Origin of the sequence: Peribacillus simplex, from assembly GCF_030123325.1 — a bacterium.
GTDB classification, from domain to species: domain Bacteria; phylum Bacillota; class Bacilli; order Bacillales; family DSM-1321; genus Peribacillus; species Peribacillus simplex_D.
In genome coordinates, this window is sequence record NZ_CP126106.1 from 1,064,899 (window position 1) to 1,295,584 (window position 230,686).

Sequence of the window (230,686 nt, forward strand, 5' to 3'; positions counted from 1 at the left end):
TGAACCTGAGCAGGAAGTATATTTACATTCTCATTCGAATGTTGATGATATTTGGGTTTGCATTGAGGGGGAAGGAACATACTTTCCTGATTTAGAGAATGAGATTGCGATCAGAAAAGGAATGGTAGTATTGGCCAAGCCTAATCAAATTCATGGAATGCGTAATACAGGAAACAGTCGATTCATGTTTGTAGGCTTTGCTGCAGGGGCATTGCCAATGGATATAACAAGATATTAGAAAAATTCTAAGATTATTAAACAATTACAATATAATTTAAGTTTCTTCTTTCAAAAAACAAAAAAAGTGATTAAGGCGAAGCGATTGTAATGAAGACAGCGCTTCGCTTATATTTTTATTTATGTAAAAGAGATGATTTGCAATTTTTACGAAGAAACTATGGCTTCCAAAGGAAATCAATACTTTTAAGAATTGGCTTCCTTAAAAACTCGCAAAAAGATTTTTAAAGGAAATGGTGATGATTAAGATGAAACAGCAAGGAGTTACTGTAACATTATTGTCCTCTTTACAGTGGCTTTTTTTTATTTTTGCCAATACGGTTGTCGTACCAATTTCTGTAGGAGCAGCATTCCAGCTTCCTTCAGAAACAATTGAAATGACGATAAGATGCTCCTTTATCTTTACAGGAATAGCCTCTATTCTGCAGGCCTGGATTGGGCATCGTTATCCATTATTGGACAGCCATTCGGGGCTAATGTGGGGTCTGATGATAAATATGGGCATCTCTGCATCTGCACTCGGATTGGATTTTGCAACCGTAGGAGGGGGAATTGCAACAGGTATTCTGCTGGCTGGAGCTGTAACCGTACTGCTTGCGGCATTTAACCTGATTTATATCATACAGAAAGTAATTAAGCCGATGGTGATAAGTGTTTATATATTTTTGCTAACCTTTCAGCTCATCTTTATTTTCTTCAAAGGTATGTTTAAAATAACCGAAAGTGGAACAATCGATCTCCCTGTCAGTTTGTTTTCAATCTTGATTGTCATCTTTGTTGGCTTTTTAAGGATTAAAGGAGGGAAAATACTAGGCAATTTCTCAATCCTAATCGGAATTATCGTAGGATGGTCATTATATCGAATTATTTTCCCTTCAGATCTTCCGGCGGCTAGCTCTTCAGGTATGGCATTCACTTTCTTTCCCCTTGGAACTCCAAACTTGGATATTGGTATTATTCTTGTCTCCTTTTTTGCGGTCCTTCTGAATTTAACGAATTCTTTCGCTTCTATTCAAGCTGTTGCAGAGGTTTACAAGGAAGAGGTGGAACATAGTCAATACAGGAGATCTATTTTTGTAACAGGTATATTTGCGTTTATCTCTTCGATTTTTGGCTTGGTCCCTTTTACACCATTTACATCTACAATAGGGTTTTTACAAAGTACCAAGTTATTTAAACGAGAGCCATTTATTATAAGCGGATTCTTGTTTATTCTCCTTGGAGTTATTCCGCCATTAGGGAGGTTCTTAGGAACCATACCACTAACAATAGGTAACGCTGTTTTATTTGTCGCATACCTTCAATTGTTTGGGACCGCATTAAACAGCCTAAAAGGAACGTTATTCAACTCTGAAACGATACTCCGTTTAGCGGGACCAGTCCTAGTTGGAGTCAGCATTATGAATATCCCGCCAGCATCATTCGGCAGTATTCCTGTCCTCTTGCAGCCTTTCATTACAAATGGTCTCATTATGGGTGTCATTATATCGATCTTTTTGGAAAAACTTATTGATTGGAATAAGTTAACGAATAAGTTGGAAGTCAGGCAGTAACCGATATATCACCTGAAAATGGATAAATGAGCAACAACAATAGGTGATTATTCTAAAAGTTAAAAAATGGGATTTGATATTACGATTGAAGAAAAAAGGAGTTCACATAATATTGACTACTTTGGACATCTGTTGAAGGCAATGGTCAACTTTCTATCGATAAACTTGAAATTGATTATAAGAGAACAAAACAATAAATTGAGAACTTGATTATTCGATAACTAATTAAGTATTGAACCAGTTCAAAGGTAAAAGAGCTCACCTGGTTTACGAAATTTCTTCTCAGCATATGCCGGGAGGCAAACTAATTTTTAAAGGAGGAATACACCATGGGAGAATATGTGAAAATAGGTAATCTTCAAGTGGCTCCGGTACTGGGGCATTCCAACGAACCAGGATGCAATGTTATTAAATTCATAAAGCTTAGCAAAGGAAAAACTAATTGTCTTTTTCTATTCATTATTTAGGGCTTTAGGTTAAAGTGTTGGGGTATCCCGTATTATTCGATAAAATGGGGAACAAGTGATCAAATTTACTTGTTCCCCATTTTGGTTTAATTCTTTATAAAAGGCTGTTTTCGCATACTTTGTTGCTATTTACCAAGTAAAGCGGTGTGGTTGATTTCCCCTCCAGATGCTCGCTTTCCGCGGGGCGGGAGGTGAGCCTCCTCGACGTAAACGCCTGTGGGGTCTCACCTGTCCCGCTGCTCCCGCAGGAGTCTCGCACTTGCGCTCCAATCAACCTTAAATCGTTTCGTTTTAAAAACAACAATCTTTATGAAAAGAGCCTTATAAAAGAAGAAGCTAAGTAAACATATGTGAATTAAAAATAATAAGAATAGTCTTCACCTTTTTAGGTTCGCAGAACATCAGAAGTTAATTTGGACGGCACAAGTAGAACAAGTATCTTATTTATCAAAAAATACCAGTGAAATATGATAAGGTGCTAACTATAACAATAAGTACCACTTCCTTTGATCATAGAAATCTGTATATTTTACACATTATTGGTTTGCTTCCATTGGTTATTTTGCACAAAAAAACACCAAAATACTAACAGAATTGTCAATGAAGTTAAATGCGAAAGCAAGTAAAATAATAGATGATATAAATTTCGTGAATATTCATCACGTGAATGGATATTGAGAAGGGAAGCGATGTGATGTGATGGGCAATCAAAACGAAAGATTCATAGATGAAAAGGATGATGTTGCATTCGATGATAAATTGGTTAGCATCTTTCGGGGGCAACAGAGAGTAATGGGATGACCCGGTTATTATATTCCAAGAATGGATGAGCGCTCAGCAAGCAATGAAAGCTGAGATGGAAAAAGAAAACCTTATTACATATTTTGATAGTGTAGGCTACTTGTTTGGCAGGCTTGAGGGAACGGATTCCTCCGGTGGAATCATTCTGGCCGGTTCTCATATAGACACGGTCAAGGATGGGGGCGACACTTGGCAGAATGGATGTTAAACCTAATGTCCGAATGTCATTGCTGGTGAAGTGGAGATCAGTCTCGATATCAGGCATCATGAGGAAGAGGTTCTTGAAAGGTTTTGTAAGGAAATCCTTTCAACTTTCGAACCCTTGGCAAAAGAAGGTGAAATGAAGCTGGAGGTTTCACGATGGATGGATGTCAAACCTGTTGCGATGGATCGGGAAATGAATCGCCTTGTCCGACTTGCTGCTGTTCGTTCCAAGTAAGGGGGGCTTAGCCATTCGCCTAAGGAATTTACTAGTGTTGCGGATATGGAAAAGGGAATCGACGTTTTAAGTGAAATACTATATAAATTAGCCTATTAAAGGAGTTGGTTAAAATGGCATATTCAGAATTGAATGCACCGATGAGAACGATCATGACACCAGGGCCGGTCGAAGTGGACCCGCGTGTCTTAAGGGCGATGAGCACACCGATATTAGGGCAATTCGATCCTGCATTCACTACTATCATGAATGAAGTGATGGAAATGCTGCGTTTGGTTTTTCAAACAAAAAATAAATGGGCGTTTCCGATAGATGGCACCTCAAGATCGGGAAATGAAGCGATCCTATGTAGCATCATTGAGCCAGGAGATAAGGTTCTGGTTCCTATATTCGGCAGGTTCGGTCATTTGTTGGTGGAAATTTGTGAGCGATACGGAGCTGAAGTCCATACGATGGAATGTCCTTGGGGAGAGGTGTTCGAACCGGAAGCCGTCATCGCGGAAATCAAGAAGGTCTCCCCTAAAATAACAGCAATCGTCCATGGGGAAACTTCCACTGGTTGTATGCAGCCTTTGAAGGAAATCGGGTTGGCTTGCCGTGAATTGGGAGTCCTGCTTGTGGTGGATGCGGTTGCCTCCATCGGGGGCACCGATGTAAAGGTGGATGAATGGTGTATTGATGGATTGATAGGCGGGACACAAAAATGCTTATCCGTTCCTTCGGGTATGGCACCGATTACGTATAATGAGCGAATAGAAGAAATCATCCAGTCCCGCAAAAAGGTGGAACGTGGTATTGCGACGGATGAAGACAACCAAAAGGTTTCGGTCCGCCGGCCAATCGCCAGTAATTATTTCGATTTAAGCATGCTGCAGGATTATTGGGGGCCTCGCCGTTTGAATCACCATACAGAAGCTACTTCCATGATTTATGCGTTACGTGAAGGGTTGCGCCTTGTACTCGAAGAAGGTCTGGAAACGCGCTTTGCCCGTCATGAACTCCACGAATCTGCTCTCGTTGAAGGGATCAAGGCAATGGGACTTACTTTATTCGGGGATGGGAAAAATAAACTTCCATGTGTAACTTCCATCGAAATTCCAAAAGGAATCGATGGTGAAGCTGTTAGAGCCATGCTGTTGAATGAATTTGGTATCGAAATCGCTTCCTCGTTTGGTCCGCTTCACGGGAAAATTTGGAGGATCGGAACCATGGGGTTCAGTTGCAGGAAAGAAAACATCCTGTTTGTATTGGCCTCCTTGGAAGCTGTCCTTTTGCGCCAGGGGTTCCAAGTTAATCGGGGAGAGGCTTTGCAGGCTGCGCTTGATGTGTATGTAGGAAAAACGGAGAAAGTGGCAGCATCACGAGGATCTCTTTGAGTAATTGATGTCCATGTGCATCTTCAGCGAACCTGGCTGCGCTCATTGGGAAGGCTTTGAAACTGGATCGCAAATGATGGCGGCGGGAGGCTGCACCACATATTTCGATATGCCATTGTATGGAATCCCTTCAACAGTCGTTCGAAAGTCTCTCCTTGAAAAGGGCAAGCTCGGTGAGATGAAGTCGGTTATAGACTTTGGATTATTGAGAGGAATGGTCCCGGGTAATATCGATGATTTAGTGGATCTCGCCGGAGTCATTGGGTTTAAAGCTTTTCTCTCAGCGACGGGAAATGAGGAGTTTGAACGAGCGCATGATTTCACCCTTTTACGTTGAGACGTATCCGCATTATTTATTATTCAATCAGGAGGATTTAATAGAAAAAGTGCGGTTGCAAAATGCGCTTCCCCACTTAGGGGAAGAGAAGAACAAGAAAGATTGATTACCTATTTATATAGAAGGGAAATTCGATATGATTTCTTCCGACCACTCACCATGCCCTTATGAACTGAAAGATCCTGCCATACATAATATTTTTGAAGAGTGTTCGCAAAACATAAGCAAAGCGTTTATATGGGCCCTACCTTTCCTTGCCAAATCACGGTTACCATTAATAAAGGGAAAATAGTTTATCAGATTGATGTAATAAGTGAAGGGGAGCGTAGGGAGTGGCTAAAAGTGATAGATTCCGGCTTGCGGGTCAAAAACTAGGGAGAAGGCTTGGCAAATAAGGTTCGGGGCAATTGAATTCATAATAAGGGGGGATTCCGAATCGGGAATCCCCCCCCTTTTTTTCAGCTCTGCGCATGCATCATGGGCAAATCAAGGGAAAAGAAACCGGACAAGTGGATTACTTGTCCGGTTTCAAACGTTCCTTATTCAACATGGTCGACGAAATATTGATTTTTCCTGAATACCATCGCCTCCATGGTTGCGATCAATTCCCTTTCATTTAACACGTCTATTTTATACCATGCCAGTTTATGGTTTTTCTTTATCTCTTTCGCTTTAGCGGTTAAAGTCTCCCCCCGTTTGCCAGCTGATAAGAAGTTGATATTATTTGAAACGCCAACCGCTATTTTGCCATATGAATTGCTGGCTGCTGCGAATACATAATCAGCAAGTGAAAAGATAATGGCACCGTGAACCGTTCCATGGCTATTTAGCATGTGGTCACTTGGAATCAATTCTGCTTCAGCTGTGCCGGGACCGAGTTTCGTCAATCTCATCCCGAGAAAAGAAGCATATGGTTCGTCGAGCAGTACTTGTTTAATTTGGTCGTAATGCAATTCATGAACATCCTGATCTAAATGTGTGGTCATGAAAATCCCCCTTTTTATTAATGGTCTTTTGCTGAACTTATCCCATATCCTGTGTTAGATTTGAACAGTACTTCAGGAAAAGTGTTTTCCTCATCTTTTGCCTTTGACAAGATTGTACCTAAGTAGGCTCCAATAAAGCCAAGCGGTACGGTGAAAATGGTCGGGTTGCTCATCGTGAAGAGGGGATTGCCTGTGAATATACCCATTCCTGGTTCCGGATTCCATACATTGGGACTGAGCATGACCAGTATGATGGAACTGAGTAACCCGAATAACATTCCTGTGATCGCTCCGGTTGCGTTGAAGCGTTTCCAATATATTGTGCAAAGGATGATCGGTAAATTGGCACTTGCAGCAATTCCAAGCGCGAGGACTGAAAGAAAAGCGACATTCATTGATTGTGCAAATAATGCAAGTAAAATCGAAATGACAGCTACGCCGACAGAAGCCATTCGGGCGACGAGTATTTGCTGTTTTTCCGTAATCTTTCCTTCCTTGATGATTTCACCGTATATATCATGTGCAAAAGCGGATGCTGACGTTAAAACAAGACCGGATACAACCGCTAAAATCGTGGCAAATGCCACAGCAGAAACGAATGCGAATAAAAATTCACCGCCCATGGTTAAAGCAAGAAGGGGCGCGGCCATGTTTCCAGCCGAGTTTGCTTCGACGATCCGCTCAAAACCGACGAAAGATGCAGCACCGAAACCAAGGAAAATCGTCATGATGAAAAATATCCCTATAAACCATGTAGAATAAACGACGGATTTCCTTGCGGTAGCTGCGTCCTTTACTGTAAAGAAGCGGACGAGTAAATGCGGAAGGCCTGCTGCTCCAAGGACAAGCGACATATTAAATGAAATCATGTCGAGTCCATCGGTGTATTTATTTCCAGGATTCAAAAATTCCTTTCCGAGTGGGGTTGCAGTTTGGACATGATGGAACATCTCTGAAATGTTGAAATTAAAACGGGAAAATACGATGAACGTCAGCACAGCGGAACCGCCTAGTAAGAGAACCGCTTTGGTGATCTGCACCCAGCTTGTCGCTCTCATCCCGCCGAAAATTACATAAATCGTCATCAATACACCGACAAGTAGGACGGATAGCCAATAATCGATGCCGAGCAGCAGTTTAATTAATCCCCCTGCACCAACAAGTTGTGCAATCATGTAAAAGATTGAAATGACAAGTGTATTGGCGGCAGCTATCCCTCGCACTTTTTTTGATTTGAAGCGTGCTGAAATCATGTCTGCCAGCGTAAACTTACCTAGATTGCGAAGTGGTTCCGACACAAGGTACAATAAGACAAGAAAGGCAACAAGGTTCCCGATGCTCATGTAAAAGCCATCGAAACCAATAAGTGCGATTGCACCTGTAATTCCCAGGAAAGAAGCGGCTGACATAAAGTCACCTGCCACGGCCAATCCATTTTGCCATGCTGTCAATCCGCCGCCGGCAGTATAAAAATCACTGGCATTTTTCGTCTTCTTAGAAGAGTAATAGGTTATTGTAAGCGTTAACAAAATGATGCCCAAAAAAAGTGTGAGGGATAAAATGCTCATTCACCAAGCTCCTTCTCATATTTTTTCAAGATATTTTTAGCCAGCTTGTCATACTTCGCTGCCTTTTTGATATAGACAATTCCTCCTAACCATACTACGGCAAATTGGAGAAGTGCATATACCCACGCCCAAGTAATATTGAAAAAAGCTTCACCTTTCAATACTTCGCTATAAGCAGCTAAAATAGGCAGAACAAAATAAAAAGCAAGAAAGAAGAGAGTGACAGGTACGATGAAAGCTTTTTTCTTTTGAAGCAAAAACTTGAATTCTTCCGTTTCAATTAATTGACGATACTTATTTCCGCTGTCATGACCTGATGGTGGATGCCCAGTTTTAGCTGTTGATTCCATAGAAAGCCCCCTTTTTGATATAGAACGTTTTTAAAACGAGTGTTTGATAAAATGATATATCATTGTTAAAATTAACATAGTCTGAAAATTTAGTAAATTACTTTTTTGTTTGTTCGGTCATTTTTCTGAATTAAAAAAACATTATTGACAACGTAGAAATGACGTATTAATCTTGAAATAAATCATAACAATAATTTAATATCCGTTTTATTACCGTTATGTATGTCAGATGGGACAATAGTAAAATTGAGGGGGACAAAAACAATGTACAATCCGGAAATTGAAACGGCTTCGCGTCCTGAAATGGAAAGTTTACAATTGGCTCGCCTAAAAAAAACGATAAGCCATGTATATGAAAATGTACCTTATTACAGAGAAAAATTTAGGGAGATGGGCCTGGAACCAGAAGATATTCAAACTCTAAACGATGTGATGAAGCTTCCTTTTACAAAAAAACAGACTCTTCGCGATCAGTATCCATTCGGTTTATTCGCCGTTCCGATGGAGGATGTCACACGCATTCATGGTTCATCCGGAACAAGCGGAAAGCCTACAATTGTCGGGTATACGAAAAATGATTTGGAAAACTGGGCAACAATCGTCGCACGTGGAATTGTAGCTGCAGGAGGTCGCAAGTCAGATATTTTCCATAACGCATATGGATATGGTCTTTTTACCGGGGGCCTCGGTTTGCATTGCGGTGCAGAAAAACTAGGAGTTGCGACAGTGCCCATTTCAGGGGGGAATACCGATCGGCAGATTACGATCATCAATGATTTTAAACCACGCGGCATTTGTGGAACCCCCACTTATATTTTGAATATCGCCGAAAAGATGGAAGAGATGGGGATTGATCCTGCAGATAATGGGCTTGAGTATGGGATTTTCGGAGCTGAGCCATGGTCAGAGGAAATGAGGGCAACACTTGAGAGAAAACTGAATTTGAAAGCCATCGATATTTACGGACTAAGTGAAATCATGGGGCCTGGAGTTGCGATTGAATGCCATGAAGCACAGGATGGACTGCATATCGCAGAAGACCATTTTCTTGTCGAGGTCATTAACCCGGACACGCTTGAACCAGTGAAGGACGGCGAAGATGGGGAACTTGTCTTTACCAGCCTTACAAAGGAAGCGCTGCCAATCATTCGTTATCGGACGGGTGATATCGCCTCAATTACCCATGAACCGTGTAAATGCGGGCGTACCACAACAAGAATGTCCCGTGTTAAAGGCAGGACGGATGATATGATCATAGTAAGGGGAGTGAATGTATTTCCATCTGAAATTGAGCGTGTATTATTCCAAATGGAGGGAATTGTGCCTCATTATCAGATTCATCTCGTTAAGAAGGGGAAAATGGATGGTGTTGAACTGCATATTGAAATTGAAAGCGGTTTCTACAGGGAGATTGAAGAAGACTTAACGCATGGAAATGTTGCTATATTAAGGAAAACGATTCAGCATCATTTAAAATCTGCATGTCTTGTAACGATGGATGTTGTTGTCAACATTCCAAAAAGCATACCCCGTTCAGAAGGAAAAGCCATTCGTGTCGTTGATAAGCGGAAGGATGAAGTCATTAGTTTATAAATTCAGTGCTCATGAACATAATTCTGACGTTCAGTATATGACTGCTTTAGTACCGATTGAAATACGTGAAGCTCAAGAACTCGAACAAGTGGTGTGAAAACGCGATACATAAAGCGGATGCATTCGTGGTTAACCATGGATTTTTTTCTTAATGAAAGCGGAGATAAGAACCAAACATGAAATAGTGAAGGAGGAGGGCATCTTGGCTAAATATACAGTTGTTGATCAAGAAACTTGCATTGCTTGCGGTGCATGCGGTGCTGCTGCCCCGGAAATCTTTGATTACAATGACGAGGGGGTGGCATTTGTCATCCTGGATGAAAATGAAGGAACTGCAGAGGTCGCGGAAGATTTATTTGATGATCTGGATGATGCAATGGAAGGCTGCCCAACAGATTCAATTAAAGTGGAAACTTCGCCCTTTAAGGTATTGGTAGATTAAAAGATTAGTGAAATCCCCTGATAATTTCCTTTTATTATGAAAAAAGACAGAATAGTCTTGCATTAAATATAACAATAAAATATAATAACGTTATATAAACGTTATATTATAAAAAAAGAGGTGATTTGGATGAACGTTCTTTTAAATGATATGGCAGGAGAAGAAAAGCTAAATCAATTCATTGCCAGAATCGAAGCAGGAGAAAAGATAGAAGCGGATGATTGGATGCCGGAAGAATACCGGGGCACTTTAATCAAGTTAATATCGATGCATGGAATCAGTGAAATCATGGGGGCGCTTCCAGAAAAGGAGTGGGTGCCTAAAGCACCGACCTTAAATAGAAAACTTGGAATCATGGCAAAGGTGCAGGATGAAATGGGGCATGGGCAATTATTGCTTCGGGTCGCCGAGGATTTGCTAAAGCCGTACGGAAAAAAACGGGATGACCTAATGCAAGATTTGTTTAAAGGAGATTTAAAGTTTCATAATGTTTTCCATATGGAAGCCAAAACTTGGGGCGATGCTGGATTGATTGGCTGGCTGGTTGATGGAGCAGCCATCATTTCCCAGACGAACATGCTTGGTGCCTCATACGGACCATATGCCCGGGCATTACAAAGGATTTGCGCGGAAGAAGTTTTTCACGCCCAACATGGTGAAGCGATAATCATGGCTTTGGCTGAAGGGACGGAAGAACAAAGGAAATTGGTTCAAGACTCCATCGATTATTGGTGGGAATCTTTATTACTTTTCTTTGGACCTCCCAGCAAGAATGAAGTGGGCACATCCAAACAGGATATAACGATTAAGTACAGAATCAGAACCAGTACGAATGAAGAGCTTCGACAAGCCTTTTTTTCTAAATATGTGAAGCGGATCCTTTCACTCGGTTTTAGCATTCCCGATGAAACGCTTAGGTTCGATAAAACATCTGAAACTTGGATTTACAAACAACCCGATTGGGGGAAATTGAAGGTGCTCGCAAGGAATGAAGGCCCCCGTTCGCAGGATCGCCTAAGCCTTCGAAGAATCTCTTATGAAAATAATAAATGGGTACGTGAGGCGTTGGCGCCAAAGGTCATCTAATGGAGGGGGAAGGACGATATGGAAACTAGACAAGGAAATTACTTTGAAGAATTTGAAGTATTCAGCCGTAAAACGCAATCATCGCCCGTTCAATACCACTTCAGCCTGCTGGCCCCAAATGAGGATATCGCCATCATGATGGCACAAGAAAACTTCATGAGACGTGAAGCGGTTGATGATATCTGGGTCGTGAAAAGACAGAATATACGGAAAATGACGGCCGAGGAAAAGAAAACGCTTCAACGTATTGATAATAAAGATTACAGGACCACAAAAGGGTACGGGTATTTAAAGAAAAAATGGCGGAAGTATGAGCAGGGAATGCTCGATGAAAAAGAGATAATGTCTTGGGCTGGAGGTGTGAAAAATGAGGAATGAATCATTGAAGGACATCGCTATCAAGGAATTGCTGCTTCAACTGGCGGACGATGACTTCATCCATTCTTACCGTGGTGCAGAATGGCTTGGACTCGCACCGCATATCGAAGAAGATGTTGCATCCGCTTCGATATCACAAGACACGATGGGTCATGCAGCCATATATTATAAATTACTGGATGAACTCGGTGAAGGGGATGCTGATAAACTGGCTCACGACCGTCCCGCCAAGGAACGGCGCAATGCAATCATTCTCGAATTGGTCAATGGTCCTGGTTACTATATGAAAGATCCGGAATATGATTGGGCGTTTGCGGTAGTGCGGAATTATTTTTATACCCAAGCCAAAGCGATTAAGGTTCAATCCCTTCATTCATGTTCATATGCACCGCTTGCTGAAGTGGCACAAAAGGTACAGATGGAACTTTACTATCATTTGATGCACTGGAAAACATGGTTCGTTCAATTGCTGGGATCTGGCCACTTGGAAGCGGTTTCGAGAATGAAAGCGGCGATTGGGAAAACAATGCCGGATTTTGCCGGCGTATTTTCACTTGGACAATATGGAGAGGAAATGGTGGAGCTTGGCTTGATAGAAGGCGAAGCTGATTTACAGAAAAAATGGATCGAGGCTATCACCCCGATTTTTGAAAGTGTAGGTTTAGCAACAACTATTGAAATTGGCATGGCAAGAGGTGATGGTCGTAATGGCCAGCATACGGAAGATTTGGAAAAGGCGCTAGAAACGTTAAGTGAAGTGTACGCAACCGATAAAGCGGCTTCATGGTGAATCAATGGAAAGGGGAGGGGTACCATGTCGACCATACAGTTAAACACAGAAGAAATTTATAAGCTCCTGGAAGACGTTAAAGATCCCGAAATCGATACAGTAAGTATCCTGGATTTGGGGATGGTTGAAGACGTGACGATTTCGGGCAAGGACGTTTCGGTAAAAATGCTGCCAACTTTTCTTGGGTGCCCGGCATTGTCGATCATCCAAAAAAATGTGGAAACAGCCCTTCGTCAGCTGCCTGCCGTAAAAAATGTAAATGTGGAATTTTTACGTTCCCCTTCGTGGACATCCGATCGAATCACGGAAAAAGGGAAAGCTGGATTGAAGGTTTTCGGAATCTCCCCTCCACCTCGACAAATGAAAAGTGATGGATCATGGCATGTGGATTGCCCGTATTGTGAATCGACATATGTCACGATGGAAAATATCTTCGGTCCAACGGCCTGCCGCAGCATTTTATATTGTAAAGCATGCAAAAATCCGTTCGAAGCGATGAAACCGATGATAAAAATAATCTAATACAATGGAGGTTCTATAAAATGGTAAAGTTAATCGCCCTATACAAACAACCTGAAAACAAGGAAGAATTCGATGAGCACTATTTCAATGTACATGGTCCGATAACGGAAAAAATTCCAGGTCTTCAAAAAATGGAGGTCACTAAAATTGTAGGGACCCCAATGGGCAAAGACTCCGAATATTACATTCTTTGTGAAATGTATTATGAAGACCACGAAGCATTGCAGCAAGGAATGCGTTCGCCGGAAGGAAAAGCATCAGGGAAGGACCTTATGGGCTTTGCCGGGAAACTTGTAACGATGATGATCGGCGAAGAAATAAAATGAATGCCCTTCAATTCATTGAAACGTCAATCGCGGAAGGCATTGGATATATCTTCTTAAATCGGCCGAAGCAACTGAATGCCCTTAACAGGAAAATGGTTAGGGAAATAGTTTCAACCATGGAAGAATTCGACCTGGACCCACAAGTGAAGGTGATCTTGCTATCGGGTAATGGAAAAGCATTCTCCGCTGGAGCTGATATTGACGAGATGGTGAACGACAATCCAATCAGTATGGAGTTAACGAACCAATTTGCTGATTGGGACCGAATAAGCCTAGTCAAGAAGCCTGTGATTGGTGCAGTGAAAAGTTTTGTATTCGGTGGTGGTTTTGAACTTGCTTTATCCTGCGATTTCCTGATTGCCGCCAGCGATACCCAGTTTTCCTTTCCGGAAGTGACACTAGGGGTCATGCCTGGTGCAGGAGGAACCCAAAGGTTGACCAAATTGGTAGGCAAGCCGAAGGCACTTGAATGGATATTGACGGCAGAAAGGATAAAGGCAAAGACAGCCCTGCAATATGGTTTCATTAATAAGATCGTGGCACCTGAATTGTTAATGGAAGAAACGGTTGATTTTGCTAGAAAGATAGCAAAGCAACCCCCGTTAGCGGTGAGGCTGATCAAAGAATCCGTTAATAAGGCAGTTGATTATCCCTTAAATGAGGGCATGCAATTTGAACGGAAGAACTTCTATATTCTTTTTGCATCAGAGGACCAAAAAGAAGGAATGAAAGCATTTGTTGAAAAAAGGGAGCCGAAATTTACAGGCGGATAAGGGGTGCTCTATGTACGAAACGATTAAATATAGGGTTGAAAATGGAGTGGCTTGGCTTACTTTGAACCGTCCTGATAAACTTAATGCCTTTACGTCCCAAATGAATAAGGAAATACGGAAAGCGATCAAAATATCTGCGGGGTCAGATGAAGTACGGGCCATTATCATTACGGGGGAAGGCAGGGCCTTTTGTTCGGGGCAAGATTTATCGGCAGTTGATGAGGACATGAATTTAGGCCGGATGCTGCGCGAAGACTACGGTCCGATGATGGAGCAATTAGCAAGCTGTGAAAAACCGATCATTGCAGCAGTCAATGGAGTGGCTGCAGGGGCTGGCTTCAGCCTGGCACTGGCATGCGATTTCCGGCTTGTTTCTGAAAAAGCCAGTTTTGTAAATGCTTTTGTCAATATCGGTTTGATACCTGATTCGGGGAATCTGTATTACCTTTCGCGAATCGTTGGTCATGCGAAAGCCTTGGAATTATCTTTATTGGGGGAAAAGGTTCCGGCTAGCGAGGCGAAAAATATCGGGCTCGCTACAAAAGTGATCGGTGTGGAAGAATGGAACGAGCAATTGAAAGCCTTTGCAGAGAATATCGCGAACAAGCCAACTAAAGCAATCGGGTTAATTAAAAGATACTTAGAGGCGTCCTATCACCTTTCATTGGAAGAATACTTAAAAGAAGAAGCGGAGGGTCAGCGAATTGCTGGCTTAACGAAGGATTATGCAGAAGGTGTGGCAGCATTCATTGAAAAAAGGAAGGCTCAATTCATAGGCAAGTAATATAGAAAAGGGAGTGGGATTACATGGTAAGAGTTCAAGAGGCGGCATTTGAAAAAGCGGAAATGAAGCGTGATTATTATCATCTGATCATAAATGGAGAAAGAGTGGAAAGCTCTGATGGTTCCACGATTGATGCGTACAATCCTGCGACTGGTGAAATCATTGCCAAGGTTGCAAAGGCAACAAAGGAAGATGCAGAAAAAGCCGTTCAAGCTGCACGTGAAGCATTTGATAATGGGAAATGGAAAAGGACTCCGATTAATAAACGTTCTCGTGTATTGAACAAAATTGCAGCAATCATGCGTTCACGCTTTAATGAATTGGTTGAATTGGAAGTTCTGAACAGCGGCAAATCCATTTCTGCAGCACAAGGTCAAGTCATGCAGGCAATTGAAGATTTCGAATTTTATGCAGGCGCTTTAGTTGCACACCGCGGATCTGTCAATAATGTACCTGGTCAATTCCATAACTATACGGAAAAAGAGCCAGTAGGTGTTTGTGCTCAAATCATCCCTTGGAATTACCCTATGATGATGGCGGCGTGGAAAATTGCACCTGCAATTGCAGTTGGCTGTTCTGTCATTGTTAAGCCAGCTTCGTTAACGCCATTGACGGCAATTGTATTAGGGGAAATCTGTTTAGAAGCTGGTGTTCCTTCCGGCGTGGTCAATATCATTCCAGGTCCAGGATCGGACGTAGGGAATTACCTTGTCGAGCATCCGAAAGTGAATAAGGTTGCCTTCACGGGTTCTACGCCAATCGGCAGGGATCTCATGGGGAAAGCTTCACAGACATTAAAAAGGGTGACATTGGAGCTTGGCGGGAAGTCCCCTAATATTGTCTTTGAAGATGCGGACCTTGAAGCAGCCATCGATGGATCATTATATGGCATATTCTACAATACTGGACAATCCTGCGAAGCTAGATCCCGTTTATACGTACATGAAGACATATACGACGAATTCGTTGCCAGATTCGTGGAAAAAACGAAAAAATTGAAATTGGGCAATCCACTCGACAAAGAAACACACGTCGGTGCAGTCATCGATCAAGGGCAATTGGATGTCATCGACAATTATGTGCAATCTGCCATTACTGATGGAGCGAAAATCCTGACAGGGGGTAAGCCAGCTGTCATTGAAGGTTTCGAAAACGGTTTTTGGTATGAGCCGACGGTCATAGCGAATGTCAATCATGAAATGGATGTAGTGAAAGAGGAAATATTCGGACCGGTCGTTGTCATAATGAAATTCAAAGATGAAAAAGAAGCCGTGAGACTCGCAAATGATACGGAGTTCGGTTTGGGTTCAGCCCTATGGACAAAAGATGGCGGGCGTGCGACTAGAGTGGCCAATCAAATAGAAGCGGGAATCGTCATGGTGAATTGCCCATTCTCCGCATTTCCTGGAACACCTTTCGGAGGGTATAAACAATCAGGATTCGGCCGGGAACTTTGTATTGAGACACTTGATCTTTATACAGAAACGAAAAGCATCATTTCCTATCATGGAAGCCGTCCCTTAAATCCCTTTGGAATTCAATAAAACATAAAATAGGCGGCTGGCTGAATCGGTATGTCGGAAAAGTAATTCAGGAATGGATGAATGCTGATCTGATTCATCGTGGCCAGCCCTATTTATTTTTGAAGGAGGAATGAACGAATGATTAGAAATCTGGTGATTGTCGGATCTGGTGTCATGGGCAGGGGAATAGCTTATGTAGGAGCAACTGGAGGCTTTAATGTAGTACTGGTGGATGTGAATCAGGATGCTTTGGAAAGTGCAAGAAAAGAGATCGATGAAATTTTTGAGAAGGGTGTACGCTACCAAAAAATCACCCAGGAAGAAGCGGCAGCTGCAAAAAGCAGATTCTCCTATTCTTCCAATTTGAAAGAATCAGCAGCATTTGCGGACTTGATCATAGAGGCAGTTCCGGAAAAGGCGGAAATTAAGAGGGCAGTCTTCGAAACGATTGAAGTCCATGCAAAAAAAGACTGTTACTTTGCAACCAATACTTCCACGATGAGCCCTACTGAAATTGGTTCTTATGGAAAGCGTCCTGAAAAAACGATTGCCATGCATTTTTTCAATCCTGTACAAAAGATGCCGCTCGTCGAAATTGTACGTGGTCTCGAAACCAGTGATGAAACGGCAGCCATAATAAAAGAGGTAGCCGGAAAAATGGGGAAAGAAACCGTGGTCATTAATGAATTCCCTGGGTTTGTAACCAGCAGGATCAGCTGTTTGGTTGGTAATGAAGCGTTCTTTATGCTTCAAGAAGGTTTAGGTACACCAGAAGAAATCGATAAGGCAATAAAGTTAGGGCTGAATTACCCAATGGGACCATTTGAGCTAGGTGATTTGGTGGGATTGGATGCCCGTTTGAATAATTTAAAATATTTACATAGTAAACTTGGTGAGAAATACCGCCCGGCCCCTCTTCTTGAACAGTATGTTAAAGCTGGCAGGCTCGGCCGCAAGACAGGTAAAGGTGTGTACGATTATACAAAAGATGGCGAGTTGGTGAAGAAATGAAGGATGTTGTGATTATTGATGCTGTGAGAACACCAATCGGAAGATATAAAGGAGCTTTGAAAAGCGTTCGCCCGGATGACCTCGGTGCAATTGTAATCAAGGCGCTGACCGATCGCAATCCAGAGCTGCCGCCAGATCAAATTGAAGATGTCATCTTCGGGAATGCAAATCAGGCAGGAGAGGATAATCGCGATGTGGCCAGGATGTCCGCCCTTTTAGCTGGTCTTCCGGTAAATGTGGCTGGAACGACAATAAATCGTTTGTGTGGATCAGGATTGGATGCCGTCATGTATGCTGCACGCTCCATTGCTGTAGGTGAAGGCGATATTTATATCGCAGGCGGTACCGAAAGCATGACAAGGGCGCCGTACGTCATGGCCAAACCTGAGAGTGAATTTCCGCGGGGTTCAATGGAGCTTCAGGATACAACGATCGGATGGCGCTTCACGAATGAGAAACTTAAAGACATGTATGGCACGGATTCGATGCCTCAAACGGCTGAAAACGTCGCACGGCGTTTTTCGGTTTCAAGGGAGGATCAAGACCAATTCGCGTATCAAAGCCAGCAAAAAGCAAAAAAAGCAGTGGAAAATGAGCGTTTCATTAATGAAATCGTACCTGTTCGATATACGGATCGTAAAGGGAATGAAGTCATTATCGAGAAGGATGAACACCCTCGTCCTGATACGACGATCGATAAGTTGGAAAAACTCAAACCGATCTTTAAAGATGGCACTATAACGGCCGGTAATGCTTCAGGCGTAAATGATGGAGCCTCGGCATTACTTTTGATGAGTGCAGAAAAAGCACGGGAGCTTGGATTGAAACCCCTCGCCAAATATGTTGTAGGGGCGGTAGCGGGCTTAGAACCGTCCATTATGGGCCTTGGCCCGATTCATGCCACTAAAAAAGCATTGGAAAGGGCAAACTTGACGATTGAAGACATCGGGCTAGTGGAATTGAATGAAGCATTCGCTTCCCAATCCTTGGAGTGCATCCGCCAATTGAAATTGGATCAGGAGAAAGTGAATGTCAACGGCGGGGCAATAGCGTTTGGCCATCCGCTAGGTGCAAGCGGGGCGCGCATTTTAACAACGCTCGTCCACGAGATGAAAAAGCGGAATGTCCGCTATGGTCTTGCTACGATGTGTGTAGGCGTTGGCCAAGGCATTTCAGCCATTATAGAAAATATTGAAAAAGAATGATGATGGGGCCGGCCCTTATTAGATTTATCTGCATAAGGGTCATTTTTTTTAGGGGGAGAAGACTCATGTCCAAGATTATTTATAAAGTGATAAATCAAATCGGTTATGTAACAGTGAATCGGCCCGACGTATTGAACTGCTTCGACTATGAGACTCTTTGTGAACTTCAGGAAGTCATCGATGCGGTTTATTATGACGGCGATATCCGTGTCGTCATTTTCACCGGTGCAGGGGAAAAGGCCTTCAGCGCGGGTGCGGATTTGAAAGAAAGGAAGTCTTTGAATGATGCGGAAGTAAGAAGGAACGTTAAAGCGATTCGCGATGTTTTTAATAGTATCGCAGGGCTTCCGCAGCCAACGATAGCTGCCGTCAATGGATATGCATTGGGGGGAGGATTTGAATGGCTGCTTTCATGTGACTTTGCAATTGCTGCTGCCGAAGGTGTTTCTTTGGGGCTCACTGAAACTAGCTGGGCCATTATTCCTGGGGCAGGCGGTACTCAGCGGCTGCCGAGATTGATTGGGGAAATGAAAGCGAAGGAATTGATCTTCACCGCTAAAAAATTGACTGCAGAAGAGGCATGTCAATTAGGGATCCTTTTGAAGGTCGTGCCAAGGGATCAACTGATGTCAGCCTGTGAGGAATTGGCAGCCAATATCATGAAAAATGGGCCGATTGCAGTCAAACAAGCCAAATATGCGATTGACCAAGGACTGAATACGGATTTGCAAACCGGAATGGCCATAGAGGGAAAAGCCTATGAATTGACCATCCCGACTCAAGACAGATTGGAAGCGCTCCTGGCATTCAGTGAACGGAGAAAAGCACGATTTACTGGTGAATAATATTGCGCTTTCTTTTAAAAAAGATATAATAATTATTATGTCTTCCGTGTGAAAATAGTAACAATGTAAGGGCGAGGTGAGAAAGATAGGTACTAACACTCAATCCATGATTTTTACGATATACGGCGATTATATCCGTAACTATGGTAATAAAATCTGGATAGGCAGTTTAATTCGTTTATTAAAGGAATTCGGCCATAATGAGCAGGGCGTACGTGTTGCCGTTTCACGAATGGTCAAGCAAGGATGGATTCAGTCAGAGAAGCAGGGAAATAAAAGCTATTATTTTTTGACTGATCGCGGTGTACAGAGAATGGATGAAGCGGCCAATCGCATATATAAGATGAAACCGAATGAGTGGGATGGTAAATGGCGTATCTTAATGTACACGATCCCTGAAGATAAGCGGCAATTACGGGATGATCTCCGTAAAGAATTATTATGGAGCGGGTTTGGCAGTTTTTCAAGTGGTTGCTGGATTTCACCTAATGATTTGGAGAAACAAATCAATCGCTTAATCGAGAAATATGACATCAAAAAATATGTTGATTTTTTCATTTCGGAGTACAAAGGTCCAAAAGAAAACCAATCGCTTGTAGAGAAAAGCTGGCATTTAGAAGAGATTGAAAATAAATATGAAGAATTCATCGAGAAATACAGCAAACAATTCATCGTTCATCAAAGCATCATTAACAGGGGCGAAATGTCCGATGCCGATTGTTTTGTGGAACGAACGAACTTGGTGCATGAATACCGTAAATTTTTATTTATCGATCCGGGCCTGCCAAAGGAACTTCTCCCTTCAAAGTGGAATGGGAATCATGCCGCTCTTTTATTTAGCCAGTATTATCAAGTCTTGGCTGAACCAGCAAGCCGTTTCTTTGAAAGCGTATTTCAGGAAAACAATGATTTATGCCGGAAAGACGAAACCTATGATGCCAAGGACCATCCACTTATCATTAAGTGAAAAAGAGCTTCAGCCAGTCGCTAAGACGACTTGCAGAAGCTCTTTTCACATTATCATTTTCGACTTCTGCAATAATTAATCAAGTATCCCTTTGAAGTCTTTCCCTTTTTGAACATATGTATCGATGGAAAGTTGGATCAATTCAAGGTCTTTATTGTTCAATCTGCGAACCACTTTCCCAGGGGAACCAATAACCAGTGAACGTGGAGGTATGATTTTGCCAGAGGAAATCAATGTGTTCGCTCCGATGATGCATTCTTCGCCGATCTCTACATTATCCAATATCGTTGAACCCATTCCAATAATGGACCGTTTGCCTATTTTACAACCATGCAGGATAACATTGTGACCAACCGTCACTTCGTCTTCAATTACAACTGGGCATCCTTCAAATAAATGAATGGTGGAGTTATCTTGTATACTGCATTTTTCTCCTATTGTAATTGAATCTTCATCACCGCGCAGTACTGCATTAAACCAAATGGTAGAGTCTTTCCCAATCGAAATATCACCGATTAAATGAGCGCCAGGTGCCACGAAAGCAGTATCATCAATGGATGGTTTTTTATTATTATACGGAATAATCATAGTCTCGCTCCTTTTTGAAAAGTCAGAATTGTTTTTCTAATGAATATAGTATAACATTAAATTGACAGGGGGGGATAAAAGTGAAATATATTTGTGAACTTTTTGCGATAAAATATCCCATTATACAAGGCGGCATGGGGAATATAAGCAATGCAAGTCTTGCAGCTGCAGTATCCAATGCAGGGGGACTAGGAACAATAGGGTGCGGTACCATGAATCCTGAACAGGTAGAAGCCATCATTCTCGAAACTAAAGATAAAACCAATAACAATTTTGCGTTGAACATTCCAATAAACGTTAATCCATATACTGATGAGTTAGTGAATCTTGTCCTGAAGCATGATATACCTGTAGTTTCCTTATCTGCAGGAAATCCTGCGCCTTTCATTCCACTATTACAAAAAAAGAATGTGAAAGTGATCGCCATCGTTGCGTCGGTCAAGCATGCGCAAAAAGCGCAAGCCGCAGGGGCTGATGTGTTGGTCGCAGAAGGGTTTGAAGCTGCCGGCATCAATTCGAACCTGGAAATGACGACCTTTACACTCATTCCGCAAATCAGCAAGCATGTGACGCTTCCAGTTTTGGCCGCTGGCGGGATAGGAAATGGACAGGGTTTGGCAGCGGCATTGATGTTGGGGGCTTCAGGAGTCCAATTAGGGACCAGGCTGATCGCTACACAAGAAGCACCGTTCCATCCGTCATATAAACAGAAACTAATCGAAGCGATGGGCAATGATACGGTAATTCTGGGCAGAACATTTGGCCAGGTAAGAAGAGTATTGAAGGACCCATATTCCGAGAAGGTCCTGGATTTGGAAAAACAGGGACTGTCCCCTGTAAATTATCGTGAAATGACCTCTGAAGTCCATCATATTAATGGGGCGATGAACGGCGATGTTAACAATGGATTCATGAACAGCGGCCAGGTCGCTGGATTGATTGACGATATACCCACGGTAAAGGAATTACTTGATGGCATGATGAAAGATGCGAAAAAACAAATGGAGGATGGATTGAGCAGGCTCTCTGCCCCTTTTATGATTTGAGAGCGGAGGGAGCCAATCTTGTCATTAGTTCATGGGTTTATTCCTTGGTAAACTACTTAAAGCTTGAGGTCAATCGTCCTCAAGCTTTTTTCCTTTCTGGACCTTCTGAAATTATATGATCATTTTTCAAACCTTATGTGAATAGCCCGAAAACATAAAATGGACTCCATGAGGTACATTGTTTTAGGATAACATTTTGGGAAAATGTGATTGAACTTGTGATACAATGGAAAATGTCCTATTTGAAATCAAGGGGTGCCCAGAATCAATCTGGGAGCACCCCTTTTATATGTAATAAAAGTTAGAAAAGGGGAAACCTCTATGGAAACTTTAATAATGGATATGATTGAAGCGTTTAAATCTTTATCCTATTTCGGTGTGTTGCTAGCATTGACTTTTGAATTCATTCCTGCTGAAATCGTTTTGCCACTGGCTGGATACTGGGTTTATCAAGGTGATATGAATTTATACTTGACGATCCTTGCCGGTTCGTTTGGTGGGGTAACGGGCCCATTGACGCTTTATGCTTTAGGCAAGTATGGAGGGAGACCGCTTGTATTAAAGTTCGGGAAATACTTTTTGATCAAAAATGAGCAGTTGAATAAGGCTGACCGATTCTTTGAAAGGTTTGGTGGGGGAATTGCATTCTTTGGTCGATTTGTACCAGGCATTCGTACCGCCGTTTCGCTGCCATGCGGAATATTGAAAATGAGTATTTGGAAATTCATTTTATATACCTATATGGCGATGCTTCCTGTTACAAGCGTTTATGTTTATCTAGGGTACAAGTTAGGACCGAGATGGGAGCAGGCAGGAGCCATCTTTTCACAATATGCGAATTTCTTGCTTATCCCCATCGCACTTATAATCATTTGGTTCATTATGAAGACTCAAAAACAAAAGCAAAGACAAAAACTAAAAGTCAATTCATAACAAAGAAGGCGCCTTGATCGGGCGCCTTTTTGATTTATGTCATTATTAGCAGCATCCACCGAAACCGCCGCCGAATCCCCAACTGCATCCGATGATGATCAACAAGATGAATAATACGATCAGCAGTGCAAATCCGTTATCGAAACCGCCGAAGCCGCTGTCGCAACAATCGTTACAATTTCCACCCATTTGATTTCCTCCTCAATACATATAATGAATTACATACCTAGCAAAACATCTTTACCGGGAATACTTCATACTATGTATTCTAGGCCGAAGTGTTTGCTTATTCATAAAAAATGGGCGTGGGCAATAGGGGGAAATAAGCCCGAATATTTTTTTGATTTCGTTTTGAATGTTATAATATACCATGTGGATTGTGGGGGAAGGGAGCTGAACTAAGTCATGAAAGTTGCCATTATAACGGATGTGCATGGAAATGCTTCAGCGTTAAAAGCCGTTCTTAGGGATATTGATCAAAGGGAAGATATAGATCGACTTTATTGTCTGGGAGATATGGTCGGGATTGGCCCTGATACAAATGAAGTCCTTGAACTTTTATTTTCAAGAAATGATGTATCGATGATAACTGGAAATCATGATGAAGCTGTCCTGGCCATCATTAACGGGGAGCCGCATCCGGACGGTCATATTCATGTTAAGGAGCATCATGAATGGATAGCTGAAAGGATGCAGCGGAAATTCATAAATGAATTGGAAAAATTGCCTCGAACCATACATCATATCATTAATGATCACTCCGTTTACTTCACCCATTATCACTTGGAATCGAAGAAATTGGATGAGCACATAAGCCAAAATCCATTTAGTAAAATAGTTGAACCGAATTTAAATAACTTAGAAATGCTTTTCAAAGATCAGCATCACGATTTAATAGGATTTGGACATCATCATCCTATCCACCTCTTTAAAAATGACCGGACGATATTCCTGAACCCTGGTTCTCTTGGCTGCAATGGTGAACCAATTGCTCCTTATGCCATTGTTACGATTGAAAATTCCGGTATACAGGTAAAGCTTGAAAAAGTCGCCTATGATAATACGTCGTTCCTGTTATCGTATCAAAGTTTACAAGTTCCAGAGCATGAATTCATTATACGTGCCTTCCATGGCGGGCAGCAGGCCTAATACGTTTATAATTGATGAAGTATGGGAAAATGTTGAGCATAAAGGTACATGCCTGTGGATACGATAATAGGCAAAACATCATGATGCTGGAGGTAGGTTATGAAGGAAAAGGAACTGGAACAGTTAAGTCAAGAGCAGGAAGAGATGGAACGTCATAGTCTTGTCTGTAATGATGAATTGTTTAATAAGGATCTGCACGCAATTGTCGATGATACGATGCAAGAGGATAGATAAACGGGGAAAACGCTGCAGGAAATGTCTGTAGCGTTTATTTTTACTTTGGAATGGGTTGAATGCAGAATTTTGGTTTTTCGCAAAAGGTCTCGTCCTGCTTGTTTCCATAACCCTTTTTCTGCCAGGGAATCCCGGAAATGAATCATTTGAAACCATTCTGGATTTATCCCATACTATATATAAGTTTCAAATCCGAGAGGAGGGATGGCATGGGACATCATCATGGTCACGCCCATGATCATGGGCACGGACACCACCACCATTCTAACAATAAAAAAGCATTGTTGGCATCTTTCTTATTAATCTCCACATTTATGATAGTCGAGGTCATTGGTGGATTCTTGACAAATAGTTTGGCTTTACTGTCGGATGCAGGTCACATGCTAAGCGATGCGGCAGCTTTAGGACTTAGTTATACAGCGATAAGGTTAGGGGAGAGGAAAGCGACATCTTCCAAATCATTTGGATATAAACGGTTTGAAATCATTGCAGCTTGTTTGAATGGATTGACATTGATCGTCATATCCGTATTCATTTTCGTCGAGGCAATTAAGAGGTTCCTGGATCCACCTGAGGTGCAAAGCTTGGGAATGCTGATGATTTCAATCATCGGCTTACTTGTTAATATCATTGCGGCCTGGATTTTAATGAGCGGAGATAAGGAAGACAATCTGAATGTACGGAGTGCTTTTTTACATGTTATTGGTGATATGCTTGGATCTGTGGGTGCCATTGCGGCAGCACTCTTGATTTATTTTTTCGATTGGGGAATTGCAGATCCGATTGCGAGTGTCATAGTCGCGATTTTAATTATTATAAGCGGTTTTAGGGTAGTGAGGGATTCTTTCCATATCTTGATGGAGGGAACGCCGGACCAAGTCGATATGGATGAAGTGAAAGCATCCTTGATGGGATTGGTCGGAGTATCCGATGTCCATGATCTCCATATCTGGACGATCACTTCTGGTTTTTTGACAATGAGCTGCCATGTTGTCATAGATGAGAGCGGTAATCACGATTCAGTTTTGGCAGAAGCGCAAAAACTACTTCACGATCGGTTTGGGATCGAGCATAGCACGATCCAAGTGGAAAGACTGGAAGCGGGCTGTCCCAATCCACACGAGACATGTAATTGAAAAGGGCTGGCTCATTATAGAGCCAGCCTCTTAAAAGTTTATGAAGAACATGGCTTTTCTTGGTTGATTTTTACGACCATTTAGCAGCATTCCTGTTAAAATGAATCGAGATCACTTGCACATAATTACTAAGTGAAATTATCGGTTAATTTTACTGCGAACATAATCCTGACACATAAAAAGGGTAAGATTGAGGGAAAATGCTTGGTATTTTTAATGGTTAGCATATACAAAATGATTCCACTATAATTCAGGAAGGAGGAATCCATATATGAAGAAAATTCTTGTAGTAGAAGATGAAATCGCCATCTCGATGGTATTGAAAGCATATTTGGAGCGTGAAGGTTTTGATGTTGTCCAAGTTTACGATGGGCTAAAGGCCATTCCGGTGTTTGAAGAAACCAAGCCAGACCTTGTCCTGCTTGATGTCATGCTGCCGGGTAAGGAAGGCTGGGATATATTGAAGGAAATTCGGGAGGACGATGCATGTCCGGTTATCATGCTGACTGCACTGACAGATGTCGATTACAGATTATCGGGATTTAAGTCAGGTGCGGATGATTACATCTCCAAACCCTTCGTTGCAGAAGAAGTCGTGGCCCGGGTGCATGCCGTTTTAAGAAGATCCTCATCGGTAGTTACGGAAGATGGTCATGTACATGAGTTTGGGAGTTTAACCATCGATGATCTGTCTTATATGGTGCATTTGAATGGGGAGGAGATAAACTTGACGCCGCGTGATTTGTCGCTGCTCGTTTTTTTCGCTAAGCACCCTAATCAAATTTTCACGAGAGAACAGCTGCTCGACCAAGTGTGGGGCATGGATTATGACGGCAGTGACCGTGCGGTCGACCTGGCCATCAAACGAATCAGGAAGGCGATAGATGCATGGCCTGTAACTGAGGGGGAAATAAAAACATTGCGTGGATTGGGGTATCAATTGAGTGTCTATGAAAACTAAAAAAAGAACCACTTTACAACGCTATTGGACTAAGAGATACGTATTGACCTTGATTTCCGGTTTGATCTTATTGTCTGTTTTTTCCTTATGGTGGATGGAAAAAACGGCTTTGGAATATCGGCTTAGCCTTCTTAAATACTTAGCTGATGAAACATCCGATCGGGCGATTAAGGAAAATGGTCAGATTGTCGTTGGCCCGATCCTTTCGGAAATTGTAGAAGAAAGGGAGAAAATCCTTCATCTCAACCAGCAGCCAATCATCTATATCGTCGATCCCGATGCCACCATCATATATACGATGCCACAATTGTATATAGATCCGGATGAAAATAAACTCCCGGACGTCATCATGAAAAATACGGAGTTAATCCAGAAGGTCAAGATTTCCGACAACAAAGTATATGTCGTCAAATCCCCCATTACGTTTAATGATGAGACAAGAGGCTGGGTGGTCATTGCACAGGAAGAAGGGGCATTGAAGGAAATCAACCAAGATCATGGCTTGTTGGCGATCATGATTGGAGGCCTCCTGATTCTGGGAACGGGAGTCATTTATTTTCTTTCCAGGCAGATTTCACGTCCCATCCAAGATGTGGCTAACGCCGCTGTCCAGGTTCGTGAAGGCAACTATGACATTCATTTCAAAGAGGAAGAGGAAATCAAGGAAGAAGAAATTTATGAACTGATAGAATCATTTAAGGAAATGACCAATCGATTGAAGGTCATGGAGAAGTTGCGGGCGGAATTGCTTGCAGGCGTAACCCATGATTTGAAAACGCCAGTCACTTCCATTAGCGGACTGATACAAGCGGTTAAGGATGATGTCGTCAAGGGAGAGCAAAGTAAGGAATTCCTCGATATTTCCTTAAAGGAAACGCAACGTTTACAAGGTATGATAGAGGATTTACTCAATTATAATGCCATATCGGCAGGCGCTTTTAAAATTCGGCTGCAAAAAGAGAATATCAATATATTCATCAAGGAAATCGCCTATCGCTGGCAGGTGACCCAAGATGATGATCAAGCGTTCGCTTTTGAGATAAAAGTTCCTGATGAACCGGTCTTTGGTCAAATTGATTCATTGCGGATGCAGCAAATCGTCATTAACCTTTTGAATAATGCCAGACATGCACTTGATGGCAAAGGGAAAATAGCGATTCACCTTTATGAAAAGGATGAAGAACGAATCTGCATTGATGTACTGGACAGTGGCCGGGGGATTCCAAAACATGAACAACAATTCGTGTTCGAACCATTTTATCGAGGTGAAAACAAAAAGTTGAAGGTACGTGGTTTAGGTTTGGGACTGCCATTCAGTAAGATGCTCGCAAAAGCGCAAAAGGGTGATTTAGTGCTTAAGGATAGCGATGAACAAGGCACCACCTTCACGATTGTCATAGAGAAAGCGGATCAGGTATAAAAAAGGGTTGTCCGATGTAATGGACAACCCTCTTATTATGCGTGAAGCTAACTATTAAGCCAATTGGCTGATTGCACGCCATAATTGTACATGACGGACCTTCCTTGGAAGGAAGCGTCCCATTTCTTCTTCATTATATCCTGCATGCAAGTTCTTATGGTCGAAAATGATTGGCCGGCGAAGTAAATCCGGGTTATCTTGGATAAGCTTGCAAAGATCATTAAGTGGTGTATTATTTATATCGATATTCAGGCTTTTGAATTTTTTGGAACGGGTTGAGATGATTTCATCTGTCCCGCCTTCCGTTTTACGTAAAATCTCTTTTATTTCTTCTATAGAAAGAGGTTGGGAATATAGGTTGCGTTCATTAAAGGAAATTTCGTTCTTCTTAAGCCAAGCTTTTGCTTTACGACATGCTAGACTGCTTGGAGTAGTATAAATTGTTACCATTAAAATCGACTCCTTCAAAGTTTTCAAGTTTATTGGAATGAAATTATTTTTATATTTGTGATACTCTTACTTTAACGTTTCTTTGTGTCAGCAAGATGTCAAGAAAAATAAACTTAAATGTAATTTTAAAAAGAAAGGGAGAAAATGAAATGAAATCTGCCTTTAATGAAAAAGAAGCCGTTTGGGTGATGATGACGAACAAGGACCTGCATAGGCCGATATTTAACAGTGATGTGCGGATAGTATCATGACAGGAGATTTTTGGTCACCAGTCAGGCTATCGATACAAGTAGCGGGACTATCGGGTATCCTTGTTTTCATTTTAGGAATTATCATGGCGCGAATGATGGCTAAAAAGCAATTCAGGGGAAGGGTCCTGTTGGAAACAGCGTTTTTATTGCCGCTTGTATTGCCGCCTTCCGTCGTTGGGTTTTTATTGATTGTGATTTTTGGCAAGAGTGGGGTGCCGGGACAATTCATTGAAAGGGTTTTTGATCAGCCCCTGATGTTCACATGGTGGGCCGCGGTCATTGCATCTACCGTGGTAGCGTTTCCGCTTATGTACCAATCCGCTAAAACGGGCTTTGAAGGTATAGATGAAGAAATCGAAAATGCAGCAAGGGTTGATGGTGCCGGCGAGTGGAGATTGTTCCTGAATGTATCCCTTCCATTGGCGGTCAAATCCATCGTCACAGGTGCCATCTTGAGTTCTGCTCGTGCGCTGGGGGAATTCGGAGCCACTCTCATGTTTGCCGGAAACATTCCCGGACAGACACAAACCATACCGACTGCGATTTATATCGCGATGGACTCCGGGAATATGACATTAGCCTGGCTGTGGGTTGCCGTAATCATTGTCATTTCATTCATTATGCTCTTTATCGTGACCTACATAAAATGAATGCTGTTTCTCCATTTCCGTACATAATAATGGAAGAAGGAGATTATTGTTTCTAATCAGTCTGTGTTATAATCGACAAACAATATGAACTAATGAAATGAGGAAGAAATTTGTTAACATTTGAAGAAAAATTGAGCATCATTGAAACTTTTCCGGAATTACAGCGAAAAGATGTTTCATTGGGACGTGTGAACTTTCATTATCCAGATAGTGTCCAGGAGAAAAAGATCGTCGTTCAGCACTTGCATCCCAATGGAAATGGATTCGTTTACGCAGGGCATATGAGAAAAAAAGACACTGACCGTAAAGGTTTTATCAATATTCGTGACTATAATGAAGCGGAATTAAAAGAATTGATCCAAAAAAGCGTCGATTACCTATCTGAACCCCCGGTTGAATTCGAAGAAGAGGAGAACGAGTTCGCTAGGTTGGAAGGGACATGGATTGGCCCTGAAAAGCAAGAGCTTACACTTGAAAGGGAAGACCTGCTTTGGAATGTGTATTCAGGCTCGAACCTTGAGGAGTGTTTCGAAAGTCCAGTAGAGGCGGAGCGCTACTTATTGGACGAGGGCTTCCGACAAAGCAAGAAGAGGAATATGTAGAATTTTAGGATAATTTGTCGGGTGATTTACTGCGATTATCTTGTTTTTTTAGGAATTCCCATGATATAATATAAGTAATTATTTTTGTTCGGAATAAGTTTGATAGAAGGATTTACTGTAATAGGATTCCTCTTGAAACATTATCCAGAACCAAAAATAGTAATAAAATGGATTTTTCCAAACACAGGAGGAACTATCATGGTACAAGGTAAAGTAAAATGGTTTAACGCAGAAAAAGGTTTCGGTTTCATCGAAGTTGAAGGCCAAGACGATGTATTCGTACATTTCTCAGCTATCCAAGGCGAAGGCTTCAAAACGCTTGAAGAAGGCCAAGAAGTTTCTTTCGAAATCGAGCAAGGCGCTCGTGGACCACAAGCAGCTAACGTTCAAAAATAATTGAACGCATATAAAAAAAAGACTCCGATTGTGGAGTCTTTTTATTTTTCCTTTTTTTCGGCCATTTCCTTTAAAGCTTTATCCAATTTTTCTTCGATCCGTTTAGAACGATTAAAATGCCCTGCCAGGGAAAACACGATGAATATAACGAATGCGACAAGCACTAGCATAAAAAGGATGGGCAGGAACTGGGTTATATTTTCAGTCATTGGATATTATCTCCTTTTTTCTTCCATTATACTTCATATTTACCGCTGCTATGATATAGGGAGCCAAGTTTTATAAAAAACACTGAAAGGGGATATGCGTAAACGCATATCCCCTTTCAGTCAGTCCTGGAATAGCCAGGCGAACTTTTGAAGTCTGGGCAAGTCCGATTCTTGATACATCTGTTCTATCTTCAATGTCACCAATAACTGGCTCTTGGCAAATAACATGTCCCGGAAATGATCGACCGCACCACAAAAATGATGATAGTTGGTTTCGCCAGTTCCGAAGACTCCCGTTTTCAGATGAGCGATAGGCAACTGTTCCAGTTCTTTATAAAAGGCTGCTGACTTAGCGGGAAGTTCCCCATTGCCCCATGTATAGGTGCCGACGATCAATGCATCGTAATCCGGCAATGTATGTAAGTCGAATTCATTCATTCGATATAGCCCAGCTACAGGTAAAAGGGAAGCGAGGGCTTCAGCAAGCGCTTTTGTATTGCCTCCGGCAGAATGATAGACAATGGCAACTTTACAGCTCATCGAACCCATTGCTTGCATTTACTTGACTGTATGTCCTTGACTTTTGTTCGAAGAAATCGGTTTTGGTAAGTCCGATGGATTCATCATCGAACGTTTTGATCCATGGCATCGGATTCTCGCCATACTCTTTATACAAATTTTCAAGGCCTAGCATACGTAACCGTTTGTTGGCGATATATTCGATGTACTCATTGAATTCTTCCAAATCGAGATCGGCTTTGGTTTGGATATCTTCGAGCATATATTCAGACCATTCTTTTTCGAGTTCGACTGCTTTTTCAATCGTTGTATAGATGAACTTCGTGTTTTCTTCATTATTTAACTCAGGGTATTCATACATCAAGATTTGAACGAGCATTCCAATGAAATCGAAATGGACCATTTCATCGCGATGAATATAGGATATCATCGTAGCGGAACCGGTCATTAAATTTTGTCGTCCTAAATTATAATAAAAGGCGAAAGCCAGATAGAAATATATCCCTTCAAGGTTCGTTGAATGGATCAGTGCCTCGAATAAATGCTGAGGGCTGGGATCGTCCACGAACGTTTGATAAGCATCAACGATCGGTTGGTTGCGCTTAATCACTTCAGGATGTTCTTTAATGCGGTCGAAAAGCTGTTTTTGTTTGCCTACAGGAATCAAGGAAGCAAGGATATAGGAATAAGATTCATTATGGATCGATTCCTGCTGGGCCATGTTGGCCAGGATAGCTTTTGCCGCCGGATCTTTGATGTACCGAAGGATTTCTACTAAAGTGGGTGTTTGAAGACTGTCCATTCCGGCAATCATCGTAAGGATATCGAGAAAAGCGTCCTGGATATCTTCGTCCAATTCGCCCCACTGTTTTTTATCCTGAATCATGTTCACGCTCGAAGGCTTCCAAAAGTTATTGATGAGCTGTGTATACGTATCATAGAACTTTTCATACTGAATATCGTTCCAAAGGAGGAAGCCTGAAGCTTCTCCTTTGAAAACACCGGTTGCCTTGGTTGGATGCGTAGGTTCGAGCATCCGAATCTTTTTGATATGATTGGTCATTCGTGAAAACTCCTTTAAGAATAGATTACTGGTTTATGATTGTCGTTAACTTGAACAGCTTTCGCAGGCATTATCATATTCGGAAGAAGTCGAACGAACATAATACGTTGATTTCAATCCGCTTTCCCATGCCGTTAAATGGATATCCAATAGGACCTTCGCTTTGATTGTATTGTGTACATACAGATTAAAGCTGATTGCTTGGTCAATATGGCGTTGGCGGGCTGCATTTTGCCTGATGCTTTCCAGTTGGTCCAAATTAAATCGCGTCTTTTTATAATATTCATACGTATTTGGCGTCAAGCCAGGCGCGGTCACTTTGAATTTGAAGTTTTTCTTTTCTTCGTAAAATTCAATTTCATACAAAGGATCGATTCCATCCGTGGAATTACCGATTTTAGCTGTCGAAGAATTGGGGGCGATGGCCATTAAATATCCATTGCGGGTCCCGTGTTCCTGAACGTCTGCTTTTAAATCCATCCATTTTTGATCTGTATAGTCACGCAGTTCGAAATAGTCCCCTGTATGCCAGTCAGATCCTTCAAAATATGGGTATGATCCTTTTTCCTTGGCCAATTCGTTGGATGCCTTGATTGTTAAGTAAGCGATCTTTTCGTATAAAGCATCTGCATAGTGAACAGCCTCATCGGATTCCCAATAAATATTCTGTGTGGCAAGTAAATGATGCCATCCAAACGTTCCTAAACCAATTGCCCGGTAACGTTTGTTCGAGATGGATGCTTGTTTGACAGGAAGATTATTCACATCAATGACATTATCCAGCATGCGGATCTGAATGGGAATCAATCTTTCCAGAACATCGCTGCCAACTGCCCGGGGCAAGTTAATGGATGAAAGGTTGCAGACTACGAAATCGCCGCTTTTACGAACCACAACAACATCTCCATCTTCTGTTTCGTATTCATCCGTGATCGTCGAAGGGCTTAGGTTTTGGGCAATCTCCGTGCAAAGGTTGGAACAATAAATCATACCTTTATGTTTATTGGGATTCTTCCGATTCACTTCATCGCGGTAGAACATATACGGTACGCCTTCTTCTAATTGAGAAATCATGATGCTTTTCATGATGTCCATCGCCTTGATTTTTTCAAAGCTATAGTTTGGAAGCTTGCCATTTTCTGCGGCCTCGACAGCAAGTGCATAATGATTCCTGAAGCTTCCTTCGCCTTTCTTCTCGTCATAAAGATCTTCAAGCGAAAATCCAAGGGTTTGCTTAACGGTATGCGGATCGAAAAGATACCATTCTTTTCTGTCGCGTACAGCTTCCATGAATAAATCGGGTATGCATACACCTGTAAAAATATCATGGGCTTTTAATCTGTCATCCCCGTTTTGAGTCTTCAAATCGAGGAAGCTCATGATATCTTTATGCCAGGCATCCAAGTAAATCGCGATGGCACCTTTACGTTGACCCAGTTGATCGACACTTACGGCTGTCTGGTTAAATAGTCGAATCCAGGGAGTCGTGCCGGAACTGTTTCCAGAGAAACCCCGGATATCGGAACCAAGCGAGCGAACCTTACCGACGTAAAGACCGACACCGCCGCCAAATTTGGATACTTTTGCTGCATCGTAGTTTGATAGGTAGATTCCGTCAATGGAATCTTCAATTGCGTCGATAAAGCAAGAGCTTAATTGTCCATGTGTTTTACCTGCATTGGATAGTGTAGGAGTCGCAACGGTCATATAAAGATTGGACATGGCCCAGTATGCTTCTTTTATAAGTTGCAGGCGGTGCTCCGTTTTTTCCAATCTCATGATTTCCATCGCGATGATCATGAATCGTTCTTGTGGCAGTTCGTAGACCTTGTCCTTTTGTGGGCGGGCCAGATAGCGGTCGTTCAATAAGTAGATGCCTATGTAAGAGAATAATTTATCTTTTTCCGGGTCGATCACCGAACCCAATTCCTCAATTTCCGCTTTCGTATATGAAGATAGCAGTTCTGATTTATAAATGGGATAACGCTGACCTTCCGAAAGCTGGGAGAGTTCCGTGATCAGCTCATAGAATGGGCCATAACTCTTGCCTTCATAACCTCGATTGGCTTGTGCATCCCTATACATTGTATTCAACAGTTCTGCTGCAGCAACGAACGTCCAATCCGGAGCATCGATATCCACACTTTCAAGAGCGAGCTGAATCAGTTTTCTTGATGCCTGTTCTTCGGTTGAGTCACTTTTGCGATCTAGCCATTTTGTAAAACGCTTTTTGAACTTTTCCATATCGAGATGGCCTTCGAATTCCTTTGATAACATCTCGAGCTGGATGGATTTCGTTTCTGTGACATTTTCACTTATGGTAGAGTTATATGTTTGAGTCATTAATGATCCTCCTTGTTAACTTCCGCTAAAATAAAAAAGCCGCCCAATGAATTGAGCGGATCAAACGATAGAATAAAAGAGCCATGAAAAAATAGCCGTTAAACTATCGTTTCATCATCTCAATCCCCGAAGAATAAGAAACGTGAAAAATTCAAGGCAGGTCTCCTGACTCATGATCATCCTACTTTGAGTCCTTCCCGTATAGAGAGCTATACAGTGGGTTTCTCATTTCGTCACATTTACAGTTGCGGGGACAGTTCCGGGTTTACACCGGATTCCCTTTTCAGCCATCACTGGCACCTTGGATTATAAAAAATTCTATATATAGTTATTGTTAATGTTTGTATAATCAATATCTAGTATTTCTGCTTATATTATCGTAAGCCATATACGATGATAATTCAACTAATATATTTGAAAAAAACCAACCCTTATCTATTGACAAAGTGATGGCAGAGTGTGATGGAATGAAAGATTTTATTGGGGAATGGGTAATTCAAGCGCTGATTTTACGCGATTTTGTGTTAAAATAAAGTGTCTAGTAAAGGTGGCTCTCCCTTATTGCGGTGAGGGGATTCGCGGAAAATATTTAAGAAAAAGGGGATAAAATCTTGGAAAAAGTATTAGTTTTTGGACATAAAAACCCGGATACAGACACAATCTGTTCAGCAATCGCTTATGCAGACCTGAAAAAGCAGTTAGGTATCAACGCTGAACCAGTTCGTCTGGGTGAAGTGAATGGTGAAACTCAATTTGCATTGGACCAATTCAAATTCGAAGCTCCCCGCCTTGTGGAAAAAGTTGCAGGGGAAGCTGAAGGCGTAATCCTGGTCGATCATAACGAACGCCAGCAAAGTGCTGAAGATATTGACCAAGTCCGTGTGTTGGAAGTTATCGACCATCACCGTATCGCTAACTTTGAAACAAGCGATCCTTTATATTACCGTGCGGAACCAGTTGGCTGCACGGCAACCATTTTAAATAAAATTTATAAAGAAAACGGCATTGAAGTCCCTAAGGCAATCGCAGGTCTTATGCTGTCTGCCATCATTTCCGATTCGTTATTGTTCAAATCGCCTACATGCACGGAGCAAGACGTTGCAGCAGCAATGGAACTGGCTGCCATTGCGGGAGTCGACGCTGAAACATACGGCTTGGAAATGTTGAAAGCCGGAGCTGACTTGAGCGACAAAACGATTGCCCAGCTTATCACTCTTGATGCAAAAGAATTCTCCATGGGAATGGCTAAAGTGGAGATAGCACAGGTCAATGCGGTAGATCCGAACGAGGTCCTTGCTAAGCAAGCAGAATTGGAAGCGGCGATTGAAGCGGTCATCGCTGAGAAGGAATTGGACTTATTCCTATTTGTCGTAACGGATATCTTGACTAATGATTCTGCTGCTTTGGCTCTTGGTAAAGCAGCTTATGCAGTGGAAAAAGCATACGACGTTTCATTAAACAATAACATCGCCGTCTTAGAAGGCGTTGTATCGCGTAAAAAACAAATCGTGCCGGTCTTAACGGACGTATTCAGCAAATAATACAGAAAAAGGGGGTGTTCATTAAAAACATGGGCATCCTTTTTCTTTACATGCAAAAAAAGACTCAACCACCATTAAGTGTGTTTGAGTCTTTTTTCTTAATTCAATTCCTTTTCTTTTTCATAGGCAATGACAATCAGTTCTTTGTTGGCTTCCTCGCCAAGTCTGCTTTCAAAGCTTTTCAGTTCATTCAATAAATCCGGTGACAGATTTGCTGCCGTATAATCCTGCTCGGGTGTCATGCTTTTCGCTCCTTTCAAAAGGAAATAATTCATGTTATCTATTTTGTCGGTTTGAAAGGTTTCTATTCAGCAAAATTTTACTTCTTCAAGATATTTTACTTTCTGAGGTGGCGAGTCTTTCAAGCAATAACGAACTTTCTTCATCGAGTCCTTGCACTTGGACAGGTATTCCCAGAAGCTGATATTTAAGGACAACCGTATCAACAGCACCGACTGCTGAAGCATCCCAGATTTTAGAATGGGAAAAGTCGATGACGATCGAATCGGCTTTTTCCTTGAAGTCGAACTTCGAAACAAAGTCCTGGACAGAAGCGAAAAATACTTGCCCGCTGATATGATAAATGATTTTCTTAGCCTGGATATCTTCCGTTTTCTCCACAGCCACTTTAGAAATTTTAGCCGAGAAGAAAATCATGCTCAAGAGCACTCCGGCAAATACACCTTTTGATAAATCATGTGTATAAAGGACAATGAGGACCGTCACGATCATCACGGCTGCATCCGACTTTGGAGCTTTTGTGAGCCTCTTTAGGGAAGACCAGTCAAAGGTCCCGATTGAAACCATGATCATGACTGCGACAAGTGCAGCCATCGGGATTTTTATAAGGACATCATTCAATACCACGATTAATACCATAAGGAATGCGCCAGCTACAAAAGTGGAGAGCCGGCCCCTTCCTCCCGATTTAATATTGATACCGGATTGGCCGATCATCGCACATCCCGCCATGCCGCCAAAGCATCCGGCAATGATGTTCGAAATCCCCTGGCCTTTGGCTTCCTTATTTTTATTACTGTCCGTGTCAGTCATCTCATCGACTATTTGAGCTGTCAATAATGATTCAAGCAGCCCAACAAATGCAAGGGCTATGGAATAAGGGAAAATGATCGCCAAAGTTTTGAAGGTGAAAGGGATATCTGGAAGCATGAACATCGGAAGCGCTTCGGTCAATTGCCCCATATCCCCAACCGTCCGCACCGTAGCCCCAGTGGCAACTGCAACGATCGTCATGAATATGATGGCGACAAGCGGTGAAGGAATGACTTTCGTGATCAGCGGAAAAAGATAAATGATAGCTAAAGAAACGGCTGTCATGACATACATGATCCATGTTTCGCCCACGAAATGGGTGAGCTGTGCCGTGAAAATCAAGATGGCTAAAGAATTCACAAAACCAGTCATGACCGGCTTCGGTATGAACTTCATTAAATTCCTAATTTTTAAAACCCCTAGTAAAATTTGCAGCAAACCGGTCAATATTGTTGCAGCAAGTAAATTGTTCAAGCCATGATCTTTTACAAGATCGACCATGACGAGTGCCATTGCGCCAGTGGCCGCCGATATCATTCCCGGCCTTCCGCCGACAAAAGAGATGACGATGGCAATGCAGAATGAGGCATAAAGACCAACCATCGGGTCAACGCCGGCAATGATCGAAAAGGCAATCGCCTCCGGAATCAATGCCAAGGCAACGACTATACCGGATAGAACATCTCCTCTAACGTTGCCAAACCATTCCTGTTTGTATCCAGATGTATTCAAAGAAACACTCCTTCTTTCTTTTATATATGTGTGTTCATTTCTTTTAACGCACTAAATTATAGCATGAGTCCTTTCTTTCTATCTATATGGATAATATAAACGACAAATCGGGGGCTATTCATTTCGTATTATAGGCGAATGAAGGTAAAAGGCCTAAAGGGAGAAATTTCAAGAATTGCCTATGGGCAACATCCAATAATGAAGGGGAAAAAATTTCCAAAGCCTTCTGAATCGATTTCGCTTCCATGATTCAGATTTTTCTGTATGTAAATGTGTTACTTTAATTATGAATGAAAATGGGGGTTACTCCTATGAATAAGGGCGAGAAAAGAACGAAACTAGTAGAAAAGATTGAGAATCATTTAAGACTGACTGCAAGAAATTTAGTGAAATTCGATACAATCCAAGAAACATTGAATTTTCGTGGGACTTTGTGGCGATCGTATTGAGAGAGGATGATCGTTTATATCCAAAAGTATGGAAAGGCGGTTCGCTGCATTTTGCTGATTCTTTTCCCATTCATCTAGGAGAATGTTCCCGGGAACTCTTGAAGAAGGGGTAAAGGACAGTTACATAACTAAAATGTTTGAAGAGAAAATAGAAGATAAAGAAATAGCCGAATATGCGACATTAATGAAAAATGATCTATACTTGCCACACCGGATTGCCGTTTTGGAACTGCAAGAGGAGTGACTTACCGACCATTCGAATCTGCTCGGCAGAGAAGCGGAAAAAGCCACGGAATGCGGGATGATATGTTGATTTTGATGATACCGGTGGAAAGGGAAAATAAGCTCGCATTCTCATATTGGGAAGGGATAAATCAAGATCTTAGTGAACATCCGATATTAAAGAAGCTTTCGTTGACGATAGTATGGGGGTAGGGTTATTATTATGCCCACAAACAGGCCATGCATGCCTATAATGTCAGCCGAAATGGATTTTCGAAAAATGTCTTGGCCATTTTTGCCGAATTGGGCTCCTACACACTATTGAATAACTTCAAAGACCCTGGACTTGCCAAGTTATTACTTAAGAAGTATTTTTCCTAGTAGATGGAATATCAAAAGGGAAGCGAAGTAGAGCTTATACCCTAAACTGATGATTTATATGAATCGAGCCAGTTATATTCCGCCGCACATTCACTTTACATAGCAATGATAAAAGATCTTGAAAGGGTCTTTTTTTATTCGATTTTGAGTGTAATCTCGTTAAGGAGGCATGAGGAAGATGGCTATTGTTACCGAAACAATAACTTCCCTTTTCAACATACATGGAAGTGGTGAGGGTGAAAAGGCCAGCACTATCAAAGTTTTTGGAGTAGGAACCCTCACGGTATTAAAAGGCTATTCTTTATCAATGATACTGGATTTACATTTAGGACATGTCACTTCTTTATAATGCTTGAACCTGATCTTTCGAAGGTCGCTTCTGGTCAACATTGCGAATACATTATACCTTTTGCCGCATGCACAAGTATTTTTATCTTTAACTATGTGTCTCTCATCCGTAGTAGCTGAATAAATGGTTGGAAAAAACATATATAACCCTCCTATTTTTAATTTTAGGCAAATTAAAAAGGGGCAATTGATAATAAAGTGATCCATTCAAGAAAAATCTTGGCAGCCCGGCTGCCATGACAACTAAGATGTTGTGTTAGGCCCGTGGCTTTGCGTCTTTTACTTTCATAAAATTTGCCTAAATTAATCTTAACATAAAATATGATGCGCTATGAAGTGTTTATGGCTACGGCCAACCTTCCCCTTTTATAAAGTATCTACATCAATCAGCGGGATTGTCCCAATATAGAAGGAATATAGAGCAGAAAGATTTGAAACGGGTACTTTTTTAGTTGCTAGGTATATTAATTATTGAGCTTTAATTTTCGAGAATCATTTTAATAGGGAATTAGGCCAAAAGAGTCTCTTCGATTCTTACAAAAAGCATGAATGAAAGAGACCATTTTGGTACGCTATATACCAATGAACTTGGGAAACCATGTGTAGCAGCTGGTTTCCCATATTCCTTTTTCACTGCAGGACTCTTGTTCGTTTTTGGCCTAACTGCCTGTATCGGAATACGACCGAAAAGAAATCCAGTTCCAGAAGTATCCAGCACCACAGCTGTATGAGCATTAAACATGAGAAAGCCTGCTTCCATCTGGAAGCAGGTTTTCTTGCAAAAGTGCGATTAATGCAATCTGGCCAATTCTGGATTGCGGTGCATCGCGAAATAGAGGACAAGTCCCGCTATGAGGAGTAACGTGCTGGTCGTGATGAAAACGGCGGAGAATCCGTAGAAACCAGCAACCATTCCGCCCATCGCTGGTCCAATGATATTGCCTAAAAAGCGCAGGCTCGTATTGTACCCAAGTACTTCCCCCTGCATTGCTACAGGAGCTTCCTGGCGAATGTAGGCAATCCTTACAGGGATGATGCCGCCTATTGCCATGCCAAGTATGAAACGTACCAAAACAAGCTGCCAAAAATGATTGATGAAGGCACCTGGCAAGTAGACTGTAGCAGTCAGAAAAAGAAGCAGCACAAGAATCTTCACATGTCCATGACGATCACCTATCTTGCCCCAGTGACGCGCCATCAATAAATTCCCCAGGCCTGCTGCAGAAAAGGCGATACCTGAATAAAATCCAAGATTGGAAGTTCCATGCAGCTCGCCAACGTATAAAGAAAGAATGGGCTGGATGCTGAAGTGGGCAACTTGAACAAGTGTCGAAATGAGCATGACATTGACTAGGATGGGATTCCTCAAGATATGCGATAGAATCTCCCTGCTTGTATAGCTCGACTTTGTTCCCTTCTGCCGTTCCATTCGGTATTCCTTTGTTGCAAAAACAAGAAGTCCAGAGATGAAAATGGTGATGGAGGTGAATTTAAAGGCGGTTGAATATCCGAGTGTGTCAGCAAGCAGGCCGCCAAGCAATGGTCCGAAAAGGGAACCGGTTATATTTCCCGTTTGCAAGGTTCCCAGTACGCGTCCGGCAATTTCTTTAGGGGTCTGCGTTGATATGAAGGCCTGTGACATGGAAATGAAGCCAGTGAATATTCCGGTGAACATCCTTAAGACGAATAACTGCCAAACATTTTCAACGAATCCCATCAGGAAAATGGACAGCCCCATCCCAAAGGCACAGGCAATCAAGATTTTCTTTCTGCCGTACCGATCACCAATTCGTCCCCAAATGGGAGAAAATAAAAAGGCAGTCACAAAAGTGATTCCAAATGTCCATCCGGACCAATGCTGGATATATTGAGTCGAATAATCTCCGAATGTACCAATGTATAAGGATATGAATGGGAGAACCATCGTCATGCTCCCGCCTATGAAGAAATTGGCGAACCACATGATGAAAAGATTCCGTTTAGCTATTTTATGAGCATTCATTTTTGATTCAACACTTCTTTCCTCCGAAAAAAACTTCGGGTTCCTAAATAATAGTATACATAATTTAACTAATTTATTAAACGAATTTGTTTTACAGGTTTTTTAATGAATAGGCAAATGGTATAATGTGAAAATATTGATTTTTCAGAAAAATCAAATTTAAACAAAGGTATTCACTTTTCCATTTAAAGGGGTTTTTAACATGTTGACGATTTTAGGATTTTGCATGATTTTAACGTTTCTGGTCTTAGTCATCACAAAACGCTTATCAGTGGTTGTCGCTTTTATCTTCACGGCAATAGCTTTTGGTGTGATTGGTGGCTTTGCTTCGGAAATGGGAGATATGATGGTGGCGGGTATTTTAAAGGTGACTCCAACAGCAGTCATGATCGTTTTTGCTATTCTATACTTTGGTTTAATGATTGACGTTGGTTTATTCGAGCCCATGATCGCTAAAATACTCAGTTTTGTAAAAGGAGATCCGCTAAAGGTTGTAATGGCAACCGCCATTATAACCATGTTGGTAGGTTTGGACGGAGACGGTTCTTCCACATTCATGATCACCGTTTCAGCCCTGCTGCCGCTTTATATCAAATTAGGGATGAACAGGCTCGTATTGGCCTGTGTTGTTGGTTTAGCCGCTGGCGTCATGAATATGATTCCTTGGGGAGGTCCTTTGGTCAGGGCGGCCGCGAGCCTTCAAGTTGAAGTATCGGAGTTATTCATTCCTCTCATTCCGGTCATGATTTGCGGTCTTTTATGGACGCTTTTTTCGGCATATGTACTTGGCAAAAAGGAAAGGGAAAGATTGGGTGTCAGCTCGATGGAGACGAACGTGCAACCTGGTATGGGAGAACAGGCTGCAGCTGTTGAAACCGCACCTAAAGGAACATCCAAGCTTTTTTGGTTTAATTGGTTCTTGACGATTTTACTGATGGTTTTGCTGGTGATGGAAGTGCTGCCGATCCAAATTTTATTTGCCACTGCTTTTGCGATTGCACTATTCGTTAACTTCCCGAACCCAAAAGAACAGCAGGAAAGGATTTTAAGTCATGCCAATAGTTTCGTTATGATCTGTACACTCATTTTTGCAGCAGGGATTTTTACGGGTGTATTCACAGAAACAAAGATGATGGATTCGATGGCTGCTTCGATCGTAACTGTCATTCCAGAGTGGCTCGGGGCACATTTGCCACTGGTGGTAGCGCTGACGAGCATTCCGATGGGGTTCATTTTTTCACCTGATGCTTATTACTTTGGCATTCTGCCAATAATAAGTGAAACGGCATCGAACTTCGGTATTGCTCCTGTAGAAATCGGAAGGGCGGCTTTATTAGGCCATTCGACCGCAGGGTTCCCATTATCGCCATTGGTGCCTGCAACATTCATATTGATTGGCCTTGTGGGCGTGGATTTTGGGGATCACCAAAAATTCCTGTTTAAATGGGCATTTGGGACAACCATTATCATGACGATTGCAGCCATTACTTTTGGGGTCATCACTTTGTAAAATGTGAGCCCATTAAGCTATAATGCAAAATTCTTGTCTGTGAATTTAGTAAGGTGTTCACCCTCACGGTTTAATCTTTTTTCCTATTTATTCCGCTTTCCGTTTATTCTTCCATAATGGTGGAAAGTAATAAGAGGAAGATACATATAAGAGAGTGAGGGAGTTTATATGAACTATAAACAAAAACTTGTGCTGCCTATGTGTGCTGCCCTTTTACTGTATGGATGTAATTCAGCGGATGATTCAAATCAGTCCGACAATGATGCCAAGGACATGACTACAGTGGGACAAGGAACAGAAACAGGGGCTGATCCGCAGGTGAAAGCGGAAGTTAAAGATGTAGAAGGTAAAACACTTGGGACGGTTAACTTTACCGCCGAAGAGAATACTGTAGTGATCGAGACCGCTTTGGAAGGCCTTGAGCCAGGCTATCATGGATTCCATGTCCACGAAAACGCAGTATGTGAGCCGGATGCTAAGGAAGGACCTTTCACTACAGCGGGAGGACACTTTAACCCAACTGATGAAACGCACTCTAAACATGCAGGGGATATGCCCCCTTTATATGTAAAAGAGGATGGGACAGCCAAATATACGGCGACATTGGATAACATGACGATAGACCAGCTGAAGAAAGAAGAGTTGGCTGTAATCGTTCATGCGAATCCAGACAACTTTGCCAATATTTCTGACCGTTATGAAGCCAATGGAGAAAAAGGACCGGATGTAGATACCTTGAAAACCGGTGATGCAGGCGATAGGCAAGCCTGCGGGGTTGTTGTAAGTGCAGAGGAAAAATAACATTAATGAAAAGAGCGATTCCCCTAAAGGGGAATCGCTCTTTTCATGGAAGGTAAAACCGCTGACCGCTAAAATCTTAAGGCTGAATTCTTTTTACGTATTAAGAAGGTTTTTTCTATTGTGATATAGAAGTAAGAGAGTAAGTAATATTGGATTAGAAGCAGATGGTATTAAAAGGTTCATCAGTAATTCTTGCAGTGGGATAAAGTCCAAGGCATAGGTTTAATATAGGAAAATAAGATTTGGTTTAAATGGATAAAAAAACCCGAATAGGGATCATGTCCACTGATTCGGGTTTGCTTTATCATTTTGCGGTACTGGTTTCTTCGATTAGCTGTAATCTCTCAGCCACTTCTTCTTCAGAAAGGTTATGCTCGACTACATAGCGGTTACGGGGATGCACTCGGCATTCATGAGTACAGCTTCGCATATGTTTGTGCTCGTTCTCTTCACTGCAAAGGATTTTCTTGTTGCATTCAGGGTTAGCACAATTAACATAGCGTTCACAAGGTTCGCCGGAATAAATATCGCGACCGACAATGACATGTTCCTTTTGATTGATAGGCACGGCAATCCTTTCATCGAATACATACATTTGGCCATCCCAAAGCTCACCTTGGACTTCGGGATCCTTTCCGTATGTTGCGATGCCGCCATGCAGTTGGCTTACATCTTCAAAGCCTTCTTCGACAAGCCAGCCGGAGAATTTCTCACAGCGGATACCGCCGGTGCAATACGTCAGGATTTTTTTGCCTTCGAACATTTCTTTATTTTCGCGGACCCAATCCGGAAGTTCACGGAAATTCGTGATCTCTGGCTTGATTGCACCCCTGAAATGCCCCAAATCAAATTCATAGTCATTTCTGGCATCAAGGACGATGGTATTTTCATCTTGCATTTGCTCGAAGAACTCCTTCGGGCTCAAGTATTTACCTGTCGTCCGGTTCGGGTTGATGTCTTCTTCCAAACGAAGCGTTACAAGTTCATTTCGCGGACGAACATGCATTTTTTTGAAAGCGTGGCCGTCAGCTTCATCTATTTTAAACACGATATCGGCAAAGCGGGGATCGCTTTTCATCATGTCCATATATTTGTTGGTTTGTTCGATCGTACCAGAAACTGTTCCGTTGATACCTTCTGCTGCCACCAAGATACGGCCTTTCAATTCAAGTGCGTTACATGCCGCAAGATGCTCGGCTGCGAATTCTTCGTGATTCTCGATGGGTACATACAAATAATAAAGTAATACTCTATAAGGTTTTGTTTCCATTTTTTATTTACCACCTATGTTTTATATTTGCAAGATATAAAGGGTGATCATTTAGACACTTTTCTCTTACAGGTAATCATTATACCAAGAAAACGTAAAAATGATAAGGGCATGAAGAAAAATCAAAAGGTGGTGTATGGAATGCTGAAAGAGTTAATAAGATATCCAATCATCCAAGCACCGATGGCAGGAGGAGCTTCCACCCCGAAGCTTGCGGCTTCAGTATCGAATGCAGGAGGATTGGGCTTTCTCGCAGCTGGCTATAAGACTGCAGAAGAGATGAAGGACGAGATAGGGCAGATCCGTCGGTTGACTGAGCAACCTTTTGGCGTGAATGTCTTTGTGCCAGGCAACGAGGCGGTGGATGAAAATATATTATCTGCCTATCGTGAAAAGATCGAAAAAGAGGCCGAGAGCGTTGGGGCTGGGATTGGAAAAGCCGATAGTGATGACGATGATTGGGAAAAGAAAATAACGGTATTGAAGGAGGCTGGGGTCGCCGTCGTCAGTTTTACGTTTGGATGCCCATCGGATGATGTAATGAGGGAGCTCCAAGATGTCGGTTCCCTTATAGCCGTGACGGTAACCAACCTTCACGAAGCAAAAAAGGCGGCGGGAGCAGGTGCGGATGTACTATGTGTACAGGGGTTTGAAGCAGGTGGTCACCGGGGCCGCTTTGAAAACCGAACAGAAGATGATTACGGCCTTTTAGTTTTGATACGCTTGATACAAGGTGAGCTGAACTTGCCGATCATTGCGGCGGGGGGATTGATGCATGGAAAGGATATCGCGGCCGTGCTCGAAGCGGGAGCAACAGCGGCACAATTGGGCACAGCTTTCTTTCGCTGTCCCGAAAGCGGGGCAAGCCCCGCCCATAAGGAAGCTCTGGGAAATCCCCGGTTTACCCGGACATCTATTACCCGAGCCTTCAGCGGCAGGAGGGCACGAGGGTTGGTGAATCACTTTATAACCGAATATGATGCCGTTGCACCAGTCGCCTATCCTCATGTCCATCACATGACAAAGCAAATGCGAAAAGCGGCTGGACAAAAAAACAATCCTGAATTGATGGCTTTATGGGCAGGACAAGGGTATAGGTTGAGCAGGGAACTTCCCGCATCGGAATTGGTTGAACTTCTTGCAGAAGAACTAAAATGAGAAGGGGGTGGATGGAGATGGAGATAAGAGAATTATTCATGGATGAGCCACCGCCGATGCATTTATTGCTTTTGGCGGATCCTTCAAGGGAATTGGTCGAGGAATACTTGGGAAGCGGAACATGCTTTGTTGCCGTGTCTGATGAGCGGATGATCGGTGTGTATGTTTTACTGCAAAAAGCTCCAAAATTGATAGAGATAATGAACATCGCTGTGGATGAACGGCACCATGGAAGAGGAATTGGCAGGCAATTGATTGAACACGCCATAGGCCATGCAAGGGAACAGGGATATAACACGATTGAAATCGGCACGGGAAATTCGGGGATAGGGCAGCTGGCCCTTTACCAAAAATGCGGTTTTAGAATCACTGGGGTCGATCGGGATTTTTTTAATAGAAACTATTCCGAGGCCATTTATGAAAATGGGATTCAATGCCAGGATATGATTCGCTTGTCACAAAGTTTAGACTAAGCAATGATCAACCAGTTTGGGGGAAAAGTTTACAGGCAAAAGTGCGCGTCGCATGGTTTAGGGGGAATGACTTGTTCATTGGAGATAAGATTTATCTTCTTTTTGCTTTTTTAATGCCGTTTTTATTTGCGATTGGCGTTTTCATATTCATTCGATCAACGAAAAGGCAAAAGGATTTTTTATCGGATATTAATAAAGACTCACAGGAAAGATAGCAGCAAGAGAAAAAGAGTGCAAAACAACGGCACTCTTTTTCATATCTTCACCTTTTCAAAAAGGCTTCCAAATTCCTTTTCACATTGGGCCATTCATGCTCGAGAATACTGTAGACCACCGTGTTCCTTATCCTTCCATCTTGCAGTTTTTTCTCCATTCTCAAAATGCCTTCTTCCAGGGCGCCGAGCCTGGTTATTGCTGCCCGCGATCTTTTGTTGCATTCGTCCGTCCTGAATTCAACCCGCTTCATTTTCCACTTTTCAAAAGCATGCTGCAATAGCAGGTACTTACATTCTGTGTTAATGGCTGTCCGCCATTTGTCGGGATGATACCAAGTTGCACCGATTTCCAGGGATTGATTATGAAATTGAATGTTTCTTAAGCTCGTGCTGCCAACTATCGAATCATCAGTCTGATCGATAACGACAAATGGATGATGAAGTTCCTGTTCCCTTGCTCGAATGCCATCCTTTACATAGGAAATCGCCTCTTCATATGACAAAATTTTTGTTGCGCTCCATTCCCATATTTCAGCTGGCAGGGAAGCGGCGTAAAGCGGTTCGATATGATGATCCATCATCGGGGTGAGTATCACGTGTTTCCCGAATAATTCGATATGTTCCATAGTATCCTCCTCTTGATTGATATCTTCATTATAAAAATATTCTGGTCCTGCAATAAGGACCAAAGCTGATATAATTTATGGAACCAGTTTGAAGGAGGACCAAATGTTTGAAATCACTCTAAACTTAGATAAAACGAATAAAGAAGCTTTATATGTCCAATTGTATAAATTCTTTATAAAGGAAATCCAGAATGGACAAATAAAGGCCGGAATGAAACTGCCTTCTAAACGAAAACTAGCTGTGCATTTAGGGATAGGCCTGAATACAGTGGATACGGCTTATCAGCAGTTGATGGCAGAAGGATATGTGGAAAGTCAATTAAGGAAAGGGTATTACGTAGCCGATTTAGAACCGATCTCACCTTTGAATGAGCCTATGCCTGTAACAGAAGGGATGATGTGCCCTCCGAATGAAAGAAATGAGATAGATTTCAATCATGGGCGCGTGGACGTGGATTCTTTCCCGCATGCCGTGTGGAAAAAATGCTTGAACAATACATTGTATCTACAGGAAAGGGAAATGTTCATGAGCGGTGATCCTCAAGGGGAATGGGGGCTCCGGTTTGAAATCTCATCCTATCTATTCCAATCGAGAGGAGTTCGCTGCGGGGCTGATCAAATCATCATTGGGGCAGGTACCCAGTATTTCATCCATCTATTGCGGTTACTTCTTGGAAATGAGCGAGTATTCGGGTTGGAAGACCCTGGCTTTCATCGAGTAAGGGAGGTACTGAGGTTGGAGGGAGCGGATATGGCATACATACCCTTGGATGAAAGTGGAATGAGTGTGGACTCCCTGAAAGAGAGTGCCGCGAATGTTGCCTATGTCACTCCTTCCCATCAATTTCCTTCCGGTATGATCATGCCGATAACCAGAAGGGTGGAATTGCTGAATTGGGCAGAGGAAAAAAAAGGTTATATCATCGAAGATGATTATGACGGGGAATTCCGACATTCAGGCAAACCGATTCCGTCCCTGCAGGGGTTGGACACAAAGGGAAAGGTCATCTACCTAGGCACGTTTTCAAAGTCGCTCATCCCATCAATCAGGGTAGGATTCATGGTGTTACCTATGGAGCTGGCTTGCCGCCATCAAGAGAAGTTAATTGGATATAAACAGACCGTTTCCAGACTGATTCAGGAAACGCTCTGTCTTTTTATGAAAAATGGACATTGGGAACGCCATCTGAATAAAATGCGAACGATTTATCGTAAAAAAAATAAGGTGCTGCTTAATGCTATCGAAGAGAGCTTTCATGATCGTGTAGCCGTAATCGGTGAAAAGTCAGGATTGCACGTTCTTTTAAAAGTAAAAAACGGCAGCAGTGAGGCAGAGCTCATACATAAGGCTGCCAGTGTTGGGGTTAAAGTCCACCCAACTTCGGTTTATCATTCTAAGAATGTGAAAGATCCGACTGTTTTGATTGGGTACGGTGGTTTAACCGAAAAGGAAATCAAAGCAGGAATCCGACTTTTAAAAATGGCATGGCTATAGCTTGATGCGAAAAAATAAGGAAAAGGCCTTGATTCACACTTATTCAACAATGATATAAGGTACCCATATTAGTTTCTTATATTATTGAGGATTTTAAGGACCGTCTGGAAAAATATTTCCTGTTCTTCCTCAGTAATGCCTTCCAGGGCTTTTCCTTCGATTTTTTCTGCAATCTTAAGACATTTTGTATGTACCTCTTTTCCCCGGGGCGTCAGTTCGATTCGTTTTTCCTGTTCATCTTTTCCAGGAACTTGTTTAATCATATTATTCTGTTCCATGCTGTTGACCGAACGTGTGATGATAACACTATCAACATCCAAGTAACTGCAAATATCGGGGATTGTGGAATATCCACAGTTCTTTAAATAATTCAGGATCGTCCACTGATTATGGTAAATTTCAAGGGCTGTAATTTGTTCATTCATTTTGCTGACTAATGATCTCGATACTTGTAAATATTGATGAAATAATTGAGTAGGGTTCGTCATATGATTCTCCTTTATAATGGTCGACCAGTCCATTATATTCTTTAATTCTTAAAAGTCTATTGTAAAGAATCATTTTTTTCAGTCAATGTTTATTTTTGGAAGTGAAGCAGTATAGGGGGGAATCCGGCGATGCGAATGAATTATGGGAGAATTGGGTTGTACTGAATTTTCAAAAAAAGCGAACAAGAGGGACCATAATATGATGGCAAAAATATATTTTTTCCTTTAAAAGTTCCATGAGCAAGTATCAAAGTGCCGCCGAGAATTGGTAAAATCAATACGACACATCACTTTGAAGCTGAATGCAATCATATCCTGCAACCCAAAAACCAGCCCCTAAAGTGGCTGGTTTTTGGTTAAGCCCTCTCGCTGGTGGAGCGGTGTTTTGTTTCTTTTTTATTTCGTTCTTCTTGTCGTTCATATTTAATTTCATCAATTGGTAAATCATCAATGGGCATGACCACTTGATCACGCTCCAGCTGTTTTTCCTGATCTTTCTTGAATGCCTTGGATTTATCATTACGCTCCTCAATATACTTTTCTTTATCTTTATTATCCAATGTCAATCCCTCCGTCTCTTTATATCTCTTTTTCCCCTTATTGCGAAAATAAAACGTATAAGCGAAATATATGTGACCCCATTTCATAAATATAAGGAGAACAGGAAAGTGCAAGGAGGGTTTGTTCAGTGAATGTCACCGTCTTTTTCCGTTGGTTTTGGAGAGGTATTCTCCTTTTATGCATATTAATCGTCATTCCCTATTCATGGGCTTTGATTTTAGCGTTGCTCACCGCCATTCTTTTGGATGGATTGGTACGCATGATTGGTGGAACGGCAAAGCTGCATCGGTTTTGGGCAGTATTGATTTCATTTGCTCTATATGTAGGCGGGCTTATGAGCATCACTTATTTTTCCTTTTCGGTATTAATCAAGAAGGTCATTATCTATTCGGAAGAATTTCCTGGTTTCGTACGTGAAGTATATTTGACGGCTATATTGCCAGTCATTAGGCAATGGGAACGGTATTCCCAAACGTTGCCGCCAAATCTCATACAGTCCATAGAACAAACGATGGAAAAGGGAGTCAGGGCATTAGAGGGGTTCACAGAGGGCTTTGTTCAGGATATGGTTCAGTTCGTTACACTCATTCCCGGATTTTTCATTGATTTTTTAATTTATTTAATCGCTTTATTCTTATTTAGTCTTGAATTGCCTAAGTTAAGAAAAAAGGCGGTCCTTTATTTAAAGACATCCACCTATCAAAAGATTTCGCTAGTTTATCAAGATTTAAGTATGGCAGCCGTAGGCTTCATCAAGGCACAAATCCTTTTGAGTTTAATAACGTTCATCATGGCTTATGGAGGACTATGGTTATTAAATGTGAAGTATACGATTCCATTGGCACTGTTAATAGTAGTCGTGGACATTCTTCCTATCTTGGGGACGGGATCTGTACTGGTTCCTTGGGCAGTAATTGTTTGGGCTCAAGGAAACCATCATCTAGGTGTTGGCCTCATCATCCTATTCCTGGTCATTACCATCATAAGAAGGACCATCGAACCGAAAATCTATTCAGCAAATATGGGATTGAGCCCATTGGCATCGCTGGTCAGCCTTTATTTAGGGTTTAAAATGCTTGGTTTCATCGGGCTTTTCCTTGGACCTTCGATACTGATTGTTTATGATACGTTAAAGAGGGCAGGTGTCATCAAACCCAACTTCAAAATATGAAAGATTATTAGATGTTTTTTGCCTGATTTCTTAAATTTGACATATCTTTTACAGCTTTCCCTTGACCGTTGCAATGATTGCAGTCCCGGGAAAAGAATTGCAGATAGCGGGTTTTCCCTTTCCCTTTGCAGTGTTGGCAAATGGTTATGAGTTTCATGATTCCTCACTCCTTCAAAAAGTATCGCTTTTCTAACAGTATGAAACAATTAAGGTAGAACTATACTTCATGTAATCATTCAATGTTAAATGAAGCAGGTTTTATATAATATGTTTTTATTTCACTTCATGTACCAGTTGGAAAAAAATAACCCCCGCTCCAATTAGGAACGGGGGTTATTATCATGAAACGATTTCAGTTTGTGATATTATCGGGAATTCTTTTACTTCGCTTACGACTTTTGCTTGTTTGTATATTTCAATATAACGAATATGGTGATCTTCCATTTCCTTTATCCTAAAGTTATAGGGACCATAAGTCAGGATATCACCTTGTTTGGCCTCGTAATTCTCGGTAAGGATCCATCCGCCCATCGTATCAATATCCTCATCATTGATATCCAATCCAAGTAAATCATTCACTTCACTGACTAATACCTTGGCATCGATGATGTAGTGATCCTCTTTTAATTTGCGGACATCCGGAACTTCATCCAGGTCGAACTCATCGCGGATATCGCCCACGATTTCTTCAAGGATATCTTCAACGGTCACCAAACCTGACGTACCGCCGTATTCATCCATGAGGATAGCCATGTGGATGCGCTCCTTTTGCATTTTTAAAAGTAAATCGTGAATTGGAATACTGTCAATGACACGGATGATCGGACGAACATATCGTTGGATCGTTGATGCTGCCTGATTGTTCCTGTCTATCATTTCAGTGAATAGCTCTTTTATATTGACCATTCCGATAACATGGTCTTTATCTCCGTCAATGACAGGATATCGTGTAAAGTTCTCTTCCGCCATGACGGTGAAAAACTGTTGGATCGTATCATCTTTGGATACCGTTGCAATTTCTGTACGTGGTACCATGATTTCTTTTGCAATCCGATCATCGAATTCAAAAATTTTATTCACATATTTAAACTCTGATTGGTTAATTTCGCCACTTTTGTAGCTTTCGGAAACAATGATACGAAGCTCTTCTTCTGTATGAGCCAAATCATGTTCGGAAACTGCTTTTAATCCTAGCATTCTTGTAAGCGTCCTTGCAGAGCCATTCAGTACCCAGATGAATGGATACATGATTTTGTTAAAGGCAATTAAAGGTTTCGAAACCAATAAAGTTACTTGCTCCGCTTTTTGAATCGCCAATGTTTTCGGTGCCAATTCCCCGACAACGACATGTATGAACGTAATGAAAGAAAAGGCAATTGCAACCGAGAGTACATGTGAAGCCGACTCCGGAAGATTTAATTGATTTAAAAGTGGTCGCAAAATGTTTTCAACTGTCGGTTCCCCAAGGAATCCAAGCCCTAAAGCAGTAATGGTAATTCCGAGCTGACATGTCGAAAGGTATTCATCCAGGTTGGAGATGACTTTCTTTGCTGAAAGAGCATTCGGCTTTCCCTCTTCAATTAATTGATCGACCCTCGTGCTTCTCACTTTAACAATCGCAAACTCCGTAGCTACAAAAAATGCTGTTAAAGCAATTAAAATGGCAATAAGAACCAAGTTTATTATGTCCAAATAGTCTCCCTTAACTCGCCTTCGAGACGAATAAGGAGTACACCTCCTACATTTTTAAAATATACAAGTATATTTTTTTTGCCGTGCTGAATATTATCGGGAGTCATTCAAAATGGCTGTGGTAATTGATGTCCAGCCGTTTGAACTCCCATTTCTTTAAGTGATGAAGAGAATAATAGTATATGCCGATTGCCGATGCGTAGACGGGAAATAGAAGAATTTCTGTCTGAAGGAGTGCAGCCATTTTTCAATAGGATGCACATATCCATTACGCAAATCAGCGACCGCCTGTCAAAACGAACATTCTTTAATGCCCCATCAAATCACCTCAATCTAATTAATTTAAATACTTTCATTATAGAAAGAGTTAATCATTCAGTCAAATAGCTTCAGGCACCTTAAATCCGGTAAATTGCTTGTAAAGTATCAGTTTGAGCTAATAATTAGCTGTTTTTGACTGTTTTCTCTACTTTATTGTATAATATTATAGAATATTCAGAAAACTAATGGCGGTTTCATAAAAAATTGGTCAGTTTCATTATTTTTTCGCTGGTACATACATATTCTATAGAGTCCAAGACAAGTTTTAAATGCAGATTAAAGGGGGTGGCAGCCATGAAGATCATGGAAAGGATGGCAGCGATCATTGCCGGCAGCATGCTTGTAGGCGTGGGAATCAATTTTTTCCTGATACCTTATCATTTATTGGATGGTGGCATGATAGGGATTGGGCTGATTTTTCATTACTATATAGGACTTCCGACAGGCCTGGGTGTGATTTTGAGCAGCATTCCATTATATATATATGCTTGGTACTTTGAAAAGAAATTATTCCTGAACAGCTTGCATGGCCTGCTTTTTTCCTCTTTATGCATCGATATTTTTTCCGACGCTGTCACCGGATGGAACCTTCCCATATATGTAAGTGCGATGATCGGGGGAGGTTTGATTGGATTAGGAATCGGCTTGATGCTTCGGTATGGGACATCAACAGGCGGAACGGATATGCTGGCACAGATCCTATCCAGGAAGAGCGGATTAAATGTAGGTTTGCTGATTTTTATCATTGATGGATGCGTACTTCTTTGCGGATTGAGCGTTGTGGGGACTTCAATCTTTTTATATTCATTTTTAACGATCATCGCGGTAGCCATGCTGACTTCAGTCACCGTGATGCGAACTATTTGATGTGAATCATGTATGAAAATCTGAAAAAAGGAAAGGATGGGCAATATGAAAAGGACAGATTTTTAGTCTAATAAATAGTAAAGGAAAGTTCATATGAAAAAACTCTATATGTTTACTGCGTTGTTAGTTATGCTGGCAGGGTGTCAAGAGTCTGAAATGCCAGAGGATAAGGAAGTGAACAGTGCTGTTCCGGAATCGATGGATGCATCAATTGTCATTAAAGGGAAATTGGAGCCTGGAAAAGAAGTCATTCTTGAAACGACTGTGAAACAGGGAAGCCAATTGGTGAATGAAGCAGATGAGGTACTGTTTGAAGTGAGAAAGTCAGGGCAGGATAAACGGGAAATGCTTGAAGCAAAGAATACTGGAAGTGGCATGTATCAGGTGATGCATACTTTTGAAGAACAAGGCAAATATATTGTAGTCTCCCATGTAACGGCCAAAGGCCTTCATGCAATGCCTGAAAAAGAAGTTGTCGTTCCAGAACATGAAAGTGAAGGCGCTTCGGTTCATCCTAGTACGGATGTATCCATCGAGTTTCAAAGTAACCCTGTAAAGGCAGGAGACAGTTCGAACTTTGAAGCGACCGTTGAATTGAATGGGAAGCCACTGACAAATGCAGATGTGAATTTCGAGGTGTGGAAGGAAGGCAGCGAAGAGAGCCATTTCACCAAAGCTGAAGAAGATGGAAATGGAACATATCTAAATAAGGTATCTTTCGAAGAATCCGGAACCTATAAGGTTCAGGTGCATGTTGAAAAAGACGAAGTGCATGAACACCAACTGCAAACCATTCAAGTCAATTGATGGTTTTTTGGAGCGAATTGTTTAAACAGGTTTTATCCATTCGTTAAATGGGAAGTTAAAGGATAACGGTACAGCAGAAAGGGAGGGTAAGCATGAACAATCAAATAATCAACAAGTATAAAGATCTCGGGATTCATATTGAAAAAACGAAATCACGCCAGGAGATTTTCACTAATGTTTCGCAAAATGATTCATCCTTACTCACCACAGCTGTTTTTTCTCAATTTTCCCAAAAACGGGAGCTAAAAGAATATTGATGCAATGAGACCGGAGTACATATCAGCTGGTCTTTTTTTGTGCATTCCTAAATGGGATACAGATTGAAACTGAATATGAAAAACGAATAGAACGTTATGAGCTGAAATAGGATAGAAGGACAAACAATTTGAAATTAGCGGTAAGGGGAGTCCGATAGCATGATATCACAGCTTATTATGACGATATTGAATTGGTTTGCGGAAATGGGATATATGGGGATTTTATTGGGGCTTATGGTTGAAATCATCCCGAGTGAGCTTGTTCTAGGGTACGGTGGTTATGTGGTCGGCCTGGGGAAAATGAATTTTTGGGGAGCTGTCCTTGCAGGTGTGGCGGGCGGGACGATGGCTCAACTATTTCTCTATTGGGCAGGTTATTATGGAGGACGGCCCTTTCTCTTGAAGTATGGAAAATATATTTTAATAAAAGAAACCCATATTGTAAATGCTGAAGAGTGGTTTCAAAGGTATGGCGTAGGCGTGATTTTTACGGCTCGATTCATTCCAGTGGTTCGCCATGCCATTTCCATCCCTGCCGGAATTGCGAGGATGTCCGTATGGAAGTTTATATTTTATACGGTTGGGGCTGTCATTCCTTGGACCATATTGTTCCTGACCTTAGGAAGGGTTCTCGGCGAGAATTGGCAGCAAATCCGGGAAATAACTGAACCTTATCTAATTCCGGCTACGGGTTTTTCCTTTATCTTTATCATGTTGTATATTTTTTGGAAAAAAAAGAGCACTCCCCCAATCGTAACGGTCAAAAAAATGGGACGGTTTCCCGATAAATGAACAAATCGAAAAAACAGCCACGTAAAAACACTATTTACGTGGCTGTTTTTTAATCATTATCCTTGAGGAAGGTCTTCTTCCAGAGGAAGCTGTACGACCTTTTTTGTGACCTCAATAGAACGAATGGCGTGATCTTCCATTTCAATCACTTTAAAGCAGAATCCGTCTTTTTCCATGATGTCCCCTACCTTCACATCATAATTTTCAGTAAGGACCCATCCACCTATAGTATCGACATCATCTTCTTCTAAGTGAATGCCAAGTAGATCATTCACTTCCTTTACAAGAAGTTTAGAGTCTAAAATATAATGTCCCTCTTTAATTTTCCTGATCGAGGCAACTTCATCGATATCGAATTCATCACGAATTTCCCCAACGATTTCCTCGAGGATATCCTCGACTGTGACAAGTCCGGAAGTTCCGCCGTATTCATCCATCAAAATGGCCATATGAATGCGTTCTTTTTGCATTTTTAACAGCAAATCGTGAATTGGTATATTTTCCATCACCCGAATGATCGGACGAGCGTAATTTTCAATCGCTTTGATATGGATTTCCCGGTTCTTAATAAGATCCGAGAAAACTTCCTTTAAGTTCACTAAGCCGATGACATGGTCTTTATCACCTTCGACAACAGGATATCGAGTGTATTTTTCCAATTTGGCCACATCGACGAATTCCTGTACCGTTTCATCTTTGGATATGGTCATGATTTCTGTCCTTGGAACCATGATTTCTTTGGCAACCCGATCATCGAACTCAAAGATGTTATTTACATATTTAAATTCCGACTGGTTAATTTCTCCGCTTTTATAGCTATCTGATAGGATGAAACGTAATTCTTCTTCCGTATGGGCTATTTCGCTTTCGGATGCTGGTTTAAAGCCAAATAATCCGACAACGAATCGGGAAGAATGATTCAATGCCCAAATGAAGGGAAAGGCTATTTTATGGAAAAAAATCAGCGGGCTGGCAATTGCCAAGGCCACTTGCTCAGCCTTTTGGATGGCAACCGTCTTTGGAGCCAATTCACCTACAACCACATTCAGGAACGTAATCAGGGAAAATGAAATAACGAATGTCAGAATGCTTGTGACTTCTTGAGGGATGTTCAATGCATTGAATAAAGGCCCAACCAATTTGAGGACGGTCGGTTGTCCTAGCCACCCCAATCCAAGGGCAGTTACGGTAATTCCAAGCTGTGTCGCGGATAGGTACTCATCAAGATCGGATGTAACCTTCTTTGCCGCTATGGCTTTTTTGTTTCCCTCTTCAATCAATTGATCGATCCGAGAGCTGCGAACCCTTATGATCGAAAATTCCGAAGCTACAAAAAAGGCCGTTAAAGCAATTAAAATAATGACAAATAAAAAACTTAATATGTCCAATTAGTGTGGGACTTAATTGAATCGCCATATGTTGAGAACGATTTAATTATCCCAGTCACCTCCCAAAACCAATAATGAATGAAATGATATTAGTATATAAAATGTTAGATGAAAAATAAGTCTCGTCTATCTCGTATGAAAATTTCTCTGGTTTTAATTTTCAATCTATAGGATCATTCACCTCGATTAGTAGTGGAACCTACCTATTAGTATAAGTAACTGGACGTCAATCAGTCAAAAATTTCACACTAAAAACCTAAGGAAAAAAGGATATTTATCCATTATTTAGTTTTTAATTGTATGGAAAAGGTCGTAAGGAAATCGGTAGAGTGACAGGATAAGGTTCCTTGATGCTTTAAAACGATTTCTTTACAAACGAATAATCCCAATCCAGTTCCTCTTTTTTTTGTGGTGATGAATGGTTCAAATATATTCGGCAGGACGTCATCAGGTATCTTCGGCCCATTGTTCGATATATTTAAAGTAAGAATGCCGGGTGGTGATTCAGAGCCTGAAATGTAAATGGATGGGGATGGCATCCCTGCAACCACATCAAGAGCATTTAATATAATATTAAGTAAAACTTGACGGAATTCTTCTTTAGAACCGGAAATTACGGCATCCTCGGCAATATTACAAGTAATGGAAGCATTAACTTCCAAAATGCTTGGATATAAAAATTCGATCACCTCATTCACAAGCTGAGCAATGGAAAATAGATCAGGTGGTGATGCTGAAGTTTCTTTTTTGGAAATATTAAGAAATTGTGTGATCCGGTAATTGAGCTGATCCAATTCCTTCGAAATGATATCAAGGTATTTTATCTCAGGTTGTTCTGCCTGTAACAATTGTATGAATCCCATGATGGAAGTCAGTGGATTTCTGAATTCATGGACAAAGCTTGAGGTCATTTGGCCAAGGAGTGTCAAACGGTCTTTATGGTTTGGGCTTATGAATTGATAGCGTTCTTCAAGTTCCATCGTTTTCAATTCGGTATAATGGGATAATGCAAAATGAATGAGTTTATCGAAGTAAACGTTTACTTGCTTAATTAGATCCGATATTTCTTCTTTGGGTGATTCGGAATTCAAAACATGCTCTATGATGATGGATCTCCCGATGGTTGCAGTGGAAAAGAAATTTTCCATATCCAATTGCTTATTAACTCGATCAGACGCAATTTTTCCCCCTACGACCTTCAGTACATCGTCTATTTCAGTATCCGATTTTCCAAGCTGATCCATTAGCAGATTGAAAATATTTTCCACTTCTCCTTTAAAATACCCAAGATATCCGTCCGGTAAATGCAGCAACTCATCTTTCCATTTGGAAATGATACTGCTTTTTTGAGAAGATAAAAAGTGAATGGTCATTTCTCGATTAGATACCATTTTGCCCTCCATACTGTAGGAAAATGAATTTACTTTTGACCCAGAAATTGCTTTATTTGAATAAAATTACAAAATATCAAAATAATTACATCTTGATTTCATGATAACAGATTAATGTCCTTTTAACATGTGTCAATTGGATAATATTCGGCAATCAATCAATAAATCCCTTTTTTTGACACAGTTTTATTACAGTAATTACAGGAATTAATCACAAAAAAAGGTATCCGTAAAGTTAATGACGGTTACCTTTTTTTTTGAATGCATATGGTTCGATGTGAACGATCGCATGCTGGATATTATATTCCTTCATAAGGTTTTCTTCGATTTTAACCGTAATATCATGACCTTGAATGACGGTCAAAAGAGGGTTAACATGAACGGTAGTTTCGAGCAGGATTTCACTTCCATGCATCCGGGCTTTAATTTCACTCATGTCTTTAACACCTTCTGTCAATATAATGGTTTGTCCGATCTTTTGCAGGAGCTGCTCGTCGAAACCATCAGTTAAAGAGATGGAGGCATCACGAAAGATGTCCCAGGCCGTTTTGCATATGATGACCCCCACGACTGCAGCAGCTATCGCATCCAGCCAAGGAATTCCCATCTTAGACCCGATTATTCCAATGAAAGCACCAACACTGACAAGGGCATCGGAACGATTATCCTGTGCAACTGCATAGATGGAAGAGCTGTTGATTTTTTTACTTAATGATAAGTTATAACGGTAGATTCCGTACATGAAAATTGCAGAGAAAAAAGCGACATAACCGGTCAGCATACTGGGAACGGTTGTTGAATCTTGGTGAAAGAAGGATTCAATGGCACTGAATACTACCTGGAGGCCCACGGTGATCATGATGAAGGCAGCTACCAACGAGGCTACGGTTTCCGCCCGTAAATGACCATATGAATGATTATCATCAGGAGGTCTCTTTGATATTTTCAAACCGATCAATACGGCTAAGGAAGCGATGATATCGGTCGTATTATTTAAACCATCAGCCCAAAGCCCTTTAGAATCACCGAAATGACCAAATGACAATTTAAGAGCAGACAAGAATATGTAAGCGGCAATGCTTATGTAGGCGCCTTTTTCAGCTGAAATCGAATGTTTATCCATGTCCATTCCCTCCCCAATGTAAATTAGGCTAATTGAATCAAACCTTAGTGAGTTGATAGAAAATTGTCGTATTTAGCCATCTAACTTGGTTAATGGCCGGTGTAATGAAGGTCTGTAAAGAAGTTGGTTAAACAAAAGAATATCGCCATAAAATGGGAATGGCCAATTAAGATGATAGGTAATTTTTCTTCAATTATCATTTGTAGAAACTAATAGTATATTCTAACCGATGATCGAACATTCAATACTTCCGCAAGTGGAGCCAAATGGCTGAGAGTGACACTTTGAACCTGATAGTTAGCACTGGTGTAGGATGTGGTTTTGGGCAGCAATTAGTGCCCCGGTGTTTTTCGGCTGCTCCAAAAGTATTATTGAAAAAAACCTTTTAACAAAAAGGCCGGATTCTATAAGGATCCGGCCTTTTTCGGAGAATGCTCTACTTGAGCCATACAGGGCGTACCCGCTCAATCTTCATTTTGCAATGAATACCGAACAGGGCGCGTTTTTCGCAATGGAACTACTTGTACTTCCAAGGAAGAATTTTTCCAAACCGCTTTTAGCGCTATTGCCGACAACGATAAGATCGGCTGACGTTCTTGCTGCAAAGTCACATACGCTATCTGGCGCATGCCCTTCCAATATTTCGAATTTTCCCTCGACTTGACATTCACTTAACAATCTCAACGTATTACTTTCTGCGTTCTGAATGCTATTCTCCACGGGAGAAGGGGTGTCATTTACCTTTTGAGGTCCTGGCTGATCGACTTCAATAACGGGATGTGTCTGGACTGGATCCACATAAAATCCGGCAGCAGGTACGAACCCCGGAGCCGATGCGTCTCCCATGATACGTTGTTCAACCTTATCATTCAGGACATGTACTACTGTCAACTTGGCTTTTGGAAAGGCCTTTTTCAATATTGCTCCATATTCCACGGCCCGTTTACTCTCTTCATTTCCATCAAAAGCGACGACAATATGTTTTAAGTCTTTCATTAATATCATCTCTCCCCTTTATAAGACCTTATAAGTGCTATACCCACTTTTAAATGGCATCACGCCTTAATCGGTATATAGATTGCCTTTTAAGGGTAAAGGATAGATACGAGCATAGTTAAAATGGTAGGATGAAATCTGGTCCTTCATTAGCTGGCAGGCTCAGGCGATGAAGGGGTATCAGGCAGGGATGCCAATTCGCGAGTAAGTTCTACAAGAAAAGGATGCCTTTTATTCAACCGGCGAGTTTTCTTTAATAAAAAGGGTAAAATATTTTTAATGAAGCATGTCTCAGATGAAAAAATGGGGGTACAAATGAAAGGGTTAGTGAAATTAGGTCTAATTATAATATTGGCGATTGTGGTTTTAGGCGCAGGTTCACTATTGTATTTCAGGCAGGGTGCGGATATAAGTCATCTTGAAAATAGTCTTCAGCAACCGACAGGAATCTATGATCTGGATGGGAACCTTGCCAGTACGATCACTGCAAATAAATCCGAAGGGGTTGCGATAGATGAAATACCGGAACATATGAAACAAGCGGTGGTTTCCATTGAGGATCACCGTTTTTATGAACATCACGGCATAGATTATCAAGGGATTATGCGGGCTTTGGTTAAAAATGCGAAGGCTGGAAGTGTTGTTGAAGGCGGGAGCACTCTCACACAGCAGCTTGTGAAAATCACGATGCTGGAATCGAATCGAACATTGAAGAGGAAGATAGAAGAGTTTTTTCTAGCCCAGGAAGTTGAAAATCAATATACAAAAGATGAAATTCTGGAAATGTACTTGAATCAAGTTTATTTTGGCCATGGGGCATGGGGCATCAAAAAGGCTGCAAATATTTATTTTTCCAAAGAGGTCTCTGAATTGACCGTTGCCGAGGGAGCTTTGCTGGCGGGTGTTATTAACTTGCCATCCAAACTTGATCCATACAAGAATTTAGACGGGGCAGTCAAGAGGCGTGATTTGGTTCTTTCGAGAATGGCGGAACATGGTTATTTGACGAAAGATGAAGAAGCAGCTGCAAAAAAAGATTCGGTGACACTTCTTATGGGGGAGAAGGAAACCGATCCATTAAGAGGTAAATATCCTTATTATGTCGATCATGTTTTATCGGAAGCATCGAGTAAATATGGAATTAAGCTTGAGGAGCTGCTTTCAAAGGGCTACAAGATTTACACGACACTGGACCAATCCATGCAGCAGGCCACAGAAAACGTGTATGCGAATGATGCCAATTTTCCAGTGGGAACAAGTGCAGATGAACTGGTTCAAAGCGGATCTGTCCTCCTTGATCCTGAAACGGGGGGCATAAAGGCGCTTGTCGGTGGGAGAGGTAAGCATCAATTCATGGGATATAACCGGGCAACCCAGCTGACAAGATCTCCTGGTTCATCGATTAAACCGCTTGTCGTATACTTGCCGGCGGTTGAAGAGGGATACGATATCACTGACCCTTTAAAGGATGAAAAAATGAGCTTCGGTGAATACGAGCCAACAAACCTTAGTGGTGTATATAAAGGAGAAGTGCCCATGTATGAAGCGGTGATGAATTCCTTGAATGTACCAACGGTTTGGCTATTAAATGAGATTGGCATCGATAAGGGGCTTGATTCACTTGATCGGTTTGGGATTCCATATGAAAAGGATGATCGAAACCTATCGATAGCTTTGGGGGGGATGAAAAAAGGTGTGTCCCCGCTGCAGATGGCGGGAGCCTTTTCAGCTTTCGCCAACGATGGGGAAAGGATGGAAACCCATGCCATTGTAAGAATAGAAAATGCCGATGGGAAAGAGGTGGCAGCCTGGAAAGAGAAAAGCACCAAAGTGACCTCTGAAGGCGCCGTCGACAAAATGAATGCCATGCTGCTAGGAACAGTGGAATATGGCACAGGGAAAAACGCGGCTGTTTCCGGTTATGAAATAGCAGGTAAAACAGGTTCCACACAAGTTCCCATCGAAGGAATATCAGGGGTTAAAGATCAATGGTTCATCGGTTATTCACCTTCGCTGGTCGGTGCTGTATGGGCTGGATATGATAAGACGGACGAAAAGCATTACCTAACGACACACAGCAGTCAGGGAAGTGCACTCATCTTTCAAAAAATAATGTCGCAAGCTTTACAGAATCAAGCCGCTCAATCCTTTAAAGCTCAAGATATCGGTCCGCTTATAGCTGAACAACAGGCACTAATAGCTGAGCAAAAGGCACAAGTAGCTGAGCAAAAGGCAAAAGAAGAAGATGAACAAAGGAGACAATATTGGATTGATAAAGGAAATGAAATTCGGGAAGGTTTGAATAAATGGAGGGACTGGGAGTTGCCGTGGTGATTCTCAGGAAAGGGGGCATGAACAAGCATTTCCTTAATTCAATCAACAAAAAAAGACTGTCAATAATTGACAGTCTTTCATCGTTCTTAAAAAATGAGATTTGCTATTATGCCGATTACGACGATTGCGCCGATCACCATTAAAATGGTTCTCATTTCTATACACCCTCTTCATGACGTAGTTGGAATCATTATTAAATATTAACGGTTTGGTTCGATTGGAAACCAAATGCACGTTCATCGTTTTCTTTACAAATATCCTGTACTTTTTCTAGCATGGCATGTACATTCTCGCCTTCAAGTATGACTTTCATGGTTGCACACTCTTGAAGAATGAGCACAAAGGATACGAAAGTCGAAAGTTTCTTGGCATCGACCAATTTATGGTTGCAGATAAAATATATATTCCCTTTAAATTCTTTTGTAACTTGATATAGGTTCATGATTTGTCGCATGGATAATCTTTTATTTGTTTTAATATCAGAAGAAATCACTTTATTCATGTCGTTTACTCCTTTTGTTTTTATACTTTTTGAAAAGCATAATCAAGATGTCAATTCAGCTACAACTTTTTAAAATGAACAAGTATGTTTGGTCTTTTTTATGTAATTGTTAGCGGGTCATGTTGTATATTTACCCGAGTGAAAGATTTTGAAACCTATTTGAAAATTTCAATTTTGGGAGGGGAAACGAACAATGCTCACACTTATTAAAAATGGGGAGCTTTATGGTCCGGAATATATGGGCCAAAAAGATATCCTCTTGGTTGGAAAGCAAATTGGCTTCATTGAGGACAAGATTGATGTACCTGCCAATTTCGTTGAAATGAAAGTAATTGATGCGAGTGGTCAAATTGTGGTTCCGGGTTTTATAGATGCTCACGTACATATTATCGGCGGAGGTGGGGAAGGGGGCTTTAAAACGAGGACACCAGAAATCCAATTAACAGATGCGACTTTAGCGGGTATAACGACATTGGTAGGGGTCATCGGAACAGATGGAACGACAAGGACCATGCCAGCACTGCTTGCTAAAGCGAGAGCACTTGAAGAAGAAGGAATTAGCTGCTTCGTTCAAACTGGTTCCTATCAAGTTCCAGTCAAGACGTTAACCGGTAAGATTGAAGATGATTTGATTCTTGTTGATAAAATTATCGGTGTTGGCGAAATAGCCATTGCCGATCATCGTTCTTCACAGCCGACTGCAGCTGAACTTGCTAAACTGGCCTCTCAGGCACGTAATGGAGGTCTGTTGTCCGGGAAAAGCGGTATCGTCAACATTCATGTAGGCGACAGTCTGGATCATTTGCATGTAATTGAAGAAGTTGTCGAGACAACGGAAATACCGATCACTCAATTCTACCCTACACATATAAACCGAAATCCGCATTTATTCTATGCAGGTGTGGAATATGCAAAAAAAGGGGGGTATATCGATTTTACGACAAGTACGATCCAGAAGTTCCTTGAAGAAGGCGAGGTCAAAGCAAGTACAGCAATAAAAATGGCACTGGAAGAAGGCGTTGATATCGGGCAGATCACCATAACTTCAGATGGACAAGCCAGCCTGCCTGACTTCGATGGGGGCGGTAACCTGCGCGGTTTGAACATTGGTACATGCATGTCCTTATATGATTGTGTTGTCGATGCGATCCTCGAGGATGGAGTGACAATTGCCGATGCCATACGAGTTGTGACGGAAAATCCGGCAAACATTTTAAAACTTTTTACAAAGGGGCAGCTTGCGGTAGGTAAGGACGCCGATATCATCATGATGAAGAAAAAAACTTTAGAAATGAATAGTGTTATCGCGATGGGGCAGGTCATGGTCAAAGATGGTCAAGCAGTCGTGAAAGGAACATTTGAAAGATAGATCTTTCAAATATTCGTTGGTAAGGTATTCCGCAATGGATGGATTGCGGTTATGGCAGGAGCGATTTCCGGTGCGTGCCCCCATTTTAGTTTGTCTACAAAAGGGAATTGATTGATGTAATCCCAAACCCTTAATTAATAAGTAAACTTGGATTTGAATGAAACCCTCAATGGATGGAAGAAATTTGCGACACTCCTGCCGAATAACTGGCTACCCGAGACCCCACAGGCGCTTGCGTCGAGGAGGCTTGGCAGACAGTCGGCGGAAAGGGAGCGGATTTCCGAAATCAACTGTAACATTTTTAAAGAAAAAAACGGCAGGCAAACTCGCTCTTTATGTTTTTTTGTTATATAACCCTCAATGGATGGAAGAAATTTGCGACACTCCTGCCGAATAACTGGCTAGCCGAGACCCCACAGACGCTTGCGTCGAGGAGGCTTGGCAGACAGTCGGCGGAAAGGGAGCGGATTTCCGAAATCAACTGTAACATTTTTAAAGAAAAAAACGGCAGGCAAACTCGCTCTTTATGTTTTTTTGTTATATGAAACCCTCAATGGATGGAAGAAATTTGCGACACTCCTGCCGAATAACTGGCTAGCCGAGGCCCCACAGACGCTTGCGTCGAGGACTTGGCAGACAATCTGCGGAAAGGGAGCGGATTTCCGAAATCAATGTAACATTTTTAAGAAAAAAACGGCAGGCAAACTCGCTCTTTATGTTTTTTTGTTATATGAAACCCTCAATGGATGGAAGAAATTTGCGACACTCCTGCCGAATAACTGGCTAGCCGAGACCCCACAGACGCTTGCGTCGAGGAGGCTTGGCAGACAGTCGGCGGAAAGGGAGCGGATTTCTGAAATCAACTGTAACATTTTTAAAGAAAAAACGGCAGGCAACTAGTCTAAGACCCATTTATTATATAATGGGTCTTTTTTGTGCGGGATATTTTTTGGATAGGTCTTGAATCGATCGAGTATATCAACAATTTGTAAGTAAGCAATTTGAAATTTCCCCATTAATGGTTCTTATTTTCAAAATGAAGGTAAGTTATCAGAAAACATATTCTAAATAAAGGTAAACTGTGAAAAATTCATTCTATTTAACATATTATTAAAAAGATGGATGTATTATCCTTTTATATAAGGAAATGTAGTTTATGAAACAGCATTTAATCACAGACATAAAGACCAATAAATATATTTTGGGCTGTTATTTCATGACTGTTCAAAACCTTGGTAAGTTTGCGAAACAAATCTATCTTAAGGGGAGAAATGAAATGGAAAAGACGGGAAACCCAATAATGAAAGCGTATTCAAATGAGGTTGAGCCGGAAATATTTCGTGTATTGACTCCTGATGGGGAAATCATTGAAACGATTGATGGAAAAATCGATAAATCACTTATGTTAAAGATGTATGAGGGTATGCTCCTGCTCAGAACATTTGACCGAAAATCAATTAATCTCCAGCGCCAAGGCAGGATTGGAACTTATGCACCATTTGAAGGACAGGAGGCATCCCAGGTAGGAAGCGCTTTAGCGTTGTCGGCGGGGGATTGGATGTTTCCCACATACCGTGATCATGGAGCGGCAATCATTCATGGGCAGGAATTATACCGTGTTTTCCTATACTGGATGGCGCATTTTGATGGCTCGATTTGTCCAGAAGGAAAAAGGATATTGCCTCCAAGTGTTCCAATTGCCACTCAAATGGTTCATGCCGTTGGAACGGCTTGGGCAAGTAAGATTAGAGGAGAAAAGAATGTTAGCATTGCTTATTTTGGTGATGGAGCAACTTCTGAAGGGGACTTTCATGAGGCACTGAATTTTGCTGGCGTTTATAAAACCCCAACAATCTTTTTCTGCCAAAATAATGGCTACGCGATCAGTGTCCCTTTTGAAAAGCAATCTGCATCCAAAACAATATCCCAGCGGGCTGCAGCTTATGACATCCATGGGGTGCGTGTGGATGGAAATGATATTTTTGCAGTATGGCTGACTGTAAAGCAGGCTGTCGAAAGAGCGCTTAAAGGGGAAGGACCTACATTAATCGAAGCCATTACCTTTCGTTATGGCGCCCATACTACTGCAGACAATCCGAACATATATCGCGATCAGGACGAAGTTTCAACGTTCTGGAGGGAAAACCGGGATCCCATTACACGTCTTAGAAAGTATTTGATTAAAGAGGGTCACTGGAATGAAGAGCAGGAGGAATTGGCGTTAAAACAATTCAACGAATTGATTGATGCTCACCTTCAAAAAGCCGAAGGGTATCCAAAATCCGACCCGCTCGAAATGTTTAACCATGTATATGCCGAGGAGTCATGGCATTTAAAGGAACAGAAGCAGGAATTGAACCAAATCTTAAGGAAAGGCGGGAAGAAATAATGGGCAAAAATTTAACGATGCTCCAGGCCATTACGGAAGCGATGGACCAAATGCTGGGTCATGATGATCGCGTGATGATCATGGGTGAGGATATTGGAGTGAATGGCGGGGTTTTTCGATCGACGGAAGGACTTTATGAGAAGTATGGAAAAGATCGAGTCGTTGATACGCCATTAGCTGAATCGGGAATCATCGGCTCTGCCATTGGTTTAGCCCTTAACGGAATGCTGCCCATAGTAGAGATACAGTTTCTCGCCTTTATTTATCCGGGATTCGAACAACTCGTTTCCCATGCTGCCCGTATGAGGTATCGCACCCGTGGGCAATTTGGGGTTCCCCTTTTAATCCGTACTCCATATGGTGCAGGAATCAGGGGCCCCGAACTGCATTCCGAAAGTGTCGAAACCTTTTTTGCCCATACCCCGGGTTTAAAGGTGGTTGCACCAAGTAATCCATATGATGCAAAAGGGCTGCTCATTTCAGCCCTTGAAGATCCAGATCCGGTGATTTTTTTGGAACCGACTAAATTGTATCGGGCTTTCAAGGAAGAAGTTCCCGACGAGATGTACAGGATACCAATCGGTCAAGCAAAAGTGGTCCAGGAGGGAAGTGACCTGACCATATATGCATGGGGGGCCATGTTAAGGGAGGCATTGAATGCCGCGAAGAAGATTGAAGCAGAAAAAGGCTGGAAGTGTGAAGTGGTCGATCTGCGAACATTATACCCTTTAGATAGGGATACGATCGTGCAATCCATCAAAAAGACAGGTCGTGCATTGATCGTCCATGAAGCCCATAAGACTGCCGGATTAGGTGCGGAGATTATCTCCATCATTAATGATGAAGCTCTTATTTACCTGAAAGCGCCGATTAAGCGTGTAACAGGATTTGATGTACCGGTTCCGCCGTTTACAATAGAAGATCATTATTTACCGACTGTTGACCGTGTAAAACAAGGAATTGTCGAAACGTTATCATTTTAATTGTGATAAAGGGAGAAGGAGGATGACGCATGATGGAATTTAAACTTCCTGATGTAGGGGAAGGGATGCATGAAGGGGAAATTATCCAATGGCTCATCAAAGAAGGGGAGGCGGTAAAACAGGACCAACCCATTGTTGAGGTGCAAACGGATAAAGTCAATGCGGAATTGACGGCTCCTGCAGCGGGAGTGGTGAAGAAAATATTTTTTTCCGAAGGGGATATCGTGGAAGTGGGAACCACTATATTCACAATTCAGGAAGAGAACGATGTGTCAGTTCCGGATAAAAAGATGATTGACGAAGAAATCCAAGGCGTTCAATCTGTTGATGTAAAAGTAAATGCAGAGCATATTACGACTAAACAGCATGTAGTGCGTGCGTTGGCAACACCATTCGTTCGTCAATTGGCGAGGGAAATGAAGGTTGATATCGAGAAGGTTAAAGGCTCCGGTCCGGCTGGGCGAATTACCGAAAGTGACCTGAAGCAGTTTAAAGAAAATAACTCGATTACACTAAATGCCAAACATCATGACAACAAGATGGCTCAAGAGATGGCCCTGATGAAGGGTGCCATCCAGGCAAAAGGAATGGGAAATGAGTGGGAAGAGAGGATTCCGCTTAAAGGCATTCGAAAAAAAATCGCTGAACATATGGTAAAGTCGGTTTCGACCATTCCTCATGTAACCCATGTAGATGAATTGGAAATGGACCAATTGAAGGAATTTAAAAATCAGTTAAAGGAGTACTCCGATGATAAGGATATTAAGTTGACTTTTTTGCCATTTTTCGTTAAAGCCATTGTCATCGCCTTAAAGGAGTTCAAAACATTAAACGCTTCAATTGATGAAAAGACCAATGAAATCATCCTGAAGAATTATTATCATATTGGGATTGCGACCAATACAGAAGAGGGTCTCATAGTTCCAGTCATAAAACATGCCGATCAAAAGACCATTTTCCAACTGGCTGATGAAATCAGGCAATTGGCAGCCCAAGCCCGAGAAGGGAAGTTGAGCATAGATCAAATCACAGGCAGTACATTTACCATCAGCAATGTAGGACCGATCGGAGGGATGCACGCGACCCCGATCATTAACTATCCGGAAGCGGCCATACTAGCTTTGCATAAAATGGAACATCGCATGGTCGTTCGCGATTTGGAAGGTGTTATCCGTTTAATGATGAATATGTCTCTTTCATTCGATCATCGTTTGATTGATGGGGTAACAGCGGTGCATTTTACCAATAGAATCAAGGAATTGCTGGAAAATCCAATTCGTTTAGTTGTGGAGATGAGATAAATGGTAGTAGGGGAAGTTGCTGTAGAGACGGATGTCATCATCATTGGAGGAGGTCCGGGAGGATATGCTGCGGCTATCCGTCTCGGCCAGTTAGGAAAATCGGTCGTGCTGGTTGAAAAGGATAAGCTGGGCGGGGTTTGCCTTAATCGGGGCTGTATACCTTCAAAGGCATTAATTCACACAGCTGATCAATACCAAAGGCTTAACGATTTAGGGAAAATGGGAATCCGGCTATCCCAGGAAAGAACCACTATGGACTTGGGAGTCTGGCAGGATTGGAAAGCGGGCATCACATCTCAGTTGAGGCAAGGAATTGCCCATTTGTGTAAGGAGAATGGAGTGACGGTGGTTAAAGGTCAAGCAGCCTTTTTATCCGATGACCGTATTGGAGTTGAAACCGATGGCGATTTTGAAACCTACAAGTTTGAACAGGCAATTATTGCCACGGGGTCCAGACCTTTCATTCCATCCTTCATTAAAGTGGATGGGGAATATATATTGGATTCAACATCATCTTTGCAGCTGCAGGAAGTTCCATCAAGCTTGTCGATCATTGGCGGTGGATATATCGGAATCGAATTGGGAATGGCATTTGCAAAGCTAGGTACTAAAGTGACCATCATTGAAATGGCCAATCGCATACTCCCCCAAATTGCTGAAAACCTGGTAAAGGAAGTCACCCGGAATGCCAAGAAGCTTGGGGTGAATATCAAAACATCCACGAGGGTAGAAAAGGCGAGTGTAGTGGATGGTCATGTACACCTTCATGTATCCTCGGAAGAACAGGGGGCGGAAGTGGTCGTGAGTGAAAAGACCCTGGTTACAATTGGCAGGATACCTAACACTGAAGAAATTGGCCTGAATCGGGCTGGAGTTACAGTTGGTGAAAAAGGCCATATAGCAGTGGATATGGAATGTCGTACAAATGTGCCGCACATCTTTGCCATCGGTGATACTACACCTGGTCCAGCTCTTGCCCATCGAGCGTCCAAACAGGGAATAGTGGCAGCTGAAGTGATAGGGGGGCTGCCAAGTGCAGTTGACTCACCTAATGTTCCCTATGTAATCTTCTCGGACCCACAAATTGCTGGTGTTGGTTTAAGCCGTGAAGAAGCTGAACAACAGGGCTACAGCGTCAAAGTCGGCAAATTTCCGTTCAGTGCCAATGGAAGGGCGCTTGCAACGAATGAAACGGAAGGATTTGCTGAAGTGATCGTGGATGCCGATAACCACATATTGCTCGGAATGCATATGGTAGGTGCTGATGCTTCCAACCTTATAGGTGAAGGGGTGCTTGCCCTTGAGCTGGCGGCTAGGGTCGAAGATATAGCCCTGATCATGCATCCACATCCAACTTTGACTGAGGGGTGGATGGAAGCGGCTGAGGCAGTTTTGGGACATGCAATCCACATCGTAAATAAGTAGGAAAAGGTAAAGTCATGGGGATTGCCAATGTAGTCCCCGATTAAAGTGTTTTATTTGATGGAGTCAAAAACCTGGTAATTGGTCCGAAAGGCAAGGCAATCAGCAAATTCACTCCACTTCGAAAATCTGTCCCGGCGTTTGACCAAACAGGAGCCGTATGGCCTGCGATTTTATTCCACTTGTAAAACGAACGGCATATTGATATCATTTTTACTTTGGGGAAGTATGAAAAAAAGTTTTCAAGAAGGCTTTGCATCCTTCCACTCCTAAACCATAACGGTTGATGGGCTAACTTATCCATTCGCCATTCAACGATTGGGTTTAATTTTTTATATGAAATTTATGGAATGAAGGAGGCAAATGTAATGGAGTCAAATGGTGGGTCACTGCAAAAGAAATTATTGCCGCGGCATATTAGCATGATGGCAATGGGAGGGGCAATAGGTACCGGGATTTTTAAAGGAAGTGCCGAAACCATATCATTAGCAGGGCCAGGAGTCATATTCACTTATATTTTTGCAGGATTATTACTGCTTGTAGTCATGGGTGCTATAGCGGAAATGGCAATTGTCTATCCAAATACGAATATGAAAGGTTTCGTTCGGAAAGCATTCGGTAACCGCTTTTCATTCATCATAGGCTGGATGTATTGTTTCATGTGGCTATCCGTATGTGTCATTGAGGTAGTGGTGGCAGGAAGCTTTTTGCAGTATTGGCTCCCAGCAATCCCGCTTTGGATATTAAGTTTAGGGTGTGCTGCTTTCATCATTGGGATTAACATGATGAATGTCAAAAATTATGGTGAATTCGAATTTTGGTTTGCTGGCATTAAAATTACAATGATCATCGTATTCATCATATTGGGAGCCTGTATTTTATTTGGAGTCATCCCAAGCGGCGGATCTAATTATCTACAAAACTTCACCGGGCATGGAGGATTTTTCCCAAATGGGTGGATGTCCATCTTTTCGGCATTACTGATCGTCATGTTCTCCTATGGTGGTTCAGAGTTAATAGGGGTGACGGTAACCGAAGCAAAGGATGCGGAACGCATTTTACCGAAGGTCATTAAAAACTATATTTGGAGAGTCGTATTATTTTTCACCTTACCGATACTTGTAATCTGCGGTTTGATTCCTTGGAACGAAATTAGCGACCAGGCAAGTCCGTTTGTACAAGTTTTGTCAATGTCCGGTTTTCAGGGATCTGCACATATCATGAATTTCATTTTAATTACGGCCGTCTTATCTGCCGCTAACTCTGGAATATATGGGTGTACCCGCATGCTGCATTCTTTGGCTGCAGAAGGGGAAGCTCCCAAGTCGTTCTCTTATGTATCAAAAAATGGTGTTCCTTTGTATAGTTTGATATTAAGTGCATTTGTATTGATCGTCGGCTCCATGGTTACTTTCGTTGCACAGGACAAGGCATTTACTTTATTAATGGCGTTTCCAGGTTTTGTAGTATCCCTTGTATGGATCAGCATCTGTTTAGCGCAGCTAAAACTTCGCAATTCATATCCCAAAGCCCCGAGTTTTAAATTGTGGGGATTTCCATATGTAACCTTGTTTGCCGTAATCACCTTAAGCATCATTTGTGTAACGTTCGTGTTCAATGAACAGAATCGGATCAGCATCATTGCTTGCCTGATTGTCTTGGCTTCATTAATCTCGATTTCCATTTTTAAATTTAAAAGTGGGGATTTGCAGGAAACAACGATGATAGAAAAGGATATTGCTAAATAAATTCACAAAAAAGATACGACATGGGCAAAGGCGTCCATGTCGTATCTTTCATTAATAATCATCGATATACTGCAACTTCATTTCGATCGTTCATGTACCTGACGTTTCATTGATTATATGTTGTAAGGAGGCTATGAACCTCTCGTTTTCAAGTGGAGTGCCGATGGTCACGCGGATAGTATTTTCATAGCCTAGCAAATGACCGGAACGGATGATGACACCTTGAATTAATAACTTCTCAAAAATGTTCCTGCCAGGCTGGTTCAGTTTAACCATCAAGAAGTTGGCATGTGAAGGGAAGAATGTTAATCCCATCTTGCTTAGTTCGTTTTCTAAATATCTTCTTCCTTCCTCATTCTTACGAACACATTTCTCGACAAATGGATGGTCGTCGAGGGAAGCGAATGCCGCAGCCTGTGCTAAACGATTGGTATTGAAGGGTTCCTTCACTTTAACTAGCTCTTGTATGATGGAAGCATCCATTAAACCGTATCCAATCCTTAATGCAGCCAGTCCATAAATCTTTGAAAAAGTGCGTAAGATGACCAGATTTGAATGCATATTTAAAAGTGGCAAGGTTTCTAAATATTCTGCATCATCGACATATTCATAGTATGCTTCATCAATGATCAGTAAAATATGTTTCGGCACCTTCTCGATAAAAGAGCGTAACTTTTCTTTTTGAACGATCGTTCCTGTCGGATTATTGGGATTACAGACAAATATCATTCTTGTTTTTTCTGTTATGGCATCATAGATCCCCTCCAGGTCATGTACACCATTAATAAGAGGTATCTTTACTGGTGTGCCGCCGTCAATCAATACATTCGTTTCATATCGTGGAAATGTCACATCAGCCATGATGACTTCATCATTTTGTTGGATATAGGTTCGTGTTAACAAACGAATCACTTCATCAGATCCATTGCCTAAAATGATATGATCTTTATTGATATTCAATTTCCTTGCCAACTTTTCAGCTAATGCAGGTGCCATACCTTCAGGATAAAAGGAGGTTTGCTCCATTTCGGTAATCATGGCTTCTTTTGCTAGAGCTGAGCAACCGAATGGATTCTCATTGGATGCCAATTTAACGATCGTTTCAAGACCGAGTTCACGTTGCACCTCTTCAATTGGCTTGCCGGAAACATATGGGCTGATGCTTTCGATGTTTTGTCGAACCGGGATTTTCGTAAAGGTCAATGCAGGTTCCTCCCTTTTGTAAATTCTGAATTTTCTTTTTCTATTGGATTATTTTAATGATAGAATATTAACTGATAAAATTACATACAAAAAAGAATGTATTTTTCACTATCCATACAACATTTTAAAGAAATATAAGCTTATATTCCTTCATTATGAAAGGCGGTTGCTTCATGGATGAAATAGATGTCAGTTTACTGGAACTTTTACAAAAGGATGGACGCATTACGATTAGTGAACTATCGAAGAAATTGGCTCTCAGTCGACCTAGCATCTCTGAACGTATGTATCGCCTGCAAGAAAAGGGGATCATTGAGGGATTCAGTGCAAGGGTATCACCTCTGGCAATAGGAAGAGGTGTACTTGTGTTCATTCAGGTGAGTGAACTTAAGGTTCCAGTATCCGATTTTGAGCAATTGGTGAAAAATGATTTAGACATTATCGAGTGCCATCGTGTAACAGGAACCGTTGGATATTTTTTGAAAGCGGCTTTGGCTGATATGGACAGCATGAGATTACTGATAGATCGATTAATACCCTATGGACATCTGAATACATCCGTGGTTTTGACATCCCCGGTACCTTCCCGCTCCATCCTTCCTAGGATCAATGAAATGGAGGATCATGGTGCGAAATCCTAGGTGGAATTTCAACCGATCCTTGTAAATGGGTTTGCACATGAAGGTTTAACAGAAAGGAACGAGGCACGGTGCCTGTTCCTTTTTTGGTGTTATTATAAATCCATCAAAGCCCCGAAATATTGCTGGGCTGTTGTAAAACAAATGAATGCCAATAGTTCAGAAATCTCTTCGTCACTGAATGCCTCCTTCAATACTTGGAAAAACTTTTCCTCCGTTTTTTCACGTTGTAAGAGGAACACTTCCGCAAAGGCTATTGCATAACTTTCTTTCATATCTTCAGGCTTTAGTGGAATCCCTTTTGCCTGACAATAGGAGCAGCCATTACCGTATGCCAGGACCCTTCTGACGTTTTCCTTTAACTTCTTTGAAAGTTTCCCATCTGCAGATATGCAATCTGAGAGGTCCGACCATTTATGCGAAATCTCTTCAGCATGAAATAATCTTTGAAATGGACTGGATCCCTGCGATGATTTTTTTATTCTTGTCATGAACATCTCTCCTTTGAGATAATCCTAATATAAAAATCCAGGAATTTTAATTCCGTTCGTAAAGTATTAAGGTTTAATAATGAATGAATGTAAAGAAAAGAAGGGGAATTTTTGTATAATGAAAATTGATGAAAAAGACCAGAGCATCCTTGCTGAATTAACGTTGAATAGCCGAATTTCCATGAGGGAATTGGCAAAGAAAGTAAAGCTCTCCGCTCCCACCGTTGCCGAACGGGTAAGGCAAATGGAGTCGTTCGGGGTCATTAAAGGGTATGTGGCCGAGATTGATCATAAAAAGATCGGTTTTCCAATTGAGTGTATCGTGGAAGCAACGATAAAAAATGGAGAATATGAGAAATTTAAAAAGTATATCTCCAAGGTGCCGAATGTTGACTTTTGTTATCGAATTGCCGGGCAGGCTTGCTTTATGCTAAAAATCCACAGTGAGAGCCTTGAAGAAGTGGAGGAATTCATCAATCGGACCATTCCGTTTGCGGCAACCGTCACCCATGTGATCCTTTCACAGGTGGAGAGGGAACCGGAATGAGTATTTTTTTCTAACATGATGTGTGCAGCGCCTGGATATTTCCAGGTGTTTTTTTTGCGATCAATGCTTTCGGTGATTCAATAAGAATAAGCTATCGGAATAAGGGGTACATGTAATAATGGATTCGAATCTGAAAAGGTGGGGTGAGGTATCATGGAGGGAACGGACGACTTTAAACCTGAACTAGCCAGAGAAGCAGTTAATGTGATTGAAAATGTAGCTGGAACATATCCTGGTTATCGGCGTGCGCATGCAAGGGGATATGTTTATGAGGGGGTTTTTACCCCAAACGGAAAAGCGTCCCCAATAACGGTGGCCCCACATCTTCAGGATGAAGCTGTGCCGGTGATCATTCGGTTTTCAAATAGCTCACCGATTCCAAGCCATCCTGATGCCATTTCCCCTGTAAAGGGCATGGCCGTCAAGTTTCAATTGCCGAATGGAGAGGAATCAGATCTCATTACTGTGACCATTCCGTTATTCTTTGCGAAAACACCGGAAGCGTTTATTGATATTGCAGACTTTTTCAAGTCTGCCAAAGAAGGTTTCCCCAATCTGAAAGAGCTTGCAAAAATCCTGTGGAAATACCCTGAAAGCAAGGCAAGCCTGCAAATGCTTAAAGAAATGCGTTCTCCAGCCAGTTTCTCAACTTGTCAATATTACTCCATTCATGCATTCTATTTCATTAACGCGGAAGGAAGGCGGCAGGCCATCAAGTACGAGTGGATACCTGATGCCGGCCTTAGTATGCTAGAAAAAAAGGAGGTGGCCAAGCATTCGCCGGAGTATCTGGTTGAAGAAATGGAAGAGAGGCTCAAGCAAGGTCCGGTGGGCTTTAATTTGAACATCCAAATAGGAGGGGAAAATGACCCGACTGACGATCCAACCACGGCTTGGTCGGAAGATAAACAGGTAATCACGATAGGGCATTTAATGATTTCCGGAAAATCGGCAGTGTTTAAAGATACTTTAATGTTTGATCCAACCAATATTCCTGAAGGAATCGAATGCCCGGAAGACCGAATCTTGCATTTTCGCCATAGTGCGTATGCCGTCTCTTATGAACGTCGGATAAATAACGAATGAAATCAAGAAAAAGGGGAATTCCCTTACTATAAGGGTCCCCTTCAGACTGTCGGCAAACTGCTTTACTTTCCTCGGACTGAGCCAAGCCTCTTCAAAGCATCCGCCCGTGGGTTCTTGGCAAGCCTGTTATTCGGCAGGAGTGTCGCAAATTTTCTTCAATTTAACGAGGGTCTCATATATATAACAGTAAAAGACAATAGTCATGTTTTAAAATCATGGTTCGGAGGTCAATCCGAACCTTTTTCGTATGTTTACATTTTTCCGGATCTGAAAATGGTGTAGAGCATAAGTAAGAACATCAGGGTTGCAACGACAAATCCTATCTCGATGACCGGTATCTTCCATAGGATCAAGGTTTCCCCGCCTATTGCAGAGCCGATAATGAGACCGACCATGATTATGCTGAATGCCAGCAGGATAATACTGAAAGACAGCCGGTTCGAGATTTGATCAAGCTTATGTAAAAAAACTTGGAGTTCGGGAATGTTGATATCGAGCCGCAATTTCCCTTTTTTAATGATACCTGTCACTTCCTTGATATCCTTGGGCAATTCGGCAATGGCTTCGGCAGACTCGATGAATTGATTCCAGGCGTTCTTCGCAATGTTTTTGGGGTTGTAGCGTTCCTTAAAAAGCCTTTCCCCAAAAGGTTCAGCTGCCTTCATAATGCTGAAATTCGGATCTAATCCTTCGACTATGGCCTCCATGGTAAGCAAAGCCTTGCCGAGCATCGTGAATTCGGGAGGGATTTGGACTTGATGCCGATTGGCAACCGTGAACAGGTCATTGACGGCTCCGCCTAAGCTGATTTGGCTCAATGGGATATCATAATATTTATTTCGCAGTTCATCGATATCCCCTCTTAATGGGGCCATGTCGATTTCGTCCGTCAGGAGGCCCATCTCTGAAAGCGTCTTGATCAATCCATTGGTGCTGCCGCGTTTCAGATTGATGACAAGCGAGGCGAACTGAAACTTAGTTTCTTCCTCCAGCCGTCCCACCATTCCGAAATCCATGAGTGCGACGACATTCCCTGGCAAAATGATGATATTGCCAGGGTGGGGATCGCCGTGGTAAAAGCCATCGATCAATATTTGCTGAAGCATGGAATTCGCTAATCTTTCCGCGATTTTCCGGCGATCATAACCTTCATCATCAAGCTGTTTATAATGATTGATCTTAATTCCTTGAATGAAATCCATCGTCAGGACCCTTTTTGTGGAAAACTCCCAATGGATCCTTGGTACCTTAAACCCTTGATCATCGATGAATTGCTTGGCTATTCTTTCCCCGTTTCGGCCCTCGGAGTTATAATCGAGTTCTGCACGGAGTGATTTAGCGAATTCATCAATCATTTTTCTGATCTGGTAGCGTCTTGCCCAAGATATGCGTGCTTCCATCAGTCTTGCCAAATCATCGAGAATTTCCAAATCCGTTTCCACAGTCGGCAGGATATCGGGCCGCTGTACTTTGATTGCTACGACTTCCTGCGATGGAAGCCGTGCCATATGGACCTGCCCAATCGAAGCGGTTGCCAGTGGGGTTTCATGAAATTCAAGAAAAATGTTTTCCAAAGAATCACCCAATTCGGCTTCGACAATTTTGCGAACCCTCTCAAATGGAAAGGGGGTTACCTGGTCCTGTAGCTTTTCAAGTTCGCGGACGATTTCGTCAGGAACGAAATCACGCCTCGTACTTGCAATCTGACCAAGTTTAATGAATGTAGGTCCCAAGCTTTGTAATATCGTATGCAGCCGCTCTCCAATTGAGCGGAGGTTCAGGTTTTCATCAGGTTGGAGTTTCGATGCAGCTTTGCTCTCGGATAATCCCAGACGATAGATGAAGTAACCAAAACCATTTTTCAAGAAGGCATTAATGATTTCTTGGTAACGATGTGCGTGTTTCAGTCGCTTGCGAAACATTCAAGTACCTCCTGATCAGGATTGTATGTTTTGGTTCTGTTTTTCCAAAATTGCGATACGGCGCTCCAATTCCTGTACTTCTTCTTTAGTTGCCAAGTTTAGGCCATTGAGCGCTTGGTTGACTTTGGACTTGACGGAATCATCCAGCTGCCTTTGGGCTTGTTCCCCTTTTTCGACCCATTGCTTAATAAGGGCCTTGGAGTCTTCTTTTGAGATATCGCCTTTTTTCACAAGAGAGTCCACTGCTTTTTCAATTTGTTCTTTTGTAGCAGCGGCAGCACCTAATCCTAAAGAAAACGCATTTTTTAATAAGTCCATTTTTACATTCCTCCAATATAAATTTTCACACTGTAAGAAAGATAATGGCGGATGCCTTTAACCGTGGTTCATTCTTGTTGTTACTATCTATCATACATCACTTTAGGTCCGTACAAAAATATAAGGGTCCTGCAGATTTTTGATGATAATGAAGAGGATTAGTTGATCGGTCAAGGAAATGTTTGAAGTGAAGCAAATTGGATATTATGATAGGGACAAATCTGTGAAAGTGAGGATGGAATAATGGGATTCGCAAATAAAACGGTGATTGTAACAGGCGCTTCGAATGGTATAGGGAGAGGCGTGGCAAAGGGATATGCAGAAAGCGGCGCTTCTGTCGTTCTCGCAGATTTGGACGAGCGGGAAGGTGTTCTGTATGCGGAAGAGCTCAAAAGTAACGGTCATGAAGCCATGTTCGTTAAAACGGATGTACGCAAGGAGGCTGACATACAACATTTGATGGATGTAACTTTAAAAACATATAAGACCATTGATATATTAATCAATAATGCAGGAAAGGCATTGTTCAAATCGCTTTATGATCTGACGATTGAGGAATGGGACGATATGTTGAACACGAATTTGCGCAGTGTTTTCCTTTGTTCCCGGGCAGCGGCAGAATCGATGCGAAAAAATGAAAAGGGAGGTGCAATCATCAATATAGCATCAACCAGAGCAATAATGTCTGAGCCGGATTCGGAATCCTATGCCGCGACAAAAGGAGGGATCAAAGCACTGACACATGCACTTGCCGCTTCTTTAGCCAAAGAGAAAATTACGGTCAATTCGATTTCTCCGGGCTGGATTGAAACGGGAGATTATGACTTGCTGAGGGAAAAAGATCATCAGCAGCATTTTTCCAATCGGGTTGGCAAACCGGGAGACATTGCAAGGGCCTGTCTTTATTTGACGGCAACGGAAAATGATTTCGTTACGGGTGCGGATCTTATCGTCGATGGAGGCATGACAAGAAAAATGATGTACGAGGAGTAACTCATTTTTTCCGATAGAGATATTGCAGTTCAGTTCCGAGCTCACGGTTGAGCAGCTGTTCCATTTCTTCAAGCTCTTTTATGCCGATAGGGGCATCGACAGATGTCCAGTGAACGGTATAAACAAAATAGTAATCTCTTATTTTTCGGAAAATAACAGGCGAATTCGGGAATTGATCAAAAATTGCCCTGATATTATAGCGTCTCATGTAGGACTACTTAACAAGCTGCATGTAGCTACCCATCCTTTTCAAAAGAGATCAATGACTGCCAGGATGGCAGCCATTGGTCGGTTCTTATTTATCGTTGAATAAATTGAATAAGCCTCTAGCTACGCTGCCTTCTTCGGATGATCCTCCATTTTGCGGCGCTGCAGCAAATACACGGCTGGCAAGCCGGCTGAATGGCAAAGATTGCACCCATACGGTTCCGGGCCCTTTTAATGTTGCAAAGAATAAACCTTCGCCTCCGAATAAAGCGGTTTTCACGCCTTTTACCGTTTCAATATTATAATCTACCCCGCTAGTCATTGCCACTAAACATCCTGTATCTACGCGTAAAATCTCTCCGGCTGCCAATTCCTTTTTATGGATCGTACCGCCGGCATGAACGAAGGTCATTCCATCTCCTTCAAGTTTTTGCATGATGAAGCCTTCACCGCCAAAGAAGCCTGCCCCTATTTTTCTCTGAAACTCTATTCCGACCGAAACGCCTTTTGCTGCCGCCAGGAAAGCGTCTTTTTGACATATGATTTTCCCGCCGAGCTCGCTTAAATCCATCGGGATGATTTTACCTGGATAAGGCGAGGCGAATGAAACGTGTTTTTTATCACGTCCTTCATTCGTAAAAGCCGTCATGAAAAGACTCTCACCAGTCAGGAGCCGTTTCCCGGCACCGAATAACTTACCCATCATTCCGCTGTCACCATTCGAAGACCCATCGCCAAAGATGGTTTCCATCTTGATTCGATCTTCCATCATCATTAAACTTCCCGCTTCGGCAATCACCGTTTCCTGAGGGTCCAATTCCACTTCAACAAACTGCATGTCATCTCCATATATTTTAAAATCTATTTCATGGTTATTCATTTTCCATTCCTCCTATCCGCCTTATTTTCATTGTAAAAGATAAACTCTTAACCTGCCAATATTTTTCAGTTTTGCACCGTAATTTATATATTTTTTATTTTCAAGGGTATATCTAGTAAAATGAAGAAAGAAAATACAGCATGACACTTAAGCTGAAATGAACCTTATCTTAAGTGTAGGGGGAGACAACCATGGAAACTTACATATTATCATTGGACCAAGGAACGACAAGTTCGCGGGCCATCCTATTTAATAAAAGCGGGGAAGTCTTGCATATTGCGCAAAAGGAATTCACCCAATATTTCCCGAATCCTGGATGGGTGGAGCATAACGCCAATGAAATTTGGGGTTCCATCCTATCGGTAATCGCTTCCTGTCTATCGGAAATGAATGTAAAACCGGAACAGATCGCTGGAATTGGCATAACGAATCAACGGGAGACGACCGTGGTATGGGATAAGAAAACAGGTCAGCCGATCCATCATGCCATCGTCTGGCAATCCCGGCAGACAAGCGAAATTTGCACTCAAATGAAGGATGAGGGTCTCGATGACTTATTTTTGCAGAAAACCGGTTTGTTGATTGATGCTTATTTTTCCGGTACAAAGGTGAAATGGATTCTCGACCATGTAGATGGGGCACGGGAAAAGGCTGAAAACGGAGACTTATTGTTTGGTACGATCGATACGTGGCTGATATGGAAACTTTCGGGTGGTAAAGCACATGTAACCGATTATTCAAATGCTTCAAGGACGCTGATGTATAACATTCATGACCTGAAGTGGGATGAAGAGCTGCTGGGAATCCTGCAAGTGCCGCAATCGATGCTCCCGGATGTTCGCTCTTCATCGGAGATATACGGGAAAACAGCACCACACCATTTCTTTGGACACGAAATCCCGATTGCCGGAGCAGCTGGAGATCAACAGGCAGCTTTGTTCGGCCAAGAATGCTTTGAAAAAGGAATGGCCAAGAATACGTATGGCACCGGATGCTTTATGCTGATGAATACAGGAGAAAAGGCAGTGAAATCAGAACATGGCCTATTGACCACGATTGCATGGGGGCTGAATGGAAAAGTCGAATATGCCTTGGAAGGCAGTATTTTTGTCGCAGGTTCGGCCATACAATGGTTAAGGGATGGGCTGAAACTCTTGCATGATCCGAAAGACAGTGAAAAGTATGCTTTGCGGGTCACTTCAGCGGATGGAGTCTATGTAGTCCCCGCATTTGTTGGATTAGGTACCCCTTATTGGGATAGTGATGTCAAGGGAGCTGTATTCGGACTGACAAGGGGGACATCGAAGGAGCATTTCGTCCGGGCAACATTGGAAGCGTTGGCTTACCAGACAAAAGATGTCCTTAGCGCCATGGAAGCCGATTCAGGGATTAACCTAAAGGCATTGAGGGTCGATGGCGGGGTTGTCAAAAACAACTTCTTGATGGAATTTCAAAGCGGTCTCCTGAACGTCCCCGTAGAAAGACCGGTTATTACTGAAACGACAGCGTTAGGCGTAGCGTATTTGGCTGGACTCGCTGTCGGGTATTGGGAAGATCAGGAAGAGATTTCAAAGCTATGGGCAGTCGATAAGAAATTCGAACCCGGGATGGAAGAACAGGAAAGGAAAGATTTATATACTGGCTGGAAAAAGGCAGTTCAGGCGGCAAGGGTTTTTAAATAGAGTAAGTAAGGGTATTATTAATAGAGGAGAGAGATGAATACAGAACGTCCAAACATAAAATAAGGGGTGGTAAGATGTTAGTTAAGGATTTCATGATAAGAGAAGTCTATGTAGCCCGTCCTGATTTTACATTAAAGGAAATTCTGCGAATCTTAATTGAAAATAAAGTTGGCGGGGTACCGGTCGTCGATGAGCATGATAAGCTATTAGGAATGGTCACGGACGGGGATATCCTTCGTTATTTGGCACCTGCAGAAGAAGCCATCATGGGATATTTCACCTACATTACGGTTCTTCCCGGTGAAGAATTGGATGAAAAGGTTACCTCCAAAATGAGTGATAAAGTCTCACAAATCATTAAAAATAAAAGGATTACAAAGCTATCCCCCGAAGATCCGTTAGATGAATTGATAAAGGTCCTTTCCAAGCATCATTTCAAGAAAATCCCGGTCGTGGACAAAAATAATAAAGTCGTCGGCATCATCAGCAGGGGAGATGCACTTAGGGCTCTATATAAGGAATTCGTTCAAAAGCTGGAATAAATGAAAATCAAAAAAGGCCTGCTCGTAATGAAGTGAACCCAAAAAGTTAGACACTTTATTTAATTAGGCAGCCTTGAGGGCATGAACCCGGTAATCTACCGGGCTCATGCCTTTTAATTTTACCTTGATTCGCTGATGATTGTAGTAATGGATATATTCTTCTAGTTCTTGTTTGAAATGCTCCATGCTTTCAAATTCTTGAAGATAGAGTAATTCGGATTTTAATAAGCCAAAGAAGTTTTCAATGACCGCATTATCGAGACAATTTCCTTTGCGGGACATGCTTTGTGTAATGTTATGTCTTTTCAAATCATGCGAGTATTGTTTCATCTGATAATGCCAGCCCTGATCTGAATGGAGAATGGGTGAATCTTTCGATTCCAAGCGATCAAAGGCTTTATCCAGCATTTTGGAAACGAGCGGATAAACAGGCCGAGATTCGATATTATAGGCGATGATTTCACCATTAAACAAATCAAGAATGGCCGATAAGTATAGTTTCTCCCCAGCTAGATGGAATTCGGTGACGTCTGTCACCCATTTTTCATTGGACTTTGCCGCCTTGAAATCACGTGCTAGAATGTTGGGCGCAATCTTGCCGATGTTCCCTTTGTACGAACGATATTTCTTCATGCGAACCAATGACTTCAATCCTAGTTCATTCATCAATCGGAGAACTGTTTTATGATTGATGCGAGCACCTCGGTTACGTAATTCTAGGGTGATACGCCGATACCCATAACGCCCTTTATGCGTATGGAAAATCTCTTTGATAAGTGATTTAATTTCTGTGTATTTATCCTCACGCCCGAAGGCGTTTACCCAATAATAGTACGTACTCCGTGCCATTTTAGAAATGGATAGAAGCAGATTTAAATCAAATTGTTTCCTTAGTTCATGGACTACTTTCGCTTTTTCTTTCTTTGTAAGGCTTCCTTTTCTTGAACTAAGGCATTCAACTTTTTTAGATAGGCATTCTCTGCACGTAAGTATTCTAATTCGGCAAGAAGTGCTTCTTGAGAGCCATTAGCTGGCGATGTTTTCTTGGTTTCTTTTTTCATGGATAGACGCCCCTTTTTCTTTGGTTTAAGGGCGTCTATACCGCCTTCCTTAAACTGATTTGCCCAATTCAAAAGTGTAGAATCGGAAGGAAGGTTATAGTGTACAGCGGTCTCGTTGATCGATGCCCCATATTCGTTCATATATTTAAGTACCTCTAGTTTAAAGGGCAGAGTGTAATTTGTATAGGATGAAGCAAGTCCTTCCATCCCATGTTTTAGATAGCGAGCGACCCATCTTTTCAGAGGGGATAAACCTACATTTCTTTCTTGTGCAATGGATTTATAGGATTTTTTTCCTTCTAAGTACTCTAAAACTGCATGTAATTTTTCGTCTATCGTATATTTAGTCAAAAAAACTGCACCTCCAATTGTTAGATGTTGTCTAACAATTGGGGTGCAGTTCAGTAATCGAGCAGGCCCTTTTTTTGTAATTACCATTGAGTGCTTTCTTCTGCTTTATCTGCATCAGATTCACCTTTTGCTCTTTTTTCCTTCAATTTAAAGTAGGCGTCCATTACGTCCCGCCCGATCCGTTTGTTAATATCATCAGAGGGCTTGCCTTGATACACCCATGGCACGACGACAGAGAATGCCACTTCCGGATTATTGTGAGGTGCATAACCTACAAGTGTTAGATTGATAGTCGGGACTGGCGCGCTATATTGATTCCTCCGCGGTCCATCGTAAAAGGCCTCGGCAGTACCCGTTTTTGCTGCCGCATGGTAGGATTTCCCCCCGAAATATTTATACGCTGTCCCGCCTGGCTCCTGGGCAACCTGCCTGAATCCTTCCTGGACACGCTGCATCCAAACGTCTTTCCCGCCTAAATCGTTTAACACTTTGGGACTCATTGTTTTAAAGACGCTGCCCAATTCATTGTGTTCGTTGGATGGATTCCTGATTTCCCTGACCATATGGGGCTCAAGCCTTTTTCCGCCATTTGCAATCGTCGAAACATACTGTGCCAATTGCATAGGAGTATATGTATCATACTGGCCAATCGATAAATCCAGCAGCAATCCGTCTGTTGACATATCGACTCCTTTAAACCCTACGGATTCATTTGGCAGGTCGATGCCTGTGCGGACACCCAATCCAAATTGGGCATAATGATTCCGCATGATTGAATAAGCTTCCCGGTTGATTCCTAACGGCCGGTGAGGGATATAATGACCGCCGGCAATTTTGATTGCCGTCATGAACATATAGACATTCGACGATTTCTTTAACGCGGAGACATCGGTTACATAACCCAAATCACTATAAGATCCTTTCTTAGGGGCCCCTGCTAAAAGGAGTTTTCTGTCAAAAAAAGCTGACCCTGGTGCGATGGCTCCTGTCTGAAAGCCCGTGTAGACCGTAGCCCCTTTGACAGATGACCCCATCGTATAGGAGGTCGTAATGTTTCCAAGAGCGAAATCGTTCATTTCGGTCAATCCGGTCTTACTGTTGCGGCCGTATTGCCTGCCGGCCATTGTAAGCACCTCGCCTGTATTCGGGTCCATTAAAACGACAAAGGCACGATCCAATAAGTAGGTATTTCCTTTAGCTTTCGATTTCGACAATTCTCTCTCGATGATTTTTTCAACCTGCTGCTGCAGCTCCATATCAATTGTAAGGACCAAGTCTTTTCCGCTTTGCCCTTCAGTGAGGGTATTCGTTTTGATGACTTCCCCTTTGCTCAGTACATTTTCAATCCGCGTCTTTTGACCGCGCAGGACATCTTCATATTGCTTTTCGATATAACTTTTTCCGACCCGGTCATTCCTGGTATAGTCGCGTGCCAGGTAATAGTCGATATTTTCACTGGGAATGCCTTCTTCGGAAGAAGAGACCTTGCCAAGAACCGAGCGGAGGGTCTCGTCATACTTATAGGTCCTTTCCCAATCCGTCGTTACGTCCACACCTGGCATTTCATCCAAATGTTCGCTGACCCTGGCGAATTCCTCAGTGGTGACATCTTTATTTTTCACGATTGACGGTGCGAGGGCATAGCCGCTATTGAATTCCCGGAAGATGGCGATCACTTCCAATTCATCTTTGGAGAATTCCTTGATATTCTCATCGGTCACCCGCTCCATTTGAAGTTTGTATAAATCTTTTTGCTCCAGTTTCTTTTCGACTACTTTCTTCCTCTCGGCCTTGGTAATCAAGGCTTCGGCTTCTTTCGGATGTTTTAAAATCCAAAAATCCTTTTTATCCGGCAGGGTCACCTTTTTGGTATCTTTTTCTATCAAGGTGGCAAGGATTTCTGCCGTCTTCACCATATCTGCGGTTTTCGTATTCGGGTATTTCGTATAGGTAATGGCATTACGTGGCTCATTATCAACGACCGGATTCAAGTTGCGGTCATACATCTTGCCACGGGGAACGGGGGTATTGGCGACATCGTTTTCCGTTCGGTCCACTTCTCGAAGGTAATCATCCCCATACACGATTTGGACGATGCCAAGCCGGATGATTAGGCTTGAAAATAAAATGAATATTAAAAAGAACAAAAAGTTCAGTCGGAAAGGAATTGGGGTTTTTTTCTTTTTTTCTTTGGCCATCAGTAACATTCCTTTCTAGTAAAAGTAAAAAATAAGAAAATTCCTATCTCCAATGATATATAAAATTAACTTATTTTTCTATGCTTTATCCGTAAATTTATCTATATTTCCAAAAGAATGTTTTGAAGTTATATAATTCCTCGTAATCTTATAATTGGGAAAATTGATATAAAGGCCAATGAGTCCGAAGGGGTTTAATAGATAAAGAGAGGGGCGGAGCGGCATAGCGACCATCATGGGGAGAGAAATATATGAGTCGCTTCTGTGAAAAAGGGGAGCTCACAAAGTAAATGAATGAACAACCTTTGGAATCCATTCACAATGACTTTAGTACCATGAACTTTGATTTTAAGCATTAATTTGCTTCATATTTCTTAACCGGAGTTTGAGCCGCGACGCTGATAATCTCTTTGAAATATCCGCAAAGCTGAAGCCATTTTTCAGGGTATATATAGATGAAGCGTTCGATCGTTTCCAGAGAGTGAAGCACCAGGCAATCGATTTGACCCGTTTTTTTATTTTGTAAATTGAGTAGAAGCTCATGCGGGATGGTGTAATAAGGATGGATTTGATACGGATTCAGTATGACCGGGGAAATATTCTTTTCCTCTAAATGCTTGTCCGTCATAATCTTTTGGATTGCAAAGCTTTCATCCGTATGTAAATCCCCGATTTTGTAATGTGGATTCAATAGTACAATGCCTCTCATTTGTTTCACCCATTCTTTTTGCTAACCATTCTTGCCAAATGGGGGATGGGATATTCAAAGTAAGAGGCTTGATGCTAGAAAATGGCTTTCATTCCGTTGAGGGTTTTCAGCTGCTTGACATTTTCGAGCACCTCGTTGGTCAGGTCCGCCTTTTTAATGATCGGTGTGCTTCGTAAATCTTCTATGAAGCTTTCATTCGTGAACCAATCAAAGGAATGGGGAGGAAAGAAAAGTTGATCATCCCATGCATCATGTAGAGTGGGGCTGTAGACTTTATCATCTTTTGACGTGGATGCATCAGAGGTATATATGCTTCCCCAGTAATCCTTTCTGGAACCAGTGTGGGGTATCTCTTTTGTAAATTGGCCAACACCGCGAAAAACCGCCGGATGCTGAAATAGGAGCCCATATAATAATTTCCCCGTTTCAATCCGCTGTTTCGGGTCGGCAAAGCGTTCGATGGTAAGGCCTGTCAAGTTATGAAGCCCTTTTTGCTTGTTTGCATAAGGAAAGATCACTTTCATGAAGCCTAAGTACTCCTGAAGCTGAAAATCAAGCCTGCGGAGGATTTCACCATGACGGGTGCGCTTTAAGATCCTTTCCTGAAGCATTCTTTGTTCATTAATGATAAGGGCCGTTGTCAAAAGGGGTGAATGGGGACCTTCGATGAAAGATTCCCAAATCGGGGCCATGAATCTTGAAATGCGGAATACTGGAAAATACCTTCTTAGCGGAAGTTCTTTTTGTTTAGAATGTTCATATAAAAGAAGCTGGGGGAAGGCATCTGCAAATATGGCCGAATTGGCGCGCTCAAGGAACAGGAAAAATTTCTGCCGTTCGGCTCTGTCAAGGAGATGGGTCATGGTTGAACTTTTCAAGTCAGTCATATGGTATCCTCCATTCCTCGAAACCATATGTGCTAAAAAGGCCCAATGGACCTCTGGATTACGATTGTAAAAGGCAAGATATGCTTGTGTTCTTGTAATATTGTTCCGGTTCAAGGCAGCCGTCTCGGTTCGAATGCTTTTTATAAGGGCGGTTTCCTCAGGAAAAAATGCTTTCGACTCATCAAAAGGCTGAAAGAGCTCTTTTTGTAAACTGGATTTTAGCGTGTCATATCTTTCGGCATCGATGATGGGTTTTGTTTTGACAGGGTGTTTGCCCATCAGCTTCTGCAAATATTGGGAAAGCATACAATCACCACGAATGTTTTTCGATCATTATATGCAGAGCCGTCAAGAAAGGGGCGTTGCATTTGCAACGCCCTAAAGGTGATATCATCGGTTATTTTTCTTCTTCTTTTCCCAGTACAATAAAATATAATAAACGATCCAGAAAAGAAACACAGGAATGAAGGATAAAAATCTATATTGGACCGGTACGGCAAATAAGATGAATATGGATGAAAATAAAAAGGGAACTGCTAGGAGTATATATTTTCTCCATTGCATATGCTGAACCTCCTTAGGTTACGTCATCCTTATAAGAATAAAGGATTATCCAGCAATAATCTAGAAAAGTCGCAATTGACAAAGCTATGTAAAACGTAGTAATCTTTAAATATAAGTTAAATATTACCAATAATTATTGAAAAAGGAGGCGAACGTCATGACTAAATCAGTTAAGCACAGTGATGTCACAATTGAATATCATACGTCCGCCTGCCCTGGGACCTTGTCTTTCTAGACAAAGGATTCAACGTAACGTGTTCATTGATCATTTTTAAAGCGCAGGTGTGGAGTTTTCGCGGCCTGCGCTTTTATATGTGTTCATTACGCATCTAAAAAGCTTCCGCTAATTGGCGGGGGCTTTTTGGCATTTGGGGTACAGGTGCATAAGCATCCTTTCCATATAAATGATAGGAGGAATTTTAAATGAGACGAAAGACAATGGAAAACTTATGGCAACCCGGAGATCCAGAAAGCGGTTAGCGAGTGAAAGGTTTGAACAAAAGGGAGGGGAATTCATGTTTGCGATTTTTAAAAAGCTGTCCTGGTTCTTTAAAGAACAGTGGCGGCGTTATACCTTGGCGATTTTATTTCTGTGCCTGGTGAATATCCTGGAGGTTATCCCGCCAAAACTCGTCGGGAATGCCATCGATGATATGAACAATGGCAGCATGACACAGGAAGGGGTCATGAAATACGTTATTTATTTGCTCATGGTACTGAGCGGCAGTTACCTATTTGGTTATTTATGGAGTTATCTGTTATTCGGCGGCGGTAACCTGGTCGAACGAAAGCTAAGGTCTGGATTTATGGGCCATTTGCTGAAAATGACGCCGACGTTTTATGAAAAAAACCGTACAGGGGATTTAATGGCAAGGGCAACCAATGATTTAAAAGCAATATCCCTCACTGCTGGTTTTGGGATATTGACGCTCGTTGACTCGGTGCTGTTCACCATTACGGTTGTGGTCATGATGGGAGCCACGATCAGCTGGGAGTTGACGATTGCGGCGGTGCTGCCGCTGCCGATCATGGCAGTGATGATGCAAATTTACGTGAAGAAAATTTACAAACGATTTACGGATGCACAAGCAGCTTTTGGTACTTTAAATGACAAGGTCCTGGAATCCATTTCAGGCGTCCGTGTTATCCGGGCCTATGTCCAGGAGCGGGAAGACGAAAAGCGATTTGATGAAATGACAGAGGATGTATATCGCAAAAATCTGGCCGTGGCAAGAATCGACGCACTCTTTGATCCGACAATCAGCATTATCATCGGCATCAGTTATTTAATCGGGTTGGGTTACGGGGCTTATCTTGTGTTTCAACAGGCCATAACGCTTGGCGGACTTGTTTCGTTCAATGTGTACCTAGGCATGTTAATTTGGCCGATGATAGCGGTGGGTGAACTGATCAATGTCATGCAAAGGGGAAATGCCTCGCTAGATCGTGTTCAAAATACCCTTTCATATGAAGCGGATGTGAAAAATTCATTGGGTTTGAAGAGTATTCAAAAACCGGGAAATATCCAATTCAATTCAGTGTATTTTACATACCCGTCCTCAACGGTTGTGAATCTATCCAATATTTCCGTTCAGCTTGAGTGCGGTCAAACATTGGGGATAGTGGGGAAAACAGGGAGTGGAAAAACGACATTCGTGAAGCAATTGCTGCGGGAATATCCTAAAGGAACAGGTGAAATCGCTTTTGCAGACATGCCGCTGGAGGAACTGAACCTTGAAGATATTCGTAAATGGATCGGCTACGTTCCACAGGACCATTTCTTATTCTCGAAGTCTGTTAGGGAAAATATCTTATTCGGTAAAATGGATGCAACGGAAGAGGAACTGTCTGAAGCTATCCGGCTTGCGGATTTTGAGAAGGACTTAATGATGCTGCCCAACCGTCTTGAGACACTTGTCGGTGAGAAGGGTGTCGCCCTATCTGGAGGGCAAAAGCAGAGGATCTCGATTGCCAGGGCACTGATCAAAGATCCGGAAATCCTTATATTGGATGATTCCTTATCCGCTGTAGATGCAAAAACGGAAACGACAATCATCGAAAATATCCAAAATGAACGTGCAGGAAAAACGACGATCATCACAACCCATCGCTTATCAGCCGTTCAGCACGCGGACAGAATTATCGTGTTGGACAATGGAGAGATCATCGAAGAGGGGACTCATGCGGATTTACTGCAAAAGGATGGCTGGTATAGAGAGCAATTTGAACGACAGCAGGTTGACGAAGGGACGGAGGTGAAGGCATGAAGGTCGTAAAGAAACTTTTTAACTATGCTGCCTTTTATAAAAAATTGATCATTGGCGCCCTGATCATGTTGGCACTTTCGGTAGCGGCCGATTTAACGGGTCCTTTCGTTGCCAAGAAAATCATCGATTCACATATACTTGGCATCGAATCCACCTGGTATGAAGCGGGTAAAGGAAAAGATGCTGTTGAGTATGATGGAAATTGGTATAAACGGGCTGATTACTTTGCAAAAGGGGAGAAGAAAGGCAGGGAAGTCCATGTTCTGCAGGTAGGCAATCAATTTGTCTTCGTTAATGAAGCTGTCCCTATCGATGGGCGCAGAACCTTGGAGAACCAATCGTTGATCATCAAGAAAGACGGGGAAGAACAGCGTACGCAAGCAGTGAAATTGACGAATAAGGAAGTGATGCGGTTTTACCAACCGGAAATCCCGCGGATCATTAAGCTTGTGGCCTTTTATTTTAGTCTTGTCATCCTTTCCTCCATTTTTCAATATGGGCAGAGTTATTATTTACAGAAAGCGGCGAACCGTATCATACAGAAAATGCGAAATGATATTTTTACGCATATTTCCCGTCTGCCGATACGTTATTTCGATAATATGCCAGCAGGGAAAGTTGTAGCCAGGGTCACTAATGATACGGAAGCGATCCGGGAATTATACGTAACCGTGCTCGCCAACTTCTTCTCGAGTACGATTAATATTTTCGGGGTTCTGATTGCTTTGTATATTTTGGATCCACTAGTCGGTACCATTGGTCTTTTACTTATTCCGATCATCGTTATCTGGACGATGGTATACCGTAAATTCGCCTCGAAATATAATCACATCATTCGGGAACGGGTCAGCGATATTAATGGGATGATCAATGAATCCATCTCTGGAATGAGCATCATCCAGGCATTTGGGCGTGAAAGGGAGACGAAGCAATCTTTTGAAAATCTGAACAGGGAGCATTATTCCTATCAAAATAAAATGCTTCATTTGAATTCGTTGACGGGCGGAAACTTGATTGGTGTCATTAAGGTTTTGGCGCTAATGGCATTCGTCTGGTATTTCGGCGGGATATCCCTTACAGCGAGTTCAGCCATTTCTTTAGGGATGATGTATGCAATTGTTGATTTGATCAGCCGCCTGCTTCATCCGCTTCACGGGATCGTCAATCAGTTCGCTAACCTTGAACAGGCACTTGTTGCAGGGGAGCGGGCATTCAGTTTATTGGATGAGCAGGGACTGGCAGTCAGTGATGAAAATATGTCCAGATACAAAGGAAATGTGCAATTCGAAAATGTTTCTTTTGGTTATAAAGAGAATGAATATGTGTTAAGGGACATTTCCTTCTCCGCTAAACAAGGGGAAACGATTGCTTTAGTTGGCCATACTGGGTCAGGAAAAAGTTCCATAATGAATTTATTGTTCCGTTTTTATGACAGCAGTGAAGGGCAAATTAAAATCGATGGCACGAATATATTGGATATCCCCCATCAGACGCTTAGGGAGCATATGGGAATCGTCCTTCAAGATCCCTATTTATTTACTGGCACCATCGCTTCCAATATCAGTCTGAATCATAAAGGCATCACAAGGGAAATGGTTGAAAAATCATTAAGGGATGTAGGGGGGGACAAAGTGTTGAAGCATCTTCCTTTAGGGTTGGATGAACCCGTGATCGAAAAAGGGGGAACGTTGTCTTCCGGACAGCGGCAGCTAATCTCTTTTGCTCGTGCTCTTGCATTCAATCCTGCCATTTTGATTCTGGATGAAGCGACAGCAAGCATCGACACTGAAACCGAGGCAATTATCCAGGAGGGAATGGAAGTGCTGAAAAAAGGGAGAACGACATTCATCATTGCCCATAGACTTTCCACGATAAAAAATGCCGACCTAATTCTTGTACTGGATAAAGGGAGGATTGCTGAGCAAGGTACACATGAAGAATTAATGGAGTTAAAAGGGAAGTATTATCAAATGTATGAACTGCAGGCTGGACCGCATAAAGGCATGGCTGGCTGAACAAAGAATAAGGATGGATAATCAAGATCAAACTATAATGAGGGTGCCGTAATCGGCACCTTCAAGCGAAATTGTTGATAATAGTAATCATTACGATATACCTATACTGAAGATGAGGTGATAATAGTGAAACAAGAAATTCATCCCGATTATCGGCAAGTGGTATTCATGGATACCAACAGTGGGTATAAATTTTTGACAGGCTCCACGAAAACGTCAAATGAAACGATCGAGTGGGAAGACGGCCAAACGTATCCATTATTAAAAGTGGAAGTCAGTTCAGATACGCACCCCTTTTATACCGGAAAGCAAAAGTTTGCTGAAAAAGGCGGACGGGTGGATCGCTTCCTGGATAAATATAATATGAAGAAATGAGAGTCAGGCCATCGGGAAATCGATGGTCCTTTTTTATAAATGATGAAATAAAAAGGGTGCCAAATATGAGGCACCCACTACTTTAATTATTTTGCAGCAATTGCTTCCCCTTTAGCAATATTTACGAGGGCCGCATCGAAGTCCTTGATTATATCGTCCGGATTTTCAAGTCCGACAGAGAGGCGGAGCAAGCTGTCCGTGATGCCTCGCTTTTCCCTTTCATCAGCAGGCATGGCAGCATGGGACATTTTGGCCGGGTAGGATAATATGGATTCGACCGCTCCTAGGCTTACGGCAAAAACAGGGAGCTCGACAGTGTTCACGAAGGAACGGAAGACTTCCTCACTTTCCAATTCAAATGATAGGACCGCCCCCGCTCCAAGTGACTGGCCTTTCTGGATGGCGTGCTGTGGATGATCGGAAAGGCCGGGATAATACACTTTTTTCACCAAGGGCTGCTCCTTTAAGTAGGCTGCAATCTTTTCTGCACCTTTTTGGGAGTGCTCCATTCTAACTGACAAGGTTTTCAGGCCTCTCATTACAAGCCAGGCATCCTGGACACCAAGGACCGCTCCAAAGGAGTTTTGGAGGGAACCGAGTCTTGCTGCCAATTCCGGATCTTTCACTACTGCAAGCCCAGCTACCACATCACTATGTCCGGATAAAAACTTCGTCGCGCTATGAAGGACAACATCAGCGCCCAGATTCAGCGGTTTTTGCAATGCCGGCGTCAGGAATGTGTTATCAACAAAACTTAAGGCACCTGCTTTTTTTGCGATATCACATACGGCTTGAATATCGGTCACTTTAAGTAACGGATTTGAAGGCGTCTCGATGTATATGGCCCTGGTATTAGGCTGAACGGCCGCTTTGACGCTTTCAAGGTCCGTCATGTCAACGAAGGTATGCTCAATATTGAAACGCGTCAATACACTAGTGACCATCCTGAACGTTCCGCCATACACATCTTCGGAAATGACGATATGGTCTCCGGCAGACAACAGCAGGAAAGCTGTTGAAATGGCAGCCATACCTGATGAAAAGGCAAAGCCGTGAGTGCCTTCCTCAAGTTCGGCAATGATGTCTTCCAGCGCCTCGCGAGTTGGGTTCCCGCTTCTGCTGTAATCATATTTGCCGAATTGATCGATATCGGATTGATGGAAAGTCGATGCGTGCTGAATGGGGACACTCACACCGCCCGTTGCCGGATCGAATTTATGTTGATTATGAAGTAATCTGGTTTCAAAGCTAAAATCATGATCTGTCATCGTAGTGCCTCCCTTTTTACATGTGCGAATGCTTGCTGTAAGTCCTGGATCAAATCATCGCTGTCCTCGATACCGACTGAGAAGCGGAGCAGGCGATTACAAACTCCATTTGCGGTTCTGACTTCAAGCGGTATATCGGCGTGCGTTTGTGTAGCAGGATAGGTGATGAAGCTTTCGACTCCTCCAAGGCTTTCTGCAAACGAAATTAATGAGAGCGATTGTAAAAATGGGTTGACCGCCGATTCATCAATGATACGGAATGAAATCATGCCGCCTCTGCCGGGATACAATACGTCCGTGACACAATCATGTTCCGACAAGTAATCTACAAGTATCTTGGCATTCTTTTCATGACGCTCCATCCGCAATGCCAATGTTTTCATTCCGCGCATCAACAGCCAAGAATCGAATGGGCTCAAGACAGCTCCAGTACCGTTATGATGGAAGGCGAGAGCATCACATAATTCAGCGCCGCTAGCAACGATCAGTCCGGCGAGCACATCATTATGACCACCGAGATACTTGGTTGCGCTGTGAATAACGATATCCGCTCCAAGCAGGATGGGTTGTTGAATAAGAGGCGTGTAAAAAGTGTTATCAACGATTAACAATAAATTATGTTGTTTAGCCAATGCGGCAACGGCGCTAATATCCGTTTCCTGCATAAGAGGGTTAGTGGGAGTTTCGATGAAGATGGCTTTCGTGTGAGGAGTGATGGCTTTTTCGATATCCTCCAAACAACAAGTGTTTACATAGTCACACTGCAACCCCCATTTTTTAAAACCTTGTTCTAACAGACGATATGTACCGCCATAAAGATCTTCGCTGACAATCCATGCATCACCTGATTTAAAAAGGGCGAGGATAGTGGAAATGGCGGCCATTCCTGAACTGCAGGCATAACCTTGGTCGCCTTTTTCCAGATCGGCGATGGAACGCTCCAATAATTGGCGTGTAGGATTACCTGTCCTTGTGTAGTCGAATCCCGTCGATTGGCCAATTCCTTCATGGCGAAATGCTGTTGAAAAGTATACCGGCGGATTGACTGTTCCTGTCGCCGTTTCGCTGCGGTTTCCTAATTGAGCAAGATATGTTTCAGTTTTATACATGGTTTTCACTGCTCCTTTGAGTTATATAAAATAAAAAAAGTCTTCTTTAAGAAGAAGACTTTGATTAAGTAGGGACGAGTCATTCTTCTTATCTTCCAAGTTCATAAACTTGTGGAATTAGCACCTTTTCATTGGTTTGAAACAAATGAAGGTTGCTGAGGTGTCATCGGGCCATTCCCTCTACCTCTCTCGATAAGAGTTTAGATTATTCAATTTCTTTTGAATTTACTATATATACAAAATACTGTCAAGGGCATTTTGGGAGGATGATGTTTAGATGTTCATGGACATGTCAATTGGAGCCTAGCGGTGTCTACACTTTATGTATCAAAAAAGAATATCCGAATTTTCATATAAACATGAATGGCCAAGGATTTTTCAGGAATATGGAAAGGGTCAGCCGGATATTTTTGCTTAAAAATAATAAAGTTTGTACAATGTATGGAGAGAAAGAATAATTCGACATTATTCATTTCATATGCAAAAAGTCTCAATGAATAGTGCAAACATAGGAGGAGAACACATGGAATACAGAATCGAACGAGATACGATGGGTGAAGTGAAAGTTCCTGCTGATAAATATTGGGGAGCACAAACCGAGAGAAGCCGTAACAATTTCAAAATCGGCAACGAAAAAATGCCGATTGAATTAGTTCGTGCATTTGCATACGTTAAACAAGCTGCTGCAAAGGTGAACTATGATCTTGGTGATCTTTCCGAAGTTAAAAAGAATGCCATCGTCAAGATTTGCGGAGAAATCCTTGAAGGTACGCTTGATGAACATTTCCCGCTTGTAGTTTGGCAAACGGGAAGCGGCACGCAAAGTAATATGAACGTGAATGAAGTGGTCGCTAACAAAGGAAATGAATGGTTAAAAGAAAATGGTGAATCGGAAACCCTTCACCCGAATGATGATGTTAACAAGGCACAAAGCTCAAATGATACTTTCCCGACAGCCATGCATATTGCAGCCTTTATGGAAGTCGCTGAAAAATTGGTTCCTGCCATCAAAGCACTTCGTGATACATTCGATACAAAAGAAAAAGAATTTTGGGATGTCGTGAAAATCGGCCGGACACATCTTCAAGATGCTACACCATTAACATTGGGACAAGAAATTTCCGGTTGGAAAGCGATGCTCGATAAAGATTTGGCGATGATTGAGGAAAGCAGCCAAAAATTATTGAACCTTGCTCTAGGCGGAACGGCTGTAGGAACCGGAATCAATACAAAGAAAGAATTCCCGGGACTTTCCGCCAAACAAATTGCAGCGGATACAGGATATCCTTTTGTCACATCTGATAACAAGTTCCATGCTTTGACTAGCCATAACGAAATCGTCTACGCACACGGTGCTTTAAAAGCATTGTCAGCGGATTTAATGAAAATTGCGAACGACGTCAGATGGCTGGCTAGTGGTCCAAGAAGCGGAATCGGCGAAATAGCCATTCCAGAAAACGAGCCAGGCAGCTCCATCATGCCAGGTAAAGTCAATCCAACACAAAGTGAAGCGCTTACCATGATTGCAACACAAATCGTGGGTAACGATGCTACAATTGGCTTTGCAGCAAGCCAGGGTAATTTTGAATTGAATGTATTCAAGCCTGTCATCATCTATAACTTCCTGCAAACGGTAAAATTATTGACGGAAGGCATTCATTCATTCAACAATAATTGTGCGGTGGGCATCACTGCAAATGAAGATAAAATCAAAGAAAATGTGGAACGTTCCCTAATGTTGGTAACAGCATTGAACCCGCATATCGGTTATGAAAAAGCAGCCAAAATCGCCAAAACTGCATTCAAGGACAACTCAACATTGAAAGAAGCTGCGTTGAAATTGGATTTCCTGACGGAAGATGAATTCAATGCATGGGTCGATCCTGCTAACATGGTTAATAAATAATTGAATGGAAATACCCTCCCTCTGTTATTAGGGAGGGTGTTTCATGTGTTAAAATAATGGAATCGACAAATACTGAGAGCATAAGTATCGGGAACAGGAGGAAAAACAATGTCTATATGCCCGCTTTGCAATGGTCTAAGAAAAATTCATGTGAAATGCCCGGAATGCGGCAGTGACCTTGAGGATAAAGGGAAATTCATGGATTATGCTGATGATTACAGTGCTTATATGGATATCGACATACTTAAAGAAAACGACGGATACCCTCAATCCCTTCAAAAAGGTCAATGCCCGCATCTCATGAAATGCCCGGAATGCGGACATGATGAAGTGGTATTGGTCCAGGAATGAAATTTGAAAAAAACGAAAAGGACCCATAATTGAACTGCACCCCAATTGTTAGACAACATCTAACAATTGGAGGTGCAGTTTTTTTGACTAAATATACGATAGACGAAAAATTACATGCAGTTTTAGAGTACTTAGAAGGAAAAAAATCCTATAAATCCATTGCACAAGAAAGAAATGTAGGTTTATCCCCTCTGAAAAGATGGGTCGCTCGCTATCTAAAACATGGGATGGAAGGACTTGCTTCATCCTATACAAATTACACTCTGCCCTTTAAACTAGAGGTACTTAAATATATGAACGAATATGGGGCATCGATCAACGAGACCGCTGTACACTATAACCTTCCTTCCGATTCTACACTTTTGAATTGGGCAAATCAGTTTAAGGAAGGCGGTATAGACGCCCTTAAACCAAAGAAAAAGGGGCGTCTATCCATGAAAAAAGAAACCAAGAAAACATCGCCAGCTAATGGCTCTCAAGAAGCACTTCTTGCCGAATTAGAATACTTACGTGCAGAGAATGCCTATCTAAAAAAGTTGAATGCCTTAGTTCAAGAAAAGGAAGCCTTACAAAGAAAGAAAAAGCGAAAGTAGTCCATGAACTAAGGAAACAATTTGATTTAAATCTGCTTCTATCCATTTCTAAAATGGCACGGAGTACGTACTATTATTGGGTAAACGCCTTCGGGCGTGAGGATAAATACACAGAAATTAAATCACTTATCAAAGAGATTTTCCATACGCATAAAGGGCGTTATGGGTATCGGCGTATCACCCTAGAATTACGTAACCGAGGTGCTCGCATCAATCATAAAACAGTTCTCCGATTGATGAATGAACTAGGATTGAAGTCATTGGTTCGCATGAAGAAATATCGTTCGTACAAAGGGAACATCGGCAAGATTGCGCCCAACATTCTAGCACGTGATTTCAAGGCGGCAAAGTCCAATGAAAAATGGGTGACAGACGTCACCGAATTCCATCTAGCTGGGGAGAAACTATACTTATCGGCCATTCTTGATTTGTTTAATGGTGAAATCATCGCCTATAATATCGAATCTCGGCCTGTTTATCCGCTCGTTTCCAAAATGCTGGATAAAGCCTTTGATCGCTTGGAATCGAAAGATTCACCCATTCTCCATTCAGATCAGGGCTGGCATTATCAGATGAAACAATACTCGCATGATTTGAAAAGACATAACATTACACAAAGCATGTCCCGCAAAGGAAATTGTCTCGATAATGCGGTCATTGAAAACTTCTTTGGCTTATTAAAATCCGAATTACTCTATCTTCAAGAATTTGAAAGCATGGAGCATTTCAAACAAGAACTAGAAGAATATATCCATTACTACAATCATCAGCGAATCAAGGTAAAATTAAAAGGCATGAGCCCGGTAGATTACCGGGTTCATGCCCTCAAGGCTGCCTAATTAAATAAAGTGTCTAACTTTTTGGGTTCACTTCAAATGAATGGGTCTTTTTTACGTTTAATTGGCAGATAACTTCATGCTTTCCTGCATCTGTTCATCTTCTTCAACTAAAATGCGATGTTCGGTCCCTTTATCAAAAAAGTGTGCTTTATTCATGTCGAGGGCAAGTTCGATGTTTTCGCCTGCCTGGATGATGTTCTTGGCATCGACCCTTGCAACGAAGTCTTGTCCCTCTAATGTGGAGTAGAGCATGATCTCCGCGCCCATGAGTTCGGCTACATCAATTTGGGTTGTGAATGCAGTGTTAGGGGACTCCGTGAAATAAGCTCCTTCATTATGGAAATCCTCCGGACGGATGCCCAGGATTACATCTTTTCCGACATATCCTTGATCACGCAGCATTTTCATCTTCAATTCAGGTATTTCAAGTGTTTGTTCGCCTATTTTAATTATGCCTTCTTTTAATGTTCCAGTAAAGAAGTTCATGGCAGGCGATCCGATAAAGCCGCCGACGAAAACGTTTATCGGTTTCTCATAAACGTCCTTTGGTGCACCGACCTGTTGGATGATACCATCCTTCATTACAACAAGACGTGTCGCCATGGTCATTGCCTCTGTTTGGTCATGCGTGACATATATCGTTGTGGTGTCGAGCCGTTTATGTAGTTTAGCGATTTCCGCACGCATTTGAACCCGTAGCTTTGCGTCGAGATTGGATAATGGCTCATCCATCAAGAAAACTTTTGCGTCCCTTACAATTGCCCGGCCAAGTGCCACACGCTGGCGCTGACCACCTGAAAGGGCTTTAGGTTTCCTGTTTAGCAGCTCTTCAAGTCCGAGAATCCTTGCCGCTTCATGGACTCTTTGCTTGATTTCCGCTTTTGGCGTTTTCCTGAGCTTTAATCCGAATGCCATATTGTCATATACGGACATATGAGGATATAAGGCATAGTTCTGGAAAACCATCGCAATATCACGATCTTTAGGGGGGACATCATTGACCCGCTTGCCGTCTATATATAAATCCCCTTGGGAAATGTCTTCCAGTCCGGCAATCATCCTTAATGTCGTCGATTTGCCGCAACCCGATGGTCCCACAAAAACTATGAATTCCTTATCGGCAACACGAAGGTTGAAGTCTTTAACAGCGGTCACCTTTTTATCATAAATCTTGAATATATGATCCAACACTAACTCTGCCATGAAAAATCCCCCTTTTAAACTCCTGATTACTTGTACCAATTAGCTATAGTCTAAGCTATCGGATTTGAAAAAAGTATGGGCACATTGCACAAAAAAGGATGGAATTACCTGTTTGCGTTGAGAATTAATCATTCAGTAAAAGTAACAAGTATGCAGTGAAGGCATGATGGAAGTTTCTAATATCGAGACCAGTCCTTTCAGAGAATTTATCGATTCGGTATTGTAAGCTGTTCCGATGTATATAAAGCTGTTTGGCGGCATAGGTGGCATTTGAATTACATTCGATATACGTTTTAATCGTCTTGATTAGTTCAGTATCCTGCTTGGTCTTGCCAAGAATCTCATTGATATACCACTTTGCATCCTTATCGGATGGTTCATTTATTAATGAGTGAGGGATGACGTCTGCCAAATCAGCCACCTTTAGATCTGGCAGATGCACCTGTGCCAAATCAAAACACTTTTTCTCCTGAGTCCAGTGCTGATGAAGGTCTTGATTTATAGGGTGAAAGCGCCCGGCGAACATACGGGTCTTTACATAAAAGTCACTTTCAAGCGTGGAAGAAATGGCGATTAGTTCTTTATTTGATAAAGATTCATCCTCGTCCGTTTCAATTAAGACTCCTGCCGTTTCATTTTCCCAGACAATAGCTGCGTCGGATGGAACGAAAGCGAGGAAGGCTTCTTCAAAATCGGAGTTTGAAAAATCAGCATGAGTCAGCTTGAAATGAAGAAATCGAACATTCTCCCAGCTCGTTAAAGGCAATGGTGCATTCGGTTTGGATAAAAAAGTTTTCCATGATGAGTCTGGATGTGCATTGAGGTTATTTGTGTCTATGGAAGGAGCAAAAAGCAGTTCCAATAAAAGGATTTCTTCGGCTGTGATTTCTGAACGGTGAATGCCAAGCATACTTCTGGAGTCTTCGAACCAAACATAGGCAGAAATTTCATCAGTATCCATTTTATTGGTAAGAGCATTCGGGAATTTTTGTTTAAGATTTTCAAGCATCATTTCCACCTTCTTTCTCCTTTTCCATATCATTATAGCGAAAAAGAATAAAGTTCAAAAGATTAGGATATTGCTAGTTTTTCCGAGAAGGAAAAACCAAAGAAAAGTTGCAAGTATTATTAATTTCAGGAAAGGGTATTGCGTATGCTTTATGGAATATCGTTAAAGAGGAGGAGATCTTATGAACATTTTAATATTAGGTGGTACACGGTTTTTAGGCCGGTATTTAGCAAAAGCCGCGATAGAGATAGGGCATGATGTCACACTTTTTAACCGTGGAAGCAATCCTTATGTTTTTCCCGAAATAGAACAGTTAAAAGGGGACCGCGACGGGGATCTGGAAATGTTGAAAGGGAGACAGTGGGATGCAGTCATTGACACATCAGGATTTATCCCTCGAACTGTATCGAAATCGTGCAGATTGCTTAATCAAGTTAAATATTATACATATATTTCAAGTATCTCAGTTTATAGTGATCCAACCGAGCCAGGAATTGATGAAAATGGAGAGGTTCAAACACTAAATGATGATAAAGCAGAAGAGATCACCCGCGGAACTGCTGGACCGATATACGGTGAATATTATGGGCCGTTAAAATCATTAAGCGAAAAAGCAGCTGAAAAAGAACTGCCCGGGAAAATCTTGGCAATCCGTGCCGGGCAAATAGTAGGTCCATATGATTACACTGACCGATTGCCGTACTGGCTTAAAAGAATAGCGGAAGGGGGAGAAATTTTAGCTCCTGGACGCCCTGGACGTCCAATCCAAATTATCGATGCAAGGGACTTGGCTCAATGGATCATCCAAATGATAGAAAAAAGCATGACAGGTACGTATAATGCCGTTGGTCCGGATTACACACTGACTATGGGGCAATTACTTGAAGGCTGCAAAAAGGTAACAAGAAGTAATGCTGCCTTTACATGGGTCTCTGAAAAATTTTTAAATGACAATAAAGTAGAGCCGTGGGGAGAAATGCCTTTATGGATACCAGAAAAATTCCCTTTGCCAGGAGGTAAGGAACCTTTGAATGGGTTTTTGGCTGTCGACAACGATAAAGCCATCAATAATGGACTAACATTCCGGCCCCTATCAGAAACTCTCGAAGATATATGGAGTTGGGAAAAGAGCCGTCCGGAATCTGCCGATAGAAAAGCAGGCATCCACAGACAACATGAAAGTGATCTTCTTGGATTATGGAAACAGACAGTAGGTTGAACCTTTCTTTAAATACTTTTAAACAAACAACGTGAAGGAAACGATGGGGTAAAAAACCCATCGTTTTTTAGTCCATGGATGGGCTTGCAAGGTTTGTGAGGATTTCAAGGTTTTCCATGGCGGCTGCCACTTTTTCCTTAATGAAAGGCCTGTTCCCAATAAAAGGGAAGCAGGCCTCGATTATTTGATCAATTCATCCAGTCCGGTTTCCCGAATCCGGCAAATTTGTCATCGATGACTTTTTCAAACTGGTCGGATTCCACTACTGATTTTATATCCTTGGCAAATTGGGAGTCTACATCTTTTGTATTCACTGTAACAACGTTTCGATACATATCAGGCATTTTTTCTAAAACAAGGGCATCCTGGAGGTCCATTTTTGCTGCAAGAGCGAAATTGCCAGGGACCGCTGATAGGTCAACGCTGTCCGTTGCACGGGGCAATTGAGCGGATTCCAATGGTTTGAGTTGGATGTTTTTTGGATTTTTCGTTACATCCTTTTCAGATATTTTTAAAGGGTCGACATCTGGATCGACTTCAATCAACCCTTCATCCACCAGCACTTTAAGTGCACGTGCGAGGTTAACCGGATCATTGGGCACTGCAAGGGATGTACCGTCTTCAATTTCTTTCAATGATTTATACTTGTTCGAATATATGCCCATTGGTGCTGTTGGAACTATGATAAGGTCGGAAAGCTTTAAATCATTTTCTTTAGCGAAGTTATCCATGTACACTTTATGCTGGAAGAGGTTGGCGTCGATCGAATGATTGCCAAGGGACTTATTTGGCTGGATATAGTCGGTGAATTCGACGATCTCTATTTTGTAACCGAGATCTTCCAGACCTGGTTTGATGGCCTCTTTAACCATATCGGCGTAGGGCCCGGTAGTCGCCCCGATCTTCAATTCTTTTTTGTCTTCAATTTTTTGGGATGCATCATCGCTCCCGCATGCAGCCAAGCCAAGGGCAAGTGCACAGATTGATAATAGCGAAGCTATTTTCTTCATTTGAAATTCCTCCTGAGTAATGAAATGTATTGAATCATTGAAAAATGACTGATTCTATCGTTTGTTAACTATGTATGAGGCTTTGTCACCAACCATTTGAATGATTTGCACAAGGCAGATCAGCACGACGATCGTCGTGATCATGACTGTGTTGTCATAACGGTAATAACCGTACCGGATGGCCAGGTCGCCAATTCCGCCTCCGCCGATTGTCCCTGCCATTGCTGAGTAACCGATAAGCGAAATGGTCGTTAATGTCAGTCCTTGAATGATACCCGGTTTTGCCTCTGGAAGAAGTACATCCTTAATGATCATCCAAGGAGTGGCACCTACGGCAATTGCAGCTTCAATCACACCTCTGTCTATTTCACGTAATGCCGTTTCAACGATCCTTGCAAAAAAAGGTATTGCTGACACCGACAGGGATACAGAAGCCGCTCTCGGCCCAATCGTCGATCCAGTTAGAAAATCCGTTAAAGGAAGGAGGGCGACCAAGAGAATGATGAACGGGATTGAACGTACAATATTGACTGCGAATCCTAGAGATCGATTCACGATACCATTTTCAAAAAATAAATTCCTTGTTGTCGTGAACAGCAATACCCCAAGCGGTAAACCAATCAGCAGCGCTACTGCAAGGGAAACGCCGACCATATAAATCGTTTCAAGAAAGGCTTTATTAAGATCAGGTAAAATATTGACGATGGAATCAAGCAGTGACATGTTTTAACACCTCCACAGAACTGGAACGATTTTTAATATATTGCATTGCCGAATGAGTTTGAGCGGCATCGCCTATCAACTCGATGATTAAAATGCCTAAAGGGACATCCTGGATATACTCGATTTTACCGTGCAAAATATTACCCTTTACTGAATGGGATTGGAGAGCATCCGAAAGGATCGACTCACCGGCGGTTTGCCCTTCGAATTGAATTTTAATGATCGTACCTTTACTTTCTTCAATCAAGTGCGGAGGAAGTTCGAAATCCAGCACACTGCTAATGAATTGCCTCGTTAACTCCTGCTTAGGCCGTGAAAATATTTCATAAACGGGACCTTCTTCAATTACACGGCCATCCTGCATGACGGCGACACGGTGGCATAGTTCTTTGACCACTTCCATTTCATGTGTAATCAACACGATGGTGATGCCAAGCTTACTGCTTATCTTTTTCAATAATTGTAAAATCGCTTTTGTAGTTGTTGGATCAAGGGCTGAAGTCGCTTCATCACATAATAGTACAGTGGGGTCATTTGCCAAGGCACGGGCTATGCCTACCCGTTGCTTCTGTCCACCGCTAAGCTGCGCCGGATAGACATCTTTCTTATCACTGAGCCCTACGATTTCCAACAATTCCAATACACGTAACCTGATGTCATCCTTCGATCGATGCGCGGCCTTTAAGGCGAAAGCTACATTTTCATAAACGGTTTTTGAACTGACCAGTGAAAAGTGTTGGAATATCATTCCGATTTTTTGGCGTTGTTTACGAAGCTCTTTACTTGATAAAGAGGTTAAATCAATGCCGTCGATGATGATATTTCCACTTGTCGGACGTTCAAGCAAATTCAAGCAGCGGAGTAATGAGCTTTTTCCAGCTCCACTGTAGCCGACAATTCCATACACTTCGCCAGTTTGAATGGTTAAAGATATGTTATCCACTCCGATAACTCGGTTTTTCTTCGAGACGTATTCCTTTCGGACTGAACGGATTTCAATCATGAGCTTTCCCCCTTAAACATAAAAAATCTGCCTCTATCATTCAGAAAGAGGCAGCGAAATTATATCTCGTCTTATCTTTCAGAATGCAATCATTCTGCAGGAAGTGGCACCGTTCCCTAAGGGAGGTTGCCGGACATCGCAGGGCCTGATCCCTCCGTCACTCTTGATAAGTAAATTATTATTTTAGAATATTTCAAGTTTTTCTAATATAATCTATATTATTTGTAATATTCGCCAATGTCAATCGTTTCCGTGATTTTGGGATGATTTTTTGTTAATAAAATTTAGTACGGTTCGTTAAAATGATTCTTGAAAAAAGGGCTATTATGCAATAATCCAGCATTTACGTCCAGGTTAATTATTCCAAAATTTCCTTGTCAAAAAGGTGAAGTGGTAATACATTTATTATAGTAAAGTTAAAAAAAGGAAGATGAAACTATTTCTGTGTAATGATGGGGAGGCAAATGAATGATAGAGATTAACACGATTAATGATGTGGTTTGTGTGAACGGGACTCCTGGCGGGAATAAATCGGGGATGAGTGTTTATGTCTTTTTAACGGATGGCCTATTGATAGATACTGGCGCACAGATTTTATTGGAAGAGCTTATTCCATTCTATGAGTCCGCAAACTTCGACTCAGTGGCCCTGACTCACTATCATGAAGACCATACCGGGGGCGCTGCATGGATACAGGAACATAAAAAGGTCCCGCTTTTCATTCACCCGATGTCGGTTGAGGTTTGTGCAAAGGATGCTGTATATCCTGAATATCGTAAAATTTTCTGGGGAAAGAGGGACGCCTTTAAAGCTGAGCCGGTAGGAAAGGCCATTCATTCACGCACCCAGACGTGGGAGCCGATTTTTACCCCTGGTCATGCAAAGGACCATATGGTGTATTTGAATCACAATAATGGCATGCTCTTTTCAGGAGACCTTTTCGTAACACCAAAAACAAAGCTTGTCTTACGGGAAGAGTCCGTCCCGGTCATCATCGATTCCATAAAAAGATTACTTCAATATGACTTCGGTGAAGTGTTTTGCTGCCATGCTGGGCATGTCCCTGATGGGAAGGACATGTTTCGGAAAAAGCTGGATTATTTGGAAAACCTTCAAGGTGAAATTTTACGCTTACATTCTCAAGGGCTGACCGTTCATGAAATCCAGCAGGTCGTTTTACCGAATCAATATCCTCTTATCGAGATATCTGGGCATGAATGGGATTCAGAGCATATCATTACATCGATATTAAATGAAAATATTTTAAGTGCGAGGGAGAATGGAACTACTTGAATGTTATCGGTTAGGGGGGAATGCAGTGCAAGCGGGAGATGAACGGGATAAGTAATAAAGGAGAGCTCTCCATAAGAGAGCCCACATAATTTATTTATTTTCGTTGGGATCTGTTTCATCATAAAAATCATGTGCTTCTTCGATGTTCTGAAGGTTAGCTACTTCATACACATTTCCGCCCGCCATTCCTTCATTGATGATACGGTCGATATCCAGGTAAACGGAGTCCTTGCCATCATATTCGGTATCCTTCAAAAATGTCATTTTTTCTTTATCCAAAATTAATCCCTCCTAGCCTTTTCTTTAGTTTGGGCAAAGGAGTTTTTTTTATTCTGTTTAGGGATTTCATGAATGTAAAGAGGGTTCATTCATATACATGGAAGATCATTAAATCATGTATCATGCTTTTGAGTTTGGTTTCATCTGTTTCGGAAGGCGGGTTGGCTGTCCACTCGATGGATCCATCTTTATGATATAAGGCTTGGACTGCCTGCTTGTTGAAATAAAAGGAAATTCTCCATCCTGGCAGATTTTTATGCAATGGTGCCCATTGAAAATGAGTGATCATATGTATTACCTCCATATATACAGTTTCTCATTTAAGTATAATGGAAAACGGCAGCTGGAGGTGTTATTTTATTGTCAGGTTGGGAAAAGTTAATTCAATGAAAAGATTTTTTAAATGTAAAAGCCTGTTTGTTTCAATTTCCACCTCATCGAATTGCATGGGCTTTGAGTTCACTTCATATATGAAGAGCGAGCCCGATTCGTCTTCACCTATATCAATGGAAAACTCTCCGAGAAACCCGATTTTTTTCGATAGTATCTCTCCGCATTTTTGGGCGATATTCGCTAATTTTTGATTCAGGCTTCTTGATTGCAGGTCTTGATAAGGAAAAAGCTTACCCCCTCGGGGAGTGTGGGTGGTGATTTCCTGTGTTTGTGACATCCTTACCGCTTTGCCGGTCACTTTATAAAAACCTTTTTCATAATGGACGAGAATCCGGTAATCATAACGATGTCCAAAAAGTTTTTTTGGTCTGATCGCCTGTTGAGCAAGATAGCTCCTTTTTAATAAATCCCTTTTTTTTGTTTCCCAGAATGATGCGAAATCCTGGAAAGACTCACTATGCTTCAAGCTATTGAACAATAGTGTATCATCATCATTTTTGATTATGGTATAAATGCCCTTCCCTTGGCTTCCTTTGCAGGGTTTAAGGTATATGTGCCTGTAGGTCTCCAGGAATGCATAAAGGCAATCGCTGTTTCGTAAGACCGCTGTGGGCGGAAGGTGTTTTGTGAGGAATCCATCTTCATTTAATGCTTCGAACATTACATATTTATCAATAAAACAGGGGTTGAATAGATTCATTCGGTAACCTTTAAAGTGTGTGATAAGATGTTGGAATTCCTCTGACGCCTCATAGCTCCTAGAGGGGATACGGTTATAGACGATGTCAGGGAAGGGTACTTTACATTCGATCCACTTGTTTGAAATGGAGGAAAAAACATACCCTTTCAACGAATCGGGATGAAGGGCATTTCCTGTGAATACATATGCCAATATTCCATGTTTTAATAAATATAATGATAGGTCCCGAAAAAGGGTCAGGTTTCCACCCAAACCTGATTCCTTTTTGGGATTGGATACAGTTAGAATTCCGACGGTGAGCATCCGGTTACCCGGATATATCGTGACTGGAATTAGGGGTTGATTCGAATGTTCCTTTTTATAGTTGATTTCCTCTTCGGCAGAGCCGGCGAAAAGTTCAGCATTCTCATGATTGTGGTACCAATTTTCAGTGGGGCTATCGTAAAAAATGTTCATCGCGGCACACTGATTGATTTCGTGATCGTCTGTTCCGTAAGATAAATGGCATAATCAAGGCTTAGCTTTCTGGTCAGCAATTCGAAATCCTTGAGTTTTGGATGGGCGAATATGGAACGTCCAGGTTTGGAATTGGCTTCGAACATCCAAACCTGCCCTTTTTTATCCAATCCAAAATCAAATCCTATTTCTGCAATGATGCCGTCCAAGTTCTTTTCAATACTGTCACTTAAAATCAGAGCGGCTTCCGATAGCTTTCGTTCGACTTCTTTCGCCTCATCGTCATCTCCATACAGTTCGGCAACCGTTTTGATGACACCCCCGCTTTTAATATGGGTCGTGACACTGCCGGCGCCGGCGATTTTTGCGGCAATCGCGGTTACCTGCCATTTTCCATTACTGTCCTTGTTCGTGTGGACCCGGAAATCCACTGGACGTTTTTCAAATCGAATTAATGGGATGCCCTGCTGCACGATAAGATTCTCAAGCGGTCGGTCGTGAAAAATATGTTTAACGATGGATTCCAATGTAGGAAATTTTTGCAGTTTATTTTCTTTTGCTTCATTTGTATAGCGACAATAGTAAACATCCTTATGCTTATCATAAAGAATTTGGTGAATCCCTAGACCGAGGCTGCCGTGAATGGGCTTTATATAAACTTGCCGGTAATGGGAAAGAAGGGTTTCCACCACGGACATGGATTGAAATGGATACGTTTCCGGCAAATAAGGCAGTGCCCGCTCATCTGCGCATAGCCTTTCATTTACATCCCATTTATTGAAAAATCCAGGATTATACCATGGTATGGTATATTTTTTTTGAAATTTCTGCTTCACTTCTTTAGGTCCATCGCGGTTTTCCGTCAACCGATTCGGGAGACGGTCATAGATGACATTAGGAAAAGGAAATTCATTAATGTGCCAGTAATCGTTATCAAACACATAGCCTTTGATTGTCTCCTCATCCCAATTGATTACATTCTCTCCAAAAACAAAGGGGATACAGCCAGTGGTCCTGCTAAGCGAAAGGAGTTTTGCGAAAAATTCCGATCTCTCCCCTAATGGTTTGTTTGAAACGCCAGTGAAGCCTGAGGAAAATATTCCGACAAGCGGTCCGATATGGATGCTCTTGCCGTAAATGAATAAATGAAGGGGAATATCGGTATGATTGAATATTAGTGATTCCGCAAGACTTTCCGATAGGACGATTGACTGATTGACGTCTGGGTTTTGTTTGGCGATGGCAGGACATGAATGCCGTCCGAAATAAATTAATTCAATCTCTGCCAAATCTCCAAGCTCTGAAGGGTAGTAGAGAACATTGCCAGGGATAGCGGCAATTTCGGCAGGATAAGTCTTTCTCACTTTCTATTCACCTGCTTTCTGAAGATGTTCGGCTAAATACTGGCAATATTGAAACGGTGCGCGATGAATATCCTTCATGGTCTCCGGCTGTAGTGCCTGGATGATTTTCCTTCCGGGCTTCGAGTTAATGTCCATGATCCATAATTGGCCTTTTTTATCGATGCCTAAATCAATCCCCAATTCGAATAATCTTTCAAAGACAGCTTCGGTTTCTACGGGCAGGGTGCGAAGGATATGCTGAATCTTTTGTTCGACGGCAATCGAAATCGTTTCCGGGTTTCTTTTGTTGAAAGTCTCCAATGAAATGGCTTCCCCGCCTGTGGCAAGATTTGAAGTAATTGCGTCTTTTTGTCCTGTACGAATTCCGCGGCCCCGTTCCATCCATTGATTCTTCTCGTTTTTTTGAAGGAAAATCCGTAAATCGAATGGCTCGTTATTTTGGTTACAAAGTTCCAAATATGGCTGGCAAAGGTAACGATATCGATTTAATAAATGCTGCAGCCATTTGTTAAGCTGAGATTTGGAGGAGAATGGGCGGTCATATTTGGTGCCCTTTTTCGTCATCGATACCAAAGTGCCATCTTCGGTTTTTGAAAGAAGATAGATTCCTGTACCGCCTGCACCGAATTCAGGTTTGATGATGATTTTATCCAGGCGTTCCAACTGAGCGGTAATATCTTCAGGTGTCGTCACTTGTACGGTCTCTGGAAAAAATGCCTGCAGGTGTGGATGGTTTTTTAGGATTTGGTACACTTCCCACTTACCAGGAAGGCCCAGCCCTAAGAAATTCGAGTTATCTTTTAACCAATCGATTTTGTGCCGCGTTTCCGTTGACTCACGGACTAATCCGTGAAAACAGCGATCATATACAAAATCAGGTAAATCAAAAAATGTGGCAATCCAATTTTCATTCTCGGCATCAAAACGCTCGCCGCGCACTTTTTTCAGATCCATATCAATATTTTCAGGTGAGAATTTACAAACTTTCATATTAAATGATTTAGCGGTTTTGGCTATTTCGGTGAAGTAGTTGTTTTCATGTGTATCCGACGCGGCCATTAATCCTATTAACACGAGCTAGCAACTCCTTTTATGGATGTTTTTCGCGGTTAAGGGCAAGCATGAAATCTATGATGGATTTTACTGATGGACGAAAGGTTTCATAGTTGCCTTGAAATTTTTTCGAAGGTTTTGAATTCACTTCGATGATCCATGGATGTGTATCGGTATCCAGTGCTAAATCGATCCCTAACTCGCCGAAATCGTCATGGTTTTCGACCAAGGCCTGGGCAGTATTTTTAGCCAGCCGTACGAGCTTTTGATATATGCGGCTGGCTTCCTGAAGGTCAAAAGCTTCCTTTAGAAAATCCGGCCCATTTTTCATCAATCCGCCTTGTGCAAGATTGGAAACAATAGTACCAGGGTCCCCAATCCGGGCAACCATTGATGAAACTTTCCATTCAAGCTGATCGTTCCGGTGAAGAAGTATACGGAAATCAACTTTTCTCTGATCGATTTCGAATAGGGAAATCCCTTTTTGAAGAATGAAAGATCGTTTTCTGGAAAATCTTTTTAACGTTTCGTACAACTTTTCATCCGTATCTGCAAAATGTACATTCTGAAGATGTCCGGATTGCTCGATTTTCCATATTCCAGCTACTTGCGTTAATCTGCAAATATTCCTGCCTTGGCTGCCTGCTGAAGGTTTAAAGTAGATTACCGAATGCTTTTCTATAAATGTCAAGAAAGATTCCTTTTCGTTAAAAAGGATCGTCTCTGGCAAATTTGCCAACAGTTCATCTTCTAAGATTAGCAGCTCATGTACATGATGTTTGGAGAGGAACCTTCCATTGAACATTGGTATCGTCCGTTCTTCCAGTTCAGTTTTAAACAGCTTGAAAGAATGCGATTCCTCAAGTTTGCGTGAATGTATCCGGTTATAAATTACATCAGGAATGGGGAGGGGCAAGGTTTGCCAGCCATCTTGCCCTGGCAGGTAGCCTTCCACAACCCCATCTTGAAGAGACTGCAGTTTTACTAAATAGAAGGGGATGCCCTGCTGATTACAATATGATTTCATTTCCTGATAAAATTTTTCCATCTCGCCGAATGTCCCGTCTTGCAACGGGGTCTGGTTCATGAGTGAAGCGAAGAATGGGCCTATTTTAATTGACCTTCCTTCCGCATGGTATGAGACGGAGATTGGATCTAAAAAAACGGGTAAGGATAAAATTTGGTTCATATCATATGAAAGTTTCAGAGTAGGCTGGGATGACGGGAATGGCTGGACAAGTACCGGGACGGAACGGCATCCAGCCATTATCGTTAAGGGTTCTCCAAATTGAAGGCCCCATTCCTCAAATAGTTTTTCTTCGATAAACAGTAACGCCTTCTTTCTAGTTTCTGCGGAATTTACCGTAATGAAAACTTTCTGATGGTTAAGGTTCATAATAATTCCCCGTTTGCACTAAGTTTGATATCCTTTTATAAGTAAATGATGGGCAAATGTGGATAACACATTCTATGTTTTTATTATTAGAAGGTGTCATCAAGCCTTTATTTCAAGCAATTAAAGGAGAAATTTAAAGGGTGAGTTTGGGTGAAGATACTGTTTATGGCCGTCGTAGGCGCTGTAAAGGTTCTTCACTAATTTAGCTATCAGAATGCTGTTCAGACCTTATAAACCAATCTATTCTTTCGCGAAACAGCTGCCGTTGACGGCAGGGTTGATTCCGAAGCTGCTGGATGAATTAGGCAAACAATTAGGCAATATGTTAATGATGCCTCTTTACAGAATATGAAAATTTTCGTGAAGGCAGAAGTAAAGAAAGCATTGCATACAGAAAAAAGTGCTGTACAATTGCTTGTTCCAATTGGGAATGAAGAGAGCTGGTTCGAGAATTGAAGCCAATTTCCGGGACACCATTGTCGAAAAGGGCGTCCCGGTCTTCGTGGAGTAAGGTGCCGATTACTTAATCACTTATTTTCAACCGCTATTCCAAAAACTGCATTTGGAGATAACGTGGAAGAACAGGTTTCTTCATTTTCGGTGTCCAGACTTGAGGAAATGGTCGATTACATCACTAATGCGAAATTGTCGGTGATCACATATCTTGGGGCTTTGCTTGGTGGAATCAACGGTTTATTTCAAGGATTCGTAATTGTTTTAATAGGATGACGTGTAATTCTCAATCGGATTTGTTATAGTGGAAAAGGTGTATGAATACAATGATTACCGGGAGGGGAAATAAATGAGTAACGTATATGATGCAGCGTATGAAATGGAGAAGGCGATTAGGGCTAGTAATGAATATGCCGATTTGCAACGCTTATATGATCTTGTCAATTCTGATGAAGCAACAAAAGGAATGTTTGAAAACTTCCGAAATCTGCAGATGTCATTGCAGCAAAAGCAAATGATGGGACAGGAGATTGCACCGGAAGAGGTTGAGCAAGCACAAAAGACGGTACAGCTTGTCCAACAAAACCCAACCATTTCACAATTGATGGAAGCTGAACAACGGATGAGCATGGTCATTGCAGACCTCAATAAAATTATCATGAAGCCGCTTGAAGATTTATATGGCTTGCCTGATCAACAGCAATAAGCAGTTGGAGACTCCCTTCTATAATGGTTGGGGGTTTTTTTGTTCCCTGAATGCACCGGTGCAAGGGTCATGAACCACTATTTGTTCTATTCCCGAAATTTTAGTCATAAATTTGAAAGAGGATATTACAGATGGGGGAGATCAGCATGGTATATCGACTACTTGCGGTAAATATCGACGGGACATTGCTCCAGTCGAATGGCCGTTTAAATAAATCGACTAAAGAAGCAATAGATTATGTTCACCAAAAAGGTGTCCATGTTGCACTTGTGACGTCAAGAAACTATCACTCAGCAAAAAAAGTGGCCAAAGCCCTAAAAATAAATCCGATGATCGTTGCTCAGCAAGGAGCCTTTGTCGGAGCTTCCATGGAAAAGCCGATAATGGTAAAACGAATATCGGAAGAACTGACTGTAGAGCTCGTGCAAATGCTTGAAAAGACCACATGCCAAATATTGCTCATTCATGAAAAGTACTCGCTGGGCAATCGGGTGAACCTTCCGGAGAATTTGCTAGGTAAATCGGTTATGTATTTGAATGATCAAAATATTTATGCTCAAAATTATGTCGACGATATCAGCGAAGAGCTTATTGACCAGCCGATGGCCCCGACGAAGATGGACATAATATTTTCAGAAAAAACTGATCGAAATGATATATTGAAATTGATAAAGAAAATGTTCCCTGAGGTGGATGCGATATTACATCCAGGACATAAAATGACAATCGTTCCGAAGGGGGTTTCTAAATGGAGTGGTGTATTGTATTTAGCCGACCATTTAGAGGTGAGAAGAACGGAAATCGTCTCGATTGGTGATGGATTGGATGATATAGAGATGATTGCCGGTTCTGGTCTGGGAGTTGCCATGGGCAATGCTGATGAGGAAGTAAGGAAAGTGGCAAAATGGGTGACGCGCTCCAATGACCAAGATGGAGTTGCCTATATGCTGAGGGAATTTTTCCGGAAACAGCATCCAATCGAATTTTTACAAAAGATGAATATGCTTAAGTGATTGACGGGGCCCCTTCATATAGAAGGGGCCCCATTCAGATAGTGCCGCTTGCGAGGCCTGTTTTATTTCATAAATAATTATAAGCTTCTTTCCATAAACTAAAGGATAATCAGTAATGGAAAGGAAGAATTCAATGGGTGTAATCAATGCAAAAGAAGTGCAAGTCGGTGATGAGGTGTTTGTGATTTATAATAATCCCCATGTTCCCACCGTTTCGAATATAAGGGCAGCGGAAATTGTCCCGCATCCCAAAGATCCCAATGCAGTCGCCTTGTTCCTGAACGAAACATTTCATACGATTGAGGATGATGATGCTTTGTTCACTTCGGAAGCCGCAGCGGAAAAAGCATACAGTGATTATATGGGTAACCAGGACCAGATGACTTGAAGAGGCGTTTACTTTGCTTTACGGAAAGAGAATGAACAGATGAAAGCCCTCGCTTATAAAGCGGGGGCTCCTTTAGATTATATTTGCGAGTAAAAGCTCGGATTTCACGAGTAACGCTCGAATTCACGAGTAAAAGCTCAGAATTCATGAGTAAATGCTTGAAATTCACGAGTATTTGCTCCAAACTCACGAGTAAAAGCTCGGAATTCACGAGTATTTGCTGCAAACGTACCCATACTGTAAATTTCCGTCTTATATAAAAAAACTGCCACTCCTATTTCAAGAAAAACAGAGTGACAGTTACTTAAATCTCAGTTATTGGATTGTATGAATAGTTTCATTGCGTGAATTTGGCCTATATGATTGGTTTCGTGCAAGACTACAAAATTAATGAATTCACCCGCTGTTTCCATTCCGTTGAAAGGCTGTGCTGTTTTTTCTGTCAATCGTTCTTCCGGAATTTCAAGAAGTCGATCAAGTTGCTCATGCAACTGTTGCTTTAATACTTCAACGGTAGGTACGTCCCCGGTCCAGTCCGCTGGTTTTGAACCATATCCGAATAGCTGGCTGTAATTCGCTGGCAAATTGCTGCTGGAGTTCAATAAAAATTTTTCCGCTGCAGTTAGGACATGTCCAATGTGCCAATGGATTGTATTATTAAAACCTGCAGGCTGCACATCCATTAACTCTGGATTGATTCCCTCGATTTCTTTTAAAAGATTGCCGCGCATGGCTGTCAGTTGATTTTTAACATAATTCATTTTACATTCCCCTTTCAAACTTGTTTTTCTTACCGCACTCATGAAAATTATAGCAAGGGTATTTCAATATTATCAAATTTTAGATAAGCCTTTTCAAAAGGGGATGGCCTATCAAGTTACAATTTTAAGGCTTGTAATTGTCAGATAATTTGAAGGGAAGGTATTTTCAATTTGTGAGGACCTCTAGGGGGATCCAATTTTTTATCGTAAATGTTAGTAAAGGGAAAGGCGGTGTTTTATGGAAATGAGTTTATTGCTTGTTTAGCGATTGGGTTTGCATTAGGCATCAAGCCTGCTCTGGAACCGAATCATATCATTGCCCTTTCTGCGATTGCGAGCTAAAGCAAGAAAATATGGAAATCTTCACTTGCAGGCGTATTTTGGGGAAGCGGGCATCTCCTTATTCTTTTGGTGTTCGGTGTCATCCTGATCCTTTTGAAAAACGAAATTCCAGAAGCTTGGGCAATGTCAAACGAAGCGGCATGACCATACAGGACGGGCTACATAACTGAAATCGATGTTAGTGGGAATTGTCCACGGACTTGCAGGCTGTGCTGCAATGCTCCTTCTCACTTTAAGTACGATAGATGCTGCGTGGCAGGGTGAGATCTACAATTATCATATTTGGTATAGGTACTTGCATAGGCATGCTTTTGTTCACGACGATTTTAAGCATTCCCTTTGTCACAAGCTCTTCCTCCAAAAAAGTCAATCGGTTACTCATCCGATTGACAGGTGTGCTAAGCACGCTTTTAGGAATCTATTATATGTACAATCTGGGCATCAACGAGGAACTATTTTCTGTATGGTTTGGTTGAAAGCAGGACATATACCCAAGGGATAAGGTTTAAGAACCCTCAAGTCATAAATTTGAGGGTTTTTTTACTTTTAATAAATCGACAAACAATCCTATTACTCTTTTGCATGCACTAGTATAATGAGAAATATTGGATAATTAATCCATTAGGGTATGAGGAGATGACAAATAATGAAAAGGAAACCGCTCCTGGTTGCACTTTGCTTATCATCAATAACGTTAGCTTCAGGTTGTACAGCAAAGCAAGAACATATTTCCCTCCAAAAATATGAAGGTACAAACTACAAATTCGAAGCATATAAACAAAAGATAGAAATGGGGAAAACAGAAAAAACAAAAGAAATAGTAAAGAATGCTGATTGGGAAGAAATCACATTGGAGAAGGATCATCCTAAGGCGGACTTCATCTTTTATTTTAATGATGAAAAAAGCGAAGGTAAAATAGCTGTATATTATGTTTGGGTTAATCCTGAAGAAAATATTGTAGAATTGACGAAGGATGAACATAGCCAGTATGTACAGTTAAATAGAAAGGATTCTGAAACTATTTTAAGGCTTCTGCATTAATGAAAAGGAGGAGAAAGGCAACTCCTGTACTTTCAAAAACCTCCAGACAAGCATTTAGAATTCACATGGATTTTTATGGGGAAAATTTCTTTATCTAATGGAAAAATGGTGGAAGTTGAATGTTTAAGCTGTGCTCTGATAAGTGGGGAAGTAGAAGCCGAGGGTGGCGTAATAGTCGCATTGAAGGTTTAGTGATATTAGCATCTAAACGACATATTAAGTGCTTTGATGATTTAAATGAACGAGAAAAGGTTGATTACATAAACTTATTGACCAAGATTAGAAAAGCTCAAAGGGAAGTATTGGGGTCAAACACGTTTATTATTTCTACAATGAGGATACTACTCACCATTTTCATGCTTGGATGGTTCCTCGATATGAATGGATGTACGAGTTTGGACGTTCGGTAGAATCAGTTAGACCGGTTTTGCTGCATGGAAAAAACAGCTTGAATGATGGTGGAAATTTAAAAAGTGTAACGGATGGAATCGAGGCATAAAAAAAGAATTAAACCGTTAGCCCTTCCAGTTCCAAAGAAACAGATGAGTGATTTCCTATACAAAAATCTATAATAATGTTTGATAACACCCTGTTTAAAAAAGGTGAAAGAAACCGGAATTCCATAGAAGCCCGGTTTCTTTCATCTGCTCAGGCTGAATCAGTCTTCTTATTCGTTGTCCTCAATAGTGGCATTGTGCAACAACGGAAAGAGCCACCGGACTTGATGATTTCGCTTATATCGACTTCAATGATTTCGTACCCGCGTTCACGAAGCTGACTATTCACGTGTTTATTACATGGTAGACTGAATAATTTTTTATTCCCAATTGAAAGCACGTTGGTACCTAATGTGAATTGTTCTTCTTTAGTCACTTCAATCAAGTCATAACGTGAAGCTAATAAATCCATCTCTTTTTTTGTAAAGGACTCCGGAAAAATAAGTGCCTCTGTCGGTGATATGATATTGAAAACACAATCTAAATGAAGGAATGTTTCAATGAATGGAACCGCGATGACATCGTATTCCGGTAATATGGTTTGAAGATGCTTGACGGATGATTCATCCGTTCTTTCACTTATTCCAATATAGATGGTCTTTCCGTCAATAAGGACATCCCCGCCCTCAATATGATTTTTGAGGAGGTTGAAATATGAGATACCATTCGTTTCGAGCCAGGATTTCAATATTTGTTCTTCACCCTGCCTGATACCTGTTGCCAGCTCAGCTACGTAAACGGTATTGCCGAGAGTGAAACCGATATCCCTCGTGAAAACTTGTTCTGGATATGTAAATTGAGGCGTAAGTTTTATGACTTCAATCCCTTCATGTTCAAGAGCCTTTGTAAATTGGGCATGCTGCTCCAATGCAAGTGTTTGATCGATATTTTCTTCTTGAAACTCTTTTTGAGTTTCGTTAATGATCTCCCGGATTTCCATATAACGTGGTTCACAGACGATCACCCGTGATAGCTTTGAATATTCACTCGAGCAATAAGCTTCCAGTTCTTCGTTTATTTTGTTTACCATAAATGAGCTCCTTCTAAATATAATTGTATCTTTACTATTTCCTCCTTTTTCTAGAAAGAAACATAAAAAATATGCCATGGAACTGCACCGCTAAATTTGGATGGTTTAAAAAAACTTCTCAGATTACGCTCCTAATAAATGATCCCGGTATAAGCGGGTTATATCCTTCCAATTCGAAGAAAGTTTTTGCTAAAGGCTGTTTTCGCATACTTTGTTGCTATTTACCAAGTAAAGCGGTGTGGTTGATTTCCCCTCCAGATGCTCGCTTTCCGAGGGGCGGGCGGTGAGCCTCCTCGGCGTGAACGCCTGTGGGGTCTCACCTGTCCCGCTGCTCCCGCAGGAGTCTCGCAATCCGCTCCAATCAACCTTAAATCGTTTCGTTTTAAAAACAACAATCTTTACGAAAAGAGCCTTGCTAAAAAAAACATTCCAGTTGTTTTCAGAAATCCGCTCCCTTTCCGAATCCCTCTCTGTCGTCAAACTGATTTTAAAATTTCATCTAGATTAAGCCGGCTTCAAAATAATCGTAAACGGTACCTAGGGAAAAAGGATTATTTTTTTTCTGGTCGAATATATAATGAGGATGCTTTTAATATAAGGGGGAGATTGTAATGATGGATACTCCATTGATCATGACTCAAATCATTGAAAGAGCTGAAAAATATTTTCCGAAGAAAGAGGTAGTTTCGCGTACGGATGGTGGAATTCACACATTTACATATGCTGAGATTGCTGAGCGTACAAGAAGGCTGACCAGTAACCTTGAAAAATTCGGTATTCAAACAGGTGACCGTATTGGAACACTTGCCTGGAACCATCATCGGCATTTAGAAGCTTATTTTGCGATTCCTTGTCATGGTGCTGTCCTACATACAATCAATATGCGTCTGTCTCCTCAACATGTTTCTTATATCGTCAATAGTGCGGAGGATCGATTATTATTGATAGACCCGGATGTCATCCCCCTTTTGGAAGCAATTAAAGATGAGTTAACGACAGTGGAAGGTTATATCATAATGACGGATAAAGATGAGCTGCCTGAAACGACCCTTTCACCTATTTATCATTATGAAAAATTATTAGCCGAAGGGAATCCGAAACAGCCATTCATTCAAACCTTGGATGAAAATGCACCTGCCGGCATATGTTATACTTCCGCCACGACCGGGAATCCAAAAGGTGTGGTTTATTCACATCGCGGAATTTTGTTGCATGCGATTGCACTGGGGCTTGCCGATTCTACAGCATTAAGCGAACGTGATGTGGCGCTTCCTGTCGTGCCGATGTTTCATGTGAATGCCTGGGGCATGCCTTTTGCCAGTGTTTGGTTTGGAACGAAGATGGTTTTGCCGGGACCTTATTTCACCCCAAAGATTTTGGCTGAGCTTATAGAAACGGAGAAGGTTACAATCGCAGCAGGGGTTCCGACGATATGGCTGGGCTTATTGAAGGAGCTAGAAGAAGGCAGCCATGATACGAGCAGCATTCGTGCTGTTTTATGCGGAGGGTCGGCTGCTCCGAAAAGCATGATTAAAACCTTTGAACAAAAGTATGGGATACCATTCCTGCATGCCTATGGAATGACTGAAACAAGTCCGCTAGTATTTGTATCCAAACCAAAAAGTTATCAGGAAGATCTCCCAGAAGAAGAACTTTATGAGTTGAAGGCCAAGCAGGGCCTTGTTTCACCAATGATAGAAATTAAAGTGATCGGTCAGGGTGGCGAAGTGAAGCCTGATGGAAAGGAAATGGGCGAATTGCTGATCAGGGGTCCTTGGATAGCCAATAAGTATTTTAAGGATGAGCGGTCAGAGGATACGTTTAAAGAAGGCTGGCTGTATACGGGGGATGTTGTCACGATTGATGAAGAAGGATTCGTGAAAATCGTCGACCGGACCAAGGACTTGATAAAAAGCGGCGGTGAGTGGATATCTTCCGTAGATATAGAGAATGCATTAATGGCCCATGAAGGAATTTTTGAGGCGGCGGTAATTGCAGTGCCTCATGAAAAATGGCAAGAACGGCCGATTGCCTGTGTTGTTTTGAAGGACGCATACAAGGGTCAAGTGTCCCAGGAGGGCATCATCGAATTTTTAAAGCCGCAGTTTGCAAAATGGTGGCTTCCGGATGAAGTGGTCTTTTTGGATGAAATCCCGAAAACGGGTGTTGGGAAGTTCTTGAAAAGGGCATTGCGTGATCAGCTTCAAGATAAATATCTCAATAAATAATGCTATATTTGTTTAATTATAACATTTCTACCTATTCAGTTAATGGAAGAAAAATATATAATAGATTAATAGAACGAAAGAGGAGGAAATAAATTGAGTATAGAATCGACATCACCTGCTGGAACTGTTTTAATCACATATTCGGACAGGACGGCTACTGTTGCAATGAACCGTCCAGAGGCCATGAATGCCTTAAATCCGAAGATGCTGCATGATTTCGTTAATGCCCTTAAGGAAGTGAGTGAGAATGATGAAGTGGACGTCGTCATTTTAAAAGGGAATGGGAAAGCATTTTCCGCAGGTGGTGACATTAAGATGATGCTCTCGTCTGGAAAAGAAAACGCTTTCGATGAACTGATGGATGGAATCAGTGAATTGGTGACCACTCTATACTTCATGCCTAAATTGACAATCAGTGCCATTCATGGTGCGGCTGCAGGGCTTGGGTTGAGTATAGCTCTTGCAACCGATCACCTTATTGCCGATTCGGACAGTAAGGTTGCGATGAATTTTATCGGGATTGGATTAATCCCTGATGGCGGCGGACACTTTTTCCTTGAACGCCGTCTTGGTGAAGTGGGTGCGAAAGAATTGATCTGGGAAGGTAAAGTGCTTACAGCACTTGAAGCAAAAGAAAAGGGTCTCATTCATGAAGTGGCAGAAGGAACCTTGGAAAATGCGGTAGAGAAGAAAGTGCAATCATGGCTGCAAAGCCCGGTTCAGGCCATGATTAAAACGAAAAAGATCCTTAGTGAAAAAAATCGCCCACTATTAATTAAGATCCTTGAGATTGAAAAAGCTGCTCAGATGAAAATGCGCCAAACAGCGGACCACCAAGAGGGAATAAAAGCTTTCGTGGAAAAAAGAAAACCGAACTTCATCGGAAAATGAATGAGAAAGGCCGTCACTTTCTAGTGACGGCCTCTGTTTGTAGACAAATGGGATTCGGAAAACTTTTCTTTCATCAACGATGTTCCTGAACCAACTGAACCAAAGTAAAACCTTCAACTCCTCGAGTATGGTTTCTATATAAAGATTGTAACAAAGTTGAATGGAGCGGGTGCCCTGTAGCAGAAATCAACGTCCAAATTGTATAAGCATAAAAAAACGCAGGCAAACTTGAGTTTCATTGAGTTTATCTACAGTCTGGGGGGCGGTCATGATATGTAACCGCCTTTTTTATATAAGGAATGTGTGGAAAACTTGATCATATTTTTCGGTGATTGCGCTTCCATTTCCAATCAGCGATGAAAAAGCAATAAAGCGCCTGAAGGTGATGTACAGCGATGTGTTCGATCTTGATAGTTTTTTTCCTTTAATAGATTTTGTCCCAATTCTTTTGCTTGTTCATCATTCTCGGCTGTAAATGATTCATCCAATAGTTTTTCCCCTGACGGTTCAAAAACGGTTAATTTGTATATTCTGCTCATTTTCAAAAACTCCCTTGTCAATAATGATGCTGTCTTTTATCTGAAGATAGGTACTGTTATACAAATTTTATCATTATCTGTCAATTTTGACTATTGTTATGTAAGGGAATGTATTAAGACAGGGAATATTGATAAGTAGCTGAATATCTAGAAAAATGATGGAAAATATCTAAATCGAACTAATTTTATGGTTTCTTCTTTTAAGTTTGGAAACAATGAAAACAAAACCTATTTATACTAGAGGAATTCTCTCTTTAAAAGGAAAAATCATAAATGATATAATAAACCTGAGTAAAAGGTAGGAAGTGTATGGATCGAAGGGGGATTTTTTGAATGACGGTAAAAATCGTTAATAATATCACTGAATTGATAGGGGATACACCTGTTGTAAGGATTAATCATTTAACGGCGGAGGGTGACGCTGATGTATTTGTGAAACTTGAATATTTCAATCCGAGCCGCAGCGTAAAAGATCGGGCTGCCTTCAACTTAATTAGGCAGGCAGAATTGGATGGTATCATTCAATCCGGGGCCACGATCATAGAACCAACATCAGGGAATACAGGAATTGGGCTTGCTATGAATGCCGCGGCAAAGGGGTATCGGGCCATTATGGTCATGCCGGATAATATGTCGAAAGAAAGAATCAATATCTTAAAGGCATACGGAGCGGAAGTTGTCCTAACCCCTGCATCAGAGCGGATGCCTGGAGCCATTCGTAAAGCTGAGGAACTTGCAGCGGAGATTCCTAATAGCTTTATTCCGCAGCAATTCGAGAACCAAGCCAATCCTGATATTCACAGAGTGACGACAGCAGTCGAGATTCTGGATCAGATGGATGGAAACCTGGATGTGTTTGTCGCTACTGCTGGAACGGGAGGAACGATAACCGGTACAGGTGAAGCCTTAAAAGAACATCTGCCGGAGTTAAAGGTTGTCGTTGTCGAGCCTAAGGGTTCCCCAGTTCTTTCCGGCGGAAAGCCTGGTCCCCATAAATTAGTGGGTACGAGCCCTGGTTTTATCCCCAACATTTTAAATACAGAGGTATTTGATGAGATCGTTCAAGCGGCAGATGAAGATGCGATTTCCACCATGAAGGATTTGGCCTCGAAGGAAGGTATATTGATTGGACCTTCAGGAGGTGCCTCTGTCTGGACCGCCCTGCAGGAAGCCCGTCGTCTTGGAAGTGGCAAACGAGTATTATGCATTGCACCGGATAATGGTGAACGATATTTAAGTATGGATATTTTTAAATGAAGAAAAAGACCGAATGCCGTGCATGAAACAATGTTCACGCCATTCGGTCTTTTTCCTGTTGAAATTGACAATACTGGAATAACCAGGTACATGATGCCGTATTAAAATAATAATGTATGGGAAAGTATGTTCTGTTTGTGTTAGAATTAAATGTTGAAAGAAATCGAGGTGATACTTTTGAGCGGTTTGAAGTTCATTCATGCGGCGGATCTCCATTTGGATAGTCCCTTTTCAGGGTTGAAGGATATGCCGTCATCTATATTAAAGGAATTAAGGGACAGTCCGTTTAAAGCTTTTAAAACTATCATTAATGAAGCAATTTCCCATCAGGTTGACTTTATCGTGTTATCGGGGGATCTATTTGATGGGGAAAATCGGAGTCTCCGGACACAGGTCCGCTTTCGAGCCGAAATGGAAAAACTCCAGCAGCATCAGATCCCTGCTTATATCATTCATGGTAACCATGATCATCTCGGCGGCTCATGGATCTCTGTGGGGCTGCCGGATAATGTCCACGTATTTTCAGGGAAAACCGAAGTGAAAAGGTTTGAAAAAATCGATGGGACGACTGTCCACCTTTATGGATTCAGTTATCCACGCCGTCACGTAAGGGAGAGAATGATCGAAACCTACATAAAAGCTGAAGGGGCCGATTATCATATAGGTCTGCTTCATGGGAACTTGGAAGGCAATTCCGAACATAGCCCATACGCCCCTTTTTCATTGAAGGAACTAGCTGCTAAAGATTTCGATTATTGGGCATTAGGCCATATTCATAAACATCAGGTAGTTTCAGAAGATCCACTAGTGATATACCCAGGGAATATTCAAGGCAGGAACAGAAAGGAGTCCGGCATTAAAGGGTGCTTGCTTGTTGAATTCGACGGGGACATGAAGCGTCATTCTTTTATTGAAACCTCTGAGGTGATATGGGAAAGCGAAACAATTGAAATATCCGCGGAAGGTGGATTTGATGCCCTGTTCAAGCAATGCAAGGAAGTAATCGAACAGAAGGGTTTCGATGGGAGAAACTTTCTTTTGGAATTGAAGCTGGATGCAGGTGACGCAGCAGGTCCTTCCGGGGATTATCTTGAAGAATTGACCCGGATCTTGCAGGAAGAGGACCAAGGGGAACCATTTATCTGGGTGTATAAAATCAAAGTCATCCAGTCCATGCCGATGATTAGGTCAAATGAAAGAATATCGCCCTTTATGGCTGAGGTATCGATGCTTGCATCTGAATTTGATGATACGGATGCTGCCCTGGCCCCGCTTTATATTCATCCGGGTGCAAGACGGTTTCTTGATTCAATAGGTCCGGAAGAGCAGAGGGAACTTTTGGATGAAGCGGAAAGATGGCTTTTGCAAGTTTTTGAAGCGAATAAATGAATGTAGGGAGGAGGAACGGATTTGATTATTAAAGACCTCCATGTTTATGGTTACGGCAAACTCGAAAATCAGCGTTTTCCTGAATTGGGACAGCTGCAGGTTTTCTTTGGGGAAAATGAATCGGGCAAGTCAACCATCATGTCCTTCATTCATAGTATGCTGTTTGGTTTTCCGACAAAGGTTCAAAACGAACCGCGTTACGAGCCCAAAATGCATGCCAAATATGGGGGAAGGCTCAGTCTCATAACAAAAAATGAAGGGGAAATCGTCATTGAGCGTGTGAAGGGAAAGGCTACTGGTGATGTAAAATTGACCTTCGAGGATGGAAGGGTCGGCGGCGAGGAAGAATTGAATGAGATTCTCCACGGCGTTGATAAAAACTATTACCAAGCCATTTTTTCTTTCGACCTTCAAGGTCTGCAGGGATTACATACATTAAGTGAAGGGACCATGAGCAAATATCTGCTTTCAGCTGGGCTGATTGGGAATGATAAACTTCTTGAAGCCGAAACGAAATTGCAAAAGGAGCTCGATTTAAGGTTCAAGCCTTCAGGCCAAAAACCTTTACTGAATGTGAGATTGAAAGAACTTAAGGAATTGCAGAAAAAGGTGAAAGCATCGGAAGAAGAACAGCAGTCATATACGGCATTACTTCAGGAAGAAGCAAAACTTAAGGAGGAGCTCTCTAAAGTCACGATGGATATTCAAGAGATTGAAGAGGACCTTGTAAACGTGAGCACTTTTTTGCGAATTAAACCCTTGGTTGAAGAACAGCGGGAACTTGAAACAGAATTAAGTGAAATTCCGGAGGTGAGTTTTCCTGTTGATGGCTTAAAAAGACTTGAACAGTTTCAGGCAGTTGGAATGCCCATGAAAGCCCAGCTTGCGGCATTGACTGAGAAGATGGACAAACTTGAGGTAAAACTCACGGAAATCGAAATCAATCCGTTCATCAAGGAGCATAAAGAGCAGATTGAACATGCAATCGATCAAGGAACATTGCTGGAGAAGCTTGAGCTGGATATAAGAAAAGCGGAACACGAAAGGCTGTTGGAAGAAAAGAATATTGAAAAGGTGAAGCAGGAATTATTCTTGGATGTTTCTGATGATGAAATAAGAAAACTGGATATCAGTACATTCATGAAGGAAAAGGTGAAAAGGGCCGAGAGGGAAAAGCATCAACTCCAAAATGATAAAAAACAGCTTGATGAGAAATATGGACTGCAAAAGGATAGTCTGGAAACTACAGAATCCCGCTTGAAGGAGATAAAGGCCCAGTTACTCCCAGATGAAAAAAGAATCGAGCTGGAGTCTTTATACAACAAGCAGAATAACATCGAATTTGAAGCGGCACAATCCCTTATTCTTGATGAACAAATACTCGAGCTTGAAAAGCAACTGGCTTTACAGAGGAAGAAGGAAGCGCATAATCGCAAGCGTTCACTTATCATGAATGGCAGTTTGATAGTACTTCTTTGTTTAGGTGCGATCGGAAGTTATTTCAGTGAACAGATTTTGTTGGGGATTATACTTCTAGCCATGGCTGTTCTGTTTGCCGTTTCCAGGCATCTCTTTAAAGGTGATGATATATTGTCCGGATATATCAGGCAAATGGATGAGATGAAAAGGAAAAGGGCAGCAATTGGCAGTGAAACTAATCGAGTGAGTGATGGAGAGTCGATGGGTAGGTTGCTTGAAATGGACCAACGTCTTCAAAGGCGGTTTGAAAGTGAAATGTTTAAATATGAAGAAAGGGAGGAAGCGTTTGAATCGACCATTCAGGAATATGCTACTTGGGAAGCTAGCAGGGACCGATTGGATAAAGAAGTGAGAAGCCTCTTAAGCGGTTGGGGCCTGTCTTATCCCGGAATGGAAATCAATCTTGAATCTGTATTTGAACTTCTTGAGAAGTGGAAGGAAGCCGTTGATAGGAAATATGAAGCAATCAAGATGCACAATTTTCTGCATGCAGAGTTTGAGGGTAAATCGAAGGCTTTATTTCATTTTGCACACAGCCTTGATTTTGAACCATCCACATGGCGGGAAGCGATTGGCCTATTGAAACGGGAAATGAATAAAGCGGTTGAATACTCCGTTCAACTAATACAATGGATGCAGGAACGTAGTCATTTGACGAACGAAATCGAGAAGTTGACGTTGGAAAAAGGCTATCTTGATTCAGAAATGGAAATGCTTTTTAAGTTAGCGAAGGTCAAGGACGAGGAAGAGTTCAGGCAAGACGCTGCATTGTCCGAAAAGAAAATTGCTTTACAAAAACAGCTCGATTTGATCACCATACAAATTGGGCAATCCAGAATGCTGCCTGAACAAATCCAAACTTACTTAAAACAGGGGATCAACACGTATACTTTTGAAAATTTAGAACGGAAACGTAAGGATTCAGTAAAGGTGAAATCACTTTTATTAGAGAAACAGGCGGATGCGAAGCATAAGATAAAACAGCTTGAAGTTTCAGGGATTTATGATGACTTACTTCATCGTTTTTATGAGGAAAAAGCTGCATTTAACGAAGAGGCGAAGGAATGGGCGAAATTGGCAATAGCCAAAAGCTTATTGAATAAAACCTTGGACCGATATAAAAGGGAACGCCTACCGAAGGTCATCGCTGATGCAGAGCGGCATTTTTCCTTTTTAACGAATGGAAGCTATCATAAAATCATCCTTGATCAGTCGGGAGAAGGCATATGGGTACAGCGCAGTGATGGTTTGAGTTTCAGGGTTGAAGAGGTCAGCCGCGGGACAGCAGAGCAAATTTATGTTTCCCTAAGGCTCGCACTTGCTGATCATACTTTTGAAAATGATTCATTTCCTCTCATCATTGATGATAGTTTCGTCAATTTTGATGCGGAAAGGACAAAACGGATGCTCAAGTTATTGGAAAAAGTTTCGGAAAAACGGCAAATTTTATTTTTTACTTGTCACCGATATATAATGGAGTACTTTAGAGAAAACCAAGTGATTCGTCTATCCAGCCCCGTATTGCGCCAAGATATGAATGATTTGATCATCCCGAAATATAATGGGTTATAAACTATAAATAAAGAGAGTGAAGTCATTGAAAATGAATGAGTTTGTAAGTCACCATGATTCTTCTTTGGAGCTAATAATCGAAAAGGAGTTTCCTGGCGAACGATGTGTTGGGGGAAAATATTCTGCCAAAGGACATAGCATCACTTTATATGAGAGAGATATCGAAATTCAGTGTGAACGCTACCTAGGCTCGCTTGAAAGGCTTGAGGAATATTCATGGGTGATCCTCACACATGAGTTGGGCCACGCATTGGATCCCGAACTTGCTGTGCTTAGTGAGGAGCTATACACTACAGGAAAATCAGAAATCCTTTATCAAATAGAGGTCAATGCATGGAGTATTGCAGAAGGATTAATTCCTTTCACCTTTCAGGATTTATTTACCTTCATTAGGGATGAATCCTTGGAACATTGTACAAATCGCCTGCTGGTCGGTTAAAAGGCTCTCCATATGGAGGGCCTTTTTTATTTTCCGCTAAATGGAGCTTGGAAATTCCGATACGGTTTGTGCCGAGGGGGAGAATGGACTAATGAATCGTTCGGAAGATACAGGAAGTGGTAAATGGTATGGCATGTTAATATAATGTACCGATTTTTTACATTAATGTTTCCAAAGGAAGCTTCATATCTTTAAAGGGGTATTCACTTTAATGAATCGTTTAAGAGGAATGGGACATGGATTTTTTGGTTTATATTTTTTTAAAAGATTGACAGTGAGAATCATTTTCATTAAACTAGTATTATTAGACTAAAAGGGGAGTATTTTAATGCGACCAGCTATTAACACACAGTCTTTATCGCTCGGTTATGGTGAAAAATTAATTATAAATGATATGAATATAGAAATACCCAAAGGGGAGATCACCGTATTCATCGGTGCTAATGGATGTGGAAAATCAACACTGCTAAGGTCGGTTGCCCGATTGTTAAAACCTCAATCCGGCTCAGTTTTACTCGAAGGCAAAGCGATTTCGACCATGTCATCGAAGGATGTAGCAAGAAAGATGGCGATTCTTCCACAATCCCCGGTTGCTCCTGAAGGACTTACAGTCTATCAACTTGTTAAACAAGGAAGATATCCTTATCAAAGTTGGTTGAAACAGTGGAGTTCCGTGGATGAAGAAAAAGTTCAAAAGGCGATTGAAGCAACGAACCTGACCGGTTTAAAGGATCAGGCAGTCGATGAATTATCGGGAGGCCAGAAGCAAAGGGCATGGATAGCAATGACGCTGGCTCAGGATACGGACGTCATTTTGTTGGATGAACCGACTACATATCTTGATATGACCCACCAAATCGAGATTCTGGACTTATTGTTCGACTTGAATGAGTTTGAGAACCGAACGATCGTGATGGTGCTTCATGATTTGAATTTAGCTTGCCGTTATGCGGATAATCTGGTGGCACTTAAAGATGGGGCGATACATGCTCAAGGCCGGCCAGAGGATATCATCACTCCTGAATTGGTACGGCATGTATTCAGCATGGAATGTCAAATTTCTTTTGATCCAATTTTCGGCAGTCCCATGTGTGTCCCGTTTGGTAAAGGCCGCTACGCCCAAGGTCAGTTAAAAGCGCTGGCCAATGCATAACCTAACACCTGCTATTGAAAAAGAGCTGCAGGGATATCGCATTTCCTTTCGAGATGAAGCCAAAGTTTCCAAGACCTTCAATCATGCTGATGAGCTTATTCAGTATGCACAGGCCCGGACCGGTGCTGAAACGTCAAGGATAGCAATTTCAATGTGGTTCAGACGCTATGCTTTTTTTGTCACGGCACAATTCTACATGTTCAGCAAACATCGGCTTATCTGGGAAGGCACACTTCAGGAAATTGGCGTTTTGGATGATCCAGAAGGTGAACATTGGCTCCCGAACTTTTTGCTGAAAACTAACCGGTGGAGCAATGTCACGGAAAAGGAAAGCACATCTGCCCTCCATTCCATATTAAGCAGCTTTGGCGCTGATGCCATTCGCTTCTTTTCCGGAACTGTTAAAATATCCAAACTAGTGCTCTGGGAAAATATTTGGAGTTATACGGTATGGATGTATAGTGAGTTATTGAAGCAGGCAGATATAAAGACGCGAGTTGAAAAGGACATTGAAATGCTGCTTGAAGATGAGGTATGGCTTAATATTGAAAAGCATTCGCCTTTTAAACGATTCATTGGGGAAAAAAGTGTTCCGGCTTCCATGAATCCTTATAAACGGGTGACATGCTGTTTATATTACCGAATTGAGGGTCAGGAAAAATGTGCGTATTGTCCGAACAAAAACTATTGAAATAGATTTGATTGGGGAGCCAGGCTTGGGGTCAAGCCTGGTTTTCTTGTGGAGTGATAAGGGACGGTCAGCTTAGGCCTTTTCTGGTCCATTGTCCATCACTTATTAACGAAAACTAAACGCACTAACGAGATTGGTATGTTATAATGTTGATATTTAATTGAACGGAGGCAGTCGCATGGGAAATGGGATCATACACTACGGAATTGGTGAAGTAGTAGATATATATATGTACATTAAAACGAGTACAAAAGCGGTAGCAAGTAATGGAAAGCCATTTTTAACATTGATTTTATGCGATAAAACCGGGGAGATCGAGGCAAAGCTATGGGATGTTTCCGAGGCTGATGAAAAAACATACAGTGCGGAAGCTACGGTGAAAGTTCAAGGGGAAGTCCAGAATTATCGAGGACGCAGCCAATTGAAAATCCGTAATATCAGAATTACTTCAGACACTGATGGGGTAACGAAAGCCGATTTAATCCAAACGGCCCCTATAAGTCAGGAAGAAATGATGGAAACCATCACTCAATTCATTTTTGAAATGAGGAATCCGAATATCCAAAGGGTGACTAGGCATCTCATAAAAAAATATCAGAATGAATTCCTGACGTTTCCTGCTGCCACCAAGAACCATCATGAGTATATGTCGGGTCTGGCTTATCACGTTGTTTCGATGCTAGGGCTGGCTAAGGCCATATCAACACTATATCCTTCCCTCAATAAGGATCTTTTGTATGCAGGCGTCATTCTCCATGACCTTGGAAAGGTACATGAGCTATCTGGACCTGTTTCGACTGTTTATACAGTTGAAGGGAACTTGTTGGGGCATATCACCATCATGGTAAATGAAGTCGGCAAAGCTGCAGAGGAATTGGGCATTGAAGCGGAAGAAATCATGATTCTCAAGCACTTGATATTAAGCCACCATGGTAAAGCTGAGTGGGGCAGTCCAAAACCGCCAATGGTTAGGGAAGCGGAAGTGCTGCATTATATTGATAATATGGATGCCAAGATAAATATGATGGACCGGGCATTGGAAAAAGTGAAACCGGGTGAATTTACGGAAAGAGTCTTCGCGCTCGATAATCGTTCATTCTATAAACCAACATTTTAATGAAATATGTTTCTTTCTCGAAGGAGAAAGAAGCATATTTTTTTTGTTCACGCATATTCTCTAGTAAATGAATAGTAGATTTTTTGGGAGGGAATGGACATGCCAATTTGGATCTGGTTCGTGTTTATTGGGATAATTGTCAGTGCAGTCATGTCAATTTGGACAGCTAGGCAGGAACGCCTCATAGATGATGCTTGGATTGAGAAGGAAGGTCAGAAGTACATTGAACGCATGGAAGAAGAGCGCGAGAGGCGTAAAAAGGATATAAATCCGGGGGCATGACTCGAATGATGAAAAAAAAGCGACAGGCAAACCCTGACGCTTTTTTCTATTCAATTATTTTTCAGCATTGGTTGTGTCACCAGAAGTGATGGCATCTTTTAGATCTTTATCTTTAATCTTCACGTCAGCTTTTTTGACTTCTGAATTCAAAATATCCTGAACTTTAGTTTGGTCAATTTGAGCGACTTTCAAATCATATTCAAGATCTTTTTTCATATCTTTGTATGATTTCTTTTCTTTTGTATCAAGAAGTTGGATGATGTGGTAGCCATAATCGGATTTAATCGGCTTGCTGATTTCATCTTTCTTCATTTTGTAAGCTTGTTCTTCAAATGCAGGAACCATTTCACCTTGTCCGAACCAGCCTAGCTCGCCGCCTTTTTCAGCTGTGCCTGTGTCTGTTGAATATTCTTTTGCAAGTTTAGCGAAATCTTCGCCTTTGTCCAATTTAGCTTTAACTTCGTTGGCTGTTTTTTGGTCTTTCACTAGAATATGTCTCGCTTTGATTTGTGGTTTATAGTCTTCATAAGCTTTTTTCACATCAGCTTCTTTAACCTTTATATCGGCAACGGCTGCTTTTTCTTGAAGCATGCCGATTTTAAGTGCACGTTTAAGATCATCTTCGCTCTTATATCCGGAAGAGGCCAGGGCCGTTTCGAAATTTTCGCCCATTTGCTCTTTAAGTTCGTCCGTTTTAGCTTTAACTTCTTTATCGGTTACTGTGTATTTTTCAGAAAGAACTTTTTCATAAACAAGTTCCTGAAGAACGGTTTCACCATAACGGTCTTTCATTACATTGTAAAATTCTTCTTTAGTTATATCCCCCGCTTTAGTTTCCACGACTGCTTCCTTATCACTGTTGCATGCTGTAAGTCCGATCAGCCCTGCAGTAACAGCAATCGATAATGCCCACTTCTTCATAAAAACAACTCCTAGTTTTAAGTTTCTGGTTTGCTATTTTTCGTATTTCCACAAAATTAACTATAACATATTCTGGTTGCTTTACAAAAAATAATATATTGGTGCATGAATAAGATTTTTTTGAAAAATGGGTGTACGCCTACCCAGATAATAAAACATTACATATGATAAATCGAGGACAACAAAAGGGGGTAGGAAAATGAGTAATGGATTTAACGGAGGTTTCGCCTTGTTAGTGGTGTTATTCATATTATTAATAATTGTAGGATCAGCCTGTTTCTAATCGGCTGCAAAATTAATAATGGAAAGAGCCCACTCCTTTTGTCATGGAGTTGAATAGGATAGGGTAGCCGCTCAACAAAAAGACGAAGTGAATATCAAGCCTAGAAAGAATGGATTCCTTTTGGCGGATTTAAGGGTGTGCATGAAATTACAATTACTTAAGAATGGAAAGGAGGAAGATCAATGTCTGGAGGAATAGGTGGAGGCTTTGCTCTAATTGTCGTTCTTTTCATCCTGTTAATCATCATTGGAGCTTCTTGGTGCTAAGCTCATAAACAAAAGGCGAAGCTGCTGCTTCGCCCTTTTTCTTTATGTGGATAATGCCCCGGGTATCATCAATGTATGTAACAAATGATGGCCATCATTTGTTGCTCATCTCTACGTATACAAAATTTCAATATAGGAGGATAATAACATAATAGTAATTAATACATTAATGGTCCTGAATACTTTAGGCTGCCGGTCTTCAGCAATTTCCTTTTGAATGCATAAAGAGTTAGTCATTCTATTAATATTATAAAGGATCAAAATAGCAACAATAATAAACCAGAACGAGATCAAAACCTAAAATCCCTCCTTGCAAAACATCATGTATAAATACGATACCAAATTATAATGAAAAAAGATACCTAAAAATCTTATTGGACATCATTATGAATGAATAAGAAATCACTTTTGAATAAGTATATCGTATCCTTCGAGATGTTCCTCGATAAAAGAATGCCTTGGGGAACCAATCAGGTTTTTTATATAAATAAAATCCGATACGCATAATCCGGTGTGCAGGGATAATAAAATAGTGAAATAATGAATGTAATGTGGAAAACTAAGGGCACAACCAATCAATATGATAGACATAATGACGAAAGGCAACACAAGGGTCAAAAGATAAAGATGCTTTCGAATCGGAACATGTACATTGACTCTGCATGTAAGCACAAGGTTCCACTTCAAGGACCAAGAAGTTTTTACTTTTTTACATAATAATCGTAAAGGTAAATAGTGTAATAGTTTGTGAACAGGATATAATAAGAGCAATAGGCTAAAAAATACCATTGTTTGATCGCCATACAAAATAACATGCGTTAAAAGGACACTTAATAATGTATAGATCAGAACAAAAGACAACAATATAGTAAAAACTGAAAAAAAGATCAGACGGCAACTGCCATATTGTTTTGCCACGTCAATTGTTTTCCACGAATTCATTTCGAAATCAGCCCTCCAAAGCTGTTTTAATATACTTACATACATTACGATGAATGGGTGGAAAAAGCAATGAAATTCTTGGATTAACTTTAAGATAAAATCACGATGGTGTGTAGGCGAGCTAAGGGCGTTTAAGGCCAGGTTTTGAACCAGGGATCTGACGGATTACTTAGCGTGAAAAATCAAAAATTGGTTATATGCCTTTTATGATAAATTGAATGATCGATTGGGGATAATTGATGTATGAAAAATATAAATGAAGAAATAGAAATACTCCGTTTTCATCAACGGCTTTTATTAAACCTGATACGCAATCCGGAGGCCAAGTTGGACTATCTATTTGTGGAAAAAAATTTCACGAAGAAGGAAGCGGAAGAGTTATTGGCTACATGTGATATCTTGAGCAAACGCTATGAAATAGAAAAAGCGGAAGGGTATATGAACTTTCGACCGCTTTTTAATCAATTTGAAAGAAAAATCAATCCAAAAATAACCATAAAGGAATGCATTGATGCATGCCTCTCACAAGGTTTATATGTATCATTCATGAAGGAAATGGATAGAGTATGAGATTAAACTGGCTCAGTTTCTTTCTCTATCTTTTTTTTTGTGATTTTACCCTCCACGTCAGTAAACTCCTGATCAATGTTATCGAAGGATCGTTCAAAGATTTGCATGAAATCTTCACCGTAGATATTACGGATGATGGCCATCATTTCTATCATATCCGGAAACTTGCCATATAGCTCACGCAGTGGAAGTGCACCTGAGAAAGCAGAGTTCTTGCTTGGGTCGTATGTCTCCATTAAATCAAGAAGAATTTTTTCACCTTCCACTGTGATCTCTATATACGTATTCCTTTTGTCATTTTCTTTTTTGGAAAATGTTAAGTATCCGCGTTCCTCTAATTTTTTTGAAAAGTTAAATGCCGTAGAAACATGCATGACCCCAAATTTTGCAACATCAGAAATGGAAGAGCCATTAAGATGGTAGGCAATCCAAAGAATATGATGCTCATTGATATTTAAATCATAGGGCTTGATCCATTGCTGCCAATCTTTTTCAATCGATTTCCATAATGCTTTGCTTAATTGTGCAATTCGTTGACTAAAAATCATTGCTTCTTTCATAGAATAATTTTTATTCTGCATATTATGGGCTCACCTACTTATAAGATTCTATATATTTATTATGACAATAAAATAAAAATTAATAAAGAAAAATATTTGCAAAATTTTTAGAAAATTTTAGTTTTTTAATGAATTCTCCATTCTTCTCCAATAAACCATGTAATTTATTGGGAAAAATGGAGAATCAAGTTTGTGTGACGATGTCAGCTATTAATTTTTAGAAGAAGGGGTGGCCGCTTCCAATTCTTTCAATGAATTTTCAATTTCTTGAACGTTCTTCAATAATTCATTTTTATTGGGTTCGATTTCCCGCTTCCAGCTCTCGATGACGACCTGAACATCCGAAATGAACGTTTTTACCGTTTCTTTGCTGATTTGTGAAGCTTCCATCGTGTCATCTTTAATATTTAGCATTTTTACCTTTAACTCATCAATTGTATTCTTAATTTCTTCGGTATTCGTTTTGATGCGGTTCCGTAGGTCTTTACCTGAACTTGGTGTTGAAAGTAAGGTTGCCGCACCAGCTACTACTGTTCCGGTCAAAAAGCCAATTAGTAATGATTTTGCTTTCATTAGGATCACCTCATTTTATAATATGTTTTCGCTTTACATGGTCTGAATCCCTGCTGAAAAAAGCATCAATTGGAAATTATGATAAATAGGGAGAGAAATACTATTGATATCAAAATACCATAATTTTCATCCTTATGGAAGAGAATCGACCATTTTATCTTTATATCACAAAAATATTTTTTTAAACTTAGAGAGTAAATATATAATATTTAAAAATAACTTGAAGCTTTATTAATAATGCTTCATATAAAGGGAAGAGCAGCATATAGATAATAAAAACGAGCTGTCGGAACATGGATGGCACTGGTGGGTAAAGAATGAAAATCATTTTTTTATTAGGTCTGGTATGCGTGTGCGGAATGGGGTATTTTCTAAGGCAAGCGAAAACTCCTGGCATCTATCCACCTAAGAGGGTGCTCCAGGCCAGAGCCTTCGCTATGGGCCTCCCCGGGGTTTTACTGCTTTTCATTTGGTTTATGTGGATATTGATTCAATGACTGACGAAGGATGATTCTGACTAGATTTCCAGATTCATAAGATTGGAAAAAAAGCACCGGATATTCCGGTGCTTTTTTAGGTATGATGATCCTGCTGCTTAAGCATTAATGGGTATATTTGATTTTCTTACGATGCCGTTCACAATTGGATAAATGATGACCATCGCAACTGTATTTAACAGTACGGCAGGAAGTACAACAGCGCCGAAAAGTGCAACGAAAGGCCCTGGAAGGGAAACGATATAATAAGCCGAACCAAGGAAGACAGCGCCGGAAATCATTGTTCCTACGGCAGTCAAGATACTAACGGTGACAACGGATGTTGAAAACTTCTTAAGACTGATGAATAAAAGGTAAAACAGAAAGGCTGTTGCCAATTTGTCTATGATATTTGGAATCTGTCCACCAGGAAATGTAGTTGTCATGGCAGAGATGGCTCCAGCAGCCAGGGCGACAATGAAAACATTCTTCTTCGCAGGAAACAGGGTAATCGCCAAAAACATCATCAACAGCATCATATCCGGTTTCATTCCAAGGAAGAATCCAGGTACGATAAAATGCAGGGCAGCCCCAATCCCGATTAATAGGGACAGTGACACAAGGGTTTTCGTTTTCATTTACTCATCTCTCCTATTCTCATCTCAACTAACATCTTTTCTTCAACAATGCACTATTGCCTGTTGCAAGAAGTTTAAAATAGTATATCATAAGACCTATTTTTTTAGAAGTTATATTTGTTTGAATTAAAGGATTTGAGCTTCCTTCGCTTTATACGATTCCTGAAATTTCTTCATGAAATCCGCAAGGTCCTGGCAATGGGATAGAGGGACAGCATTATAGATGGATGCTCTGCAGCCACCGATGGAACGGTGACCGTTCAGTCCTACGAATCCGGCTTGCTTTGCCTCTTTAAGGAATTGTACTTCAGCTTCTTCGGATGGGAGCGTGAACGTCACATTCATTAATGAACGGCTGTCCGGCAGGGCATGGCCTTTATAAAAACCATCGCTGCCGTCGATGGCATCATAAATGACTTTTGCCTTTTCTTCATTGGCTTCAGCAATCTTTTCCACGCCGCCCTGATCTTTTGCCCAATCCAACACAAGGGACAATAAGTAAATGGCCAATGTCGGAGGAGTGTTGTATAAAGAGTTATTTTTAGAAAAGATAGAATAGTTCATCATGGATGGGATTTTGTCATTATCCGTAATTAAATCTTTACGGATGATAACGACCGTGATTCCCGATGGACCCAGATTCTTTTGTGCACCTGCATAGATGATGCCGAATTTACTAACATCAATCTTTTTACTGAGAATATCACTTGACATATCAGCTACTAAAGGAATGCCACCTGTTTCTGGGAATTCCTTCCATTGCGTTCCGTAAATCGTATTATTGCTTGTGATATGAAGATATGCAGCATCATCATTCAATTGGATGTCTTCGACTTTAGGGATGAACGTATATTTTTCATCTTTGGATGAAGCGACAACAGCGGTTTCACCAACCTTTTTGGCCTCTTTTAAAGCCTTTTCCGACCAAGAACCAGTTAGGACATAATCTGCCCTTTTCCCATCATTCAAAATGTTCATGGGAATCATGGAAAATTGTAGGCTTGCTCCTCCTTGAAGCAGGAGAACTTCATAATTTTCAGGAATTTCCAAGAGGTCTTTTAATGATTGAATGGCATGGTTATGAATCTTTTCGAATTCCGAACTTCTATGGCTTAATTCCATGACCGACATACCGGAATCCTCAATATTCAACCATTCGTTTTGGGCTCTTTGTAAAACTTCTAAGGGAAGGGCGGCTGGCCCAGCGTTAAAATTGCGTGCACGTTTCAATTTTTTTCCTCCTATGCGACTATGTGATAAAGTATTTGAGACTATTCATATATCCTACCAGAAAACTAAATTCAATAGGAGGAAAATTTAGAATTTTAGGTGACAATTCGTATTAATGATGGGCCAATGCAAAAAGGTCCTTCACTTTGAGTGAGGACCAAATCGGAATCATTGTTTTTTCATGCAACCATCGTGAGCTAACGTTCAATTGCCGATTCTTTTAAAAAGATATAACGAGAGGAAAAAGAAACCTTCATAGGCCATCACGTTCTCATTTTAAATGCTGTGCAATGGAGTCTGCGATTTGTTTCAGGTTATCCGGTGTATAGTCGCTGGTATTCGTTTTCCAAACAGCCCCAAAGCCGTCCCCTTCACCATGCCGAGGAATTAAATGCATATGAAAATGGAAAACGGACTGTCCTGCGGCTTCACCGTTATTATTTAAAAGGTTCAGGCCTACAGGTTGGAATTCCTGTTTCATGGCGCGGGCAATTTCCGGCACCACTTCAAAAAGGTTCTTGGCAATCTCGGGTGTCAACTCATAAAGATTTTCCTTATGTACTTTAGGTATTACCAGCGTATGCCCTTTTGTTACTTGACTGATATCGAGAAAGGCCAATACATGTTCATTTTCGAAAACTTTGGAACTTGGGATTTCCCCATTGATTATTTTGCAAAAAATGCAATCACTCATTAAAAACGCCCCTTTAGATGTTAATGTATTTGGTTAATCGTACCATAGCTTGAATCCTTGAGAAAAGGAAAAATCATAAAAACAGGATGCAACATAAGTTGCACCCTGCCTGTTGAAAAAGGGGGTTTTGCTTCAAAATTCGCATTAGCATAAATTCTCTGCGACAAACACCTCATCTACATTTTAGTAAAGTATGGTTATTATCTGATTAGAGATTTTCCATTCAAAGCAACCATCTCCTATATCTTTAAAGTTTCATCAACTTTCAAAGCATAATTGATAATTATTGAATGATTTTTCTGCTTTTACGTGCAAGAGAACCATCTCCTTGCTCGAAACGATTTTTTTAATGAAGCTTCTGGTTTAATTCAGTTATACGTCTTTAACTGACACCTCATTTACAATATGATGTGAATCATTTGTAATAAAACATTTGGGTATTTCAGTGTAATACGTCTTTAACTGACACCTCATTTACTATATGATGTGAATCACACGTAATGACTAACCCCTTCTTCCTTATTTATGATGACCACTAAGCAGGGAAAATATAATTAGTTATTTATGGAAATTTAGTTCAAGGGACACTCGACTATATAAAAGCAGGAGAATTTGATAAAATGGAAATAAGAACCTCTATATAGAAAGGATCGTTTATATGTCCTTATTGGAAATAAAGCAATTAGTGGGCGGATATACGAAAATGCCCGTTTTAAAGGGAATAAGTTTTGACATTCAACCAAATGAGCTAGTGGGGTTAATTGGGCTCAATGGGGCTGGGAAAAGTACGACGATTAAACATATCATCGGACTCATGGAGCCGAAAGGCGGAAGCGTCTCGATTCATGGTAAAACTCTTGCCCAGGACCCGGATACATATCGTAAACAATTCACTTATGTTCCAGAAACGCCCATCTTGTATGACGAGCTTACACTTGAGGAGCATTTAAAGCTTACGGCCATGGCACATGGTTTGGCGGAAGCCACATATAAAGAAAGGATGGACGTTCTATTAAAGGAATTCCATATGGAAAAAAGGCTTAAATGGTTTCCGGCCCATTTCTCAAAAGGAATGAAGCAAAAGGTCATGATAATGTGCGCCTTTTTAGTACAGCCGTCTTTATATATCGTCGACGAACCCTTCGTAGGTCTTGATCCATTAGGCATTCAATCCCTGCTCGATTTGATGAGGAAAATGAAAGAAAGCGGAGCGGGAATTTTAATGTCTACACACATACTGGCGACAGCCGAGAGGTATTGTGATTCTTTCATCATACTGCATAATGGAGAGATCCGGGCAAAAGGCGACCTTGAGCAGCTTAGGGAACAATTTTCCATGCCGGGGGCAACTCTTGACGATTTATATATTCAATTGACGAAAGAAGAAATCGGTCATGAATAGTCAAAATCTCTGGAAGGAAAGATATTTAGGCTATATAAATGAAACGCAAAGATATCTGCGCTATATTTTTAATGGCCATCTTGTTTTTGTCATGGTATTGGTTCTTGGTGGTTTGGCCTATTATTACAGTGATTGGGTGAAGACCTTAGACAGTGATTTCCCTGCTGAATTGATCATGGCCTTTGTTTTATCGATCATTGTGACCAGAAGCCCGATAAATACTTTTTTGAAAGAACCTGATACGGTATTCCTGCTTCCCCTTGAAACGAAGTTGAGAAGCTATTTCAAGAATTCACTGATATTAAGTTGGGTCATGCAGGGATTTATTCTTCTGGTTGTCCTCGTTGCATCTATACCGATGTATTCGAAGGTTACGGGTGCAGGAGGTACGGACCTTGGAATGATCCTGGTCGTTTTGCTTATTTTGAAATTCTTGAATTTGACCATGCGCTGGCAGGTGTTGAAATATCAGGATACATCAGTGAGCCATTGGGACTCTCTCATCCGCTTTTTACTTAATGGAGTGATTCTTTATTTCATCTGTTCAAGGGCAAATATACTGTTTGCACTTATAACATTTTTATTATTGTTAGGACTTTACATGTATTACCGAAGCGCAACTAAAGGGTTTGTTCTTAAGTGGGAACGGCTGGTGGAACTGGAAAACAAGAGGATGAATTCTTTTTATAGAATAGCGAACATGTTTACTGATGTTCCCCATTTGAAAGGGAAGGTAGCAAGAAGGAAATGGATGGACTGGCTATTATCATTCATACCTTATGGTGAAAAATCAACGTATACCTATCTTTACGCCCGTACCCTGTTGAGATCGAATGATTATGTGGGACTTTGTTTTCGCTTGACTATCATTGGGTCAGTGATTTTAAGTGTATTCACTAACATATGGGCACATTTGATTGTAACCTTCATGTTCCTATTCATGACAGCCCTGCAACTGCTGCCGGTTTGGAAGGCTCATGAATGGAAGGTATGGGTCTCATTGTATCCATTGCCAGCAAAAATGAGAGAATCTGCAGTCATAAGGCTAATTTCCTATTTCTTATTGTTTGAGGACCTTATTTTCGGTTTGGTCCTGCTAGTGAAAGGGGAATGGATGTCCGCTTTAGCCGTCTTGGCAATGGGGCTTGTTTTCTTGCTCGGTTTTAAAATTTATGCAGCAAAGAAAATTAAAAACTTTTAATCAGAAGCTGATTTTTCATAAAATCAGCTTTTTCTTTTAAGAAATGAAAATTGAAACTAAAAGCCTTATAGGGGGTATATACATATTTAACGGAGGTGTTAAATGATGGATGAATATGGACAAAAGGCATTATCGGAACTGGTATCATGGAAAAAGAAAGTAGCCAAGAAATCCGGCAGGCTTGAGCGGATGTCCAAAAAGGCGCAAATCAAAATGAATAGTTATATTCCTGACCGAGTGCACAAAATGATTACTGATAGTATTAAAGGGATGATAGAGGCCGTATTATCAGGTTCGAAATATATGTCAAAAGAAAAAAATGTAGTGCTTTTATCCTTGCAGCAAAAAGAAGAATGGGTTGCGGAAACTGTAACGGCCCATCGGAAAACGGCCGTTATAGAAGGTGTAGGAACCGGAGCGGCAGGGCTATTAATTGGATTGGCTGATTTCCCTTTACTGCTTAGCATCAAGATGAAGCTATTATTCGAAATATCCCGTATATATGGTTTTGATCCAAATAAATATGAGGAACGCCTGTTCATACTCCATATCTTTCAGATGGCATTTTCAAGCGAGGAAAAAAAACTGGAAACATTACGGGTAATAGAAGAATGGGATTCAGGGACATGGCCGGAAATAGACTGGCAAGAATTTCAGCAGGAATATCGCGATCACATCGATATCATCAAAATGTTCCAGCTAGTTCCAGGGCTTGGGGCAGCTGTCGGTGCATATGCCAACCATCATTTGTTGGAACAACTTGGGGAGACGGCTGTCAATTGTTACCGAATCAGACTTCTAAAAGAGTAAGGGACGGGGAAAACCCGTCCCTTTATCATTACCGTAATAAAGATTCATTCACCTTTTGCGATGATTGTTTCTTATTGTGATAGGTTATAGCTGCAGTGCCTAATATTTTGGCTGCAATGAGCATCGCTTTTTCATCGATGTCAAACAAAGGATGATGATGAGGATATGTATGTTCATTTTTTGGCTTGGCCCCTGTAAAGAAGAATGTACCTTTCACATTTTGTAAATAATAAGAAAAATCTTCACCTGTCATATCCGGGTCAATTTCCTCTGTATTCAAAACTTCCTTGACGGATTCAGTGCTTTCGATGAGGAATTTGGTTTCTTCAACATGTGGAATAACAGCTGGATAACCCTGAAAGTATTGATATTCATAAGTGCAGTCCGCAGCTATGCAGGTTCCTTTAACAACCCGCTCCATTTCCTCGCTTATGAATGAACGGACATCATCCTTGAAAGTGCGGACGGTCCCGATTATTCTAGCCTTATCTGCAATGACGTTAAAGGCATTATCCGCTACAAAGGAACCGACGGTAATGACTGCAGAATCTATTGGGTTAAGGCGGCGGCTTACGATTTGCTGTAGGGCCATGACTAGCTGGGAGCCGACAACGATTGCATCACGGGTCTTATGCGGCTGGGCTCCATGTCCGCCCTGCCCTTGAATGGTGATTTCAAAACGGTCAGCAGCGGCCATCAGGGGTCCATAAGCGTATTGGACTGTTCCGGTAGGGACCGTAGCCCATAAATGGGTACCGAAAATTACATCCACCCCATCAAGGCAGCCAGCCTCAATCATCGGTTTGGCACCTCCTGGAGCATATTCTTCAGCATGCTGATGGATAAATACATATTCACCTTCGAGCTCATCCTTCAGATCATTCAGATTTTTTGCAAGGACAAGGAGTGTCGCTGTATGGCCATCGTGTCCACACGCATGCATAACCCCGGGTACGGAAGATTTATAGGGAACTTCTTTTTCATCCTGAATGGGTAAGGCGTCGAAATCAGCGCGCAAAGCTACGGTTTTACCAGGCTTATTGCCTGTGATCTTGGCAATAACACCATTACCGCCTACATTCGTCCGATGTTCGATTCCAAGTTTTTCATAATACCCAGCGATGAATGCCGCCGTTTGGGTTTCTTGAAAAGAAAGCTCGGGATGTTGATGAAGATAACGTCTGATGGAAACCATTTCTTCATATGAACCTTCTAGAAGATCGTGTAATCGCTGTATCATTTTGCGCCTCCTAATGATTGGGTTAATTGTAAATAGTATATCATATTCTGAATAATCCAAAGTGAATAAATACCTTGAGGAGATCTATATTATGATTAAATATTCCTGGGTTGCTATGGGTTTCATTTGCTTGTTGCTATTCTTTTTTTTGATGCAAGAAGTCCAGAGTGGGAGGCCTTTAGCGTTCGATTCATATATTGCGAAACTTTTTTCCGTAGGTGAGAATACCTTTTCGTTCACTTTCTTCAAGTCCATTACCTATCTAGGAAAATCCAAGTTCATTGGTTTTGGAAGCTTATTATGTGTTCTATATTTGTGGATAATAAAGAAGGATTATTGGACCATGGCCATCTTCTCTATCGGTATGGCCGGGGGGGATGTATTAAATGGGTGGATAAAAAATCATATTAAAAGAGTGCGCCCTGAAAATCATTTGATGGAGGCCGCTGGCTTCAGTTTTCCAAGTGGCCACGCAATGGTGGGCCTTATTTTCTTCAGTATGGTTGCTTATTTAATCATGAAAGAAATTAAAGGAAACTCTTTGAAATGGGGAGTGGGAATCGGTTTCGTTTGTCTGGTTCTGCTAATCGGGGTCAGCAGGATCGCTATGAAAGTCCATTTTCCAACTGATATCTTGGCAGGTTTTGCATTAGGAGCGGCATATATTTTAACCTTGTTTAAATTGTATAAATTCCTCGGACCTAAAGTGCTTTGAAAAAAGATTCAGATAAAATAATTGTAAATACCCGTTGCATTTCCCCGGAAATAAAGAAGGAATTTGTCGGATTGTTATAGGTTTATACCATTTTTGGGCCGTCCCAAATAACACTCTGTATTACTATGAATTCAAAGAGGCCCATCCTTGAGGAATGGGCCTCTTATTGAGCAAGAATGGATTATTCTTCTGAATCCTTCACCAAAGTATACTGCGTTACATAGGCTTCACCTGAAAACATCTTCTGGCTAGAATTCGTAATGGGAGCTTTGGAGTCGCTGTTATGCGCCTTCTGAAAGGAACTGGATTTCTTCCAGTTCAGGAAATCGGTTTGTTTCTCCCAAATCGTCAAGATTACATAAGTGTCAGAGTTGATTGGCCGCAGTACACGAAGTGCGACGAAACCTGGTTCATTCTCAATGAATCCTGCCCTGTTTTTAAAACGATGTTCGAATACCGGCCTTCCTTCTTCACTGACGGGTATATTGTTCATGACTACATACCCATGATCCTGAAGGTTTCCTTTCCCATCAACTACTTCATACTTACGAGGAGAGCTGAAGAGCGTTTTTCCTGCTGTTTCATGTAAAAGTACTGTAGTGTCAGGATTTTGCATAAGTAATATATTTTCATTCGGATGCTTATCTTTTTTGCTTTTCAAAAAATTGAAACTGCCTGATGTGATGAATACATTCATAATTTCCCCTCCAATATCTATATAGTACCTGTATACCCATTTTACCCAATGAATAGTGCTTTTACCATTTCCAATCTAGCCAATAGTCTTTGATACCGGGTAAGATACTTAATAAAAAAGTCGATTTTCTGACAAATAAATAGGTTGGCTATACTTCTATTATAGAAAAAGCTATAGTTTAAGGAGAATCGATTTGAAATTCAACATCCTTCTGATATTCTATGTAGGTAATGAATAAAAATAGAAACGTGATTGCTTGAAAGGTGGATATTAATGTCTAAGGAAATTACGAATGATACATTTTTAAAAGCTGCAAGAGGAGAGAAAACGGATCATGTGCCTGTTTGGTATATGCGTCAGGCAGGCCGTTCACAGCCGGAATACCGTAAATTGAAAGAGAAGTACTCCCTTTTTGAGATCACTCATCAGCCGGAATTATGCGCTTATGTGACTAGATTGCCAGTTGAGCAATATGACGTAGACGCTGCGATTTTATATAAAGATATAATGACACCGCTGCCAGCCATTGGTGTGGATGTCGAGATTAAGTCCGGAATCGGTCCAGTCATATCCAATCCGATCCAATCGGTGACAGATGTTGAAAAATTAGGTGAATTGAATCCAGAGAAAGATATCCCATATGTGTTGGACACGATTAAATTATTGACCACGGAGCAATTGTCCGTTCCTTTGATCGGTTTCTCCGGTGCACCTTTCACCATTGCGTCATACATGATTGAAGGCGGCCCATCCAAAAACTACAATAAAACGAAAGCTTTCATGTATTCCGAGCCAAAGGCATGGTTTGCATTAATGGATAAGCTGGCGGATATGATCATCGTATATGTCAAGTCACAAATTAAAGCCGGCGTCAGTGCCATCCAAATCTTTGATTCATGGGTAGGTGCTTTGAACGTTGAAGATTACCGTGTGTTCATCAAGCCGATCATGACCCGTATCTTTTCTTCATTGCGTGAAGAAAATGTACCGCTAATCATGTTCGGGGTCGGCGCAAGTCACTTGGCACTTGAGTGGAATGATCTTCCGATTGATGTAGTCGGGCTCGATTGGAGATTGCCAATTACAGAAGCAAGACAAATGGGAATACAGAAAACGGTACAAGGTAATCTTGATCCTGCCCTTCTATTATCATCATGGGATGTTATAGAAGAACGGACGAGAAGAATCCTGGATCAGGGCATGGATCGGGATGGATACATCTTTAATCTGGGACATGGGGTTTTCCCTTCCGTAAATCCGGAAACACTGAAGAGGCTGACCGCTTTCATTCATGAATATTCATCAAAAATGAAGTAAGGTGAGCGAACCATTTGCTAAAACTACTTATTTGGATGCACAATAAAAGAACGAAATCTTTAAATGAGGTGTAATTTCATGTCAAGAAAAAAAATGGGCCTTTTAGTCATGGCTTATGGTACTCCATACACGGAAGAGGATATTGAAAGATATTATACACATATTCGTCATGGGAGACGGCCAAGCGATGAATTGATTGCCGACCTAAAAGGCAGATATGAAGCGATCGGTGGATTATCCCCGCTTGCAAAAATAACGGAAGGACAAGCTGAAGCCCTGGAAAAGAAATTGAATTCCGTTCAGGAAGAAGTTGAATTCAAGGCATATCTTGGACTGAAACATATTGAACCTTTTGTTGAAGACGCAGTGAAACAAATGCATGAAGATGGAATCAAAGAAGCGGTCAGTATAGTATTGGCACCGCATTTTTCAACATTCAGCGTGAAGTCTTATAATGGACGCGCCCAGGATGAAGCCGCTAAATTGGGGGACCTGACCATCACTTCCGTTGAAAGCTGGTATGATGAGCCGAAATTCATTCAATATTGGGTAGACCAAGTAAAAGAAGTAATCGGGAAAATGACCTCGGAAGAACGCGATAACTTCGCTTTGATTGTGTCTGCACATAGCCTCCCTGAAAAAATCCTGCAATCAGGAGATCCGTATCCAAATCAACTGAAAGAAACGGCAGACATGATTGCTGAAGGAGCAGGTGTTACCAATTATGCAGTAGGCTGGCAAAGCGCTGGACAAACACCTGAACCATGGTTGGGACCTGATGTACAGGATTTAACCAGAGATCTTCATCAAACAAAAGGTTATAAAGCTTTCATTTATATTCCTGTTGGCTTTGTTGCCGAGCACCTTGAAGTCCTTTATGATAACGATTATGAATGTAAGGTTGTGACGGAAGAAATTGGTGCAGGTTACTATAGACCGGATATGCCGAATGTTAAACCTGAATTCATCGATGCTTTGGCCACAATCATTTTAAACAAATTACAGGAAAAGTGATCATTCAATAGAGGAAATTGGTTTAACCATGCTTACAATGTGCTCTACATATTTTCGTATGAAGTTGATAGATGCCATACACCTGGAAAAGCGATGCGTTTTTTACTTTACATGAGTGATTTAAATAAATATCCTTTTGAAAAAGTGGCTGTCCATTAATGAGGATGGCCATTGTTTCTCTAAAAAATTGAAAATTTAATTGAAAAGACTGAATATTTTTGGTATGATATCGTTGAACATAATGACTATTTTGTCCGTTTGGTCAGGATTGAGGTGGGAAATGTCTGTTGATCGTAAAAAATTGATTTTGGAAGCCGCGACCAAGTCGTTTTCACTATTTGGATATAAGGCAACGACGATGGATCAAGTCGCTAAAATTGCCAATGTGGGAAAAGGGACCATTTATACCTTTTATAAAAATAAAGAAGAGCTGTTTAAAGAAATCGTTCAGCGGATGATAGAGGAAATGAAATATGAGGCGGAACAATCTTTGGATGATCAACTCTCCTTTTTTGAAAATCTGCATCGGGCCGTTTATCGAATTCTGGAGTTCAGGCAGGAACATCAATTATCTTTAAAACTTCTTCAGGAAGAGCGGGAAATTGGTACGCCGGCCGTTCAGGAAATGGTTAATGAAATGGAAGAAGCCATTGTATCCTACATTAAGGAAAAACTAAAAATAGCGATTGATAAGGGCTATATACAGCCTTGCGATCCAGAGATAACAGCTTTCCTGATGCTAAAGATGTACCTTGCCCTGATTTTTGATTGGGAAAGGAACCATGCCCCATTAGAGAAAGAGGAAATTGCTGAACTATTTAAAATATATCTGTTCAAAGGATTATCCGTAAAGTGATAATTCTATTTTTTTGCTGAAAAGCAATGAATTCCAATAACAATAAAAAGAAGAGATACCGATGAGCGGTATCTCTTCTTTTTATTGGGGACGTTTTTCAGCTGCGAAACTGAATCTTATATAAATTCATCCTGCTATTTGGGAAGCGGATGGTGGAACACAAGAATACTACTCTCCAGAAAGGCAATGATCACAGTGGTTTCCATAACATTCGTGCTGTTCTTCGATTTTTTTTCCGCATTCCATGCATTGTTTCGGAGGCAGGTTTTTAAAGAACTCAACGCTACTTTGAATCATGAACATCATCTCCTGAATTTATTTTATTATTCTCTTATCTATGGCTTTATTGTATTATAACAGATTTGTGATGTCAATGAATGTTTTATAACATAAGTAAAAAAGGTGAAATAAGGGCAAGAATAGTTTATATTAATGGGGAAGTCATTGAGAGAAAAAAGGAGTGCCTAAGCATGAAAATCACCGTAATTGGCTGCTGGGGCGGTTATCCAGCTAAAAATGAGGCAAGTTCCGGCTATTTGCTTGAATATGAAGATTTTCGCATTCTGCTTGATTGTGGCAGCGGTGTTCTATCACAGCTGCAAAACCATATGAAGCCGGAGGATCTTGGTGCAGTTGTATTATCCCACTATCATCCGGATCATGTAGCGGATATTGGTGTCCTGCAGCACGCTGCGTTCATACAGCAGATATTGGGCAGCGAAAAAAGGACGATTCCTATCTATGGTCATGATTTGGACGAAGTCGAGTTTGGTAAGTTAACTTATAAAGACGTGACAGAGGGGATAGCCTACACTGCTGATCAACCGTTAACCATTGGACCGTGTAAATTTACGTTCATGAAAACAAACCATCCAGTCCCTTGTTTTGCAATGAGGATTGAAGCTGAAAATCATTCGATAGTTTACACAGGGGATAGTTCATATATGGATGAGCTTGCAGATTTCGCTAAAGACGCAAATGTTTTACTATGTGAAAGTAACTTTTACAGTGATATGGATGGCTCAAAGGCGGGGCATATGACGGCAAGAGAAGCGGGCATGCTAGCGGAAAAGGCTGACGTCCAGCTTTTGCTGTTAACTCATCTCCCTCATTATGGGAATCTAGAACAACTGAAAGAAGAAGCATCCGAGGTATTCAAAAGGGAAATAGCTGTAGCTAAAACCAATCTCGAATTCCAACTATAAATGAAACAACAGTGATATGAAATCTACAAGGAGGAACAACTGTGCTTTTTATTGATAATAAGGGAATTACAGATCCAAGAATTAACCTGGCCATAGAAGAATATGCGCTTAAACATTTAAATATAGATGAAACCTACCTTCTATTTTACATTAATCGTCCTTCAATCATCATAGGAAGAAATCAAAATACGATTGAAGAAATCAATGCCGATTATGTAGATGGAAATGGCATTACAGTTGTTCGCCGCCTTTCCGGGGGGGGAGCGGTTTATCATGACCTGGGGAATCTCAATTTCAGTTTCATTACGAGGGACGATGGGGATAGTTTCCACAATTTCAAAAAATTCACCCAGCCTGTCGTGGAAACGCTTGAGAAACTTGGAATACATGCTGAATTGAGCGGTCGTAACGATATACTGGCTGAAGGAAAGAAAATCTCGGGAAACGCGATGTTTTCAACGAAGGGCAGAATGTTCAGTCATGGGACATTGCTGTTTCAATCAGAAATGGATCACATTGTATCCGCTTTAAAAGTGAAAAAAGATAAAATCGAGTCCAAAGGGATAAAATCAATAAGAAGCCGTGTCGGTAATATCGCTGATTTCTTAAAAGAACCGATGTCTGTTGAAGAGTTCCGTTCATTCCTTCTGCAAAATATTTTCAAAGATAGCGGAAAGGTTACAGAGTACGTTCTAACGGAGACGGATTGGGAGAAAATTCACAAAATCTCTGAAGAAAGGTATCAAAACTGGGAATGGAATTACGGAAAATCGCCTAAATTCAACTTGCAAAACTCACATAGATTCCCTGTGGGGTCTGTTGATATCCGCCTTGAAGTGAACAGGGGAATCATTGAAAATTGTAAAATCTATGGTGATTTCTTCGGGGTCGGAGAGGTTGCGGATATTGAACAAAAGCTTACTGGAATACGTTATGAAAAGGAAGCAATCAGCAGGGTACTAGATGAGATCGATGTTCGTCATTATTTTGGCAATGTAACGAAAGAAGAAATATTGGCACTAATATATTAAGCCCCAAAAGCCGTCCCGACTTAATAGGACGGCTTTTGTTCCTAATAATGACAGTAATTGCTTGAATATGGATAAAATTGTTGCTGTAATAGCTTTCTTTTAATATAATAAAAATGTATTTAGTTCACCATAAAAATGAATGACTATTCATTCATGCTATTTGCAGGGGAGGGAGAAAGATGAATTTATCTGAACAGCTTCATCAAATGGCTTTAAAAAAGGCGGATAAGCCAGCATATTACTTTATGGATCAATCCACTTCATATGGGGAATTGGATAAAGCCGTTACGAAGTTCGCAGACGAATTACATAGGCTTGGTGTTTCAAAAGGTGATAACATTGCGCTGTTATTAGGCAACTCTCCACATTTCATCATTTCGTTGTATGGGGCTATGCGAGCAGGGGCAACCGTAATTCCTATCAATCCAATTTACACACCTGACGAGATTGGTTATATCCTGAATAATGGCGATGTAAAGGTTGTTGTGGCATTAGATAAGCTTCTACCCCTACTAGAGAAAATGAACCCGATTCTCTCAAGCGTAGAAAAATATGTTATTTGTGAATCGCAGCAGGATAATGGGGATATTAGCGAATTTAACATCTACCCAAAAATGAAATCGTTTACAAAAATGATCGAATCGGGGGATGACTGCTTTAAAGGTCCAAAACTGGATCCTGAGGATACGGCAATCATACTCTATACTTCCGGAACAACGGGGAAACCAAAGGGGGCCATGCTCACACATACCAATATCTACTCCAATGCACATGATATTGGTGAATATTTAAAAATCTCGGAAAGTGACCGTGTCATTACAACATTGCCAATGTTCCATGTTTTCAGTTTAACGGTCGTTGTGAATGCCCCATTGATAAGCGGAGGCACGCTTTTAATTGTCCCGCAATTCAGTCCAAAGGAAATATTCAGGCAAATCAAAAAATATGAAGCAACCGTTTTTGCTGGAGTGCCTACGATGTATAACTTTCTTTTCCAATACCCAGAGGCGAAAGAAGATGCTTTGAAGTCGTTGCGGATATGCATATCGGGCGGATCCGCCATGCCAGTGTCCCTGCTTGAATCATTCGAGCAAAAATTTAATGTCAGGGTTTCAGAAGGATATGGCTTATCCGAGGCATCCCCTGTTACCTGCTTCAATCCTTTGGATCGTCCAAGAAAGTCGGGATCCATCGGAACCTCCATCCTTAGGGTGGAAAACAAAGTGGTCAATGAGCTTGGAGAAGAAGTGCCGATCAATGAGGTAGGAGAGTTGGTTGTCAGAGGTCCGAATGTAATGAAGGGTTATTATAAAATGCCTGAAGAATCAGCCGCTGCCTTGAAAAATGGCTGGTTATATACAGGCGATTTAGCGAGGATGGATGATGAAGGCTATTTTTTCATTGTAGATCGTAAAAAGGAGCTTATCATCGTTGGTGGTTATAATGTCTATCCACGTGAAGTGGAGGAGATTCTGTATGCCCATCCTGAAGTAGTTGAGGCAGCAGCCATAGGCGTTCCCGATCCCAATCAAGGGGAAGTGGTTAAATGCTTTGTGGTAAAGAAAAACAATGCATTGACGGAGGAAGAACTGCTTGCTTATTGCATGGAACACTTGGCCAAATATAAGGTACCGGCAAAAATCGAGTTTTTGGATGAACTTCCTAAAAACGCGACTGGTAAAATATTACGTCGCTCCTTGAAAAACCATGTACTGCAAAACTGAATATTCATTGATCACCAGGGATCATTGCCTATAACCGGCGTGGTCCTTTTTTTGTACAACCAAAGTGTATCAGGCTGCATAAAATATATTGGAGCATCTTAAAACCTTGATTCTTGTTTCGAAAAGAGTTATGATTGTCATTAAAAATTTCCACATAATTGTAAGGAGGGGTTAGATGAGAGATGTAAAGCTTTTGGATATTTTTACACATCCCATTGCTCAAAAATACTTGAACCGTTCAGGTCTGGCACATGCGATTGCGGTAGCATACCATGCGTTTCACTTAGCAAACGAATATAATGTCGACCCTGATATTGCTGCTAAAGCTGGACTTTTGCATGATATGGGTCATTTCACCTGGTATCGCAATGGTAAATGGGATTATGATCTGTATAAACAAAATGATATTCACCCCATCAAAGGTGCAGAACGAGCACATAAACTGTTAATCCGCTTGGGAGAAAACCCGATAAAGGCAAAGACCATTTCCCTCGCCATTTTATTTCACACCGATTCGTTCTTACCTTCAAATGATATTATTCGTACACCGCTTCAGCAAGTCGTCAAATGGGCTGACGAAAAAGATGAAGAAGAAGGTGGAAAACACCATTATCGCAAAATTGATTTTCCCCGGGCAAAGGAGAGCATCATGAAACTTGATACGCTCATAGATGAGGAACAAAGAAAAAGGCTATCATCCTGAAGGTAAACGGGTGATAGCCTTTTTACTGTCAGGAGGGACACTTTTTAAACATTTTACAGTTTAAATTTGTTATCAGGTGAATTAATGATGTAAAGTATAGACCAATAGAACTATTCGCGGCGGGCAATTATAAAAAATTATCGGATTAATAACAAATAATGAAAGTAACAGGTGATGTTATGAAATCGATTAGGCTATTGATATATGGTGATCAGGGAGGCTATGAGGAATTCATCGAAAAAGAAGAAGACATTAAGGTCATAGGGGTGACTGGAAATGAAATGGACCCTCTTGATTTTAATCACACACCTTCAGTCATGCCAGATGTCATTCTTATTGATGCCCGGTCATCAGGAAAGTATGGACAGGAAGTCATGCCAATCCTAAAGGTAATATATCCATCCACTCCTTTCCTCATTTTTACTGCCTATTCAGAAGATCATTATCTTATCGAAGCGATATGCCATGGTGCAGCAGGTTATGTGTTACAGGATGGCGGAACGAAACATGTGCTGTCGGCAATCCGTCAATGTGCCAACGGTCAGATAGTTTATCCTGCCTCATTTAAATCATTTTTAATGAAGAAGCTGCAGCAGGATGTTGAAAGATCACCAGTAACTTTGGATAAGGCAATCGAAAAATTGGGAGCCTTTTCTAAACGCGAGTATGAACTGCTTATCCTGCTGACCCAAGGTGAAACAAATCAGCAAATCTCAAAAAAACTTTTTTTATCCATCGGCACGGTAAAAAACTATATAAGCCGTATTTACAGAAAACTGAATGTTAATAATCGACCGGAGCTTATGGCACTTTTGTATAGATTTCAAAAAAGCGGGATGAAGAGATGACTACTCTTGCCCGCCGTTCCGTTAGTCGGCTTTTGTATCGAGTTCACAATCCAAAAAAATTGATGAACGAATTACATCAAAGCAATTAGGTGGCGGCAAAGGGATAAAATTCGTCGTTGCCTTAAACCTCCCAGCCCTCCGTTTTTTTATATCTCTGCGTAAAAATAAAAAAATGATGGAAAGGAATAAATAATATAGAAGGGAAATGCGGTTCTAACCTGTCCATTTTGGATTAAACTATTAAGAGGGAGATTCGTTTAAGGAGGGGCATCATGGTTAGAAAATGGGCTGGAAGAGCGATTCTGTTATATATCCTTTATGCAGCGGCGATGTATTGGTATATTTTTTATGGAGCTGATACCTCGATTCCCGAAGCTTTGCGTGGAACTGCAGCAGATCCTGCAACATTCCTGAATGCAAGGGAACTAAAGCTTAGCGAAGAGTATTCAGGACTGCGAAATTTTATTTTTTTCGTATCCACGCCATATGAATGGCTGTTGTATTTCTTCATTTTATTATTTGGTTTTTCAAAAGCATTTGAAAAGTCGTCAATGGCAGTCTCGAAATGGAAAGCGATCAGAACGAGCATCTACTTATTCTGGCTTTCCGTTATTTCTTACCTGGCCCTGTTTCCGATCAGTTTCATTGGATATCGGATGAGTAGGAATTACCATATAAGTACACAAAGTTTCACCTCGTGGATGAAGGATGGAGTCATCGAATTCTGGGTGAATTTCGGGATGATGTTCATCATCGTGTCCGTTTTGTATTGGTTAATGAATAAAAGTGTGAAGAAGTGGTGGCTCTATGCTTGGATGTTGTCCATTCCATTTTCCTTGTTCCTGATGTTTGTACAGCCTGTATTGATTGATCCGCTATATAATGAGTTCTATCCGCTCAAAAATAAAGAGCTGGAAACGGAAATATTGGCACTTGCCTCACAGGCTGAAATTCCTGCTGAACACGTGTATGAAGTAAATATGGCGGAAAAGACAAATGCCTTGAATGCATACGTGACCGGCATAGGCTCCAACTCAAGAATAGTCCTTTGGGATACGACCCTGAACAAACTGAAGGAAGATGAGATCCTTTTTATCATGGCACATGAAATGGCTCATTATGTGGAAAAGCATATTTATATAGGGATTGCAGGTTATTTAGGACTGACTTTAATCGGTTTGTGGCTGACCTCGAAAATCATGAATTTTATCATTAGACGCTGGGGCCATCTGTTAAAGGTTCGTTCTATTGACAGCATTTCTTCTCTTCCTTTATTTCTCTTGATAACGTCTGTGCTGCTCTTTGCTTCGAGTCCGCTGTCCAACTATGTTTCCAGATATCAAGAGACAAGGGCTGACCGTTATGCCATTGAAATGACCAAGGATAAAGAATCAGCAATCACGACGTTCCAGGAACTCACGAGATCGGGTTTGAGTCAAGTCAATCCACCATTCCTGGTTAAGTGGCTGCGGTATTCCCATCCAACCATGCTCGAGCGGATTTCAACGGTTGAAAATACAGATACAAAGGGTGATTGAAAGCCAGCTGAAAACCAGCTGGCTTTTTTCTTCTATATCGGAAAAATGTAAGTTTGTAAGTTGTTTTCAGAAAAAACTATTATTTTTAAAAACCTTAGGTTCTCTACTATAATAAATTAAATTCCCAGTTCGTTTTAAGGAGATCGGATATGTATAATGTACTTTTGATCACTATGGGCTCAGTGCTTGTAGCAGTAGCCTATAACTTATTTTTGATACCTCATTTAATTTTAAGCAGCGGACTTAGTGGACTTGCGATTATGTTCGGAATCATCACCCCGGTCAACACAGGGATATTGAATTTTCTGTTGAACCTCCCATTGCTGATTCTTGGTTACTTGAAATTAGGGAGACGCTTTATCACCTATACGATATTATCAGTTGTCGTGATATCCGTCAGTTTATACCTCATTCCAGTTCACGGAATATCCACTGATCCGATTTTGTCTTCTTTATTTGGCGGAATCATATCGGGATTCGGTATAGGCATCATCTTTCGTGCTTCAGGTTCTTCTGGCGGTTTTGATATCATTGCCATGCTATTGGCTAAGAAGAGCGATTTTCCACTTGGTACATTGCTTTCGGTGATGAATGCAGTTGTGGTGGTTATCTCAGGCTTCATCTTTGGTTGGGATGCCGCATTATATACGCTGATTTCCATTTATGCAGCAGGAAAGGTGATCGATACGATCCATTCCAATCACATTAAATTAACATTGATGATCGTTACCAAAAAGAGTGACGAAATGAAAACCAAGCTCCTCACCAACCTTTATCGTGGAATTACAGTCATGGATGGTGAAGGTGCATATTCAGGAGAAAAGAGTAAAGTAATGATGACAGTCATTACTCGTTATCAGTTAACCGATGTAAAAACGATGATAAAAGAAGTGGATCCGAATGCTTTTGTCAATATAACCGAAACCTCCGAGGTCATGGGTATGTTTCATAAAGAGTAATGATAATTAGAAAAGCCTCCCAACAATATGGGAGGCTTTTTTGATCATTAGGCTTTTTTTATTCATTCATTTAATTACCAAACTGTTTTAGTAAAACGTTCATTTCAGAACTTAGTTTTAAGAATAAAGGTTTGTTTTTCATATCCAAGGCTTCATCGATCTGTATTGCAAGGATATTCTTTTTGGTAGTAAGGACGGCTTCCTGAATAATCATATCAATTAACATTTCCTGAACCACGGCATCGTTTTTCATTTCGCTCATTGATAAGGACTTCACTGACTCTGAATAAGATTTTTCATTTTTCAAAGTTACCACCCCTGACCCTTTTTATTATTATATGGATTTAAGCGGATAAAATCAACTGAAAATTTAAAAAATTTAAACACTAATAGAGAATGTGTCGTTTAGATGACGAAAAAGCCACTATATAAAAGAATTCTTAATTTTTTGTGAACTCCCTTTTTATATATAAAGATTGTGCTATTATAGTGAGGAATTTAACATACATTTACTAGCCCCCTTCACTCTTCTTGGATAATGGGGAATGGAAGGGTACAAGCAATCAAGAGTATAAGTTTCGGTAAGCGGTGTTTAGCAATGAGGAAGAGGTGGATTAAAAATGAAGGAAAACAATCAGGGAATCATCGAGGAATATGAAATCACGCCACATACACTAATGGTTTCGCCAATCAATTACGGCAGTAAAATATATTCCCGAATCGTTGAAATGGAGGACGAGTTCATCTCCCCTTTTAAACCTATGGAAATAATAAAGAAAAGTTGTGAGTTCTTCGGATCAAGTTATGAAGGACGCAAGCAAGGCACGAAACAGCTCATAAACATCACACATAAAGCACCGATCGCGATCGATCCGACCAGTTCGATTTTCTTCTTTCCGACTACTTCTCCGTTGCGTCCTCAATGCATCTGGCTATCACATGAGCATGTGGCATCCTATGATCGCCTGGATCCCAAACATACAACCATCACATTCAGGAATAGACAAACCATCGATATAGCAGTATCATGCAGTTCTTTCGAAAACCAGCTTCACCGGACATCTTTTTTAAAAACGAAATTGATCCAGAGGATTGAGGAGACAAAGAGGAAATCCTTCTATCTGTTTTCCGATATAAATGGGGCAAAGGCTTCAGAAGTAATGTCAAAGTATATACCGCGTTAGGGAGGGCAGGGACAATCATAGAAGAATGCAAACGGGATTCATTCAAAATTGAAGCAAGCCCTTCTTATTAAAGAAGGGCCCGGGAATTAATCCTCAAATAATTCATCCATTAAATCGTCAATCTCTTTTCTTAACTGCTTAGTGCCTTCTTTGGAAATGGTGATCGTATTACCATCGATAATCAGCATATCTCCTACTTTTGCTCCCTTGGGGAGAGCGCTTTTAGGAAAATCCTTCATGTCACCACCTTCGATTTCAACGACAGCGACCTTTCCTTCGAAGCGATCAATAATTCCTTGTACCATTTATTTCACCGTCTTTACAGTAATTTTCTGACCTGTAGAAGTAAAAATAATGTTACCTGATTTATCTGTGCGATAAGTTTTGGCTTTCACTGAATTCAACCGTTTTACAACAGTGGAGGTAGGGTGCCCATAGCCATTTTTCCCTACACTGATTACAGCATATTTCGGTTTTGTTTTGTTAATGAAAGCTGAACTTGTCGATGTTTTTGCACCATGATGGCCGACTTTAAGTACATCCACACTTGGTACCAGTTTTTTAGCCAGCATATCTTTCTCTGCTTTTTCTTCGGCATCACCTGTAAACAAGAATGTTTTTTTGCCGTGTTTAAGTAAAAGGACAGCACTCCAATTATTTAAGTCAGACTTGGCATAGTCTTTAACAGGTGCAATGAATTTAAGGGAATTATCCTTTGCTTTAGTGTTGATTTCCACGCCAGTCTTCGCTTTTTTTATTGTAAGCTGCTTCTTCTTAACAGCCGTTAAAAAGTCTTTGTATGCCTGGGTGGTATGAGAAACTTTAGGGGCATACACAGATTTTACATTAAGCGATTTAATCACATAAGCCAGACCGCCTACATGATCCGCATCTGGGTGAGTGGATACTAATGCATTAAGTGTTTTTATCTTTTGTTTTTTAAGGTAGGCTACCACTTCGTCGCCCTTTCCTTTACCGCCGCCATCGATTAAAACGTTTTCATTATCGGTTTGTATAAGGATTGAATCTCCTTGTCCAACGTTGATGAAATGTACCTTCATATTTGAGGCTGCCTCAGTTGTTTTAAGTCCAGTGAATAAAGACAAAACAAGAACGGCAACCAGTAGAATATTTATTTTCTTCATTTTTCCCCTCCAATTAATAATTTACCATGTTTAACCGGAAAAACGGGGATTTGGACATGGTTTTTATTTGTGGTAAAAAAGGAAAAAACGTCTAAATCTATGGTTAGGTAAAATAATCCTAGGTATTTATATCTAAGTGATAAAGCGGTTAATTTACAGGTGAAAACCAATAGAAAATCTATTTCTCTCAGAATTTTTTATAAGAAGAATGTTGAAAGTGATATGGAAAGTTAGGCTTACCAACAAAATATCTTATTACAGAGAATGTTGATGAGTTTGTCTACTGTTTTTTTAGGTTTGTCCAATTTAAACGTTGATTTCCCCTCCAGGCACCCGCTTTCCGCGGGCGGTCCGGGAGCCACCTCGGCGCGTTTGCGGTCTCCCTCGGACACGCATTTCCCTCAGGAGTCTCGACCTTCCGTTCAATCAACTTTGTTTTAAAATTTAGATAGAAACGGCTACAAATTAAACCATGCAAACAAAACATTGCATGGTTTTTATAAGAAATAAGGGATTGGGAAAATTAAACAATGGGGGTATAAGAATGTTGATGATCATTTCTTAATACATAATATAATAGACACCCACGATGCAACAACAAATTTGTTCAATTTTTCACAAACTATTCGCGGAAGGCTCTTATTTTTTTCTGAATGTTCCTTTTTACTTTATACGTTTTATATCAAGAGATCGTTACTAGTAGATATAGGTAATGGATATGCAATTAACAATCTTTTGGAAAAAAACTTTTACGGACTCTAAAATGATAGTGTTGGCGAATGGTTATAATAGGCGTATAGGTGATTAAAATGACTAATTATGAACAGACGAGCCCGCCCGGCCTATTATTCTTTAAGGGCTGTGTCCTTAGAAATCGTTCAGTGCAAATCATGAGTGATGTGTTACATTCTACGGCGGATAATGATATTGATTACTTTTTCATTGATTTGTCGAAGCTGTTCGTCCAAAATAATTGTTTTCCTAACTTTCTATTTAATAAGGTGAGTGCTCTTGGTTTGATGGGGGGAATGATCACAACGGGTGTCACTCCAACCTTTGCCAAGGAATATGTAAAAATTTTTGATTTGAAGAATCTCAAAAATAAAATGTTTTAAGGATATTCAAAATGCACTTGATTACATAGGTTATGACTTGATCGAAAGTGATATTTCATGGTGCTAGATCCATATTTGAGATAGCCACTTATATTATGGATTATGGAATATTCATACAGGTGAATGGAGGTAAGTAAGTCCTATCGATCTTGATCATCAAAAATTGACCTCCCGTAACTTTAGGAAGCAGGAAAGGTGGGATGCGTTGTTAATGGTCATGCATACTTACAACGAAGGCATCTGTATCCTTCCCGAAAGGCTCCAAACACCCATATTTCACAAACATATATGGAGGATGCCTGTCTCTAATTCCTTGAATAGTGGTTTTTTTCGAAAAAGTAATAACATAACAAGTCTTCGGTTTTGTTGCGAAGGCGGGGATTGAAATAATTATGATGTTCCTCGTATCCTTTATATAAAAAACAATACATCGTGAAGGATTCATCGCGTTTGATTTCACTAACCTTAATATTCTCCTTGCGCAAATATCGCCTTACCTCGGCAAGTTCGTCTTGAACCACTTTTAAAATATGTTCGACTAGCTCCGAATAGGGCCTTTTTAATTTGAACGGACTAATTTCGATGACCTTGAGATCCCGGTTTAAGACTGTAATAACCATAGGGAGGTAGATGGCTTTTTCAATCATATTTCGGTCATCTTCTGGAATGCGGGTCATCTTGACCGCTCCTTTCTAATAGCACGGTTTTTAATATTAGTATGCATACCACGTAAAAATAGAACGTTTGTTCCGTTTTTTATCCTAATGTATTTTCAGTGTATATGCAAGCGGTTTTGATAAATCCAGAAATATTCGTTAACAAGATTATGTTTTCCGGAGTTAGGGAAAGTATGAAGGTATATGGATAATAATTCTTGCAATTTCAGGGGAAAGTGATATATCTAAAATAAACAGTTTTTAATAAGTTTATGCTGCTCTGATAGCAGCATGTCGAGGGAGATAATTATGGATTTGGATACTATACGTGAGTGGTTTACACTTGATCATATATCTGCACTTATTCAGCAATATCGCTCATTCGGTCCAATTCCTGGGATCTTACTGCCGATGCTGGAAGCTTTTTTGCCCTTTTTGCCTTTAGTGGTGTTCGTGCTTGCCAACGCAACGGCTTTTGGTCTCTGGTGGGGCTTTTTATTTTCTTGGATTGGTGCGGTAGCGGGTTCTTTTTTGATCTTTTGGATTATTAGAAGATATGGTCAAATGAGGTTTTTCCGATTTTTGCAAAAGCATAAACAGGTGCAGAGGTTGATGGTTTGGGTGGAAAGCCATGGATTCGGTCCTTTGTTCATATTGCTCTGCTTCCCTTTTACACCTTCGGCCATCGTTAATATCGTGGCAGGACTTTCAAAAGTCAGTCCCTTGCAATATGGACTTGCAGTGGTGGGGGGGAAAGCGGTGATGATCTTTACGATTAGCTTCGTAGGTTACGATTTAGTATCCTTAATTCATAAACCTGTGCGTACGATCATTATCGGGATCGTCATCTTTATCCTATGGTATGTGGGGAAAAGACTTGAAGTCCGGTTAAATAAAAGCATGAAGAGGGAAGAAGGAAAATAAATTAGTATATAAATGCAGTAGGGGTTGAACTAGATGGAAAAAACAAACAAGAATTCTTTATCCGATTGGATAAAACCAGCGATGATAGCTTTTGTTATTTACATCTTAATCCGTACATTTTTCTTTTCAAGCTATGATGTTGAAGGGAAGTCGATGCAGCCGACCCTAGAAGATGGAAATAAACTTGTCGTGAATAAAATCAATTACCAGATTCATGATATTAACCGTTTTGACATTATTGTTTTTCATGCAAATTCACAAGAAGATTATGTTAAGCGAGTTATAGGAGTTGCAGGTGACCAAATTCGATATAAAGATGATTGGCTTTACGTAAATGGTGAGAAAGTGGATGAGCCCTATCTTGAGAAATTCAAGGAAGGTTTCCCAGGACAGGACTTTACAGGTGATTTTACATTAAAAGAATTGACGGATGTGACCAAAGTTCCGGAGGGCAAGCTTTTTGTCATGGGTGATAATCGTCTTGAAAGTGCCGACAGCCGTCACTTTGGTTATATACCGGTTGAAAATGTTGTCGGTAAAGTGGATGTTCGATATTGGCCGGTCAAAGAATTCAATTATAAATTTACAGGTGAATGATCGTGGAAGCCCAAAATTATGTGGGCTTTTTCTTTTGAGGAAAAACGCGAACGTACGATTGGTGTTTTTTAAAGGGAAACGGTAAAATAATAGAAAGTAAATCTAATTGGAAACAGAAACCTAGTCATGGTGACTAAAGTATTTCTGGTATGATGGATCTAGATATTATGTTGTAAGGGGGAAAAAGAGATGTCACTCCGTTTTTTACTGGGAAGATCGGGTGCAGGGAAAACTTCGGATATATTGGACGAAATTCGCTCCAAATTGGCAGAAGATCCCGAAGGAAATCCAATTATCTACCTCGTTCCTGATCAGATGACGTTTCTATCTGAATATAAATTAATTAAAACACCAGGCCTTGCCGGAATGATCCGGACACAGGTTTTTAGTTTTAGCAGGCTTGCTTGGCGCGTCCTTCAGGAGACCGGGGGGATGAGCCGGCTGCATTTGGACAGCGTTGGCGTTAATATGTTGATACGGAAGATCATGGATGATAAAAAGGAAGAGTTAAAGATGTTTCGTCGTTCTGCCGATAAGCAGGGGTTCATTGCACAGATGGAGCTAATGCTGGCTGAGTTCAAGCAGTATTGCATCCAACCTGATGACATTCAAAACTATTTGGCCGAAACCTCACAGGCCGGCAGCGGCATTCAGGATAAACTGCATGATCTTGAATTGGTCTATCAGGCTTTTGAGGATGAAATGGTTAACAAATATTTAGATTCCGAAGACTACTTCACTTTACTGATCGAGAAAATGGCGGATTCTTCCTATATAAGGGATGCGGATATATATATCGATGGTTTTTATAGTTTGACTCCGCAGGAATTATTGATTGTGGAAGAAATGATCAAGCTGTGCAGGAGCGTAACGATCTCGCTGACGTTAGATCAGCCCTACAGGCAATATGCTCCGGATGATTTGCAGTTGTTCAGGCAAACGGGAAATTTATATCATCACCTTTATCAGGCTGGATTGAGGAATGGCGTACCGATTTCAGAAGATCGAATCTTAAAAGGAACGGAAAGGTTTGGAAAGAGCCCGGGGCTGAATCACCTGGAAACTTATTTTGCCATTCGCCCTGCCAAAGCGTTAGAGCAGTCGCCTGATGTGACGATCGCCCAGGCAGTTAACCGCAGAGCCGAGATTGAAGGAGTTGCCCGGGACATCTTGTCGCTGGTCAGACAGAAACAGCACCGTTTCAGCGATATTGCGATTTTAGTCCGGAATGGAGAAGCGTACGCAGATATTTTACAAACCGTTTTTCGGGATTATCAAATCCCCTTGTTCGTCGATTCCAAACGGACGATGCTGAATCATCCTCTGATTGAACTGATCCGTTCCACTTTGGAGATCATCAATGGTTATTGGCGTTATGAGCCGGTATTTCGTGCGATCAAGACGGAGCTTCTATTTCCGCTGCAAAAAAACCATGATAGAATGCGCGAACAGGTAGATAAGCTGGAAAACTATGTGCTGGCCCGTGGCATTAAAGGAAGCAGGTGGACGTCCAAAGATCGTTGGACCTACCGGCGCTTCCGCGGACTGGAACTCGAGGACCGGAATCAAACGGATAAGGAAATGCAGCTTGAGCAAGAGTTGAATGAGCTGAAGCAATTATTTACCGAGCCCATCTTGAAGCTTTCAAAACGTGTTAAAAAGGCTGTTAATGGCAGGGAATTGTGTGAAGCCCTTTATCTATATCTTGAAGAATTGCATGTACCGGAAAAATTGGAAAAGCTGAAACAAGAGGCAGAAGAAGCAGGTGATCTGGTATCGGCAAGAGAGCATGAGCAAACATGGAATGCAGTTGTCGACCTATTGGACCAATTCGTCGAACTGCTGAGCGGGGAAGAGCTTTCCATGAAACAGTTTGCAGTTATCATTGAAGCTGGTCTGGAGTCTCTTGAATTTTCTTTGGTACCGCCGGCAATTGACCAAGTATTGGTCGCCAATCTAGATTTATCCCGCCTGGATGATGTGAAGACAGCTTTTGTTATCGGCCTGAACGAAGGGGTCCTGCCAGGAAAAGCTGTATCTGACGGGATATTTTCAGATAGTGATCGTGAGGTGCTGCTGGCTGGTGGACTTGATGTTGCCCCAAGTTCAAAAGTGCGACTCCTAGATGAAGAATTTACAGCGTACAAAGCATTTACTACGCCTGCCGAGGCCCTTTATTTATCATATCCTCTTGCCGATGAGGAAGGAAAGGCACTTTTACCCTCATCCTATTTGAAACGGGTAAGGGACGTATTGCCCAACGTGTCCGATGTGTATTATATGAACGATCCGTCCGATCTGCCTGCTGAAGAACAGGTGAAATATGCTGCAAATCATGATGTCGCCCTATCGTACCTGGCTGCCCAATTGCAGCTAAAAAAAAGGAACTATCCAATCCATTCACTATGGTGGGATGTATATAATGCCATTTTGGATGATGAAATGGCCGGTCCTTCAGCAACTAAGGTTTTATCGAGCCTTTTTTATCAAAATAGGACAAAGAAATTATCTGAGGAAACAAGTAAGCAATTATACGGTGAGAGCATTCTTACGAGTGTATCCCGGATGGAAATGTTCAATAGCTGTCCGTTTTCCCATTATGCCGCTCATGGCTTGAAATTGCGGGAACGGCAAATTTTCCGTTTGGATGCCCCGGATATAGGCGAGATGTTCCATGGAGCATTGAAAATGATTTCCGATTATTTAAAGGACCATGATATTCCTTGGTCTGCATTGACCCCGGAACAATGCTTGGAGCTGGCCAGAATGGCTGTCGAGAGACTTGCTCCTAAACTCCAAAATCAGATTTTGTTAAGTACGAACCGCCATCACTATTTACGCAGGAAATTGGAAAATGTGATTGGCCGGGCCTCGATCGTATTAAGTGAACATGCAAAGGTGAGCGGTTTTGCCCCAGTCGGATTAGAACTTGGATTCGGAAAAAATGGCGAGCTTCCTCCACTTTCTTTCACATTGAAAAACGGTACGAAGATGGAATTGATCGGGCGGATCGACCGCGTGGATAAAGCGGAAGAAGATGAGGGTGTCTATTTGCGTGTGCTCGATTATAAGTCGAGTGAAAAGGAACTGAACATGAGTGAAGTGTATTATGGACTCGCGCTGCAAATGTTGACATACCTAGATATCGTCGTCACCCATTCCAAGTCCCTTATAGGAAAAGAAGCGATTCCTGCCGGCGTTTTGTATTTTCATGTGCATAATCCCGTAGTCAAATCAAAGGGAATGCTCAGTTTGGATAAAATTGAGGAAGAAATTTATAAAAGTTTTAAAATGAATGGACTAGTACTGGATCATTCAAATGTCATTCAGATGATGGATACTTCGCTTGATATTGAAAATTCGGGTAAGTCGGATATCATTCCAGCTGGATTTAAAAAGGACGGATCACTCCTTGCGGCTTCCAAAGTTGCCAGCAAGGAGGAGTTTTCGCTTCTGAATCATCATGTGCGCCGTATTTATCAGGAGGCTGGTGATCGAATGGTCGATGGTGATGTGGATATAACCCCATATAAATTAAAGGAAAAAACGCCGTGTACTTTCTGTTCCTTTAAATCTGTATGCCAATTCGACCAATCACTGGAGGAAAACCAATTCAGGAATTTGGCACAGAAGAAACAAAATGACGTTCTTGAGCTATTAAGGGGGGAGGGAGAGAAAGATGAGTAAAACGAAAATTCCTGCTCTGCCGGGAGATGTGACTTGGACGGAAGATCAATGGAAGGCGATATGGGCTAAAGATCAGGACATTCTGGTTGCGGCCGCCGCAGGTTCAGGGAAAACAGCGGTGCTGGTCAATCGGATCATTCAAAAAGTCATTTCCGAAGAAGATCCAATCGATGTTGATGAACTGCTTGTCGTTACATTCACGAATGCCTCGGCTGCCGAGATGCGCCATCGGATAAGTGAGGCATTGGAAAAAGCGATCAATGATAATCCGCATTCACAGCATCTGCGTAAGCAGTTGAGCTTGATTAATCGTGCCTCGATTTCCACACTTCATTCCTTTTGTTTAGAGGTGATCAGGAAGTATTATTATCTGACGGATATCGACCCGGGCTTCCGGATTGCAGATTCAACGGAAATCCAGCTGCTCCGTGATGAAGTGATGGAAGAGCTTTTCGAGGAGCAGTATGGCCAAAGTGATAATGAAGAGTTCTTTAATTTGGTTGATGCTTTCACAAGCGATCGAAACGATGATGCGCTTCAGAATATCGTTCGATCGCTGCATGATTTTTCGCAATCGAATCCAGAGCCGGCCCGATGGCTCGATGGTGCAGCTAGCATGTATGAGTTGGCAGATGATGAAGGGATTGATGATCTTTCGTTTATCGATTCATTGAAGTTCGATGTTGGCTTGCAATTGGACACTGCCAGGGACTTATTGGAACGCTCGCTTGCATTGACAAAAATCCCTGGAGGCCCGGCACCAAGGGCTGAAAACTATATAGCTGATCTTGCCCTGGTTGCTAAACTTTCGGAAGTGAAGGATCAATCCTGGAATGCTCTTTATGAAGAAATCCAAAATGTGAAATTTGGTACGGCAAAACGCCTTACTGGCGGAGATTTCATCAAAGAAGTTTCGGATGAGGCTACCAAGTGTCGTGATAAGGCGAAGAAAATCATCAAATCGTTACAGGAAGAGTTATTTTCCCGCAAACCGGAAAGTTATCTGCGGGATATAAGGGAGCTCAAGGGCTTTGTCGATACACTTGTAATGCTTGTTAAGCAGTTTGACGATCGATTTTTTGCTGCAAAAGCAGAAAAGAACTTGGTGGATTTCGCCGATTTGGAACATTATTGTCTTCAAATTTTGACGGGGGAAACTGTGGACGGTGAACGAAAACCTTCAGCCGCGGCCATAGAATACAGGAACCAGTTCAAAGAGGTACTCGTAGATGAGTATCAGGATACGAACCTGGTTCAGGAATCCATCTTAAAACTTGTGACGGCTGACGGCGAATATAATGGGAATCTTTTCATGGTTGGCGATGTCAAGCAGTCCATTTACCGGTTCAGGCTTGCGGAACCGAATCTCTTCCTTGGGAAATACACACGTTTTACTCATGATGGTGTCGATTCCGGACTGAAAATAGATTTAAACCGCAATTTCCGGAGCCGTAAGGAAGTTCTCGATGGGACCAATTTCTTGTTTCAACAGTTGATGGGCGTTACAGTCGGTGAGATTGTATATGATGAAGATGCCCAATTGAAAAAAGGTGCCCCATATCCCGAAGAAGATCCAAATCCGATCGAACTCCATTTAATCGATGGAACAGCCGATCCGGAAGCACATTCGGAAACGGAAGGATCGGATGGCGGGTTTGAAGCCGAGGAGCTTGAAAAAGCACAGCTCGAAGCAAGGCAGATGGCCAAGCTCATTAAAAAGGCTATAAGCGAAAAGCATCGGATATATGATACGAAAACCCAAAAGTACCGATCTGCGACTTATCGGGACATGGTCATTCTTCTTCGTTCGATGCCATGGGCACCGCAAATCATGGAGGAATTTAAAAAGCAGGGCATTCCAGTATATGCTAATTTATCGACTGGTTATTTTGAAGCGACCGAAGTGGCCATCATGATTTCCTTATTGAAGGTGATAGATAACCCGCAACAGGATATCCCATTGGCATCCGTTCTCCGTTCACCTATCGTCGGTCTGGATGAAGAAGAGATGTCACAGGTGCGTTTGTTCCATAAAGGAAGCTATTACGAAGCGCTAGCTGATTTTTACAGAAGGAGTGACCCGGAAGAACACCCGGGGCTTTATGAAAAAGCCTCTGCTTTTTATAAAAAACTCGTGAAGTGGAGGAAGCTTGCCAGGCAGGAGGCATTATCAGATTTGATTTGGCTCCTATACCGAGAAACGCAGTTTTATGATTTTGCAGGTGGGATGCCTGGTGGCAAACAGCGTCAGGCCAATTTAAGAGCGCTGTATGACAGGGCAAGGCAATATGAAGCAAGTTCTTTCCGCGGACTGTTCCGTTTCTTGCGTTTTATAGAAAGAATGCAAGAACGTGGGGATGATTTAGGGGCAGCCCGGGCTTTAGGAGAGCAGGAAGATGTAGTCCGGCTGATGACAATTCACTCCTCAAAGGGGCTTGAGTTCCCGATCGTGTTCATTGCCGGCCTTTCCAAGCAATTCAATATGATGGATTTACGCAAGTCCTATTTATTGGATAAGGATTATGGCTTTGCGGCAAAGTATGTGAATTCCGAATTACGGATAACTTATCCATCCCTCCCTCAAATGGCTTTCAAGAAAAAAAAGCAGCTTGAATTAATTGCCGAGGAAATGCGTGTCCTCTACGTGGCGCTTACAAGGGCTAAGGAGAAGCTTTATTTGATTGCCAGTATCAATGATGCTGAAAAAACGCAGCAGAACTGGGAAAGTAATGCTGCACATGGGGAGTGGCTATTGAAGGACTATGTACGGGCAGGTGCAAAAAGTTATCTTGATTGGATTGGACCATCCCTTGTCCGACATCGGGATTCTCTTGGTGCTGCAGGTCAAGGATTGGAAATGGAGTCGCATCCATCGAATTGGTCCATTTCCGTCATTCCAAGTGAAGAGCTTGCTGTTCTGGACGAGGAAGAGGCACTGGTTCAAGAGCAAATGCTTGACCATGTCCAGAAATCGGAGAAGGTCGGTATCGTTTCCGAGTTTTATGAAGATATCAAGGAACAGCTGGAATGGAAGTACCCCGGACATGATGCGACGGTGTATCGTTCCAAGCAATCCGTTTCTGAATTAAAACGTCAATATGAACTCAAGGACGAGCAAAGCTCCACAGAGTTGTTGCGTAAATTTAAGCGACCTATCACGAAGCGGCCGACTTTCATGCAAGAAAAGTCACTGACTCCTGCTGAAAGGGGTACGATTACACATTTAGTCATGCAGCATATCGATCTAACTAAAGAGATTACCATTCAATCGATTCAGGAACTGATCGTTGACTTGATTCAACGTGAGTTGTTGACGGAGGAACAGAAAGAAGCTGTGGACCCTGAGACGATCGTCGATTTCTTTGACACTGAAATCGGGCAAAGAATGCAGGGGGCCGGGAGCATTCGCCGTGAAGTGCCATTTACGATGTCGTTGCCTGCAAAGGAAGCTTACAGCGATTGGGCAGCTGGAGATGAAGAGATCCTTATTCAAGGTGTGATTGATTGTATCTTTGAGGATGAACAAGGTCTTGTGCTCCTCGATTATAAAACGGATACCATCACCGGCCGTTTTGCTAGCGGGTATGAAGGTGCCAAAGAGATTCTTGCCGATAGATACCGGATGCAGCTCCAGCTTTATACGAGGGCTGTTGAAGGGATAATGAATAAGAAGGTAACCGGCCGTTACTTGTTTTTCTTTGATGGCTCGCATTTATTGGAAGTATAAGAGAGAAGGAGTGTCCCATTTATATGGGACGCTTCTTTTTGGTTAAATAAACAGAATAGTTTGAAAAGGTATAAATGCTTACTATATACTAGTGGAGAAAAATACCTTTTTAAAGGAGTAGAGACGAGTATGACGAGTGAGATCAAGAGCAAGGGATACTTTGGTGAGTTCGGTGGAAGCTTCGTACCTGGTGAACTTCAGGAAGTTATGGATATTTTGGAAACGGAATTCCTGAAATATAAGGATGACCCGGAATTCATTGAGGAGTTTCAATATTATCTGAGAGAATATGTCGGACGCGAAAATCCGTTAACACATGCGAAGAATTTAACGAAAAAGGTTGGCGGGGCAAAAATATACTTGAAGCGTGAGGATCTGAATCATACAGGTGCTCACAAAATTAATAATGCGATCGGACAAATCCTGCTCGCTAAACGGATGGGTGCTAAACGCATCATCGCAGAAACGGGCGCTGGGCAGCATGGTGTGGCGACTGCCACTGCATGTGCGTTGTTTGGCATGGAGTGTGTGATCTATATGGGTAAGCTGGATACGGAGAGGCAGGCCTTGAATGTCTTTCGGATGGAATTGCTGGGGGCAAAGGTCGTAGCGGTCGAAAAGGGACAGGGTCGATTGAAGGATGCCGTTGATGAGGCATTGAATGATTTGGTGCAAAACTATGAAAATACTTTTTACTTGCTTGGTTCAGCAGTGGGACCACACCCATATCCAACGATCGTTAAGCATTTTCAATCAATCATTAGTGAAGAATCAAAGCGCCAGATCCTTGAAAAGGAAGGAAAACTGCCAACTGCCATCATTGCTTGTGCAGGAGGGGGAAGTAATGCGATCGGTGCTTTTGCTCATTATATAGATGAAGGCAATGTCCGTTTAATTGGTGTAGAGCCAAGTGAGGCACCAAGTATTTCCCAAGGTGTCCCGGCAGTATTACACGGATTCAAAAGTTTGACGTTAGTGGACGAACAAGGAGAACCAAAACCGACATTCTCCATAGCCGCCGGTTTGGATTACCCGAGCGTGGGACCCGAGCATAGTTTTTTGAAAGAAAGCGGACGAGCGGAGTATGTGACGGTAAAAGGGGAAGAAGCACTTGAGGCTTTTCAGGTATTATCCAAAACAGAGGGGATCATTCCAGCTCTCGAAAGCTCGCATGCTCTGGCTCACGCCATGAAGCTAGCAAAAGAGTTGACAAGAGATGATATACTGATCGTTAATTTATCAGGCAGGGGAGACAAAGATGTCGAGCAAGTATTTAACATGTTAGAAAAATAGGCCGAATTTAAAAGCCTCCCTGGAAATGGGAGGCTTTTTCTTTGACTAATTATTCCCCGTAATGGGCTGGTCGACCCCATTGACATCAAGGACATTGCTACCGTTCAGGCCATTAGCCGTGAAGGTGATTGCAGCTGTGTTCCCTGATCCGGATCCGTAAACGGATTTGGAGGAAGACTTAGGGGAAATGACGGCGCAATCACCGAATAACAGGTTTCCTTGCTCGACATTAAATACTTGAACTGGGCCGATAATGGCGGGCATATGAACCCCTCCTTTAAAAGTTTAAGTGTTGTTGGTTGAATCCTCGATTGGCGTTTCTTCGTTTTTTTTAGGAACCTCCCGAATATGTTTCACTCTTGATTCCATACGCGCATGGCCTACGTTCCCCACACCCACCACAGATGAGGATGATATCCCGATTATATTGATATTGCCGACCCGTATGAAGGGATTCGGATTTGAAAAACTTGATATGACTGGTTCATTCAATCTTGGAATATAAAATGGTCTCTTGAAAATTTCATAATCTTCGAAATGAATATCGACTGACTGGAAAGTTTCACTTCTCTTTTGGACCGCTAAAGCCAGGGCATTTCCATCTATATATGAAGTATCCCCGATTTGCAGGGCGGAGCTGAATGATACGGTGTCGGATAATAAAGATTTTACTTTTGATATTCTAGAAAACATGTTATTTATCCTTCTGGAGTAAGCGGCACGAGTGGCCCGATAATAAGGGATTCCGGCGGGGTATCGAATGCTGAGGATAGCTGGACCGTTTGTACATCCCCTATGAGAAATAAAGCAGAGCTTGCTACACCGGTAATTTTAATATCACCTACACAAAGCTGGTGATTGATTACATTAAACTCCATTTGGATTTCCTCCTCCTGTCTCGGTTTGTGAATGGGTAATGAATTGGAATAATGCAGTTTGAATATCGGATTTTACCTTCTCCCTGATCTTCTCCTTGACATTATCCCGTTGCTGCGGAGCACGTTCCGCGTATGAAAGATTATCGAAATACATATTGATACGTTGATGCAGCTGGCGTTCGACGTCCTGTTTAATGAAGTCATGATAAGAGGGTTCCAATGATATTTTCAGCTGGTTTTCCGCATCGTGAATCATATTTTCCAAGTCTGAAAGTATCTCGTTGTGAATTTCCTGGACGACGATCTCCCTGCCCGGAAATAGGTTAGGTGCAGGTTGAACGGGTTGGTTGTTGACGGCAAATTCATCAATGTTGTTAAGGTCATTGGGATTTAAACCGATATTCAATGTTCCATCTAAAGATTCGACCTTTAACTGATCGAATTTATATTCAATTTTATCTACATGGATTGGCGGTTTATTTTTCAGCTCGGCAAGTTCATCTGTCAGGCGTTTGAGTTCGTGTTCAAGTTTCATGATCCGCTTATCCTGGGCTTCAAGGAAACGCTGCATTTGTATGGAATACGAATAAAGATCCTGATTCACGATTCAACACCTCACCTTCATAAAAAGTTAAATTCATATATGACAGTATATGAAAAAGTTGGATATAGGTGAATGCCTAAGAAGGTGTAAATGGGACGAAACTGGTTAATGGGACTACATCAGCTTCGATTTCAGGAGCAGGCTCAGTGAATCCACCGGTATTGGCTAATGTGGAATATGATTTAATCACCCCGGCACTTCCTATTTGAAAAACGGATGAATTGGAGATGCTTTCAATTTTTATCATATTGATTTGTATGGTCTGGTGAATATTGAAGATCATGCTGACTCCTTTCTTAAAAACATTAGAGATTTAAGACCAGTGGCTGATCGACACCATCTGTATCATTTGTATTTGTGGTGCTGTAGGCATTATAGAGGGATATGGATTCACCTGTATTAAAAGAGCCAGCACCTGCAAACGTTTTTGAGGTGGAAAATGGACTTATTTTAAAGACGTCACCAATATGGACAATTCCACTGCTACCGACGTTGATGACTTGAACGACTCCTACGATGGCCGGCAAGAAAATCACCCTTTTTTTATTCTGGTTTTTCCCTTGAATCTCAGGCCATGAGCCTATCACTGAAGGGAGTTTCAATGTATTGTATGTTGGCTCATGCTTGATGTGATTCATCTGCCTATTAATATATTGTTATATAACAATGGTGAATGTTATTGAAAGTTTGATAACAGATATGGTAATATAATACTAATTCAGAATCTTCAAATAAAATTAGAGGTGAGGAAATGAATGTACCATTAGTATTATCGCATTTCTTGGATCGGGCAGCCTTACTATATGGCGATAAGAAAGCCATCATTGGAGATGACAAGGTTTTAACATACTTAGAGCTGAACGGTCGTGTAAACCAGCTTTCGAATGGTTTAAGGGACCTTGGAGTCAAAAAGGGTGATAAGGTGGCATATTTGGCACCTAACTCAATTGAAATGCTTGAAGGCTTTTATGGGGTCTTTCAGCTTGGGGCAGTAATCGTTCCATTGAATATCCGTTTAAAGCCTGCCGATTATGTATTCATTTTGAACCATAGCGAGTCAAAGGTCCTTTTCGTAGATCAGGAATTGTATCATCTAATTTCCCCTGTCAAGGATGAACTTGAATCGGTGGAGCACATAATCGTTCATTATAAAAATGAAGAGATAAATGAAACCGATTACAACCATTGGCTGGAACGTTATGATAACAAGTGCTTCAACAGGGAGTCCGTGGATGAAAATGATGTTTCGAGCCTCCTTTATACTAGCGGGACCACAGGAAATCCCAAAGGGGTGATGCTGACCCATCGCAACAACTATTTACATGCCCTGGGTGCGATGCATCATTTCAGGGTCAATGACCGCGATACATATTTGCATGTACTGCCGATGTTCCATGTGAATGGGTGGGGTGCCCCATTTTATTATACGGCAAATGGTGCCACTCAAGTTTGTTTGAGGAAAACCAGCCCCGAAATGATATTTGATGCACTCCAAAAACATAAGGTTTCCATAATGCATATGGCACCAACGGTTCTGAATTCCCTGTTTCAATATTATGAACGGAATGTTCCGAATATCGAGCAGGATATCCGGATCGTCGTTGCGGGTTCCGCACCGCCTCCTGCATTCGTTACAAGGGTGGAAAAAGAGTTAGGGTGGGAATTCATTCAAATTTACGGAATGACTGAATCAACACCGGTTAGTCTGATATCGCTGATTCGTTCTGAATTCGATGATCTTTCGGAAAAAGAAAAATACAGAATGAAGGCGAAAGCCGGATATCCCATCATAGGCAGCGAGGTAAAGGTTATCCATGACAATGGTGAGGAAGTGGCCCATGATGGCGTGGATATCGGGGAACTCATCGTCCGCAGTCATGGAGTGATGTTAGGTTATTGGAAAAATGAAGAAGCGACCAGCCAGGCTTTGAGAAATGGATGGCTGCATACAGGGGATATGGCCACAATCGATGAAAATGGCAATGTTGATATCGTTGACCGCAAAAAGGATATCATCATTAGTGGCGGAGAAAATATCTCTTCCATAGAAGTGGAAGGAGTACTCTACGAACATCCGGAAATTCTTGAAGCGGCAGTCATTGCCGTTCCGCATGAAAAGTGGGGAGAGACACCGCATGCCTTCATTGTGCCAAAAGGGGGCGTGGAATTAACGGAGGATGATATAAAGGCCTTCACACGGGAAAAACTAGCTCATTTCAAATCAGTTACCAGTGTGTCGTTCGTCGATGAGCTTCCAAAAACGGCATCAGGGAAAATACAAAAAATCCATCTCCGTAATGATTACTGGGAATCTAAAGGGAAAACAGGCAGATTCGTTAATTGATGCCTCGCTAACGCTGTTCAGAAATGATCAGCGTTTTTTCTGTTTCCCTTTAAATTCGGTTTCATATTAAGCTATGAATAGTAACTCATGCCATTGTTGGATAAGGATGGTCATTCAGGAGCGATGGAATTTGTTTCGATAAAAAGCTTCCTGTTTAAAGATAAAGTGTTACTATTATAAAATATTTCGAATTATTATAAATTTTCTTATTCGTCATGTTGATTCTAGGAATTTTGGATTGTGGGGGAGAGCATTGAAACGTATTCATTATAGCTGGGTTATTTTAATCATAACCTTCTTCTCGATTATTGTAGCGGGAATCGTTAGGTCATCATCGGGAGTATTCATCGTACCATTTGAAAGTGAGTTCGGTTGGGACCGGTCCGTCATTTCTTTAGCTTTCGCCATAAGTCTTTTTCTTTATGGATTATCGGGTCCATTCATGGCCGCTCTAATTGAAGTGCTTGGATTGAAGAAAATGATGGTATTGGCCATGTCCACTTTATTGGCAGGGATTTTCCTCACTTTTTTCATGGAGCATGAGTGGCAGCTTATTTTAATTTGGGGAATTATCATTGGACTGGGTTCCGGAGTGTTTTTAACGGTATTGAGCCCATATGTGGCAAATCGTTGGTTTGAGAAGAGGCGGGGGCTGGCGGTAGGGATACTGACGGCAAGTACAGCAACGGGCCAACTCATTTTACTTCCGGTTTTAGCCATCATCATTGAGAATTATTCATGGAGATGGGCGATTGGATTAATTTTGATCCTTAGCTTGATCATGCTGGCAATCATCCTTTTATTCATGAAAAACAATCCGATGGATGTCGGCACTCTTCCATATGGATTGGAGGAGGAAAGTCAGGAGGCCGTTATAGTCCAAAAGAAGAACCCCATCGCCATGGCTTTTCAGTCATTGATTCAAGTAGTGAAAGTGAAGGAATTCTGGCTATTGGCAGGGAGCTTTTTTATATGCGGACTTTCAACGAGCGGGTTGATCGGCACACATTTCATTTCTTACTGCATTAGTTTTGGTTTACCGGTTGTGACGGCAGCATCACTGCTATCTTTCATGGGAATCTTTGATTTGATTGGTACGACTGTATCCGGGTGGTTATCAGATCGTTTTGATAACCGTTGGCTGTTGTTTTGGTATTACGCTCTAAGGGGTGCTTCCCTCGTATTACTTCCTTTTGCGCTAAATGAAGGCTCAATCGGTCTATTGATCATCTTCTCCGTTTTTTATGGCCTGGATTGGATAGCCACCGTTCCTCCGACCATAAGCATTTCAAGGCAAGTCTTTGGCATGGAGAAAAGCGGGATTGTATACGGATGGATATTCGCGGCCCATCAGGTGGGTGCGGCAGTGGCGGCGTATGGTGGAGGGCTTATCTTCAAAATATTCAATTCCTATACATGGGCATTCTTCCTGGCAGGAATCTTTTGCTTATTGGGCAGTTTGTTTGTCATACTGATAAAAAAGCAAAAAGCGGTCACGAAAGTTAAAGCTGATGCAATGGAGTTATAGAAAGGATGTTAAATCTGTATGGATGAAAGAGGGTGTACCCTATGAAGGGCACAATGGTACCATTGCAGGAAAGTAAACGGATCGTAAGCATCGATGTTTTACGTGGATTGGCCATTTTAGGCATTTTTTTAGTGAATATGCCTTCTTTCCACTCTCCGCTCTTATACATAGATGGTGCCGGGCAGTGGTCCGAGGGATGGGACAGGATTTTGTACAGATTCAGTGATATTGTCGCACAGGCCAGCTTTTATCCGTTATTCGCCTTTCTGTTCGGTTTTGGGGCAATCATACTAGCTGTAAGGACTGAAGAAAAGGGTATTTCATTTCCTTCACTATATATGAAAAGGCTAAGTTTCCTGCTGATACTTGGGTGCATTCATGCTTTTTTCATCTGGCATGGGGACATCCTCATTAATTATGCTGTATTTGGGTTTGCATTTTTATTTTTTTATAAAATGAAGGGCAGGAATTTAATTCTGCTAGGCTCGGTTTGTTATGTCCTGCCTTTTGCGATATTGGGTTCGCTATTTCTTATATTGGGCATTTTTGATAGGGAAGGGATGGCAATAACGACTGATACGGCGATGATGAAACAGTCTTTGGAAGTCTATCAATCTGGTACATTTATGGACATAATGAGTCAAAGGGCACAGGATTGGTATATGGTGAACAACCCTTTTAATGCCATTATCCTTTTTTTATCGATTTTTCCGTTTTTTTTAATTGGAGCAGGCGTTGCAAAACAAGGCATTCTACAAAATCCAACCAAATATAAACGGCAATTGAAAATGATTTCGATTGTAAGCTTGCTATTGGGCATGTCAATTAAGATTCTGCCGTATGTGACGGTTTACCATTTTGGTACGATATTCGTGCAGGATTATTTGGGAGGGCCGTTACTTACGACTTTTTATATCACGGCAATCGCGCTCTTGGCGGAACAGGCAGGGGCTTTCCGCCTCTTACATCCGCTTTCGTATATCGGAAGGATGTCGATGAGCAATTACTTGTTCCAATCGATGGTATGTACGGCCATTTTTTATTCCTATGGCCTTGGATTATATGGATCAGTCTCTTATACGACAGGATTTGTTTTCTTAATGGCCCTGTTTTGCCTGCAAATTCTGCTTTCCTTATTGTGGATGGGGCTGTTTAAATACGGACCGGTTGAATATATATGGCGTTTGGTTACATATGGTAAAAAGCCGGTTATGCGCAGGTAGGGACCTATTAAGAATAAATGTAAATGATGTTCATTAAATTGTTGGTTTTATGCATTCAGGTAGATCCTTAGTTTTGTTTTTTTGTAAAAGCCTATGATATGATGAAATGGAAACTGAACGAGGGGGCAAAACAATGACTACACATATGCATATTACGGCTTGGGTTATCGGAATCATTCTTTTCTTTGTCACATATTCGATGCTTAAAGGTGGAAATCCGAAAGCGAAAATGCTACATATGATAACACGGTTGTTCTATCTATTGATTTTCCTGACTGGCGGTATGCTGATCACTGATTTTGGTGCTTACGCAGTAAAAATGATTGTTGGAATCATCGTGATTGCGGCGATGGAGATGGTGCTGGTCCGTACGAAAAAAGGGAAAAGCACGAGTGCCATGTGGATATTGTTCATCGTAGCGCTTGTATTCGTCCTTTATTTAGGGCTTTCGCTGCCACAAGGAATGGACTTTTTTTAATACAGAATTGAAGACGGGTAAATGAGGAAATCTCATTACCCGTCTTCTTTTGCCCATTATTGTGAATTCACTTTCTCAATGACGATCCTTTTTCCAGTGTTCAGGGTGAATTCAAAACGATCGTGATCCTTTTTCCCATAAGAAAAGTGGTGCTGAACGAGACATATTTGGCTCTCGTTATCAAAGGTGAAGAAATTAACGCCTGACTGGTTAGGGACGGCCCTTAAAAAGGTGAGCTGGTTATAACTATATATACAATCATAAATAGAAAAATCAAGTGAATTCAAAGTCGTTACAAATTGGAAAAAGGAATCATCGTTCAATTCTTCCAATAAACGTTCAAAAGAGTAGAGCAGCTTTTTGCGTATCCGAATTGGCTCATTTTCCCTTAAGAAGGTGATTTCCCGGTGAAGCAGGATTTTTCCCTCTTCTTCAACTACTCCTTGCTGCCAGCGCCCACCCCTGTACACTTCAATGATGCTATCAACGTGGTCTTCAATGGAGCAGGCCTCATCTGTTTCATCATCGAAAAAAATCCATTGTTGATTGATATTTTCCACTGTTCCTTCGGTAAAAGCTCTTGTTTGCCTGTTCATTAACTTGATTCGTTGTTGCTGACTCATACATATACCTCCAATAGTGGAATCCTCACCTACTTTTTAGTCAAAATCCAATGAAAATATAACTGTATATTTTAAAATATTATGGACAAATAACCATCTTTCCGTCTTTGCATAGGCTATGTTTAAACACGGGATGCTTTGCTCAACAATTCATTAACGACGCCGGGCGATGTGGGCAGGGTAGTCCTACGGAATTGCTGATCGATACTTAGGGACTGTAAATCTTTTTTTAGATAGGGAGCCAATATATTTTTGATAGTCCGGATAGAAAGGATGAAGTGTAAAATGTGTGGGATAACAGGCTGGGTGCATTTTCAAAAAGATTTACGGACGAAAACGAAAACATTGGAAAACATGACAAAAACGTTGGCAAAGCGGGGGCCAGACGAAGAAAATGTTTGGAGCGAAGCCCATGTTGCCTTTGGTCATAAACGGTTAACGGTTGTCGATGCGGAAGGCGGAAAACAGCCGATGACGAAAAATCACGAAAACGGCAGATATACACTTTGTTATAATGGTGAGCTATATAACACCGAGGATATTCGTAAACAGCTATTATTAAAAGGATATTCCTTTAACGGTCATTCTGATACAGAAGTTTTACTAACTTCTTATATAGAATGGAAAGAAAAATGCATTGACTTGTTCAATGGGATTTTTGCATTTGCGATTTGGGATGAAAAGGAACAGAAATTATTCGTTGGAAGAGATCGCATGGGGGTAAAACCATTCTTTTACGCGGAAAGGGACGGCGGGTTCATTTTCGGATCGGAACTAAAGGCGATCCTGGCCCATCCGGATGTTAAAACGGAGATTGACCGCGAAGGGTTGTCTGAAGTTTTTGGTGTTGGTCCATCCCGAAAGCCAGGTTCAGGGGTATTTCATAATATCCAGGAATTAAGGCCTGCCCATGCGCTTACCTTATCAAGGAAAGGCCTCCGGATTTGGAGATATTGGAATGTGAAAAGCGAAGAACATCGGGATACTCTTGATGAGACGGCCGAGAAGGTTCGCTTCCTTGTCGAAGATGCAGTCACACGGCAACTTGTATCAGATGTTCCGCTTTGTACCTTCTTATCGGGAGGGCTTGACTCAAGCGCGATAACAGCCATTGCGGCAAACGCCTATCAAAAAGAAGGAAAAGGCCAGCTTCATACGTATTCCATCGATTATGAAGATAATGAGCGCTATTTTAAGGCAAATGATTTTCAGCCTAACTCTGATGGGTATTGGATAAAAAAGATGTCGGATACCTTTAACACGGTTCACCATTCATCGATCATCACTCAAGAGCAGTTGACGGATTATTTAACGGAAGCTGTCCTTGTAAGGGACCTCCCAGGCATGGCGGATGTCGATTCTTCTTTACTTTGGTTTTGTAAGGAAATCAAGCGGGATTTTGTCGTAGGCCTATCCGGCGAATGTGCGGACGAAATTTTTGGCGGTTATCCTTGGTTCCATCGTGAGGATGATTTGAATCGTGCTGGTTTCCCATGGATGAGATCGACCGGGGAGCGGGTATCTTTATTAAAGACGGAATGGCGCGAGAAATTGAAGCTGGAGGAGTATGCGCAGGAAGCTTATTTGACCACCCTTGCCGAAACGCCTAAATTGGAAGGGGAAAGCGGTGTGGCAGCAAAGCGGAGAGAGCTTTTCTATATGAACTTATTATGGTTCATGACGACGCTCCTTGACCGGAAGGACCGGATGAGTATGGGTGCAAGTCTAGAGGTGCGCGTGCCATTTGCCGACCATCGCCTTGTTGAATATGCATGGAACATTCCTTGGGAAATGAAAATGGAAGGCAACCGTGAAAAGGGTATTCTAAGGAAAGCGTTGGAGGGGCTGTTACCTGATGAGGTATTGTATCGTAAAAAAAGTCCATATCCAAAAACCCATAACCCTATATATACAGACCGTGTGCAGGCGTGGTTGAAAGACTTACTTACGGATAAAAATTCGGTCCTGCATGAGTTTTTCGATAAAAAGAAGCTAACCGATATAGTAGATTCCAAGGGTGCCGCTTTTAAAGTGCCGTGGTTCGGGCAATTGATGTCTGGTCCACAGTTGCTCGCTCACTTGGCACAAACCCATGTATGGTTCAAAGAATATGATATCCAAATAATCGATTGAAAAAAACGGGGCGAATGATTTTCATTGCCCCGTTTTCATTGCCTCAATGATTGAATGCGAGAATTTTATATTGATAACCACCCAATTCAAATTTACTTTCCTGGGTGGTTTCTTTTGTTCTTAAATCGGTTAGTGTACGTCCTTTCAAATCAAAAGGGAGGGTAAAGGATTGCTGGACATCCGTCGGATTGATGAGGATCACGACAGAACGTTCCCCATTATACTTTTGGTAGGCCACGATATTTTCGTTTCCGGCAGTATCAAGGAATTTGAACTTTCCGTCATTGGCGAGTAATCGTTCTTCTTTTCGCAAGAGGATCAATGCCTTAATTTCATTGAAAAGCTCGGTATTTTGTTTTTCTTCTTCCCAGACCATGCATTTTCGGCACCCTGGATCCATGCCTCCGGTTAAGCCGATTTCATCTCCATAGTATATACAAGGGCTGCCACTGAATGTCAGCAGGATTGCGTGGATGAGCTTGGCCCGAGCTAGATCTTCCCCGCAATCCGTGAAAATCCGCGGTGTATCATGGCTTCCAAGAAGATTGAATGTCACGTCAAAAACATTGGTAGGATAACTGTGATAGATGGCTGTCATTTGTTCTGTGAACTCGCGTGCATTGATGGTTTGTGAAGCGACCAAGCGAAAAACTTGGTTGGTAAACGGGTAATTCATGACTGCATCGAACTGATCGCCGCGAAGCCAGGGCATCGAGTCATGCCAAATTTCCCCAAGAATATAAAGGTCAGGCTTTATATTTTTCACCGTTGTTCGAAATTCACGCCAGAATGGCTGATCGACTTCATTTGCCACATCGAGCCTCCAGGCGTCTATATCGAACTCCTTGATCCAATAAGCCGAGACCTCAAGCAGATATTCTTTCACCTTCGGATTCGCAGTATTCAATTTTGGCATCGATTCAAAAAAACCGAATGTTTCATAATTGGGCCTTTCCCCTCCCTTAAGCGGAAAGCTGTGTGGGTGGAACCAATCCTTATATTTCGATTTCTCCCCTTTTTCGAGTAAATCCTGAAAAGGGGGGAAGTAGTAGCCGCTATGGTTAAAAACGGCGTCCAGCATGACCCGGATATTCCGTTTATGGCATTCGGCTATTAGTGTTTTCAATGTTTCCTTCGTTCCGAATTGCGGATCGATACTCCGATAATCAATCGTATCGTATTTATGATTGGAGTAGGCATGGAAGATTGGCGTGAAATAGATTCCGTTGATGCCGAGATTCTCGAGGTAATCCAAATGTTCAATGATTCCTTCGAAGTCCCCGCCAAAAAAATTATCCACGGCCGGATCTTCACTTCCCCAAGGTATCACGTCTTCCGGATCATTGTCGGGGTTTCCGTTCGCGAATCGTTCAGGAAAAATTTGATACCAAACTGTATCTTTGACCCATTTCGGTGCCCCGAAAACTTCATTTTGATGTAGATAGGGAATCGCGAAATAGCTTCCTGGATCTCGGGGGGCTTCATTAAAGAAGCCCTTTTCCGTGTAAATGGCACTTTCATCTCCTGAGGATACCTTGAACCCATATCGAATTCTTCGGTAGGGAGGCTTCACATAGATATGCCAATAATCATAACGGTCATCGCTGCCTGATAAACTCATGGGAAGTTCTTCGTACTGCCACTGACCATCTTTATCGGAAATGTATGGATCCCCAAAAATCAATCCAGCTGAGGAGATATCTTGTTTTTTCGTACGTAGGCGGATATGTAGGGTTTCAGTGTTGATGGTATAGCCGTAATTGTCATTAGGTCTATGGTGTATGGATGAAAATTCCATTACAAAACCACTCCAATTCTATAGGTATTTGGGGAGGTGAAAAAGGAAACTTCCGGCTGTTTTATGAGGGGGGCACCATGAAGTTGCACTAAGCCAGGTAAAGTGTTTTTTCAATATGGTTATATACCCGATTTCAATTGAAAGAAGCACTTATTATCTAAAAAATAACAAAAAGTGTACATCACTACAAGTAAATAAATACACCAAGGAAAAATGTTGTAAAAACCAAAGCCGTTCATATAATGATAACAATAGCTTTGGTATCGTTTTCATTAAGTGGCTTTGTTTGAATGAATGAACTGAAAAATCAGTATTATTTGGTGCTTTTGGACATGATAGAATAAACATTTTAAAAAGGAGAATGAAAGTGAAGAAGCTGATTTTTCATTTGTTCATGTCCATGTTTTTAATCTTAAGTGTAAGTGCTTGTGGTACCAGTTCAAATTTGGAAAATGAAGTAGTGAAAGAAAAGAAGAAAAAAGAAGACGAAGCCAGCAATGAAGCGAAGCCGGAAAAATTGATCATTTGGGAGGAAAAAGGTAAAGCGGAGGCCCTAAAGCCGGTGATTGAAGCTTTTGAAAAAGAATATGGAATCAAAGTTGAGCATAAAGAGCTTGAAATAGCTACCGAGATGTATGAGCGGCTTCGAAGTGATGGGCCAATCGGAAACGGAAAGGCCCCGGATGTCGTAACTTTTTCACATGAAAAAGTCGGGCAAATCGTGAAGGAAGGCTTAATTCAGGAAGTGAAGGTGAAAGATGAGGTATTGAATGCCTTCATTGAGCCTTCAATTAGTGGGGAGATGTATCAAGATAAGGTGTTTGGATTGCCAAAATCCGTAAACACATCCGTTTTCATTTATAATAAAAAATTGATGGCTAAGGCTCCGGAGACGATGGATGATCTTTATAAAATGGCGAAGGAATTAAGAAAGGGTAACGTGCATGGTTACTATGCCAAATGGAATGATTTCCATGATTCGTATGGAGTGATCGCTGGAATGGGAGGTTATATATTCAAAGATAAGAATGGAAAACTGGACCCTTCCCACATTGGTTTGAATAATAAGGGTGCCACAAAAGGGGCTGCTTACATCCAAAAATGGTATAAGGCGGGTTTGATTCCTAAAGGCGACAAAGCAGCGATCGAGAAGTTGTTCATACAAGGGAATTTGGCTTCTATCATGAGTGGTGACTCATTAACAGAGGAAAAGGATACAGGAATTGCCCCCATGCCCGAATTGCCCAATGGCCAGCCAATGAAAACGTTGATGGAAATCAAAGGCTGGCATGTAACAGCATTCACTAAACATCCTTATTGGTCTACCAAGTTAGTTGAATATTTGACAAATGATGATAATGCAATGCAGCGTTATGATTTAACAGGGGAAATCCCTCCTAATAAATCAATCAAACACAATGCCGAAATCAATGAAAATGAAAGGGCACAAGCCATAAGCATACAATTACAATACGCTGAACCAGTGCCGAATATACCGGAAATGAATAGAGTATGGGGACCGATGAATGCAGCCATGGATGAAATAAGCACTCAAAAAGCAAATCCAAAAAGGGCCTTGGATAAAGCGGTTAAGACGATAAAAAAAGAACGTTAATAATGTTCTTCCTTTTCCGATTCAGTAACTATAACCAGTTTCACCAATTTGTCCCTTTAGTGTAAAGTTTTTTATAAATTGGATTTGACGTTAAAGGGCCAAAAGGCTAATCTTAAAGGCGTAAAGAGATAGCTAGGAGGAGAGCGGATATGAGAAAAAGAGTGTTATCACTCGCTTTAATTCCGTTGCTTCTTTTTTACGCCATTCCAGTAGGAGCAGCTGAAAAAGAACAACGAACTTGGAAGGATGAAATCGTATATTCATTATTGGTCGACAGATTTTTCGATGGGAATATTCAAAATAATGGAGATGCGAACGTGAATGACCCTTCCGCGTTTAATGGTGGGGATTTCGAAGGTGTCACGAAGAAACTGAATTATTTAAAAGATATGGGTTATACCGCTATCATCCTTTCACCGATTTTCGCTAATGATGAAAATGGCTATCATGGCGATTGGGTGGCAGATTTCTATAAAACGGATAAACATTATGGGACATTGAAAGAGTTTAAAAAACTCGTGAATGAGGCACATAAACGCGATATGAAGGTGATCATTGATTTTCAAGCAAATAATGTGGGTCCTGACTCCACGTGGCTGACCGATCCAAAAAAACAGGATTGGTTCCATGAAGAAAAAAAGATTTCCCAGGACAGTAGCCAAAAGGATTTGGAAACAGGCTGGGTTGATGATCTTCCCGATTTGAATCAAGATAATGAGGAAACAAGGGAATATTTACTTGATGCTGCCAAATGGTGGATAACGGAAACCGATATTGATGGTTACCGTATAAATAAAGTCCAATACGTAGCAAAAGATTTTTGGAAGGAATTTGTGGATGCAGTCAAATCTGAAAAATCAAATTTCTACACAATCGGCGATGTACAAGGTGATGCCGATCTGATATCAAGCTACAAGAAGACGGGTATCGATGCTTTTATGGCTTATCCAATAAATGCTGAGCTAAGGGAAGCATTTGCTGCACCCGATAAAGAATTGAAACCTGTTTTTAATGCGTTTGAGAAAAGCGAAGGTGAATTAGGGGGCGATGCCCAGCAGGCATTATTCATGGATACACAGGGGATGCCCCGTTTTACAAAGGATGCAGCCGACCATAACGAAAATCCAGGTTCCAGATGGAGAATGGCGCTGTCGTATCTATATACGATGCCAGGGGTGCCAATCGTATTTTATGGATCGGAAATTGCCTTAAATGGGGATATTGCCCCGGATAATCACAAGTTGATGAATTTTAAGACAGAACAGGAATTGGTGGAATATATAACAAAGCTTTCTGATCTCAGAGACATGTACCCAGCGTTGGTAAAGGGGGATATGGAGCTTCTATATGAAAAAGGTGGAGCTTCGGTATTCAAGCGTGTATATGGTGATGAAACGATTGTCGTCGCCATGAACAATACGACTGAAACTCAAACGATAAACCTTACTGATAAGGAGCTTGAAAGTAATAAAGAGTTGAGAGGTATGCTGAATGGGGATCTGGTCCGCAGTAAGGACAACAGTTACTCTATCGTAATCGACAGGGAGACGACAGAAGTCTACACGCTGTCACCTAAATCGATTATTAATATTCCTTACCTGTTAGTCATAGGATTGGTTCTTCTTATTTTTGGTATATTCATTGCTTTGGTTATTAAGCGTTCAAAACGGAACCAACCAAAATAATCATATACCTCTCGATTGTCGGTAGCCGCCAAACATTGTCCCTAAGGCTTTGTGGAAAACAGGATCGGGAGGTTACAGCATGAATAAGACCTGGTGGAAAGAAGCGGTCTGCTATCAAATATACCCGCGCAGTTTCATGGATAGTAATGGTGATGGAGTCGGTGATATAAAAGGTTTGATTTCAAAGCTTGACTATCTGCAGGAATTAGGGATTGATGTTATTTGGATTTGTCCGTTTTATAAATCGCCCAATGCGGATAATGGCTATGATATTAGTGATTATCAAGCAGTTTCCGATGAATTCGGTTCAATCGAAGATATTGATCTGTTATTGAAAGATGTTCACGGACGTGGGATGAAGGTGATACTCGATCTTGTTTTGAATCATACAAGTGACGAGCACCCCTGGTTCGTAGAGTCACGTTCGTCCCGCAATAATCCGAAACGGGATTGGTATATATGGAGGGATGGGCAGGACGGTCGTGAGCCTAATAATTGGGAAAGCATCTTTTCCGGAAGTGCCTGGAAATTCGATGAAAGGACCAATCAATACTATTTACATTTATTTGCCGAAAAGCAGCCAGACTTAAACTGGAAAAATACTGATGTACGAAAGGCATTATATGAAATGGTCAATTGGTGGCTCGATAAAGGAATCGATGGCTTCCGGATTGATGCCATCACGCATATTCATAAGCGTGATGGCCTTCCGGATATGCCCAATCCTTATTGGCATCAGTACGTACCTGCGTTTGAAATGCACACCAATCAGGACGGGATTCTGGATTACCTTCAGGAATTGAAAGAAGAGACTTTCTCTAAGTATGATATCATGACGGTCGGTGAGGCCAATGGTGTCAGGATTGAGCAGGCGGAAGAATGGGTCGGGGAATCGAATGGTAAGTTCAATATGATATTTCAATTTGAACATCTTGGACTTTGGAATAGGGGACAGAATCAAGATGTTGATGTTCTGGGATTAAAGCGCACAATGACCAAATGGCAAAAGGGGCTGAAAAACAAAGGATGGAATGCTTTGTTTTTTGAAAACCATGACCAGCCAAGAAGTGTATCCACCTGGGGAAATGATCATCAATACTGGTTGGAAAGCGCAAAAATGATTGGGGCTCTATACTTTTTCATGCAAGGCACACCTTTTATTTATCAAGGTCAGGAAATTGGCATGACGAATGTCCAATTTGATTCGATTGATGATTATGATGATGTAGGAATGAAAAATTTTTATCGGATAGAGACCTCCAAAGGTCGCCCGCATGATGAAATCATGAACATTATCTGGCATAGCGGCCGTGATAATTCACGAACACCGATGCAATGGAATGATTTCGAAAATGGCGGTTTCACGCACGGAACACCCTGGATGAGGGTTAATCCCAATTATCGCGCCATTAATGTAGAACAGCAGATAAATGACCCGTCATCCATTTATCATTTTTATAAAAAGATGATTGATCTTCGAAAAAAACATCAGGTGCTTGTTTATGGGGAATATGAATTATTATGGGAAGATCATCCTGAACTTTATATTTATACAAGAAATATGAATGATAATTCAGTCATGGTAGTTTGTAATTTTAGTATGAATCACCACCAAATCGACCTCTCTTACTGGGGGGGAATGGAACTTTTGCTAGCTAATTATGAGGATTGCCCTGAGGTGTCCCTTATTGATTTACGTCCATATGAAACGAGGGTTTATCGTTATTAATTTGAAAATCACTTCTATGGACTTGATTGGAAATTAGCTTAAAACCTATGTAGTTAGTCGTCTGACTTCTGGATCGCCAATAGACATGCCATTTTTTTAGAAGCTGATCATACATCAGCTTCTTTTTGAATTTTAAAACAGAGATGAAAAAAACGGAAAAGTAAGTATTTTCTGAAAAATTGAACAAACATAAAAAAAAGTATGGATATAACTATTGAACTGAGTGTATTATGAATACATACAAAATGTATAAATATAAAACGAATATTAAAGAAGTGTTTATTGGTATTCACCTTGCATTAAATGAAGTCAATAAAGGCTAAGAAGGGAGAGGGGAAATGCATGGCCATAACAATAAAAGATGTGGCACAGTTAGCGAATGTTGCTCCTTCAACAGTTTCTCGAGTGATTGCAAACAATCCTCGGATAAGTGAAAAAACAAAGGTACGGGTACGTAAGGCGATGAGTAAATTAGGATACCATCCAAACTTCATTGCCCGTAGTCTTGCCAATCAATCGACCAGGATCATAGGCTTGGTAATGCCAAGTTCGTCAAATGATTATTATCAAAATCCGTTTTTTCCGACGATCCTTCAGGGTCTAAGTGAGGGAGCTCAGGAAAATCATTATTCCCTGTTGCTAAGCACGGGAAAAACAGAAGATGAAATCTACGAAGGAGTAGTGAATATGGTGCAGGGGGGGATGGTTGATGGAATAATCCTGATGTATTCAAGGATGAACGATCACATTCTGACCTATTTGAGAGCAAGGGCTTTTCCATTTGTGATCATTGGGAAACCCTATGATTTTATTGAGGAGATAACATATGTTGATAATGATAATGTCTTGGCTGCCGAACAGGCAACGGATTACCTCATACAGCTAGGACATGAAAGGATTGGATTCATCGGAGGAGACGTAACCCTTGTGATGACCCTTGATCGCTTGTCAGGATACGAACGGGCATTGAAGAGGGCTGGAATCGATCGAAGGGGGGAATATACCCTGCATGAAGATTTTTTGCATGAAGGGGGACAAGCAGCTGCCAAAAGGTTACTATCCATCGATGAGCCACCAACCGCTTTGTTGGTCAGTGATGATCTTATGGCACTTGGCATCGTGCATTCACTTCGCGAGATGGGCGTGCGCACTCCTGAAGAAATTTCAATCGTCAGCTTCAATAACGTTCTTTTCTCTGAACTGTCATTACCAGCCCTGACTTCCGTAGATATCAATATTTTTGATTTGGGATATCAGGCCGCTAAGGGCATCATTCAAATGCTGCAGACTGGGGATGCTCCTGCTGGGACCATCATTCCACATCATTTCGTGGAAAGGCATTCCTGCAGATCGATCAAGCAAGGTGCAATGGCCATGACTTATTGAACGAAAAGGGCATTGCATAAAAGCAATGCTTTTTTTCCTAGAAATGTACACTGAAACTTTTGAATGCATGTATACCGCTTCCATGTCTGACCAAATTATTCTCTTTAAGGTATTGAATGGCTTCAAGGACTTCCTCAAAGATCCTTGGTTCGAGGCCGAGTTGGTTGTGTCCGCCATAAATTTTGGATACTGCCTTGATTTTTGCGATTTTTTCTAATGAATTCACAAGGTCTTCAGGGCTTGTCGAGGGATAAAATGCATAAACTGGAGTATCTGAATAAAGCAGGTCGCCAGTAAATAAATAACCTTTTTCATTATCCAAAATTGAGATGTGGCCAGGTGAATGCCCAGGTGTGTGATAAATGCCTAAACTGCGGTTCCCAATATCAATCGTGTCCCCATCCGCTAAGAGCCTATCAGGTGACCCCTGGTATGGCTTGTATGTATAAGGATCGAATGATTCGGGTATGGGGACAGTGATATCCCGGGCCATGTTCTTTCTTATTTGTTCCAAGGACAAACCTTCAATGCCGTTAATCAACCAATAGGCATCATCACCATGAACATAAATTGTATCATAATCCCCATGACTGCCAATATGATCCGCATGAACGTGTGTCGTCAGGACGATAATCGGAAGATCGGTAAGCTGGTCTGTAATCCGCTTAATCGAACAGATACCTAATCCTGTATCGATTAACGCAGCTCGGGTCTCCCCAAGTAATAAAAAGGAATGAACTTTCTCCCAATGACCATATTCACTGATTGCAAACGTTTCTGAGTCCAATTCCTGAACGGTGAACCATGGATCTACAATATTTTTCAAAAATGACTCCACTCCTTCCCATTCATACATTCCGCTTTAACCGGAAATATCCTGCTTGAAAGAGTAAAAGCAGTGGATTTTTGAAATCCACTGCTTTTGAAAGGGTAAGGCTTATCCGTTTACCACGGTGCCGCCGTTTACGTGGATGACTTGTCCGCTGACATAGGATGAATCATCACTTGCCAAATATACATAAGCTGGTGCTAATTCCTCTGGCTGCCCTGCGCGGCCCATTGGAGTATCCTGTCCGAATTTGGCGACATCCTCTTCTCCGAATGAGGCAGGAATCAGCGGTGTCCAGATCGGACCTGGGGCAACGCCGTTCACTCTGATGCCATCTTTTGAAATGGAGTTCGACAGGGCCCTTGTAAATGCCAGTATTGCACCTTTTGTTGAAGAGTAATCGATTAGTTTTGGGTTGCCTTGATAGGCTGTGATAGAGGTTGTATTAATGATGCTGCTACCTTTTTTTAGGTGCTTCAATGCAGCTTTAGTTAAGTGGAACATCGAGAAAATATTCGTGCGGAACGTTTTTTCCAATTGTTCAGCTGAAATGTCAAGGATACTTGTCTGCACATGCTGTTCACCGGCGTTGTTGACTAGAATGTCCAAACCGCCAAATTCTTCAACCGTTTTTTTGACGACATCCTGGCAGAAGGCTTCATCACCGATATCTCCGGAAATGAGTAAACATTTCTGGCCTTCCTTTTCAATCAATTCTTTTGTCGCTTTGGCATCCTCGTGTTCATCCAAGTATGCAACTGTCACATTCGCTCCTTCTTTGGCGTAATAAATGGCAACCGATTTACCGATTCCGCTGTCTCCTCCTGTTATGATTGCCGTTTTACCTTTTAGTTTGCCGCTTCCTTTGTAGGCAGCTTTAACTGAATCGGGGTTCGGTTCCATTTTTGTTTCCAATCCAGGTTGATGCTGTTGATGTTGAGGTGGAAATCCTTGTTTGTTCTGATTTTGGTTTTGGGTAGTCAAGATTAAAACGCCTCCTGTTTAATTTATCTATGCTTTTTCTATTCCTTTTTTTAGTAAAAAGAAAACGTGGAAAAAACAACCAAATAAATCATGGGTAATTATACTAAGGGAACATGACTAGTCTTTCCATGTTACATGAAGGAGATTCATTTGAAGAAAAAGGGGTTCACGGCTATTGAGGCAATGATGCAAATAAAAAAAGACCCACCCAAAGGTGAGGCCTTCATATTTAGCGGTAATTTAAGAATTGCACATCAATGGAAAGATCAGCGCCCCGGATTGCGGAAATGATTCCTTGCAAATCGTCACGGTTCTTACCGGTAACACGGATTTGATCATCTTGGATTTGGCTTTTCACTTTAAGACCGCTATTTTTAATGATGGTATTGATTTTTTTTGCCTGTTCCTTATCGATGCCTTGAATCAACTTAGCCCGTTGACGAACGGTTCCGCCAGAAGCTCCTTCTAATTTGCCATAGTCCAAGTTCTTGACTGGTACGTCACGTTTAATGAGTTTACTAATGAGAACATCCTTCAGCTGTTCGAGCTTATATTCATCGTCGGACACTAAAACAAGGTCTTCTTTTTCAATGGTGATGCTGCTTATACTCCCTTTAAAATCATAGCGTGTTTGTATTTCCTTCATAGCCATGGTAACTGCATTCGTTACCTCTGAAAAGTCTACTTTCGAAACAATATCAAATGAATTTTCCTTTGCCATCACTTACCTCCAGCAGGTTTTATTTCCTTTATTATAGAGAAAGTGTGATAGGAAGACAACTATCTAGACCATATTAAAAAAGCAAGGGGACAAGCCCCTCGCGTCATTTATGGTCTGTTTTCTTCGAATAGGAGTGCTTACCCGCAGCAAGGTTTTCCTGATAGGCGACATTTTTTTCAGCATTTCTCGCTTGGTTATCTTTTGGCCTTTTATTGTCATCGGTTGTTTTTGACATAGAGAAAACTCCCTTCCATTATCTGATCAATATATATTGTTCACAATTATGGAAGGGAGTATGTATGTTTATGATTTCTCAGGGGTATCGTTTAAGAAGAAGAGGGCGATTGTACCAGGACCGGCATGTGCGCCGATGACGGAGCCGATTGTATGGATCATGAAATCGGTTGTCCCGAATTCATTCTGAATGGCTTCCTTCCATTCCAGGGCCGTCGCTTCATCATCACCATGACTGATGGCAATCGTTTGGTTTTTTAAATTTTTTCCTCTTTCGTGCATTAATTCGATTACACGTTTAATCAATTTCTTTTTGCCGCGTAACTTTTCAAGCGGAACAAGCTTCCCATCTTCTACATGCAATAACGGTTTAATGTTTAATAAACCGCCAACAAGGGCAGATGTCTTGGAGATGCGGCCGCCACGGGCCAAATACTCAAGGTCATCTACAGTGAATAGATGCTCCATATGCCGGGTTTGGAATTCTATGTCAGCTAGGATTTCTTCTTTAGTGGCACCGTTTGCTGCTAGATCGGCTGCTTTCTTTACAATTAAACCGACGCCCATCGAAGCGCATTTCGTATTGACGATTTCAATGTCAAGGTCAGGGTACTCTTCCTTCACCTGATTAAGAATCATCACTGCCGTTTGATATGTGCCTGATAACTCAGAGGAAAAGGCTATATAAATCCCTTGTTTTTTCTCTTTGGCAAATTGTGTGAAAAGTTCTATAAAGTATTCTGGGGAAGCTTGCGATGTTTTCGGGGCTTTTCCCTCAATCATCGCCTGATAGACTTCGTGAGAATTAATGGTAAGTAAATCTTCATAATTTTTCCCGTCAAGATGGACTTGTAAAGGAATTAATGAAACATTGTTTTCCTTATAGAAAGACAACGGCAAATCACATGCACTATCTGCAAGAATTGTGATAGCCATAATACACCTGCTTTCTTTTTACAATTTTTAGAAAATGAGTGATCACTCTACATTTTAGTGTAGCACGTAACGGTAAAAATTCAATCTCTACATAAATAGAATAATTAATTAAGGGTAAAAAGATAATAGAATAAGGGTGAAATGGAGGTTTTTAGGATGTACAGTGGTGAAATGAAGAAAATTATCATAGTTGTGGTCGGAGCATTACTGAATGCCATCGCAATGAACTTTTTTCTAATACCGGCAAACGTATATGCAAGCGGCTTTACAGGAGTGGCCCAGCTTCTATCGAGGATGATTGGTTCTTTTGCTCCTTTTAATGTATCGACAGGTATTCTATTGTTTTTATTGAACATCCCAGTAACGATCATTGCTTGGCGAAAGGTTGGAAAATCTTTCACTTTTTATAGTTTCCTTAGTGTTGTCTTGATGTCCTTCTTTATGGAAATCATTCCGATTACACGCTGGTCGCCTGACATATTATTAAATGCGGTATTTGGCGGCGTCATAGCTGCAGTAGGTGTGGGAATCACCTTGAAATACGGTGCATCTACTGGCGGAATGGATATTATCGCCATGCTTCTGTCACGGAAGAAGGACAAGCCCGTAGGTACTTATTTATTTCTGTTGAATGGCGTGATCATTGTAACGGCAGGTGCTGTTTATGGACCGGAAAAAGCTTTGTACACACTTGTTACCCTTTATACATCGACCCGTGTCGTTGACGCGATTCATACACGTCATGAAAAGCTTACGGCCATGATCATTACAAAGAAAAGCGAAGAACTTAAACAGGCAATCCATGCTAAGTTAGTTCGCGGAATCACAAGGGTTCCTGCAAAAGGGGCGTTCACCAACGAAACTAAGGAAATGTTATTGATTGTCATTACAAGGTATGAACTGTATGACCTTGAACGGATCATCAAGGAAGTGGACCCACATGCTTTCACAAACATCATAGAAACTTCAGGCATAGTTGGAACTTTCCGCAGGGAATGATATTAACAAAAGATTAAGGCCATTACACTTCTATTACAAAAGGAAGTATTTAGGCGTTTTAAGTTTATTGCCTGTATGAAACGGAAAATTCTTAAAATGAAACGCCAATTTAAAACTTTATGAAGGAGTGATAAAAATGGCTAACGACGAAAAAATGAGCAGACAGGAAGCAGGTCGTAAAGGCGGGGAAGCCACTTCTAAAAATCACGACAAGGATTTTTACCGGGAAATTGGGCAAAAGGGCGGAGAAGCCACTGCTGATTCCCATGGTAAAGACTTTTATAAAGAAATCGGTGAAAAAGGCGGTAAGGCACGAAATGACAATGGATGAAAACAACGCGAAAGCCTCCAGGAATCCTGGAGGCTTTCACGTTATTTAGAGTGGTTTTCCAGTTCTTCCTGAAGTTCTCGCAGTTGTTCTTTTTCGGCCTCGGTCGTATTGGCAAAGGCTGATGAAAGAGCGTTTCTAGCGATTTCCTCTGTCTTGCGCTGGTCACCGCCATGCTCAGAGTGAAGAGCATTTTTAGCGATTTCCTCTGTCTTATGCTGGTCACCGTCATGCTCAGAGTGGAGAGCTTCTTCAACAAATTCCCTTGCCTTCTGGAATAGATTGTTTCCCATTAGAAGCCACCATAGCTTTGTTCTGACATAATTCTTAACCTGTCTTTTTCAGCCTCTTCAAACGTAGTGTGATAAGGGATTTTTTCGGCATGCCTGGCAACACTTTCTTTGCCTTGCTGTACAAATCGTTTAGATTTACTGCTTTTACCCATTCTTATCTCCTCCGATTCTGAGCGTTGTCGACAACGGAGTGGATCTGTTGTCCATATTAGTTTGGCTTTAAAGAGAGATATTATGAAGGTAAAAAATGACGTATTAGGCTTTTATATTGAATTTTTCTTCGAGGAAGACCGCTATACCATCTTCTTCATTCGTCAATGTAGTCGTATTTGCTACCGTTTTCACTGGCGAAATCGCATTTCCCATGGCCACCCCGGTTCCCGCGTAATCGAGCATTTCTAAATCATTATCTTCATCACCGAAAGCGATTATCCTGTTTTGAGGAATTTCCAGATAGTTGGAAACGCGTTTTAAACCTACGGCTTTACTTAACCCGCTTTTTATTATTTCGATGATATGAAAAGGCTCTGCCCAGCGGCGATGATCGACCAATTCGGCATGGACATCGGATAAATGCTGGCGAATCTGTCCTACGAATTCGCTATCTGTGTGAATTAGCATCGAAGTTGGGGAATCCTGAAGGTAATTGCGCAAGTCACCTGTCTTCATGATCGGATTTCCTACATTGAACATGTTCATCAGCTTTTCATCATGATAATGAACATACACTTCATCCCGGACTTCTGCGATGATGTTATGATATTTAAACTGATCACACGCTTCAACAATATCTTTCGCTACACTTATATCCAGTGGAGAGTGGTATACCCCCCAGCTTGTATGTAATGGGTGATGGACGAAAGCGCCATTGAAATTAACGATTGGTGTAGTCAACCCCAATTCCCGGTAATAAAGTTCACTTGAGCGAAAGGGACGCCCGGTAGCAATCATAACTTCGTGTCCATCTTCTTTTAGTTTTAGGAGTGTTTTTTTAGTCCTTGAAGAAATTGTTTTGTTATCTGTAAGTAAAGTACCATCAAGATCCAATACGATTAAATGTTTCTCAGCCATGTACACACCTTCTGTTCTTTTTGATTTCATTATATGCAAATATTGTTAAGCCTATTTTAAAGTAAATGTAAATCTTTTTCATTCTTTATGCATTCCTGTATGATATTACTATATCCAAGATTATGATGATTAAAGCGAAGCTCAGGTTTAAAGAGTGGAATGATGAATGCCAATGCCATTAATGGTATTGACCGGAACAAATTATTCGGAGGGGTTAACTTGATAATAATTGAAAAAGAACTAATTGGACATATTCCTGTATTGCACCTAGGTGAAGAAACCACCTTCAATCAGGAATTGCCGATTATTATTTTTATACATGGTTTTCAAAGTGCAAAAGAACACAATCTTCATTATGCTTATTTATTGGCAGAAAAGGGTTTTCGTGTACTTCTTCCCGATGTGATTCATCATGGGGAAAGGGAAGCTGGTTTAAGTGAATCTCAAATGATGCCCCGTTTTTGGGAAATGGTTTTGCAGACAATCCAGGATTTATCTTTGTTGAAGGATGATTTATTATCCCGAAAATTAATTGATCCTGACAGAATTGGCGTAGCTGGTACCTCAATGGGGGGAATAGTGACTAATGGGGCATTGGCTGCTTATGAATGGATATCCGCCGGAGTCAGTTTAATGGGAAACCCATCATATGTCGCGTATGCAGAGCTCCAAATGGCGGAGATTAAGAAAAGGAAAGTTAATTTCCCAGCTACCGATGAGGAAGTTGCCAAGATGATTGAACAGCTCAAGCCATTTGATTTGAGTCTGAATCAGGATAAGCTTACCAACCGTCCGCTTCTTTTTTGGCATGGTGCCAAAGATCCGGTTGTGCCTTATCAACATGCATATCGTTTTTATGAAGCTGTCAAAGCAGGGTATAATGAGGCAGATGAAAAAATTGAATTTATCCTTGATCCTAAGTCTGGACATAAAGTAAGTAGGGAAGGCGTGCTTATGACTGCAGACTGGTTCACGAAACATTTACTGTCAACTGTGCAAAAAGCTTAAGTACTCACTCAAAATCTGTTATGATTCTAATACGGACATAAATTATAGTCAAAAATGGACATAATGATGAAACCGACAATCTAAAACGAAGAGATTTTCCATAAAAGGAGTGATCGAAGTGGATCAAGATACAAAAGACATTATATTGGGAGCTTTGGAGCAGGTCATTGACCCTGAGCTTGGCATAGATATCGTTAATTTAGGCTTGGTATATGATGTGGATATGGATGAGGAAGGTTTGACTACCGTGACGATGACATTGACTTCCATGGGCTGTCCGCTAGCTGGGACGATCGTCGATCAAGTTAAATTGGTTCTGGAAGATATCCCCGAGGTAAAGGAAACGGATGTGAAGATTGTCTGGAGTCCGCCATGGACGAAAGATAAAATGTCCAGATATGCTAAAATTGCATTAGGAATCAAATAATAACTCTATATAGAAATGAAAAGCCAGTCAAAAAACAGTGAATCCATTCAATTGAGTCACTTTTTATGGTCTGGTTTTTTCTAATACTTTCGGCTAGGAGTGGTTAATTGAACAGTCAAATTAAAGATTCATTGGACAGGCCACTAAGGGATTTAAGGATTTCAGTCATAGATCGCTGTAACTTTCGCTGCCAGTATTGCATGCCTGCTGAAATTTTTCATGAGAATTTTCAGTTCCTGCCTAAAAGTGAGCTATTATCTTATGAGGAAATTGTAAGGCTTTCTAAAATATTTGCAAGCTTAGGGGTAAAAAAACTAAGGTTGACAGGCGGGGAACCATTACTCCGGAGAGATCTCACAACTCTGATTTCATATCTAGTTAAAATTGAAGGTATTGAAGATATTGGACTGACTACGAATGGAGTCTTCTTGAAAAAACATGCCGTGAATTTGAGGGAAGCTGGTTTGCAGAGGGTGAATATCAGCTTAGACAGCCTCGATGATGAACTTTTCAAGAAGATGAACGGCAGGGATATCGGCATAAAGCCTGTTATGGAAGGCATCGCAGCTGCCAAAGAAGCAGGGCTTGGCGTTAAAGTGAATATGGTAGTGAAAAAAGAAACCAATGAATCTCAAATCCTGCCGATGGCCCGATTTTGTAAAGCTGAGGGCATTCAATTACGCTATATAGAATTCATGGATGTCGGACATACAAATGGCTGGCAGTTGAAGAATGTCATTACGAAAAAAGAACTGCTTGCGATGCTCCAAACCGAATTCGATCTAGAACCGGTTGAAGAAGATTATTTTGGAGAGGTGGCAAAACGCTTCCGTTATAAGGGCACTACTGCAGAAGTGGGCTTCATAACCTCCGTATCCGAGTCTTTTTGTTCAAGTTGTACACGTGCACGTCTTTCTGCTAATGGAAGTTTATATACATGCCTGTTTAATGGAAAGGGACATGACTTGAAGTCATTGCTCCGTTCCGGCATGACAGATGAAGAATTGACAGGATTCATCATTTCGCTTTGGAATCGTAGGGACGACCGCTATTCGGATGAGCGGGCAGCGGGAACGGCCAAGAAACAGGAAAAAATCGAAATGTCATTCATTGGCGGGTAATATTCAAATACTCCTTCCGAATGAATAAAAAATGAAGGGATGGCGATTATGCCGTCCCTTCATTTTTTATATAGTTATTAGGAACTTCTGATGCAGTCAATGGACGAAATCGATTTTTATACTTTTTTTATGCATATTTATATTTTTTTATAGGAACCATGGAAATGAAAATAATAAAATGGTCCTAGGGAAAATTCAGCCTGAAAATAAACGCCAATCATATTAAGGTCCGTAAGGCATTATGTATTTACCTATTTTTTTATGTGGGATTTAATCGATGGTACAGATTTCTATCGGACAGTTTTCACAGTCGATTTCCTGTTTCAAAAAGTCAAAGTCAAGAATCGTAATGCGTCCCTTTTTAATGGTGATGACATTGTTTTTCCTTAATTGAGCGAGCATTCGATTGACTACCTCGCGGGATGTGCCGCAAAAATTGGCGAGTTCTTGGTTTGTAAAGGGAAGATTGATAACTTTACCGTCTTCTGCTTCAGTGCCATAACTGTTTGATAAACGGATAAGGGTGGAGTAAAATGCACCTTTCTTGCCGTGCAGGAGCATATCGCGGAATTTAGCCTGATTTTTACGGTTTTGAGCCGATAACCATGTCATCATCTCGACTGCAAGATGGCTATCGGAGGCGATTTTCTCTTCTAATGCTTCTTTGGAAATTATCGCAACAGTTCCATCTTCCATCATCTTTGCATTCATCATATATTTAGGATTTGGAGAAAATAAGACTGTTTCCCCAACCAAATCATTCTCCGAACTAATGCGTATAGTTAATTCCCGACCGTCAGGAACAACCTTACTCACTTCTACTTTTCCTTTTAAAATGTAATACAAATCACTTGCTGGGGTGCTCTCCTGAAAAAGGTAGCGCCCTTTTTCCATATGCTTAACTTGCTGATTATTATCTAAAATTGAATGCATCCGATTAGATAACGATAATTCACTCATGCAATGACCACCTTTCCAAATACAGTTAAAACTCAATCACTACCTTTGATTTAAACGGAAAAAACACTAGCAGTCAACAACTTTGGATAATTCTAGGAGTTTAGGTGGATAATTTTTCATTTGAAATATTAGTTTAGAATTTTATAAAAATACATTTGATTTTATTTTTATTCAGTCTTATAATAATAGAATCAAAGAATGACAGGGACCTGAAATTATAGGAGATGGTTTTATGAACGTATCAATAGTAGGTGCAACGGGTTATGGAGGAATGGAACTAATAAGATTTTTGAATAATCATCCGCAATTTAAAATAAAATCATTGCATACTTCTTCCCAATTTGGCCGAAGTTTATCTGAAGAAAATGCACATTTCATGCATATGAAAGACAAATTAGAAGAAATTGATCCGGAAGCGATTGCAAAAAAATCCGATATTGTATTTCTTGCAACTCCTTCTGGTGTTTCCTCGCAATTGATTTCGGAATTTTCCGACCTTGACATTAAAGTAATCGACCTATCAGGAGACCTCAGGCTTCAAACTCCAGGTGAATATGAACAATGGTATAAAAAACCAGCAGCGCCTCAGCACATTATTGAGGAAGCCGTATACGGATTGACTGAATGGAATGCCGAAGCAATAAAAAAAGCAACGATTATTGCAAATCCAGGGTGCTACCCAACCGCATCACTCTTAGGTCTTGCCCCTTTATTCACTGAAGGATTGGCCGGAGCAGCTGCCGATGTGATCATCGATGCAAAATCCGGGGTTTCAGGGGCGGGTAAATCACTTTCGGCAGTCACCCATTATAGTGAAATGAATGAGAACTTTAAGATATATAAGGTAAATCAACATCAACACATACCGGAAATCGAACAACAGCTTGGGAGATGGTCATCAGGTTTAGAGCCTATTACCTTCAATACCCATCTTGTTCCAATGACACGAGGGATTATGGCAACGATGTATATAAAGGTGAATCGGGAAACCTCAAATGTTGAATTAAAGGATTTATACGAAACCGTATACGAGAACCACCCATTTGTCCGGGTACAGCCCCTTGATCGCTTTCCATCCACAAAACAAGTATATGGATCGAACTTTTGCGACATAGGCGTTGATTATGATGAAAGAACAGGTAAGGTAACGGTGGTTTCAGTTATTGATAATTTAGTGAAGGGTGCTGCAGGGCAGGCCATTCAAAATGCAAATATATTAATGGAACTAGAAGAAACGGCAGGACTATGGAACAGTCCGCTATATCCGTAAACTTTGGAGGAAAAAAATGAAAACATTACAGCCAGTTGAAGAAATCAAACAAATTCAAGAAGGAAACATTTTAATGCCCCAAGGGTTCAAAGCGGCAGGTGTACATGCAGGATTACGTTATTCCAAAAAGGACGTTGGCATCATTTTTACCGATGTCCCAGCATCAGCCGCGGCGGTTTATACACAAAATGTTGTTCAAGCCGCTCCAATCAATGTAACGAAAGACAGCATAGCCGTAAATGGAAAGCTTCACGGCATTGTAGTGAATAGTGCGTGTGCGAATGCTTGTACAGGTGAACAGGGTTTAAAAGATGCAAATGAAATGAGGAAGCTTGCAGCTCAAAAGTTCGGTTTGGAGGACCATTCATTTGCAGTGGCTTCAACGGGAGTCATTGGGGAATTCATGGAAATGGAAAAAGTAAAAAAAGGCATAGAGTCATTGCAGCCAGAAAATACAACTGAAGCTGCTGAAGCTTTTGGTACAGCCATTTTAACAACGGATATTGTAACGAAGAGCTGTGGTTATGAAACGATTATTGACGGAAAAACCGTGAAAATGGGCGGTGCTGCGAAAGGTTCGGGAATGATTCATCCAAACATGGCCACAATGCTTGGTTTCATTACGACGGATGCTGTAATTGAACCGGATGATTTACAGCAAGCACTTTCCTCCATTACAAATGATACATTCAATCAAATCACGGTTGATGGTGACTGTTCAACGAACGACATGGTGTTAGTGCTCGCGAATGGAGAAGCGAACAATGAACCTTTGACACCTGAGCATCCTGAATGGTCCATTTTCCTGGAATTATTAAAACAAACTTCCGAAAATCTAGCCAAACAAATTGCGAAAGACGGAGAAGGTGCCACAAAACTGATAGAAGTGAATGTTCATGGCATGCCTGCGAAGCAAGATTCACAGATGATGGCGAAGACGATCGTTGGGTCAAATCTAGTGAAAACGGCAGCTTTTGGAGCGGATGCAAACTGGGGACGAATCATTGCTGCAATGGGAAGAAGCGGAGTGGAATTCAATCCGGATCAAACAACGATCGTTTTTGGAGATATCGTCGTACTTAATGATGGTGAGCCGGTAATGTTTTCTGAGGAAGAAGCCAAAGCATACTTGGAAAATGAAAGTATCATCATTAATGTTTATTTGAAAGATGGTAATGAATCAGGAACGGCCTGGGGCTGCGATTTAACCTATGATTATGTGAAAATAAACGGGAGCTATCGTTCGTAAGAGGTGAAAAGTATGGATATATTAGTCGTAAAGTGTGGCGGCAGCATCATTAATGAGTTATCGGAGTCGTTTTTCAGTAGTGTAAAAGAGTTACAAAACCGTGGGTACCATATTGTCTTTGTGCATGGAGGCGGACCTGATATAAATTCAATGCTTGAAAAATTTGAAATTGAACCAGTATTTGAAGATGGTTTAAGAAAAACGACCACAGAAGTGCTGGAAATTGTGGAACTTATGCTGGCAGGCAAATCGAACCGCAGCCTCGTTCATAAATTGGAATCACATGGCATCAAGGCAATCGGTTTAAATGGCTCTGACGGCGGAATTCTCACAGGTGATTATATCGATGAACAGAAACTTGGAGCTGTTGGTGAGATACAACAAGTCAATACGGAATTATTCGGACTTTTATTCGAAAAAGGTTATTGTCCGGTATTGACGCCCATTTCAACTACCGAAGAAGGCACTAAATTAAATGTGAATGCCGATATGGCTGCAGGGTCTGTAGCGAAGGCATTATCGGCTGCTATGTGTTTATTTGTGACCGATGTTAAAGGGGTCTTGAAAAATGGGCAGATCATTGAGAGATTGAATGAAACGGAAACGAAGAACTTAATAAATGATGGAAGCATCCATGGGGGAATGATCCCGAAAGTCACTACAGCGCTGTCGGTGCTGAATAAAGGGATTGAAGAAGTGATGATCGTTAGCGGGAAAGATCATTTTTATCAAGACGGACAATTCATCGGTACGAAATTTCTTCAGGAAGAAGGGGTATTTCAATGAGTAATTTATTTCCAACATATGCAAGATGGAACATTGAGCCAAAAACAGCGTCAGGATTGAAGATTACGAGTACAGCAGGTAAAGAGTATCTTGATTTCACATCCGGAATCGGGGTTTTGAATCTTGGACATTGTCATGAGTTGGTAAAAGCGGCCATCACGGAACAGCTTAATAAATATTGGCATGTATCGAACATGTTTCAAAGTTCCCTACAGGAACGGGCGGCAAAAATGCTGGCTGATGCCTCTGGTTTAAATCAGGTGTTCTTTGCCAACAGCGGTGCCGAGGCGAATGAGGCAGCTATCAAACTAGCCCGTAAAGCTACCGGGAAAAGCAAAATTGTCACATGTCAGCAGTCTTTCCACGGCCGCACGTTTGCAACGATGGCTGCAACGGGGCAAGAAAAAATCAAGACTGGTTTCGGACCGATGCTAGCTTCGTTCGAATATGTTCCTTTTAATGATAATGATGCAATGACAGCGGCCATCGATGAAAATACGGCAGCTGTAATGATTGAAATTGTTCAAGGAGAAGGCGGTATCCATGTTGTACAGCAATCATATCTGGATACGATTCAAACTAAATGCCAAGAACAAGGAGCTCTCCTTATCATAGATGAAATTCAGACTGGAATAGGGCGTACAGGGAAACCATTTTCATTCCAACATTTCAATATCCAACCGGACATCATCACTTCAGCAAAGGGGCTAGGAAATGGCTTGCCAATCGGGGCGATGATTGGGAAGGAAGCGCTGTCTGAGTTCTTTAACCCTGGGAGTCATGGATCCACTTTTGGAGGTAATCCCGTTAGTGTCTCAGCGGCCGAAGCCGTGTTAAAGGAAATTTTCCAATCAGGGTTTTTACAAGAAACCGTTAAAAAGGCTGAATACCTTGAGAGCGAATTGGCAAAAGCATTGAAGGACATGGAAGAAGTGAAAGAGATCCGCGGTCTGGGAATGATGGTCGGAATTGAATGTAAACAAGATGTCCAGGTGTTTTTAATGGAACTGCAAGAAGAGGGCTTACTTGTATTGAGTGCCGGTCCTAAAGTGCTTCGTTTACTCCCATCCCTGACGGTCACCGAATCGGAGATCGATATGGCGATAGACAAAATTAAAAAAGTATTGGCAATAAAACAAACTATCTAAATTTATTGAATTTTTATGGAACGAAATGAATAATTATGCTATCGTATATATAAATATACATCATCTAAAGAGGTGAAGATCATGAAAAGCTATCTATATTTAGAGAATGGTTCCGTCTTTGAAGGGGAACTGCTGACTAAATCGACTGAAAAAACAATCACTGGAGAGATTGTCTTTTTCACAGGAATGACCGGATATCAAGAAGTGTTGACAGATCCTTCATATAAGGACCAGATTGTCATCTTCACATACCCGCTGATCGGAAATTATGGAATCAATGAATATGATTTTGAAAGTAAGAAGCCGCATGTTGCCGGTGTGATTGTATATGAAGGAAATATGAGCCATTCCCATTATCAAGCTAAATATTCACTTGGTGAATATTTAGACAAGTGGAACATTCCTCTTTTAAGCCATGTTGACACAAGAGCGGTCGTTAAGAATATAAGACAGGAAGGTTCCATGCAGGCTGTCATCACAGCGGAAGAAAAATACAATGTCGTACCCGGCCTGAATGGTTTATCAGCCCACGTTGCTGAGGTATCCACAAAGGTTATCGAGTGTTTTGGGGAAGGCGACAAGCACGTGGTGATGATGGATTTCGGCTATAAAAAATCCATATTGGATTCATTGGTCGAACAAGGCTGCCGAGTCTCTGTCGTACCATTCGATACTGAATTCGAACAAATCAGGGACTTGAAGCCAGATGGAATTTTGCTTTCAAATGGGCCTGGGGATCCAAAACAGCTTGAATACCTTTTAGGAAACATTAAAAAGATCATTACGAATTTTCCAACGATGGGCATTTGCCTCGGTCATCAATTAACGGCCCTTGCCTTAGGTGGAAATACCAAAAAAATGCTGTTTGGGCATCGCGGTGCGAATCAGCCCGTGGTCGATTTGAAAACGAAAAGGGTGTATATGAGTTCACAGAACCATAGTTATGAGGTTGATGAACCGAGCTTACAAGGAACATCGCTGCAAGTGAGATTCAGAAACGTGAATGATAACACGGTTGAGGGGCTCATGCATGAAGACTTGCCAATCTTCACTACGCAGTACCACCCAGAGGCAAATCCAGGACCTATCGAGAGTTCATTACTATTCAACGACTTTTTACAAATGATAAATGATTATAGCGGGAGAGAAAAAGCTTATGCCTAAGGACGACACGATACAGACCATTTTAGTGATTGGTTCGGGGCCGATTGTCATCGGGCAGGCCGCCGAATTCGATTATGCAGGTACACAGGCCTGCCTTGCTTTAAAGGAAGAAGGATATAAAGTCATACTGGTCAACAACAATCCTGCAACGATCATGACTGATGATATGAATGCGGATGCTGTCTATTTCGAACCTCTAACAGTTGATGTACTTGAAAAAATCATTTCCAAAGAAAAGCCGGATGGCCTGCTCGCTACATTAGGCGGTCAAACAGGATTGAATCTTGCTTATCAATTGGATGATGCGGGGGTACTTGAAAAATATAAAGTCAAATTATTGGGAACTCCGATCGACTCCATCAAAAAAGGGGAGGATCGTGAACTGTTCCGTGAATTGATGTTTGAAATAGGTGAACCTGTTCCCGACAGTACAATTGTCCATACACTTGAAGAAGCGTTGGCATTTGCCGACAAAATCGGTTTCCCCATCATCGTTCGTCCCGCTTATACACTCGGCGGAACTGGCGGTGGGATTGCTGATTCACTTGATACCTTTAAGGAACTTGTACGGGGCGGACTGCAAGAAAGCCCGATAACACAATGCTTGATTGAAAGAAGCATAGCTGGTTATAAGGAAGTAGAATATGAAGTTATGCGAGATGGCAACAATACGTGCATCACCATCTGTAATATGGAAAATATCGATCCGGTTGGGATTCATACAGGTGATTCGATCGTCGTGGCACCATCACAGACTTTATCGGACGATGAGTTTCAGATGCTGCGTGCCGCTTCCATTAAAATCATTTCCGCTTTAGGTATCATTGGCGGCTGTAACATTCAATTTGCACTTGATCCGAACAGCAAGCAATATTATTTAATAGAAGTAAACCCGCGCGTCAGCCGTTCATCGGCACTAGCTTCCAAAGCAACAGGTTATCCCATAGCCCGCATAGCTGCAAAGCTCGCTGTCGGCTACAATTTATCGGAGCTCATCAATCCAGTAACGAAAAGCACATATTCAAGCTTCGAGCCTGCTCTTGACTATGTAGCTGTAAAGTTCCCGCGGTGGCCATTCGATAAATTCACGACCGCCAACCGCAAATTGGGAACACAGATGAAGGCGACTGGTGAAGTGATGGCTTTACACCGCAGCTTTGAGGGGGGAGTCCAAAAGGCCGTCGATTCTTTGGAATTGAAAACGATTGGGCTGCAGCTATCATCTCTGAAAAATAATACAGTTCCTGAACTTTGGGGAAAGCTTGCCGAAAAATCTGATGAACGCATCTTTGTCATTTTTGAAATGCTTAGAAAAGGTGTGACGATTGAAGAAATCCATGAAGCAACAGCCATAGATTATTTCTTCCTTAAATCCTTTGCTTCATTGATCCAAAACGAATTGGAAATTGAAGCTAAGGAAATCGATCAGGTAACAAGGGAAGATCTTCAATTTTACAAGGAAAAGGGCTTTTCAGATCGCTATCTTGCTTCCGTATGGAAAGTAAATGAAATGGAAGTGAGAGCACACAGGAAATCACTGGGCGTAACTGCTGCCTACAAAACGGTTGATACATGTGCAGCCGAGTTCGAATCACATACGAACTACCACTATTCAACATATTTTGGTGAGAACGAACAGAAAAAAACGGCCAAAAAGAAAGTGTTGATGATTGGCAGCGGTCCGATCCGCATCGGACAGGGAATAGAATTTGATTACTGTTCGGTTCACGGTGTTTATGCACTCCAGGATGAAAATGTCGAAACGATCATGATCAATAATAACCCAGAAACGGTAAGCACGGATTTTGCGACGGCAGACCGCCTATATTTCGAACCTTTAACTCTTGAATATGTTCTGAATGTAATAGAAGCGGAAGATATTGAAGATGTTATCGTCCAATTCGGTGGGCAGACTGCGATAAACCTGGCAAAAGGCCTGGAAGATTACGGTGTCAATTTGTTGGGTACTTCATTCGATACACTTGATCAATTAGAAGACCGTGATCGTTTTTATCAGCTTCTTCAAAAACTGGATATCCCCCATGTACCGGGTTCAATGGCTAATGGTGAAGAACAATTAATTGCCAGTGCAGAGGCAATCGGTTTTCCAGTGCTCTTACGCCCATCCTATGTAATTGGCGGCCAGGGAATGGAAATCATCCGCTCCAAGGAAAGCTTATTGAATAGAATCGCAAATGGGTCGGCACTAGTATATCCCGTATTGATCGATTCCTATATTCCAGGGAAGGAAGCCGAAATCGATTTGATTGCGGATGGAAACGATGTGTACATTCCCATCATTGCAGAACATATAGAGAAAGCAGGCGTCCATTCCGGGGATAGCATGGCATTATTGCCAGCTCAATCCTTAACGGATGATATTAAAGATAAAATGACCCTTTATGCTAAAAAACTAGTTAGGGAACTTGGTTATAAAGGACTCATGAACATCCAATTCGTGATTGAGGGAAATAGTGTATATGTATTGGAAGTGAATCCTCGTGCCAGCCGGACAATTCCAATCATCAGTAAAGTGACCGATGTATCCTTGGTGCAAATAGCGACAAAAATATTGCTCGGGAAATATTCATTGTCGAATGTTTTCGAAAAAACTGGCTTAATGGAAGAAATTCCATATGCAGTCGTCAAATATCCGGTATTCTCTACATTTGCACTAAGCGGACTTGATTCGAAGGTAGGTCCGGAAATGAAATCAACAGGTGAAGGAATCGCCATCGGAAAAACGGTAAATGAAGCGTTGTCAAAAGTATTCCATGCTCAAAAAGCTAAACATACTTCAGGTGTTTATCAATCAGAATCAGTCCAATTAAGTGAAGATTTGTTAATGCAAATCAAAGAAGCGGGTTTGACATTGGGGAATTCGGATTTTGATAAATGGTTAAATGAAGGAAATGCGGCAGTCGTTTTGGCATATGGAACAACGGAAGAAGATAAGAAGCTAAGGTTACTTGCAGCGAAATACCGACTGCTTGCATTTACGGAAGAAGAGACTTTCAAAGCCTATTTACAATCTGTAGAAAATGTTGATCCAGGGGTTACCTCTCTTCAGGAATGGCTTGTACCATATTCGAAAGGAGTGTCACACGTATGAGTTCAATGACGGCACCGACACAAGCGAAGATTTTAAATGGAAAAGATTTTTTGACCATGAAAGAGGCTGCACCAACTGCAATTGCAGATTTATTAAAGCTAGCACAGACCATTAAAGGCAAATTGCAAGCTGGTGAAGAATATACGCCTTTAAAAGGGAAAACGCTGGGGATGATCTTTGAAAAATCGTCTACCCGTACCCGTGTTTCTTTTGAAGTAGGCATGATGCAGCTTGGCGGACATGCTTTGTTCCTAAGTGGCAATGACTTGCAAATTGGACGTGGTGAAACTATTTCCGATACTGCAAAAGTCCTTTCTGAATACATTGATGGCATCATGATTCGTACCTTCGAGCATGAAAAAATCCTGGAATTGTCAGAAAATGCTTCTATCCCAGTCATCAATGGGTTGACAGATCTTGCACATCCTTGTCAGGTGCTTGCTGACTTCTTGACGATCATCGAATTAAAAGGGCAGCTAAAAGGCTTGAAGATGAGTTATATCGGTGATGGCAATAATGTTGCCAATTCATTGATGGTAGGCTGTGCAAAAATGGGAATGGATTTTTCCATCGGGTGTCCTGAGGCCTATAAACCTGATGAAAAGGTCGTCGCCTATGCCCAAAAAGTGGCAGAAGAGACTGGCAGTGAAATTGTGGTGACAACCTCAGCTTCGGAAGCCATAAAAGATGCGGATATCGTCTATTCCGATGTATGGACCTCCATGGGGCAGGAAATCGAGAATAGTATCCGCTTAGAGGCTTTTAAAGATTATCAAATCAATGGTGAACTTGTGAAATTTGCCAAAGAAGATTATTTATTCATGCATTGCCTCCCTGCCCACAGGGAAGAAGAGGTAACGGCTGAAGTCATCGATGGACCTAATTCCGTCGTTTTCCATCAAGCCGGAAATCGTCTGCATGCCCAAAAGGCGGTTCTGGTGGATTTAATGTCATAACAAAAAACGTCTGCTCCCTGAGCAGGCGCTTTTTGATTCAAGCCGCTTTCCTGTATGTTCTTAATTTTTCTGACATGAATGTAAGAATACTGGTAATAATAACGGGGAAAGCATGTAAAAGGAGTGAAATCTATGGGGCAAAATCGCCAATTTAAGCCAGGTCAGAAGGCACCTAATAATGGGACCTACGTAGAAATCGGTGAAACGGGCAGCACGGTAGTGAATCCGAAAATGGTAAAGCTTGATGCAGGGGATTCTTTTCCTGAAACGTCCAATCATAACCGGATTTGGACATATAAGCGGAAGCCATGAAACATCTAAAAGCAGGAAAAAGGAATGATCGCCATCCTTTTTCCTGCTTTTTTCTATTCAGCGGAATAACCGAATATTTTCGAGATTTCCAAACAGCTCTTTCTTAAATAGCCGCTTAAGGGATCTGCATAATGATCTGGAATGCTTTCGGTGAACCCAACGGCAGTGATCGCTCCCAACAATTCTGAATTATAATTAAAAACCGGAATGGACATGGAGGAAACAGAAGGTACAAGAGGCTCTTTGGCAAAAGCTATTTTGTATTTCCGAATTTCATGATATTCATCTGTGTCTTTAAGGAACGAGCCTGTAACATTACGATCTTTCTCAATCCACTCAGCTGTCAAGGAAGGATCCTGAAAAACAGTGAACACCTTACCGGACGAGGATGATGGCGGAAGCCGCGTACCTAACTGTGCCCCGATGTTTAAGTTTTGGTTGGAATTCCAAATTTTCGCCGTGATTGGTCCATCGTATGTCCAAACGGAAAAAAGGGCTGTGCAAGAAGTATGGTGGCTGATTTCCTGTAAATAAGGAGTTATTCTGCTCGTGACATCCTCATTTCCTATCGCTGCCATGCCGTATTGAATCAGTTTGCTCCCAAGGTGATACATACCTGTTGTCTTATCGCGATATAGCAACTCAAGCTGAGTCAAAGTATTCAAATACTTATAGAGGTTACTTTTCGTTATTTCCGTTAATTCCTGAATATCAGAGAATCTTAAAGGAGTCCTTTGGGAAGCAAGTAAATCTATGATGCTCATCCCTATTTGTAATGATTGGATCGTCGAACCGGATTTTACGATTTCCATAAGTCAATCTCCCTAATCTGTTTTAATTTAGGTCTAGTATATCAGAATCTGTAAAATATAAATGAAATTTAGCAAAAACCGCCGGCTGCTTGAAGCAATCAATATACTTTCCTATTAAATAAATGAATTAGCGGATTTTAAAATTGATTCCGAAGTACTCATAATGGTGTAGATGATAACATTTGCACAAAAATTTGCAATACTTTCTTGACAATATTCCGAAAATTAAGTTATTATTTATATAAATAGTGAACAATGTTAACTATAAGTGAAATTGATAAGATGTATTGCCTTTCAAATTCTGGTTGGTGAAATGAATCCAGCAGAACTAGGATGGTGGCATTAAAAATTGATTTTAAAAAATCGAGATTAATAAAGGAGAATGAAAATATGAAATTAGTAACTTTCAGCAGTAAAGGATTTAAACGTATTGGTGCAATTTACCCGAATGATGTAATCGTTGACTTGAACTATGCCTATCAAGCGCTTCTTGAAAGCGAAGGGAAACTTCGCAGTGAACAAATCGCTGAAGCTTATGTCCCTGCAACAATGGAGGCGTTTTTACAGGGAGGGAATGAAAGCCTTTCCATCGCGAAAAAGGCTGCGGACTACGCTATTAACAATCGTGATTCCTTCAGACATAAATTGGTGCATGAAATTGAAAATATCAAGCTTGAGGCACCTGTCCAAAAGCCAGGCAAAATTATTTGTGTAGGACATAACTACCGTGAGCACATTGCTGAAATGGGTCGTGAACTGCCGCCATTCCCTGTGGTATTCGCAAAGTTCGCCAATACAGTAATCGGCCCCCAGGATGATATACCGTTTTTCCCAATCTCTGAACAACTAGATTATGAAGCGGAATTCGCTTTTGTAGTCGGACAAAGGGCACGTAATGTATCCAAAGAAGATGCTCTTGACTATGTGGCTGGATATACAATTGCCAATGATGTAACGTACCGTGATATCCAACGGCGTACACTTGAGTGGCTTCAAGGGAAAACGGTTGAAGGAAGTGCTCCGATGGGGCCTTGGTTAGTCACTTCCGATGAACTATCCGATCCATCTGGCTTAAATGTCCGATTAACGGTAAATGGTGAAGAACGCCAAAAAACGAATACATCCAACTTCGTATTCGATGTGAAGTATTTAGTTGAATTTTTATCGAATTTAATGACTCTTGAACCAGGTGACATCGTACTCACAGGAACACCTGGCGGGGTAGGAGTAGCCCGTGACCCACAAGTGTTCTTAAAAGATGGTGACGTTGTCAAAATCGAAATCGACAAAATAGGTTATCTTGAAAACCGTGTGCGACGTGTCGGGGAGGGAAAATAAAATGGCTTATCAGGAAATCGGGACATCAATCCAATCGGTTCAACAATCAATCGACCACATTCTTGAGACAGTGACAAACCTATCGGAAGAAACGATCAGATTTAAGCCGGCAGATGATGAATGGTCGATCATGCAGATACTTTCCCATTTAGCTGAGGCCATACCTTATTGGTTAGGTGAAGTGGAAACTGTAATAGCGATGCCTGGAGCCAAATGGGGGCGTGGATTGCAAGATCCAGCCCGATTGGCAGCAGTTACCGATACTGACAAAATCGCTGTTGATGATGTCATGAAGCAAGTGGAGGAGCTTAAATATAAAGTGGAGAGCAGTCTCGGGAATCTTGATGAAGAAACACTATCCAAAGAATCGCCACACCGGAATTTCGCTAAATTCGGAAACAAACCAGTTTCTTATATTGTCGATCACTTCATCGATGAGCATGTTTCAGGACACTATGATCAAATTAAGCGAAATCTTTCTAAAATCCAGTGAGGAAAGATAAAAAAGAAAGTAGGGATTAATATGGCTGAAAAATCGGAATACATGAACAGTACAATCGTAAAAGATTTTACAAAGGATATTCAGCAGTATAACCTTGGGCCACTGTGGGAAGCCATTCCCGCTTTGATGGACCATGAACCTAAACCTCATGCACATGCTTATTTATGGAAAGAAGAGCTTTTGACAAAAAAATTGATGGAAGCAGCTGAAATCTTCACACCTGACCGAGGCGGGGAGCGCAGAGCCATTTATTTTCAAAACCCTGGCCTTACTTATCGCCAGCCTTGGGGATGGGCTTCGACGACACAAACGCTTTATGCAGCAGTTCAGCTATTGTTGCCAGGTGAAGTGGCCCCTTCCCACCGTCACTCCCAAAGTGCACTTCGTTTCATTACGAATGGTGAAGGTGCCTACTCCATCGTACAGGGAGAAAGGATATTCATGGAAGAAGGAGATTTCTTGATCACGCCTAAAAACCTATGGCATGGTCATGGACATGTTGGCGAAAAACCGATGATTTGGATGGATGCCCTTGATATCCCGACCATCTATTCCATAGGTGGCACTTTCTTTGAACCTTATCCAGATCGGATTGAAACGCCTAAACGTCCGGATAATTTTTCAGAGCTCCGTTATCAAGGCGGAATGGTTCGCCCAGTATCCGACCGTTATTCACAAGTGGCTCCGCTTGCCAATTACAAGTGGAAAGGCACAAAAGCAGCGATAGAAGGATTAATGAATTTCGAACCGGACCCATATGAAGGGTTCGCCGTGGAATATATCAATCCATCAAATGGCCAAACTGCCAATCCGACGATGGGGGCATGGATGCAGAAACTTCCTAAAGGTTTCCATACGAAAGCGCATCGCCATACCCATTCCACAATTTATCAAGTGCATCAAGGATCAGGCTATACGGTTATTAATGGAGTGCGTTTTGACTGGTCCAAGGGAGATTATTTCGTCGTTCCGAATTGGGCATGGCATGAGCACGTTGCAGAAGCGGATTCTTACTTATTCTCGGTAAACGACCTACCAATAATGGAGAGATTCGATTTGGAACAGCAACAGTCATTAGACACAAACAATGGTTACCAAAAGATTGAAAGTAAATTCAAGCCTGTTTTGGTTTAAAAGTAATCTGTTTTGGAACTTTCAGCTTGATCCTGATGAATATATGGAATGCCAGCCGAATGAAAACGCTTACTGTGGCATTGGTCCGCATCTTTGGCTAAAAGCAACTAACTTTAGGGGGAATTGATGATGAGCACAGAAAAAAAACCATTCATAGTTATCGGTGGGGGAATTGGCGGTTTGGCAACTGCTTTAGGAATCGCAGAAACTAAACAGTATGTAAAGGTCCTAGAACAAGCTCCCGAATTTGGAGAAATTGGTGCAGGGATTCAGCTTGCAGCAAATGCCACCAATGTATTGCAGCGTTTAGGTGTCATGGATAAAATCAATGAAATTGCCGTATTTCCAAAAAGGTTGGTGCTGATGGATGCCTTTTCCGGCAAAGAGCTTTCCGCTTTGGATTTAGGTGATGTTTATAAAGAAAGATATGGAGCGCCGTATGTTGTCTTGCATCGTTCCGATTTGCATAAAGTACTGGCTGAAGCCTGTGAAAATAACCCGTATATTGAACTGGTTACGAACCAAACCATTATTGAAACAGTAGAAAATGAAGGTGAAGTTACGGTTACTGCTGCCAACGGGTCTAAACATTCAGGAACTGCTGTCATTGGAGCCGATGGATTATGGTCCAAGGCACGGAAACTTTTTGTGGAAGATCAACCGATCTGCTCTCAATATGTTGCATACAGGGGAGCGATTCCGATGGAAGAGGTTACGAGCCATGGAGATTTAGATGATGTATATATGTGGATTGGGCCAAACCTTCATCTTGTTCAATACCCGGTTAGAAGGGGGGAACTTTACAACCAAGTAGTGGTGTTCAAAAGTTCTCAATACACGGAAGAAAACGAAAAAACTGATCAATGGGGAACCCCGGAAGAAATGGACAGTGTATTTGCCGGAACATGTGAGCTTGTTCAGAATGCGATTTCATTCATTCAAAGGCAACGCCGCTGGCCGATGTATGACCGGTTACCAATTGATAATTGGACTAAAGGAAGGGTTACGCTTACGGGCGATGCGGCACATCCGATGCTTCAATACTTGGCACAAGGGGCTTGCCAGGCCTTAGAAGATGCAGCTTATTTGTCGGATATGCTTCATAAGCATGGAAATGACATTGAACAGGCATTTTTGGAATATCAAGAGGAACGCATTCCGCGTACAGCTAATGTTCAAACGAGTGCAAGAATGTGGGGGGAAATCATCCACAATACGACCGATGCAGGCATTCTGCTCAGGGATACGATCCTTGCAGGTCGCACGGATAAAGATTTCCAATTCGTCGATGAATTTCATGGTTATAATAAAACGGCCGTAAAAGCATAAGCCGTTTTGTTTCATCCAAATCAGGGATTTTATGCATTTTACAAATGGGTCTGCCTTTCTTCTTGTTGAAGAAAGGTTTTTTTGTTTATCCGCCATACCTCCTGCATTTTTTATAACTTTCCTTTACATGGGGAAAATTAGAAGTATAATGAAAATATAAAGGTCAAAGTTGGTCAAACCGAGTGGTAATTCGTTCATGATGTAGATGAATGGGAGGTTATAAGGTGGATATTAATAAAATGACGGAGAGAACCCAACAGGCGTTCATTGGCGGCCAGGAACTAGCAAAAGATAGAGGGAATCCCGAGTTGACGGAGCTGCATTTATTAAAGGCCTTAATGGAACAGGATGAAAGTTTATTAATCAGGATTTTATCGGAATCTGGTAAACCGATGAATCTATTTGATATAGAGCTAAATAAGGAACTGGATCGATTACCGGAAATGAGCGGGAGTGTTTCCCAGGTTTACATGTCAACCTCCCTACAGCAAATTTTGTCGGCTGCCGAAAAGGAAATGCAAATGTGGGAGGATGAATATTTATCTGTCGAACATATACTGCTTGCGTCGTTGCAGGTCAATAAAACAAATGTAAATAGGCTTTTTTCAACATATGGAATTGATTATGATAAAGCAAAACGGGTTATAAACGATATAAGGGGGAATCAGCGAGTGACTAGTCAGAATCCTGAAAGCACTTATGAAGTACTGAAAAAATACGGCAGAGATCTCGTTGCTGAGGTTAAGTCGGGGAAGGTCGATCCAGTAATCGGCAGAGATACGGAGATCCGTAACGTCATCCGGATCCTTTCACGTAAAACGAAAAATAATCCTGTATTAATTGGAGAACCTGGAGTAGGTAAAACAGCGATTGTCGAGGGGTTGGCACAAAGGATCGTCAGGAAGGATGTGCCGGAAGGTTTAAAGGATAAGACCGTTTTTTCGCTAGATATGAGCGCACTTGTCGCAGGGGCCAAATTCCGCGGTGAATTTGAGGAACGCCTAAAAGCGGTGTTGAGTGAGATCAAGAAGAGTGACGGTAAAATTCTTTTATTCATTGATGAATTACACACAATTGTCGGTGCAGGAAGAACGGATGGCGCACTTGATGCCGGAAATATGTTAAAGCCGATGCTTGCGCGCGGTGAGCTGCATTGTATCGGTGCAACGACCCTTGATGAATATCGGCAATATATTGAAAAGGATCCGGCTCTTGAACGCCGTTTCCAACAGGTTCTGGTCCCCGAACCGGATGTGGAAGATACGATTTCAATTCTGCGGGGATTAAAGGAACGGTTTGAAATTCATCATGGCGTCAGGATACATGATCGGGCGATCGTTGCGGCCTCTGTCCTTTCGAACCGATATATAACGGAGCGGTTCTTACCGGATAAAGCGATAGATCTTGTGGATGAGGCATGTGCGATGATCCGAATGGAAATCGACTCAATGCCATCCGAGCTGGATGAAATCACGAGAAAAGTCATGCAACTTGAAATTGAAGAAGCGGCCTTGAAAAATGAGGAGGACCCACAAAGCAAGGCAAGGCTGGAAGTGCTTCAAAAAGAACTATCAGAACTTCAGGATCAAGCGAATAGCATGAAATCCAAGTGGCAAATGGAGAAATCAGCACTTCAAAAGGTGCAGGACAAACGTGAAGAGCTTGAGAAACTGCGTCATGAACTGGAACAGGCAGAGAATGACTATGACCTTAACCGGGCAGCCGAACTTCGGCATGGAAGGATTCCGCAGCTTCAAAAAGAATTGGAAACAATGGAAGACGAATTGGAAAAGGAAAAACAGGAATCACGATTGCTTCGCCAGGAAGTGACGGAGGAGGAAATTGCCTCGATTGTTGCAAGGTGGACCGGAATACCGATAAGCAAGCTGGTGGAAAGTGAAAGGGAGAAACTGCTTCGACTATCTGATATCCTGCATGAACGCGTAATAGGTCAAGGAGAAGCGGTGGAACTCGTATCCGATGCCGTTTTAAGAGCAAGGGCGGGAATTAAAGATCCAAATAGACCAATCGGTTCATTCATTTTTCTTGGGCCGACTGGTGTTGGTAAAACCGAATTGGTAAAAGCTTTGGCAGAAACGTTATTCGATAGCGAGGAACATATGATTCGAATCGATATGTCGGAATATATGGAGAAACATTCAGTGTCCCGCCTTGTTGGTGCACCTCCTGGATATGTTGGATTTGAGGAAGGAGGCCAACTTACGGAGGCTGTTAGGAGAAACCCATACTCAGTCATATTATTAGACGAAATTGAAAAGGCACATCCGGAAGTCTTCAATATTTTGCTGCAAATGCTTGATGATGGGAGGATAACGGACTCCCAAGGCAGAACAATCAACTGTAAAAATACGGTGATCATCATGACCTCCAATATCGGTTCCCATTTCTTATTGCAGTCGAACCGGGAGGATGGTGGCATTGAAGAAGAAATAAAAGATCAGGTCTTTAAGGAATTAAGAGGCCATTTCCGTCCCGAATTTTTAAATCGCGTTGATGACATTGTTTTATTCAAACCTCTGACGAAACAAGAAATCGTTGAAATCGTGGATAAAATGGTTCATCAATTACAGGTAAGGTTAACTGAACAAAATATAGTTTTGAACGTCACAGAAGCGGCTAAGGAATTCATTGCGGACCAGGGATATGACCCGGTATATGGAGCAAGACCGCTGAAGCGATTCATCCAAAAGCATCTGGAAACGAAAATCGCCCGTAAAATCATAGCTGGGACTGTTGAGCTTAAAGAAGGAATAACGATCGATCATGATCATGATGAATTGGTCCTCATATAAAGACGTTGAAATGTAGTTTACACGTAAGCAAAGTACGGTATAACAAAAAGGACATCCTAAAAAGGATGTCCTCTTTTGCTTCTTAATGTTGATGAGAGTCTTTAGCTGGCCCGGCAGGCAAGATAGCAGGGATGATAAGAATCAGGATAGCAGCAGCTAATCCTAAAATAGTTCCCTGCGCAGCATCGTATGAAACTCCGATCATGGAAGAAACAACATATACAGTCATATGCACTAATAAGAATGTCCAAAAAATTGCCCAAGCATAACGCATCGAATTTCACCTCATTCCACTACATTCATTTTTATCTTACCATAATTAATATACAGTTAAAACGTGTTTTTAATAATAACCTTTAAATAATCCAATACATTAAATCATGAGAGAACTTTTTCTGGCAGACAAGTTGGTTCCAAACTTCAAATGGGAACTCAAAGGGTAAAATAAAAACAAAATCGTCCATGCTTGGTTAATTTAGGATAAGAAGTTAGGCGTTTCCACTGACCCTTTCTATATTTCTTCATAAATTAATATAGTAGTAGTAATATTCCTTAAAGGAGTTTGAACGATGGAACAGCGAACTTTTCAAATTGATGACCAATGGAATATCATCTATTATCCAGAGCGCCCCAGTGGTTTTTCCGTAATGGTAATTGGAGACCGTAGTCATTTTGTCGAAAAAGACAGCAGCTTTTGGCTGCAGCATCCTGGCAGGCTGCAGATATTGGAATATTTAAAGGAATACGGATACACGCTATTTTCATCCAATTTTCACGGAGCCAACTGGGGCAGTCCTAAAGCACTGGACCTTTCCCTTAATCTATATATTCTTTTCATGAAAAAAGAAATAGTCAATCAAAGGGTTCATATATTGGCAGAAGGGACAGGCGCACTACTTGCCCTAAAGCTAATGAATGAACTTGGAAATAAAATTAGGTCTGTCGTATTGATTGATCCGGTTTTTTCATTGAAAGCACAACTGGAGAAGGAAAAGGAAAACAAGTTCTTCTATAAAAAGTGGCTGTCAGAGGTTGCTGCTGCATATGAGCTCGATCCGGCAGTATGTGAACAGCATATCCTGGACGCTGAGGATTCAGTTATCGCAGAGAATATTCCCATGAAAGTGATTCAGGTTTTTGGAAGCTTACGGAAAGAACAAGCCTCCCTTTATCGGCAAATCCAGCTGGCTAGAAAAACAGATTTGCAACTGACGTATATATTGCCCGAAAAACGTTATAAAATCCCCTATCAAATACAAAAGTTTTTCAATGAGAATGAAGAGATTTTATGAGAAGTGATATATTTTTACAATAGTTTGCATACGATACAGCATCTAAAAAAACCAGACGTGCCGGGTGAAGTGGGCTTGATGGCATACGAGGAGGCTGTATTTATGCAAACGAACATTGTCATTGGCACTTATCGATTTGTAGGATTCTATGTGACCCAATATTTGTTGAACGAAGGTAAAGAAGTAATCGGAATCGATTGGGCCGATTCAGAAGCAAGTCAATATATTATGGAAGAAAAGGAACTTGAAATAGGCAGGAATTCAAATTATATATACTTTCCGATAAATAAACTTAAATTATTGGATATTTCAAAGCAGGACACGGTGTTCATATCTCTTTACGATATTCAAAGCGGAAAATTGGACAAAATCGATTTCCTGATAGGCGAAATCGTTTCCTTCATTGAGAAATTCAAAAATGGCAAGGATGAAACGCCAAATTTCGTTCTTTTCATGCCCATTGAAAAAGATGTCAGTATATTTCAGTCCATATTAAGCTCGATTCGTGAAATAGATTCTGCGAAAATCATATTTTTACCGACGATTTATGGACCTTGGCAATCGGAAGGCATGAGCTTTGAAGCTGGCATCAACCAGCTTGGACAGTCTGATATCCATGCCGCAATTACTGCCGAATATACCGGAGATGCTCTCTATATCACAGATTTTATTAACGCTATGGAAGCAGTGCTTACCTCCTCTTCCGATAGGGACATCCAATTGTACAGCAGTATAGAAGACCATTGGAATAAATGTGCCAAGTTAATATTTGGTGAAAGTATGGATTCATTCACTTCCCAAACAACAACTAAAATCAATAAAGGAACAATATTTGAAGTGCAATGTAAAATGGAACCAGAAGAAGGCATTGCTTTACAAAGAAAACATAATAAACGATTAAACTTACTTAAAAAGTGGAGAAAGCGAGACTAACTTGGGAGAGTAACCAAATATGAAGGCGAAGCGCATGATCGGGAAAATATGAAATTGACAGCTTTCGATATTAGGGAAGGGCAAAACTGGATATTTGCCTCTAATCTATATGTCTTGTACTATAAAATGGTCAAGGATAGGAATTAACATCAAAAGCTATTCATGATTTTATATGTGCGCCCTTTACGAAAGGGTCTTGTGGAATTATGATAATAATGATGAATATTCATTAGATAGGGGGAAACGCGAATGAGTTCAGATAAAACTCTTGAATTTATGGGAATCGCCATGAAGTACTTCCCAGAGGCTAAAGCGAAGCTTGAAGCAAGCGGGATTCCATTCACAATGGAGATGGCAGAGCCGTTCATGGAGCTCTTTAAAAGCGTAATGCAAGAAGCTTATGAGCTTGGTAAACAAGATGCTCAGCGTTAATTAAAGGCAGGCTGTCCGGTTAAAGGGCAGCCTTGATTTTTTTATTCTTTTTTCAAGAACTTGGCGATCAATGGGTTCAGGTTGATTTTATCAATGGTCGGTTTGTATTGACTGTATAAGCCCATCAAAGTTTCAACGCTCGCCATCAATTGGATGTAATCCACCTTCGCTTCCTCTTGCTCCGGTTCAGTTTTCCTGCCAAACATCAAATTCGAAAAATGATCATCCGGGTTTCTCTCCCTGTTGCGATTGAAGATGTCCACAATGGATTCCTCCTATTCTCCTTTTATTAATAATGTATGTCCCCAATTTCCCCTGGCATGGGCGCTTGTCCGACTTCTGAAAGAGATTTCTTTAGCTTTCAAACTGTTAACTCTTGCAAGGAAGTCTTTTTTTATATAAAATTAGTACCAGGTAATAATAGATGATTATAATAACTCATTAAAATATAAGGGGATGGCAAGATGAATGCTGGGATATTAGGGCTTGGCCGCTACTTACCCGACAAAATCGTTACAAATGCGGATTTAGAAAAAATTATGGACACTTCCGACGAGTGGATCCGGACTAGGACGGGTATTGAGGAAAGAAGAATTGCAAATGATGATATTGATACATCAGATATGGCTTATGAAGCCGCAAAAGCTGCATTGAAAAATGCGGAAATTTCTGCTGAAGAGATAGATTTAATTCTTGTAGCTACTGTTACACCCGATCAGTCGTTTCCTTCTGTCGCTTGCATGATTCAAGAGAAATTGGGAGCGATGAAGGCAGCTGCAATGGATGTAAGTGCTGCATGTGCCGGTTTTATGTATGCAATGATCACGGCACAGCAATTTATTAAGACAGGTGCATATAAGCATGTGTTGATTGTCGGTGTTGAAAAACTTTCGAAAGTAACCAATTGGGAAGACCGTAACACTGCTGTACTTTTTGGTGACGGAGCGGGTGCAGTTGTACTTGGACCTGTATCTGAAGGCAAAGGAGTCCTTTCCTTTGAATTAGGCGCAGATGGAACCGGTGGGAAGCACTTATTACAGGAAGGGGATTTCATTCATATGAATGGACGTGAAGTATTTAAATTTGCTGTCCGTCAGATGGGTGAATCCAGCCTGGGTGTATTGGACAAAGCTGGTTTGACGAAAGAAGATGTGGATCTGCTTGTCCCGCATCAAGCAAACATACGAATTATGGAAGCCTCAAGGGAACGCTTGAATCTCCCGCTTGAAAAAATGACGAAAACGATTCATAAATATGGAAATACTTCTTCAGCGTCCATTCCAATGGCTCTTGTGGAAGAAATGGAAGCAGGAAGAATCAAGGACAATGACTTGATCGTCATGGTCGGTTTTGGTGGTGGCCTTACATGGGGAGCGATCGCTCTTAGGTGGGGTAAATAAAAGAAGAAGTAAAACGTAACAGCTTTAAAAATAGGAAGGAGCCATTTTTAAATGACTAATCGCCGTGTAGTTGTAACAGGTATTGGAGCAATCTCTCCAGTTGGTAATGATGCAGAAACTGGATGGAAGAATATAATCGAGGGGAAATCTGGGATAGGGCCTTTAACTCGTTTGAATGCTGAAGAATATCCCGTTAAAGTGGCTGCTGAAATCAAGGATTTTGATATAGAAACATATATAAATCGTAAAGAAGCACGTAAAATGGACCGATTTACCCATTATGCAATTGCAGCTTCCGTTATGGCTTATAATGATAGCAAACTGGAGATAACCGATGAAAATGCTGCACGTGTCGGGGTCTGGATCGGTTCGGGTATCGGCGGGCTGGAGACACTTGAGACACAGCATGAAAACTTTTTAAACAGAGGGTATAAACGGGTGAGCCCATTTTTCGTACCAATGATGATTCCGGACATGGCAGCTGGCCAGGTTTCTATCTTACTTGGTGCAAAAGGAATCAATTCATGTACGGTAACAGCCTGTGCAACAGGAACTAATTCAATTGGTGATGCGTTTAAAGCCATTCAACGGGGCGATGCCGATGTGATGATCACAGGCGGGGCCGAAGCGCCAATCACAAAAATGTCGGTTGCAGGCTTCTGTGCAAATACGGCTTTATCAACCAACCCTGATCCACAAACGGCTAGCCGTCCTTTTGATCTTAATCGTGATGGTTTCGTTATTGGAGAAGGAGCTGGAATCATCGTTCTGGAAGATCTTGAACATGCATTGAATAGGGGAGCCAAGATTTATGCTGAAATCGCTGGTTATGGCTCAACTGGAGATGCCTTCCATATTACCGCTCCGGCACCAGGTGGAGAAGGCGGGGCAAGAGCGATGAAAATTGCAATCGAGGATGCAGGTTTGAATCCGGAAGACATCCAATATGTGAATGCCCACGGAACGAGTACGCCTTACAATGATAAATACGAAACGATGGCAGTCAAAGAAGTCTTTGGCGACCATGCTAATAAACTTGCAATAAGTTCCACTAAATCGATGACAGGCCATATGTTAGGGGCAGCAGGCGGTGTGGAAGCGATATTCACGATTCAGGCAATTAGGGACAGCATTTTGCCTCCAACCATCAATATTGAAACACCAGACCCTGAGTGTGATTTGGACTATGTTCCGAATCAAGCAAGGAAGGGCGAAATCAATGCAGCCATCAGCAATTCACTTGGATTCGGTGGACATAACGCAACCATTCTTTTCAAGAAATATCAATAAGTTATAAAAAGGAAGGGCAGATCTTTTGGGATCTGCTCTTTTTTTTGAAGGAAAAAATGCAAATGCAAGGGAGATAAAATGTGTCAACCGCCTTCTTGAAATCATACGATAGTCAATAGAAGCGGAGGTGTATGGGAGATGGGAGTCATTTCAACCGATGAATGGCTGGTGAAGGATTTTAACCGCCCGGTGCAGATGATGGAAAGACTTAAAAGTACATTCAACAATAACATTGATGCGGACATGATTTATCATCAATTATTAAAGCATGGCATGTATTCGCCGAATCAAAAAACAAAACTCACATGGGAAGACTTAAAGGATAATAATGCATGGGAAAAAACACAAAGCTTGTTTACGGCTTATAAGAAGCTTTGGGGAGGGCCTGATGTTCCCATATATATTTTTCCGCTCATGTCTTCAGGGATATGGAATAAAAAAGTTGAAACGAAGTCAGGGTTGGCATTTAAAGATAAACTATTCCTTTTTTACGGCAAGGGGATGGCCGAAAAGGAGATGGAGGCCCTGTTGATTCATGAATATCATCATGTTTGCCGCCTGCATCATTTGAAAAAGGACCAAAAAGAATACACTCTCCTGGATACGATGATCATGGAAGGACTGGCGGAACGAACGGTGGGAAAATATTTAGGAACAAAATTATTAGCGAAATGGACTAAGTTATATCAGGAAGATAAACTACGGGAATTTTGGAATAAGCATTTAGAGGATAAGCACATGATAAAACGAACAGATCCTCTTCATGATGTGCTCCTTCTTGGGGCGAAAGGATATCCATATATGCTTGGATACTGTAGTGGCTATTACCTGGTGAAAAATTTTGAAAAACTCTCTGTGAAAAAATCATTCACTATCCAATCTGAAGAATTCTTATCAAAAAAGAGTTAAGATATACGTTCTTTTTTTCTTAATCTGTTTTCTAGAATAGGAATAAATTGTATGGTTCCTGCCTATACTGATTGACAAACAGAAATTTGTTTAAGTGAGGGATGAATGATGCTATATCTTCATGATGTATGGGTTAACTGGTTTGAAGGAGAAGAAAACGGCTATAATATTTGTCATTTTCATGAATGGAGGAAGGATGACGGGATCGAACTACTAGATCAAGTTCCTTTGTTGAAAGTGTCATCAACATTGTTCCACTACATAGAGAACGACTTGTCAGAATTACCTAAGCCATTGCTCAATGATGTTTATCAAAAAGCATATGCAAGGAAAAATCATGAAAGAATTCAGCTTGACTATTGTTTTATCGTGACTGACGGAAATGGGATTTTAGCTGTTGATACGATAGGTTATCATATTCCGATTAGGAAAAGCAGAATAATTCCCCGGCAGGAACAAATTGTTTATGACATGATAGAAAACCATGATGAGATGGATTACACCTTTACTGAAAAACCTACATCTGAGAAAGAATATCATATTTTGTCGCCGTCTCCCTTATTCATGAACGGTTTGACAAGAAAAGAAAGACAACTTAAGCAATTGCTATTCATGGCCATGGACCAATTATTCACTGCAAAAAACACTGCTGAAATCCGCTATTGGTATACAGAATGGGCCCCTGAGAAATATGAAAGCATTCAAGAAATGGATTTTCAGATAGCTTGGCTTGAGTTATATGAAGAAATGAAGGAAGGCTGGTCAGAGAAGCACCTTCAACTTTGTGAAAACCTTGTGAAGGGGCAGCCCTTTTTTGAAAAGCTTTGGCAAGTGGAGGCTGGCGATAGCCCATCGATATTATGAAAAAAAGACGATCCAATGAGGATCGTCTTTTTTTTATCTCTTTCTGCCAAGTCCCATGCCATTATACATTTTTCTGATCATTTTATTGGCTTCAATATTCGCCTTTTCTGCACCGCGGTCCAGTATCTCATCCAATTCAGGTGAATCGATCAATTCATTAAAGCGTTCCTGGATTGGTAGGATTTCTCCAAGAACCACCTCAGCCAAATCACTCTTAAAGTCACCATAACCTTTACCTTCATACATCTCTTCAATTTCTGAATAGGATTTTCCACTGAAGATGGAGTATATGGACATCAGGTTGGAAACACCCGCTTTGTTTTCCTTATCATAACGGACAATTCCTTCCGAATCGGTAACTGCGCTTTTTATATTTTTTTCGATTTGCTTCGGATCATCCAATAAGGCAATCGTCGCCTTTTTATTAGGGTCAGATTTGCTCATTTTCTTGGTTGGTTCCTGAAGGGACATGATACGGGCCCCTTCTGTAGGGAGGCTGATTTCCGGAATTTTAAAAATGTCATTATGCCTTTTATTGAACCGTTCAGCCAAATCGCGTGTCAATTCAAGATGCTGTCTTTGATCTTCCCCGACAGGAACCACATCTGTACTATAAAGGAGAATATCGGCAGCCATCAGCGGCGGGTATGTAAGCAGTGCTGCGGATACCCCTTCTTTGCCAGCGGATTTGTCTTTAAATTGCGTCATTCTCTCAAGTTCCCCAATATAGGATATACTTTGTAAAATCCAGCCTGCCTGAGCATGCGCAGGTACTTCTGATTGAATGAAGATGGTATTCTTTTCAGGATCCAGACCAATGGCCAAATATAAAGCGGCCAATGTTTTAATGTTTTTCCTTAACTTAATGCGATCTTGTGGAACAGTAATTGCATGCTGGTCAACAATACAAAAGAAACATTCATATTCATTTTGTAAGTTAACGAATTGTTTCATGGCTCCGATGTAATTTCCTAAAGTAACGGAACCGGATGGCTGAATGCCGGAGAAAATCCTTTTCAACTTCTAGTCACTCCTCTAAATGCGTTTATTGATAAATGGATATTCGCTCTTCATTATTGTAAGGATAAATATAAAATGAATCCACTTTCTTTGAAAGAAATGTGCGTGCTCCTGTGATGGGGAAAAACGCTCATTTAAATCTTGTGGAGGGCCGTTTTGTCCTGTATCGATGCCATTCTGAGAATACGAAATGTCCACTATACTGTATTTTAGCATTTATTCATATTAAATGTATAATCGAAACGGCAATCAAGCCGATAGAACGGATTTTCCGTTTCTTTTTTTGACATGGAAGAAATGATGGGTTCAAGGAAAATCAAACCGTTTAACATATATCACAATGAGCAGACCATTTTAGGGAAGGATACTCACAAGGGAATACAGGATTATGAACGTATTCTCAAGGTTGAAAATTTGTAAGGCATTTTTTAAAATTATTTATAAGATATAGGAGTAAAGTTAATTGTTTGTGGTATTAAAGAAAGGGGTTTATTATATTTGTTGAATATTGATGATTGATGGCGAATGGGGTGGAGAAAATGAAAACAATGTGTAAGTGGTTGATGACAGGTATGTGCATATTCCTGATTCAACAGCCAGTTCATGCGCAAGGCATGAACGAAACCAGGCAGGTAGCATTAGAAAATAAAGAATTGCCTGCGAGCGTACCGCGTTTTGTTTTTGATTCGGGGTTGAAATTTGACTATCCGGATGCTGTGCGCGGAATATATGTGACAGCACCTGCAGCGGGTGGCAATAAATTGAATGAACTTATTAAATATGTAGATGAAACCGATTTGAATGCTATGGTCATTGACATTAAGGATGACAGGGGGAACGTCACGTATAAAACTGAAGATCCCGATTCTCCATATGCTGGGATTGGTAAAGACTACATAAAAAACCCTAGGGCAATGTTGAAAAAATTTGAGGATAAACAGATTTATCCGATTGCAAGGGTAGTCGTCTTTAAAGACTCCCTTTTGGCTAAAGAGAAGCCTGAATGGTCTTTTTTAGATGGCGAAAAGGTATGGAAGAATGGTCGAGGGGAAGCCTTCGTTAACCCATTCTTAAAAGAGGTATGGGATTATAATGTCGGTATTGCGATTGAAGCGGCAAAAATGGGTTTTAAAGAAATTCAATTTGACTATGTCCGTTTTCCCGAAGGATTCGAAAATAAAGAAGATGATTTGAAATATGATGTCGGTGAATATGATGAAGCGAAAGTTAGTCATACAGCCAAAAGGGTTCAGGCAGTGACAGATTTCGTAAGTTATGCGAGGAAACAACTGGAGCCATATGGAGTGGAAGTGTCAGTGGACATTTTTGGATATGCGGCTACATTGCCTGAAGCTCCCGGAATTGGGCAAAACTTCACAAAAATCTCTGAGAATGTTGATGTAATCTCCTCGATGATCTATCCGAGTCACTGGACATCTTATTTTGGTATCGATAAGCCTGATTTGGAGCCTTATAATCTCGTTAAGGAATATGCGAAATTGGAGAACGGGAAGCTGAAGGAATTAAAAACACCACCTACTTCAAGACCTTGGCTACAAGATTTTACTGCCTCATATTTAGGTGAGGGGAATTACCAAAGGTATGGCAAGGAAGAAGTGGAAGCCCAAATAAAAGCATTGAATGATAATGGTATTGATGAATACTTATTATGGAATGCGGCAAATCGATATACAAAAGGAGTAGACTATACCCCATGAAAAAAAGGATGACCTTGGAATATTCTTCCGGTCATCCATATTCTTCTTGAATTACCGCTTCTTATTCCCGCCAACTTGACTCCACCCTGACTGAATTCGTTTCGATTGATCGAAAATATGAGAGTGACGTTTCCCGCCAAACCATTTTTCGCCGATGCCATTCGTCACAACGCCATTCACAGCTGTAATGCCAATAACGCAAGCAGCGACTAAAAAAAAGTCCAAAAAGTAACTGATCATCAAAACCCTCCTATTATTTTCAAACTATTCAAGTTCCATTGTAGTGGATAAGAAAAAATCTGGAAAGTATAAACTAGCAAAAGAGGAGATTAAATTATGAATTGGTATGAAAAGCTAAACCAGTATTTCCCTATAGAAGAGATGAAATCCAAAGAACATATAGAAGTTCTTTTAGAAGATAAGCAGGAAATATATAAAAAGGATGAAGGTCCTGACCATGTTTTATTGTATGTGGAAGGGGAAGAGTTTATATTCGTTGATTACCTTTTTGTATCAAAGAAATCAAGAGGGCAGGGACTAGGAAGGAAATTGATTCAAAAATTGCAAAAAAAGCAGAAAACGATCTTGCTGGAAGTGGAACCGGTACAAGAAAATGATGATGATACATTTAAAAGGCTGAAATTTTATAAAAGGGAAGGATTCCAGCATGCCTCTTCAATTTCCTACAGCAGAAAATCGCTTGCCACCAAGGAGGATACACCTATGGAAATCCTGTATTGGCCGGCAAATCCATCTGTTGATGAAGAAGACGTTTTTGACTTCATGAAAGAGATTTATTCTGAAATCCATACTTACAAAGATGATGATCTTTATGGGAAATCCTATCAAGATGTTGAGGATGTGCTAAGCTTGAATGCAGGTCAGGAAACGGATATTTTTAAAGAGGTGCAAATTTGAGAGAAAGGGCCGGTTGTTTCACCGGCCCTTTTTAATTTGACGTGTTCCAAGAAAACAACCGGAACATTTTTTGAAAATTGAGGAAACCTGTCTTTTCTTGGAGTTTGTCGATAAAAGGAGTCTCTGAACCCCGAACCATGATTTTAAAAGAAGATTTGGTTACCCCTCATGTTTAATATAGGATGAAACCCACAATAAGTTGAAGAAATTTGCGACACTCTTGGTTGCCCCACAGACGCTTGCTTTGATGAGGCTTGGCAGACAGTCGGCGGAAATAGAGCGGATTTCTGAAAGCAACTGGATTGTTTTTTACACTGTAGTCAATCTGTCTTTTATTATTGTGCATATTTTGCGGTAAGATGAATATCTATAACTTCTTGGGTGGTAGATTGCTCCCTTATCGCAGATTCTTTAGAATTATCTTTTTACTTTTGGAAATATATGTGCTAAAAGAATGGTTTTTAATGTAAAAGGAGGAATTTGCATTTGATTAAAGAAAATATATTAACATGATCTTGTTTATTGACAAAGATAGGGGGTAAATAAAAGTAACGGGTTATTTAAAAATCATGAAAGCCGTATTGAGAGATAAATGAGAATGGTAGGTAGGTATTTTCAATTAGAAAAAGCGGTTTTAATGTATTACATAAAAAACAGAAAAAGCTATAGTACAGGCTAAACTAGAAGTTTAAAAGGATTTTTCCAAATATCAAAAAGGGTATTCATTTTAAATAAATTAGTGTATAATAAAGAAAATGAAATACTTATTTAAAATTATTTCAAATTAGAGTGGTACTTATGAATACTAATAGTAGATTTCCCCTCATAGATCACCGATTCTATATTTAGGGAGTGTGAGTAAACATGGTAACATTATATACATCACCTAGTTGTACTTCATGCAGAAAAGCAAAAGCATGGTTAGAGGAACATGAGATTGGATATAAAGAAAGAAACATTTTTTCAGAACCGTTAACGATTGATGAGATTAAAGAAATTCTTCGAATGACAGAAGACGGAACCGATGAAATCATTTCAACACGGTCAAAAACTTTCCAAAAGTTAAACGTAAATTTAGAGAGCCTGCCTCTTCAAGAATTATATAAATTGATCAAGGAGAATCCAGGTCTGTTGAGACGTCCAATTATTCTTGACGAGAAACGGCTTCAAGTTGGTTATAATGAAGATGAGATAAGACGCTTTTTACCACGTAAAGTCCGTACCTTCCAGTTACGGGAAGCACAACGTATGGTCAACTAATAAGGTCTTTCAAGCTCTGCCAGGAAATGTGCAGGGCTTTTTCTTTATACATAACGATTTTTCACTGATTTTTTTATCTTGATGAAGGGAAACATAAAAGAATCCTTAGGCGACCGCGGACGTTTCCGGTTGGCAGCAGGTCCCTTGAATCAGTATCATTTAGAGAATAAATAAAGGATGCAGCTTAGCATGCTGTGTATATAATAAGGCATTAATGGCAGTAAGATTAAAATTGAATCAAGCATTATGATAGTTGCATCAGGATGAATTATTTTATAGAATGAATGGAATATTAGGCAAACAATTGTTTTTTAGATAAGTAATGTTTTTTATTTCCCTTCTTCAAGGTTTTGTCATAAAATGATGTAAAATAGTCTGTTTTATTGACTATCATGATTTACAGTATTCACTTACGGGTAAAGAGCTTTTAAGAGCAATTTTCGCTTGGGGGTTATTATCCCTTCAAAATGAGAAAGGAAGGGAGAGGGGAATCATGGAAATCGAACGCATTAATGACGATACAGTTAAATTTTATATTTCCTATATAGATATTGAGGAAAGAGGCTTTGATCGCGAAGAAATTTGGTACAGCCGCGAGCGAAGTGAGGAACTTTTTTGGGAAATGATGGATGAAGTGCATCAAGAAGAAGAATTCATGATTGAAGGACCCTTATGGATTCAAGTTCAAGCTCTTGAAAAAGGCTTGGAAGTTTTGGTCACAAAAGCCCAGCTTGCCAAAGATGGTCAGAAACTCGAGCTGCCTCTTTCAGATGAAAAGTTAAGGGATTTGAATGTATCAGACAAGATGGATACGCTTCTTGATCAACATTTTCATGGTAAAGATGAAGAAAGCGGCATGACATTTGAAGATGGTATGATTGAATTCATCACGACTTTCGAGGATTTTGAAGATGTCATTTCATTAAGCAAGCGTCATGGCTTGGATGACTGGACGACAAAACTTTATGTTTATCAGAATAAATATTATCTTTATATCGAATTTTCCGAGGCGGAGATTGATGAGGAAGAAATCGATAATGTTTTAAGTCTTTTATTGGAATATAGTCAAGAGTCACCTATAACGGTGCACATGCTTGAAGAGTACGGGAAGATAGTCATCGAAAATGATGTATTCACAACGGTCGATAAATATTTCGCATAGACTGTTGAGGCCGATTTCAGTAGAAATCGGCCTTTTCGTCCAAGAATAAATGTTTTTTGCCTTAGCATGGAGGTTTTATAAATATGCCTGTGTTTGTTAATTGGAGGTAGTCTAGGTGAAGAATATAGTTGGCGTCGGTCTGCTTATTCTCTTGTTGGTCAGTACTTGGCATTTTCTAATAAATGGCGTCGATAGCGGGCTGTTTTTTTATTCCAGCCTTATATTGACCCTTTTCTTGGTGATAGTTGGATTCAACATTTTCATGGAAAACCGAGATCCCATCCAGACCATAACATGGCTTGTTATTTTTGGCGCTTTCCCATTCATCGGTTTCATTTTTTACTTTTTGTTTGGCCGTAATTTTCGGAAAGAGAGAATATTTCGCAAGAAGTACTTTTTGGACAAACAGAGGTTCGTGAAAATAAGCGACGAAGCGGATTATAATGAACGAATTAAGGAAATGGGCGAGAACCCTCAGCAGTTAATCACTCTTGCAAATAGGCTAGGGAATAGCCCTATTTCATTTCAGACTGAAACGCGGGTTTTAAGGAATGGTGAGGAGACATTTTCCAATATCATCGAAGAATTAAAAAAAGCCAGACATCATATTCATTTAGAATATTATATTGTTAGGGATGACCGCATTGGCGGACTGTTAAAAGACATCTTGATACAAAAAGTAAAAGAAGGGGTAGAGGTCCGATTTCTCTATGATGCGGTTGGTTCTTGGAAATTAGCGCGCTCTTATATCGATGAACTTAAGGATGCGGGAGCCGAAATGGTTGCCTTTGGTCCGTTGCATCTCCCTTTATTAAATAATAAATTCAACTTTCGTAACCATCGTAAAATAATTGTGATAGATGGCTCTGTCGGTTTCATCGGCGGTCTCAATATTGGGGATGAATATTTGGGACAAGATCGGAAGTTCGGTTCTTGGCGGGATACGCACCTAATCATAAAGGGGGAAGCGGTCAGGACTTTACAGCTCATATTTTTGCAGGATTGGTATTATAGCACCAATAATAGTT

General features: G+C 41.3%; 230 protein-coding genes, 3 pseudogenes and 4 riboswitches (2 of these 237 running past the window's edge). Of the genes and pseudogenes, 145 read left to right on the forward strand and 88 right to left on the reverse strand.

Translation table 11 applies throughout. The features are described from left to right. The 6 genes and pseudogenes from QNH43_RS05065 to QNH43_RS05090 form a co-directional block, all read left to right on the forward strand. A protein-coding gene (locus tag QNH43_RS05065; RefSeq protein WP_283917033.1) for a cupin domain-containing protein crosses the window boundary here: on the forward strand, positions 1 to 238 show its 3' portion. 146 nt of this gene lie to the left of the window's left edge; the window shows 238 of its 384 coding nt (coding positions 147-384); its start codon lies off the left edge, out of view; its stop codon occupies positions 236 to 238. A 247-nt stretch (positions 239 to 485) separates the two neighbouring features. Next, on the forward strand, positions 486 to 1,790 hold the full coding sequence (locus QNH43_RS05070; RefSeq protein WP_283917034.1) for a uracil/xanthine transporter: 1,305 nt from the start codon (positions 486 to 488) through the stop codon (positions 1,788 to 1,790). Positions 1,791 to 3,101: 1,311 nt separating this feature from the next. Beyond that, positions 3,102 to 3,266, forward strand: coding sequence for a hypothetical protein (locus tag QNH43_RS05075; RefSeq protein ID WP_283917035.1), 165 nt, complete (start codon positions 3,102 to 3,104; stop codon positions 3,264 to 3,266). 30 nt (positions 3,267 to 3,296) lie between these two features. After that, positions 3,297 to 3,497: a hypothetical protein gene (locus tag QNH43_RS05080; RefSeq protein ID WP_283917036.1), complete on the forward strand. Its 201-nt coding sequence runs from the start codon at positions 3,297 to 3,299 to the stop codon at positions 3,495 to 3,497. Between the two features lie 113 nt (positions 3,498 to 3,610). Further along, complete coding sequence (locus tag QNH43_RS05085; RefSeq protein ID WP_283917037.1) at positions 3,611 to 4,873, forward strand: pyridoxal-phosphate-dependent aminotransferase family protein; 1,263 nt, start codon at positions 3,611 to 3,613, stop codon at positions 4,871 to 4,873. After that, a pseudogene (locus tag QNH43_RS05090) lies at positions 4,874 to 5,388 on the forward strand (hypothetical protein); the annotation flags it as partial. It lies immediately after the preceding gene. Positions 5,389 to 5,749: 361 nt separating this feature from the next. Here the strand turns inward: QNH43_RS05090 and QNH43_RS05095 are convergent. Genes QNH43_RS05095 through QNH43_RS05105 form a run of 3 tightly spaced genes read right to left on the reverse strand, consistent with a single transcriptional unit; the run spans position 5,750 to position 8,114 of the window. Continuing rightward, positions 5,750 to 6,196, reverse strand: coding sequence for a PaaI family thioesterase (locus QNH43_RS05095; RefSeq protein ID WP_283917038.1), 447 nt, complete (start codon positions 6,194 to 6,196; stop codon positions 5,750 to 5,752). Positions 6,197 to 6,213: 17 nt separating this feature from the next. Next, complete coding sequence (locus QNH43_RS05100) at positions 6,214 to 7,764, reverse strand: solute symporter family protein (RefSeq protein WP_283917039.1); 1,551 nt, start codon at positions 7,762 to 7,764, stop codon at positions 6,214 to 6,216. Further along, complete coding sequence (locus tag QNH43_RS05105; RefSeq protein ID WP_283917040.1) at positions 7,761 to 8,114, reverse strand: DUF485 domain-containing protein; 354 nt, start codon at positions 8,112 to 8,114, stop codon at positions 7,761 to 7,763. The genes QNH43_RS05100 and QNH43_RS05105 overlap by 4 nt, the downstream gene beginning before the upstream one ends. 264 nt (positions 8,115 to 8,378) lie before the next feature. Here QNH43_RS05105 and paaK point away from each other — a divergent pair, with 264 nt between their 5' ends. The 14 genes from paaK to paaX all read left to right on the forward strand — a co-directional run bounded on the left by paaK (position 8,379) and on the right by paaX (position 20,359). Continuing rightward, positions 8,379 to 9,707: a phenylacetate--CoA ligase PaaK gene (gene paaK / locus QNH43_RS05110; RefSeq protein WP_283917041.1), complete on the forward strand. Its 1,329-nt coding sequence runs from the start codon at positions 8,379 to 8,381 to the stop codon at positions 9,705 to 9,707. A gap of 202 nt (positions 9,708 to 9,909) precedes the next feature. Next, positions 9,910 to 10,149 carry a ferredoxin gene (locus QNH43_RS05115; protein ID WP_144550667.1) on the forward strand — a complete coding sequence of 80 codons (240 nt, stop codon included), beginning with the start codon at positions 9,910 to 9,912 and terminating at the stop codon, positions 10,147 to 10,149. 129 nt (positions 10,150 to 10,278) lie between these two features. Next, the gene (gene paaA / locus QNH43_RS05120; protein ID WP_283917042.1) at positions 10,279 to 11,235 is read left to right on the forward strand and encodes a 1,2-phenylacetyl-CoA epoxidase subunit PaaA; all 957 of its coding nucleotides are present in this window, start codon (positions 10,279 to 10,281) and stop codon (positions 11,233 to 11,235) included. Between the two features lie 18 nt (positions 11,236 to 11,253). Continuing rightward, positions 11,254 to 11,613, forward strand: coding sequence for a 1,2-phenylacetyl-CoA epoxidase subunit PaaB (gene paaB / locus QNH43_RS05125; RefSeq protein ID WP_101224273.1), 360 nt, complete (start codon positions 11,254 to 11,256; stop codon positions 11,611 to 11,613). Next, positions 11,603 to 12,403 (forward strand): 1,2-phenylacetyl-CoA epoxidase subunit PaaC, encoded by an 801-nt coding sequence (paaC, locus tag QNH43_RS05130; RefSeq protein ID WP_283917043.1) that lies wholly within the window; start codon positions 11,603 to 11,605, stop codon positions 12,401 to 12,403. Before paaB ends, paaC begins: the two co-directional genes overlap by 11 nt. Positions 12,404 to 12,427: 24 nt before the next feature. Next, a complete protein-coding gene (gene paaD, locus QNH43_RS05135; protein ID WP_076367470.1) occupies positions 12,428 to 12,925 on the forward strand; it encodes a 1,2-phenylacetyl-CoA epoxidase subunit PaaD in 498 nt (165 codons plus the stop codon). 20 nt (positions 12,926 to 12,945) lie between these two features. After that, positions 12,946 to 13,251 carry an EthD family reductase gene (locus QNH43_RS05140; protein ID WP_230302802.1) on the forward strand — a complete coding sequence of 102 codons (306 nt, stop codon included), beginning with the start codon at positions 12,946 to 12,948 and terminating at the stop codon, positions 13,249 to 13,251. Beyond that, positions 13,248 to 14,024 (forward strand): enoyl-CoA hydratase/isomerase family protein, encoded by a 777-nt coding sequence (locus QNH43_RS05145; RefSeq protein WP_283917044.1) that lies wholly within the window; start codon positions 13,248 to 13,250, stop codon positions 14,022 to 14,024. The genes QNH43_RS05140 and QNH43_RS05145 overlap by 4 nt, the downstream gene beginning before the upstream one ends. 10 nt (positions 14,025 to 14,034) lie before the next feature. Beyond that, entirely contained in the window at positions 14,035 to 14,808 is a 774-nt protein-coding gene (locus QNH43_RS05150; RefSeq protein WP_283917045.1) for an enoyl-CoA hydratase-related protein, read from the forward strand. Positions 14,809 to 14,831: 23 nt separating this feature from the next. Next, positions 14,832 to 16,352: an aldehyde dehydrogenase family protein gene (locus QNH43_RS05155; RefSeq protein ID WP_283917046.1), complete on the forward strand. Its 1,521-nt coding sequence runs from the start codon at positions 14,832 to 14,834 to the stop codon at positions 16,350 to 16,352. 117 nt (positions 16,353 to 16,469) lie between these two features. Next, positions 16,470 to 17,342: a 3-hydroxyacyl-CoA dehydrogenase gene (locus tag QNH43_RS05160; protein WP_283917047.1), complete on the forward strand. Its 873-nt coding sequence runs from the start codon at positions 16,470 to 16,472 to the stop codon at positions 17,340 to 17,342. Further along, positions 17,339 to 18,547 (forward strand): acetyl-CoA C-acyltransferase, encoded by a 1,209-nt coding sequence (locus QNH43_RS05165; protein WP_283917048.1) that lies wholly within the window; start codon positions 17,339 to 17,341, stop codon positions 18,545 to 18,547. The genes QNH43_RS05160 and QNH43_RS05165 overlap by 4 nt, the downstream gene beginning before the upstream one ends. Positions 18,548 to 18,612: 65 nt before the next feature. Continuing rightward, a complete protein-coding gene (locus QNH43_RS05170) occupies positions 18,613 to 19,392 on the forward strand; it encodes an enoyl-CoA hydratase-related protein (protein ID WP_076367456.1) in 780 nt (259 codons plus the stop codon). An 85-nt stretch (positions 19,393 to 19,477) separates the two neighbouring features. Further along, a complete protein-coding gene (gene paaX / locus QNH43_RS05175; RefSeq protein WP_283918289.1) occupies positions 19,478 to 20,359 on the forward strand; it encodes a phenylacetic acid degradation operon negative regulatory protein PaaX in 882 nt (293 codons plus the stop codon). 75 nt (positions 20,360 to 20,434) lie between these two features. On the opposite strand, the gene QNH43_RS05180 is transcribed toward paaX, so the two are convergent. Further along, complete coding sequence (locus QNH43_RS05180) at positions 20,435 to 20,947, reverse strand: gamma carbonic anhydrase family protein (protein ID WP_063232363.1); 513 nt, start codon at positions 20,945 to 20,947, stop codon at positions 20,435 to 20,437. 80 nt (positions 20,948 to 21,027) lie between these two features. Here QNH43_RS05180 and QNH43_RS05185 point away from each other — a divergent pair, with 80 nt between their 5' ends. After that, entirely contained in the window at positions 21,028 to 21,993 is a 966-nt protein-coding gene (locus tag QNH43_RS05185; protein WP_283917049.1) for an NAD(P)H-dependent flavin oxidoreductase, read from the forward strand. 321 nt (positions 21,994 to 22,314) lie between these two features. Next, the gene (locus QNH43_RS05190; RefSeq protein ID WP_283917050.1) at positions 22,315 to 22,926 is read left to right on the forward strand and encodes a DedA family protein; all 612 of its coding nucleotides are present in this window, start codon (positions 22,315 to 22,317) and stop codon (positions 22,924 to 22,926) included. Positions 22,927 to 22,971: 45 nt separating this feature from the next. On the opposite strand, the gene QNH43_RS05195 is transcribed toward QNH43_RS05190, so the two are convergent. Continuing rightward, positions 22,972 to 23,115, reverse strand: a complete 144-nt coding sequence (locus QNH43_RS05195; RefSeq protein WP_076367446.1) for a YjcZ family sporulation protein — start codon at positions 23,113 to 23,115, stop codon at positions 22,972 to 22,974. A 216-nt stretch (positions 23,116 to 23,331) separates the two neighbouring features. Here QNH43_RS05195 and QNH43_RS05200 point away from each other — a divergent pair, with 216 nt between their 5' ends. The 5 genes from QNH43_RS05200 (at position 23,332) to QNH43_RS05220 (ending at position 27,826) form a co-directional block, all read left to right on the forward strand. Beyond that, entirely contained in the window at positions 23,332 to 24,075 is a 744-nt protein-coding gene (locus QNH43_RS05200) for a metallophosphoesterase family protein (protein ID WP_283917051.1), read from the forward strand. 99 nt (positions 24,076 to 24,174) lie between these two features. Next, entirely contained in the window at positions 24,175 to 24,309 is a 135-nt protein-coding gene (locus QNH43_RS05205; protein WP_283917052.1) for a hypothetical protein, read from the forward strand. A gap of 209 nt (positions 24,310 to 24,518) precedes the next feature. Next, the gene (locus tag QNH43_RS05210; protein ID WP_283917053.1) at positions 24,519 to 25,445 is read left to right on the forward strand and encodes a cation diffusion facilitator family transporter; all 927 of its coding nucleotides are present in this window, start codon (positions 24,519 to 24,521) and stop codon (positions 25,443 to 25,445) included. Between the two features lie 271 nt (positions 25,446 to 25,716). Then, positions 25,717 to 26,406: a response regulator transcription factor gene (locus QNH43_RS05215; RefSeq protein ID WP_076367440.1), complete on the forward strand. Its 690-nt coding sequence runs from the start codon at positions 25,717 to 25,719 to the stop codon at positions 26,404 to 26,406. Beyond that, positions 26,396 to 27,826 carry a HAMP domain-containing sensor histidine kinase gene (locus tag QNH43_RS05220; protein ID WP_260320832.1) on the forward strand — a complete coding sequence of 477 codons (1,431 nt, stop codon included), beginning with the start codon at positions 26,396 to 26,398 and terminating at the stop codon, positions 27,824 to 27,826. The genes QNH43_RS05215 and QNH43_RS05220 overlap by 11 nt, the downstream gene beginning before the upstream one ends. A gap of 54 nt (positions 27,827 to 27,880) precedes the next feature. Here the strand turns inward: QNH43_RS05220 and spx are convergent, their stop codons facing one another. Further along, positions 27,881 to 28,276, reverse strand: coding sequence for a transcriptional regulator Spx (spx, locus tag QNH43_RS05225; RefSeq protein ID WP_034314875.1), 396 nt, complete (start codon positions 28,274 to 28,276; stop codon positions 27,881 to 27,883). A 247-nt stretch (positions 28,277 to 28,523) separates the two neighbouring features. Between spx and modB the strand changes: the two genes are divergently transcribed. From modB to QNH43_RS05240, 3 genes are all read left to right on the forward strand, one after another. Then, a complete protein-coding gene (modB, locus tag QNH43_RS05230) occupies positions 28,524 to 29,177 on the forward strand; it encodes a molybdate ABC transporter permease subunit (protein WP_283917054.1) in 654 nt (217 codons plus the stop codon). A 110-nt stretch (positions 29,178 to 29,287) separates the two neighbouring features. After that, complete coding sequence (locus QNH43_RS05235; RefSeq protein WP_076367434.1) at positions 29,288 to 29,779, forward strand: hypothetical protein; 492 nt, start codon at positions 29,288 to 29,290, stop codon at positions 29,777 to 29,779. 198 nt (positions 29,780 to 29,977) lie between these two features. After that, positions 29,978 to 30,175, forward strand: coding sequence for a cold-shock protein (locus tag QNH43_RS05240; RefSeq protein WP_028393295.1), 198 nt, complete (start codon positions 29,978 to 29,980; stop codon positions 30,173 to 30,175). A 41-nt stretch (positions 30,176 to 30,216) separates the two neighbouring features. Here QNH43_RS05240 and QNH43_RS05245 read toward each other — a convergent pair whose 3' ends face one another. The 4 genes from QNH43_RS05245 to QNH43_RS05260 all read right to left on the reverse strand — a co-directional run bounded on the left by QNH43_RS05245 (position 30,217) and on the right by QNH43_RS05260 (position 34,309). Continuing rightward, positions 30,217 to 30,384: a hypothetical protein gene (locus QNH43_RS05245; RefSeq protein WP_179086038.1), complete on the reverse strand. Its 168-nt coding sequence runs from the start codon at positions 30,382 to 30,384 to the stop codon at positions 30,217 to 30,219. Positions 30,385 to 30,504: 120 nt separating this feature from the next. Continuing rightward, positions 30,505 to 30,942, reverse strand: a complete 438-nt coding sequence (locus tag QNH43_RS05250) for a flavodoxin domain-containing protein (protein WP_283917055.1) — start codon at positions 30,940 to 30,942, stop codon at positions 30,505 to 30,507. Beyond that, positions 30,914 to 31,966: a ribonucleotide-diphosphate reductase subunit beta gene (locus QNH43_RS05255; RefSeq protein ID WP_034314867.1), complete on the reverse strand. Its 1,053-nt coding sequence runs from the start codon at positions 31,964 to 31,966 to the stop codon at positions 30,914 to 30,916. The genes QNH43_RS05250 and QNH43_RS05255 overlap by 29 nt, the downstream gene beginning before the upstream one ends. Before the next feature lie 45 nt (positions 31,967 to 32,011). Beyond that, on the reverse strand, positions 32,012 to 34,309 hold the full coding sequence (locus QNH43_RS05260; protein WP_283917056.1) for a ribonucleoside-diphosphate reductase subunit alpha: 2,298 nt from the start codon (positions 34,307 to 34,309) through the stop codon (positions 32,012 to 32,014). A 138-nt stretch (positions 34,310 to 34,447) separates the two neighbouring features. Continuing rightward, positions 34,448 to 34,628, reverse strand: a riboswitch (cobalamin riboswitch). A 292-nt stretch (positions 34,629 to 34,920) separates the two neighbouring features. Here QNH43_RS05260 and QNH43_RS05265 point away from each other — a divergent pair. After that, positions 34,921 to 35,850 (forward strand): manganese-dependent inorganic pyrophosphatase, encoded by a 930-nt coding sequence (locus QNH43_RS05265; protein ID WP_283917057.1) that lies wholly within the window; start codon positions 34,921 to 34,923, stop codon positions 35,848 to 35,850. A gap of 98 nt (positions 35,851 to 35,948) precedes the next feature. Here the strand turns inward: QNH43_RS05265 and QNH43_RS05270 are convergent, their stop codons facing one another. Further along, positions 35,949 to 36,092, reverse strand: coding sequence for a hypothetical protein (locus tag QNH43_RS05270; protein WP_283917058.1), 144 nt, complete (start codon positions 36,090 to 36,092; stop codon positions 35,949 to 35,951). An 85-nt stretch (positions 36,093 to 36,177) separates the two neighbouring features. Then, positions 36,178 to 37,635: a SulP family inorganic anion transporter gene (locus QNH43_RS05275; RefSeq protein ID WP_283917059.1), complete on the reverse strand. Its 1,458-nt coding sequence runs from the start codon at positions 37,633 to 37,635 to the stop codon at positions 36,178 to 36,180. Positions 37,636 to 37,946: 311 nt separating this feature from the next. On the opposite strand from QNH43_RS05275, the gene QNH43_RS05280 reads away from it, so the two are divergent. From QNH43_RS05280 to QNH43_RS05290, 3 genes are all read left to right on the forward strand, one after another. After that, entirely contained in the window at positions 37,947 to 38,084 is a 138-nt protein-coding gene (locus QNH43_RS05280) for a hypothetical protein (RefSeq protein ID WP_283917060.1), read from the forward strand. An 82-nt stretch (positions 38,085 to 38,166) separates the two neighbouring features. Continuing rightward, positions 38,167 to 38,328 (forward strand): hypothetical protein, encoded by a 162-nt coding sequence (locus QNH43_RS05285; protein WP_283917061.1) that lies wholly within the window; start codon positions 38,167 to 38,169, stop codon positions 38,326 to 38,328. A gap of 537 nt (positions 38,329 to 38,865) precedes the next feature. Continuing rightward, positions 38,866 to 39,036 carry a hypothetical protein gene (locus QNH43_RS05290; RefSeq protein WP_179086036.1) on the forward strand — a complete coding sequence of 57 codons (171 nt, stop codon included), beginning with the start codon at positions 38,866 to 38,868 and terminating at the stop codon, positions 39,034 to 39,036. Positions 39,037 to 39,253: 217 nt separating this feature from the next. Then, positions 39,254 to 39,344, reverse strand: a riboswitch (cyclic di-GMP riboswitch). 199 nt (positions 39,345 to 39,543) lie between these two features. Here QNH43_RS05290 and QNH43_RS05295 read toward each other — a convergent pair. Together QNH43_RS05295 and QNH43_RS05300 are read right to left on the reverse strand one after the other, a co-directional pair. Further along, positions 39,544 to 39,777 carry a hypothetical protein gene (locus QNH43_RS05295; RefSeq protein ID WP_283917062.1) on the reverse strand — a complete coding sequence of 78 codons (234 nt, stop codon included), beginning with the start codon at positions 39,775 to 39,777 and terminating at the stop codon, positions 39,544 to 39,546. Positions 39,778 to 39,825: 48 nt separating this feature from the next. Continuing rightward, entirely contained in the window at positions 39,826 to 41,037 is a 1,212-nt protein-coding gene (locus tag QNH43_RS05300) for an MFS transporter (protein ID WP_283917063.1), read from the reverse strand. Positions 41,038 to 41,239: 202 nt separating this feature from the next. Between QNH43_RS05300 and QNH43_RS05305 the strand changes: the two genes are divergently transcribed. Continuing rightward, positions 41,240 to 42,547 (forward strand): CitMHS family transporter, encoded by a 1,308-nt coding sequence (locus tag QNH43_RS05305; protein ID WP_283917064.1) that lies wholly within the window; start codon positions 41,240 to 41,242, stop codon positions 42,545 to 42,547. 168 nt (positions 42,548 to 42,715) lie between these two features. Then, complete coding sequence (locus tag QNH43_RS05310; protein WP_283917065.1) at positions 42,716 to 43,348, forward strand: superoxide dismutase family protein; 633 nt, start codon at positions 42,716 to 42,718, stop codon at positions 43,346 to 43,348. 304 nt (positions 43,349 to 43,652) lie between these two features. Here the strand turns inward: QNH43_RS05310 and QNH43_RS05315 are convergent, their stop codons facing one another. Further along, positions 43,653 to 44,618 carry an oxygen-dependent tRNA uridine(34) hydroxylase TrhO gene (locus tag QNH43_RS05315; RefSeq protein WP_283917066.1) on the reverse strand — a complete coding sequence of 322 codons (966 nt, stop codon included), beginning with the start codon at positions 44,616 to 44,618 and terminating at the stop codon, positions 43,653 to 43,655. Between the two features lie 141 nt (positions 44,619 to 44,759). Between QNH43_RS05315 and QNH43_RS05320 the strand changes: the two genes are divergently transcribed. The 3 genes from QNH43_RS05320 (at position 44,760) to QNH43_RS05330 (ending at position 46,464) form a co-directional block, all read left to right on the forward strand. Continuing rightward, on the forward strand, positions 44,760 to 45,776 hold the full coding sequence (locus tag QNH43_RS05320) for a nitronate monooxygenase (protein WP_283917067.1): 1,017 nt from the start codon (positions 44,760 to 44,762) through the stop codon (positions 45,774 to 45,776). Positions 45,777 to 45,793: 17 nt separating this feature from the next. Beyond that, positions 45,794 to 46,249, forward strand: coding sequence for a GNAT family N-acetyltransferase (locus QNH43_RS05325; RefSeq protein WP_283917068.1), 456 nt, complete (start codon positions 45,794 to 45,796; stop codon positions 46,247 to 46,249). Positions 46,250 to 46,320: 71 nt separating this feature from the next. After that, positions 46,321 to 46,464 (forward strand): hypothetical protein, encoded by a 144-nt coding sequence (locus tag QNH43_RS05330; RefSeq protein WP_283917069.1) that lies wholly within the window; start codon positions 46,321 to 46,323, stop codon positions 46,462 to 46,464. Positions 46,465 to 46,511: 47 nt separating this feature from the next. Here QNH43_RS05330 and QNH43_RS05335 read toward each other — a convergent pair whose 3' ends face one another. Then, complete coding sequence (locus tag QNH43_RS05335; RefSeq protein ID WP_076367413.1) at positions 46,512 to 47,090, reverse strand: GNAT family N-acetyltransferase; 579 nt, start codon at positions 47,088 to 47,090, stop codon at positions 46,512 to 46,514. Positions 47,091 to 47,193: 103 nt separating this feature from the next. Here QNH43_RS05335 and QNH43_RS05340 point away from each other — a divergent pair, with 103 nt between their 5' ends. Then, the gene (locus tag QNH43_RS05340) at positions 47,194 to 48,585 is read left to right on the forward strand and encodes a MocR-like pyridoxine biosynthesis transcription factor PdxR (RefSeq protein ID WP_283917070.1); all 1,392 of its coding nucleotides are present in this window, start codon (positions 47,194 to 47,196) and stop codon (positions 48,583 to 48,585) included. Positions 48,586 to 48,653: 68 nt separating this feature from the next. Here QNH43_RS05340 and QNH43_RS05345 read toward each other — a convergent pair whose 3' ends face one another. Both QNH43_RS05345 and QNH43_RS05350 read right to left on the reverse strand, forming a co-directional pair. Further along, the gene (locus tag QNH43_RS05345; protein WP_076367409.1) at positions 48,654 to 49,073 is read right to left on the reverse strand and encodes a MarR family winged helix-turn-helix transcriptional regulator; all 420 of its coding nucleotides are present in this window, start codon (positions 49,071 to 49,073) and stop codon (positions 48,654 to 48,656) included. A 356-nt stretch (positions 49,074 to 49,429) separates the two neighbouring features. Then, positions 49,430 to 49,633 carry a YczO family protein gene (locus QNH43_RS05350; protein WP_081395583.1) on the reverse strand — a complete coding sequence of 68 codons (204 nt, stop codon included), beginning with the start codon at positions 49,631 to 49,633 and terminating at the stop codon, positions 49,430 to 49,432. Positions 49,634 to 49,761: 128 nt separating this feature from the next. On the opposite strand from QNH43_RS05350, the gene ytvI reads away from it, so the two are divergent. Next, entirely contained in the window at positions 49,762 to 50,805 is a 1,044-nt protein-coding gene (gene ytvI / locus QNH43_RS05355; protein WP_283917071.1) for a sporulation integral membrane protein YtvI, read from the forward strand. A gap of 339 nt (positions 50,806 to 51,144) precedes the next feature. On the opposite strand, the gene QNH43_RS05360 is transcribed toward ytvI, so the two are convergent. After that, positions 51,145 to 52,497: a hemolysin family protein gene (locus QNH43_RS05360; protein ID WP_283917072.1), complete on the reverse strand. Its 1,353-nt coding sequence runs from the start codon at positions 52,495 to 52,497 to the stop codon at positions 51,145 to 51,147. Between the two features lie 615 nt (positions 52,498 to 53,112). Here QNH43_RS05360 and QNH43_RS05365 point away from each other — a divergent pair. From QNH43_RS05365 to QNH43_RS05380, 4 genes are all read left to right on the forward strand, one after another. Then, positions 53,113 to 53,685, forward strand: coding sequence for a YitT family protein (locus QNH43_RS05365; RefSeq protein ID WP_311316538.1), 573 nt, complete (start codon positions 53,113 to 53,115; stop codon positions 53,683 to 53,685). Between the two features lie 93 nt (positions 53,686 to 53,778). Further along, on the forward strand, positions 53,779 to 54,492 hold the full coding sequence (locus QNH43_RS05370) for a FixH family protein (RefSeq protein ID WP_283917073.1): 714 nt from the start codon (positions 53,779 to 53,781) through the stop codon (positions 54,490 to 54,492). 92 nt (positions 54,493 to 54,584) lie between these two features. Further along, positions 54,585 to 54,749 (forward strand): hypothetical protein, encoded by a 165-nt coding sequence (locus QNH43_RS05375; RefSeq protein ID WP_230302241.1) that lies wholly within the window; start codon positions 54,585 to 54,587, stop codon positions 54,747 to 54,749. Between the two features lie 162 nt (positions 54,750 to 54,911). Next, positions 54,912 to 55,541 carry an undecaprenyl phosphate transporter UptA gene (locus QNH43_RS05380; protein WP_283918290.1) on the forward strand — a complete coding sequence of 210 codons (630 nt, stop codon included), beginning with the start codon at positions 54,912 to 54,914 and terminating at the stop codon, positions 55,539 to 55,541. A 56-nt stretch (positions 55,542 to 55,597) separates the two neighbouring features. Here the strand turns inward: QNH43_RS05380 and QNH43_RS05385 are convergent, their stop codons facing one another. The 4 genes from QNH43_RS05385 to QNH43_RS05400 form a co-directional block, all read right to left on the reverse strand. Next, positions 55,598 to 56,929 carry a hemolysin family protein gene (locus QNH43_RS05385; RefSeq protein WP_076367401.1) on the reverse strand — a complete coding sequence of 444 codons (1,332 nt, stop codon included), beginning with the start codon at positions 56,927 to 56,929 and terminating at the stop codon, positions 55,598 to 55,600. Positions 56,930 to 57,210: 281 nt separating this feature from the next. Next, a complete protein-coding gene (locus QNH43_RS05390; protein WP_076367399.1) occupies positions 57,211 to 58,320 on the reverse strand; it encodes a histidine kinase N-terminal domain-containing protein in 1,110 nt (369 codons plus the stop codon). Positions 58,321 to 58,555: 235 nt separating this feature from the next. After that, positions 58,556 to 59,443, reverse strand: a complete 888-nt coding sequence (locus QNH43_RS05395) for a cation diffusion facilitator family transporter (protein ID WP_283917074.1) — start codon at positions 59,441 to 59,443, stop codon at positions 58,556 to 58,558. A gap of 471 nt (positions 59,444 to 59,914) precedes the next feature. Further along, the gene (locus QNH43_RS05400) at positions 59,915 to 60,439 is read right to left on the reverse strand and encodes a universal stress protein (protein ID WP_283917075.1); all 525 of its coding nucleotides are present in this window, start codon (positions 60,437 to 60,439) and stop codon (positions 59,915 to 59,917) included. A gap of 315 nt (positions 60,440 to 60,754) precedes the next feature. On the opposite strand from QNH43_RS05400, the gene QNH43_RS05405 reads away from it, so the two are divergent. Then, a complete protein-coding gene (locus tag QNH43_RS05405) occupies positions 60,755 to 62,773 on the forward strand; it encodes a transglycosylase domain-containing protein (RefSeq protein ID WP_283917076.1) in 2,019 nt (672 codons plus the stop codon). A gap of 193 nt (positions 62,774 to 62,966) precedes the next feature. Here the strand turns inward: QNH43_RS05405 and QNH43_RS05410 are convergent, their stop codons facing one another. Next, positions 62,967 to 63,275 (reverse strand): hypothetical protein, encoded by a 309-nt coding sequence (locus tag QNH43_RS05410; RefSeq protein ID WP_283917077.1) that lies wholly within the window; start codon positions 63,273 to 63,275, stop codon positions 62,967 to 62,969. A 193-nt stretch (positions 63,276 to 63,468) separates the two neighbouring features. On the opposite strand from QNH43_RS05410, the gene iadA reads away from it, so the two are divergent. The 7 genes from iadA (at position 63,469) to QNH43_RS05445 (ending at position 72,487) form a co-directional block, all read left to right on the forward strand. Continuing rightward, positions 63,469 to 64,644 carry a beta-aspartyl-peptidase gene (gene iadA, locus QNH43_RS05415; protein WP_283917078.1) on the forward strand — a complete coding sequence of 392 codons (1,176 nt, stop codon included), beginning with the start codon at positions 63,469 to 63,471 and terminating at the stop codon, positions 64,642 to 64,644. Positions 64,645 to 65,082: 438 nt separating this feature from the next. Beyond that, positions 65,083 to 65,544 carry a hypothetical protein gene (locus QNH43_RS05420; protein WP_283917079.1) on the forward strand — a complete coding sequence of 154 codons (462 nt, stop codon included), beginning with the start codon at positions 65,083 to 65,085 and terminating at the stop codon, positions 65,542 to 65,544. A 400-nt stretch (positions 65,545 to 65,944) separates the two neighbouring features. Further along, positions 65,945 to 67,033: a pyruvate dehydrogenase (acetyl-transferring) E1 component subunit alpha gene (gene pdhA / locus QNH43_RS05425; protein ID WP_283918291.1), complete on the forward strand. Its 1,089-nt coding sequence runs from the start codon at positions 65,945 to 65,947 to the stop codon at positions 67,031 to 67,033. After that, positions 67,033 to 68,016 (forward strand): alpha-ketoacid dehydrogenase subunit beta, encoded by a 984-nt coding sequence (locus tag QNH43_RS05430; protein WP_076367980.1) that lies wholly within the window; start codon positions 67,033 to 67,035, stop codon positions 68,014 to 68,016. The genes pdhA and QNH43_RS05430 overlap by 1 nt, the downstream gene beginning before the upstream one ends. A 29-nt stretch (positions 68,017 to 68,045) precedes the next feature. Next, the gene (locus tag QNH43_RS05435; RefSeq protein WP_283917080.1) at positions 68,046 to 69,317 is read left to right on the forward strand and encodes a dihydrolipoamide acetyltransferase family protein; all 1,272 of its coding nucleotides are present in this window, start codon (positions 68,046 to 68,048) and stop codon (positions 69,315 to 69,317) included. Next, on the forward strand, positions 69,318 to 70,742 hold the full coding sequence (lpdA, locus tag QNH43_RS05440) for a dihydrolipoyl dehydrogenase (RefSeq protein WP_283917081.1): 1,425 nt from the start codon (positions 69,318 to 69,320) through the stop codon (positions 70,740 to 70,742). A gap of 365 nt (positions 70,743 to 71,107) precedes the next feature. After that, a complete protein-coding gene (locus QNH43_RS05445) occupies positions 71,108 to 72,487 on the forward strand; it encodes an amino acid permease (RefSeq protein WP_283917082.1) in 1,380 nt (459 codons plus the stop codon). A gap of 90 nt (positions 72,488 to 72,577) precedes the next feature. Here QNH43_RS05445 and hisC read toward each other — a convergent pair whose 3' ends face one another. Continuing rightward, a complete protein-coding gene (hisC, locus tag QNH43_RS05450; RefSeq protein WP_283917083.1) occupies positions 72,578 to 73,690 on the reverse strand; it encodes a histidinol-phosphate transaminase in 1,113 nt (370 codons plus the stop codon). Positions 73,691 to 73,863: 173 nt separating this feature from the next. Between hisC and QNH43_RS05455 the strand changes: the two genes are divergently transcribed. After that, the gene (locus QNH43_RS05455) at positions 73,864 to 74,331 is read left to right on the forward strand and encodes an Lrp/AsnC family transcriptional regulator (RefSeq protein WP_034314805.1); all 468 of its coding nucleotides are present in this window, start codon (positions 73,864 to 73,866) and stop codon (positions 74,329 to 74,331) included. A gap of 92 nt (positions 74,332 to 74,423) precedes the next feature. On the opposite strand, the gene QNH43_RS05460 is transcribed toward QNH43_RS05455, so the two are convergent. Beyond that, positions 74,424 to 74,819: a carboxymuconolactone decarboxylase family protein gene (locus QNH43_RS05460; RefSeq protein WP_283917084.1), complete on the reverse strand. Its 396-nt coding sequence runs from the start codon at positions 74,817 to 74,819 to the stop codon at positions 74,424 to 74,426. Between the two features lie 118 nt (positions 74,820 to 74,937). Between QNH43_RS05460 and QNH43_RS05465 the strand changes: the two genes are divergently transcribed. After that, a complete protein-coding gene (locus QNH43_RS05465; protein WP_076367375.1) occupies positions 74,938 to 75,366 on the forward strand; it encodes an Lrp/AsnC family transcriptional regulator in 429 nt (142 codons plus the stop codon). Between the two features lie 153 nt (positions 75,367 to 75,519). Then, a complete protein-coding gene (locus tag QNH43_RS05470) occupies positions 75,520 to 76,452 on the forward strand; it encodes a catalase family peroxidase (protein WP_283917085.1) in 933 nt (310 codons plus the stop codon). 251 nt (positions 76,453 to 76,703) lie between these two features. Here QNH43_RS05470 and QNH43_RS05475 read toward each other — a convergent pair whose 3' ends face one another. Further along, a complete protein-coding gene (locus tag QNH43_RS05475; RefSeq protein WP_283917086.1) occupies positions 76,704 to 78,374 on the reverse strand; it encodes an ABC1 kinase family protein in 1,671 nt (556 codons plus the stop codon). Positions 78,375 to 78,389: 15 nt separating this feature from the next. Beyond that, the gene (locus QNH43_RS05480; RefSeq protein ID WP_283917087.1) at positions 78,390 to 78,692 is read right to left on the reverse strand and encodes a phasin family protein; all 303 of its coding nucleotides are present in this window, start codon (positions 78,690 to 78,692) and stop codon (positions 78,390 to 78,392) included. Positions 78,693 to 78,935: 243 nt separating this feature from the next. Here QNH43_RS05480 and QNH43_RS05485 point away from each other — a divergent pair, with 243 nt between their 5' ends. Further along, a complete protein-coding gene (locus QNH43_RS05485) occupies positions 78,936 to 79,685 on the forward strand; it encodes a glucose 1-dehydrogenase (protein WP_283917088.1) in 750 nt (249 codons plus the stop codon). Between the two features lies 1 nt (position 79,686). Here the strand turns inward: QNH43_RS05485 and QNH43_RS05490 are convergent, their stop codons facing one another. Both QNH43_RS05490 and QNH43_RS05495 read right to left on the reverse strand, forming a co-directional pair. Continuing rightward, positions 79,687 to 79,893, reverse strand: a complete 207-nt coding sequence (locus QNH43_RS05490) for a hypothetical protein (protein ID WP_283917089.1) — start codon at positions 79,891 to 79,893, stop codon at positions 79,687 to 79,689. 87 nt (positions 79,894 to 79,980) lie between these two features. Further along, positions 79,981 to 80,772 (reverse strand): TIGR00266 family protein, encoded by a 792-nt coding sequence (locus tag QNH43_RS05495; RefSeq protein WP_076367363.1) that lies wholly within the window; start codon positions 80,770 to 80,772, stop codon positions 79,981 to 79,983. A gap of 191 nt (positions 80,773 to 80,963) precedes the next feature. Here QNH43_RS05495 and glpK point away from each other — a divergent pair, with 191 nt between their 5' ends. Both glpK and QNH43_RS05505 read left to right on the forward strand, forming a co-directional pair. Further along, complete coding sequence (gene glpK, locus QNH43_RS05500) at positions 80,964 to 82,454, forward strand: glycerol kinase GlpK (RefSeq protein WP_283917090.1); 1,491 nt, start codon at positions 80,964 to 80,966, stop codon at positions 82,452 to 82,454. A 74-nt stretch (positions 82,455 to 82,528) separates the two neighbouring features. Further along, positions 82,529 to 82,996 carry a CBS domain-containing protein gene (locus QNH43_RS05505; protein ID WP_283917091.1) on the forward strand — a complete coding sequence of 156 codons (468 nt, stop codon included), beginning with the start codon at positions 82,529 to 82,531 and terminating at the stop codon, positions 82,994 to 82,996. A gap of 63 nt (positions 82,997 to 83,059) precedes the next feature. On the opposite strand, the gene QNH43_RS05510 is transcribed toward QNH43_RS05505, so the two are convergent. The 5 genes from QNH43_RS05510 to QNH43_RS05530 all read right to left on the reverse strand — a co-directional run bounded on the left by QNH43_RS05510 (position 83,060) and on the right by QNH43_RS05530 (position 88,766). Further along, positions 83,060 to 84,408, reverse strand: a protein-coding gene (locus QNH43_RS05510) for an IS3 family transposase (RefSeq protein ID WP_283914783.1) whose coding sequence is annotated in 2 segments (ribosomal slippage) — positions 83,060 to 83,964 and positions 83,964 to 84,408 — 1,350 coding nt in all. Because the reading frame shifts where the segments join, the coding sequence is not laid out codon by codon here. An 80-nt stretch (positions 84,409 to 84,488) separates the two neighbouring features. Beyond that, positions 84,489 to 86,606 carry a peptidoglycan D,D-transpeptidase FtsI family protein gene (locus tag QNH43_RS05515; RefSeq protein ID WP_283917092.1) on the reverse strand — a complete coding sequence of 706 codons (2,118 nt, stop codon included), beginning with the start codon at positions 86,604 to 86,606 and terminating at the stop codon, positions 84,489 to 84,491. 355 nt (positions 86,607 to 86,961) lie between these two features. Continuing rightward, positions 86,962 to 87,315, reverse strand: a complete 354-nt coding sequence (locus QNH43_RS05520; protein ID WP_283917093.1) for a hypothetical protein — start codon at positions 87,313 to 87,315, stop codon at positions 86,962 to 86,964. Positions 87,316 to 87,389: 74 nt separating this feature from the next. Continuing rightward, positions 87,390 to 88,508 carry a DUF2515 family protein gene (locus QNH43_RS05525; RefSeq protein WP_283917094.1) on the reverse strand — a complete coding sequence of 373 codons (1,119 nt, stop codon included), beginning with the start codon at positions 88,506 to 88,508 and terminating at the stop codon, positions 87,390 to 87,392. An 84-nt stretch (positions 88,509 to 88,592) separates the two neighbouring features. Then, positions 88,593 to 88,766 carry a hypothetical protein gene (locus QNH43_RS05530; RefSeq protein WP_179086033.1) on the reverse strand — a complete coding sequence of 58 codons (174 nt, stop codon included), beginning with the start codon at positions 88,764 to 88,766 and terminating at the stop codon, positions 88,593 to 88,595. 515 nt (positions 88,767 to 89,281) lie between these two features. Here QNH43_RS05530 and QNH43_RS05535 point away from each other — a divergent pair. From QNH43_RS05535 to QNH43_RS05545, 3 genes are all read left to right on the forward strand, one after another. Further along, positions 89,282 to 91,033, forward strand: coding sequence for an ABC transporter ATP-binding protein (locus QNH43_RS05535; protein ID WP_283917095.1), 1,752 nt, complete (start codon positions 89,282 to 89,284; stop codon positions 91,031 to 91,033). Further along, positions 91,030 to 93,048, forward strand: coding sequence for an ABC transporter ATP-binding protein (locus QNH43_RS05540; RefSeq protein ID WP_283917096.1), 2,019 nt, complete (start codon positions 91,030 to 91,032; stop codon positions 93,046 to 93,048). Before QNH43_RS05535 ends, QNH43_RS05540 begins: the two co-directional genes overlap by 4 nt. Positions 93,049 to 93,174: 126 nt before the next feature. Next, positions 93,175 to 93,423, forward strand: coding sequence for a type B 50S ribosomal protein L31 (locus tag QNH43_RS05545; protein ID WP_076367349.1), 249 nt, complete (start codon positions 93,175 to 93,177; stop codon positions 93,421 to 93,423). Positions 93,424 to 93,509: 86 nt separating this feature from the next. On the opposite strand, the gene metC is transcribed toward QNH43_RS05545, so the two are convergent. Both metC and QNH43_RS05555 read right to left on the reverse strand, forming a co-directional pair. Then, the gene (gene metC, locus QNH43_RS05550; RefSeq protein WP_283917097.1) at positions 93,510 to 94,691 is read right to left on the reverse strand and encodes a cystathionine beta-lyase; all 1,182 of its coding nucleotides are present in this window, start codon (positions 94,689 to 94,691) and stop codon (positions 93,510 to 93,512) included. After that, positions 94,688 to 95,800, reverse strand: coding sequence for a methionine biosynthesis PLP-dependent protein (locus tag QNH43_RS05555; protein WP_283917098.1), 1,113 nt, complete (start codon positions 95,798 to 95,800; stop codon positions 94,688 to 94,690). The genes metC and QNH43_RS05555 overlap by 4 nt, the downstream gene beginning before the upstream one ends. Positions 95,801 to 95,885: 85 nt before the next feature. After that, positions 95,886 to 95,999, reverse strand: a riboswitch (SAM riboswitch). Positions 96,000 to 96,323: 324 nt separating this feature from the next. Between QNH43_RS05555 and fumC the strand changes: the two genes are divergently transcribed. The 3 genes from fumC (at position 96,324) to QNH43_RS05570 (ending at position 99,489) form a co-directional block, all read left to right on the forward strand. Then, positions 96,324 to 97,706: a class II fumarate hydratase gene (gene fumC / locus QNH43_RS05560; RefSeq protein ID WP_283917099.1), complete on the forward strand. Its 1,383-nt coding sequence runs from the start codon at positions 96,324 to 96,326 to the stop codon at positions 97,704 to 97,706. Positions 97,707 to 97,814: 108 nt separating this feature from the next. Beyond that, complete coding sequence (locus QNH43_RS05565) at positions 97,815 to 98,057, forward strand: hypothetical protein (RefSeq protein ID WP_076367341.1); 243 nt, start codon at positions 97,815 to 97,817, stop codon at positions 98,055 to 98,057. A gap of 83 nt (positions 98,058 to 98,140) precedes the next feature. Beyond that, positions 98,141 to 99,489 (forward strand): IS3 family transposase gene (locus tag QNH43_RS05570; protein ID WP_283914783.1). Its coding sequence is split into 2 segments (ribosomal slippage): positions 98,141 to 98,585 and positions 98,585 to 99,489, totalling 1,350 coding nucleotides; the frame shifts between segments, so codons are not numbered across the junction. Positions 99,490 to 99,546: 57 nt separating this feature from the next. On the opposite strand, the gene QNH43_RS05575 is transcribed toward QNH43_RS05570, so the two are convergent. Both QNH43_RS05575 and QNH43_RS05580 read right to left on the reverse strand, forming a co-directional pair. Further along, positions 99,547 to 100,692 carry an ABC transporter ATP-binding protein gene (locus tag QNH43_RS05575; protein WP_283917100.1) on the reverse strand — a complete coding sequence of 382 codons (1,146 nt, stop codon included), beginning with the start codon at positions 100,690 to 100,692 and terminating at the stop codon, positions 99,547 to 99,549. Between the two features lie 124 nt (positions 100,693 to 100,816). Then, positions 100,817 to 101,704, reverse strand: a complete 888-nt coding sequence (locus tag QNH43_RS05580; protein ID WP_283918292.1) for a PucR family transcriptional regulator — start codon at positions 101,702 to 101,704, stop codon at positions 100,817 to 100,819. 178 nt (positions 101,705 to 101,882) lie between these two features. On the opposite strand from QNH43_RS05580, the gene QNH43_RS05585 reads away from it, so the two are divergent. Continuing rightward, positions 101,883 to 102,920, forward strand: a complete 1,038-nt coding sequence (locus tag QNH43_RS05585) for an NAD-dependent epimerase/dehydratase family protein (protein ID WP_283917101.1) — start codon at positions 101,883 to 101,885, stop codon at positions 102,918 to 102,920. Positions 102,921 to 103,108: 188 nt separating this feature from the next. On the opposite strand, the gene QNH43_RS05590 is transcribed toward QNH43_RS05585, so the two are convergent. The 3 genes from QNH43_RS05590 to QNH43_RS05600 are packed head-to-tail and all read right to left on the reverse strand — an operon-like array spanning position 103,109 to position 105,656. Continuing rightward, positions 103,109 to 103,930, reverse strand: a complete 822-nt coding sequence (locus tag QNH43_RS05590) for a MetQ/NlpA family ABC transporter substrate-binding protein (protein ID WP_283917102.1) — start codon at positions 103,928 to 103,930, stop codon at positions 103,109 to 103,111. 54 nt (positions 103,931 to 103,984) lie between these two features. Next, entirely contained in the window at positions 103,985 to 104,653 is a 669-nt protein-coding gene (locus QNH43_RS05595; RefSeq protein ID WP_283917103.1) for a methionine ABC transporter permease, read from the reverse strand. Continuing rightward, positions 104,640 to 105,656, reverse strand: coding sequence for a methionine ABC transporter ATP-binding protein (locus QNH43_RS05600; protein WP_283917104.1), 1,017 nt, complete (start codon positions 105,654 to 105,656; stop codon positions 104,640 to 104,642). The genes QNH43_RS05595 and QNH43_RS05600 overlap by 14 nt, the downstream gene beginning before the upstream one ends. 68 nt (positions 105,657 to 105,724) lie before the next feature. Continuing rightward, positions 105,725 to 105,829, reverse strand: a riboswitch (SAM riboswitch). 295 nt (positions 105,830 to 106,124) lie between these two features. Between QNH43_RS05600 and QNH43_RS05605 the strand changes: the two genes are divergently transcribed. Beyond that, positions 106,125 to 106,949 (forward strand): MBL fold metallo-hydrolase, encoded by an 825-nt coding sequence (locus tag QNH43_RS05605; protein ID WP_076367327.1) that lies wholly within the window; start codon positions 106,125 to 106,127, stop codon positions 106,947 to 106,949. A gap of 90 nt (positions 106,950 to 107,039) precedes the next feature. Here QNH43_RS05605 and QNH43_RS05610 read toward each other — a convergent pair whose 3' ends face one another. From QNH43_RS05610 to QNH43_RS05635, 6 genes are all read right to left on the reverse strand, one after another. Continuing rightward, positions 107,040 to 107,228 carry a hypothetical protein gene (locus tag QNH43_RS05610; RefSeq protein WP_076367325.1) on the reverse strand — a complete coding sequence of 63 codons (189 nt, stop codon included), beginning with the start codon at positions 107,226 to 107,228 and terminating at the stop codon, positions 107,040 to 107,042. Between the two features lie 85 nt (positions 107,229 to 107,313). Continuing rightward, a complete protein-coding gene (locus QNH43_RS05615; RefSeq protein WP_076367323.1) occupies positions 107,314 to 107,517 on the reverse strand; it encodes a YheE family protein in 204 nt (67 codons plus the stop codon). A 63-nt stretch (positions 107,518 to 107,580) separates the two neighbouring features. Continuing rightward, a complete protein-coding gene (locus QNH43_RS05620; RefSeq protein ID WP_283917105.1) occupies positions 107,581 to 108,777 on the reverse strand; it encodes a YheC/YheD family endospore coat-associated protein in 1,197 nt (398 codons plus the stop codon). Further along, positions 108,774 to 110,141, reverse strand: coding sequence for a YheC/YheD family endospore coat-associated protein (locus QNH43_RS05625; RefSeq protein ID WP_283917106.1), 1,368 nt, complete (start codon positions 110,139 to 110,141; stop codon positions 108,774 to 108,776). Before QNH43_RS05625 ends, QNH43_RS05620 begins: the two co-directional genes overlap by 4 nt. Before the next feature lie 3 nt (positions 110,142 to 110,144). Continuing rightward, the gene (locus QNH43_RS05630) at positions 110,145 to 111,215 is read right to left on the reverse strand and encodes a YheC/YheD family endospore coat-associated protein (RefSeq protein ID WP_283917107.1); all 1,071 of its coding nucleotides are present in this window, start codon (positions 111,213 to 111,215) and stop codon (positions 110,145 to 110,147) included. 16 nt (positions 111,216 to 111,231) lie between these two features. After that, entirely contained in the window at positions 111,232 to 112,590 is a 1,359-nt protein-coding gene (locus QNH43_RS05635) for a YheC/YheD family endospore coat-associated protein (protein ID WP_283917108.1), read from the reverse strand. 522 nt (positions 112,591 to 113,112) lie between these two features. Here QNH43_RS05635 and QNH43_RS05645 point away from each other — a divergent pair. The 4 genes and pseudogenes from QNH43_RS05645 to QNH43_RS05660 form a co-directional block, all read left to right on the forward strand. Then, positions 113,113 to 113,319 (forward strand): annotated as a pseudogene (locus tag QNH43_RS05645) (DUF445 family protein); the annotation flags it as partial. Between the two features lie 73 nt (positions 113,320 to 113,392). Next, positions 113,393 to 113,749, forward strand: a complete 357-nt coding sequence (locus QNH43_RS05650) for a YlbF/YmcA family competence regulator (protein ID WP_076367313.1) — start codon at positions 113,393 to 113,395, stop codon at positions 113,747 to 113,749. Between the two features lie 146 nt (positions 113,750 to 113,895). After that, entirely contained in the window at positions 113,896 to 114,762 is an 867-nt protein-coding gene (locus QNH43_RS05655) for a Cof-type HAD-IIB family hydrolase (RefSeq protein WP_283917110.1), read from the forward strand. Between the two features lie 115 nt (positions 114,763 to 114,877). Then, positions 114,878 to 115,150, forward strand: coding sequence for a transcriptional regulator SplA domain-containing protein (locus QNH43_RS05660; RefSeq protein ID WP_434060153.1), 273 nt, complete (start codon positions 114,878 to 114,880; stop codon positions 115,148 to 115,150). A gap of 311 nt (positions 115,151 to 115,461) precedes the next feature. Here QNH43_RS05660 and QNH43_RS05665 read toward each other — a convergent pair whose 3' ends face one another. Next, complete coding sequence (locus QNH43_RS05665) at positions 115,462 to 115,911, reverse strand: DinB family protein (protein ID WP_283917111.1); 450 nt, start codon at positions 115,909 to 115,911, stop codon at positions 115,462 to 115,464. A 988-nt stretch (positions 115,912 to 116,899) separates the two neighbouring features. On the opposite strand from QNH43_RS05665, the gene QNH43_RS05675 reads away from it, so the two are divergent. Continuing rightward, entirely contained in the window at positions 116,900 to 117,295 is a 396-nt protein-coding gene (locus QNH43_RS05675) for a hypothetical protein (RefSeq protein ID WP_283917112.1), read from the forward strand. A 648-nt stretch (positions 117,296 to 117,943) separates the two neighbouring features. On the opposite strand, the gene QNH43_RS05685 is transcribed toward QNH43_RS05675, so the two are convergent. Next, on the reverse strand, positions 117,944 to 118,822 hold the full coding sequence (locus tag QNH43_RS05685; protein WP_283917113.1) for a dimethylarginine dimethylaminohydrolase family protein: 879 nt from the start codon (positions 118,820 to 118,822) through the stop codon (positions 117,944 to 117,946). A gap of 611 nt (positions 118,823 to 119,433) precedes the next feature. On the opposite strand from QNH43_RS05685, the gene QNH43_RS05690 reads away from it, so the two are divergent. After that, complete coding sequence (locus QNH43_RS05690) at positions 119,434 to 121,050, forward strand: long-chain fatty acid--CoA ligase (RefSeq protein ID WP_283917114.1); 1,617 nt, start codon at positions 119,434 to 119,436, stop codon at positions 121,048 to 121,050. Positions 121,051 to 121,143: 93 nt separating this feature from the next. After that, entirely contained in the window at positions 121,144 to 121,941 is a 798-nt protein-coding gene (locus QNH43_RS05695; protein ID WP_081395555.1) for an enoyl-CoA hydratase, read from the forward strand. Positions 121,942 to 122,291: 350 nt separating this feature from the next. Here the strand turns inward: QNH43_RS05695 and QNH43_RS05700 are convergent, their stop codons facing one another. After that, a complete protein-coding gene (locus tag QNH43_RS05700) occupies positions 122,292 to 122,480 on the reverse strand; it encodes a YhzD family protein (RefSeq protein ID WP_034314725.1) in 189 nt (62 codons plus the stop codon). A 333-nt stretch (positions 122,481 to 122,813) separates the two neighbouring features. On the opposite strand from QNH43_RS05700, the gene cysK reads away from it, so the two are divergent. The 8 genes from cysK to QNH43_RS05740 all read left to right on the forward strand — a co-directional run bounded on the left by cysK (position 122,814) and on the right by QNH43_RS05740 (position 131,859). Continuing rightward, positions 122,814 to 123,737 (forward strand): cysteine synthase A, encoded by a 924-nt coding sequence (gene cysK, locus QNH43_RS05705; RefSeq protein ID WP_076367305.1) that lies wholly within the window; start codon positions 122,814 to 122,816, stop codon positions 123,735 to 123,737. A gap of 177 nt (positions 123,738 to 123,914) precedes the next feature. Beyond that, the gene (locus QNH43_RS05710) at positions 123,915 to 125,126 is read left to right on the forward strand and encodes a metallophosphoesterase family protein (protein ID WP_283917115.1); all 1,212 of its coding nucleotides are present in this window, start codon (positions 123,915 to 123,917) and stop codon (positions 125,124 to 125,126) included. A 21-nt stretch (positions 125,127 to 125,147) separates the two neighbouring features. Continuing rightward, a complete protein-coding gene (locus QNH43_RS05715; RefSeq protein ID WP_283917116.1) occupies positions 125,148 to 128,177 on the forward strand; it encodes an ATP-binding protein in 3,030 nt (1,009 codons plus the stop codon). 31 nt (positions 128,178 to 128,208) lie between these two features. Continuing rightward, positions 128,209 to 128,616 carry a hypothetical protein gene (locus QNH43_RS05720; protein ID WP_283917117.1) on the forward strand — a complete coding sequence of 136 codons (408 nt, stop codon included), beginning with the start codon at positions 128,209 to 128,211 and terminating at the stop codon, positions 128,614 to 128,616. A gap of 328 nt (positions 128,617 to 128,944) precedes the next feature. Next, positions 128,945 to 129,769 (forward strand): ABC transporter ATP-binding protein, encoded by an 825-nt coding sequence (locus QNH43_RS05725; protein ID WP_076367298.1) that lies wholly within the window; start codon positions 128,945 to 128,947, stop codon positions 129,767 to 129,769. Continuing rightward, positions 129,762 to 130,460, forward strand: a complete 699-nt coding sequence (locus tag QNH43_RS05730) for a (2Fe-2S)-binding protein (RefSeq protein WP_283917118.1) — start codon at positions 129,762 to 129,764, stop codon at positions 130,458 to 130,460. Before QNH43_RS05725 ends, QNH43_RS05730 begins: the two co-directional genes overlap by 8 nt. A 178-nt stretch (positions 130,461 to 130,638) precedes the next feature. Then, positions 130,639 to 131,577, forward strand: a complete 939-nt coding sequence (gene yhaM, locus QNH43_RS05735) for a 3'-5' exoribonuclease YhaM (RefSeq protein ID WP_192203634.1) — start codon at positions 130,639 to 130,641, stop codon at positions 131,575 to 131,577. Between the two features lie 99 nt (positions 131,578 to 131,676). Further along, a complete protein-coding gene (locus tag QNH43_RS05740) occupies positions 131,677 to 131,859 on the forward strand; it encodes a sporulation YhaL family protein (RefSeq protein WP_427641786.1) in 183 nt (60 codons plus the stop codon). A gap of 54 nt (positions 131,860 to 131,913) precedes the next feature. On the opposite strand, the gene QNH43_RS05745 is transcribed toward QNH43_RS05740, so the two are convergent. Beyond that, positions 131,914 to 132,780, reverse strand: a complete 867-nt coding sequence (locus tag QNH43_RS05745) for a peptidylprolyl isomerase (protein WP_283917120.1) — start codon at positions 132,778 to 132,780, stop codon at positions 131,914 to 131,916. Positions 132,781 to 132,979: 199 nt separating this feature from the next. Between QNH43_RS05745 and QNH43_RS05750 the strand changes: the two genes are divergently transcribed. Both QNH43_RS05750 and QNH43_RS05755 read left to right on the forward strand, forming a co-directional pair. Beyond that, on the forward strand, positions 132,980 to 133,063 hold the full coding sequence (locus tag QNH43_RS05750; RefSeq protein WP_076367290.1) for a YjcZ family sporulation protein: 84 nt from the start codon (positions 132,980 to 132,982) through the stop codon (positions 133,061 to 133,063). Positions 133,064 to 133,245: 182 nt separating this feature from the next. Further along, positions 133,246 to 133,329, forward strand: coding sequence for a YjcZ family sporulation protein (locus tag QNH43_RS05755; protein ID WP_076367288.1), 84 nt, complete (start codon positions 133,246 to 133,248; stop codon positions 133,327 to 133,329). 111 nt (positions 133,330 to 133,440) lie between these two features. Here the strand turns inward: QNH43_RS05755 and QNH43_RS05760 are convergent, their stop codons facing one another. Then, entirely contained in the window at positions 133,441 to 133,623 is a 183-nt protein-coding gene (locus QNH43_RS05760; RefSeq protein WP_057912502.1) for a hypothetical protein, read from the reverse strand. Positions 133,624 to 133,731: 108 nt separating this feature from the next. Then, entirely contained in the window at positions 133,732 to 134,316 is a 585-nt protein-coding gene (locus QNH43_RS27715) for a DUF3267 domain-containing protein (RefSeq protein ID WP_434060154.1), read from the reverse strand. Between the two features lie 198 nt (positions 134,317 to 134,514). Here QNH43_RS27715 and QNH43_RS05765 point away from each other — a divergent pair, with 198 nt between their 5' ends. Beyond that, positions 134,515 to 134,841, forward strand: a complete 327-nt coding sequence (locus QNH43_RS05765; protein ID WP_283917121.1) for a DUF1878 family protein — start codon at positions 134,515 to 134,517, stop codon at positions 134,839 to 134,841. A gap of 2 nt (positions 134,842 to 134,843) precedes the next feature. On the opposite strand, the gene QNH43_RS05770 is transcribed toward QNH43_RS05765, so the two are convergent. The 5 genes from QNH43_RS05770 to QNH43_RS05790 all read right to left on the reverse strand — a co-directional run bounded on the left by QNH43_RS05770 (position 134,844) and on the right by QNH43_RS05790 (position 139,012). Beyond that, positions 134,844 to 135,422, reverse strand: a complete 579-nt coding sequence (locus QNH43_RS05770) for an HTH-type transcriptional regulator Hpr (RefSeq protein ID WP_283917122.1) — start codon at positions 135,420 to 135,422, stop codon at positions 134,844 to 134,846. Between the two features lie 189 nt (positions 135,423 to 135,611). After that, positions 135,612 to 135,974 (reverse strand): YtxH domain-containing protein, encoded by a 363-nt coding sequence (locus QNH43_RS05775; protein WP_076367280.1) that lies wholly within the window; start codon positions 135,972 to 135,974, stop codon positions 135,612 to 135,614. Between the two features lie 595 nt (positions 135,975 to 136,569). Further along, positions 136,570 to 137,088 (reverse strand): tryptophan transporter, encoded by a 519-nt coding sequence (locus tag QNH43_RS05780; protein WP_076367276.1) that lies wholly within the window; start codon positions 137,086 to 137,088, stop codon positions 136,570 to 136,572. Positions 137,089 to 137,214: 126 nt separating this feature from the next. Further along, positions 137,215 to 138,318 carry a 3-phosphoserine/phosphohydroxythreonine transaminase gene (gene serC / locus QNH43_RS05785; RefSeq protein WP_283917123.1) on the reverse strand — a complete coding sequence of 368 codons (1,104 nt, stop codon included), beginning with the start codon at positions 138,316 to 138,318 and terminating at the stop codon, positions 137,215 to 137,217. Positions 138,319 to 138,589: 271 nt separating this feature from the next. Then, positions 138,590 to 139,012: an HIT family protein gene (locus QNH43_RS05790; RefSeq protein ID WP_283917124.1), complete on the reverse strand. Its 423-nt coding sequence runs from the start codon at positions 139,010 to 139,012 to the stop codon at positions 138,590 to 138,592. A 658-nt stretch (positions 139,013 to 139,670) separates the two neighbouring features. Between QNH43_RS05790 and QNH43_RS05795 the strand changes: the two genes are divergently transcribed. The 3 genes from QNH43_RS05795 (at position 139,671) to QNH43_RS05805 (ending at position 142,425) form a co-directional block, all read left to right on the forward strand. After that, positions 139,671 to 140,414, forward strand: a complete 744-nt coding sequence (locus QNH43_RS05795) for an ABC transporter ATP-binding protein (RefSeq protein ID WP_283917125.1) — start codon at positions 139,671 to 139,673, stop codon at positions 140,412 to 140,414. Further along, positions 140,407 to 141,615 (forward strand): ABC transporter permease, encoded by a 1,209-nt coding sequence (locus QNH43_RS05800; RefSeq protein WP_283917126.1) that lies wholly within the window; start codon positions 140,407 to 140,409, stop codon positions 141,613 to 141,615. The genes QNH43_RS05795 and QNH43_RS05800 overlap by 8 nt, the downstream gene beginning before the upstream one ends. A gap of 102 nt (positions 141,616 to 141,717) precedes the next feature. Then, complete coding sequence (locus QNH43_RS05805; protein WP_311316537.1) at positions 141,718 to 142,425, forward strand: EcsC family protein; 708 nt, start codon at positions 141,718 to 141,720, stop codon at positions 142,423 to 142,425. Between the two features lie 28 nt (positions 142,426 to 142,453). On the opposite strand, the gene QNH43_RS05810 is transcribed toward QNH43_RS05805, so the two are convergent. Further along, entirely contained in the window at positions 142,454 to 143,665 is a 1,212-nt protein-coding gene (locus tag QNH43_RS05810) for a M20 family metallopeptidase (RefSeq protein ID WP_283917127.1), read from the reverse strand. A gap of 91 nt (positions 143,666 to 143,756) precedes the next feature. Here QNH43_RS05810 and QNH43_RS05815 point away from each other — a divergent pair, with 91 nt between their 5' ends. After that, a complete protein-coding gene (locus tag QNH43_RS05815) occupies positions 143,757 to 144,380 on the forward strand; it encodes a phosphatase PAP2 family protein (RefSeq protein ID WP_283917128.1) in 624 nt (207 codons plus the stop codon). A gap of 181 nt (positions 144,381 to 144,561) precedes the next feature. Here the strand turns inward: QNH43_RS05815 and QNH43_RS05820 are convergent, their stop codons facing one another. Next, entirely contained in the window at positions 144,562 to 145,077 is a 516-nt protein-coding gene (locus QNH43_RS05820) for an antibiotic biosynthesis monooxygenase family protein (RefSeq protein WP_076367262.1), read from the reverse strand. Positions 145,078 to 145,350: 273 nt separating this feature from the next. On the opposite strand from QNH43_RS05820, the gene hemE reads away from it, so the two are divergent. From hemE to QNH43_RS05835, 3 genes are all read left to right on the forward strand, one after another. Beyond that, entirely contained in the window at positions 145,351 to 146,394 is a 1,044-nt protein-coding gene (gene hemE / locus QNH43_RS05825; protein WP_283917129.1) for a uroporphyrinogen decarboxylase, read from the forward strand. A 78-nt stretch (positions 146,395 to 146,472) separates the two neighbouring features. Further along, positions 146,473 to 147,408: a ferrochelatase gene (hemH, locus tag QNH43_RS05830; protein WP_283917130.1), complete on the forward strand. Its 936-nt coding sequence runs from the start codon at positions 146,473 to 146,475 to the stop codon at positions 147,406 to 147,408. Between the two features lie 280 nt (positions 147,409 to 147,688). Beyond that, positions 147,689 to 148,264, forward strand: a complete 576-nt coding sequence (locus tag QNH43_RS05835; protein WP_076367257.1) for a TetR/AcrR family transcriptional regulator — start codon at positions 147,689 to 147,691, stop codon at positions 148,262 to 148,264. Positions 148,265 to 148,432: 168 nt separating this feature from the next. On the opposite strand, the gene yhfH is transcribed toward QNH43_RS05835, so the two are convergent. Continuing rightward, entirely contained in the window at positions 148,433 to 148,561 is a 129-nt protein-coding gene (gene yhfH, locus QNH43_RS05840; protein WP_076367255.1) for a protein YhfH, read from the reverse strand. A gap of 173 nt (positions 148,562 to 148,734) precedes the next feature. On the opposite strand from yhfH, the gene QNH43_RS05845 reads away from it, so the two are divergent. From QNH43_RS05845 to QNH43_RS05875, 7 genes are all read left to right on the forward strand, one after another. Next, positions 148,735 to 149,469, forward strand: a complete 735-nt coding sequence (locus QNH43_RS05845) for an MBL fold metallo-hydrolase (protein WP_283917131.1) — start codon at positions 148,735 to 148,737, stop codon at positions 149,467 to 149,469. Between the two features lie 41 nt (positions 149,470 to 149,510). Next, complete coding sequence (locus QNH43_RS05850) at positions 149,511 to 150,500, forward strand: lipoate--protein ligase (protein ID WP_283917132.1); 990 nt, start codon at positions 149,511 to 149,513, stop codon at positions 150,498 to 150,500. A 179-nt stretch (positions 150,501 to 150,679) separates the two neighbouring features. Then, entirely contained in the window at positions 150,680 to 152,224 is a 1,545-nt protein-coding gene (locus tag QNH43_RS05855; RefSeq protein WP_283917133.1) for a fatty acid--CoA ligase family protein, read from the forward strand. 175 nt (positions 152,225 to 152,399) lie between these two features. Then, positions 152,400 to 152,927 (forward strand): HD domain-containing protein, encoded by a 528-nt coding sequence (locus QNH43_RS05860; protein ID WP_034314654.1) that lies wholly within the window; start codon positions 152,400 to 152,402, stop codon positions 152,925 to 152,927. A 179-nt stretch (positions 152,928 to 153,106) separates the two neighbouring features. Continuing rightward, positions 153,107 to 153,775, forward strand: a complete 669-nt coding sequence (locus QNH43_RS05865) for a LuxR C-terminal-related transcriptional regulator (RefSeq protein ID WP_283917134.1) — start codon at positions 153,107 to 153,109, stop codon at positions 153,773 to 153,775. Between the two features lie 272 nt (positions 153,776 to 154,047). Further along, positions 154,048 to 155,313: a M48 family metallopeptidase gene (locus QNH43_RS05870; RefSeq protein WP_283917135.1), complete on the forward strand. Its 1,266-nt coding sequence runs from the start codon at positions 154,048 to 154,050 to the stop codon at positions 155,311 to 155,313. Positions 155,314 to 155,462: 149 nt separating this feature from the next. Beyond that, entirely contained in the window at positions 155,463 to 156,272 is an 810-nt protein-coding gene (locus QNH43_RS05875) for a YitT family protein (RefSeq protein WP_076367243.1), read from the forward strand. Between the two features lie 70 nt (positions 156,273 to 156,342). Here the strand turns inward: QNH43_RS05875 and QNH43_RS05880 are convergent, their stop codons facing one another. Beyond that, positions 156,343 to 156,579 (reverse strand): IDEAL domain-containing protein, encoded by a 237-nt coding sequence (locus QNH43_RS05880; protein WP_283917136.1) that lies wholly within the window; start codon positions 156,577 to 156,579, stop codon positions 156,343 to 156,345. A 313-nt stretch (positions 156,580 to 156,892) separates the two neighbouring features. Here QNH43_RS05880 and QNH43_RS05885 point away from each other — a divergent pair, with 313 nt between their 5' ends. Continuing rightward, positions 156,893 to 157,456, forward strand: a complete 564-nt coding sequence (locus QNH43_RS05885; protein ID WP_283917137.1) for a competence protein ComK — start codon at positions 156,893 to 156,895, stop codon at positions 157,454 to 157,456. Between the two features lie 86 nt (positions 157,457 to 157,542). Here the strand turns inward: QNH43_RS05885 and QNH43_RS05890 are convergent, their stop codons facing one another. After that, a complete protein-coding gene (locus QNH43_RS05890) occupies positions 157,543 to 157,761 on the reverse strand; it encodes a DUF3006 domain-containing protein (RefSeq protein ID WP_283917138.1) in 219 nt (72 codons plus the stop codon). Further along, positions 157,762 to 158,601, reverse strand: a complete 840-nt coding sequence (locus QNH43_RS05895; protein WP_283917139.1) for a ComEC/Rec2 family competence protein — start codon at positions 158,599 to 158,601, stop codon at positions 157,762 to 157,764. 809 nt (positions 158,602 to 159,410) lie between these two features. Here QNH43_RS05895 and QNH43_RS05900 point away from each other — a divergent pair. Continuing rightward, entirely contained in the window at positions 159,411 to 159,716 is a 306-nt protein-coding gene (locus QNH43_RS05900) for an STAS domain-containing protein (protein WP_283917140.1), read from the forward strand. A gap of 305 nt (positions 159,717 to 160,021) precedes the next feature. On the opposite strand, the gene QNH43_RS05905 is transcribed toward QNH43_RS05900, so the two are convergent. After that, on the reverse strand, positions 160,022 to 160,393 hold the full coding sequence (locus tag QNH43_RS05905; RefSeq protein ID WP_076367233.1) for a YhjD family protein: 372 nt from the start codon (positions 160,391 to 160,393) through the stop codon (positions 160,022 to 160,024). A 288-nt stretch (positions 160,394 to 160,681) separates the two neighbouring features. Here QNH43_RS05905 and QNH43_RS05910 point away from each other — a divergent pair, with 288 nt between their 5' ends. The 5 genes from QNH43_RS05910 (at position 160,682) to trpB (ending at position 170,600) form a co-directional block, all read left to right on the forward strand. Beyond that, positions 160,682 to 161,296: a TVP38/TMEM64 family protein gene (locus tag QNH43_RS05910; protein ID WP_283917141.1), complete on the forward strand. Its 615-nt coding sequence runs from the start codon at positions 160,682 to 160,684 to the stop codon at positions 161,294 to 161,296. 33 nt (positions 161,297 to 161,329) lie between these two features. Next, entirely contained in the window at positions 161,330 to 161,893 is a 564-nt protein-coding gene (gene lepB, locus QNH43_RS05915) for a signal peptidase I (RefSeq protein ID WP_076367229.1), read from the forward strand. A gap of 189 nt (positions 161,894 to 162,082) precedes the next feature. Further along, positions 162,083 to 165,580: a helicase-exonuclease AddAB subunit AddB gene (addB, locus tag QNH43_RS05920; protein WP_283917142.1), complete on the forward strand. Its 3,498-nt coding sequence runs from the start codon at positions 162,083 to 162,085 to the stop codon at positions 165,578 to 165,580. Next, positions 165,573 to 169,307: a helicase-exonuclease AddAB subunit AddA gene (gene addA / locus QNH43_RS05925; RefSeq protein ID WP_283917143.1), complete on the forward strand. Its 3,735-nt coding sequence runs from the start codon at positions 165,573 to 165,575 to the stop codon at positions 169,305 to 169,307. Before addB ends, addA begins: the two co-directional genes overlap by 8 nt. A 129-nt stretch (positions 169,308 to 169,436) precedes the next feature. Then, a complete protein-coding gene (gene trpB / locus QNH43_RS05930; RefSeq protein WP_283917144.1) occupies positions 169,437 to 170,600 on the forward strand; it encodes a tryptophan synthase subunit beta in 1,164 nt (387 codons plus the stop codon). Between the two features lie 45 nt (positions 170,601 to 170,645). Here trpB and QNH43_RS05935 read toward each other — a convergent pair whose 3' ends face one another. The 6 genes from QNH43_RS05935 to QNH43_RS05960 form a co-directional block, all read right to left on the reverse strand. Next, the gene (locus QNH43_RS05935) at positions 170,646 to 170,864 is read right to left on the reverse strand and encodes a spore germination protein (RefSeq protein ID WP_283917145.1); all 219 of its coding nucleotides are present in this window, start codon (positions 170,862 to 170,864) and stop codon (positions 170,646 to 170,648) included. Positions 170,865 to 170,885: 21 nt separating this feature from the next. Then, positions 170,886 to 171,293, reverse strand: coding sequence for a spore germination protein GerPE (locus QNH43_RS05940; protein ID WP_283917146.1), 408 nt, complete (start codon positions 171,291 to 171,293; stop codon positions 170,886 to 170,888). A 5-nt stretch (positions 171,294 to 171,298) separates the two neighbouring features. Further along, positions 171,299 to 171,478: a spore gernimation protein GerPD gene (locus tag QNH43_RS05945; protein WP_283917147.1), complete on the reverse strand. Its 180-nt coding sequence runs from the start codon at positions 171,476 to 171,478 to the stop codon at positions 171,299 to 171,301. Beyond that, a complete protein-coding gene (gene gerPC, locus QNH43_RS05950; RefSeq protein ID WP_283917148.1) occupies positions 171,468 to 172,082 on the reverse strand; it encodes a spore germination protein GerPC in 615 nt (204 codons plus the stop codon). The genes QNH43_RS05945 and gerPC overlap by 11 nt, the downstream gene beginning before the upstream one ends. Before the next feature lie 76 nt (positions 172,083 to 172,158). Then, positions 172,159 to 172,365: a spore germination protein GerPB gene (locus QNH43_RS05955; RefSeq protein WP_283917149.1), complete on the reverse strand. Its 207-nt coding sequence runs from the start codon at positions 172,363 to 172,365 to the stop codon at positions 172,159 to 172,161. A 22-nt stretch (positions 172,366 to 172,387) separates the two neighbouring features. After that, positions 172,388 to 172,609 (reverse strand): spore germination protein, encoded by a 222-nt coding sequence (locus tag QNH43_RS05960; protein WP_241590647.1) that lies wholly within the window; start codon positions 172,607 to 172,609, stop codon positions 172,388 to 172,390. A 224-nt stretch (positions 172,610 to 172,833) separates the two neighbouring features. Between QNH43_RS05960 and QNH43_RS05965 the strand changes: the two genes are divergently transcribed. The 4 genes from QNH43_RS05965 (at position 172,834) to QNH43_RS05980 (ending at position 177,655) form a co-directional block, all read left to right on the forward strand. Beyond that, positions 172,834 to 174,426, forward strand: coding sequence for a long-chain-fatty-acid--CoA ligase (locus tag QNH43_RS05965; protein WP_283917150.1), 1,593 nt, complete (start codon positions 172,834 to 172,836; stop codon positions 174,424 to 174,426). Between the two features lie 253 nt (positions 174,427 to 174,679). Continuing rightward, positions 174,680 to 175,954 carry an MFS transporter gene (locus tag QNH43_RS05970; protein ID WP_283917151.1) on the forward strand — a complete coding sequence of 425 codons (1,275 nt, stop codon included), beginning with the start codon at positions 174,680 to 174,682 and terminating at the stop codon, positions 175,952 to 175,954. 41 nt (positions 175,955 to 175,995) lie between these two features. Further along, on the forward strand, positions 175,996 to 177,177 hold the full coding sequence (locus QNH43_RS05975; protein ID WP_283917152.1) for a DUF418 domain-containing protein: 1,182 nt from the start codon (positions 175,996 to 175,998) through the stop codon (positions 177,175 to 177,177). A 133-nt stretch (positions 177,178 to 177,310) separates the two neighbouring features. Next, entirely contained in the window at positions 177,311 to 177,655 is a 345-nt protein-coding gene (locus tag QNH43_RS05980; protein ID WP_230303885.1) for a YisL family protein, read from the forward strand. Between the two features lie 56 nt (positions 177,656 to 177,711). Here QNH43_RS05980 and QNH43_RS05985 read toward each other — a convergent pair whose 3' ends face one another. Beyond that, entirely contained in the window at positions 177,712 to 178,278 is a 567-nt protein-coding gene (locus tag QNH43_RS05985) for a DUF2777 domain-containing protein (RefSeq protein ID WP_076367203.1), read from the reverse strand. A gap of 285 nt (positions 178,279 to 178,563) precedes the next feature. Here QNH43_RS05985 and asnB point away from each other — a divergent pair, with 285 nt between their 5' ends. Next, the gene (asnB, locus tag QNH43_RS05990) at positions 178,564 to 180,411 is read left to right on the forward strand and encodes an asparagine synthase (glutamine-hydrolyzing) (RefSeq protein WP_283917153.1); all 1,848 of its coding nucleotides are present in this window, start codon (positions 178,564 to 178,566) and stop codon (positions 180,409 to 180,411) included. Between the two features lie 43 nt (positions 180,412 to 180,454). Here asnB and QNH43_RS05995 read toward each other — a convergent pair whose 3' ends face one another. Next, the gene (locus QNH43_RS05995; RefSeq protein ID WP_283917154.1) at positions 180,455 to 182,209 is read right to left on the reverse strand and encodes a glycoside hydrolase family 13 protein; all 1,755 of its coding nucleotides are present in this window, start codon (positions 182,207 to 182,209) and stop codon (positions 180,455 to 180,457) included. A 367-nt stretch (positions 182,210 to 182,576) separates the two neighbouring features. On the opposite strand from QNH43_RS05995, the gene QNH43_RS06000 reads away from it, so the two are divergent. From QNH43_RS06000 to QNH43_RS06015, 4 genes are all read left to right on the forward strand, one after another. After that, on the forward strand, positions 182,577 to 183,824 hold the full coding sequence (locus QNH43_RS06000; protein WP_434060155.1) for an extracellular solute-binding protein: 1,248 nt from the start codon (positions 182,577 to 182,579) through the stop codon (positions 183,822 to 183,824). 149 nt (positions 183,825 to 183,973) lie between these two features. After that, complete coding sequence (locus QNH43_RS06005) at positions 183,974 to 185,509, forward strand: alpha-amylase family glycosyl hydrolase (RefSeq protein WP_283917156.1); 1,536 nt, start codon at positions 183,974 to 183,976, stop codon at positions 185,507 to 185,509. Between the two features lie 79 nt (positions 185,510 to 185,588). Continuing rightward, positions 185,589 to 187,238 (forward strand): glycoside hydrolase family 13 protein, encoded by a 1,650-nt coding sequence (locus QNH43_RS06010; protein ID WP_283917157.1) that lies wholly within the window; start codon positions 185,589 to 185,591, stop codon positions 187,236 to 187,238. Between the two features lie 342 nt (positions 187,239 to 187,580). After that, a complete protein-coding gene (locus QNH43_RS06015; RefSeq protein ID WP_283917158.1) occupies positions 187,581 to 188,624 on the forward strand; it encodes a LacI family DNA-binding transcriptional regulator in 1,044 nt (347 codons plus the stop codon). A 37-nt stretch (positions 188,625 to 188,661) separates the two neighbouring features. Here QNH43_RS06015 and QNH43_RS06020 read toward each other — a convergent pair whose 3' ends face one another. The 5 genes from QNH43_RS06020 to QNH43_RS06040 all read right to left on the reverse strand — a co-directional run bounded on the left by QNH43_RS06020 (position 188,662) and on the right by QNH43_RS06040 (position 192,328). Beyond that, a complete protein-coding gene (locus tag QNH43_RS06020; RefSeq protein ID WP_434060156.1) occupies positions 188,662 to 189,450 on the reverse strand; it encodes an MBL fold metallo-hydrolase in 789 nt (262 codons plus the stop codon). Positions 189,451 to 189,561: 111 nt separating this feature from the next. Further along, entirely contained in the window at positions 189,562 to 190,437 is an 876-nt protein-coding gene (locus QNH43_RS06025) for an SDR family oxidoreductase (RefSeq protein ID WP_283917160.1), read from the reverse strand. A gap of 229 nt (positions 190,438 to 190,666) precedes the next feature. Beyond that, positions 190,667 to 191,158: a YajQ family cyclic di-GMP-binding protein gene (locus QNH43_RS06030; protein WP_063232211.1), complete on the reverse strand. Its 492-nt coding sequence runs from the start codon at positions 191,156 to 191,158 to the stop codon at positions 190,667 to 190,669. 103 nt (positions 191,159 to 191,261) lie between these two features. Beyond that, positions 191,262 to 191,393, reverse strand: a complete 132-nt coding sequence (locus tag QNH43_RS06035; RefSeq protein WP_076367185.1) for a DUF3941 domain-containing protein — start codon at positions 191,391 to 191,393, stop codon at positions 191,262 to 191,264. Between the two features lie 68 nt (positions 191,394 to 191,461). Beyond that, positions 191,462 to 192,328 carry a DegV family protein gene (locus QNH43_RS06040; protein WP_283917161.1) on the reverse strand — a complete coding sequence of 289 codons (867 nt, stop codon included), beginning with the start codon at positions 192,326 to 192,328 and terminating at the stop codon, positions 191,462 to 191,464. A gap of 156 nt (positions 192,329 to 192,484) precedes the next feature. Here QNH43_RS06040 and QNH43_RS06045 point away from each other — a divergent pair, with 156 nt between their 5' ends. Next, complete coding sequence (locus tag QNH43_RS06045; RefSeq protein ID WP_076367181.1) at positions 192,485 to 193,327, forward strand: YitT family protein; 843 nt, start codon at positions 192,485 to 192,487, stop codon at positions 193,325 to 193,327. Between the two features lie 136 nt (positions 193,328 to 193,463). Beyond that, positions 193,464 to 193,652, forward strand: a pseudogene (locus QNH43_RS06050) (KGG domain-containing protein); the annotation flags it as partial. A 47-nt stretch (positions 193,653 to 193,699) separates the two neighbouring features. On the opposite strand, the gene QNH43_RS06055 reads toward QNH43_RS06050, so the two are convergent. The 3 genes from QNH43_RS06055 to QNH43_RS06065 form a co-directional block, all read right to left on the reverse strand. Then, on the reverse strand, positions 193,700 to 193,948 hold the full coding sequence (locus QNH43_RS06055) for a DUF3813 domain-containing protein (RefSeq protein WP_283917162.1): 249 nt from the start codon (positions 193,946 to 193,948) through the stop codon (positions 193,700 to 193,702). After that, on the reverse strand, positions 193,948 to 194,100 hold the full coding sequence (locus QNH43_RS06060; protein ID WP_164468789.1) for a hypothetical protein: 153 nt from the start codon (positions 194,098 to 194,100) through the stop codon (positions 193,948 to 193,950). The genes QNH43_RS06055 and QNH43_RS06060 overlap by 1 nt, the downstream gene beginning before the upstream one ends. A 103-nt stretch (positions 194,101 to 194,203) precedes the next feature. Then, positions 194,204 to 195,019 (reverse strand): Cof-type HAD-IIB family hydrolase, encoded by an 816-nt coding sequence (locus QNH43_RS06065; protein WP_076367175.1) that lies wholly within the window; start codon positions 195,017 to 195,019, stop codon positions 194,204 to 194,206. 219 nt (positions 195,020 to 195,238) lie between these two features. On the opposite strand from QNH43_RS06065, the gene QNH43_RS06070 reads away from it, so the two are divergent. The 3 genes from QNH43_RS06070 (at position 195,239) to moaA (ending at position 197,575) form a co-directional block, all read left to right on the forward strand. Beyond that, positions 195,239 to 196,027, forward strand: a complete 789-nt coding sequence (locus tag QNH43_RS06070; protein ID WP_283917163.1) for an alpha/beta fold hydrolase — start codon at positions 195,239 to 195,241, stop codon at positions 196,025 to 196,027. A gap of 118 nt (positions 196,028 to 196,145) precedes the next feature. Then, positions 196,146 to 196,454, forward strand: coding sequence for a metal-sulfur cluster assembly factor (locus QNH43_RS06075; protein ID WP_076367171.1), 309 nt, complete (start codon positions 196,146 to 196,148; stop codon positions 196,452 to 196,454). A 107-nt stretch (positions 196,455 to 196,561) separates the two neighbouring features. Continuing rightward, positions 196,562 to 197,575, forward strand: a complete 1,014-nt coding sequence (gene moaA, locus QNH43_RS06080) for a GTP 3',8-cyclase MoaA (RefSeq protein WP_076367169.1) — start codon at positions 196,562 to 196,564, stop codon at positions 197,573 to 197,575. A 270-nt stretch (positions 197,576 to 197,845) separates the two neighbouring features. Here the strand turns inward: moaA and QNH43_RS06085 are convergent, their stop codons facing one another. Beyond that, a complete protein-coding gene (locus tag QNH43_RS06085) occupies positions 197,846 to 198,535 on the reverse strand; it encodes a Crp/Fnr family transcriptional regulator (protein ID WP_283917164.1) in 690 nt (229 codons plus the stop codon). 232 nt (positions 198,536 to 198,767) lie between these two features. Between QNH43_RS06085 and argC the strand changes: the two genes are divergently transcribed. The 8 genes from argC to QNH43_RS06125 all read left to right on the forward strand — a co-directional run bounded on the left by argC (position 198,768) and on the right by QNH43_RS06125 (position 208,532). Further along, the gene (gene argC / locus QNH43_RS06090; protein ID WP_283917165.1) at positions 198,768 to 199,805 is read left to right on the forward strand and encodes an N-acetyl-gamma-glutamyl-phosphate reductase; all 1,038 of its coding nucleotides are present in this window, start codon (positions 198,768 to 198,770) and stop codon (positions 199,803 to 199,805) included. A gap of 16 nt (positions 199,806 to 199,821) precedes the next feature. Further along, positions 199,822 to 201,054: a bifunctional ornithine acetyltransferase/N-acetylglutamate synthase gene (gene argJ, locus QNH43_RS06095; RefSeq protein ID WP_283917166.1), complete on the forward strand. Its 1,233-nt coding sequence runs from the start codon at positions 199,822 to 199,824 to the stop codon at positions 201,052 to 201,054. Positions 201,055 to 201,066: 12 nt separating this feature from the next. Further along, a complete protein-coding gene (gene argB, locus QNH43_RS06100) occupies positions 201,067 to 201,840 on the forward strand; it encodes an acetylglutamate kinase (protein WP_076367161.1) in 774 nt (257 codons plus the stop codon). Then, positions 201,837 to 202,988, forward strand: a complete 1,152-nt coding sequence (locus tag QNH43_RS06105) for an acetylornithine transaminase (protein WP_283917167.1) — start codon at positions 201,837 to 201,839, stop codon at positions 202,986 to 202,988. The genes argB and QNH43_RS06105 overlap by 4 nt, the downstream gene beginning before the upstream one ends. An 81-nt stretch (positions 202,989 to 203,069) precedes the next feature. Then, positions 203,070 to 204,152 (forward strand): carbamoyl phosphate synthase small subunit, encoded by a 1,083-nt coding sequence (locus tag QNH43_RS06110; RefSeq protein ID WP_283917168.1) that lies wholly within the window; start codon positions 203,070 to 203,072, stop codon positions 204,150 to 204,152. Continuing rightward, complete coding sequence (locus QNH43_RS06115) at positions 204,145 to 207,264, forward strand: carbamoyl-phosphate synthase (glutamine-hydrolyzing) large subunit (protein WP_283917169.1); 3,120 nt, start codon at positions 204,145 to 204,147, stop codon at positions 207,262 to 207,264. The genes QNH43_RS06110 and QNH43_RS06115 overlap by 8 nt, the downstream gene beginning before the upstream one ends. Then, positions 207,261 to 208,220 carry an ornithine carbamoyltransferase gene (gene argF, locus QNH43_RS06120; RefSeq protein ID WP_076367153.1) on the forward strand — a complete coding sequence of 320 codons (960 nt, stop codon included), beginning with the start codon at positions 207,261 to 207,263 and terminating at the stop codon, positions 208,218 to 208,220. The genes QNH43_RS06115 and argF overlap by 4 nt, the downstream gene beginning before the upstream one ends. Before the next feature lie 132 nt (positions 208,221 to 208,352). Beyond that, complete coding sequence (locus QNH43_RS06125) at positions 208,353 to 208,532, forward strand: YjzC family protein (protein WP_034314546.1); 180 nt, start codon at positions 208,353 to 208,355, stop codon at positions 208,530 to 208,532. 53 nt (positions 208,533 to 208,585) lie between these two features. Here the strand turns inward: QNH43_RS06125 and QNH43_RS06130 are convergent, their stop codons facing one another. Beyond that, the gene (locus QNH43_RS06130; RefSeq protein ID WP_283917170.1) at positions 208,586 to 209,344 is read right to left on the reverse strand and encodes an IclR family transcriptional regulator; all 759 of its coding nucleotides are present in this window, start codon (positions 209,342 to 209,344) and stop codon (positions 208,586 to 208,588) included. Positions 209,345 to 209,734: 390 nt separating this feature from the next. On the opposite strand from QNH43_RS06130, the gene QNH43_RS06135 reads away from it, so the two are divergent. From QNH43_RS06135 to clpB, 5 genes are all read left to right on the forward strand, one after another. After that, the gene (locus QNH43_RS06135; RefSeq protein WP_283917171.1) at positions 209,735 to 210,682 is read left to right on the forward strand and encodes a fumarylacetoacetate hydrolase family protein; all 948 of its coding nucleotides are present in this window, start codon (positions 209,735 to 209,737) and stop codon (positions 210,680 to 210,682) included. A 1-nt stretch (position 210,683) separates the two neighbouring features. Continuing rightward, positions 210,684 to 211,175 carry a DinB family protein gene (locus QNH43_RS06140; RefSeq protein WP_283917172.1) on the forward strand — a complete coding sequence of 164 codons (492 nt, stop codon included), beginning with the start codon at positions 210,684 to 210,686 and terminating at the stop codon, positions 211,173 to 211,175. Positions 211,176 to 211,205: 30 nt separating this feature from the next. After that, positions 211,206 to 212,318: a cupin domain-containing protein gene (locus QNH43_RS06145; RefSeq protein WP_283917173.1), complete on the forward strand. Its 1,113-nt coding sequence runs from the start codon at positions 211,206 to 211,208 to the stop codon at positions 212,316 to 212,318. A gap of 129 nt (positions 212,319 to 212,447) precedes the next feature. Continuing rightward, on the forward strand, positions 212,448 to 213,647 hold the full coding sequence (locus QNH43_RS06150) for an FAD-dependent monooxygenase (protein WP_076367144.1): 1,200 nt from the start codon (positions 212,448 to 212,450) through the stop codon (positions 213,645 to 213,647). A 224-nt stretch (positions 213,648 to 213,871) separates the two neighbouring features. After that, positions 213,872 to 216,460, forward strand: a complete 2,589-nt coding sequence (gene clpB, locus QNH43_RS06155) for an ATP-dependent chaperone ClpB (protein WP_283917174.1) — start codon at positions 213,872 to 213,874, stop codon at positions 216,458 to 216,460. A gap of 82 nt (positions 216,461 to 216,542) precedes the next feature. On the opposite strand, the gene QNH43_RS06160 is transcribed toward clpB, so the two are convergent. Next, a complete protein-coding gene (locus QNH43_RS06160) occupies positions 216,543 to 216,734 on the reverse strand; it encodes a YjzD family protein (protein WP_207441043.1) in 192 nt (63 codons plus the stop codon). A gap of 295 nt (positions 216,735 to 217,029) precedes the next feature. On the opposite strand from QNH43_RS06160, the gene QNH43_RS06165 reads away from it, so the two are divergent. The 3 genes from QNH43_RS06165 (at position 217,030) to QNH43_RS06175 (ending at position 219,117) form a co-directional block, all read left to right on the forward strand. Next, the gene (locus tag QNH43_RS06165) at positions 217,030 to 217,752 is read left to right on the forward strand and encodes an alpha/beta fold hydrolase (protein WP_283917175.1); all 723 of its coding nucleotides are present in this window, start codon (positions 217,030 to 217,032) and stop codon (positions 217,750 to 217,752) included. Between the two features lie 102 nt (positions 217,753 to 217,854). Beyond that, positions 217,855 to 218,685 (forward strand): Rossmann-fold NAD(P)-binding domain-containing protein, encoded by an 831-nt coding sequence (locus tag QNH43_RS06170; protein WP_283917176.1) that lies wholly within the window; start codon positions 217,855 to 217,857, stop codon positions 218,683 to 218,685. 249 nt (positions 218,686 to 218,934) lie between these two features. Continuing rightward, positions 218,935 to 219,117, forward strand: coding sequence for a ComZ family protein (locus tag QNH43_RS06175; RefSeq protein ID WP_076367134.1), 183 nt, complete (start codon positions 218,935 to 218,937; stop codon positions 219,115 to 219,117). Positions 219,118 to 219,158: 41 nt separating this feature from the next. Here QNH43_RS06175 and QNH43_RS06180 read toward each other — a convergent pair whose 3' ends face one another. Then, positions 219,159 to 219,380: a hypothetical protein gene (locus tag QNH43_RS06180; protein ID WP_283917177.1), complete on the reverse strand. Its 222-nt coding sequence runs from the start codon at positions 219,378 to 219,380 to the stop codon at positions 219,159 to 219,161. Positions 219,381 to 219,581: 201 nt separating this feature from the next. Between QNH43_RS06180 and QNH43_RS06185 the strand changes: the two genes are divergently transcribed. The 4 genes from QNH43_RS06185 to QNH43_RS06200 all read left to right on the forward strand — a co-directional run bounded on the left by QNH43_RS06185 (position 219,582) and on the right by QNH43_RS06200 (position 223,580). Next, positions 219,582 to 220,517, forward strand: a complete 936-nt coding sequence (locus tag QNH43_RS06185) for a beta-ketoacyl-ACP synthase III (protein ID WP_283917178.1) — start codon at positions 219,582 to 219,584, stop codon at positions 220,515 to 220,517. A 51-nt stretch (positions 220,518 to 220,568) separates the two neighbouring features. Continuing rightward, complete coding sequence (gene fabF / locus QNH43_RS06190; protein WP_048686925.1) at positions 220,569 to 221,807, forward strand: beta-ketoacyl-ACP synthase II; 1,239 nt, start codon at positions 220,569 to 220,571, stop codon at positions 221,805 to 221,807. Between the two features lie 138 nt (positions 221,808 to 221,945). Next, complete coding sequence (locus QNH43_RS06195) at positions 221,946 to 222,716, forward strand: DUF2268 domain-containing putative Zn-dependent protease (protein ID WP_283917179.1); 771 nt, start codon at positions 221,946 to 221,948, stop codon at positions 222,714 to 222,716. A 108-nt stretch (positions 222,717 to 222,824) separates the two neighbouring features. Further along, positions 222,825 to 223,580, forward strand: coding sequence for a YjbA family protein (locus tag QNH43_RS06200; protein ID WP_034314514.1), 756 nt, complete (start codon positions 222,825 to 222,827; stop codon positions 223,578 to 223,580). Positions 223,581 to 223,613: 33 nt separating this feature from the next. Here QNH43_RS06200 and trpS read toward each other — a convergent pair whose 3' ends face one another. Beyond that, on the reverse strand, positions 223,614 to 224,600 hold the full coding sequence (gene trpS, locus QNH43_RS06205) for a tryptophan--tRNA ligase (protein ID WP_283917180.1): 987 nt from the start codon (positions 224,598 to 224,600) through the stop codon (positions 223,614 to 223,616). Positions 224,601 to 225,139: 539 nt separating this feature from the next. On the opposite strand from trpS, the gene QNH43_RS06210 reads away from it, so the two are divergent. Then, positions 225,140 to 226,318, forward strand: a complete 1,179-nt coding sequence (locus QNH43_RS06210) for a putative glycoside hydrolase (protein WP_434060157.1) — start codon at positions 225,140 to 225,142, stop codon at positions 226,316 to 226,318. 51 nt (positions 226,319 to 226,369) lie between these two features. Here the strand turns inward: QNH43_RS06210 and QNH43_RS06215 are convergent, their stop codons facing one another. Next, positions 226,370 to 226,558, reverse strand: a complete 189-nt coding sequence (locus QNH43_RS06215) for a hypothetical protein (protein WP_034314508.1) — start codon at positions 226,556 to 226,558, stop codon at positions 226,370 to 226,372. Between the two features lie 96 nt (positions 226,559 to 226,654). On the opposite strand from QNH43_RS06215, the gene QNH43_RS06220 reads away from it, so the two are divergent. The 4 genes from QNH43_RS06220 to cls form a co-directional block, all read left to right on the forward strand. After that, a complete protein-coding gene (locus tag QNH43_RS06220; RefSeq protein ID WP_283917181.1) occupies positions 226,655 to 227,236 on the forward strand; it encodes a GNAT family N-acetyltransferase in 582 nt (193 codons plus the stop codon). An 864-nt stretch (positions 227,237 to 228,100) separates the two neighbouring features. Next, positions 228,101 to 228,496, forward strand: coding sequence for a transcriptional regulator SpxA (spxA, locus tag QNH43_RS06225; protein WP_034314502.1), 396 nt, complete (start codon positions 228,101 to 228,103; stop codon positions 228,494 to 228,496). Between the two features lie 493 nt (positions 228,497 to 228,989). Next, a complete protein-coding gene (gene mecA, locus QNH43_RS06230; RefSeq protein ID WP_283917182.1) occupies positions 228,990 to 229,658 on the forward strand; it encodes an adaptor protein MecA in 669 nt (222 codons plus the stop codon). A 115-nt stretch (positions 229,659 to 229,773) separates the two neighbouring features. Beyond that, a protein-coding gene (gene cls, locus QNH43_RS06235; RefSeq protein WP_283917183.1) for a cardiolipin synthase crosses the window boundary here: on the forward strand, positions 229,774 to 230,686 show its 5' portion. The gene runs 596 nt beyond the window's last position; 913 of the gene's 1,509 nt are visible here — the first part of the coding sequence; its start codon is at positions 229,774 to 229,776; its stop codon lies beyond the right edge, outside the window.

What these genes read in the sequence shown, in the direction of transcription:
- QNH43_RS05070 (WP_283917034.1), top strand. Translation starts at nt 486, where the DNA reads ATGAAACAGCAAGGAGTTACTGTAACATTATTGTCCTCTTTACAGTGG.
- QNH43_RS05075 (WP_283917035.1), top strand. Translation starts at nt 3,102, where the DNA reads ATGAAAGCTGAGATGGAAAAAGAAAACCTTATTACATATTTTGATAGT.
- QNH43_RS05085 (WP_283917037.1), top strand. Translation starts at nt 3,611, where the DNA reads ATGGCATATTCAGAATTGAATGCACCGATGAGAACGATCATGACACCA.
- QNH43_RS05095 (WP_283917038.1), bottom strand. Translation starts at nt 6,196, where the DNA reads ATGACCACACATTTAGATCAGGATGTTCATGAATTGCATTACGACCAA.
- QNH43_RS05100 (WP_283917039.1), bottom strand. Translation starts at nt 7,764, where the DNA reads ATGAGCATTTTATCCCTCACACTTTTTTTGGGCATCATTTTGTTAACG.
- QNH43_RS05105 (WP_283917040.1), bottom strand. Translation starts at nt 8,114, where the DNA reads ATGGAATCAACAGCTAAAACTGGGCATCCACCATCAGGTCATGACAGC.
- paaK (WP_283917041.1), top strand. Translation starts at nt 8,379, where the DNA reads ATGTACAATCCGGAAATTGAAACGGCTTCGCGTCCTGAAATGGAAAGT.
- paaA (WP_283917042.1), top strand. Translation starts at nt 10,279, where the DNA reads ATGAACGTTCTTTTAAATGATATGGCAGGAGAAGAAAAGCTAAATCAA.
- paaB (WP_101224273.1), top strand. Translation starts at nt 11,254, where the DNA reads ATGGAAACTAGACAAGGAAATTACTTTGAAGAATTTGAAGTATTCAGC.
- paaC (WP_283917043.1), top strand. Translation starts at nt 11,603, where the DNA reads ATGAGGAATGAATCATTGAAGGACATCGCTATCAAGGAATTGCTGCTT.
- paaD (WP_076367470.1), top strand. Translation starts at nt 12,428, where the DNA reads ATGTCGACCATACAGTTAAACACAGAAGAAATTTATAAGCTCCTGGAA.
- QNH43_RS05140 (WP_230302802.1), top strand. Translation starts at nt 12,946, where the DNA reads ATGGTAAAGTTAATCGCCCTATACAAACAACCTGAAAACAAGGAAGAA.
- QNH43_RS05145 (WP_283917044.1), top strand. Translation starts at nt 13,248, where the DNA reads ATGAATGCCCTTCAATTCATTGAAACGTCAATCGCGGAAGGCATTGGA.
- QNH43_RS05150 (WP_283917045.1), top strand. Translation starts at nt 14,035, where the DNA reads ATGTACGAAACGATTAAATATAGGGTTGAAAATGGAGTGGCTTGGCTT.
- QNH43_RS05155 (WP_283917046.1), top strand. Translation starts at nt 14,832, where the DNA reads ATGGTAAGAGTTCAAGAGGCGGCATTTGAAAAAGCGGAAATGAAGCGT.
- QNH43_RS05160 (WP_283917047.1), top strand. Translation starts at nt 16,470, where the DNA reads ATGATTAGAAATCTGGTGATTGTCGGATCTGGTGTCATGGGCAGGGGA.
- QNH43_RS05165 (WP_283917048.1), top strand. Translation starts at nt 17,339, where the DNA reads ATGAAGGATGTTGTGATTATTGATGCTGTGAGAACACCAATCGGAAGA.
- QNH43_RS05170 (WP_076367456.1), top strand. Translation starts at nt 18,613, where the DNA reads ATGTCCAAGATTATTTATAAAGTGATAAATCAAATCGGTTATGTAACA.
- QNH43_RS05180 (WP_063232363.1), bottom strand. Translation starts at nt 20,947, where the DNA reads ATGATTATTCCGTATAATAATAAAAAACCATCCATTGATGATACTGCT.
- QNH43_RS05190 (WP_283917050.1), top strand. Translation starts at nt 22,315, where the DNA reads ATGGAAACTTTAATAATGGATATGATTGAAGCGTTTAAATCTTTATCC.
- QNH43_RS05195 (WP_076367446.1), bottom strand. Translation starts at nt 23,115, where the DNA reads ATGGGTGGAAATTGTAACGATTGTTGCGACAGCGGCTTCGGCGGTTTC.
- QNH43_RS05200 (WP_283917051.1), top strand. Translation starts at nt 23,332, where the DNA reads ATGAAAGTTGCCATTATAACGGATGTGCATGGAAATGCTTCAGCGTTA.
- QNH43_RS05205 (WP_283917052.1), top strand. Translation starts at nt 24,175, where the DNA reads ATGAAGGAAAAGGAACTGGAACAGTTAAGTCAAGAGCAGGAAGAGATG.
- QNH43_RS05210 (WP_283917053.1), top strand. Translation starts at nt 24,519, where the DNA reads ATGGGACATCATCATGGTCACGCCCATGATCATGGGCACGGACACCAC.
- QNH43_RS05215 (WP_076367440.1), top strand. Translation starts at nt 25,717, where the DNA reads ATGAAGAAAATTCTTGTAGTAGAAGATGAAATCGCCATCTCGATGGTA.
- QNH43_RS05220 (WP_260320832.1), top strand. Translation starts at nt 26,396, where the DNA reads ATGAAAACTAAAAAAAGAACCACTTTACAACGCTATTGGACTAAGAGA.
- spx (WP_034314875.1), bottom strand. Translation starts at nt 28,276, where the DNA reads ATGGTAACAATTTATACTACTCCAAGCAGTCTAGCATGTCGTAAAGCA.
- modB (WP_283917054.1), top strand. Translation starts at nt 28,524, where the DNA reads ATGACAGGAGATTTTTGGTCACCAGTCAGGCTATCGATACAAGTAGCG.
- QNH43_RS05240 (WP_028393295.1), top strand. Translation starts at nt 29,978, where the DNA reads ATGGTACAAGGTAAAGTAAAATGGTTTAACGCAGAAAAAGGTTTCGGT.
- QNH43_RS05245 (WP_179086038.1), bottom strand. Translation starts at nt 30,384, where the DNA reads ATGACTGAAAATATAACCCAGTTCCTGCCCATCCTTTTTATGCTAGTG.
- QNH43_RS05250 (WP_283917055.1), bottom strand. Translation starts at nt 30,942, where the DNA reads ATGCAAGCAATGGGTTCGATGAGCTGTAAAGTTGCCATTGTCTATCAT.
- QNH43_RS05255 (WP_034314867.1), bottom strand. Translation starts at nt 31,966, where the DNA reads ATGACCAATCATATCAAAAAGATTCGGATGCTCGAACCTACGCATCCA.
- QNH43_RS05260 (WP_283917056.1), bottom strand. Translation starts at nt 34,309, where the DNA reads ATGACTCAAACATATAACTCTACCATAAGTGAAAATGTCACAGAAACG.
- QNH43_RS05270 (WP_283917058.1), bottom strand. Translation starts at nt 36,092, where the DNA reads ATGACACCCGAGCAGGATTATACGGCAGCAAATCTGTCACCGGATTTA.
- QNH43_RS05280 (WP_283917060.1), top strand. Translation starts at nt 37,947, where the DNA reads ATGAATAAGGGCGAGAAAAGAACGAAACTAGTAGAAAAGATTGAGAAT.
- QNH43_RS05285 (WP_283917061.1), top strand. Translation starts at nt 38,167, where the DNA reads ATGTTCCCGGGAACTCTTGAAGAAGGGGTAAAGGACAGTTACATAACT.
- QNH43_RS05290 (WP_179086036.1), top strand. Translation starts at nt 38,866, where the DNA reads ATGGCTATTGTTACCGAAACAATAACTTCCCTTTTCAACATACATGGA.
- QNH43_RS05295 (WP_283917062.1), bottom strand. Translation starts at nt 39,777, where the DNA reads ATGTTTAATGCTCATACAGCTGTGGTGCTGGATACTTCTGGAACTGGA.
- QNH43_RS05300 (WP_283917063.1), bottom strand. Translation starts at nt 41,037, where the DNA reads ATGAATGCTCATAAAATAGCTAAACGGAATCTTTTCATCATGTGGTTC.
- QNH43_RS05305 (WP_283917064.1), top strand. Translation starts at nt 41,240, where the DNA reads ATGTTGACGATTTTAGGATTTTGCATGATTTTAACGTTTCTGGTCTTA.
- QNH43_RS05310 (WP_283917065.1), top strand. Translation starts at nt 42,716, where the DNA reads ATGAACTATAAACAAAAACTTGTGCTGCCTATGTGTGCTGCCCTTTTA.
- QNH43_RS05315 (WP_283917066.1), bottom strand. Translation starts at nt 44,618, where the DNA reads ATGGAAACAAAACCTTATAGAGTATTACTTTATTATTTGTATGTACCC.
- QNH43_RS05320 (WP_283917067.1), top strand. Translation starts at nt 44,760, where the DNA reads ATGCTGAAAGAGTTAATAAGATATCCAATCATCCAAGCACCGATGGCA.
- QNH43_RS05325 (WP_283917068.1), top strand. Translation starts at nt 45,794, where the DNA reads ATGGAGATAAGAGAATTATTCATGGATGAGCCACCGCCGATGCATTTA.
- QNH43_RS05335 (WP_076367413.1), bottom strand. Translation starts at nt 47,090, where the DNA reads ATGGAACATATCGAATTATTCGGGAAACACGTGATACTCACCCCGATG.
- QNH43_RS05340 (WP_283917070.1), top strand. Translation starts at nt 47,194, where the DNA reads ATGTTTGAAATCACTCTAAACTTAGATAAAACGAATAAAGAAGCTTTA.
- QNH43_RS05345 (WP_076367409.1), bottom strand. Translation starts at nt 49,073, where the DNA reads ATGACGAACCCTACTCAATTATTTCATCAATATTTACAAGTATCGAGA.
- QNH43_RS05365 (WP_311316538.1), top strand. Translation starts at nt 53,113, where the DNA reads ATGAAGATCATGGAAAGGATGGCAGCGATCATTGCCGGCAGCATGCTT.
- QNH43_RS05370 (WP_283917073.1), top strand. Translation starts at nt 53,779, where the DNA reads ATGAAAAAACTCTATATGTTTACTGCGTTGTTAGTTATGCTGGCAGGG.
- QNH43_RS05375 (WP_230302241.1), top strand. Translation starts at nt 54,585, where the DNA reads ATGAACAATCAAATAATCAACAAGTATAAAGATCTCGGGATTCATATT.
- QNH43_RS05390 (WP_076367399.1), bottom strand. Translation starts at nt 58,320, where the DNA reads ATGGTATCTAATCGAGAAATGACCATTCACTTTTTATCTTCTCAAAAA.
- QNH43_RS05395 (WP_283917074.1), bottom strand. Translation starts at nt 59,443, where the DNA reads ATGGATAAACATTCGATTTCAGCTGAAAAAGGCGCCTACATAAGCATT.
- QNH43_RS05400 (WP_283917075.1), bottom strand. Translation starts at nt 60,439, where the DNA reads ATGAAAGACTTAAAACATATTGTCGTCGCTTTTGATGGAAATGAAGAG.
- QNH43_RS05405 (WP_283917076.1), top strand. Translation starts at nt 60,755, where the DNA reads ATGAAAGGGTTAGTGAAATTAGGTCTAATTATAATATTGGCGATTGTG.
- QNH43_RS05410 (WP_283917077.1), bottom strand. Translation starts at nt 63,275, where the DNA reads ATGAATAAAGTGATTTCTTCTGATATTAAAACAAATAAAAGATTATCC.
- iadA (WP_283917078.1), top strand. Translation starts at nt 63,469, where the DNA reads ATGCTCACACTTATTAAAAATGGGGAGCTTTATGGTCCGGAATATATG.
- pdhA (WP_283918291.1), top strand. Translation starts at nt 65,945, where the DNA reads ATGAAAGCGTATTCAAATGAGGTTGAGCCGGAAATATTTCGTGTATTG.
- QNH43_RS05430 (WP_076367980.1), top strand. Translation starts at nt 67,033, where the DNA reads ATGGGCAAAAATTTAACGATGCTCCAGGCCATTACGGAAGCGATGGAC.
- QNH43_RS05435 (WP_283917080.1), top strand. Translation starts at nt 68,046, where the DNA reads ATGATGGAATTTAAACTTCCTGATGTAGGGGAAGGGATGCATGAAGGG.
- lpdA (WP_283917081.1), top strand. Translation starts at nt 69,318, where the DNA reads ATGGTAGTAGGGGAAGTTGCTGTAGAGACGGATGTCATCATCATTGGA.
- QNH43_RS05445 (WP_283917082.1), top strand. Translation starts at nt 71,108, where the DNA reads ATGGAGTCAAATGGTGGGTCACTGCAAAAGAAATTATTGCCGCGGCAT.
- QNH43_RS05455 (WP_034314805.1), top strand. Translation starts at nt 73,864, where the DNA reads ATGGATGAAATAGATGTCAGTTTACTGGAACTTTTACAAAAGGATGGA.
- QNH43_RS05460 (WP_283917084.1), bottom strand. Translation starts at nt 74,819, where the DNA reads ATGACAAGAATAAAAAAATCATCGCAGGGATCCAGTCCATTTCAAAGA.
- QNH43_RS05465 (WP_076367375.1), top strand. Translation starts at nt 74,938, where the DNA reads ATGAAAATTGATGAAAAAGACCAGAGCATCCTTGCTGAATTAACGTTG.
- QNH43_RS05470 (WP_283917085.1), top strand. Translation starts at nt 75,520, where the DNA reads ATGGAGGGAACGGACGACTTTAAACCTGAACTAGCCAGAGAAGCAGTT.
- QNH43_RS05475 (WP_283917086.1), bottom strand. Translation starts at nt 78,374, where the DNA reads ATGTTTCGCAAGCGACTGAAACACGCACATCGTTACCAAGAAATCATT.
- QNH43_RS05480 (WP_283917087.1), bottom strand. Translation starts at nt 78,692, where the DNA reads ATGGACTTATTAAAAAATGCGTTTTCTTTAGGATTAGGTGCTGCCGCT.
- QNH43_RS05485 (WP_283917088.1), top strand. Translation starts at nt 78,936, where the DNA reads ATGGGATTCGCAAATAAAACGGTGATTGTAACAGGCGCTTCGAATGGT.
- QNH43_RS05490 (WP_283917089.1), bottom strand. Translation starts at nt 79,893, where the DNA reads ATGAGACGCTATAATATCAGGGCAATTTTTGATCAATTCCCGAATTCG.
- QNH43_RS05495 (WP_076367363.1), bottom strand. Translation starts at nt 80,772, where the DNA reads ATGAATAACCATGAAATAGATTTTAAAATATATGGAGATGACATGCAG.
- glpK (WP_283917090.1), top strand. Translation starts at nt 80,964, where the DNA reads ATGGAAACTTACATATTATCATTGGACCAAGGAACGACAAGTTCGCGG.
- QNH43_RS05505 (WP_283917091.1), top strand. Translation starts at nt 82,529, where the DNA reads ATGTTAGTTAAGGATTTCATGATAAGAGAAGTCTATGTAGCCCGTCCT.
- QNH43_RS05515 (WP_283917092.1), bottom strand. Translation starts at nt 86,606, where the DNA reads ATGGCCAAAGAAAAAAAGAAAAAAACCCCAATTCCTTTCCGACTGAAC.
- QNH43_RS05520 (WP_283917093.1), bottom strand. Translation starts at nt 87,315, where the DNA reads ATGAGAGGCATTGTACTATTGAATCCACATTACAAAATCGGGGATTTA.
- QNH43_RS05525 (WP_283917094.1), bottom strand. Translation starts at nt 88,508, where the DNA reads ATGCTTTCCCAATATTTGCAGAAGCTGATGGGCAAACACCCTGTCAAA.
- QNH43_RS05530 (WP_179086033.1), bottom strand. Translation starts at nt 88,766, where the DNA reads ATGCAATGGAGAAAATATATACTCCTAGCAGTTCCCTTTTTATTTTCA.
- QNH43_RS05535 (WP_283917095.1), top strand. Translation starts at nt 89,282, where the DNA reads ATGTTTGCGATTTTTAAAAAGCTGTCCTGGTTCTTTAAAGAACAGTGG.
- QNH43_RS05540 (WP_283917096.1), top strand. Translation starts at nt 91,030, where the DNA reads ATGAAGGTCGTAAAGAAACTTTTTAACTATGCTGCCTTTTATAAAAAA.
- metC (WP_283917097.1), bottom strand. Translation starts at nt 94,691, where the DNA reads ATGACAGATCATGATTTTAGCTTTGAAACCAGATTACTTCATAATCAA.
- QNH43_RS05555 (WP_283917098.1), bottom strand. Translation starts at nt 95,800, where the DNA reads ATGTATAAAACTGAAACATATCTTGCTCAATTAGGAAACCGCAGCGAA.
- fumC (WP_283917099.1), top strand. Translation starts at nt 96,324, where the DNA reads ATGGAATACAGAATCGAACGAGATACGATGGGTGAAGTGAAAGTTCCT.
- QNH43_RS05565 (WP_076367341.1), top strand. Translation starts at nt 97,815, where the DNA reads ATGTCTATATGCCCGCTTTGCAATGGTCTAAGAAAAATTCATGTGAAA.
- QNH43_RS05575 (WP_283917100.1), bottom strand. Translation starts at nt 100,692, where the DNA reads ATGGCAGAGTTAGTGTTGGATCATATATTCAAGATTTATGATAAAAAG.
- QNH43_RS05580 (WP_283918292.1), bottom strand. Translation starts at nt 101,704, where the DNA reads ATGATGCTTGAAAATCTTAAACAAAAATTCCCGAATGCTCTTACCAAT.
- QNH43_RS05585 (WP_283917101.1), top strand. Translation starts at nt 101,883, where the DNA reads ATGAACATTTTAATATTAGGTGGTACACGGTTTTTAGGCCGGTATTTA.
- QNH43_RS05590 (WP_283917102.1), bottom strand. Translation starts at nt 103,930, where the DNA reads ATGAAGAAAATAGCTTCGCTATTATCAATCTGTGCACTTGCCCTTGGC.
- QNH43_RS05595 (WP_283917103.1), bottom strand. Translation starts at nt 104,653, where the DNA reads ATGTCACTGCTTGATTCCATCGTCAATATTTTACCTGATCTTAATAAA.
- QNH43_RS05600 (WP_283917104.1), bottom strand. Translation starts at nt 105,656, where the DNA reads ATGATTGAAATCCGTTCAGTCCGAAAGGAATACGTCTCGAAGAAAAAC.
- QNH43_RS05605 (WP_076367327.1), top strand. Translation starts at nt 106,125, where the DNA reads ATGATAGAGATTAACACGATTAATGATGTGGTTTGTGTGAACGGGACT.
- QNH43_RS05615 (WP_076367323.1), bottom strand. Translation starts at nt 107,517, where the DNA reads ATGATCACTCATTTTCAATGGGCACCATTGCATAAAAATCTGCCAGGA.
- QNH43_RS05620 (WP_283917105.1), bottom strand. Translation starts at nt 108,777, where the DNA reads ATGAACATTTTTTACGATAGCCCCACTGAAAATTGGTACCACAATCAT.
- QNH43_RS05635 (WP_283917108.1), bottom strand. Translation starts at nt 112,590, where the DNA reads ATGAACCTTAACCATCAGAAAGTTTTCATTACGGTAAATTCCGCAGAA.
- QNH43_RS05650 (WP_076367313.1), top strand. Translation starts at nt 113,393, where the DNA reads ATGAGTAACGTATATGATGCAGCGTATGAAATGGAGAAGGCGATTAGG.
- QNH43_RS05655 (WP_283917110.1), top strand. Translation starts at nt 113,896, where the DNA reads ATGGTATATCGACTACTTGCGGTAAATATCGACGGGACATTGCTCCAG.
- QNH43_RS05660 (WP_434060153.1), top strand. Translation starts at nt 114,878, where the DNA reads ATGGAAAGGAAGAATTCAATGGGTGTAATCAATGCAAAAGAAGTGCAA.
- QNH43_RS05665 (WP_283917111.1), bottom strand. Translation starts at nt 115,911, where the DNA reads ATGAATTATGTTAAAAATCAACTGACAGCCATGCGCGGCAATCTTTTA.
- QNH43_RS05675 (WP_283917112.1), top strand. Translation starts at nt 116,900, where the DNA reads ATGAAAAGGAAACCGCTCCTGGTTGCACTTTGCTTATCATCAATAACG.
- QNH43_RS05685 (WP_283917113.1), bottom strand. Translation starts at nt 118,822, where the DNA reads ATGGTAAACAAAATAAACGAAGAACTGGAAGCTTATTGCTCGAGTGAA.
- QNH43_RS05690 (WP_283917114.1), top strand. Translation starts at nt 119,434, where the DNA reads ATGATGGATACTCCATTGATCATGACTCAAATCATTGAAAGAGCTGAA.
- QNH43_RS05700 (WP_034314725.1), bottom strand. Translation starts at nt 122,480, where the DNA reads ATGAGCAGAATATACAAATTAACCGTTTTTGAACCGTCAGGGGAAAAA.
- cysK (WP_076367305.1), top strand. Translation starts at nt 122,814, where the DNA reads ATGACGGTAAAAATCGTTAATAATATCACTGAATTGATAGGGGATACA.
- QNH43_RS05720 (WP_283917117.1), top strand. Translation starts at nt 128,209, where the DNA reads ATGAATGAGTTTGTAAGTCACCATGATTCTTCTTTGGAGCTAATAATC.
- QNH43_RS05725 (WP_076367298.1), top strand. Translation starts at nt 128,945, where the DNA reads ATGCGACCAGCTATTAACACACAGTCTTTATCGCTCGGTTATGGTGAA.
- QNH43_RS05730 (WP_283917118.1), top strand. Translation starts at nt 129,762, where the DNA reads ATGCATAACCTAACACCTGCTATTGAAAAAGAGCTGCAGGGATATCGC.
- yhaM (WP_192203634.1), top strand. Translation starts at nt 130,639, where the DNA reads ATGGGAAATGGGATCATACACTACGGAATTGGTGAAGTAGTAGATATA.
- QNH43_RS05740 (WP_427641786.1), top strand. Translation starts at nt 131,677, where the DNA reads ATGCCAATTTGGATCTGGTTCGTGTTTATTGGGATAATTGTCAGTGCA.
- QNH43_RS05745 (WP_283917120.1), bottom strand. Translation starts at nt 132,780, where the DNA reads ATGAAGAAGTGGGCATTATCGATTGCTGTTACTGCAGGGCTGATCGGA.
- QNH43_RS05750 (WP_076367290.1), top strand. Translation starts at nt 132,980, where the DNA reads ATGAGTAATGGATTTAACGGAGGTTTCGCCTTGTTAGTGGTGTTATTC.
- QNH43_RS05755 (WP_076367288.1), top strand. Translation starts at nt 133,246, where the DNA reads ATGTCTGGAGGAATAGGTGGAGGCTTTGCTCTAATTGTCGTTCTTTTC.
- QNH43_RS27715 (WP_434060154.1), bottom strand. Translation starts at nt 134,316, where the DNA reads ATGTATGTAAGTATATTAAAACAGCTTTGGAGGGCTGATTTCGAAATG.
- QNH43_RS05765 (WP_283917121.1), top strand. Translation starts at nt 134,515, where the DNA reads ATGAAAAATATAAATGAAGAAATAGAAATACTCCGTTTTCATCAACGG.
- QNH43_RS05770 (WP_283917122.1), bottom strand. Translation starts at nt 135,422, where the DNA reads ATGCAGAATAAAAATTATTCTATGAAAGAAGCAATGATTTTTAGTCAA.
- QNH43_RS05775 (WP_076367280.1), bottom strand. Translation starts at nt 135,974, where the DNA reads ATGAAAGCAAAATCATTACTAATTGGCTTTTTGACCGGAACAGTAGTA.
- QNH43_RS05780 (WP_076367276.1), bottom strand. Translation starts at nt 137,088, where the DNA reads ATGAAAACGAAAACCCTTGTGTCACTGTCCCTATTAATCGGGATTGGG.
- QNH43_RS05790 (WP_283917124.1), bottom strand. Translation starts at nt 139,012, where the DNA reads ATGAGTGATTGCATTTTTTGCAAAATAATCAATGGGGAAATCCCAAGT.
- QNH43_RS05795 (WP_283917125.1), top strand. Translation starts at nt 139,671, where the DNA reads ATGTCCTTATTGGAAATAAAGCAATTAGTGGGCGGATATACGAAAATG.
- QNH43_RS05800 (WP_283917126.1), top strand. Translation starts at nt 140,407, where the DNA reads ATGAATAGTCAAAATCTCTGGAAGGAAAGATATTTAGGCTATATAAAT.
- QNH43_RS05805 (WP_311316537.1), top strand. Translation starts at nt 141,718, where the DNA reads ATGATGGATGAATATGGACAAAAGGCATTATCGGAACTGGTATCATGG.
- QNH43_RS05810 (WP_283917127.1), bottom strand. Translation starts at nt 143,665, where the DNA reads ATGATACAGCGATTACACGATCTTCTAGAAGGTTCATATGAAGAAATG.
- QNH43_RS05815 (WP_283917128.1), top strand. Translation starts at nt 143,757, where the DNA reads ATGATTAAATATTCCTGGGTTGCTATGGGTTTCATTTGCTTGTTGCTA.
- QNH43_RS05820 (WP_076367262.1), bottom strand. Translation starts at nt 145,077, where the DNA reads ATGAATGTATTCATCACATCAGGCAGTTTCAATTTTTTGAAAAGCAAA.
- hemE (WP_283917129.1), top strand. Translation starts at nt 145,351, where the DNA reads ATGTCTAAGGAAATTACGAATGATACATTTTTAAAAGCTGCAAGAGGA.
- hemH (WP_283917130.1), top strand. Translation starts at nt 146,473, where the DNA reads ATGTCAAGAAAAAAAATGGGCCTTTTAGTCATGGCTTATGGTACTCCA.
- QNH43_RS05835 (WP_076367257.1), top strand. Translation starts at nt 147,689, where the DNA reads ATGTCTGTTGATCGTAAAAAATTGATTTTGGAAGCCGCGACCAAGTCG.
- yhfH (WP_076367255.1), bottom strand. Translation starts at nt 148,561, where the DNA reads ATGATTCAAAGTAGCGTTGAGTTCTTTAAAAACCTGCCTCCGAAACAA.
- QNH43_RS05845 (WP_283917131.1), top strand. Translation starts at nt 148,735, where the DNA reads ATGAAAATCACCGTAATTGGCTGCTGGGGCGGTTATCCAGCTAAAAAT.
- QNH43_RS05855 (WP_283917133.1), top strand. Translation starts at nt 150,680, where the DNA reads ATGAATTTATCTGAACAGCTTCATCAAATGGCTTTAAAAAAGGCGGAT.
- QNH43_RS05860 (WP_034314654.1), top strand. Translation starts at nt 152,400, where the DNA reads ATGAGAGATGTAAAGCTTTTGGATATTTTTACACATCCCATTGCTCAA.
- QNH43_RS05865 (WP_283917134.1), top strand. Translation starts at nt 153,107, where the DNA reads ATGAAATCGATTAGGCTATTGATATATGGTGATCAGGGAGGCTATGAG.
- QNH43_RS05870 (WP_283917135.1), top strand. Translation starts at nt 154,048, where the DNA reads ATGGTTAGAAAATGGGCTGGAAGAGCGATTCTGTTATATATCCTTTAT.
- QNH43_RS05875 (WP_076367243.1), top strand. Translation starts at nt 155,463, where the DNA reads ATGTATAATGTACTTTTGATCACTATGGGCTCAGTGCTTGTAGCAGTA.
- QNH43_RS05885 (WP_283917137.1), top strand. Translation starts at nt 156,893, where the DNA reads ATGAAGGAAAACAATCAGGGAATCATCGAGGAATATGAAATCACGCCA.
- QNH43_RS05890 (WP_283917138.1), bottom strand. Translation starts at nt 157,761, where the DNA reads ATGGTACAAGGAATTATTGATCGCTTCGAAGGAAAGGTCGCTGTCGTT.
- QNH43_RS05895 (WP_283917139.1), bottom strand. Translation starts at nt 158,601, where the DNA reads ATGAAGAAAATAAATATTCTACTGGTTGCCGTTCTTGTTTTGTCTTTA.
- QNH43_RS05900 (WP_283917140.1), top strand. Translation starts at nt 159,411, where the DNA reads ATGACTAATTATGAACAGACGAGCCCGCCCGGCCTATTATTCTTTAAG.
- QNH43_RS05905 (WP_076367233.1), bottom strand. Translation starts at nt 160,393, where the DNA reads ATGACCCGCATTCCAGAAGATGACCGAAATATGATTGAAAAAGCCATC.
- QNH43_RS05910 (WP_283917141.1), top strand. Translation starts at nt 160,682, where the DNA reads ATGGATTTGGATACTATACGTGAGTGGTTTACACTTGATCATATATCT.
- lepB (WP_076367229.1), top strand. Translation starts at nt 161,330, where the DNA reads ATGGAAAAAACAAACAAGAATTCTTTATCCGATTGGATAAAACCAGCG.
- addB (WP_283917142.1), top strand. Translation starts at nt 162,083, where the DNA reads ATGTCACTCCGTTTTTTACTGGGAAGATCGGGTGCAGGGAAAACTTCG.
- addA (WP_283917143.1), top strand. Translation starts at nt 165,573, where the DNA reads ATGAGTAAAACGAAAATTCCTGCTCTGCCGGGAGATGTGACTTGGACG.
- trpB (WP_283917144.1), top strand. Translation starts at nt 169,437, where the DNA reads ATGACGAGTGAGATCAAGAGCAAGGGATACTTTGGTGAGTTCGGTGGA.
- QNH43_RS05935 (WP_283917145.1), bottom strand. Translation starts at nt 170,864, where the DNA reads ATGCCCGCCATTATCGGCCCAGTTCAAGTATTTAATGTCGAGCAAGGA.
- QNH43_RS05940 (WP_283917146.1), bottom strand. Translation starts at nt 171,293, where the DNA reads ATGTTTTCTAGAATATCAAAAGTAAAATCTTTATTATCCGACACCGTA.
- QNH43_RS05945 (WP_283917147.1), bottom strand. Translation starts at nt 171,478, where the DNA reads ATGGAGTTTAATGTAATCAATCACCAGCTTTGTGTAGGTGATATTAAA.
- QNH43_RS05955 (WP_283917149.1), bottom strand. Translation starts at nt 172,365, where the DNA reads ATGATCTTCAATATTCACCAGACCATACAAATCAATATGATAAAAATT.
- QNH43_RS05965 (WP_283917150.1), top strand. Translation starts at nt 172,834, where the DNA reads ATGAATGTACCATTAGTATTATCGCATTTCTTGGATCGGGCAGCCTTA.
- QNH43_RS05975 (WP_283917152.1), top strand. Translation starts at nt 175,996, where the DNA reads ATGAAGGGCACAATGGTACCATTGCAGGAAAGTAAACGGATCGTAAGC.
- QNH43_RS05980 (WP_230303885.1), top strand. Translation starts at nt 177,311, where the DNA reads ATGACTACACATATGCATATTACGGCTTGGGTTATCGGAATCATTCTT.
- QNH43_RS05985 (WP_076367203.1), bottom strand. Translation starts at nt 178,278, where the DNA reads ATGAGTCAGCAACAACGAATCAAGTTAATGAACAGGCAAACAAGAGCT.
- asnB (WP_283917153.1), top strand. Translation starts at nt 178,564, where the DNA reads ATGTGTGGGATAACAGGCTGGGTGCATTTTCAAAAAGATTTACGGACG.
- QNH43_RS05995 (WP_283917154.1), bottom strand. Translation starts at nt 182,209, where the DNA reads ATGGAATTTTCATCCATACACCATAGACCTAATGACAATTACGGCTAT.
- QNH43_RS06005 (WP_283917156.1), top strand. Translation starts at nt 183,974, where the DNA reads ATGAGAAAAAGAGTGTTATCACTCGCTTTAATTCCGTTGCTTCTTTTT.
- QNH43_RS06010 (WP_283917157.1), top strand. Translation starts at nt 185,589, where the DNA reads ATGAATAAGACCTGGTGGAAAGAAGCGGTCTGCTATCAAATATACCCG.
- QNH43_RS06015 (WP_283917158.1), top strand. Translation starts at nt 187,581, where the DNA reads ATGGCCATAACAATAAAAGATGTGGCACAGTTAGCGAATGTTGCTCCT.
- QNH43_RS06030 (WP_063232211.1), bottom strand. Translation starts at nt 191,158, where the DNA reads ATGGCAAAGGAAAATTCATTTGATATTGTTTCGAAAGTAGACTTTTCA.
- QNH43_RS06035 (WP_076367185.1), bottom strand. Translation starts at nt 191,393, where the DNA reads ATGTCAAAAACAACCGATGACAATAAAAGGCCAAAAGATAACCAAGCG.
- QNH43_RS06040 (WP_283917161.1), bottom strand. Translation starts at nt 192,328, where the DNA reads ATGGCTATCACAATTCTTGCAGATAGTGCATGTGATTTGCCGTTGTCT.
- QNH43_RS06045 (WP_076367181.1), top strand. Translation starts at nt 192,485, where the DNA reads ATGTACAGTGGTGAAATGAAGAAAATTATCATAGTTGTGGTCGGAGCA.
- QNH43_RS06055 (WP_283917162.1), bottom strand. Translation starts at nt 193,948, where the DNA reads ATGGGAAACAATCTATTCCAGAAGGCAAGGGAATTTGTTGAAGAAGCT.
- QNH43_RS06060 (WP_164468789.1), bottom strand. Translation starts at nt 194,100, where the DNA reads ATGGGTAAAAGCAGTAAATCTAAACGATTTGTACAGCAAGGCAAAGAA.
- QNH43_RS06065 (WP_076367175.1), bottom strand. Translation starts at nt 195,019, where the DNA reads ATGGCTGAGAAACATTTAATCGTATTGGATCTTGATGGTACTTTACTT.
- QNH43_RS06085 (WP_283917164.1), bottom strand. Translation starts at nt 198,535, where the DNA reads ATGAGTGAATTATCGTTATCTAATCGGATGCATTCAATTTTAGATAAT.
- argC (WP_283917165.1), top strand. Translation starts at nt 198,768, where the DNA reads ATGAACGTATCAATAGTAGGTGCAACGGGTTATGGAGGAATGGAACTA.
- argJ (WP_283917166.1), top strand. Translation starts at nt 199,822, where the DNA reads ATGAAAACATTACAGCCAGTTGAAGAAATCAAACAAATTCAAGAAGGA.
- argB (WP_076367161.1), top strand. Translation starts at nt 201,067, where the DNA reads ATGGATATATTAGTCGTAAAGTGTGGCGGCAGCATCATTAATGAGTTA.
- QNH43_RS06105 (WP_283917167.1), top strand. Translation starts at nt 201,837, where the DNA reads ATGAGTAATTTATTTCCAACATATGCAAGATGGAACATTGAGCCAAAA.
- QNH43_RS06110 (WP_283917168.1), top strand. Translation starts at nt 203,070, where the DNA reads ATGAAAAGCTATCTATATTTAGAGAATGGTTCCGTCTTTGAAGGGGAA.
- QNH43_RS06115 (WP_283917169.1), top strand. Translation starts at nt 204,145, where the DNA reads ATGCCTAAGGACGACACGATACAGACCATTTTAGTGATTGGTTCGGGG.
- argF (WP_076367153.1), top strand. Translation starts at nt 207,261, where the DNA reads ATGAGTTCAATGACGGCACCGACACAAGCGAAGATTTTAAATGGAAAA.
- QNH43_RS06125 (WP_034314546.1), top strand. Translation starts at nt 208,353, where the DNA reads ATGGGGCAAAATCGCCAATTTAAGCCAGGTCAGAAGGCACCTAATAAT.
- QNH43_RS06130 (WP_283917170.1), bottom strand. Translation starts at nt 209,344, where the DNA reads ATGGAAATCGTAAAATCCGGTTCGACGATCCAATCATTACAAATAGGG.
- QNH43_RS06135 (WP_283917171.1), top strand. Translation starts at nt 209,735, where the DNA reads ATGAAATTAGTAACTTTCAGCAGTAAAGGATTTAAACGTATTGGTGCA.
- QNH43_RS06140 (WP_283917172.1), top strand. Translation starts at nt 210,684, where the DNA reads ATGGCTTATCAGGAAATCGGGACATCAATCCAATCGGTTCAACAATCA.
- QNH43_RS06145 (WP_283917173.1), top strand. Translation starts at nt 211,206, where the DNA reads ATGGCTGAAAAATCGGAATACATGAACAGTACAATCGTAAAAGATTTT.
- QNH43_RS06150 (WP_076367144.1), top strand. Translation starts at nt 212,448, where the DNA reads ATGAGCACAGAAAAAAAACCATTCATAGTTATCGGTGGGGGAATTGGC.
- QNH43_RS06160 (WP_207441043.1), bottom strand. Translation starts at nt 216,734, where the DNA reads ATGCGTTATGCTTGGGCAATTTTTTGGACATTCTTATTAGTGCATATG.
- QNH43_RS06165 (WP_283917175.1), top strand. Translation starts at nt 217,030, where the DNA reads ATGGAACAGCGAACTTTTCAAATTGATGACCAATGGAATATCATCTAT.
- QNH43_RS06170 (WP_283917176.1), top strand. Translation starts at nt 217,855, where the DNA reads ATGCAAACGAACATTGTCATTGGCACTTATCGATTTGTAGGATTCTAT.
- QNH43_RS06175 (WP_076367134.1), top strand. Translation starts at nt 218,935, where the DNA reads ATGAGTTCAGATAAAACTCTTGAATTTATGGGAATCGCCATGAAGTAC.
- QNH43_RS06185 (WP_283917178.1), top strand. Translation starts at nt 219,582, where the DNA reads ATGAATGCTGGGATATTAGGGCTTGGCCGCTACTTACCCGACAAAATC.
- fabF (WP_048686925.1), top strand. Translation starts at nt 220,569, where the DNA reads ATGACTAATCGCCGTGTAGTTGTAACAGGTATTGGAGCAATCTCTCCA.
- QNH43_RS06195 (WP_283917179.1), top strand. Translation starts at nt 221,946, where the DNA reads ATGGGAGTCATTTCAACCGATGAATGGCTGGTGAAGGATTTTAACCGC.
- QNH43_RS06200 (WP_034314514.1), top strand. Translation starts at nt 222,825, where the DNA reads ATGCTATATCTTCATGATGTATGGGTTAACTGGTTTGAAGGAGAAGAA.
- QNH43_RS06210 (WP_434060157.1), top strand. Translation starts at nt 225,140, where the DNA reads ATGAAAACAATGTGTAAGTGGTTGATGACAGGTATGTGCATATTCCTG.
- QNH43_RS06215 (WP_034314508.1), bottom strand. Translation starts at nt 226,558, where the DNA reads ATGATCAGTTACTTTTTGGACTTTTTTTTAGTCGCTGCTTGCGTTATT.
- QNH43_RS06220 (WP_283917181.1), top strand. Translation starts at nt 226,655, where the DNA reads ATGAATTGGTATGAAAAGCTAAACCAGTATTTCCCTATAGAAGAGATG.
- spxA (WP_034314502.1), top strand. Translation starts at nt 228,101, where the DNA reads ATGGTAACATTATATACATCACCTAGTTGTACTTCATGCAGAAAAGCA.
- mecA (WP_283917182.1), top strand. Translation starts at nt 228,990, where the DNA reads ATGGAAATCGAACGCATTAATGACGATACAGTTAAATTTTATATTTCC.